Origin of the sequence: Rhodococcus rhodochrous, from assembly GCF_014854695.1 — a bacterium.
GTDB lineage: Bacteria > Actinomycetota > Actinomycetes > Mycobacteriales > Mycobacteriaceae > Rhodococcus.
Map to the genome: position 1 here is coordinate 1946966 of NZ_CP027557.1, position 226670 is coordinate 2173635.

Annotated in this window: 230 protein-coding genes, 4 tRNA genes and 2 pseudogenes (2 of these 236 running past the window's edge); 152 read left to right on the forward strand and 84 right to left on the reverse strand. The window is 65.9% G+C overall.

Annotated features, from left to right (window positions below):
* Window positions 1-1799, forward strand: the 3' portion of a protein-coding gene (locus C6Y44_RS09040; RefSeq protein ID WP_225623765.1) for an ATP-binding protein. The gene continues 586 nt to the left of window position 1, outside the view; only the last 1799 of its 2385 coding nucleotides appear in the window; the start codon falls outside the window, past its left edge; its stop codon occupies window positions 1797-1799.
* A gap of 22 nt (window positions 1800-1821) precedes the next feature.
* Here C6Y44_RS09040 and C6Y44_RS09045 read toward each other — a convergent pair whose 3' ends face one another.
* From C6Y44_RS09045 to selD, 5 genes are all read right to left on the reverse strand, one after another.
* A complete protein-coding gene (locus C6Y44_RS09045; RefSeq protein WP_159418662.1) occupies window positions 1822-3126 on the reverse strand; it encodes an L-lactate MFS transporter in 1305 nt (434 codons plus the stop codon).
* Between the two features lie 33 nt (window positions 3127-3159).
* Window positions 3160-4179, reverse strand: coding sequence for an NrfD/PsrC family molybdoenzyme membrane anchor subunit (nrfD, locus tag C6Y44_RS09050; RefSeq protein ID WP_159418661.1), 1020 nt, complete (start codon window positions 4177-4179; stop codon window positions 3160-3162).
* A complete protein-coding gene (locus C6Y44_RS09055; protein WP_159418660.1) occupies window positions 4179-5093 on the reverse strand; it encodes a 4Fe-4S dicluster domain-containing protein in 915 nt (304 codons plus the stop codon). Before C6Y44_RS09055 ends, nrfD begins: the two co-directional genes overlap by 1 nt.
* A complete protein-coding gene (gene fdh, locus C6Y44_RS09060) occupies window positions 5090-8434 on the reverse strand; it encodes a formate dehydrogenase (RefSeq protein WP_225623766.1) in 3345 nt (1114 codons plus the stop codon). Before fdh ends, C6Y44_RS09055 begins: the two co-directional genes overlap by 4 nt.
* Window positions 8435-8537: 103 nt before the next feature.
* Window positions 8538-9560, reverse strand: coding sequence for a selenide, water dikinase SelD (gene selD / locus C6Y44_RS09070; protein ID WP_159418657.1), 1023 nt, complete (start codon window positions 9558-9560; stop codon window positions 8538-8540).
* Window positions 9561-9618: 58 nt separating this feature from the next.
* Between selD and C6Y44_RS09075 the strand changes: the two genes are divergently transcribed.
* From C6Y44_RS09075 to selB, 3 genes are all read left to right on the forward strand, one after another.
* Window positions 9619-9713 (forward strand) — tRNA-Sec (locus C6Y44_RS09075).
* Window positions 9714-9745: 32 nt separating this feature from the next.
* The gene (gene selA, locus C6Y44_RS09080; protein ID WP_159418656.1) at window positions 9746-11050 is read left to right on the forward strand and encodes an L-seryl-tRNA(Sec) selenium transferase; all 1305 of its coding nucleotides are present in this window, start codon (window positions 9746-9748) and stop codon (window positions 11048-11050) included.
* Window positions 11050-12792, forward strand: coding sequence for a selenocysteine-specific translation elongation factor (gene selB / locus C6Y44_RS09085; RefSeq protein WP_159418655.1), 1743 nt, complete (start codon window positions 11050-11052; stop codon window positions 12790-12792). Before selA ends, selB begins: the two co-directional genes overlap by 1 nt.
* A 131-nt stretch (window positions 12793-12923) precedes the next feature.
* Here selB and gdhA read toward each other — a convergent pair whose 3' ends face one another.
* From gdhA to C6Y44_RS09100, 3 genes are all read right to left on the reverse strand, one after another.
* Complete coding sequence (gdhA, locus tag C6Y44_RS09090) at window positions 12924-14267, reverse strand: NADP-specific glutamate dehydrogenase (protein WP_060651241.1); 1344 nt, start codon at window positions 14265-14267, stop codon at window positions 12924-12926.
* A gap of 202 nt (window positions 14268-14469) precedes the next feature.
* A tRNA-Arg gene (locus C6Y44_RS09095) sits at window positions 14470-14543 on the reverse strand.
* 62 nt (window positions 14544-14605) lie between these two features.
* Window positions 14606-15262, reverse strand: a complete 657-nt coding sequence (locus C6Y44_RS09100) for a DedA family protein (RefSeq protein WP_120282167.1) — start codon at window positions 15260-15262, stop codon at window positions 14606-14608.
* A gap of 246 nt (window positions 15263-15508) precedes the next feature.
* Between C6Y44_RS09100 and C6Y44_RS09105 the strand changes: the two genes are divergently transcribed.
* Genes C6Y44_RS09105 through C6Y44_RS09135 form a run of 7 tightly spaced genes read left to right on the forward strand, consistent with a single transcriptional unit; the run spans window position 15509 to window position 24413 of the window.
* Complete coding sequence (locus C6Y44_RS09105) at window positions 15509-16393, forward strand: FAD binding domain-containing protein (RefSeq protein ID WP_159418654.1); 885 nt, start codon at window positions 15509-15511, stop codon at window positions 16391-16393.
* A 4-nt stretch (window positions 16394-16397) separates the two neighbouring features.
* On the forward strand, window positions 16398-16883 hold the full coding sequence (locus C6Y44_RS09110; RefSeq protein ID WP_159418653.1) for a (2Fe-2S)-binding protein: 486 nt from the start codon (window positions 16398-16400) through the stop codon (window positions 16881-16883).
* Entirely contained in the window at window positions 16883-19276 is a 2394-nt protein-coding gene (locus C6Y44_RS09115; protein WP_159418652.1) for an aerobic carbon-monoxide dehydrogenase large subunit, read from the forward strand. The genes C6Y44_RS09110 and C6Y44_RS09115 overlap by 1 nt, the downstream gene beginning before the upstream one ends.
* 46 nt (window positions 19277-19322) lie before the next feature.
* Window positions 19323-20234 carry an XdhC family protein gene (locus tag C6Y44_RS09120; RefSeq protein ID WP_192378750.1) on the forward strand — a complete coding sequence of 304 codons (912 nt, stop codon included), beginning with the start codon at window positions 19323-19325 and terminating at the stop codon, window positions 20232-20234.
* Entirely contained in the window at window positions 20231-21130 is a 900-nt protein-coding gene (locus tag C6Y44_RS09125; protein ID WP_159418650.1) for an AAA family ATPase, read from the forward strand. Before C6Y44_RS09120 ends, C6Y44_RS09125 begins: the two co-directional genes overlap by 4 nt.
* Window positions 21127-22377 (forward strand): vWA domain-containing protein, encoded by a 1251-nt coding sequence (locus C6Y44_RS09130; protein WP_159418649.1) that lies wholly within the window; start codon window positions 21127-21129, stop codon window positions 22375-22377. Before C6Y44_RS09125 ends, C6Y44_RS09130 begins: the two co-directional genes overlap by 4 nt.
* Window positions 22378-22379: 2 nt before the next feature.
* The gene (locus C6Y44_RS09135) at window positions 22380-24413 is read left to right on the forward strand and encodes a cytochrome c oxidase assembly protein (protein WP_159418648.1); all 2034 of its coding nucleotides are present in this window, start codon (window positions 22380-22382) and stop codon (window positions 24411-24413) included.
* 75 nt (window positions 24414-24488) lie between these two features.
* Here the strand turns inward: C6Y44_RS09135 and C6Y44_RS09140 are convergent, their stop codons facing one another.
* Window positions 24489-25343 carry a tryptophan-rich sensory protein gene (locus C6Y44_RS09140; RefSeq protein WP_120282174.1) on the reverse strand — a complete coding sequence of 285 codons (855 nt, stop codon included), beginning with the start codon at window positions 25341-25343 and terminating at the stop codon, window positions 24489-24491.
* Window positions 25344-25439: 96 nt separating this feature from the next.
* Between C6Y44_RS09140 and C6Y44_RS09145 the strand changes: the two genes are divergently transcribed.
* The 6 genes from C6Y44_RS09145 to C6Y44_RS09170 all read left to right on the forward strand — a co-directional run bounded on the left by C6Y44_RS09145 (window position 25440) and on the right by C6Y44_RS09170 (window position 34956).
* Window positions 25440-26591 (forward strand): lipase family protein, encoded by a 1152-nt coding sequence (locus C6Y44_RS09145; RefSeq protein ID WP_225623767.1) that lies wholly within the window; start codon window positions 25440-25442, stop codon window positions 26589-26591.
* Between the two features lie 165 nt (window positions 26592-26756).
* Window positions 26757-28430 carry an energy-dependent translational throttle protein EttA gene (gene ettA / locus C6Y44_RS09150; protein ID WP_120282176.1) on the forward strand — a complete coding sequence of 558 codons (1674 nt, stop codon included), beginning with the start codon at window positions 26757-26759 and terminating at the stop codon, window positions 28428-28430.
* A complete protein-coding gene (locus C6Y44_RS09155) occupies window positions 28423-28845 on the forward strand; it encodes an acyl-CoA thioesterase (RefSeq protein WP_120282177.1) in 423 nt (140 codons plus the stop codon). Before ettA ends, C6Y44_RS09155 begins: the two co-directional genes overlap by 8 nt.
* Window positions 28846-28985: 140 nt before the next feature.
* Entirely contained in the window at window positions 28986-33794 is a 4809-nt protein-coding gene (locus C6Y44_RS09160) for an NAD-glutamate dehydrogenase (protein ID WP_192378751.1), read from the forward strand.
* A gap of 3 nt (window positions 33795-33797) precedes the next feature.
* Window positions 33798-34232: an acyl-CoA thioesterase gene (locus C6Y44_RS09165; RefSeq protein ID WP_120282178.1), complete on the forward strand. Its 435-nt coding sequence runs from the start codon at window positions 33798-33800 to the stop codon at window positions 34230-34232.
* Between the two features lie 28 nt (window positions 34233-34260).
* The gene (locus C6Y44_RS09170) at window positions 34261-34956 is read left to right on the forward strand and encodes a hypothetical protein (RefSeq protein ID WP_120282179.1); all 696 of its coding nucleotides are present in this window, start codon (window positions 34261-34263) and stop codon (window positions 34954-34956) included.
* A gap of 7 nt (window positions 34957-34963) precedes the next feature.
* Here the strand turns inward: C6Y44_RS09170 and C6Y44_RS09175 are convergent, their stop codons facing one another.
* Complete coding sequence (locus tag C6Y44_RS09175; protein WP_120284158.1) at window positions 34964-36625, reverse strand: glycoside hydrolase family 13 protein; 1662 nt, start codon at window positions 36623-36625, stop codon at window positions 34964-34966.
* A gap of 85 nt (window positions 36626-36710) precedes the next feature.
* Between C6Y44_RS09175 and C6Y44_RS09180 the strand changes: the two genes are divergently transcribed.
* Window positions 36711-37130, forward strand: coding sequence for a cupin domain-containing protein (locus C6Y44_RS09180; RefSeq protein WP_159418646.1), 420 nt, complete (start codon window positions 36711-36713; stop codon window positions 37128-37130).
* A gap of 18 nt (window positions 37131-37148) precedes the next feature.
* Here C6Y44_RS09180 and C6Y44_RS09185 read toward each other — a convergent pair whose 3' ends face one another.
* Entirely contained in the window at window positions 37149-37541 is a 393-nt protein-coding gene (locus C6Y44_RS09185) for a globin (protein ID WP_006551125.1), read from the reverse strand.
* Between the two features lie 186 nt (window positions 37542-37727).
* Here C6Y44_RS09185 and C6Y44_RS09190 point away from each other — a divergent pair, with 186 nt between their 5' ends.
* Genes C6Y44_RS09190 through C6Y44_RS09200 form a run of 3 tightly spaced genes read left to right on the forward strand, consistent with a single transcriptional unit; the run spans window position 37728 to window position 39149 of the window.
* On the forward strand, window positions 37728-38357 hold the full coding sequence (locus C6Y44_RS09190) for an HNH endonuclease (protein WP_080597645.1): 630 nt from the start codon (window positions 37728-37730) through the stop codon (window positions 38355-38357).
* A gap of 59 nt (window positions 38358-38416) precedes the next feature.
* Entirely contained in the window at window positions 38417-38689 is a 273-nt protein-coding gene (ctaJ, locus tag C6Y44_RS09195; protein WP_016691850.1) for an aa3-type cytochrome oxidase subunit CtaJ, read from the forward strand.
* The gene (locus C6Y44_RS09200) at window positions 38676-39149 is read left to right on the forward strand and encodes a DUF5130 domain-containing protein (protein WP_120282182.1); all 474 of its coding nucleotides are present in this window, start codon (window positions 38676-38678) and stop codon (window positions 39147-39149) included. The genes ctaJ and C6Y44_RS09200 overlap by 14 nt, the downstream gene beginning before the upstream one ends.
* A gap of 111 nt (window positions 39150-39260) precedes the next feature.
* On the opposite strand, the gene pepN is transcribed toward C6Y44_RS09200, so the two are convergent.
* Window positions 39261-41843, reverse strand: coding sequence for an aminopeptidase N (gene pepN / locus C6Y44_RS09205; RefSeq protein ID WP_159418645.1), 2583 nt, complete (start codon window positions 41841-41843; stop codon window positions 39261-39263).
* A gap of 63 nt (window positions 41844-41906) precedes the next feature.
* Entirely contained in the window at window positions 41907-43148 is a 1242-nt protein-coding gene (locus C6Y44_RS09210) for an NAD(P)/FAD-dependent oxidoreductase (RefSeq protein ID WP_192378752.1), read from the reverse strand.
* Window positions 43149-43307: 159 nt separating this feature from the next.
* Between C6Y44_RS09210 and C6Y44_RS09215 the strand changes: the two genes are divergently transcribed.
* The 6 genes from C6Y44_RS09215 to C6Y44_RS09240 all read left to right on the forward strand — a co-directional run bounded on the left by C6Y44_RS09215 (window position 43308) and on the right by C6Y44_RS09240 (window position 48530).
* Window positions 43308-43940 carry a mycothiol-dependent nitroreductase Rv2466c family protein gene (locus C6Y44_RS09215; protein WP_192378753.1) on the forward strand — a complete coding sequence of 211 codons (633 nt, stop codon included), beginning with the start codon at window positions 43308-43310 and terminating at the stop codon, window positions 43938-43940.
* Window positions 43941-43977: 37 nt separating this feature from the next.
* Window positions 43978-44565 (forward strand): GNAT family N-acetyltransferase, encoded by a 588-nt coding sequence (locus C6Y44_RS09220; RefSeq protein WP_159418643.1) that lies wholly within the window; start codon window positions 43978-43980, stop codon window positions 44563-44565.
* A gap of 190 nt (window positions 44566-44755) precedes the next feature.
* Window positions 44756-45970: an SfnB family sulfur acquisition oxidoreductase gene (locus C6Y44_RS09225; RefSeq protein ID WP_159418642.1), complete on the forward strand. Its 1215-nt coding sequence runs from the start codon at window positions 44756-44758 to the stop codon at window positions 45968-45970.
* Window positions 45971-46103: 133 nt separating this feature from the next.
* Entirely contained in the window at window positions 46104-47219 is a 1116-nt protein-coding gene (gene sfnG / locus C6Y44_RS09230) for a dimethylsulfone monooxygenase SfnG (RefSeq protein ID WP_159418641.1), read from the forward strand.
* A 30-nt stretch (window positions 47220-47249) separates the two neighbouring features.
* A complete protein-coding gene (locus C6Y44_RS09235) occupies window positions 47250-47729 on the forward strand; it encodes a ribose-5-phosphate isomerase (protein ID WP_016691858.1) in 480 nt (159 codons plus the stop codon).
* A 3-nt stretch (window positions 47730-47732) separates the two neighbouring features.
* Window positions 47733-48530 carry an Fpg/Nei family DNA glycosylase gene (locus tag C6Y44_RS09240; protein WP_159418640.1) on the forward strand — a complete coding sequence of 266 codons (798 nt, stop codon included), beginning with the start codon at window positions 47733-47735 and terminating at the stop codon, window positions 48528-48530.
* 34 nt (window positions 48531-48564) lie between these two features.
* On the opposite strand, the gene C6Y44_RS09245 is transcribed toward C6Y44_RS09240, so the two are convergent.
* From C6Y44_RS09245 to C6Y44_RS09270, 6 genes are all read right to left on the reverse strand, one after another.
* On the reverse strand, window positions 48565-49359 hold the full coding sequence (locus C6Y44_RS09245; protein ID WP_159418639.1) for a DUF1542 domain-containing protein: 795 nt from the start codon (window positions 49357-49359) through the stop codon (window positions 48565-48567).
* A 55-nt stretch (window positions 49360-49414) separates the two neighbouring features.
* Window positions 49415-50521, reverse strand: a complete 1107-nt coding sequence (locus C6Y44_RS09250; protein WP_159418638.1) for a wax ester/triacylglycerol synthase domain-containing protein — start codon at window positions 50519-50521, stop codon at window positions 49415-49417.
* A 119-nt stretch (window positions 50522-50640) separates the two neighbouring features.
* On the reverse strand, window positions 50641-51216 hold the full coding sequence (locus C6Y44_RS09255) for a hypothetical protein (protein ID WP_159418637.1): 576 nt from the start codon (window positions 51214-51216) through the stop codon (window positions 50641-50643).
* 11 nt (window positions 51217-51227) lie between these two features.
* Window positions 51228-52376, reverse strand: coding sequence for a zinc-dependent alcohol dehydrogenase (locus C6Y44_RS09260; RefSeq protein WP_159418636.1), 1149 nt, complete (start codon window positions 52374-52376; stop codon window positions 51228-51230).
* 72 nt (window positions 52377-52448) lie between these two features.
* Window positions 52449-53666, reverse strand: a complete 1218-nt coding sequence (locus tag C6Y44_RS09265) for a carboxylate-amine ligase (protein ID WP_225623768.1) — start codon at window positions 53664-53666, stop codon at window positions 52449-52451.
* 616 nt (window positions 53667-54282) lie between these two features.
* Window positions 54283-54356, reverse strand: a tRNA-Gly gene (locus tag C6Y44_RS09270).
* A 139-nt stretch (window positions 54357-54495) separates the two neighbouring features.
* Between C6Y44_RS09270 and C6Y44_RS09275 the strand changes: the two genes are divergently transcribed.
* The 6 genes from C6Y44_RS09275 (at window position 54496) to C6Y44_RS09300 (ending at window position 60573) form a co-directional block, all read left to right on the forward strand.
* Window positions 54496-54572: transfer RNA gene (locus C6Y44_RS09275), tRNA-Pro, on the forward strand.
* 73 nt (window positions 54573-54645) lie between these two features.
* Window positions 54646-56031 (forward strand): trigger factor, encoded by a 1386-nt coding sequence (gene tig, locus C6Y44_RS09280; RefSeq protein WP_367269340.1) that lies wholly within the window; start codon window positions 54646-54648, stop codon window positions 56029-56031.
* A gap of 142 nt (window positions 56032-56173) precedes the next feature.
* Entirely contained in the window at window positions 56174-56800 is a 627-nt protein-coding gene (locus tag C6Y44_RS09285; RefSeq protein ID WP_016691866.1) for an ATP-dependent Clp protease proteolytic subunit, read from the forward strand.
* A 46-nt stretch (window positions 56801-56846) separates the two neighbouring features.
* Entirely contained in the window at window positions 56847-57509 is a 663-nt protein-coding gene (locus tag C6Y44_RS09290) for an ATP-dependent Clp protease proteolytic subunit (protein ID WP_016691867.1), read from the forward strand.
* 230 nt (window positions 57510-57739) lie between these two features.
* Window positions 57740-59017: an ATP-dependent Clp protease ATP-binding subunit ClpX gene (gene clpX / locus C6Y44_RS09295; RefSeq protein WP_016691868.1), complete on the forward strand. Its 1278-nt coding sequence runs from the start codon at window positions 57740-57742 to the stop codon at window positions 59015-59017.
* 167 nt (window positions 59018-59184) lie between these two features.
* On the forward strand, window positions 59185-60573 hold the full coding sequence (locus tag C6Y44_RS09300) for an AMP-binding protein (protein WP_159418634.1): 1389 nt from the start codon (window positions 59185-59187) through the stop codon (window positions 60571-60573).
* A gap of 37 nt (window positions 60574-60610) precedes the next feature.
* Here C6Y44_RS09300 and C6Y44_RS09305 read toward each other — a convergent pair whose 3' ends face one another.
* Window positions 60611-61531, reverse strand: coding sequence for a 3-oxoacyl-ACP reductase (locus C6Y44_RS09305; protein ID WP_120282193.1), 921 nt, complete (start codon window positions 61529-61531; stop codon window positions 60611-60613).
* A gap of 202 nt (window positions 61532-61733) precedes the next feature.
* Here C6Y44_RS09305 and C6Y44_RS09310 point away from each other — a divergent pair, with 202 nt between their 5' ends.
* The 7 genes from C6Y44_RS09310 to C6Y44_RS09340 all read left to right on the forward strand — a co-directional run bounded on the left by C6Y44_RS09310 (window position 61734) and on the right by C6Y44_RS09340 (window position 69414).
* Entirely contained in the window at window positions 61734-62351 is a 618-nt protein-coding gene (locus tag C6Y44_RS09310; RefSeq protein WP_159418633.1) for a TetR family transcriptional regulator, read from the forward strand.
* A 117-nt stretch (window positions 62352-62468) separates the two neighbouring features.
* Complete coding sequence (locus tag C6Y44_RS09315; RefSeq protein WP_159418632.1) at window positions 62469-63632, forward strand: steroid 3-ketoacyl-CoA thiolase; 1164 nt, start codon at window positions 62469-62471, stop codon at window positions 63630-63632.
* A 34-nt stretch (window positions 63633-63666) separates the two neighbouring features.
* Window positions 63667-65856 carry an acyl-CoA dehydrogenase gene (locus C6Y44_RS09320; protein ID WP_159418631.1) on the forward strand — a complete coding sequence of 730 codons (2190 nt, stop codon included), beginning with the start codon at window positions 63667-63669 and terminating at the stop codon, window positions 65854-65856.
* Window positions 65857-65861: 5 nt separating this feature from the next.
* Window positions 65862-66731: a MaoC/PaaZ C-terminal domain-containing protein gene (locus C6Y44_RS09325; protein WP_159418630.1), complete on the forward strand. Its 870-nt coding sequence runs from the start codon at window positions 65862-65864 to the stop codon at window positions 66729-66731.
* Window positions 66728-67384, forward strand: a complete 657-nt coding sequence (locus tag C6Y44_RS09330; protein WP_016691875.1) for a PaaI family thioesterase — start codon at window positions 66728-66730, stop codon at window positions 67382-67384. The genes C6Y44_RS09325 and C6Y44_RS09330 overlap by 4 nt, the downstream gene beginning before the upstream one ends.
* Before the next feature lie 41 nt (window positions 67385-67425).
* Complete coding sequence (locus C6Y44_RS09335) at window positions 67426-68214, forward strand: SDR family NAD(P)-dependent oxidoreductase (protein WP_159418629.1); 789 nt, start codon at window positions 67426-67428, stop codon at window positions 68212-68214.
* Window positions 68215-68283: 69 nt separating this feature from the next.
* Window positions 68284-69414, forward strand: coding sequence for a lipase family protein (locus C6Y44_RS09340; protein WP_436839535.1), 1131 nt, complete (start codon window positions 68284-68286; stop codon window positions 69412-69414).
* Between the two features lie 9 nt (window positions 69415-69423).
* Here C6Y44_RS09340 and fdhD read toward each other — a convergent pair whose 3' ends face one another.
* Window positions 69424-70254, reverse strand: coding sequence for a formate dehydrogenase accessory sulfurtransferase FdhD (fdhD, locus tag C6Y44_RS09345; protein WP_016691878.1), 831 nt, complete (start codon window positions 70252-70254; stop codon window positions 69424-69426).
* 300 nt (window positions 70255-70554) lie between these two features.
* On the opposite strand from fdhD, the gene C6Y44_RS09350 reads away from it, so the two are divergent.
* A complete protein-coding gene (locus tag C6Y44_RS09350) occupies window positions 70555-71892 on the forward strand; it encodes an ammonium transporter (protein WP_159418627.1) in 1338 nt (445 codons plus the stop codon).
* Between the two features lie 67 nt (window positions 71893-71959).
* Here the strand turns inward: C6Y44_RS09350 and C6Y44_RS09355 are convergent, their stop codons facing one another.
* The 8 genes from C6Y44_RS09355 to glnT all read right to left on the reverse strand — a co-directional run bounded on the left by C6Y44_RS09355 (window position 71960) and on the right by glnT (window position 80255).
* Window positions 71960-72607, reverse strand: coding sequence for a helix-turn-helix domain-containing protein (locus C6Y44_RS09355; protein WP_120282202.1), 648 nt, complete (start codon window positions 72605-72607; stop codon window positions 71960-71962).
* Between the two features lie 126 nt (window positions 72608-72733).
* Window positions 72734-73924, reverse strand: a complete 1191-nt coding sequence (locus C6Y44_RS09360; protein ID WP_159418626.1) for an NAD(P)/FAD-dependent oxidoreductase — start codon at window positions 73922-73924, stop codon at window positions 72734-72736.
* Between the two features lie 58 nt (window positions 73925-73982).
* Window positions 73983-74543, reverse strand: a complete 561-nt coding sequence (locus C6Y44_RS09365) for a HutD family protein (protein ID WP_159418625.1) — start codon at window positions 74541-74543, stop codon at window positions 73983-73985.
* Window positions 74544-75773: an allantoate amidohydrolase gene (locus C6Y44_RS09370; RefSeq protein WP_159418624.1), complete on the reverse strand. Its 1230-nt coding sequence runs from the start codon at window positions 75771-75773 to the stop codon at window positions 74544-74546.
* Window positions 75774-75819: 46 nt separating this feature from the next.
* Window positions 75820-77148 carry an FMN-binding glutamate synthase family protein gene (locus tag C6Y44_RS09375; RefSeq protein WP_159418623.1) on the reverse strand — a complete coding sequence of 443 codons (1329 nt, stop codon included), beginning with the start codon at window positions 77146-77148 and terminating at the stop codon, window positions 75820-75822.
* A 43-nt stretch (window positions 77149-77191) separates the two neighbouring features.
* Window positions 77192-77890 carry a GltB/FmdC/FwdC-like GXGXG domain-containing protein gene (locus C6Y44_RS09380; RefSeq protein ID WP_039586897.1) on the reverse strand — a complete coding sequence of 233 codons (699 nt, stop codon included), beginning with the start codon at window positions 77888-77890 and terminating at the stop codon, window positions 77192-77194.
* Between the two features lie 53 nt (window positions 77891-77943).
* Window positions 77944-78831, reverse strand: a complete 888-nt coding sequence (locus tag C6Y44_RS09385; protein ID WP_039586900.1) for a class II glutamine amidotransferase domain-containing protein — start codon at window positions 78829-78831, stop codon at window positions 77944-77946.
* Between the two features lie 44 nt (window positions 78832-78875).
* The gene (gene glnT / locus C6Y44_RS09390; protein ID WP_159418622.1) at window positions 78876-80255 is read right to left on the reverse strand and encodes a type III glutamate--ammonia ligase; all 1380 of its coding nucleotides are present in this window, start codon (window positions 80253-80255) and stop codon (window positions 78876-78878) included.
* A 394-nt stretch (window positions 80256-80649) separates the two neighbouring features.
* Between glnT and C6Y44_RS09395 the strand changes: the two genes are divergently transcribed.
* The 7 genes from C6Y44_RS09395 (at window position 80650) to C6Y44_RS09425 (ending at window position 85925) form a co-directional block, all read left to right on the forward strand.
* Window positions 80650-81165: a dimethylamine monooxygenase subunit DmmA family protein gene (locus C6Y44_RS09395; RefSeq protein ID WP_225623769.1), complete on the forward strand. Its 516-nt coding sequence runs from the start codon at window positions 80650-80652 to the stop codon at window positions 81163-81165.
* Complete coding sequence (locus C6Y44_RS09400) at window positions 81162-82157, forward strand: PDR/VanB family oxidoreductase (protein ID WP_159418621.1); 996 nt, start codon at window positions 81162-81164, stop codon at window positions 82155-82157. Before C6Y44_RS09395 ends, C6Y44_RS09400 begins: the two co-directional genes overlap by 4 nt.
* Window positions 82154-83179, forward strand: a complete 1026-nt coding sequence (locus C6Y44_RS09405; RefSeq protein WP_159418620.1) for a heme-dependent oxidative N-demethylase family protein — start codon at window positions 82154-82156, stop codon at window positions 83177-83179. Before C6Y44_RS09400 ends, C6Y44_RS09405 begins: the two co-directional genes overlap by 4 nt.
* A 123-nt stretch (window positions 83180-83302) precedes the next feature.
* On the forward strand, window positions 83303-84520 hold the full coding sequence (locus tag C6Y44_RS09410; RefSeq protein ID WP_192378754.1) for a winged helix DNA-binding domain-containing protein: 1218 nt from the start codon (window positions 83303-83305) through the stop codon (window positions 84518-84520).
* A 9-nt stretch (window positions 84521-84529) separates the two neighbouring features.
* Window positions 84530-85135, forward strand: coding sequence for a GNAT family N-acetyltransferase (locus tag C6Y44_RS09415; RefSeq protein WP_159418618.1), 606 nt, complete (start codon window positions 84530-84532; stop codon window positions 85133-85135).
* A gap of 146 nt (window positions 85136-85281) precedes the next feature.
* A complete protein-coding gene (locus C6Y44_RS09420) occupies window positions 85282-85503 on the forward strand; it encodes a hypothetical protein (protein WP_159418617.1) in 222 nt (73 codons plus the stop codon).
* On the forward strand, window positions 85500-85925 hold the full coding sequence (locus C6Y44_RS09425) for a hypothetical protein (protein WP_159418616.1): 426 nt from the start codon (window positions 85500-85502) through the stop codon (window positions 85923-85925). The genes C6Y44_RS09420 and C6Y44_RS09425 overlap by 4 nt, the downstream gene beginning before the upstream one ends.
* Before the next feature lie 28 nt (window positions 85926-85953).
* Here the strand turns inward: C6Y44_RS09425 and thiD are convergent, their stop codons facing one another.
* A complete protein-coding gene (thiD, locus tag C6Y44_RS09430; protein ID WP_159418615.1) occupies window positions 85954-86745 on the reverse strand; it encodes a bifunctional hydroxymethylpyrimidine kinase/phosphomethylpyrimidine kinase in 792 nt (263 codons plus the stop codon).
* Window positions 86746-86869: 124 nt separating this feature from the next.
* On the opposite strand from thiD, the gene C6Y44_RS09435 reads away from it, so the two are divergent.
* Window positions 86870-88864 carry a S9 family peptidase gene (locus tag C6Y44_RS09435; RefSeq protein WP_159418614.1) on the forward strand — a complete coding sequence of 665 codons (1995 nt, stop codon included), beginning with the start codon at window positions 86870-86872 and terminating at the stop codon, window positions 88862-88864.
* 32 nt (window positions 88865-88896) lie between these two features.
* On the opposite strand, the gene C6Y44_RS09440 is transcribed toward C6Y44_RS09435, so the two are convergent.
* The gene (locus C6Y44_RS09440; protein ID WP_159418613.1) at window positions 88897-89262 is read right to left on the reverse strand and encodes a YtxH domain-containing protein; all 366 of its coding nucleotides are present in this window, start codon (window positions 89260-89262) and stop codon (window positions 88897-88899) included.
* A gap of 160 nt (window positions 89263-89422) precedes the next feature.
* Here C6Y44_RS09440 and C6Y44_RS09445 point away from each other — a divergent pair, with 160 nt between their 5' ends.
* The 9 genes from C6Y44_RS09445 (at window position 89423) to proB (ending at window position 101719) form a co-directional block, all read left to right on the forward strand.
* The gene (locus C6Y44_RS09445) at window positions 89423-92083 is read left to right on the forward strand and encodes a valine--tRNA ligase (protein WP_159418612.1); all 2661 of its coding nucleotides are present in this window, start codon (window positions 89423-89425) and stop codon (window positions 92081-92083) included.
* Complete coding sequence (folC, locus tag C6Y44_RS09450; protein ID WP_006551179.1) at window positions 92080-93501, forward strand: bifunctional tetrahydrofolate synthase/dihydrofolate synthase; 1422 nt, start codon at window positions 92080-92082, stop codon at window positions 93499-93501. Before C6Y44_RS09445 ends, folC begins: the two co-directional genes overlap by 4 nt.
* Window positions 93498-93908: a DUF4233 domain-containing protein gene (locus C6Y44_RS09455; RefSeq protein ID WP_060651102.1), complete on the forward strand. Its 411-nt coding sequence runs from the start codon at window positions 93498-93500 to the stop codon at window positions 93906-93908. Before folC ends, C6Y44_RS09455 begins: the two co-directional genes overlap by 4 nt.
* 9 nt (window positions 93909-93917) lie before the next feature.
* Complete coding sequence (gene ndk / locus C6Y44_RS09460; protein ID WP_006551181.1) at window positions 93918-94337, forward strand: nucleoside-diphosphate kinase; 420 nt, start codon at window positions 93918-93920, stop codon at window positions 94335-94337.
* Between the two features lie 444 nt (window positions 94338-94781).
* A complete protein-coding gene (locus tag C6Y44_RS09465; protein WP_159418611.1) occupies window positions 94782-98120 on the forward strand; it encodes a translation initiation factor IF-2 N-terminal domain-containing protein in 3339 nt (1112 codons plus the stop codon).
* A gap of 234 nt (window positions 98121-98354) precedes the next feature.
* Window positions 98355-98666 (forward strand): 50S ribosomal protein L21, encoded by a 312-nt coding sequence (gene rplU / locus C6Y44_RS09470; RefSeq protein ID WP_006551183.1) that lies wholly within the window; start codon window positions 98355-98357, stop codon window positions 98664-98666.
* Window positions 98667-98702: 36 nt separating this feature from the next.
* Entirely contained in the window at window positions 98703-98966 is a 264-nt protein-coding gene (gene rpmA / locus C6Y44_RS09475) for a 50S ribosomal protein L27 (protein WP_006551184.1), read from the forward strand.
* A gap of 140 nt (window positions 98967-99106) precedes the next feature.
* Window positions 99107-100564, forward strand: coding sequence for a GTPase ObgE (gene obgE, locus C6Y44_RS09480; RefSeq protein ID WP_016691889.1), 1458 nt, complete (start codon window positions 99107-99109; stop codon window positions 100562-100564).
* Window positions 100565-100615: 51 nt separating this feature from the next.
* Window positions 100616-101719, forward strand: coding sequence for a glutamate 5-kinase (gene proB / locus C6Y44_RS09485; protein ID WP_159418610.1), 1104 nt, complete (start codon window positions 100616-100618; stop codon window positions 101717-101719).
* Window positions 101720-101724: 5 nt separating this feature from the next.
* Here proB and C6Y44_RS09490 read toward each other — a convergent pair whose 3' ends face one another.
* Window positions 101725-102570, reverse strand: a complete 846-nt coding sequence (locus C6Y44_RS09490) for an NAD-dependent protein deacetylase (protein ID WP_159418609.1) — start codon at window positions 102568-102570, stop codon at window positions 101725-101727.
* Between the two features lie 5 nt (window positions 102571-102575).
* Window positions 102576-104114, reverse strand: coding sequence for an ATP-dependent DNA ligase (locus C6Y44_RS09495; RefSeq protein WP_192378755.1), 1539 nt, complete (start codon window positions 104112-104114; stop codon window positions 102576-102578).
* Between the two features lie 136 nt (window positions 104115-104250).
* On the opposite strand from C6Y44_RS09495, the gene ligD reads away from it, so the two are divergent.
* Window positions 104251-105198, forward strand: a complete 948-nt coding sequence (gene ligD / locus C6Y44_RS09500) for a non-homologous end-joining DNA ligase (protein ID WP_159418607.1) — start codon at window positions 104251-104253, stop codon at window positions 105196-105198.
* A gap of 38 nt (window positions 105199-105236) precedes the next feature.
* Here ligD and C6Y44_RS09505 read toward each other — a convergent pair whose 3' ends face one another.
* From C6Y44_RS09505 to C6Y44_RS09525, 5 genes are all read right to left on the reverse strand, one after another.
* A complete protein-coding gene (locus C6Y44_RS09505; RefSeq protein WP_060651095.1) occupies window positions 105237-106172 on the reverse strand; it encodes a D-isomer specific 2-hydroxyacid dehydrogenase family protein in 936 nt (311 codons plus the stop codon).
* A gap of 49 nt (window positions 106173-106221) precedes the next feature.
* Window positions 106222-106620 carry an ectoine synthase gene (locus tag C6Y44_RS09510; RefSeq protein ID WP_120282223.1) on the reverse strand — a complete coding sequence of 133 codons (399 nt, stop codon included), beginning with the start codon at window positions 106618-106620 and terminating at the stop codon, window positions 106222-106224.
* 56 nt (window positions 106621-106676) lie between these two features.
* Window positions 106677-107966, reverse strand: a complete 1290-nt coding sequence (ectB, locus tag C6Y44_RS09515; RefSeq protein WP_120282224.1) for a diaminobutyrate--2-oxoglutarate transaminase — start codon at window positions 107964-107966, stop codon at window positions 106677-106679.
* 60 nt (window positions 107967-108026) lie between these two features.
* On the reverse strand, window positions 108027-108533 hold the full coding sequence (ectA, locus tag C6Y44_RS09520; RefSeq protein WP_006551193.1) for a diaminobutyrate acetyltransferase: 507 nt from the start codon (window positions 108531-108533) through the stop codon (window positions 108027-108029).
* A gap of 216 nt (window positions 108534-108749) precedes the next feature.
* Entirely contained in the window at window positions 108750-110936 is a 2187-nt protein-coding gene (locus C6Y44_RS09525; protein WP_159418606.1) for a RecQ family ATP-dependent DNA helicase, read from the reverse strand.
* 349 nt (window positions 110937-111285) lie between these two features.
* Between C6Y44_RS09525 and C6Y44_RS09530 the strand changes: the two genes are divergently transcribed.
* Window positions 111286-112827, forward strand: coding sequence for an acetyl-CoA hydrolase/transferase family protein (locus C6Y44_RS09530; protein WP_159419262.1), 1542 nt, complete (start codon window positions 111286-111288; stop codon window positions 112825-112827).
* 101 nt (window positions 112828-112928) lie between these two features.
* Here the strand turns inward: C6Y44_RS09530 and C6Y44_RS09535 are convergent, their stop codons facing one another.
* The gene (locus C6Y44_RS09535) at window positions 112929-113543 is read right to left on the reverse strand and encodes a DUF3515 domain-containing protein (RefSeq protein WP_159418605.1); all 615 of its coding nucleotides are present in this window, start codon (window positions 113541-113543) and stop codon (window positions 112929-112931) included.
* A gap of 144 nt (window positions 113544-113687) precedes the next feature.
* On the opposite strand from C6Y44_RS09535, the gene C6Y44_RS09540 reads away from it, so the two are divergent.
* Genes C6Y44_RS09540 through C6Y44_RS09550 form a run of 3 tightly spaced genes read left to right on the forward strand, consistent with a single transcriptional unit; the run spans window position 113688 to window position 115916 of the window.
* A complete protein-coding gene (locus tag C6Y44_RS09540) occupies window positions 113688-114611 on the forward strand; it encodes a thiamine-phosphate kinase (RefSeq protein WP_230787857.1) in 924 nt (307 codons plus the stop codon).
* A 45-nt stretch (window positions 114612-114656) separates the two neighbouring features.
* Window positions 114657-115184 (forward strand): gamma carbonic anhydrase family protein, encoded by a 528-nt coding sequence (locus C6Y44_RS09545; protein WP_120282228.1) that lies wholly within the window; start codon window positions 114657-114659, stop codon window positions 115182-115184.
* A 3-nt stretch (window positions 115185-115187) separates the two neighbouring features.
* Window positions 115188-115916 (forward strand): uracil-DNA glycosylase, encoded by a 729-nt coding sequence (locus C6Y44_RS09550; protein ID WP_216850655.1) that lies wholly within the window; start codon window positions 115188-115190, stop codon window positions 115914-115916.
* 22 nt (window positions 115917-115938) lie between these two features.
* Here the strand turns inward: C6Y44_RS09550 and C6Y44_RS09555 are convergent, their stop codons facing one another.
* Together C6Y44_RS09555 and rpmB are read right to left on the reverse strand one after the other, a co-directional pair.
* Window positions 115939-116754, reverse strand: a complete 816-nt coding sequence (locus C6Y44_RS09555) for an enoyl-CoA hydratase/isomerase family protein (RefSeq protein ID WP_192378756.1) — start codon at window positions 116752-116754, stop codon at window positions 115939-115941.
* A gap of 88 nt (window positions 116755-116842) precedes the next feature.
* Window positions 116843-117034 (reverse strand): 50S ribosomal protein L28, encoded by a 192-nt coding sequence (gene rpmB / locus C6Y44_RS09560; protein WP_006551201.1) that lies wholly within the window; start codon window positions 117032-117034, stop codon window positions 116843-116845.
* Window positions 117035-117267: 233 nt separating this feature from the next.
* On the opposite strand from rpmB, the gene C6Y44_RS09565 reads away from it, so the two are divergent.
* The 10 genes from C6Y44_RS09565 to mutM all read left to right on the forward strand — a co-directional run bounded on the left by C6Y44_RS09565 (window position 117268) and on the right by mutM (window position 129412).
* The gene (locus tag C6Y44_RS09565) at window positions 117268-118956 is read left to right on the forward strand and encodes a DAK2 domain-containing protein (protein ID WP_159418602.1); all 1689 of its coding nucleotides are present in this window, start codon (window positions 117268-117270) and stop codon (window positions 118954-118956) included.
* A gap of 45 nt (window positions 118957-119001) precedes the next feature.
* On the forward strand, window positions 119002-121293 hold the full coding sequence (gene recG, locus C6Y44_RS09570; RefSeq protein WP_159418601.1) for an ATP-dependent DNA helicase RecG: 2292 nt from the start codon (window positions 119002-119004) through the stop codon (window positions 121291-121293).
* Window positions 121294-121475: 182 nt separating this feature from the next.
* Entirely contained in the window at window positions 121476-124877 is a 3402-nt protein-coding gene (locus tag C6Y44_RS09575; protein WP_159418600.1) for a pyruvate carboxylase, read from the forward strand.
* A complete protein-coding gene (gene rsmD, locus C6Y44_RS09580; protein ID WP_120282233.1) occupies window positions 124874-125440 on the forward strand; it encodes a 16S rRNA (guanine(966)-N(2))-methyltransferase RsmD in 567 nt (188 codons plus the stop codon). Before C6Y44_RS09575 ends, rsmD begins: the two co-directional genes overlap by 4 nt.
* Entirely contained in the window at window positions 125437-125928 is a 492-nt protein-coding gene (gene coaD / locus C6Y44_RS09585) for a pantetheine-phosphate adenylyltransferase (protein ID WP_120282234.1), read from the forward strand. Before rsmD ends, coaD begins: the two co-directional genes overlap by 4 nt.
* A 139-nt stretch (window positions 125929-126067) precedes the next feature.
* Window positions 126068-126826, forward strand: coding sequence for a DivIVA domain-containing protein (locus C6Y44_RS09590; protein WP_120282235.1), 759 nt, complete (start codon window positions 126068-126070; stop codon window positions 126824-126826).
* Window positions 126827-126927: 101 nt separating this feature from the next.
* Window positions 126928-127542 carry a YceD family protein gene (locus C6Y44_RS09595; RefSeq protein WP_120282236.1) on the forward strand — a complete coding sequence of 205 codons (615 nt, stop codon included), beginning with the start codon at window positions 126928-126930 and terminating at the stop codon, window positions 127540-127542.
* A gap of 2 nt (window positions 127543-127544) precedes the next feature.
* Window positions 127545-127727 carry a 50S ribosomal protein L32 gene (gene rpmF / locus C6Y44_RS09600; protein ID WP_006551208.1) on the forward strand — a complete coding sequence of 61 codons (183 nt, stop codon included), beginning with the start codon at window positions 127545-127547 and terminating at the stop codon, window positions 127725-127727.
* A gap of 11 nt (window positions 127728-127738) precedes the next feature.
* Window positions 127739-128542 carry a ribonuclease III gene (rnc, locus tag C6Y44_RS09605; RefSeq protein WP_120282237.1) on the forward strand — a complete coding sequence of 268 codons (804 nt, stop codon included), beginning with the start codon at window positions 127739-127741 and terminating at the stop codon, window positions 128540-128542.
* A 6-nt stretch (window positions 128543-128548) separates the two neighbouring features.
* A complete protein-coding gene (gene mutM / locus C6Y44_RS09610) occupies window positions 128549-129412 on the forward strand; it encodes a bifunctional DNA-formamidopyrimidine glycosylase/DNA-(apurinic or apyrimidinic site) lyase (RefSeq protein WP_159418599.1) in 864 nt (287 codons plus the stop codon).
* 36 nt (window positions 129413-129448) lie between these two features.
* On the opposite strand, the gene pcaG is transcribed toward mutM, so the two are convergent.
* Together pcaG and pcaH are read right to left on the reverse strand one after the other, a co-directional pair.
* Window positions 129449-130132 (reverse strand): protocatechuate 3,4-dioxygenase subunit alpha, encoded by a 684-nt coding sequence (pcaG, locus tag C6Y44_RS09615; RefSeq protein ID WP_159418598.1) that lies wholly within the window; start codon window positions 130130-130132, stop codon window positions 129449-129451.
* On the reverse strand, window positions 130129-130860 hold the full coding sequence (pcaH, locus tag C6Y44_RS09620; RefSeq protein WP_006551212.1) for a protocatechuate 3,4-dioxygenase subunit beta: 732 nt from the start codon (window positions 130858-130860) through the stop codon (window positions 130129-130131). Before pcaH ends, pcaG begins: the two co-directional genes overlap by 4 nt.
* A gap of 94 nt (window positions 130861-130954) precedes the next feature.
* On the opposite strand from pcaH, the gene C6Y44_RS09625 reads away from it, so the two are divergent.
* The 14 genes from C6Y44_RS09625 to trmD all read left to right on the forward strand — a co-directional run bounded on the left by C6Y44_RS09625 (window position 130955) and on the right by trmD (window position 147614).
* Window positions 130955-131926, forward strand: coding sequence for a LysR substrate-binding domain-containing protein (locus tag C6Y44_RS09625; RefSeq protein ID WP_159418597.1), 972 nt, complete (start codon window positions 130955-130957; stop codon window positions 131924-131926).
* The gene (locus C6Y44_RS09630; protein ID WP_120282240.1) at window positions 131919-132356 is read left to right on the forward strand and encodes an OsmC family protein; all 438 of its coding nucleotides are present in this window, start codon (window positions 131919-131921) and stop codon (window positions 132354-132356) included. The genes C6Y44_RS09625 and C6Y44_RS09630 overlap by 8 nt, the downstream gene beginning before the upstream one ends.
* 3 nt (window positions 132357-132359) lie before the next feature.
* Window positions 132360-132647, forward strand: a complete 288-nt coding sequence (locus tag C6Y44_RS09635; RefSeq protein WP_120282241.1) for an acylphosphatase — start codon at window positions 132360-132362, stop codon at window positions 132645-132647.
* A gap of 229 nt (window positions 132648-132876) precedes the next feature.
* Window positions 132877-136503 carry a chromosome segregation protein SMC gene (smc, locus tag C6Y44_RS09640; protein WP_159418596.1) on the forward strand — a complete coding sequence of 1209 codons (3627 nt, stop codon included), beginning with the start codon at window positions 132877-132879 and terminating at the stop codon, window positions 136501-136503.
* Window positions 136504-136515: 12 nt separating this feature from the next.
* The gene (ftsY, locus tag C6Y44_RS09645; protein WP_159418595.1) at window positions 136516-138138 is read left to right on the forward strand and encodes a signal recognition particle-docking protein FtsY; all 1623 of its coding nucleotides are present in this window, start codon (window positions 136516-136518) and stop codon (window positions 138136-138138) included.
* A gap of 244 nt (window positions 138139-138382) precedes the next feature.
* Window positions 138383-139690, forward strand: coding sequence for an ammonium transporter (locus C6Y44_RS09650; RefSeq protein ID WP_159418594.1), 1308 nt, complete (start codon window positions 138383-138385; stop codon window positions 139688-139690).
* A 63-nt stretch (window positions 139691-139753) separates the two neighbouring features.
* Window positions 139754-140092 carry a P-II family nitrogen regulator gene (locus C6Y44_RS09655; RefSeq protein WP_016694628.1) on the forward strand — a complete coding sequence of 113 codons (339 nt, stop codon included), beginning with the start codon at window positions 139754-139756 and terminating at the stop codon, window positions 140090-140092.
* Window positions 140082-142595, forward strand: a complete 2514-nt coding sequence (locus C6Y44_RS09660) for a [protein-PII] uridylyltransferase (protein ID WP_120282247.1) — start codon at window positions 140082-140084, stop codon at window positions 142593-142595. The genes C6Y44_RS09655 and C6Y44_RS09660 overlap by 11 nt, the downstream gene beginning before the upstream one ends.
* Window positions 142596-142723: 128 nt before the next feature.
* Entirely contained in the window at window positions 142724-144292 is a 1569-nt protein-coding gene (gene ffh / locus C6Y44_RS09665; RefSeq protein WP_060651070.1) for a signal recognition particle protein, read from the forward strand.
* A gap of 12 nt (window positions 144293-144304) precedes the next feature.
* Complete coding sequence (locus tag C6Y44_RS09670) at window positions 144305-145420, forward strand: amidohydrolase family protein (protein ID WP_120282248.1); 1116 nt, start codon at window positions 144305-144307, stop codon at window positions 145418-145420.
* A 193-nt stretch (window positions 145421-145613) separates the two neighbouring features.
* Window positions 145614-146060, forward strand: a complete 447-nt coding sequence (gene rpsP / locus C6Y44_RS09675; protein WP_016691249.1) for a 30S ribosomal protein S16 — start codon at window positions 145614-145616, stop codon at window positions 146058-146060.
* Complete coding sequence (locus C6Y44_RS09680; protein ID WP_006550954.1) at window positions 146060-146302, forward strand: RNA-binding protein; 243 nt, start codon at window positions 146060-146062, stop codon at window positions 146300-146302. The genes rpsP and C6Y44_RS09680 overlap by 1 nt, the downstream gene beginning before the upstream one ends.
* A 10-nt stretch (window positions 146303-146312) precedes the next feature.
* On the forward strand, window positions 146313-146903 hold the full coding sequence (rimM, locus tag C6Y44_RS09685) for a ribosome maturation factor RimM (RefSeq protein ID WP_159418592.1): 591 nt from the start codon (window positions 146313-146315) through the stop codon (window positions 146901-146903).
* Window positions 146904-146906: 3 nt separating this feature from the next.
* The gene (trmD, locus tag C6Y44_RS09690) at window positions 146907-147614 is read left to right on the forward strand and encodes a tRNA (guanosine(37)-N1)-methyltransferase TrmD (protein WP_120282249.1); all 708 of its coding nucleotides are present in this window, start codon (window positions 146907-146909) and stop codon (window positions 147612-147614) included.
* A gap of 18 nt (window positions 147615-147632) precedes the next feature.
* On the opposite strand, the gene C6Y44_RS09695 is transcribed toward trmD, so the two are convergent.
* Window positions 147633-148619, reverse strand: a complete 987-nt coding sequence (locus tag C6Y44_RS09695; RefSeq protein WP_225623770.1) for a serine hydrolase — start codon at window positions 148617-148619, stop codon at window positions 147633-147635.
* A 157-nt stretch (window positions 148620-148776) separates the two neighbouring features.
* Between C6Y44_RS09695 and C6Y44_RS09700 the strand changes: the two genes are divergently transcribed.
* The 9 genes and pseudogenes from C6Y44_RS09700 to C6Y44_RS09740 all read left to right on the forward strand — a co-directional run bounded on the left by C6Y44_RS09700 (window position 148777) and on the right by C6Y44_RS09740 (window position 156774).
* Entirely contained in the window at window positions 148777-151137 is a 2361-nt protein-coding gene (locus C6Y44_RS09700) for a Tex family protein (RefSeq protein ID WP_159418590.1), read from the forward strand.
* Window positions 151138-151205: 68 nt separating this feature from the next.
* Entirely contained in the window at window positions 151206-152111 is a 906-nt protein-coding gene (locus tag C6Y44_RS09705; RefSeq protein WP_159419261.1) for a hypothetical protein, read from the forward strand.
* An 82-nt stretch (window positions 152112-152193) separates the two neighbouring features.
* Window positions 152194-152535, forward strand: coding sequence for a 50S ribosomal protein L19 (gene rplS, locus C6Y44_RS09710; protein WP_006550960.1), 342 nt, complete (start codon window positions 152194-152196; stop codon window positions 152533-152535).
* 228 nt (window positions 152536-152763) lie between these two features.
* Entirely contained in the window at window positions 152764-153573 is an 810-nt protein-coding gene (gene lepB / locus C6Y44_RS09715; protein WP_120282252.1) for a signal peptidase I, read from the forward strand.
* Entirely contained in the window at window positions 153570-154322 is a 753-nt protein-coding gene (locus C6Y44_RS09720) for a ribonuclease HII (protein ID WP_072740502.1), read from the forward strand. The genes lepB and C6Y44_RS09720 overlap by 4 nt, the downstream gene beginning before the upstream one ends.
* Window positions 154323-154359: 37 nt before the next feature.
* Window positions 154360-154674: a DUF2469 domain-containing protein gene (locus C6Y44_RS09725; RefSeq protein WP_006550963.1), complete on the forward strand. Its 315-nt coding sequence runs from the start codon at window positions 154360-154362 to the stop codon at window positions 154672-154674.
* A 176-nt stretch (window positions 154675-154850) separates the two neighbouring features.
* Window positions 154851-155225 carry a YraN family protein gene (locus C6Y44_RS09730; RefSeq protein ID WP_120282254.1) on the forward strand — a complete coding sequence of 125 codons (375 nt, stop codon included), beginning with the start codon at window positions 154851-154853 and terminating at the stop codon, window positions 155223-155225.
* Window positions 155225-156139: pseudogene (locus C6Y44_RS09735) on the forward strand (YifB family Mg chelatase-like AAA ATPase); the annotation flags it as partial. The gene C6Y44_RS09730 and the pseudogene C6Y44_RS09735, both read left to right, overlap by 1 nt.
* Window positions 156140-156462: 323 nt before the next feature.
* A complete protein-coding gene (locus C6Y44_RS09740; RefSeq protein WP_192378757.1) occupies window positions 156463-156774 on the forward strand; it encodes a hypothetical protein in 312 nt (103 codons plus the stop codon).
* Between the two features lie 554 nt (window positions 156775-157328).
* Here C6Y44_RS09740 and C6Y44_RS09745 read toward each other — a convergent pair.
* The 14 genes from C6Y44_RS09745 to C6Y44_RS09810 form a co-directional block, all read right to left on the reverse strand.
* Window positions 157329-157826: a DUF3846 domain-containing protein gene (locus tag C6Y44_RS09745; protein WP_082921030.1), complete on the reverse strand. Its 498-nt coding sequence runs from the start codon at window positions 157824-157826 to the stop codon at window positions 157329-157331.
* Between the two features lie 65 nt (window positions 157827-157891).
* A complete protein-coding gene (locus tag C6Y44_RS09750) occupies window positions 157892-158314 on the reverse strand; it encodes a PDDEXK family nuclease (RefSeq protein ID WP_192378758.1) in 423 nt (140 codons plus the stop codon).
* Window positions 158314-158592, reverse strand: a complete 279-nt coding sequence (locus tag C6Y44_RS28450; protein WP_404817797.1) for an HNH endonuclease — start codon at window positions 158590-158592, stop codon at window positions 158314-158316. The genes C6Y44_RS09750 and C6Y44_RS28450 overlap by 1 nt, the downstream gene beginning before the upstream one ends.
* Entirely contained in the window at window positions 158579-158875 is a 297-nt protein-coding gene (locus tag C6Y44_RS28515; RefSeq protein WP_455431351.1) for a DUF7427 family protein, read from the reverse strand. Before C6Y44_RS28515 ends, C6Y44_RS28450 begins: the two co-directional genes overlap by 14 nt.
* Window positions 158868-159236, reverse strand: coding sequence for a hypothetical protein (locus C6Y44_RS09760; RefSeq protein WP_192378760.1), 369 nt, complete (start codon window positions 159234-159236; stop codon window positions 158868-158870). Before C6Y44_RS09760 ends, C6Y44_RS28515 begins: the two co-directional genes overlap by 8 nt.
* Entirely contained in the window at window positions 159233-159526 is a 294-nt protein-coding gene (locus tag C6Y44_RS09765; protein ID WP_192378761.1) for a hypothetical protein, read from the reverse strand. The genes C6Y44_RS09760 and C6Y44_RS09765 overlap by 4 nt, the downstream gene beginning before the upstream one ends.
* Complete coding sequence (locus C6Y44_RS09770; RefSeq protein ID WP_192378762.1) at window positions 159519-159770, reverse strand: hypothetical protein; 252 nt, start codon at window positions 159768-159770, stop codon at window positions 159519-159521. Before C6Y44_RS09770 ends, C6Y44_RS09765 begins: the two co-directional genes overlap by 8 nt.
* Before the next feature lie 159 nt (window positions 159771-159929).
* Window positions 159930-160364 carry a hypothetical protein gene (locus tag C6Y44_RS09775; protein ID WP_192378763.1) on the reverse strand — a complete coding sequence of 145 codons (435 nt, stop codon included), beginning with the start codon at window positions 160362-160364 and terminating at the stop codon, window positions 159930-159932.
* Between the two features lie 213 nt (window positions 160365-160577).
* A complete protein-coding gene (locus C6Y44_RS09780) occupies window positions 160578-160718 on the reverse strand; it encodes a hypothetical protein (protein ID WP_192378764.1) in 141 nt (46 codons plus the stop codon).
* A gap of 1681 nt (window positions 160719-162399) precedes the next feature.
* Window positions 162400-162768: a hypothetical protein gene (locus C6Y44_RS09790; RefSeq protein ID WP_192378766.1), complete on the reverse strand. Its 369-nt coding sequence runs from the start codon at window positions 162766-162768 to the stop codon at window positions 162400-162402.
* Window positions 162769-162823: 55 nt separating this feature from the next.
* Complete coding sequence (locus C6Y44_RS09795) at window positions 162824-162967, reverse strand: hypothetical protein (protein ID WP_192378767.1); 144 nt, start codon at window positions 162965-162967, stop codon at window positions 162824-162826.
* Window positions 162964-163236, reverse strand: coding sequence for a WhiB family transcriptional regulator (locus C6Y44_RS09800; RefSeq protein ID WP_192378768.1), 273 nt, complete (start codon window positions 163234-163236; stop codon window positions 162964-162966). The genes C6Y44_RS09795 and C6Y44_RS09800 overlap by 4 nt, the downstream gene beginning before the upstream one ends.
* A 2-nt stretch (window positions 163237-163238) precedes the next feature.
* Window positions 163239-163469 carry a helix-turn-helix domain-containing protein gene (locus tag C6Y44_RS09805; protein WP_192378769.1) on the reverse strand — a complete coding sequence of 77 codons (231 nt, stop codon included), beginning with the start codon at window positions 163467-163469 and terminating at the stop codon, window positions 163239-163241.
* A gap of 9 nt (window positions 163470-163478) precedes the next feature.
* A complete protein-coding gene (locus tag C6Y44_RS09810) occupies window positions 163479-163685 on the reverse strand; it encodes a hypothetical protein (RefSeq protein WP_192378770.1) in 207 nt (68 codons plus the stop codon).
* A gap of 378 nt (window positions 163686-164063) precedes the next feature.
* Here C6Y44_RS09810 and C6Y44_RS09815 point away from each other — a divergent pair, with 378 nt between their 5' ends.
* On the forward strand, window positions 164064-164414 hold the full coding sequence (locus C6Y44_RS09815) for a hypothetical protein (RefSeq protein WP_192378771.1): 351 nt from the start codon (window positions 164064-164066) through the stop codon (window positions 164412-164414).
* Between the two features lie 3 nt (window positions 164415-164417).
* Here C6Y44_RS09815 and C6Y44_RS09820 read toward each other — a convergent pair whose 3' ends face one another.
* From C6Y44_RS09820 to C6Y44_RS09845, 6 genes are all read right to left on the reverse strand, one after another.
* Window positions 164418-164567: a hypothetical protein gene (locus C6Y44_RS09820; RefSeq protein ID WP_192378772.1), complete on the reverse strand. Its 150-nt coding sequence runs from the start codon at window positions 164565-164567 to the stop codon at window positions 164418-164420.
* Between the two features lie 330 nt (window positions 164568-164897).
* The gene (locus C6Y44_RS09825) at window positions 164898-165155 is read right to left on the reverse strand and encodes a con-10 family general stress protein (protein WP_192378773.1); all 258 of its coding nucleotides are present in this window, start codon (window positions 165153-165155) and stop codon (window positions 164898-164900) included.
* Entirely contained in the window at window positions 165156-165674 is a 519-nt protein-coding gene (locus tag C6Y44_RS09830; RefSeq protein WP_192378774.1) for a hypothetical protein, read from the reverse strand.
* Between the two features lie 179 nt (window positions 165675-165853).
* Window positions 165854-166003, reverse strand: coding sequence for a hypothetical protein (locus tag C6Y44_RS09835; protein ID WP_192378775.1), 150 nt, complete (start codon window positions 166001-166003; stop codon window positions 165854-165856).
* Window positions 166003-166983 (reverse strand): ERF family protein, encoded by a 981-nt coding sequence (locus tag C6Y44_RS09840; protein ID WP_192378776.1) that lies wholly within the window; start codon window positions 166981-166983, stop codon window positions 166003-166005. The genes C6Y44_RS09835 and C6Y44_RS09840 overlap by 1 nt, the downstream gene beginning before the upstream one ends.
* Before the next feature lie 18 nt (window positions 166984-167001).
* A complete protein-coding gene (locus C6Y44_RS09845) occupies window positions 167002-167262 on the reverse strand; it encodes a hypothetical protein (RefSeq protein ID WP_192378777.1) in 261 nt (86 codons plus the stop codon).
* 380 nt (window positions 167263-167642) lie between these two features.
* Between C6Y44_RS09845 and C6Y44_RS09850 the strand changes: the two genes are divergently transcribed.
* The 7 genes from C6Y44_RS09850 (at window position 167643) to C6Y44_RS09880 (ending at window position 172615) form a co-directional block, all read left to right on the forward strand.
* Window positions 167643-168365 (forward strand): replication-relaxation family protein, encoded by a 723-nt coding sequence (locus tag C6Y44_RS09850; protein ID WP_192378778.1) that lies wholly within the window; start codon window positions 167643-167645, stop codon window positions 168363-168365.
* Window positions 168366-168484: 119 nt separating this feature from the next.
* Window positions 168485-168775, forward strand: a complete 291-nt coding sequence (locus C6Y44_RS09855) for a hypothetical protein (protein WP_192378779.1) — start codon at window positions 168485-168487, stop codon at window positions 168773-168775.
* Window positions 168775-170352: a DUF4942 domain-containing protein gene (locus tag C6Y44_RS09860; protein ID WP_192378780.1), complete on the forward strand. Its 1578-nt coding sequence runs from the start codon at window positions 168775-168777 to the stop codon at window positions 170350-170352. The genes C6Y44_RS09855 and C6Y44_RS09860 overlap by 1 nt, the downstream gene beginning before the upstream one ends.
* Window positions 170353-171442: 1090 nt before the next feature.
* On the forward strand, window positions 171443-171625 hold the full coding sequence (locus C6Y44_RS09865) for a hypothetical protein (protein ID WP_192378781.1): 183 nt from the start codon (window positions 171443-171445) through the stop codon (window positions 171623-171625).
* Window positions 171622-172011, forward strand: a complete 390-nt coding sequence (locus C6Y44_RS09870) for a hypothetical protein (RefSeq protein ID WP_192378782.1) — start codon at window positions 171622-171624, stop codon at window positions 172009-172011. The genes C6Y44_RS09865 and C6Y44_RS09870 overlap by 4 nt, the downstream gene beginning before the upstream one ends.
* The gene (locus tag C6Y44_RS09875; protein ID WP_192378783.1) at window positions 172008-172271 is read left to right on the forward strand and encodes a hypothetical protein; all 264 of its coding nucleotides are present in this window, start codon (window positions 172008-172010) and stop codon (window positions 172269-172271) included. The genes C6Y44_RS09870 and C6Y44_RS09875 overlap by 4 nt, the downstream gene beginning before the upstream one ends.
* Window positions 172268-172615, forward strand: a complete 348-nt coding sequence (locus tag C6Y44_RS09880) for a hypothetical protein (RefSeq protein ID WP_192378784.1) — start codon at window positions 172268-172270, stop codon at window positions 172613-172615. Before C6Y44_RS09875 ends, C6Y44_RS09880 begins: the two co-directional genes overlap by 4 nt.
* A gap of 18 nt (window positions 172616-172633) precedes the next feature.
* Here C6Y44_RS09880 and C6Y44_RS09885 read toward each other — a convergent pair whose 3' ends face one another.
* From C6Y44_RS09885 to C6Y44_RS09895, 3 genes are read right to left on the reverse strand one after another with little or no spacing between them, the layout of a single operon-like run.
* Window positions 172634-173515, reverse strand: a complete 882-nt coding sequence (locus tag C6Y44_RS09885) for a hypothetical protein (protein ID WP_192378785.1) — start codon at window positions 173513-173515, stop codon at window positions 172634-172636.
* Between the two features lie 36 nt (window positions 173516-173551).
* Window positions 173552-173965, reverse strand: a complete 414-nt coding sequence (locus C6Y44_RS09890) for a hypothetical protein (protein WP_192378786.1) — start codon at window positions 173963-173965, stop codon at window positions 173552-173554.
* A gap of 31 nt (window positions 173966-173996) precedes the next feature.
* Complete coding sequence (locus C6Y44_RS09895) at window positions 173997-174356, reverse strand: hypothetical protein (RefSeq protein WP_192378787.1); 360 nt, start codon at window positions 174354-174356, stop codon at window positions 173997-173999.
* Window positions 174357-174557: 201 nt separating this feature from the next.
* Between C6Y44_RS09895 and C6Y44_RS09900 the strand changes: the two genes are divergently transcribed.
* The 9 genes from C6Y44_RS09900 to C6Y44_RS09940 all read left to right on the forward strand — a co-directional run bounded on the left by C6Y44_RS09900 (window position 174558) and on the right by C6Y44_RS09940 (window position 178657).
* Entirely contained in the window at window positions 174558-175130 is a 573-nt protein-coding gene (locus C6Y44_RS09900) for a hypothetical protein (protein WP_192378788.1), read from the forward strand.
* A 5-nt stretch (window positions 175131-175135) separates the two neighbouring features.
* On the forward strand, window positions 175136-175549 hold the full coding sequence (locus C6Y44_RS09905; protein ID WP_192378789.1) for a YopX family protein: 414 nt from the start codon (window positions 175136-175138) through the stop codon (window positions 175547-175549).
* Window positions 175546-176103 (forward strand): CAP domain-containing protein, encoded by a 558-nt coding sequence (locus C6Y44_RS09910; RefSeq protein WP_192378790.1) that lies wholly within the window; start codon window positions 175546-175548, stop codon window positions 176101-176103. Before C6Y44_RS09905 ends, C6Y44_RS09910 begins: the two co-directional genes overlap by 4 nt.
* 158 nt (window positions 176104-176261) lie before the next feature.
* A complete protein-coding gene (locus C6Y44_RS09915; RefSeq protein ID WP_192378791.1) occupies window positions 176262-177086 on the forward strand; it encodes a hypothetical protein in 825 nt (274 codons plus the stop codon).
* Window positions 177079-177369, forward strand: a complete 291-nt coding sequence (locus C6Y44_RS09920; protein ID WP_192378792.1) for a hypothetical protein — start codon at window positions 177079-177081, stop codon at window positions 177367-177369. The genes C6Y44_RS09915 and C6Y44_RS09920 overlap by 8 nt, the downstream gene beginning before the upstream one ends.
* Window positions 177366-177620: a hypothetical protein gene (locus tag C6Y44_RS09925; RefSeq protein ID WP_192378793.1), complete on the forward strand. Its 255-nt coding sequence runs from the start codon at window positions 177366-177368 to the stop codon at window positions 177618-177620. The genes C6Y44_RS09920 and C6Y44_RS09925 overlap by 4 nt, the downstream gene beginning before the upstream one ends.
* Before the next feature lie 2 nt (window positions 177621-177622).
* Complete coding sequence (locus C6Y44_RS09930) at window positions 177623-177892, forward strand: hypothetical protein (RefSeq protein WP_192378794.1); 270 nt, start codon at window positions 177623-177625, stop codon at window positions 177890-177892.
* Between the two features lie 187 nt (window positions 177893-178079).
* Complete coding sequence (locus C6Y44_RS09935; RefSeq protein ID WP_192378795.1) at window positions 178080-178370, forward strand: hypothetical protein; 291 nt, start codon at window positions 178080-178082, stop codon at window positions 178368-178370.
* On the forward strand, window positions 178367-178657 hold the full coding sequence (locus tag C6Y44_RS09940) for a hypothetical protein (protein WP_192378796.1): 291 nt from the start codon (window positions 178367-178369) through the stop codon (window positions 178655-178657). Before C6Y44_RS09935 ends, C6Y44_RS09940 begins: the two co-directional genes overlap by 4 nt.
* 316 nt (window positions 178658-178973) lie before the next feature.
* On the opposite strand, the gene C6Y44_RS09945 is transcribed toward C6Y44_RS09940, so the two are convergent.
* Complete coding sequence (locus C6Y44_RS09945; protein ID WP_225623771.1) at window positions 178974-180059, reverse strand: transglycosylase domain-containing protein; 1086 nt, start codon at window positions 180057-180059, stop codon at window positions 178974-178976.
* A 74-nt stretch (window positions 180060-180133) separates the two neighbouring features.
* On the opposite strand from C6Y44_RS09945, the gene C6Y44_RS09950 reads away from it, so the two are divergent.
* The 5 genes from C6Y44_RS09950 (at window position 180134) to C6Y44_RS09970 (ending at window position 185400) form a co-directional block, all read left to right on the forward strand.
* A complete protein-coding gene (locus tag C6Y44_RS09950) occupies window positions 180134-180502 on the forward strand; it encodes a hypothetical protein (RefSeq protein WP_192378798.1) in 369 nt (122 codons plus the stop codon).
* A gap of 250 nt (window positions 180503-180752) precedes the next feature.
* Entirely contained in the window at window positions 180753-181244 is a 492-nt protein-coding gene (locus tag C6Y44_RS09955; protein ID WP_192378898.1) for a DUF5681 domain-containing protein, read from the forward strand.
* Entirely contained in the window at window positions 181210-182613 is a 1404-nt protein-coding gene (locus C6Y44_RS09960; RefSeq protein ID WP_192378799.1) for a DEAD/DEAH box helicase family protein, read from the forward strand. Before C6Y44_RS09955 ends, C6Y44_RS09960 begins: the two co-directional genes overlap by 35 nt.
* Window positions 182614-182717: 104 nt before the next feature.
* A complete protein-coding gene (locus C6Y44_RS09965) occupies window positions 182718-184625 on the forward strand; it encodes a phage portal protein family protein (RefSeq protein WP_192378800.1) in 1908 nt (635 codons plus the stop codon).
* Window positions 184588-185400, forward strand: a complete 813-nt coding sequence (locus tag C6Y44_RS09970) for a phage minor head protein (RefSeq protein ID WP_192378801.1) — start codon at window positions 184588-184590, stop codon at window positions 185398-185400. The genes C6Y44_RS09965 and C6Y44_RS09970 overlap by 38 nt, the downstream gene beginning before the upstream one ends.
* Here the strand turns inward: C6Y44_RS09970 and C6Y44_RS09975 are convergent.
* Entirely contained in the window at window positions 185397-186164 is a 768-nt protein-coding gene (locus C6Y44_RS09975; protein ID WP_192378802.1) for a hypothetical protein, read from the reverse strand. The genes C6Y44_RS09970 and C6Y44_RS09975 overlap by 4 nt on opposite strands.
* 79 nt (window positions 186165-186243) lie before the next feature.
* On the opposite strand from C6Y44_RS09975, the gene C6Y44_RS09980 reads away from it, so the two are divergent.
* Genes C6Y44_RS09980 through C6Y44_RS10000 form a run of 5 tightly spaced genes read left to right on the forward strand, consistent with a single transcriptional unit; the run spans window position 186244 to window position 189450 of the window.
* Window positions 186244-187506, forward strand: coding sequence for a phage protease (locus tag C6Y44_RS09980; protein WP_192378803.1), 1263 nt, complete (start codon window positions 186244-186246; stop codon window positions 187504-187506).
* Entirely contained in the window at window positions 187507-187881 is a 375-nt protein-coding gene (locus C6Y44_RS09985; protein ID WP_192378804.1) for a DUF2190 family protein, read from the forward strand. It begins immediately after the preceding gene.
* A 20-nt stretch (window positions 187882-187901) separates the two neighbouring features.
* The gene (locus C6Y44_RS09990; RefSeq protein WP_192378805.1) at window positions 187902-188834 is read left to right on the forward strand and encodes a hypothetical protein; all 933 of its coding nucleotides are present in this window, start codon (window positions 187902-187904) and stop codon (window positions 188832-188834) included.
* An 11-nt stretch (window positions 188835-188845) separates the two neighbouring features.
* A complete protein-coding gene (locus C6Y44_RS09995; RefSeq protein WP_160329000.1) occupies window positions 188846-189019 on the forward strand; it encodes a hypothetical protein in 174 nt (57 codons plus the stop codon).
* Between the two features lie 8 nt (window positions 189020-189027).
* Window positions 189028-189450 (forward strand): DUF7210 family protein, encoded by a 423-nt coding sequence (locus C6Y44_RS10000; RefSeq protein WP_192378806.1) that lies wholly within the window; start codon window positions 189028-189030, stop codon window positions 189448-189450.
* Window positions 189451-189502: 52 nt separating this feature from the next.
* Here the strand turns inward: C6Y44_RS10000 and C6Y44_RS10005 are convergent, their stop codons facing one another.
* The gene (locus C6Y44_RS10005) at window positions 189503-190243 is read right to left on the reverse strand and encodes a hypothetical protein (protein WP_192378807.1); all 741 of its coding nucleotides are present in this window, start codon (window positions 190241-190243) and stop codon (window positions 189503-189505) included.
* Between the two features lie 81 nt (window positions 190244-190324).
* On the opposite strand from C6Y44_RS10005, the gene C6Y44_RS10010 reads away from it, so the two are divergent.
* Window positions 190325-190792 carry a restriction endonuclease gene (locus C6Y44_RS10010; protein ID WP_192378808.1) on the forward strand — a complete coding sequence of 156 codons (468 nt, stop codon included), beginning with the start codon at window positions 190325-190327 and terminating at the stop codon, window positions 190790-190792.
* Window positions 190793-190835: 43 nt separating this feature from the next.
* Here the strand turns inward: C6Y44_RS10010 and C6Y44_RS10015 are convergent, their stop codons facing one another.
* Complete coding sequence (locus tag C6Y44_RS10015; protein WP_156666216.1) at window positions 190836-191000, reverse strand: hypothetical protein; 165 nt, start codon at window positions 190998-191000, stop codon at window positions 190836-190838.
* A 127-nt stretch (window positions 191001-191127) separates the two neighbouring features.
* Here C6Y44_RS10015 and C6Y44_RS10020 point away from each other — a divergent pair, with 127 nt between their 5' ends.
* From C6Y44_RS10020 to C6Y44_RS10105, 19 genes are all read left to right on the forward strand, one after another.
* Window positions 191128-193158, forward strand: a complete 2031-nt coding sequence (locus C6Y44_RS10020) for a phage tail fiber repeat family protein (protein ID WP_192378809.1) — start codon at window positions 191128-191130, stop codon at window positions 193156-193158.
* Window positions 193159-193348: 190 nt separating this feature from the next.
* Window positions 193349-193885 carry a hypothetical protein gene (locus C6Y44_RS10025; RefSeq protein WP_192378810.1) on the forward strand — a complete coding sequence of 179 codons (537 nt, stop codon included), beginning with the start codon at window positions 193349-193351 and terminating at the stop codon, window positions 193883-193885.
* A 180-nt stretch (window positions 193886-194065) separates the two neighbouring features.
* Window positions 194066-194791: a hypothetical protein gene (locus C6Y44_RS10030; RefSeq protein ID WP_192378811.1), complete on the forward strand. Its 726-nt coding sequence runs from the start codon at window positions 194066-194068 to the stop codon at window positions 194789-194791.
* A 185-nt stretch (window positions 194792-194976) separates the two neighbouring features.
* On the forward strand, window positions 194977-195873 hold the full coding sequence (locus tag C6Y44_RS10035) for a phage protein Gp36 family protein (protein WP_192378812.1): 897 nt from the start codon (window positions 194977-194979) through the stop codon (window positions 195871-195873).
* A 2-nt stretch (window positions 195874-195875) separates the two neighbouring features.
* Entirely contained in the window at window positions 195876-196355 is a 480-nt protein-coding gene (locus C6Y44_RS10040) for a phage virion morphogenesis protein (protein WP_192378813.1), read from the forward strand.
* Window positions 196356-196865 carry a hypothetical protein gene (locus C6Y44_RS10045; protein WP_060651019.1) on the forward strand — a complete coding sequence of 170 codons (510 nt, stop codon included), beginning with the start codon at window positions 196356-196358 and terminating at the stop codon, window positions 196863-196865. It begins immediately after the preceding gene.
* Window positions 196866-196903: 38 nt separating this feature from the next.
* Entirely contained in the window at window positions 196904-197053 is a 150-nt protein-coding gene (locus C6Y44_RS10050) for a hypothetical protein (protein WP_192378814.1), read from the forward strand.
* Window positions 197040-198002, forward strand: a complete 963-nt coding sequence (locus C6Y44_RS10055) for a phage tail tube protein (protein WP_225623772.1) — start codon at window positions 197040-197042, stop codon at window positions 198000-198002. Before C6Y44_RS10050 ends, C6Y44_RS10055 begins: the two co-directional genes overlap by 14 nt.
* 64 nt (window positions 198003-198066) lie before the next feature.
* Window positions 198067-198396, forward strand: coding sequence for a hypothetical protein (locus tag C6Y44_RS10060; RefSeq protein WP_192378816.1), 330 nt, complete (start codon window positions 198067-198069; stop codon window positions 198394-198396).
* Window positions 198397-198488: 92 nt separating this feature from the next.
* Complete coding sequence (locus C6Y44_RS28070; RefSeq protein ID WP_225623773.1) at window positions 198489-198659, forward strand: hypothetical protein; 171 nt, start codon at window positions 198489-198491, stop codon at window positions 198657-198659.
* 53 nt (window positions 198660-198712) lie between these two features.
* Complete coding sequence (locus tag C6Y44_RS10065) at window positions 198713-201442, forward strand: tape measure protein (protein ID WP_192378817.1); 2730 nt, start codon at window positions 198713-198715, stop codon at window positions 201440-201442.
* A 2-nt stretch (window positions 201443-201444) separates the two neighbouring features.
* Window positions 201445-202218 carry a phage distal tail protein gene (locus tag C6Y44_RS10070; protein WP_192378818.1) on the forward strand — a complete coding sequence of 258 codons (774 nt, stop codon included), beginning with the start codon at window positions 201445-201447 and terminating at the stop codon, window positions 202216-202218.
* A 56-nt stretch (window positions 202219-202274) separates the two neighbouring features.
* Window positions 202275-202676, forward strand: coding sequence for a hypothetical protein (locus C6Y44_RS10075; RefSeq protein WP_192378819.1), 402 nt, complete (start codon window positions 202275-202277; stop codon window positions 202674-202676).
* A 253-nt stretch (window positions 202677-202929) separates the two neighbouring features.
* Window positions 202930-205275: a PKD domain-containing protein gene (locus tag C6Y44_RS28395; RefSeq protein ID WP_192378820.1), complete on the forward strand. Its 2346-nt coding sequence runs from the start codon at window positions 202930-202932 to the stop codon at window positions 205273-205275.
* Window positions 205276-205313: 38 nt separating this feature from the next.
* The gene (locus C6Y44_RS10085; RefSeq protein WP_192378821.1) at window positions 205314-205853 is read left to right on the forward strand and encodes a hypothetical protein; all 540 of its coding nucleotides are present in this window, start codon (window positions 205314-205316) and stop codon (window positions 205851-205853) included.
* A 9-nt stretch (window positions 205854-205862) separates the two neighbouring features.
* Window positions 205863-206216 carry a hypothetical protein gene (locus C6Y44_RS10090; RefSeq protein WP_192378822.1) on the forward strand — a complete coding sequence of 118 codons (354 nt, stop codon included), beginning with the start codon at window positions 205863-205865 and terminating at the stop codon, window positions 206214-206216.
* Between the two features lie 679 nt (window positions 206217-206895).
* Complete coding sequence (locus tag C6Y44_RS10095) at window positions 206896-207750, forward strand: M23 family metallopeptidase (RefSeq protein ID WP_192378823.1); 855 nt, start codon at window positions 206896-206898, stop codon at window positions 207748-207750.
* Window positions 207751-207760: 10 nt separating this feature from the next.
* Entirely contained in the window at window positions 207761-207955 is a 195-nt protein-coding gene (locus tag C6Y44_RS10100; protein ID WP_153008332.1) for a hypothetical protein, read from the forward strand.
* A gap of 165 nt (window positions 207956-208120) precedes the next feature.
* Window positions 208121-208474 (forward strand): histone-like nucleoid-structuring protein Lsr2, encoded by a 354-nt coding sequence (locus C6Y44_RS10105; protein WP_192378824.1) that lies wholly within the window; start codon window positions 208121-208123, stop codon window positions 208472-208474.
* Between the two features lie 180 nt (window positions 208475-208654).
* Here the strand turns inward: C6Y44_RS10105 and C6Y44_RS10110 are convergent, their stop codons facing one another.
* The 8 genes from C6Y44_RS10110 to C6Y44_RS10145 form a co-directional block, all read right to left on the reverse strand.
* The gene (locus tag C6Y44_RS10110; protein WP_192378825.1) at window positions 208655-208891 is read right to left on the reverse strand and encodes a hypothetical protein; all 237 of its coding nucleotides are present in this window, start codon (window positions 208889-208891) and stop codon (window positions 208655-208657) included.
* A 12-nt stretch (window positions 208892-208903) separates the two neighbouring features.
* Window positions 208904-209197: a hypothetical protein gene (locus C6Y44_RS10115; RefSeq protein ID WP_192378826.1), complete on the reverse strand. Its 294-nt coding sequence runs from the start codon at window positions 209195-209197 to the stop codon at window positions 208904-208906.
* Window positions 209194-209391, reverse strand: coding sequence for a hypothetical protein (locus C6Y44_RS10120; RefSeq protein WP_192378827.1), 198 nt, complete (start codon window positions 209389-209391; stop codon window positions 209194-209196). Before C6Y44_RS10120 ends, C6Y44_RS10115 begins: the two co-directional genes overlap by 4 nt.
* Window positions 209388-209555, reverse strand: coding sequence for a hypothetical protein (locus C6Y44_RS10125; RefSeq protein ID WP_192378828.1), 168 nt, complete (start codon window positions 209553-209555; stop codon window positions 209388-209390). The genes C6Y44_RS10120 and C6Y44_RS10125 overlap by 4 nt, the downstream gene beginning before the upstream one ends.
* A complete protein-coding gene (locus tag C6Y44_RS10130; protein ID WP_192378829.1) occupies window positions 209552-211795 on the reverse strand; it encodes a type IV secretory system conjugative DNA transfer family protein in 2244 nt (747 codons plus the stop codon). The genes C6Y44_RS10125 and C6Y44_RS10130 overlap by 4 nt, the downstream gene beginning before the upstream one ends.
* Before the next feature lie 169 nt (window positions 211796-211964).
* Window positions 211965-212150 carry a hypothetical protein gene (locus tag C6Y44_RS10135; protein WP_192378830.1) on the reverse strand — a complete coding sequence of 62 codons (186 nt, stop codon included), beginning with the start codon at window positions 212148-212150 and terminating at the stop codon, window positions 211965-211967.
* Window positions 212147-212416: a hypothetical protein gene (locus C6Y44_RS10140; protein WP_192378831.1), complete on the reverse strand. Its 270-nt coding sequence runs from the start codon at window positions 212414-212416 to the stop codon at window positions 212147-212149. The genes C6Y44_RS10135 and C6Y44_RS10140 overlap by 4 nt, the downstream gene beginning before the upstream one ends.
* Entirely contained in the window at window positions 212416-212709 is a 294-nt protein-coding gene (locus tag C6Y44_RS10145) for a hypothetical protein (RefSeq protein ID WP_192378832.1), read from the reverse strand. Before C6Y44_RS10145 ends, C6Y44_RS10140 begins: the two co-directional genes overlap by 1 nt.
* 267 nt (window positions 212710-212976) lie before the next feature.
* Between C6Y44_RS10145 and C6Y44_RS10150 the strand changes: the two genes are divergently transcribed.
* A complete protein-coding gene (locus C6Y44_RS10150) occupies window positions 212977-213654 on the forward strand; it encodes a hypothetical protein (RefSeq protein ID WP_192378833.1) in 678 nt (225 codons plus the stop codon).
* Window positions 213655-213671: 17 nt separating this feature from the next.
* On the opposite strand, the gene C6Y44_RS10155 is transcribed toward C6Y44_RS10150, so the two are convergent.
* Entirely contained in the window at window positions 213672-215141 is a 1470-nt protein-coding gene (locus tag C6Y44_RS10155) for a recombinase family protein (protein WP_192378834.1), read from the reverse strand.
* A 43-nt stretch (window positions 215142-215184) separates the two neighbouring features.
* Here C6Y44_RS10155 and C6Y44_RS10160 point away from each other — a divergent pair.
* A pseudogene (locus tag C6Y44_RS10160) lies at window positions 215185-215787 on the forward strand (ATP-binding protein); the annotation flags it as partial.
* Window positions 215784-216917, forward strand: a complete 1134-nt coding sequence (dprA, locus tag C6Y44_RS10165; RefSeq protein ID WP_159418588.1) for a DNA-processing protein DprA — start codon at window positions 215784-215786, stop codon at window positions 216915-216917. The pseudogene C6Y44_RS10160 and the gene dprA, both read left to right, overlap by 4 nt.
* A gap of 23 nt (window positions 216918-216940) precedes the next feature.
* On the opposite strand, the gene C6Y44_RS10170 is transcribed toward dprA, so the two are convergent.
* Entirely contained in the window at window positions 216941-218257 is a 1317-nt protein-coding gene (locus tag C6Y44_RS10170; protein WP_159418587.1) for a ClC family H(+)/Cl(-) exchange transporter, read from the reverse strand.
* A 142-nt stretch (window positions 218258-218399) separates the two neighbouring features.
* Window positions 218400-218666: a DUF6953 family protein gene (locus C6Y44_RS10175; RefSeq protein WP_159418586.1), complete on the reverse strand. Its 267-nt coding sequence runs from the start codon at window positions 218664-218666 to the stop codon at window positions 218400-218402.
* 115 nt (window positions 218667-218781) lie between these two features.
* Here C6Y44_RS10175 and C6Y44_RS10180 point away from each other — a divergent pair, with 115 nt between their 5' ends.
* Window positions 218782-219546: a siderophore-interacting protein gene (locus C6Y44_RS10180; RefSeq protein WP_120282259.1), complete on the forward strand. Its 765-nt coding sequence runs from the start codon at window positions 218782-218784 to the stop codon at window positions 219544-219546.
* Between the two features lie 16 nt (window positions 219547-219562).
* On the opposite strand, the gene C6Y44_RS10185 is transcribed toward C6Y44_RS10180, so the two are convergent.
* Window positions 219563-220750 carry a multidrug effflux MFS transporter gene (locus tag C6Y44_RS10185; RefSeq protein WP_071934796.1) on the reverse strand — a complete coding sequence of 396 codons (1188 nt, stop codon included), beginning with the start codon at window positions 220748-220750 and terminating at the stop codon, window positions 219563-219565.
* 85 nt (window positions 220751-220835) lie between these two features.
* On the opposite strand from C6Y44_RS10185, the gene C6Y44_RS10190 reads away from it, so the two are divergent.
* Window positions 220836-221774 (forward strand): tyrosine recombinase XerC, encoded by a 939-nt coding sequence (locus C6Y44_RS10190; RefSeq protein ID WP_071934797.1) that lies wholly within the window; start codon window positions 220836-220838, stop codon window positions 221772-221774.
* Between the two features lie 66 nt (window positions 221775-221840).
* Complete coding sequence (locus tag C6Y44_RS10195) at window positions 221841-223400, forward strand: MinD/ParA family ATP-binding protein (protein ID WP_159418585.1); 1560 nt, start codon at window positions 221841-221843, stop codon at window positions 223398-223400.
* 7 nt (window positions 223401-223407) lie between these two features.
* Here the strand turns inward: C6Y44_RS10195 and C6Y44_RS10200 are convergent, their stop codons facing one another.
* The gene (locus C6Y44_RS10200) at window positions 223408-223911 is read right to left on the reverse strand and encodes a M23 family metallopeptidase (RefSeq protein WP_071934799.1); all 504 of its coding nucleotides are present in this window, start codon (window positions 223909-223911) and stop codon (window positions 223408-223410) included.
* Between the two features lie 307 nt (window positions 223912-224218).
* Between C6Y44_RS10200 and rpsB the strand changes: the two genes are divergently transcribed.
* From rpsB to pyrH, 3 genes are all read left to right on the forward strand, one after another.
* Entirely contained in the window at window positions 224219-225061 is an 843-nt protein-coding gene (rpsB, locus tag C6Y44_RS10205; protein ID WP_060650992.1) for a 30S ribosomal protein S2, read from the forward strand.
* Window positions 225062-225191: 130 nt separating this feature from the next.
* Window positions 225192-226016 (forward strand): translation elongation factor Ts, encoded by an 825-nt coding sequence (gene tsf, locus C6Y44_RS10210; protein ID WP_006550975.1) that lies wholly within the window; start codon window positions 225192-225194, stop codon window positions 226014-226016.
* A 197-nt stretch (window positions 226017-226213) separates the two neighbouring features.
* Window positions 226214-226670 carry the 5' portion of a UMP kinase gene (pyrH, locus tag C6Y44_RS10215; protein WP_159418584.1) on the forward strand. The gene runs 272 nt beyond the window's last position, so 457 of the gene's 729 nt are visible here — the first part of the coding sequence; its start codon is at window positions 226214-226216; its stop codon lies off the right edge, out of view.

Here is a 226670-nt window from a genome sequence, read left to right on the forward strand (position 1 = left end):
GGCAGGTGGTCCCGGACTTCGAGGTGACCGATGACAATGCCGATGCCGTGGCGCAACTGTGCATCGCGCTCGACGGCGTGCCGCTCGCTCTCGAACTCGCGGCCACCCGGCTGCGTTCGTTGTCTCCGGCACAACTCGTCGACCGACTCGATCGTCGTTTCGCACTGCTCACCGGAGGCAGTCGCGTGGCGGTGCCACGGCAGCAGACGTTGCGCGCCCTGATCGACTGGAGCTACGAACTGTGCTCCGACGCCGAGCGGACGCTGTGGGCGCGGTTGTCGGTGTTCACCGGCAGTTTCGACCTCGAAGCCGCGGAGACCGTCTGCGCCGACGACGATCTGCCGAGCGAGCAGGTCATCGACCTGCTCGACAGATTGATCGCGAAATCGCTTGTGGGTGTCGATCGTTCGTCGTCGGTGTTGAGATACTCGCAATTGGTGACCGTGCGCGAGTACGGACACGAACTGCTCGACGCCCGCGGGGAACGCGAGCAGCTGTACCGGCGGCATTGCGAGCACTATCTCGACCGTGCCCGCCGCTGCGCCGAGAGCTGGTACGGGCCGAGACAATCCGCCCTGCTGTCGTCGATGCGCGCCGACCACGCGGATTTCATGGCCGCGCTCGACCGGTCGATCCGGAACGACGACGAACTCGCCACGGGGGCGGCACTCGCCGTCGCGCTGCGCTATCACTGGATCGCGGGCGGCTACCTGTCCACCGGGCGGGCCCGGCTCGAACGACTCCTGCAACGACTTCCGCTCTCGAGCAGCGAGCGCGGCAACGTGCTGTGGGTGACCGCGTGGACGGCTCTCATCCAGGGAGATCGCGACGGAGCGGCGGTCCACCTCGACGAGTGTCGTTCGATCGCAGACGAATCCGGCGACGTACGGTTGCGGGCTCATTGCGATCACTGGAGCGCTCTGCACGCACTGTTCTGCGGGGCGACGGCCGAGGCGATCGACCTCTACCTCCGTGCGGCCCGGGTGCATCGTGCGCACGGCGACCACGCCGCCCACCTGACCTGCCTGTTCCAGCTGGCGATGGCGCAGACCTACGACGGGCGACTCGACGACGCCCTGGAGACGTGCGCTCGTGTCGTCGAGATGGCGGATCAGCACGGCGAGCGGTGGAACAAAGCCTATGCGCTGTGGGTCTCGGGACTCGCCCATTTCCGTCTCGGGCGCCTCGACTCCGCGGTCGACGCGGCGAACGGTGCCCTGGCCGTACAGCGCGACTTCGAGGACAAGATCTGCACGGCGCTGTCGCTCGAGTTGCTGGCCTGGTCGGCGGGCGCCGAAGACGATCCGGAGAAGGCGGCACGGCTGTTCGGGGCCGCACGGACGGTGTGGCAGCTCCTCGGTACGACGATCGCAGCATTCGGACCGCATATCGAGCAGGACTCGATCGCAGCGGAACGTCGCCTCCGGGACAAGGTGGGCGAGACGGACTCCGTCGGATCGCCTCACCCGCAGTCCGGCACGACCATCGTCGATCTCGTGGACAGCGCGCTGGAGCCGAGGAAGTCCTCGGGGAGACGGGCCTCGCGTGCTCCGGTCTCCGAACGGCGGCACCGCGGTGGAGGCGAGTCCGCCTCCCGGACATCCCCACTGACGAAGAGGGAGCAGGAGATCGCGGGACTCGTCGCCGGAGGTCTGAGCAATCGCGCGATCGCCGACCGGCTCGTGATCTCACGCCGGACCGTCGACGGTCACGTCGAACGGATACTCGACAAACTCGGCGTGCACTCCCGCACACAGGTCGTCTCGTGGTTGCACGGCCACGAAGCGCCCCGAGTGTGAGCGAGCAGGGCGGCGATCCGGATCAGGACCGGGCCGAGGCCGACTCCCGGCGTGCTGCGGGTACCTTCGTGATCATCGTGAGCACGACCGATACGAGCGCGATGATGCCGATGGTGGTGTAGGCGAGGGTGTAGGCCTTGTCGTCACCGAGGAGCGTGGACGCGATGATCGGACCGATGATGCCGCCGATGCTCCACCCGATGAGCATCAGGCCGTAGATGGCGCCGGCGTTGCGGACCCCGAAGAAGTCGCCCGCACTGGCGGGCATGGTGCCGAATGCGCCGCCGTAGCAGAGATAGATGATCGCGGCCAGGATCGAGAACAACACCACGCCGGTGGCATGCGGCAGCACGATCAGGCACACGCCCTGCAGTACCAACAGGGCAGTGAAGGTCTTCATCCGGCCGATGCGGTCGGAGATCGCCGCCCACACGATCCGGCCGGCGCCGTTGAAGATCGCGAGCACGCCCACGAGGGCCGCCGCGCCGGAGGCGCTGAAACCGGCGATGTCGGACGCACTCGGCTTCGCCTGCGAGATCAGGGAGATGCCGGCGGTCACGCACAGGGTGAGGATGGCGGTCAGGAGGTACCACTGGGGCGTGCGGAGGGCCTCGCCCTGGGTGTACTCCTTGCCGCGGTCCGCTCCGCCGCCGTCGCGGCCGACGGGGTCGAAGCCCGGCACGGTGTACCCCTCGGGCGGGTTGCGGAAGAGTGCCGCACCGGCCAGCGACATCACGAGGTAGGCGATACCCAAGGGCAGGAAGGCGCTCGTGGGATCGTCCGGATTCCGGTCGATGAGCCACTGCGCGACCGGCGAGGTGAGCACGGCGCCGAACCCGAAGCCGCCCACCGCGAGTCCGGTGATGAGACCGGTCTTGTCGGGGAACCACTTCTGCAGCATGGCGATCGGGACGATGTACGCGAAGCCCAGCCCGAAACCGCTGATGATGCCGTACCCGAGGATGAGCAGCCAGTAGTCGTCGGCTCCGTCGGTGAACGAGGCGAGGAGGATGCCGAGTGCGTAGATGATGCCGCCGATCAACGCGACGACCCGGGGACCTTTCAGGTCCTGCAGTCGGCCACCGAGATAGGTGCCGATGAAGATCATGCCGATGGTGACGGTGAACGGCAGTGAGGCCCGGACCGTGCTCAGTTGCCAGGAGTCGGCGCTCTCGAGGGCTCCGCCGAAGACCGACCACGCGTAGACCGCGCCGATCGAGAACTGCAGCAACAGACCCCCGGCGACGAGGAGCCAGCGGAAGCTGCCCGGAGGCTGTGCCGTCGCGGCGTCGCCGTGTGGTTCGCGCGTGGGCTTGCCGGAGTCCATGCGTTCTCCTTCGTCCTGCCCGCGAGCCGGATCTCAGCTGCGGTAACGAACGGGTTCCCCGCGATCGACTCGTTCACGCTGGGGAACGACGGTGTACTTGGGATCCTTCGCCGACGCGATGCCGGCCTCGTAGACTCCGACTCGCGTGCACAGCGAACCGACCATGAGTGCGGCACCGGACACTGCCGACACCATCCGATTGCGGCGGCCGACGAGTGCGCCGAGCGCGCCGGCCACCGTCAATGCCTTACTGGCCTTCATCAATCGCCCGGGGCGGCCCTGGTGGAGCGTCTCGGCCGACAGGCCCATCGACTTCTCCATCTGCTGCTCGGTCGCGAGTTCGACGAGCGCACCGCCGACGGCGAAGGCGCGCGCTGGCCCGGCCTCGGCGACCGGCGCACCCAGCAGTCCGAGACCACCCGATGCGGCCGCCGCCGACCCACAGAACACGAAGGGGATTTCCTTGTAGGCGGAGTGCCAGGCAGGGGTTGCGGTGTCGGACAACAGGACTCCGGTGTAGGCGGCGACCGGCGGTGCCGTCAGCGCACCCACGATCCCGGCGGGCCGGCCGAGGGCGAGCAGCAGGCGCACCGGTCCGCGCTTCCATCGGGCGGGGAGGATCTCGGCGATCTCCGCGACCGCCGCGACGCCCGCGAACGGACCGTGCAGCGACAGGATCCACGTCCCGACCGACATCGGGGAGGTCGGTTTGGCGACCCGCAGCATGTTGAGGAAGCGGCTCGGTTTGCCGAGATCGTGGACCAGCGCACCGACACTGACGAGCAGCGATGTGAGCGAACCGAATCGGGCGACGCGACGGAGGGCGGGCCGCCCCGTGAGATCGGCACCCGCAGCGAGCAGCGAACTGCCTGCGGCCACGCCGCCGGTGAACAGATAGATCGCGATGTCGTGTTCCCACGGAGCCGGTTTCACGATCTGGCGTCCGTAATAGGACTCGAAGTCGGCCTCCGGCACCATCACCCGGTCGCCGCCGCGACCACCTCCGGACCGGCGGGGGTTGCCGGGGCTGCCGCCGTGCTGCACCTGGGTCATCAGCGCCTCCTCCTCAGGAAGGACGCGGCGGCGCCCGCCAGCATCGCGACCGCTGCCACGGCGGCGCGGGTCCACATCTCCGGCAGATCCTTGGTCGTCACCACCGGATCCGGCGGCAGGCCGTAGACCTCCGGTTCGTCGAGGAGCAGGAAGAAGGCGCCGGTCCCGCCGACCCCGTCCTCGGGATCGTTGCCGTAGAGCCGTGCCTCGCTCACGCCGCGCTCGTGCAGGGCAGCCAGCCGTTCCTCGGCGCGAGCGCGCAGTTCCTCGACGTCGCCGTACTGGATCGACTCCGTGGGGCACGCCTGCGCGCAGGACGGGGTCTGGCCGTCGGTGAGCCGGTCGTAGCACAGCGTGCACTTCTGGGCGATACCGACCTTCGGGTCGCCCTCCGGACCCTTGCGGCGGTCGATGACGCCGTACGGGCAGGCGGCCACGCAGTATCCGCAGCCGTTGCAGATGTCGTCCTGCACGACCACCGTGCCGAACTCGCTGCGGAACAGCGACCCGGTCGGGCACACGTCGAGGCACGCCGCGTGGGTGCAGTGCTTGCACACGTCCGAGGACATCAACCAGCGGAAGTCCGGCTTCTCCTCCTCCGGAAGTTCCGTCGGGGTCGCGCCGACGGTCGGCATCCCCAGCGAGACCGGGGGTTTCGACTCCGCAGGGCGCTCGATGAAGGCGACGTGCCGCCACTGGTTGGCGTTGAGCGAATGACTGTTGTCGTACGAGGTACCGAGCATCGCGAAGGCGTTCTCGGGGACGTCGTTCCACTCCTTGCAGGCCACCTCGCAGGCCTTGCACCCGATGCACACACTGGTGTCGGTGAAGAAGCCCTTGCGAGCCGGCGGATCCTCGTACCCGGCATCGGGTGCCGGGTCGATCGGTCCGAAGAAGCTGTTGGGGCCGGTCACTCGTCCTCCTCCGGGGCACGTGGGTCGTCCGAGGCCTCCGGGGCACGGGGGTCGTCCGAGGCCGTATCGCCGTCCGGGACGGTCACGATGGGTGGGTACACGTGATCGGTTACCCCCGCCCGCCGCGCATATCCCTCGACGTACTCCCGCAGTGCCGTTCCGGACGGTCGGCGTCCTGCCCGGACGTCGCACGTACCGACCTTGGTCTCCTGGATGAGCACGTTGGGGTCCAACGTGATGCCGAACAGATCGTTGGTCGAGTCGCCGGTCACCATGCCGCCGCTGCCCCAGTGATAGGGCATCCACACCTGGTGGACGGTCCGTCCCTCCACCTTCAGCGGGCGCAACCGCTCGGTCACCAGCACCCGGCCCTCGATCGCGGAGCGGGCGGTGACGACGTGGCACCAGCCCATGTGCTCGAGTCCGCGTTCGGCCGCCAGGGCAGGGGAGACCTCCACGAACATCTCCGGTTGCAGTTCGGCGAGATGTTCGAGATAGCGGCTCATCCCGCCCGCGGTGTGGTGCTCGGTGAGGCGGCTCGTCGTGAACACGAAGGGGAACACGTCGACGTGGTCCTCGGGCGGTGAGGGGTTCATCGGGTTGTCGTCGCGGCGGTACTCCTTGCGCGTCGGGTTGGCCTGCTGCGCGTAGAGCGGGTTGCGGAACGGCGACTCCACCGGTTCGTAGTGCGTCGGCATCGGACCGTCGACGAGCCCCTGCGGCACGTAGAGGGCGCCTTTGCCGTCGCCCTGCATGATGAACGGGTCGATCCCTTCGAGCGCCTCGACACCGTCGGCGCCTTCGGGGGAGCGGTAGCTCGGCGGCTTCGTCTTCTCGAAGTCCGGAACATCCGCACCCGTCCACTGCTGCGCGTCGTCGTCCCACCACACGTAGGCCTTGCGTTCGCTCCACGGCCGGCCCTCGGGGTCGGCGGAGGCCCGGTTGTAGAGAATGCGGCGGTTCATCGGCCACGCCCAGCCCCACTCTGGAGCCACGAACGACTGCTCGTGCCGGGACTTGCGCCGGTTGGCCTGGTTGACGCCGTCGGCGTAGACCCCGGTGTAGATCCAGCAGCCACCGAGGGTGGAGCCGTCGTTCTTCATCTCGGTGAACGACGACAGCGGCCGGCGGGTCGCGACGTCGTAGCCGTTGATCTCCATGAGCACCGCGTCGGCACTGGGCTCGTCGTACTCGCCGTGCACGGGGTAGTCCCACGCCAGGTCGAGCAGCGGCCGGTCGCGCTCGTCGGTCGACTCGGCCAGACGCTCCCGCATCATGCGGCCGAGGTGGTAGAAGAACCACAGTTCCGAGCGGCAGTCCTCCGGTGGTTCGACGGCCTTCTCCCGCCACTGCAGCATCCGTTGGGTCTGCGTGAAGGTGCCTTCCTTCTCGGCGTAGGAGGCCGCCGGGAAGAGGAACACCTCGGTGGGGCACTCCTCGGTCACGATCTCACCGGTCTCGATTTCCGGGGAGTCCTTCCAGAAGTTGGCGCTCTCGATCTCGAACAGGTCGCGCACCACGAGCCAGTCGAGGTTAGCCATCCCGAGCCGCTGGGCGCGCCCGTGGGCGGAGCCGACGGCCGGGTTCTGCCCGAGGAGGAAGTAGCCCTTGACCTTTCCGTCGATCATGTCGAGCACCGAACGGTAGGTGCCGTGGTCGCCGGTGATCTTCGGCATGTAGTCGAAGCAGTAGTCGTTGTCGGCGGTCGCCGCGTCGCCCCAGTAGGCCTTGAGCAGGTTCACCGCGTAGGCGTCGGCCTTCGACCAGAAACCCTTGCTGCCCGGGTTGCGCACGCTGTCGACCCAGTCCGTGAACGAGTGGTGCTTGTTCGCGTCGGGCATCGGCAGGTAGCCGGGCAACAGGTTGAACAGCGTCGGGATGTCGGTCGAGCCCTGGATGCTGGCGTGACCACGCAGCGCCATGATGCCTCCGCCGGGGCGGCCCATGTTGCCGAGCAGCAGCTGCAGGATCGCGCCGGTGCGGATGTACTGCACACCGACACTGTGCTGGGTCCAGCCCACGCTGTAGACGAGCGCCGTCGTCCGCTCCCGGCCGGAGTTCTCGGTCCACGCGCGGCAGACGTCGAGGAAGTCCTCCTGCGAGACGCCGCACACCTGCTCGACCACCTCGGGGGTGTAGCGGGCGAAGTGCCGCTTGAGCACCTGGTAGACGCACCGCGGGTGCTGCAGCGTCTCGTCGCGCCTCGGATGACTCGACGTCTGCATGCCGTGGGACTCGTTCTGCAAACCCGCGGCGGTCTCCCGATGCTCGGCGTGCTCGTCGGAGCCGTTGGCCTGCGACTTGTGCAGGTCGCCGGATTCGTCCTCCACGTCGTACTGCCAGCTCGTCGGATCGTAGGTCCGCTTCTCGGGGTCGAAGCCCGAGAAGAGCCCGTCGAGATCGTCGGTGTCCTCGAACTTGTCGCTGACGAGCACCGCGGCGTTCGTGTAGTTGACCACGTACTCGCGGAAGTCCAGCTCGTTGCTCAGGACGTAGTTGACGATGCCTCCGAGGAAGGCGATGTCGCTGCCTACCCGGATCGGGACGTGCTTGTCCGCCACTGCGCTGGTACGGGTGAAGCGCGGATCGATGTGGATGACGCGGGCACCACGCTTCTGGGCCTCCACGACCCACTGGAAGCCCACCGGGTGGGCCTCGGCCATGTTGGAACCCTGGATGATGATGCAGTCAGCGTTTGCAAGGTCGGCCGTATAGCCGGTGGCGCCGCCGCGTCCGAAGCTGGTCCCCAGACCGGGGACGGTGGCGGAGTGTCATATGCGGGCCTGATTCTCGATCTGGACCGCCCCCATCGCTGTGAACAGCTTCTTGATGAGGTAATTCTCTTCGTTGTCCAGCGTGGCACCGCCGAGGCTGGCGATACCCATCGTGCGCCGGACACGGTGGCCCTTGTCGTCGAACTCCTGCCAGGTCTCGCGGCGGGTCTTCAGCACGCGGTCGACGACCATCTCCATGGCCGTGTCGAGATCGAGGTCTTCCCATTCGGTGCCGTAGGGCCGGCGGTAGCGGACCCGGGTTTCGCGCAGCTCGCTGGTGACGAGGTTCTTGCTCGCCGAACCCTTGGGGCACAGTCGCCCGCGGTTCACCGGGCTGTCGGGATCGCCTTCGATCTGGACGACCTGTTCGTCCTTGACGAAGATCTTCTGTCCGCATCCGACAGCGCAGTAGGGGCACACGCTGCGGGCGACACGATCGGCGGTGGAGGTGCGCGGTTCGATCTCCTCGGTACGACGGGACCGTGCGGCCTTGCCGCGCCCGAGCAGATCCTTGCCGAGGAACTGGCGCAGGACGGGCCAGGGGAGGGACGTGTCCTTCTCCGCCATCGGTGCTCCTTTCCTGCGCTCTCGTTCCGAAGCTACCGTCTACCCCCGGTTCGTGCCGGTTAATCCGGTGCAGGTGTGTCGGCATGTCCGACGATGAACGGGGTCAGCGCACCCGGATCGCGTGTTCGTCCGCGGGGACCACCTCGCCGATGACCGGATGGCCGGGCAGCTCACCGACGACCAGCAGACCGCCGGACGTCTGGGCGTCGGCGAGCAGGAGCAGTTCGTCGTCGTCCACCTCGGAGTCGACCGCGTCGCGTACCCAGTCGAGATTGCGCCGGCTCCCGCCGGGGACGAATCCCTCCGCGAGCGACTCCCGCGCCCCGGCGACGTACGGCACGGCCGCGGAGTCGATCACGGCGGTCGTACCGCTGGCCCGCATCATCTTCATCAGGTGCCCGAGCAGACCGAAACCGGTGACGTCGGTGGCGGCTCGGACACCGGCCTCGTGCGCGAGTTGCGCCGCCTCGCGGTTGAGAGTCGTCATCACCGCGACCGCTTCCTCGAAACGCTCGCCGGTGGCCTTGTGCCGGTTGTTCAGGATGCCGAGACCGAGCGGCTTGGTGAGAGTCAGGGGCAGGCCGGGCGTGGCAGCGTCGTTGCGCAGCAGGCGATCCGGATCGCCCAGACCGGTCACGGCCAGCCCGTACTTCGGCTCCCGGTCGTCGATGCTGTGCCCGCCGGCGAGATGAGCACCCGCCTCGGCGCACGCGTCGGCGCCACCGCGCATCACCTCGGCGGCGAGTTCGAACGGGATGAGTTCGCGCGGCCAGCCCAGGAGGTTGACCGCGATGATCGGCGTGCCACCCATCGCGTAGACGTCGGACATGGCGTTGGTGGCGGCGATCCGTCCCCAGTCGTAGGCGTCGTCGACGACCGGGGTGAAGAAGTCGGCCGTCACGATGACGGCCCGGCCACTCCCGTCGGGCGTTGGTTCGATCCGGACCGCGGCACCGTCGTCGCCGTTCTCCACGCCCACCAACAGTTCGCCGGCGGCCCGTCCACCCTGCAGACCGCCGAGCACCCGTTCGAGTTCACCCGGCGGAACCTTGCATGCGCAACCGCCGCCGGCGGCGTACTGGGTGAGTCGGATGGCGCCCTCGGGAAGGTCGACGTGTGCGGTCATGAACCCAAACATACGGGCGAGTCGTAACCGAGGGCCCGACTTCGGTTAGGGTGAGCGCGGAGGTGGTTCTCGTCTGGTGACGGTCGCGGTCTTCAAAACCGTTGTGGCCCAGTATCTGGGCTGGGCGGGTTCGATTCCCGTCCGCCTCCGCCAAATGTTTTCGTCGACCGTGGGATGGGGAGCGCGTGCCGGATCCGAGACGGGACGTTCCCCGCACCGACCAGGTCCTGGCCGATCCGCGCCTGCGCGAGGCCGTCGACCGGCTCGGCGCCCGACTGGTCAAGCAGACCGTCGTCGCGGCCCAGCAACGGTGCCGCGACGGCGAGATCGGGCCCGATGCCGTCGCCGACGTCGCGGTCGCGTCGCTGCCGCAACAGGCGACCACCCTGCGCCGCGTCGTCAATGCGACCGGCGTGGTGGTGCACACCAATCTCGGTCGCGCCCCGCTGTCCCGAGCGGCGGTCGAGGCCGTGTCCACCGCGGCGGGTGCCACCGACGTCGAACTCGACCTGGCCACCGGCCGGCGCGGACGGCGAGGACGCGGCGCCCTCGAGGCGCTCGCCGAACAGGTACCCGACGCCGGTGGCGTCCACGTCGTCAACAACGGTGCCGCGGCTCTCGCCCTGGTCACCCGGGTGCTTACACGCGGTGGTCGCTCGATCGTGATCGCACGGGGCGAACTGGTCGAGATCGGTGACGGCTTCCGGATCCCGGAACTGCTGGAATCCGTGGGCGCGACGCTGCGTGAGGTCGGCACCACCAACCGCGTGCGCCTGAGCGACTACGCCGCGGCCGTCGACGACGACACCGCCTTCGTCCTCAAGGTGCACCCCTCGAACTTCACCGTCAGCGGCTTCACGTCGTCGGTGTCGGTCCGGGAACTCACCGGGCTCGGACCGCCCGTCGTGGTCGACATCGGATCCGGGCTGCTCGCGCCGCATCCGCGATTGCCGAACGAACCCGACGCCACCACCGCGCTGCGTGCCGGCGCCGACCTGGTGACCGCCTCGGGCGACAAGCTCCTCGGCGGCCCGCAGGCCGGCCTGCTGCTCGGGCGGGCCGAACTCGTGGAACGCCTGCGGCGCGACCCGTTCGCGCGGGCACTGCGCGTCGACAAGCTCACCCTGGCCGCTCTCGAAGCGACCCTGACGGGACCGATGCCACCCGTGGCGGCGGCGCTGGCCTCCCGCCCGGAGGATCTCCACGCCCGCGCACAGGCGATCTGCGTGGCATTGCCACCGGAGTGCGACCCCGAGGTGGTCGACTCCGACGGCGTCGTCGGGGGCGGCGGCGCCCCGGACGTCGTCCTGCCGAGCGTCGCGATCGCCCTGCCCGAACATCTCGCACTCCCGTTGCGGCTCGGTGAGCACCCCGTCGTCGGCCGCGTCGAACGCGGCCGGTTGCTGCTCGACCTGCTCGCGGTCGACCCCGCCGAGGACGGCGAGTTGATCGACGCCGTGACGCGCGTGGCTACTCGCGAAGGATCCTGATGCACGTCGTCGCGACCGCCGGTCACGTCGATCACGGCAAGTCGACGCTGGTCGAGGCGCTCACCGGTGCAAATCCGGACCGGCTCGCCGAGGAACGGCGACGAGGACTGACCATCGAGCTCGGCTACTGCTGGACGTCCTGGCCCGAGGTGGGGGAGGTCGCCTTCGTCGACGTCCCCGGACACGAGCGATTCCTCACGACGATGCTCTCCGGAGTGGGATCGGTCCCGGCCGCGCTGTTCGTGGTGGCCGCCGACGATCCGTGGATGCCGCAGGCGGCCGAACACCTCGCAGCGCTCGACGCGCTCGGCGTTCGTCACGCGGTCGTCGCCGTCACCCGCGCCGATCTCGCCGATCCGGGACCCGCGGCCGCGCGGGCCGCGGCGGAGGTCGCCCGTACGAGTCTGGCGGGGGCTCCCGTCGTCGCCGTGAGCGGGCGGACCGGGATGGGCCTCGACGATCTCCGGGGCGCACTGACGACGATGGTCGCCTCGCTTCCGGACCCCGATCCGCAGGCCGACGTCCGGCTCTGGGTGGATCGCCGGTTCACCGTGCGTGGATCCGGAACCGTCGTCACCGGAACACTTCCCGCGGGCACGGTGCGCGTGGGGGACACCCTCGCGCTCGGGGACACACCGCTGCGGGTCCGCAGCCTGCAGGCACTCGGTCGCGACCGGACCGCGGTGAGCGGCGTGGCCCGGGTCGCCCTCAATCTCGCCGGCCGGGTCGACGACCTGGGGCGGGGCAGTGTGCTCGTCACGCCCGGCGCGTGGCACCACACCTCCGTCGTCGACGTTCGGATCAGCGGCGACGACCGGCCGCCCGTCGCTCCGGTGCTGCACATCGGAGCCGCGGACGTCGGTGTCCGGTGCCGTCCGCTGGGCGACGATCTCGTCCGGCTCACCCTCGACCGCCCGTTGCCCCTGCGGATCGGCGACCGCGCCCTGCTGCGCGACCCGGGCCGCCGGATGATCTGGCGGGCCGACGTTCTCGATCCCGATCCACCCCGATTCCGGCGTCGCGGCGCGGCGGCACGCCGTGCGCTGCAACTGGCGGGGGCCGACGGGACGCCGCGCCTGGACGACGAACTCGCCCGCCGCGGACTCCTGCATCGGCAACGGTTGCGACAGTTGGGCATCCCGCTCGAACGGGGAGAGCACCTGACGGTCGGGCCGTGGCTCGTCGCACCCGGCCTCGCGAAGGCCGTCGCCGACCGGCTGCCCACACTCGTGCAGGCCCATGCCCGCGCCCACCCACTGGATCCGGCGGCGCCGTTGACGGTGCTGGCGTCGCAGCTTCGTCTTCCCACACCCGACCTCGTCCGAGCGCTGGTGCGACCTCCGCTCGAAGTGGTCGGGGGACGGGTGATCGCCCCCGGTGCCGACGGTCTACCGCCGAAGATCCGCAAGGCCGTCGAGCAGGTGCGCCGCGATCTGTCGGCCGCTCCGTTCGCGGCTCCGACCGCCGATCGCCTGCGCGAGCTCGGCCTCGACGACCGCGCCCTCGGGGCGGCCGAACGCAGCAGACGGTTGTGGCGGGCGGGCCCGGGCATCGTCCTGCTCCCCGACGCCGCCGACACGGCCGTGGAGCTGCTGGGCGAATTGGACCAGCCCTTCACGACCAGTGCCGCGCGCGAGCGGCTGGGAACGACACGGCGGGTGGTCCTGCCGCTGCTCGACCGGCTCGACAAGGCGGGTCGCACACGCCGGCTCCCCGACGACCGCCGCGAGATCGTCCGCTAGAACAGCCGTCCCCGCCCTCCCCGAGGCGAGGATTCTTCACCCGAAACACGAAGTGCGGGTACCGAACTCGTCGGTACCCGCACTTCGCATGAAGAATCGGTCGTCAGATGACGCACGGTGCGAACACAGCGTCAGATGACGCCCAGTGCGAACATGGCGTCGGCGACCTTCACGAAGCCGGCGATGTTGGCGCCGTGGACGTAGTCGCCCGGCTTGCCGTACTCGGCGGCGGTCTCGACGCACCGGCCGTGGATGTCGGCCATGATGCCGGCGAGGCGCTCGTCGGTGTAGTCGAAGTGCCACGAATCGCGCGAGGCGTTCTGCTGCATCTCCAGCGCGGAGGTCGCCACGCCACCGGCGTTGGCGGCCTTACCGGGTGCGAAGGCGACTCCGGCGTCACGGAAGACGCTGATGCCGCCCGGGGTGGTGGGCATGTTGGCGCCCTCGGCGACGATCTTCACGCCGTTGTTGACGAGGGTCTTGGCCGACTCCTCGTCGAGCTCGTTCTGCGTGGCGCACGGCAGTGCGACGTCGCAGGGCACGTTCCAGATGTTACCGCCGGGGAAGAACTCGGCGTCGCCGCGCTCGTCGACGTACTCGGAGATGCGTCCGCGGCGGACCTCCTTGATCTCCTTGAGGAGAGCAACGTCGAGGCCCTTGCGGTCGACGATGTAGCCGGAGGAGTCGGAGCACGCGATCGCGGTGCCGCCGAGCTGGTGGATCTTCTCGATGGCGTAGATCGCGACGTTGCCCGAACCCGAGACGACGGCGGTGCGGCCCTCGAGCGAGGTGCCGGCGGTCTTGGCCATCTCGTTGACGAAGTAGGCCGCGCCGTAACCGGTGGCTTCCTTGCGCACCTGCGAACCACCCCAGGTGAGGCCCTTGCCGGTGAGCACGCCGGACTCGTAGGAGTTGGTGAGGCGCTTGTACTGGCCGAACAGGTAGCCGATCTCGCGGCCGCCGACGCCGATGTCACCGGCCGGGACGTCGGTGTACTCACCGATGTGGCGGTGCAGCTCGGTCATGAACGACTGGCAGAAGCGCATGATCTCCTGCTCGGAGCGACCCTTGGGGTCGAAGTCCGAGCCGCCCTTGCCGCCGCCGATGGGCAGACCGGTGAGCGCGTTCTTGAAGATCTGCTCGAAGCCGAGGAACTTGACGATGCCGAGGTTGACGCTCGGGTGGAAGCGCAGGCCACCCTTGTAGGGGCCGAGAACGCTGTTGTACTGCACGCGGAAGCCACGGTTGACGTGGACATTGCCCTGATCGTCGATCCACGGCACGCGGAAGATGATCTGCCGCTCCGGCTCGCACAGGCGCTCGATCAGGCCGGATTCGAAGTATCCGGGGTGACGCTCGAGCACGACATGCAGAGACTCGAACACTTCGGCCGCAGCCTGGTGGAATTCGGGTTCACCTGCGTTGCGGGCCTTGACCTGCTCGTAGATCTCTTCGATGCGGTCCGATGTCGACACGCCCACCTACCTGACTCTGTGAGGATTCTGTAACAAGGGTTTTACGACGAAAACTATAGGGTGTGGCCCTTAGCATGTGTTAGCCCGCCTCCAAGGTGGGATGAGAAACACACGGTCCGAACGGCCTGTCCGTCGGGCGGATTGCCCGGTTCATCGGTACGATGTGCGACCCCGCGGCGGGCGCTGCGCCGACGGTCGGAGGTGCCCCCGGCAGGACTCGAACCTGCGACCTAGAGATTAGAAGGCTCTTGCTCTATCCATCTGAGCTACGGAGGCGCGGCCAGAATCTTAGCGGGTGCTTCCTGCGGTCGCCGCACACACCCTCGTACCCGCCGGGATCAGCGCTCGAGCGTGCTGCCGCGTTCGTCGTCGGGGCTCGATTCGCCCCGGGGAATGTCCACTCGACCGGTCTTGAACCGCTGGATGAGATGGTCGATTCCGACACCCAGGACCACTGCGACGCAGATGGCGACCGCGGCGCCGAACAGCGGCTGCGATTCGAACCAGCCGCCGACGAGACGCCCCACGAACGCCGAGTACAGCGCCCAGGTCGTACCGCCGAGGATCGTGAGGGGCACGAACTTCTGTCGCGGGTAGCGGGTCGCTCCGGCCGTCATGTTCACGGCGATCCGACCGATCGGGATGTATCGCGCCGTGAGGATCACTGCGGCGCCGCGCTTGTCGAGTCCGCGCCGCGCCCACGCGAAGGCGGCCTGCGCCTTCGGGCGGCGCATCCACCGGAACCGTTCGGTGCCGACCTTCCGTCCGATCGCGTAGGCGATGTTGTCGCCGATGATCGCGCCGAGCGCCGCCAGCACGATGACGATCCACAGATAGGGACGTCCCGTCGAACCCGAGAGGGACGACAGGGTGACCAGGACGGTCTCGCTGGGCACCGGTGGGAAGAAGCCGTCGAGCGTGCACACGGCGAAGAGCAACGGGTAGACCCACAGGGCTGCGGCCTGGCCGATGATGAATTCGTTGATCACGTCCATGGATATGCGTGGTGCTCCCGTCGCGTCGGCCGGTCGGCTCCTTCCACGCTATCCGCTCGCGCCGCCGAGAGCTCCTGACGAGGACGGTCGGCTCTCCACTCGCCGCCCCGGACATGGGGGTTCGGTCCAGATCGTCCGTTTCGCCCCACGGATCGTGGCTCGGGACTAACCTGGGCGCCGAAGGGGGAAGTGCGGACGGATCGGCGGGGGACAACCGATGCGTCCGCCCGAGGGTGGGAGTTCTTCATGCAGGTTCCTGGCCCGTTCGAATACGCGCGCGCAACCGGAGTGGAGCACGCCGTCGAGTTGCTCGACCGGCACGGAGAAGGTGCCCGCGTCGTCGCCGGCGGACACAGCCTTCTCCCGATGATGAAACTGAGGCTCGCGAATCCGGAATACCTGATCGACATCAACGACCTCGGGGACGAACTCGACCACATCACGGTCGAACCCGAGGTCGTTCGCATCGGTGCCCTCGTGCGCCACCGTCGACTGCTCGAATCCGACGAACTCGCCGGCATCTTCCCGATCTTCCGGGACGCGGAGAAGGTCATCGCCGATCCGGTCGTCCGCAATCGCGGGACGCTCGGAGGGTCGATCTGCCAGGCCGACCCCGCCGAGGACCTGTCGACGGTCTGCGCGGTGCTCGGTGCGACATGCGTCGTCCGCGGGCCGGCGGGTGTGCGCGAGCTCGCCTTCGACGACTTCCATCTCGGTGCCTACGAGACGGCCGTCGCTCCGAACGAGTTGCTCGTGGAGGTGCGACTGCCGCGGAAGGGCACCGCCTCCAGCGCGTACGAGAAGGTCGAGCGTCGCGCGGGGGACTGGGCGGTGGCCGCGGCGGGCGCCGCGCTGTGGATGTCGGACGACGGACGCATCGCCGACGCGCGTGTCGGGCTGACGGCGGTGCGCGCCGACGAGGCGGCGCTGTCGAGGGTGTCCGAGCTGTTGCGCGGCTCGCCGGTCTCGGAGGAGTTGTTCCGCGAGGCGGGAGCGGCGGCCGCGTCGGCATGCGATCCCGAGACCGATCAGCGCGGCACCGCCGCCTACAAGCGTCACCTCGCATCGGAGTTGACGGTGCGGGCCCTGCGCCGATCCGCCGAACGTCTCGGCGCCACCGAAAGGGTGTGAACCGATGCAGATCTCGATGACGGTCAACGGCGACAGTGTCACCGCCGACGTCGAACCCCGGACACTGCTCGTGCACTTCCTGCGCGACCACCTCGGTCTGACCGGAACGCACTGGGGATGCGACACGAGCAACTGCGGAACGTGTGTCGTCGCCGTGGACGGCGAGCCGGTGAAGTCGTGCACCACGCTGGCGGTCATGGCCGCCGGCCACGAGGTGCTCACCGTCGAGGGACTCGAACGCGACGGTGTCCTCGACCCCGTGCAGGAAGGCTTCGTGCGTTGCCACGGACTGCAGTGCGGCTTCTGCACCCCGGGAATGATGATCACCGCGCGGTCCCTGCTCGACCGCGATCCCGACCCCGACGAGGCGACCATCCGCGAGGCGATCTCCGGGCAGATCTGCCGCTGCACCGGCTACACCACCATCGTCCGGTCGGTCCGGTGGGCCGCCGAACACTCCTCGAAGGCGCAACCCACGGAGGTGTCGTGATGACCGCGGTCGAACCGGACACACGTCCGGAGGAACAGGACAACGATCGCAAGCCGTGCGGACACGGCCGGATGCTGCGCAAGGAGGACCCGCGGTTCGTGCGCGGCCGCGGCAACTACGTCGACGACGTCCGGCTGCCCGGCATGCTGCATCTCGCGGTGCTCCGATCGCCGGTCGCGCATGCTCGCATCAACGGCATCGACACGTCCGCCGCCCTCGCGCACCCGAAGGTGCGGGCGGTGATCACGGGCGCCGATCTGGCCGAGAAGGGGCTCGCCTGGATGCCGACGCTGTCGAACGACGTACAGGCCGTGCTGGCCACCGACAAGGTGCGCTTCCACGGTCAGGAGGTCGCCTTCGTCGTCGCCGACGACCACTACTCGGCGCGCGACGCCCTCGAACTGATCGACGTCGACTACGAGATGCTCGACCCGGTCGTCGACGTGCGCACGGCCCTGTCGCCCGAGGCACCGGTGATCCGGACCGATCTCGACGGCAAGACCGACAACCACTGCTTCGACTGGGAAGCCGGCGATGCCTCGGCGACCGACGCGGTCTTCGCGAAGGCCGACGTCGTCACCCGGCAGGAGATCGTCTATCCACGCGTGCATCCAGCGCCGATGGAGACCTGCGGTGCGGTCGCCGACTACGACCGGATCTCCGGGAAGCTGACGCTCTGGTCCACCACGCAGGCCCCGCACGCCCACCGCACGCTGTACGCGCTGGTCGCGGGTCTGCCCGAGCACAAGATCCGCGTCATCTCACCCGACATCGGCGGAGGATTCGGCAACAAGGTCCCCATCTACCCCGGCTATGTCGGGGCGATCGTTGCCTCGCTGGTCACCGGGCACCCGGTCAAGTGGATGGAGGACCGCAGCGAGAACCTCATGAGCACCGGCTTCGCGCGCGACTACATCATGGTCGGCGAGATCGCGGCGACGAAGGAAGGCCGCATCCTCGCGATCCGGTCGCGGGTCCTCGCCGATCACGGCGCCTTCAACGCCACCGCCGCCCCGGTGAAGTATCCGGCCGGCTTCTTCGGTGTGTTCACCGGCAGCTACGACATCGAGGCCGCCTACTGCCACATGACGGCCGTCTACACGAACAAGGCACCCGGCGGCGTCGCCTACGCCTGCTCGTTCCGCATCACCGAGGCCGTGTACTTCGTCGAACGGCTCGTCGACTGCCTCGCCCACGACCTCGACATGGACCCCGCGGAACTGCGCCTGAAGAACCTCCTGCGCCCCGATCAGTTCCCCTACGCGAGCAAGACCGGCTGGAAGTACGACTCGGGCGACTACGAGACCACCATGCGCAAGGCCATGGACATCGTCGGCTACGACGAACTGCGCCGCGAACAGGCCGAACGCCGCGCGCGGGGTGAGCTGATGGGTATCGGCATGTCGTTCTTCACCGAGGCCGTCGGAGCCGGTCCGCGCAAGGACATGGACATCCTCGGTCTCGGCATGGCCGACGGATGCGAACTACGCGTCCATCCCACCGGCAAGGCCGTCGTGAGGTTGTCGGTGCAGTCGCAGGGACAGGGGCACGAGACGACCTTCGCGCAGATCGTCGCGGAGGAGATCGGCATCCCGCCCGACGACATCGACGTCGTGCACGGCGACACCGACAACACCCCGTTCGGGCTCGGCACCTACGGAAGTCGATCGACACCGGTGTCCGGGGCGGCCGCCGCGCTCGTCGCGCGGAAGGTGCGCGACAAGGCGAAGATCATCGCCGCGGGCATGCTCGAGGTCTCGGTCGCCGACCTCGAATGGGAGAAGGGCCGCTTCCACGTGAAGGGCGACCCGGGAGCGTCGGTGACCATCCAGGACATCGCGATGCGCGCCCACGGCGCCGGCGACCTGCCGGAGGGTCTCGAAGGTGGTCTCGAAGCGCAGATCTGCTACAACCCCGAGAACCTCACCTACCCCTACGGGGCCTACTTCTGCGTCGTCGACGTCGATCCCGGCACCGCGCAGGTGAAGATCCGCCGGTTCCTGGCGGTGGACGACTGCGGCACCCGCATCAACCCCATGATCATCGAGGGCCAGGTGCACGGCGGCATCGTCGACGGGATCGGCATGGCCCTGATGGAGATGATCGCGTTCGACGAGAACGGCACCTGCCTGGGCGGTTCGTTCATGGACTATCTGATCCCCACGGCCCTCGAGGTGCCGACGCTCGAGACCGCGTTCACCGTCACCCCGTCGCCGCACCATCCGATCGGCGCGAAGGGCATCGGCGAATCCGCCACCGTCGGTTCGCCACCCGCGATCGTCAACGCGGTCGTCGACGCGTTGAAGCCGTTCGGCGTCCGGCACGCCGACATGCCGCTGACGCCGTCGCGGGTGTGGGAGGCCATGCAGGGCCGCGCGACCCCGCCGATCTGAGCGACGCGAGCGGAGGATGTCAGTGGAGCGATCGGAGGACGGGGACATGGATCTCGCGGTGCGGGCGGAGCAGTTGCGCAGTGAACGACGACCGTTCGTCGAAGCGACGGTCGTGCGGGCGCAACCACCGACGTCCGCGCACTCGGGCGACCGGGCGCTCGTCCTCGCCGACGGCACGATCGAGGGGTTCGTCGGCGGGCAGTGCACCGAGAGTTCCGTGCGCGAAGCGTCCCGCACGGTGCTCGCACGAGGGGAGAGCATGCTCCTGCGGGTGCTGCCCGCCGGGGCCGGCGAGTTCCCCGACGCCCCGGGAGCGACGATCGCGGTCAACCCGTGCATGTCCGGTGGGGCCACCGAGATCTTCCTCGAACCGCGGATGCCCGCGATCGTGGTGGCCGTCTTCGGGGACTCGCCCGTCACCGAGGCCGTGGGCGACTTCGCGCGGCGCGTCGAGTACTCGGTGGAACCGATCCGGGGGACGCGCGTGCCCGCCGAGGCGTCGGTGGTGATCGTCGCGAGCCACGGGGGCGAGGAGGCGAGTGTGATCCGTGCGGCTCTGGATGCCGGGAGCCGATACGTCGGCCTGGTCGCGAGTCGCACCCGGGGTGCCGCGGTGCTCGACGAGGTGGAGCCGACCGACGAGGAGCGTGCCCGCATCCACACCCCGGTCGGCCTCGACATCGGTGCCCGCACCCCGGCGGAGATCGGTTTGTCGATCGTCGCCGACATCGTGCGGGTCGCGCGCAGCGGTGGGTTGGCCCGATCCTCCGAGGAGAGCGCGCAACGCATCGAGGTGCCGAGGGAGACGGGCCCGAAGCCGCGCACGGCCGTCGACCCGGTGTGCGGGATGACCGTCACGGTCACCGAGTCGACCCCGCACCTCGTCGTCGCCGGGCGGACGGTGTGGTTCTGCTGCCCGGGCTGCCGCCGCCGCTACGAGAAGGACGACGTGGCGTGAGCGATCCGTCGTCCCCGGGCATCTTCACCGACGTCGACGACGTGGTCGCCAGGTTCGACGACCACGACCATCTGCTCGATCAGGGCACCGCCGCCGCGATCCACCTCGCGGTCGCGCTGGGCCGACCACTGTTGCTCGAGGGCGAACCCGGGGTCGGCAAGACCACCGCAGCGAAGGTCCTCGCGCAGATCCTCGGTAGCCCGCTGATCCGGTTGCAGTGCTACGAGGGACTGTCGGTCGCCGAGGCCCTCTACGACTGGAACTACCAGCGTCAACTGCTCGCGATCCGGCTCGCCGAAGCGCGCGGCGAGGTTCCCGCCGAGGCCGACCTGTACTCCGAGGAGTATCTCCTCGAACGCCCGATCCTGCGCTGCGTCCGCCATCGCGGCGACAGACCCGCCGTCCTGCTCGTCGACGAGATCGACCGCGCCGACGACGAATTCGAGGCGCTGTTGCTCGAGTTCCTGGGGGAGTTCGCCGTCACCGTCCCGGAGCTCGGCACCCTCACTGCGACCCGCCCGCCCGTCGTGGTGCTCACCTCCAACCGGAGCCGCGACCTGCACGACGCACTGCGAAGGCGCTGCCTGTACCACTGGATCGACTTTCCCGACCGTGCCCGCGCGGCGGCGATCCTGCGTCGCACGGTACCGTCGGCGAACGCCGCGCTCGTCGAACGTGCCACGGATTTCGTCGCGGTGGCCCGCGGGCTCGATCTCGACAAGGCGCCGGGGATCGCGGAGACCATCGACTGGGTATCGGCCCTCGCGGCGCTCGGCGTCGCCGACCTCGTCCGGCCCGAAGCGGCGATGTCGCTCGCGGCACTGGCGAAGACTCCCGACGACGTCGATGCGCTGGGGGAGGCGCTGACCCGGTTCGTCTCCACCGAGGTGTCGTGAGCGCTCGGTTGCTTCCCGGGGTCGATCACGCGGCCTTCGCGGTCGGACTGGTCGACCGGCTCAGGTCCGCCGGGATCGTGGTACCGGCGGACGGAGCGGCGACCCTCACGCGTGCTCTGCGCGTGTGCCCCCCGAGCACCCGGAGCCGTTTGTACTGGACGGCGCGGCTCACGCTCGTCGACCGGCACGAGAGCCTCGCCACCTTCGACGCGGTGTTCGACCGCATCTTCGGCGATGCTCCGCTCCCACTCGACCCACACGCCCGCCGCACCGGGCCGGAGGACGACGGCCCGCGCGCGGCGCCCACGACGGACGCGCCCCGCCGCATACGGGACGCTCCGGCCGGCGGCCACGACGTCCCATGGGTCACCCGGACCGTCGTCGAATCGGCGGAGGGGGAGCGGGCGGCCGATCGGCCCGGCCGCGAGGTCGCGAGCGCACTGGCGGAGATCGCCGACCAGCGGTTCGACGACCTCGACCCCGCACGACTCGCACTGGTCGAATCGTGGATCGAGGAGGCCGGGGTCCGATGGGCCACCCGCCGCACCCGTCGCCGGGTCGAACGCCGCACCGGTCGCGTCGACGTGCGGGCGAGCATCGCCGCCTCGCGCAGTACCGGGTTCGAGGCGCTCCGGCTGATCCGCACCCGCCCCGATCGACGGCGGCGGCAGATCGTCGTCTTCTGCGATGTCAGCCGGTCGATGCGCCCCTACGTCGGGGTGTATCTGCATCTGGTCCGTGCTCTTGCGCACACCGGAACGGCCGAGGTCTTCGTGTTCTCCACCACAGCGACGCGTCTGACCCCGGTCCTGCGGCACCGGTCTGTGGAGCAGGCGATCGACGTCGCCAACGAGCGTGTGCGGACCCGGTTCGGGGGCACGCGCATCGCCGGATCCCTCGCCGAGGTGGTCGCCTCCCATCACGGACACCTGCTGCGCGGAGCGATCGTCGTCGTCGCGTCCGACGGTTGGGACAGCGACGATCCCACCGCACTCGCCCACGTCCTGGCCAGGATCCGGCGCCGCGCCCACCGGGTGGTGTGGCTCAACCCCCGGGCCGGGCAGTCCGGATTCACACCCTCCACCGGGTCGATGTCCGCGGCGCTCCCGCACTGCGACGCGATGGTGGCGGCCGACACACTCCTCGCGCTGCAGCACGCCGTCGACGTCGTCACAGGCACCGCTACCGGCCCCGGAGGGCTCCGACGGCGTGTCGTAGGTCATGGCGTGGACGTCCTACCCTGGTAGGCATGGCAACATCCGAGCTCGCGTCTCCCGCGCAGCCTCCGGCGCCCGCCCCTACGAGGGGAAACCCGCCGGCACTGCTGATCCTCCTCGGCCTCCTCGCCGCCCTCGTCGCGGCGTTCGCGGTCGGGCTGTCCGCTGCGCAGGCTCTGGTGTTGCTCGGCATCCCCGACCCCGGTCCGCTCACCACCTACGGTCTGCCCGCGGTCCGCGCGATCTCCGAGATCGCGACCGTCATCACCATCGGATCGCTGTTCTTCGCCGCCTTCCTCGTGCCCCCGCAACGAGGGGGTGTGCTCGACGTCGGCGGCTACCGCGCCGTGCGGACCGCGGGCGTCGCGGCGACGGTGTGGGCGGTCACGGCGGCGCTGATGGTGCCGCTGACCCTGTCCGACACCTCCGGCAGCCCGCTGAGCGAGGCGATCCGGCCGGAGAACCTCTTCTCGGCGCTCGGTCAGGTGGAGGCTGCGTCGGCCTGGGCCTGGACGACGGTGCTCGCCCTGATCACCGCCCTGCTGATCCGGCTCACGGTGCGCTGGTCGTGGACGCCCTATCTGCTGCTGCTGTCGGTCGTCGCACTCATGCCGATCGCCCTGACCGGGCACTCATCGTCGGGTGGTTCGCACGACATGGCGACCAACAGCCTCGTGCTGCACCTCGTCGCGGCGTCCGTCTGGGCGGGCGGGTTGTTCGCCCTGCTCGCGCACTCCATGCGGGGCGGTGAGCACACCGACATCGCGGCCCGGCGGTTCTCCTTCGTCGCCGGACTCGCCTTCGTCGTCATGGCCGTCAGCGGCGTCATCAACGCCGCGGTCCGCATGTCGTTCGACGACCTGACCACGACCACCTACGGCAGGCTGCTGCTCGCGAAGATCGTCGCGCTGGTCCTGCTCGGCATCTTCGGCTGGGCGCAGCGCCGCCGGGCACTGCCGGCACTCGAAGCCGACCCCACCAGCCGGTCCGCGCTCGTGCGGTTCACCCTCGTCGAGGCGTTCGTCCTCGCCGCGACGATCGGTCTGGCCGTGGGACTCGGCCGCACGCCCCCGCCGCCGCCGGCTACGGTGCCGACGATCCAGGAGGTCGAGCTCGGCTACCAGCTCGACGTACCGCCGTCGTTCGTGAGCCTGTTCTTCGGGCAGTGGCGTTTCGACCTGATCTTCGGCACGGCTGCTCTCGTGCTCGCCGCCGCCTATGCAGTCGGACTGTGGACGCTGCGCAAGCGCGGCGACTCGTGGCCGATCGGCCGCTCGATCGCCTGGTTCTCGGGCTGCTTCGTGTTGTTCGTCGCCACCAGTTCGGGCGTCGGGATGTACTCGCCGGCGATGTTCAGCGTGCACATGGGCGCGCACATGGCCCTGTCGATGCTCGCCCCGGTGCTCCTGGCGCTCGGCGGGGCGATGACCCTCGCCCTGCGTGCGTTCAAGCCGGCCGGACGCAACGCCCCTCCCGGACCGCGCGAATGGATCCTCGAGTTCCTGCACAGCCCGCCGTCGCGCTTCTTCACACATCCGATCGTCGCGTCGGTCATGTTCGTGGGCGGCTTCTACGCCCTGTATCTCGGTGGGATCTTCACCACGTTCATCGACAGCCACACCGCGCACGTCCTGATGAACCTGCACTTCCTGCTGAGCGGCTACCTCTTCTACTGGGTGGTGATCGGCGTCGACCCGTCGCCGCGCGATCTGCAGCCCGTGACGAAGCTGGCCATGGTCTTCGGCTCGCTCCCGTTCCACGCCTTCTTCGGCGTGACCCTCATGAGCATGGGCACGGTGATGGCCGAGAGCTACTACCGCGGCCTGGCACTGCCGTGGAACTACGACCTGTTCTCCGATCAGAAGGTCGGCGGCAGCATCGCGTGGTCGGCCGGCGAGATCCCGCTCGTGCTCGTGATGCTCGCTCTGCTCGTCCAGTGGTCGCGCAGCGACCGGCGCACGGCGCGACGTGTCGACCGGGCCGCCGAGCGTGACGACGACGCCGATCTCGCGGCACACAACGCGATGTTCGCGGAGCTGGCGCGCCGCGACCACGAGGGTCGCTGACCGCACCCGCTCCGACGCGCACATCTCGTCGCGCCACGCCGAAGCGGACCGACGAGATGTGCACGTCCGAGGGAATCAGGCGGCTGCTGTCGTGCGGGTGGGGGAGCGCTCGGCGCCGATGCGCGCCACCACGGTGGCCACGACCGCGATGACCGCGGCTGTCACGGCGGCGACCGCTGCGGGAGTGGACACCAGACCGCCGTCACCCGTGCGGGCGACCGCGATCCATGCCAGACCCCACACGAGCGCACCGGTCACGGCCAGTCGGCCCCGACCTGCCGTCGCGAGGACCACGGAGACGGCGGCGACGACGGCCAGCACGATGATCGCCCACACGTCGGCTCCCCAGCCGAACGGATCGATGTCCTCGTAACGCAGCGCCGCGGCGGTGTTGGCGACGGTCGCCACCGACACCCAGCCCAGGTAGACGAACATCGTGCCGTCGACGACCACCGCTTCGAGCCTGCTCGACGGCAGGACGCGCGTGAAGATCAGGAACACCCGGACGAGCACGGCGAGCAGCGCGACGATCACCACGACACTCAGCCAGACCTGATCGAACTGGATCGCCGTGATCCACGCTGCGTTCAGCAGCATCGACGCAGCGATCCACCAGCCCGCGGCGCGTTGACGCGCGTCGGTGTGGTTCGCCGGCAGTGCCTGCCACACCGCGAGCGCGAGCAGACCGGCGTAGATGAGGGTCCAGATCGAGAAGGCCGGGCCTCCGGGCGCGACCGCCGTGGAATCCGCCGACAACGCACCACCTGCAGCTTCCGCGACCGGCGTCCCACCGGCCGCACCCGAACCGAAGAACGACACCACGACGGCAAGCGGAGCGCTCACCGCCACGGCCACGACGCGGGCGATGTCGCGCCCGGTGCGGGTCGCGGGGGATGTGGCGGGCGCGGATCCGTGGGAATGGGATGTCATGCCTGGAGGGTGCCCGTCCTGCGGATCACTCAATCCCGATCCGGCGAATCGGACGAATGCGAACGCACCGGCCGCACGACCCGTATCGTCCACGACGTGACCCGTACCGCGCGTGTCCCGGCCCTGCTGCTCACCTGTGCACTGGCACTGCTGACGCCACTCCTCGCACCTCCCGCGGTGCACGCGAGTCCGGCACCGGGGGCCGTCGTCGACACGCCGGGGACCGTCGTCGATGTCGCCCCGCTCGAGCTCGGGTTGTCGCTACCCGGCGCGTCCTCGGCGCGGGCCCTGACCTACACCACGCAGTGGCGCAGCGGCGCTCCCACCACCGCGACCGGGGCGTTGTTCCTTCCCCACGGCACGCCTCCCGAGGGAGGGTGGCCCGTCGTCGCGTGGGCGCACGGCACCGTCGGCCTCGACGATTCGTGCGCACCCTCGCGGTTGCCGCGTACACCGCGCGACACCGCCTATCTCGACCACTGGCTCGGGCAGGGTTACGCCGTCGTGGCAGCCGACTATCCGGGTCTCGGGTCGGACGGGTTGCACCGTTATCTGGACGGACAGAGCGCCGCGAACAGCGTCATCGACATCGTGAGGGCGGGACGCGCCGTCGAACCGTCGCTGTCCGACCGCTGGGTCGTGATCGGGCAGTCCCAGGGCGGGCACACCGGCCTGCACACCGCGCGCGCCGCGACCGCCCGGGCACCCGAACTGGACTTCCGCGGGACGCTCACGACCGGCGCCCCGTCCAACCTCGAGTACCTGTTCCCGCTCGGATTCCCGGGCCTTCCCGATCTCGGTCTCGACGGACTCACCACCTTCGCCGCCTACATCTTCGCGGGCCTGCGCGACGCCGATCCGGCCCTGGACCTCGACGGATATCTCACACCCCTCGGACGGGAGATCGTCGACGCCGCCGAACGCCTCTGCTACGACGACCTGAGCGACCGGTACGGCGAGGTCGGCGTCGGTGAGGTCCTCGCTCGACCGCTGAGCGACGACCGGTTCCGTGCGGCGTTCACCGACTACCTGGCCGTGCCGACCGCCGGATACGACCGGCCGCTGTTCCTCGCCCAGGGCCTGCGCGACGCGACGGTGCCCGCGCCCCTCGCGTTCACACTGATCGCGGACCTGTGGGCCGGTGGCGCGAACGCGCAGTTCAGGACGTACCCGACAGGGCATTCGGAGACGATGTTCGCGTCGCTACCCGACACCACGGGCTTCGTCGCGGAGCTGCTGCACCCCTGACAGCGGGAGCTGCTGTGACCCCGGCAGCGGAGCTGCTGTGACCCCGGCAGCGGAGCTGGTGTGACCCGGCCGGAGGCTCCGGCACCTGCCGGACTCCGGCGCCGGCCCCACCTGTCGTGTTCGCACGATGTGGGTTATCGACCGTCGCCCGATACGCTGGTGGTCATGGCGGAGTTCATTTACACGATGAAGAAGGTGCGCAAGGCGCACGGTGACAAGGTCATCCTCGATGACGTCACCATGAGCTTCTACCACGGCGCGAAGATCGGCGTCGTCGGACCCAACGGCGCGGGCAAGTCGTCGATTCTCAAGATCATGGCCGGGCTCGATCAGCCCAGCAACGGCGAGGCCTTCCTCGATCCGGAGGCCACCGTCGGCATCCTCCAGCAGGAGCCGCCCCTCAACGAGGAGAAGACGGTCAAGGAGAACGTCGAGGAAGGCCTCGGCGAGATCAAGGTCAAGCTCGACCGCTTCAACGAAATCGCCGAGCTCATGGCCACCGACTACTCCGACGAGCTGATGGAGGAGATGGGCAAGCTCCAGGAGGAGCTCGATCACGCCAACGCGTGGGATCTCGACTCGCAGCTCGAGCAGGCCATGGACGCGCTGCGCTGCCCTCCGCCGGACGAGCCCGTCACCCACCTCTCCGGTGGTGAGCGCCGCCGTGTCGCGCTGTGCAAGCTGCTGCTGAGCAAGCCCGACCTGCTGCTCCTCGACGAGCCCACCAACCACCTCGACGCCGAGTCGGTGCTGTGGCTCGAGCAGTTCCTCGCGTCGTACCCGGGCGCCGTGCTGGCCGTCACGCACGACCGGTACTTCCTCGATCACGTCGCGCAGTGGATCTGCGAGGTCGACCGCGGCAAGCTGCATCCCTACGAGGGCAACTACTCCACCTACCTGGAGAAGAAGGCCGAGCGCCTCGAGGTGCAGGGCAAGAAGGACCAGAAGCTGCAGAAGCGGCTCCGCGAGGAACTCGAGTGGGTCCGCTCCGGCGCCAAGGCCCGGCAGACGAAGAACAAGGCGCGTCTGGCCCGTTACGAGGAGATGGCTGCGGAGGCCGAGAAGCACCGCAAGCTCGACTTCGAGGAGATCCAGATCCCGACGCCGCCGCGTCTGGGCAACGTCGTCGTCGAGGTCGAGCACCTCGACAAGGGCTTCGACGGCCGCGTCCTGATCAAGGACCTGTCGTTCACGCTGCCGCGCAACGGCATCGTCGGTGTCATCGGCCCCAACGGTGTCGGCAAGACCACTCTGTTCAAGACGATCGTCGGTCTCGAGGAGCCGGACAGCGGCACCGTCAAGGTGGGCGACACGGTCAAGCTCAGCTACGTCGACCAGAACCGCGCGAACATCGATCCGAAGAAGACGGTCTTCGAGGTGGTCTCCGACGGTCTCGACTTCATCGAGGTCGGGCAGAACGAGATGCCCTCGCGTGCCTACGTGAGCGCGTTCGGTTTCAAGGGCCCCGATCAGCAGAAGCCGGCCGGTGTGCTGTCCGGTGGTGAGCGCAACCGCCTGAACCTGGCGCTCACGCTCAAGGAGGGCGGCAACCTGATCCTCCTCGACGAGCCGACCAACGACCTCGACGTCGAGACCCTGTCGTCGCTCGAGAACGCGCTGCAGCAGTTCCCGGGCTGCGCCGTCGTGATCTCCCACGACCGCTGGTTCCTCGACCGCACCTGTACCCACATCCTGGCGTGGGAGGGCAACGTCGCAGAGGGCCAGTGGTTCTGGTTCGAGGGCAACTTCGAGGCCTACGAGGCGAACAAGATCGAGCGCCTCGGTGCGGACGCCGCACGTCCGCACCGTGTCACGCACCGGAAGCTCACGCGTGACTGAGCCTGACGGGCACCGGCACTACCGGTGCCCGATCGAGGTGCGCTGGGGCGACTCCGACCGGCTCGGACACGTCAACAACGCCAAGGTCGTCGAGTACCTGCAGGAAGGACGCATCAAGTTCTTCCTGAGCGAGTTGCCGTCGCGCGACGCAGTTGTCGTCCGGAAGATGGACGTCGAGTTCCTGCGGCCGCTCAAGGACTCGTCGGCACCGATCGAGGTCGAGACGGCGGTGCTGCGTCTCGGCACGAGCTCGTTCACGGTGCGCCAGACGATCCTCGACCGGGAGGGCGCGGTGTGCGCCGTCGCCGACACAGTGCTCGTCGGCTTCGATCCCGAGACCGATACGTCCCGGCCGTTGACCGACGAGGTACGGGCGGTGCTCGACCGGCACCGCGCCGTCGCGCCCACCGGCTGAGCCGGTACATCGTGTCGGCCGGCCGAGCCGGTTACCGACCCGCCGGTTCCGACCCCCCGACTGCGCGCCGCGGATAGGCTCGATCACGAGTCCGTCCGCGGCGCGCGGTGTATCCGCCCGACAGAGCAGGAGGGGTGTCGATGGCCGATCCGGCTGTGGCGCAGACAAATTCAACGGGCAGTGATACTCCCCCCGAGGCAGTCCTCGAGCGGATCTATCAGGGCTCCGGAGAATTCACCACCGACCACGGCGCGGCCGCGTTCGAGCACGTCCGCCTCGGTCGCCGCCGCGCACCGGACACCGCTGTCGTCGGCGTGCGCCGCACCGACGGCATGGGCGTCGCCGTGCAGATCGTCACCGACGACATGCCGCTGCTCGTCGAATCGGTGCTGGCACTGCTCTCCCGGCTGGGTGTCTCGGTGGGGACGGTCATCCATCCCGTTCTGTCGGCGCGTCGCACTGCCGACGGTGACCTCGAGAGCCTGGCCGACGAAGGGGGACGGGCCTCGGGCGGAGCCGCCGAATCGTGGATGCACATCGAGCTGCGTGGGCCCGTCGACGACGAGTCGGTCGAGGAGATCGATCACGGTCTGCGGCGCGTGTTGTCCGACGTGCGGCAGGTGGCGTCGGATTCCGCGGAGATGCACGCCCTGCAGCGCGACCTTGCGAACGCGCTCGACGACCTGGCCGCCGATCCGCCCGCGCAGTACACGGCCGACCAGCTCACCGAGACCGCCGAGCTGCTGCGATGGTTGAGCGGCGGGAATTTCACACTCCTCGGCTACCGCCGATACGACTTCGTACCCGACGGCGGCGCCGACCATGTCCGTGCGACACCCGTACCCGGCAGCGGCAGGGGAGTGCTGCGCACGGACGCCTCGGTCGCGGACCCGCTCGACCTGCCCGGTGAGGTCGGCACGGGCCGCCGCCCGCTGCTCGTGCTCACCCAGGGCGCGCTTCCCGCCACCGTGCACCGGTCCGTCTACCCGTACTTCGTCGGCGTCGCCCGGCTCGACGCCGACGGCGCGGTCGTCGGAGAGGACCGTTTCCTCGGTGTCCTCACGGTGACCGCTCTGCACGAGAACATCCTCGACATCCCTGTGGTGTCGCGCCGGGTGCGGGAGGTCGTCGCGCGGGCGCGGGTCGAACTGTCGTCCTACAGCGGTCAGGCGATGCTCGAGATCATGCAGACGGTGCCCCGCGCGGAACTGTTCTCGATGGACACCGACACCCTCTACGAGACCGTCACCGCGGTGGTGGACATCCGCCGGCAGGTGCGGTTGTTCGTCCGCGTCGACACCTACGGGCGATACATCTCGTGCCTGGTCTACCTGCCGCGCGACCGCTACACGACGAAGGTGCGCGTCGCGATCCAGGACATCCTGTTGCGCGAGTTCGGCGGCGGCGTACTCGACTACACCGCGCGTGTCTCCGAACGCGACCTCGCGTTGCTGCATGTGACCATCCGGTTCTCCGGTCGCGCGCGTCGCGAGGTGGACACCTCCGAGGACAACCGTCTGCGGATCCAGGCGATGCTCGCGGAGGTGACCCGCAACTGGGCCGATCGGCTCGGTGAGGCGGCGGCCGCGACCGGCGATCTCGATCCGTTGCTGGTGCAGCGGTACTCCGAGGTCGTGCCCGAGGCGTACAAGGAGGACTTCGGCTCCGAACGCGCCCTGGACGACCTGCGGCGTCTGGAAGCGCTCGACTCCGGTGATCTCGACACGCACCTGTACCGGCCGGGATCCGACGATCCGTTGTCCTTGCGCTTCACCCTGTACGTCGCGGACGAGACGGTCACCCTCGGCCGTATCCTCCCGGTGTTGCAGAGCCTCGGCGTGGAGGTCGTCGACGAGCGACCCTACCGGCTGCCACGATCGGACGGGATCGACTGCTGGATCTACGATTTCGGGCTCTGCCTGCCCGAGGACATCGAGCCCGACATCGTCGAGACCGATCCGACGCTGGCGGGTCGCCTCACCGACACCTTCACCGTGGCATGGCGGGGTGCGGTCGAGACCGACCGGTTCAACCAGCTCGTGCTGCGCGCCGGGCTCACCTGGAGGCAGGTCGTGCTCGTCCGGGCCTACGCGAAGTACCTGCGCCAGACCGAATTCCCGTACAGCCAGTACAACATCGAAGGTGTGTTGCTCGGCGCCCCGCGCACCGCGGCCCTGCTCGTCGGACTGTTCGAGTCCCGGTTCGATCCGGAGAACGCCTCCGCCGAACGCGAACAGCAGATCGCCGAGGAAATCACGACCACGATCGCGGAGGTGACCGCACTGGCCACCGACCGCATCCTCCGCGGACTGTTCTCCCTGATCCGTGCGACCCTGCGCACCAACTTCCACGTGGCCGGCGGGATCGGGCACGAGCGTCCGGACGGCCGGGCGTTGTCGCTCAAGTTCGAGCCGCGGCGGATCGCCGAACTACCCCAGCCGCGACCGGCTTTCGAGGTGTTCGTCTACGCCCCGGCCGTCGAGGGCGTCCACATGCGGTTCGGTCCCGTCGCCCGCGGTGGTCTGCGCTGGTCGGACCGCCGGGAGGACTTCCGCACCGAGGTGCTCGGCCTGGTCAAGGCGCAGGCCGTGAAGAACGCGGTGATCGTGCCCGTGGGGGCGAAGGGCGGCTTCGTCGTCAAGCACTCGCCCCGTCCGACCGGCGACGCCGAGGCGGATCGTCGTGCCGTCCGCGAGCGCGGCGAACGGTGCTATCGGCGCTTCATCGCCGGTCTGCTCGACATCACCGACAATCTCGATGCTGCCCGCAACGAGACGGTCCCGCCGCAACGGGTCGTGCGTCACGACAGCGACGACCCGTATCTCGTGGTGGCCGCGGACAAGGGCACGGCGTCGTTCTCCGATCTCGCGAATTCCGTTGCAGCGGAATACGGTTACTGGCTCGGCGACGCGTTCGCCTCCGGTGGTTCCGCCGGCTACGACCACAAGGAGATGGGCATCACCGCGCGCGGTGCGTGGGAGAGCGTCCGGCGTCACTTCCGTGAACTCGGATCCGACCCGCAGACGGACGATTTCACCGTGGTCGGCATCGGCGACATGAGCGGCGACGTCTTCGGCAACGGCATGCTGCTCAGCCGGCACATCAGGCTCGTCGCGGCCTTCGACCACCGGCACATCTTCCTCGATCCCGATCCCGATCCGGAGCGGTCCTTCGAGGAGCGGCGCCGGTTGTTCGAACTGCCGCGATCGTCGTGGAAGGACTACTCGGCAGAGCTCATCGCGGCCGGGGGTGGGGTGTGGGACCGGACGGCCAAGTCGGTGCCCGTCGGCCCCGAGGCGCGGGCGGTGCTCGACCTGCCCGACGATGTCACGGAACTCCCACCGCCCGAATTGATCCGCGCGATCCTGCGCGCACCCGTCGACCTGTTGTGGAACGGCGGCGTCGGCACCTACGTGAAAGCGTCGACGGAAACCCATGCGGACGTGGGGGACAAGAGCAACGACGGCGTGCGCGTCGACGGGCGGGAGCTGCGCGCCCGAGTCGTCGGCGAGGGCGGCAATCTCGGTGTCACGCAACGCGGCCGCATCGAGTTCGCCCGTGCCGGCGGAAAGATCAACACCGACGCGATCGACAACTCGGCCGGTGTCGACAGCTCCGACCACGAAGTCAACATCAAGATCCTCCTCGACGCCATGGTGACCGCCGGTGAGCTCGCGGCGGAGGACCGCAATCCGCTGCTCGCGTCGATGACCGACGACGTCGCCGAACTCGTTCTGGCCGACAACATCTCCCAGAACGCCGTGCTCGGACTGGAGCGGGCCGTCGCGCCGTCCCTGCTGGGAGTACACCGTCGTCTGCTCGCGGCCCTCGAACTCGATCGCGGACTCGACCGCGACCTCGAGGCCCTGCCCGACGAGGCCGAGTTCGACCGTCGTGAAGCGGCGGGGGAGGGATTGACGTCGCCGGAGCTGTCGCAGCTCCTCGCCCACGTCAAACTCGCCCTCGTCGACGACCTGCTCGCCACGGACCTGCCCGACAGCGAGACCTTCGCGGCGATCCTCCCCGCCTACTTCCCGTCCGCGCTGCGCGAGCGGTTCCGGGCCGGGATCCGGGCGCATCCGCTGCGCCGGCAGATCGTCGCCACCATGCTGGCCAACACCACCGTCGACAACGGCGGCCCCACCTACGTCTACCGGCTCGCAGAGGAGGCCGGGGCGACGGCGACCGACGCCATCCGCGCCTACGCCGCCGTCACCACCATCTTCGGGTTACCGGCCCTGTGGGACGAGATCCGGACCGCCGGGCTGCGCGTCGACATCGAGGACGACCTGCTGCTCGAATCCCGCCGCGTGCTCGACCGGGCGTCGCGCCGGCTCCTCGCCACGCGGCCGCAGCCCCTCGCGGTCGGGGCCGAGATCAGCCGCTACCGCGACGCATTCGCGCGTCTCGCACCGCGGGTCGCGGACTGGATGCGTGGGCACCACGCCGAGGACTTCGTGCGCCGCACCCGTCCGCTCCTCGAGCGGGGAGCACCAGAGGAGCTGACGGGCGTGGTCTTCCGGCTCCTCGACCAGTTCCCGCTGCTCGACGTCATCGACATCGCCGACATCGAGCAGCGCGACGAGGCGGAGGTCGCCGACCTCTACTACGCCCTCGACGCGCGACTCGGCGTCGACCGCCTGCTCACGGCGGTCTCCGGTCTCGAACGGGGCGACCGCTGGCATTCGCTGGCGCGACTCGCGCTGCGCGACGACCTGTACGGCTCGTTGCGTTCGATCGTCCTCGACGTGCTCGCCGGCGCCGAACCCGGGGAATCGACCGAGGAGATGATCGAGGACTGGGAGTCGTCCAACGGATCCAAACTCGTCCGTGCGAGGGCGGCGCTCGACGAGATCTTCGCGTCTGGAAGTCTGGACCTCGCCACCTTGTCGGTGGCGGCACGACAGATCAGGGGCATGGTGCGCACGGGCGCATCCGATCGGAGGTAACGAGTGAGCGGTGCGGGCGAACAGTTCGGTTTCCACACCGAGGTGATGGTGCGGTGGTCCGACATGGACGTCTTCCAGCACATCAACCACGCGCGGATGGTCACGCTCCTCGAGGAAGCACGGATCCCGTGGCTGTTCGCCGACGGTCGCCCCACCCGCGACCTGCGCGAAGGTGCCGTCATCGCCGACCTCCACGTGCGCTATCGCGGTCAGCTGCGCCACGACGACGGTCCGCTCGACGTGCTGATGTGGACCGAGAAGGTGCGGGCCGTCGACTTCACGATCGGGTACGAGGTGCGGCCGAGCGGTGCTCCGGTCGACTCGGCGCCGGCGGTGGTCGCGTCCACCCAGATCGCGGCGTTCGACATCGAGACCCAGCGCCTGCGCCGACTCAGCAACGACGAACGAGAGTTCCTGCGGCAGTGGCAACGAAACTGACGGTGGCACCGCAAGTGACGAGGGCGACGTGACCGACGACCGGATCCGACACGCAGAGCGCCTCCTGACGCTCGCCGGCCCCGACGACAGCGTCGATCTCGCCGCCTTCCTGGCCCGGGCCGCGCGTCTCGACGAGGCCGCGGTGGTGCGGTTGCGTCGCCGCGGCGACGGACTGCTCGGCGTGTGGACACGTACCGGTTTCGAGGTACTCGCCGGACGCGTCGTCCGCGGAACCGTGGCTCCGGCCGACACCTGTGTGGCCGCCGAATCGCTGCGCGCCGCGCTCCTCGCCGGGTCCGAACCGCGCACCCAGGTCGACCCGGGCTGGGCGATGGATTCCGCCTGGCGCGGCGCACTTCCGCCCGACGACGGTTACGTCCACGTCGACGACGTGCCGGCCCGGATCCTCGTCGAACTCGCGCAACGCGGCGTCGCGCTCACCCGCGAGCACGGCGCGCAAGGGCCACCGGCGTCGTTGCTCGCCCAGGAGGTTCTCGAGGTGAGCGGCGCCGGGACGACCGTGGGCGTGCCGATGCGCATGGTGTTCGCGCTCGGTGCGATGGGCTTCGTGCCCGGTGCCGGTCGTGACAGCGTCGACTCGACGGACATCGATCCCACCGAGGTGGTCCGGGTGCGGGCGCACGCCACCTGGATGCGCCTCGACGCCCGCTTCGGGTCGGTCTACCTGCGACGCGGCGGCGGGCTCGGTCTGAGCGTCCTCTGACGAGGTCTCACGCCAGCCAGGCGGCGGCGTCCGGCGGCAGTGCGTGTCCGGTGAGCGGCGCACTCGCGAGCAGCACCTCACCGGGAGGCAGATCGACCGCGACGTCGCCGGCGTTGAGCACACAGGTCAGGCCGTCGGAACGGCGGAAGGCCAGGCACCCCGCCGGGCTTCCGTACCAGCCGATCTCGCCGCCTTCGGCCCGCCTTCGCTCCGTGCTGATGGGTCGCGTTCGCTCCGTGCTGATCGGTCGCCTTCGCTCCGTGCGGATCTCGATCGCCCGGCGATACAGCGAGAGCGTCGAACTCGCATCCTCGAGTTGCTTCTCGACGGTCAGGGCCGACCACTCCGGGGGCTGGGGCAGCCACGCCGACCCGGCGGAAGTGAATCCGAAGGGGGGTGCCTCGCCTTCCCACGGCAGCGGCACGCGGCATCCGTCGCGTCCGCGTTCGGTGTGGCCGGATCGTTCCCAGACCGGATCCTGCAGCACCTCCTCGGGCAGGTCGACGTTCGGCAACCCCAGTTCGGCACCGTTGTAGACGAACACGGCTCCCGGGAGGGCGAGGGCGACGAGGATCATCGCGCGTGCCCGTGCGAGCCCGACCTCACCGTCTCCGTACCGCGTGACCTCGCGGTCGACGTCGTGGTTCGACAGCGTCCACGTCGGTGAGGCCTGCACCGACGTCACCGCCGCCAGGCCCTTCTCGATCGCGTCGCGGACGGCGTCGGCGTCCCAGTCCGACAGCGTCAGGTGGAAGTCGAAGGCGAGATGCAGTTCGTCCGGGCGCAGGTACTCGGCGAACCGTTCGTGGTCGTCGACCCAGATCTCACCGATCGCCACCGAGTCGGGGTACTCGTCGAAGACCCGCCGGATGCGGCGGTGGATGTCGTGCACCTCGGGATTGTTGAACCGCGGGTCGGCGGGGGAGTGCCCGAGCAGTTCGTTGGTCTCCCACCCGTCGTGGTCGGGAAGATCCGCGGGCTTGGCCATGCCGTGGGCCACATCGATGCGGAAACCGTCCACGCCCCGGTCCAGCCAGAACCGCAGGGTCTTGTCGAGATCCTCGACGACCTCCTCGTCGTCCCAGTTCAGATCGGGCTGCCCGGGAGCGAAGACGTGCAGATACCACTGACCGGGCGTGCCGTCGGGTTCGGTGATGCGGGTCCAGGCCGGCCCGCCGAAGACGCTCGGCCAGTTGTTCGGTGGCGCGCTGCCGTCCGGTCCGCGCCCGTCGCGGAAGTGGAAGCGCCGGCGTTCGCGGCTGCCCGGCCCGGCTTCGAGCGCGGCCCGGAACCAGCGGTGCTCGACGCTGACGTGGTTCGGTACGAGGTCCATCACCACCCGGATGCCGCGGGCGTGGGCGTCGGCGACCAGCGCTTCGAGATCGGCGATGTCCCCGAACAGCGGGTCGATGTCGCGGGGGTCGGAGACGTCGTAGCCGTGATCGGCCATCGGCGAACGCATCACCGGGTTGAGCCAGATCGCGTCGACACCGAGCAGTTCGAGGTAGCCGAGGCGGCTGCGCACACCCGCGAGGTCGCCGATGCCGTCACCGTTCGCGTCGACGAACGAGCGTGGATAGACCTGGTAGAAGACCGCGTTGCGCCACCACGGCGCCGTCGGGTCGCCTCGTCCGGAGGTCGGTGCTGCGGGGTGGGCCACGAGAGTCATCGTGTCAGACGACAAGGCGAAAGGCAGGGCGAACGGTGCCCGCGGCCGTTCCGTCCGGACCGGGTCGCATGATAGGACGAACAGCATGAATACGACATCGATCGTCGCGGTCCGGCTGGACGACGTGGAGCTGCGCGACGACCCGATCAATCCTGCGTGGATCCGCGAGGGTGCCCCCGTGGCACGCAGCGGTCAGTGGGCGACCAGCGCCGACCGCACCACCACCACACACGTGTGGGACTGCACGGCCGGTCGCTTCGACTGGCATTTCGGCGTCGACGAGATCGTCCACATCGTGGAGGGCTCGGTCGTCGTCTCATCCGTCGACTCCGAGCCGCGCACCTTGCGTGCCGGGGACGCGGCGCTCTTCCGAGCCGGGACCACCGCTCTGTGGGAGGTCCCCGAATACGTGCGCAAGCACGCCATTCTGCGTCGTCATCTGTCTCCGGCGGCGCGGTTCACCCAGAAGGTGGAGGACCGCCTGCGCCGGATACTGGGCCGCTGACCCCGGACACGCCGACTCCTAGATAGGGGAATTCATCATCGAGTCGGCCGCCATGTTCATGTAGTCGACGAGCTGCCGACGGTGCTCGTCGTCGAGCGTCTTCTCGTCGATCGACGCGATCGCGGTGTGCATGCACCGCAACCAGGCGTCGCGCTCGAGCGGCCCGATCCGGAAAGGATGATGACGCATGCGCAGCCGCGGGTGGCCCCGTTCCTCGGAGTAGGTGCGCGGGCCGCCCCAGTACTGCTCCAGGAACATCCGCATGCGCCGTTCGGCCGGACCGAGATCCTCCTCGGGATACAGGGGCCGGACGATCTCGTCCCGTGCGATCTCCTCGTAGAACCGTGCAGTGAGCCGGCGGAACGTCTCGGCGCCACCGACCGCCTCGTAGAAGGTCTGCTCGTCACTCATCTGTATTCGTTCACCGTCCCTCTCGACCGTCCATTGTGCCCGCTCCCGACCGCACACCGCCCGACGAGCTGTGCCGGGCGGGACCGTCACCGGATGTTCACCGGCCCGACCTGGACCGGTCCGCTGATTCGGGGTGCGATTCGGGAGCATCCGTGGTCCACTGTTCCCAGTCTTTTCGGAGGTCGTATGAAGCACAGCAGCAGCTCGCATCGACAACTCCCGCCCGCGGACGCCCCTGCAGGGGTGCCGGGGGCTACCACACTGCGCGTGGTGCACGACAGCACCGCGACGGTACCCGACTGGTTGAAACGTCGAGTCTTGCTGCTCAACGCCACCTACGAGCCGCTCACCGCCCTGCCCGCCCGCAGGGCCGTGGTCCTGATGGCCGGGGGCAAGGCCGATACCGTGCACGACGATCCGCTCGCCCCGCTCGTGCGGTCGGCCGAATGGTCCGTGCAACTGCCGTCCGTGATCCGTCTGCGCAACTACGTGCGCGTTCCGTATCACGCCCGGGTGCCGCTCACCCGGGCCGCGCTCATGCACCGCGACCGGAACCGGTGCGCTTACTGCGGAGGCAAGGCCGAGACGATCGACCACGTCGTGCCGCGCAGCCGCGGCGGCGAGCACACCTGGGAGAACTGCGTCGCGTGCTGCGCGCCGTGCAACCATCGCAAGGCCGACAAGCTGCTCACCGAACTCGGATGGACCCTGCGTGTGGTGCCGAATCCGCCCAAGGGTCGGCACTGGCGCCTGCTCGCGACCCTGCCCGAGTTGCACCCCACCTGGCTGCCCTATCTGGGGGAGGGCGCGGCCTGATCGGGTCGTTCTCCGGGGCGTATGAGGCCTTTCGGGCCCGGCTGGGCTAACGTTTGGCTGTGAGCATTCTCGAGACAACCCTGATCTTCGTCGGCATCCCGCTGCTGATCGTCTTGGTCTTCGGTGGGCTGTCCTTCGTCATGAGCAAGTACCCGGGCTCCACGCCGTCGGACGACCCGTACACGCTCGACCGGAAATGGGAGCACGGACCGCTCCTGTGGACCGCGACCGACGAATCGACCCATCCCTGGAAATACCCGCATCATGGTCACGGTCATGCCGCTCTGACCTCGGCGGAGCTGATCGGAGGTACCGCAAGTGGCAAGTGGTGACGTGATCCAGCGTCCGGCCGTCGCGCCGGAGAACCTGCCGCACGGTGCGGCACTCACCGCGAGCGGACGCATCTCCGCCGTGCGCGGTCTCGGGCAGGCCTTCACGGGTGCGCCGTTCAAGGACCGCGACCTCATCACCCTCGACGACACGCTCACGCACGCGATGCGGATCACCAACGTGCGGTTCACCGTCTACATCGGTGACGACGTGAATCCGGCTGCGGCGACCGACGCCCTGATGCCGACGACGCCGGACGCCGACAACTCGGTCCTCGTGGCCGTCTTCCCGAACCAGCGGAGCATCGAGGTCCGCTCGGGTCGCACCGCCGCCGACCGCGCCACCGACCGGGTGCTGCAGCTCGGCGTCACCGCGGCCGTGTCGTCCTTCGGTCAGGGGAATCTGCTCGACGGCATCACCAGTGCTGTCCGCGTCATCGCGAACGCCATGGTCGCTCCCTGATACGGAGCCCACGAACCATCTGTGGCCCGCTGCCACTCCGTGAAGGAGAGGCAGCGGGCCACAGTCGTCTCATGTGGGCACCGCCCACAGTCGTTCGGTGAGGTCGGTGCGTCAGGACACGTCGAACGCGCGTGCCTTCAACGAGCGCACGACCCCGGCGCGACCCTCGACGACGAGTCGCCGCAGGGCCGGCGGATGGTCGCCGGCGAGGAACTCGTCGGCTGCCGCCACCGACTGCTCACTGATCGACCACGACGGGTAGAGCCCGATCACGACGGTCTGCGCGACCTCGCTCGAACGGCGTTCCCACACTCCCGGCACCTCCGCGAAGTACCGCGCGACGTACGGCTCGAGCAGTTCGCCCTGACCGGCCGGGGCGAAACCGCCGATCACGGCGCGCGCCGTGATGTTCGGGACGCTGTCGTCGTGCACGACCGTCTGCCACACCTGTTCCTTGACGGCCTCCTGCGGACGGGCCGCGCGGGCGGCCGCCGCCTGGCGGGCACCCGCAGCCGTCGGGTCGCGTTCGGCCTCCGCGTCGATGAACGGCGACTCGACACCCTCGGCGTCGACCTCACCCGCCGCGGCGAGCGCCTGGACGATCCGCCAGCGCAGATCGGTGTCGACCGTCAGCCCGGGCAGGCCGACCGTCGCCGGATCGGCGCCCAGCAGCTCCTCGAGCACCTCGGTGTGCCAAGGCGACAGGTACGCGGTGGTGAGCGCGTTGACGAACGCGAGCTGATGGTCGGAGCCGGCCTCGGACTCGCGGGCGAGCTCGAGCAGGCGGTTGGCGAAGTCCGCCCGGCCCTGCTCCGCGGCCCAGGACGGGTCGGCGTAGCTCTCCAGCGCGGTGTGCGCCTGCATGAGCAGACGCTGGACGACACCGACCTCGGTCTCGGCGGCGATCCCGCGCTGCACGAGGGCGACGAAGTCGCGCGCCTTCATCTCGGCCTGACGGGTCATCTCCCACGCCGCCGACCACACCAGGGTGCGCGGCAGCGACTCGGCGATGGCGCCGACCCGGTCGATGACGGTCGCGAGCGACTCCTCGTCGAGCCGCACCGAGCAGTACGTCAGGTCGTCGTCGTTGACGAGCACGAACGCGCCGCGCGGTACACCCACCAGATCGGGGACCTCGGTGCGCTCGGCGGCGTCGACGTCGATCTCCACGCGGTGCGTGCGGACGAGCTTGCCGGAGCCGTCGTCGTCGTACACACCGATCGCGAGGCGGTGCACGCGGAACTCACCGGCGCCGGGCTGGGCACCTTCCTGCACCACCGCGAAACGCGTGAAGCGTCCCTGGTCGTCGACCTCGAAGTCCGGTCGCAGGATGTTCAGGCCGGTGGTCTTGAGCCATTGGGCACCCCAGTCCGACAGGTCGCGGCCGGAGGCCTTCTCCAGCGCGGCGAGCAGGTCGTCGAAGGTGGCGTTGCCGTAGGCGTGGTCGCGGAAGTACTCGCGCAGGCCGGCGAGGAAGGGCTCCTGCCCCACATAGGCGACGAGTTGCTTGAGCACCGACGCGCCCTTGGCGTAGGTGATGCCGTCGAAGTTGACCTCGACCGCGGCGAGATCGGGGATGTCGGCGGCGATCGGGTGTGTCGACGGCAGCTGGTCCTGCCGGTAGGCCCACGACTTCTCGACGTTCGCGAAGGTCGTCCACGCGTTGGTGTACTCGGTGGCCGAGGCCTGGCACAGCACCGACGCGAACGTCGCGAACGACTCGTTGAGCCACAGGTCGTCCCACCAGCGCATGGTGACGAGGTCGCCGAACCACATGTGCGCCATCTCGTGCAGGACGGTCTCGGCGCGGCGCTCGTAGGAGTAGCGGGTGACCTTGGACCGGAAGACGTAGTCCTCCAGGAAGGTCACCGCGCCGGCGTTCTCCATCGCCCCGGCATTGAACTCGGGCACGAACAGCTGGTCGTACTTGCCGAAGGCGTAGGGAATCCCGAAGTTGGCGTGGTAGAAGCCGAAGCCCTGCTTGGTCTCGGTGAACAGCCGGTCGGCGTCCATGTACTCCGCGAGCGACGCTCGGCAGAAGATGCGCAGCGGGATCGTGCCGTGCTCGTCGGTGTACTCGTCGGACCACACCGCGTACGGACCGGCGATGAGCGCGACGAGATAGGTGCTCATCCGCGGGGTGGTGCGGAAGATGTGCAGACCCGGCTGCGCGGCCGCGGTCTGCACGGTGTCGGCGTTGGAGATCACGGCCCAGTCCTGCGGCGCGGTGACCTTCAGGTCGAAGGTGGCCTTGAGATCGGGCTGGTCGAAGCACGCGAACATCCGCTTGGCGTCGGCCGTTTCGAACTGCGAGTACAGGTACACCGCGTCGTCGGTGGGGTCGACGAACCGGTGCAGGCCCTCGCCGGTGTTCGTGTACAGGCAGTCGGCGTCGACGACGAGTTCGTTGTGGGCGGCGAGCCCGGTGAGGGCGATGCCGGTCTCCTCGGAGTATCCGGACACGTCGACGGGTTCGCCGTTGAGGGTCGCCGAGTGCACGGTCTTCGCGACGAGGTCGATGAACGTCGAGGCGCCCGCGGTCGCGTCGAATCGCACGGTGGTCACCGACCGGAAGGTCGTGGTGCCCGGCGCGCCGGCACCGTCGGTGAGATCCAGTTCGATGCTGTAGTTGTCGACGGACAGGATCGCGGCCCGTTCGGCGGCCTGCTCGCGGGTCAGATTCGGTGGTGCCACGGGAGAACTCCTTCTCACGACGGAATGTCGGTCGGCGTCCATCCCATCATGATCGGCGAACCCTCACGGAGCGACGTCGGACAACGGCACCGTGGTGTCCGTCAACCGGCCGACGTCGACGGGCCGCCCCGAGGCGATGAGAGCGCGGATGTCGTCCCCGGCATCCCAGATGTTGACGTTCATCCCCGCCCGGACGTGCTGCTCGTCGTCGAGCCAGAACGCGAGGAACTGCCGGTCCTGCACGTCGCCGCGGGTGACCACCCGCGCGTCGCGGGGAGCGAGCCCGACGTATTCCATGCCGAGGTCGTACTGGTCGGTGAAGAAATAGGGGAGCCGGACGTAGGTTGCCTCGCGGCCGAGCATCGTCGCGGCCGCGACGGCCGGCTGGTTCAGGGCGTTGGCCCAGTGTTCGACGCGTACCCGGGTGCCGAGCAGCGGGTGCTCCGCCGAGGCGATGTCGCCGACGGCCACGATGTCCGGATCGCTCGTCCGCATCGAGGCGTCGACGAGCACGCCGTCGTCGACCGCGAGCCCGGCGTCGCGGGCCAGGTCGACATTCGGGCGCGCCCCGACCGCGACCAGCACGGCGTCGGCGGGCACCACACTGTCGTCGCCGAACCGGATGCCGCTCGCGCGACCGTCGTAGGCGACGATCTCGCGCACCGAGGTGTTCGTCCGCAGATCGACCCCGTGTGCGCGGTGCAGGTCGGCGAACACCGCGCCCATCTCCTCGCCGAGTGCACCGAGCAGGGGTTGCTTCGCGGTCTCCGCGATCACCACCCCCGCGCCCCGGCCGCGGGCGTTCGCGGCGATCTCCATGCCGATCCATCCCGCGCCGATGACGGCCAGCCATCCCGCATGGTCGGTCTCGCCCTGGATCGCGGTGAGCAGCGCATCGGAGTCCTCGACGGTGCGCATGACGTACACGCGTTCGGCGTCGGCTCCGGGAATCGGGACCGTGCGGGGCGTCGAGCCCGTTGCGAGAGCGAGCTTGTCGTAGTGCAACGTCGACCCGTCGGGCAACGTCACCGTGTGGGCGGCCGGATCGATCGCGGTGACCTTCGTGCCGAGCAGCAGTTCGACGCGGTGGTCGCGGTACCAGTCGCCGTCGTGCACCGTGAAGTCGGCGAGTTGCTTGCGTCCGGCGAAGTAGTCCTTCGACAACGGCGGTCGCTCGTAGGGCAGGTGCTCCTCCGCGCCGATCAGCAGGATGCGCCCGGGAAAGTCGCGGGCGCGCAGTTCCTCTGCCAGCTTGGCACCGGCCAGACCCGCGCCGACGATCAGAAACGTTTCCTCACCCGACATCGTGGTGCCTCCACTGTGATGCGTGCCGGACCTGCTTCCCGGCTCCGACGTTACGGCTACCGCCCGCACTACGGCCCGGTTCAGGAAGAATCGTCGACGGAACCGCGTTGAACATGCTCGTAGTTGTCCGGCCCGTACGAATTTTTGTGAGGAGATCTCTTGAGCGACCTGACTGCCGCGTCCCCGACCGGCAAGGACACCGCCGACTTCTGGTTCGATCCGTTGTGCCCGTGGTGCTGGATCACCTCGCGCTGGATCCTCGAGGTCACGAAGGTACGCGACATCGACGCGCGTTTCCATGTCATGAGCCTGGCCGTGCTGAACGAGGGGCGCGACCTGCCGGAGGAGTACGCCGAGCTGATGACGAAGGCGTGGGGCCCGGTGCGCGTCGCGATCGCCGCAGCGCAGAAGTACGGCGACGACATCCTCTCCCCGCTGTACACGGCGATGGGCACCCGCATCCACAACGAGGGCAACAAGGACTTCGCGGACGTGATCGCCGCGTCGCTCGCCGAACTCGACCTCGATGCCTCGCTGGCCGAGGCCGCCGACAGCGACGCCTACGACGAGGCTCTGCGCACGAGCCACCACGCCGGCATGGACAAGGTGGGCCAGGACGTCGGTACGCCCACCATCCATGTCAACGGCATCGCCTTCTTCGGGCCCGTCCTGTCGAAGATCCCGCGCGGCGAAGAGGCCGGCAAGGTGTGGGACGGCGTGGTCGCCCTCGCGTCCTACCCGCACTTCTTCGAACTCAAGCGCAGCCGCGACGAGGAGCCCGACTTCTCCTGACCGAGTGCGGCCGTGGAGCTCGGTAGAGTGCCACGGCGTGTCGAACGATCATGTGGTCCGGCCGGCGACGGTGCACGATGTCGAGAAAGCGACGGCAACGCTCGGACGAGCGTTCCGCGACTATCCGTTCACCCGCTACACCGTCGACGGCCGGGACCACGAGACCCGGGTCCGCGACCTGCAGGGGCTCTTCCTCACCGAGATCGGCATGCGCTGCGGCGAGGTGTGGGTCTCCGATGACGTCGATGCGGTGGCCGTCTGGACGACGCCCGGCTCCACCGGACTCGAGGAGGCGTTCGTGTCCGTCGCCGAGCGGGTGACGGAACTGCGAGGCGATCGTGCCCACGCCGCCGAACTGGCCGAGCAGGCCACCGCGGAGCTGCAGCCGAGCGAGCCCGCGTGGTTCCTGGCCACGGTGGGCGTCGATCCCGCCTCGCAGGGGCGCGGCCTGGGACGGGCCGTCCTCGAACCAGGACTTCGCGCGGCCGAACGGCAGGGGGTCGCGGCCTGTCTGGAGACCTCCTCGGAGGCGAACGTCGCGCTCTACGAACGTCTCGGATTCGTCGTCACCGGTGTCGTGGAGCTGCCGGACGGCGGCCCGAAAGTCTGGGCGATGCGCCGCTGACCTGCCGGGGCGGGGTTCGCCACGCTCGGGACCGAAGGTCGCAACGCTCCGCCGTACAGACTTGTGCTCACCCCGAATTCAATTCTCGGCTTCGGGTCGGGCGCGGACTACCGTGATGCATCATGGCTGTTCCCTGTCCCCGTACCCTGCTCGTCACAACCAGCGCGTCGCTCGCGCCGGAGGTGACGCGATGACCACCTCACGCACCGCGACCCGCCTCGCCGACACCGACGAGGCCCTGCGCGTCGCCTCCGCGCTCGCCGACGAGTTCGCGGCCGGCGCGTCACGTCGTGATGCCGAACGGGAACTGCCGCGCGAGGAGATCCGCGCGCTCGCGGCCTCCGGACTGCTCGCGGTGACCGTGCCCACCGAATACGGCGGCATCGCCGCTCCGTACGAAGTGGTCGCCGAGATCTTCCGGATCCTCGCCTCGGCGGATCCGAGCATCGCCCAGATCCCGCACTCGCACTTCACCTTCCTCGAGGCGATCCGATCCCAGGGCAGCGACGAGCAGAAGCGCTTCTTCTACGGCGAGGTGCTCGGCGGTGCGTTGTTCGCCAATGCCCAGAGCGAACGCGGGTCGCGTGCGGTGAACATCGACAGCACGGTGCTGCGCCGGCAGAGGGACGGCTACGTCCTCACCGGCCGCAAGTTCTACAGCACCGGTGCGTTGTTCGCCGACTGGATCGCGGTGCGCGCCAGTCTTTCCGACGATCCGGACGCGACCGACGCGTCGACCCCGAAGGCCGTCGCCTTCGTCCGGCGCGACACCACCGGACTCACCGTCGTCGACGACTGGGACGGCATGGGTCAGCGCACCACCGCCAGCGGCACCGTCACCCTCGACGACATCGAGGTCCCCGACGCGGCGATCGTGCCGTACACGCCGATCTTCGAAGCGCCCACCACCTACGGCGCCCAGGCGCAGCTGCTGCACTCGGCGATCGACGTGGGTATCGCGACCGGCGCGCTCGCCGAGACCGTCGTCCAGGCAGGTCGCGCGCGCCCGCACTTCGAGGCGGATGTGGAACGCGCAGTGGATGATCCGCTGCTCGTCCAGATCGCCGGGGAGGCCACCGTCACCGTCCGCGCTGCCCAGGCGCTGCTCGCGGAGGCGGGACGGGCCGTCGACCGCGCACGTGCGAACCCGACCGCGGAGACCACTGCCGCGGCCTCCATCGAGGTCGCGACCGCGAAGGTCGCCGCGACCCGCGCCGCCGTCGAGACGGCGAACATCCTGTTCGAACTCGGCGGCACCCGCAGCGCATCGGGAGCCGCGAACCTGTCGCGCTACTGGCGCGACGCCCGCACCCACACCCTGCACGACGCGACCCGGTGGAAGCTCCAGCACATCGGCCGGTGGACCCTCAGCGGCACCCACCCGCCGCGCTACGGCGTGCTCTGACCCGCCCCCGGCGGGGTGTGCTCCGACCCGCCCCCCGGCGGGGTGTGCTCCGACCCGCCCCCGACGGTCCACGGTTCGGATCTCGTTGATTCTTATGGTGGGCAGGAGGTAGGTCCCGGACTTGGATGAACACATGTCGACCGAACGCATCGCCGATCAGACCACTTTCGCCTACTGGGTGCCCAACGTCAGTGGTGGCCTGGTCACCTCGGACATCGAACAGCGCACGAGCTGGGACTACGAGTACAACGTCGAGCTCGCCCGTACGGCCGAGAACAACGGCTTCGAATACGCACTGAGCCAGGTGCGGTACGAGGCCAGCTACGGCGCGGAGTTCCAGCACGAGTCGACGAGTTTCAGCCTCGCCCTGCTGCTCGCGACCGAGCGACTCAAGGTCATCGCCGCCGTCCACCCCGGTCTGTGGCAGCCGGCCGTGCTGGCCAAGCTCGGCGCGACCGCCGACCGGCTGTCCGGTGGCCGGTTCGCGGTCAACGTCGTCAGCGGATGGTTCAAGGACGAGTTCACCCATATGGGTGAGCCGTGGCTCGAGCACGACGAGCGCTACCGGCGCAGCGCCGAGTTCCTGCAGGTGCTCCGCAAGATCTGGACAGAGGACGAGGTCGACTTCCGCGGCGACTTCTACCGGATCCACGACTTCACACTGAAGCCGAAGCCGGCCAACACCCCCGAGCGCCCGAACCCGGAACTGTTCCAGGGCGGCAACTCCACCGCCGCCATCGCCAACGGTGGCCGGTACGCCGACTGGTACTTCAGCAACGGCAAGGACTACGACGGCATCACCACCCAGATCGACGAGCTGCGCGAGGTCGCCCGCACCCACGACCGCGAGGTGAAGATCGGGCTCAACGGGTTCATCATCGCCCGCGACACCGAGAAGGAGGCCCGCGACACCCTCCGGGAGATCGTGGAGAAGGCGAACAAGCCGGCCGTCGAGGGCTTCTGCAGCGCCGTCCGACAGGCCGGCTCGTCCACGGGCGACAAGAAGGGCATGTGGGCGGACTCGACCTTCGAGGACCTCGTCCAGTACAACGACGGTTTCAAGACCCAGCTCATCGGTACGCCCGAGCAGATCGCACACCGCATCGTCGAATACCGCCGTCGCGGCGTCGACCTGATCCTCGCCGGCTTCCTGCACTTCCAGGAGGAGGTCGAGTACTTCGGCAGGAACGTGCTGCCGATCGTGCGCGAACTCGAGGCCGAGGAGGCCCGCGAACCCGTCGGCGTCTGACACACCGACCGGCCTCGTTAGACTCGGCCCATGCGCGTTTACCTGGGAGCCGACCACGCGGGCTTCGAACGGAAGAATGAGATCATCGAGCACCTGAAGAAGAACGGCCACGAGCCGATCGACTGCGGTGCGTTCGAGTACGACGCCCTCGACGACTACCCGGCCTTCTGCATCGAGGCTGCGCGGCGCACCGTCGCCGACAAGGGCAGCCTCGGCATCGTGCTCGGTGGCAGCGGCAACGGCGAGCAGATCGCCGCCAACAAGGTGCCGGGTGCGCGCTGCGCCCTCGCCTGGAGCGTCGACACCGCCAAGCTCGCGCGCGAGCACAACAACGCGCAGCTCATCGGCATCGGTGGCCGCATGCACAGCCTCGAGGAGACCCTCGCGATCGTCGACGCCTTCCTGTCGACCGAGTGGTCGAACGAGGAGCGTCACCAGCGCCGCATCGACATCCTCGCCGAGTACGAGAAGACCGGCGAGGCCCCGGCAGTTCCCGGCGCGCCTGCCTGATCCGTGCCCGAAGGACACATCCTGCACCGGCTCGCCCGGCTGCACCACGAGTGGTACTCGGGTGCGCCGGTGCGGGTGTCCAGTCCGCAGGGGCGGTTCGCCGACGGTGCCGCCGCCGTGAACGGGCGCGTCCTGACCCACGCGGACGCGTGGGGCAAGCATCTCTTCCACCACTACGAGGGCGGTCTCGCCGTCCACGTGCATCTCGGTATCTACGGTGAGTTCACCGACCGCGCATTGCCGCTCGGCGAACCGGTCGGACAGGTACGGATGCGGATGATCGGCGCGCGCCACGGCAGCGACCTGCGAGGTCCGGCGGCGTGCGAGGTGCTCACCCCCGGCGAGGTCGAGGCGATCGAGGCCCGACTGGGTCCCGACCCACTACGTCCCGACGCCGATCCCGAGCGGGCGTGGCGTCGCATCGGCAGATCACGCACCGCGATCGGGGCGCTGCTCATGAACCAGGCGGTGATCGCCGGGGTCGGCAACGTGTACCGGGCCGAAGTGCTCTTCCGTCACGGCATCCACCCCGAACGTCCGGGAAACAAGCTGTCCCGCAGCGAATTCGACGCGATCTGGGTCGACCTCGTCGAACTGATGAACGTCGGTGTGGAGCACGGGCGCATGCACGTCGTGCGACCCGAACACGACCACGGCGCACCGGCCTACGCCAAGAACAGGCCCCGGACGTACGTCTATCGCCGTGCCGGCGAACCCTGCCGGATCTGCGGGACTCCCGTTCTGCACTCGGTCATGCAGGCGCGAAACCTGTTCTGGTGCCCGGTCTGTCAGCCCAGCTGACCCGACTCACAAGACCCGACTCGGAAGACCCGGATCAGAAATCGAAGCCCCCGAAATCGAATCCGCCGCCGTCTCCGCCACCGAAGTCGCTGCCCCCGAAGTCGTCACCGCCTCCGTACTCGTCACCGCCTCCGTACTCGTCGCCCCCGCCGAAGTCGTCGCCCGTACCTGTCTCCGCCGACGGATCACCGACACCGGATTCGAATGCCTGCGCGTCGTAGGGGACACCGGCCATCCCGGCGAACATCGTCGAGAAGAGCAGCATCGAGCCGACGCCCCACGCGCCCGCGACCAGGGCGGGCTTCCACCACGGCTCCGAATACCAGCCCGCAGGGACGGGCCGGCCCGCGACGCGGCCACCGGGGTAGTAGTTCGGCGTCGCGGAGGACGGTGACGGCGACGCGGCGATGGTGCGGCCCTCGAAGTCGACGGTGCGCTTCTCGGTGACCTCACCGGCGGACTTCTGTCCGTCGAGCGTCGGGATCTCCGGCCCCGGGTCCATGCCCATCGCCAGTCGCGCGGCGCGGATGTAGTACAGACCTTCGAGCGCGGTCTGTTTGGCGAGACGCGCCTGCATCGGCGAGTTCGCTTGCTCGATCTGGGAGCCGGCGGCGGTGAAGCGCTCGGAGGCGTCCGCCAGCGCCTGACGCGAGGCGTCGTCGGTGCCGGTCAGGTTGTAGATCTGGCCGCCGAGACGCTCGATCGCCTGCCGTGCGTCGGCCTTGGCGTCGTCGAGGGTGACGGTGCGGTGACGGGTGGTGCTCTTCTGGGAGCGGGAGACGAAGTACACCACGGCACCGACGGCGGCGAGGATGAGCAGAAGTTCCACGGCCGATCCTTCCGGTGGGGGAGGGTCCTGTCCTCCAGCGTACCGACGCGGGGAGTCACTCCCCGAGGACGGCGCGCATCCCTTCCTGCAGGCACGAATCGAACGAATCGCGGTTGGGGACGACCGTGGGGTCCACCGCCAGGCCCATGCAGCAGGTGTCGCGGTAGGACATCGCCGACGCGGTCATCATCGCGCCGTCGGCCGCACCGAAGCCGTAGTACCGCTCGATCTTCGCGCCGCCGACGTAGAGCGGCGCGTGGGAACCGGGGAGCGTGGACACCACCACGTCCCGCGGACCGACGGCGATGTCGGCCTGTGCACCGGCGGAGGATGGGAACGAGATGTCGATGCGCCGCATGAGATCGACCGCGTCCATCGCCTGGAGGTCGGCCGCATCCTCGGGTGCCATGGGCACCGCTCCGCCGTCCGGCCCGGGGACGACGACGCGCAGGCCGTCGATCGAGCGACCGTGTCGCCGTCGGTACTCGCTGCACGCGAGGAGCATCGCAGCGGAGAACCCGCTCGACACGCGACAGCCCGCGCGTTCGCAGGCGTGACGCAGGGCGGTGAGATCCGCGTCGAGTACGTGCAGTCGCGGGGCGCGGGGTGCGGGCTCCTCGCGGTCGCAGGTGCGTCCGAGCAGGGCGTTGATCAATCCGGTGCCCAGCGAGGTGAACACGTGTGCGGCGGTGCGGAACGACTCGGCGCTCTGCTCGGATACCGATTTCGCCCACGACAACATGGAATCGGACTGATCGGGCACCAGAGCGGAGCCGAGGTGGCGGAGACGGATCACCAGCGCCGACTGGCCGCCGTCGAGGCCGTCGAGCAGGGTCAGTTCCCAGCGCGGGTGCCGGAGACCGGCGGGGTCGGGTGCGGTCCGGGCGTAGGTGAGTACCTCCTCGAAACTCGCCGGGGCGGGCAGTGCGACCCGCTCGAGATGCCAGGGCGGATCCGAGTCCGGATGCCCGGTGCGTCGCGGCGGGTCGAGACCGAACGGAAGTTCCACCACCCGGTGCCGGAAGCTGGGCGATTCGTGGTTGCCCGGCGCGAGCACCGCCGCGACCCGATCCCAGTCCGGGGTGGCGTCGAGAAGGACGGCGGCGACGACCGAGGAGCCCGGTGAGCAGTCCCGGGCGAGGTCGTCGGAGGTGTCCTTCACAACAGGGACGGTCTCATATCGTGAACGACCCACACCTGCGCTTGACTCTTGCTTTGCACTATCGAGTCGAAAAGGTGACACGTCGTTGCTGGATTCGGGATGACCCCACGTGCCGGTCCTCACCTCCGTGCTCGCCCTTTCCAACGTCCGACGGCCACTGCGCCCAGACCCGCCGCGGCGATCCACGGTGCACCCGAGACGAGTGGATCGAGCCACTGGTGATTGACATCGGCACGCGAACTCCGACGTCGCGACGCCCCACCGTGCGCGGTGATCTCCGCCCGGAGGCCGCTCTCGGTCACCGGATTGTCGGGACGGCCCTGCAACAGCGCCCGCACCCGGCTCTCGGCGACGTCGATGCGGTCGGCGCCGATCAGGAGCAACCAGTGCGCGGCGCGCCCCTCGCTGTACCGGCGGTAGGCGTGCCTGCGCACCACACCGGACAGTCCCTTCAGCGGCGCCGTGGTGCCGAAGACCGGCGTGACGAAGGCGTGCTCGATCGAACGTTCGCGGGTCTCGTGTCCCGGCTGGCGTTCGGGGAAGTCCCAGTGCGCACCGGTCGCCTCGGGCGCGAAGCGTTCCTTCGGCACCGACGGACGGTCGCGCGGATCCAGGTCGACTCCCCACCCGGGGATGCGGGCCCGCAGCTGGTCGGGGGTCTCGGGCGGTTCGGGCTTGTCCGCGGTGTAGGCCATGGTGGTCCTCCTCAGCTCCCGTCGGCGACGATGATCGGCTTGATGCACCCGTCGAGCTTCGACGAGAACATGTGGTAGGCCTCCGCGATGTGTTCGAGCGGGACGCGGTGCGTGACGATGTCGTTCGGTTTCAGGTAGCCGTTGCGGACGTGTTCGAACAGTCTCGGCCACTGGCGTTTGACGGGGCACTGGTTCATCCGCAGTGTCAGACCCTTGTTGAGTGCGTCGCCGAACTTCACGGCACTGAAGATCGGGCCGTAGGCGCCCATCACCGAGATGGTGCCGCCCTTGCGGACACCGTCGATGGCCCAGTTCAGCGCGACCGGCGAGCCCCCCTGCATCTTCAGCTTCGCGGCTGTGACGTGTTGCAGGAAATTCCCGTCGGCCTCTGCGCCGACGGCGTCGATGGCGACGTCCGCCCCGAGGTGACCGGTGATCTTCTTCAGGTGGACGACGATGTCGTCGTACTCCGCGAAGTTGTAGGTCTCGGCGTGCGCGAAGGTCCGGGCCTTCTCCAGTCGGTACTCGAGATGGTCGATCACGATCACCCGGCCGGCGCCCATGAACCAGGCGGACTTCGCCGCGTACAGGCCCACCGGTCCGGCGCCGAAGACCACGACCGTGTCGCCCTCGACGATGTCACCGAGCTGTGCACCGAAGTAGCCGGTCGCGAGGGCGTCGGTGAGCATCAGGGCGTCCTCGCCGTCCATCCAGTCGGGAACGATGGTGGGGCCGACATCGGCGAACGGCACCCGCACGAACTCGGCCTGGCCGCCGTCGTAGCCGCCGCAGGTGTGCGAGTAGCCGTAGATGCCGCCGACCGCGGTGGCGTTGGGGTTGACATTGTGGCAGTTGGAGTAGAGGCCGCGCGCGCAGAAGAAGCACGACCCGCAGAAGACGTTGAACGGGACCATGACCCGGTCGCCGGGTTTCAGGCTCTGCACCGATGGCCCGACCTCGTGGACCACCCCGACGAACTCGTGACCGAAGGTCGTACCGACGCGGGTGTCGGGCATCATCCCGTGGTAGAGGTGCAGGTCGGAACCGCAGATCGCCGCCAACTCGACGCGCACGATGGCGTCGTTGGGGTGCTCGATCCGGGGAATGTCCTTCTCTTCGACGCGGACCCGATAGGGGCCGCGATAGACCATCGCGCGCATAGGTGCTCCCTCGTCGTGCTCGTGTGGTCGCGAATACCCGAGGGAAAGTGCTCCAAACGGCAGGTCGTGGGATCAGAGCGCCGGGACGTCCGGGGCGGGGTGGACGCCGCCGGACAGAGGAGGAGTCTGCGGTCCGTCGACGAACGCCCGGCGCAGGGCATCGACGACGTCGGCGACGGCGTGACGGCGGGCGAACGCGCGTCGCTGCAGCATCGCCCCGGTGCCGCGGGCGAGGATCGCCTCCCACATCGCCACCGCGCACCGGCGGTCGCCGGTCTCCTCGAGTTGGGGGCCGATGTGGCGGAGGAATGCGCGGAAGGACTGCTGCGCGGTGGTGGGCCGCCCGGTGAACACGTCGACGGCACGTCCGGTCGGCCCCTCGCGCGCGGCACACAGATAGGCGGCGTGGACGACCTCGTCGGCGACCGGGGGAGCAGCGGTGCCCTCCCGGACCTCGCGTTCGGCGGTGGCGACGAGCGCGCGGACGAGCATCGCCAGGAGAACCGTCTCGTCGACCGTCGCCGGGACGTCGCTCACCCGCACCTCGACGGTGGGCAGATGCGCCGAGGGACGTACGTCCCAATAGACCATGCCCGGATCGAGGATGTTGCCGCTGTCGATCATCATGGCGACGATCGCGTCGTAGTGCTCCGCCGACGTGAAACGTGGGGGAGGGCCCGCGCACGGCCACCGGGAGGCCATGATCGCCCGCCAGCTGGCGTACCCGGTGTCGCGGCCCCGATGGAGGGGCGAGTTGGCCGTCGCGGCCAGCAGGGTGGGCAACCACACCCGGACGTGGTTGCACACCAGGACGGCGGTCTCGCGGTCCGCGACACCGACATGGACGTGGCAGCCGCAGACCTCCTGCTCCTCGACGAGACGTCCGTACCGCTCGGCCATCGTCCGGTAGCGCGGCACATCCGTCACGGACGCGAGCTGTTGGAGTACGGGCGACACACCCGACGCGAGCAGACCCACGTGCGCCTCCCGCGCGGCCGCGGCCGCGATGGTCCGGCCTTCGACGACACGCGCGCGCAGTTCGGTCGAGCTGTGGCAGACCGGTGTGTTCACCTCGACCTGGGTGCGTTTGAGCTCGTAGTCCAGGTCGAGTCCGAGTCGGGCAGCGGCGGCCACGACGAGGTCGTTGCTCGCGGTGAGCCGTTCGGAGGTGGGGTCGACGAGGAAGAACTCCTCCTCGACGCCGACGGTCGGAGCGGATGTCGGGAGGCCGTGTCCGGCGCCCGCGGCGGCCGCAGGCGATTGGGGATTCGGTCCGTGCCACCGAGGCATCGTTGCCTCCCTGCATAGCGAGGCGCCGTCGGTACAGCCGGCGCCGTCGGAGACGCCGGCGCCTTCTCGACCGACCGCTGACCTACGGGGGTGAGACGACGATACTCGGATTTCACACCGGAGAACGGGGTTCGGTGGGGGACCGGGGACCGACCGGAGCCGTTCCCGACTCCGGCCGGCCGGAGGTGGGGCGAGGCCGGTTCCTCGACACCCCCCTGCGGTGTCATCCGACGACGCCCCACCGGTTCGCGGTCGCGTCCGCTCGGGGGACACGACGGGGATGGCGACGCGGTGGTACGTGCGGTCGTCGGAATGCGGGTGGGCAGGGCCGGCCCGAACGGAACCGACACGGAGGTCGATGTGACCGACGGTAGTGAACTGTCGATGTGACCGACGATAGTGAACTGTCGATGTCACAGACGGTGGCGGACTGCAGCCGAGGTCGCATTCGGACGACCTGTGGTGGGGCTGCTTCTCAACCTCGACGGCATGATGACACCCCTCGGGACGATGTGTCCAGAAATGTGCATGTCACCTGCCGGAAACCGGACGTCGGGGGATCGGTCCGGAACGACGAAGCCCGCCGGTGCTGTGCGCACCCGGCGGGCTTCCTCCGTGGAGGGGATGACGGGAATCGAACCCGCGTAGCCAGTTTGGAAGACTGGGGCTCTACCATTGAGCTACATCCCCGTTGCGGCTGCGGCGCCGGTGTAGACCGGTGCTGCGGCTTGCGAGATGAGACTGTACCGGACCTCGCTTTGGATTTCATAATCGGGGGGCCGTAGGATTCTGCGATGGGTCCCGCGGTCGGATGCGGTGCCTTCACGACCGGGATGTGGCGCAGCTTGGTAGCGCATCCGCTTTGGGAGCGGAGGGTCGCAGGTTCGAATCCTGTCATCCCGACCAGATCGAACAGCGTCAGCGCGCTCAGTAGTGACACGAACGACCGACAAGAGAGCACGACAGAAGGAGCATGTCCGTGAAGAGCACCGTCGAGCAGCTGAGCCCGACGCGAGTCCGTATCAATGTTGAGGTGCCCTTCGAGGAGCTCCAGCCTGATTTCGACCGCGCTTTCAAGGCCCTCGCCGGCCAGGTCCGCATCCCGGGCTTCCGCCCCGGTAAGGCTCCTCGCAAGATCCTCGAGGCCCGCGTCGGCCGCGGCGCCGTTCTGGACCAGGTCATCAACGAGGCCATCCAGAGCCGCTACAGCGAGGCCGTGACCGCGAACGACGTCAAGGTCATCAGCCAGCCCGAGATCGACGTCACCAAGCTCGAGGACAACGTCGAGCTGGCGTTCACCGCCGAGGTCGACGTCCGTCCCGAGATCACCCTCCCCGATTTCTCCGAGATCGCCGTCACCGTCGATCCCGTCGAGATCACCGACGAGGACATCGCCGAGCAGATGCTGTCGCTGCGTCAGCGCTTCGGCACCCTGACGGGCGTCGAGCGTCCGGTGCAGGACGGCGACTTCGTCTCCATCGACCTGTCCGCGACGGTCGACGGCAACGAGGTTCCCGAGGCCGCCACCGAGGGCCTGTCGCACGAGGTCGGCTCCGGCCAACTCATCGACGGACTCGACGAGGCGATCATCGGCCTGTCCGCCGGCGAGTCGAAGGAGTTCACCTCCACACTGGTCGCCGGCGAGTACGCCGGTAAGGAAGCCGTCGTCACCGTCAAGGTCAACACCGTCAAGCAGCGCGAGCTGCCCGAGGCCGACGACGAGTTCGCGCAGCTCGCGAGCGAGTTCGACACCATCGGCGAGCTCGAGGCCGACCTCCGCGAGCGCGTCCAGCGCGTCAAGCAGGTCGAGCAGGCCGGCCAGATCCGCGACAAGGTCCTCGAGGTTCTCCTCGAGACCGTCGAGATCCCGGTTCCCGAGGCCGCCGTCCAGGCCGAGGTCGACAGCGCGCTGCACGACGCGATCCACGAGCTCGATCACGACGAGACCAAGCTGAACGAGCTGCTCGAGGCTCAGGGTACGAGCCGCGAAGAGTTCGACAAGGAAGCACGCGAGTCCGCCGAGCGTTCGGTGAAGACCCAGCTGCTCCTCGACGCGATCGCCGAGGCGGAGAACACCACGGTCGAGCAGCAGGAGCTGACCGAGCGCATCTTCTTCCAGGCGCAGCGCTACGGCATTCCGCCGGAGCAGTTCATCCAGCAGATCAGCCAGGCCAACCAGCTCGGTGCCGTCTTCGCCGACGTCCGCCGCGGCAAGGCACTCGGCACCGTCGTCGATCGCGCCAACGTGACCGACACCACGGGTGCGACCGTCGACACCGCCGAGCTGTTCGGCACCAAGAAGGACGACGACGCCGAGGGCGAGAACGCCGAGGCGGAGACCACCGAGGACTCGGCCTCCGAGTAGTCGGACGACCCACGGAGATTCGAAACCCCAGGGGCACGAATTTCCGCTTTCAGCGAAGAGGGGCGGCACCGGGCATCCGGTGCCGCCCCGTTTCGTTAGTGTCAGTGTCAGCAACCCACGATCGACGAGAAGGCAGGTACCCGTGACTCCTCAGAATCCGGCGACATCCATCGGTCCCGCGATGACCTCGGCCACCGCTGGGCTGAACCTCAGCGACTCGGTGTACGAACGCCTGCTCCGCGAGCGCATCATCTTCCTGGGCACCCAGGTCGACGACGACATCGCGAACAAGCTGTGCGCTCAGATCCTTCTGCTGTCGGCCGAGGACCCCACCCGCGACATCTCCCTGTACATCAACTCGCCGGGCGGTTCGGTCACCGCCGGTATGGCGATCTACGACACGATGAAGTTCGTCGAGTGCGATGTCGCGACCTTCGCGATGGGCCTCGCCGCCTCGATGGGTCAGTTCCTGCTCTCCGCCGGCACCAAGGGCAAGCGTTACGCGCTCCCGCACGCGCGGATCATGATGCACCAGCCGTCCGCAGGTATCGGTGGTACGGCGAGCGACATCGCGATCATGGCGGAGCAGTTCGCACACACCAAGCGCGAGATGGCCGAGCTCATCGCAGAGCACACGGGCCAGTCGGTGGAGCAGATCACCAAGGACTCCGACCGCGACCGCTGGTTCACGGCGCAGCAGGCGCTCGAATACGGCTTCGTCGACCACGTCGTCTCCCGGGCGCAGCAGGCCGGCGGTACCGCCAACTAGGTCCCGGCCCGATCTGCCCTCACACCACCGAATTCTTGGAGAAGCGATGACCAACATGTTCGATCCGCGCCAGCTCGGCGGCGCAGCTCCTGCCTCGCCCGCGAGCCGCTACATCCTCCCGTCGTTCATCGAGCACTCGAGCTACGGCGTCAAGGAATCCAACCCGTACAACAAGCTGTTCGAAGAGCGCATCATCTTCCTCGGCGTCCAGGTCGACGACGCGTCCGCCAACGACGTGATGGCTCAGCTGCTGGTGCTCGAGTCGCTCGATCCCGACCGCGACATCACCATGTACATCAACTCGCCCGGTGGTTCGTTCACCTCGCTCATGGCGATCTACGACACCATGCAGTACGTCCGCGCCGACATCACCACGGTGTGCCTCGGTCAGGCAGCCTCCGCCGCGGCCGTCCTGCTCGCCGCCGGCACCCCCGGTAAGCGCCTGGCGCTGCCCAACGCTCGCGTGCTCATCCATCAGCCCGCCACGGGTGGCATCCAGGGTCAGGTCTCCGACCTCGAGATCCAGGCCGCCGAGATCGAGCGCATGCGTACTCTCATGGAGAACACGCTCTCGAAGCACACCGGCAAGGATCCCGAGCAGATCCGCAAGGACACCGATCGGGACAAGATCCTCACGGCGGAGCAGGCCGTCGAATACGGTCTGATCGACCGGGTTCTCGAGTACCGGAAGCTCTCGGCCCAGAAGTAGAACGTCGCAGGCGGTTCCGGGAGACACGGTGTCTTCCGGAGCCGCCGACGCCGGGACTGTGATCGTCGACACATGTTGTGCTGTACAAATATGACCGGAAACGCGCAGAACCGGTCGACCTGCGCGCCGACATCCGGGTACGGTCGATCAAAGGGCCCGCTCCCCGGGACCGCCCCGTGTGGTGGTTGCGGGACCGGTTGCACGCACACGAGGAAGTAGGGACCTGACTGATGGCACGTATCGGTGACGGCGGAGATCTGCTCAAGTGCTCCTTCTGCGGAAAGAGCCAGAAGCAGGTCAAGAAGCTCATTGCGGGCCCCGGTGTCTACATCTGCGACGAGTGCATCGATCTCTGCAACGAGATCATCGAGGAAGAGCTGGCCGAGACCAGCGAGGTCAAGCTCGACGAGCTGCCCAAGCCGGCCGAGATCCGCGACTTCCTCGACAACTACGTGATCGGCCAGGACGCCGCCAAGCGCACGCTGGCCGTGGCGGTCTACAACCACTACAAGCGCATCCAGGCCGGCGACAAGGGCCGAGACTCCCGCGGTGAGACGGTCGAACTCGCGAAGTCCAACATCCTGCTTCTCGGCCCCACCGGTTGTGGCAAGACCTACCTCGCGCAGACGCTCGCGAAGATGCTCAACGTGCCGTTCGCCATCGCCGACGCCACCGCACTGACGGAGGCCGGCTACGTCGGTGAGGACGTCGAGAACATCCTCCTCAAGCTCATCCAGGCCGCCGACTACGACGTCAAGCGCGCCGAGACCGGCATCATCTACATCGACGAGGTCGACAAGATCGCCCGCAAGAGCGAGAACCCGTCGATCACCCGCGACGTGTCGGGCGAGGGCGTGCAGCAGGCGCTGCTGAAGATCCTCGAAGGCACCCAGGCATCCGTCCCGCCGCAGGGTGGCCGCAAGCATCCGCACCAGGAATTCATCCAGATCGACACCACGAACGTGCTGTTCATCGTGGCGGGTGCGTTCGCCGGTCTCGAGAAGATCGTCTCCGATCGGGTCGGCAAGCGCGGCATCGGATTCGGCGCCGAGGTGCGGTCCAAGGCCGAGATCGACACCACCGACCACTTCGCCGACGTCATGCCCGAGGACCTCATCAAGTTCGGTCTGATCCCCGAGTTCATCGGTCGTCTGCCGATCCTCGCGTCGGTGACCAATCTCGACAAGGAATCGCTCGTCCAGATCCTGTCGGAGCCGAAGAACGCTCTGGTCAAGCAGTACGTGCGCCTGTTCGAGATGGACGGCGTCGAACTCGAGTTCTCCCAGGACGGACTCGAAGCGGTCGCCGACCAGGCGATCCTCCGTGGCACCGGCGCCCGCGGGCTCCGCGCCATCATGGAGGAGGTGCTCCTGCCCGTGATGTACGACATCCCCAGCCGCGACGACGTCGCCAAGGTCGTGGTCACCGCCGAGACCGTGAACGACAACGTCCTTCCGACGATCGTTCCGCGCAAGGCCGATCGGGAGCGTCGCGACAAGAGCGCCTGATCCTGCGAGATTTACGACGAGCGCCCCGGCACCAGAGTGCCGGGGCGTTTTTCGCGAGAACTGAACATGTGATCCGGAACCATTCCGTTGAATGGAAGTGGTGCAGCTCACCGGAGGGATGGCATGGGACATTGGAGTCGTCCCTGTTCCGCGTCGAAAGGACTTCGATGTCGCTGAATCTTGCGGATCTGTTCGAAGCAATCGTCGATGCCGTACCCACGCGCACAGCGCTCGTGGATGGGGACAAGCGGCCGACCTACTGCGAACTCGACGCGGATGCGAATCGTCTCGCCCGGCATTTCGTTCGTGCGGGAGTTCGCCCGGGGGAACACGTCGGTCTGTACATGCGCAACGGCAATGAATTCGTTCGGGCGCTGCTCGCGTGTCTCAAGATCCGCGCAGTACCGATCAATATCGACTTTCGTTACGCCGACGCGGAACTGGCCTACCTGATCGGCAATGTGGAGCTCGCGGCCATGGTTCTCGATGGTGATTTGGCCGGGCATGCGGCTGCGGTCCTTCCGCGAACACCCACCGTGCGGCATGTCGTCACCGTCGGGGAGGCATGCGATGTGGCATGGAAGGACGTGACGGTAGTCGACGTCGACGAGGCGACGAGCGGGGAGTCTGCAGAGCGCGGCTTTGCTGCGCGAAGCGGTGACGACCTGTTGATCGTCTACACCGCCGGGGCGGTGGGTCTGCCCAAGGCCGTGATGTGGCGGAACGAGGACTTCTTCCACGCGGCCTTGTCGGGAGGTAGTCCCTTCGGGGCACACCACGCCGATGGGGCAACAGTCGTGTCCGTCGTTTCCAGCATTCCGCAGATGACCTGGATGCTCACCGGCCCCTTCGTACACGGTGCTGCCCTGCAGAGTATGTTCAGCGCCTTCTGCCTCGGAGCAACCCAGGTATCGATGCACGGTTTCGACCCCGTGGAGGCGCTGACGCTCGTCGAGCGTGAACGGGTGATGACGATGACCGTTGTCGGTGACGCCGGCGCCCGTGCCCTCGCCGACGCGATCGCGGTGTACGGCTCGGAGTTCGATCTGAGCTCGTTGTTCGTGGTCGGTTCCGGCGGTGCGCTGTTCTCGCATCCCGTCCGCGAGCACTTGACTGCTTTGCTCCCCAACGTGATCGTGCGCGACAACTTCGGTTCCTCGGAGTCAGGCATGGACGGCGAAGTCACCGTCGGTGAGGACGGAACGGTACGGCTCACGCCCACACCGGCGGTACGGGTGGTCGACGAGCAGCTGCGTCCGATCGAGCCGGGCTCGGGTGCCGTCGGATATGTCGCCCGGTCCGGGCACGTCCCGCTCGGCTACTGGGGCGACCCTGTGAAGACGGCCGCGACCTTCCCCGTTGTCGACGGGGTCCGTGTGTCGATTCTCGGGGATATGGCCCGGGTGGAGGGCGACGGCACGATCATCCTGCTGGGTCGGCGCGGTTCGGTATCGGGTGGTGTCGGAGGAAGAGGGCGGCGCCCCTCGAACGGTCGCGGTGTGCAAGCTCCGAGGGGCGCCGCCGAAGCGAACGTCGCTCACGTCAGCCCGGTCTGAAGGACCGGGTGGTCTGTTAGTCGCTGAAACACGTCGCTCAGTCGACGGCCAGCGCGACCTTCTCGAGTTCCGCGATGCTGTAAGCGGCGTAGGTCTCGTACGGGCCGCGGCCGGTGAAGTACGACGAGAGCTGCTCGTCGAGTTCCTCGACCGTGAATGCCGAACCGGCTGCGTCGAAACGGTTCTCGACGGTCGGCGCCGCCATGAGCGCGACCATTTTTCCGTACACCACGAACACCTGTCCGGTGATCTCCGAGGACGCCGGCGAGGCGAGGTAACGCACGAGGGTGGCCACGCGCTCCGGCGCCAGGGGATCGAGTCCGGTCGTGGCGCCGGCCTCGCCGAAGGCCTCCGCGGTCATCGCGGTGCGTGCGCGGGGGCAGATCGCATTCGCGGTGACGCCGTAGCGCGCCAGCCCCTGCGCCGTGGACAGTGTCAGTGCCGTGATGCCTGCCTTCGCAGCGGAATAGTTCGGCTGTCCGGCGGAACCGAAGAGGAAGGCCTCCGACGAGGTGTTGACGACGCGGCCGTAGACCGGTCCACCCGCAGCCTTGCTCGCCTGACGCCAGTGCACCGCCGCCGCATGTGAGGTGGCGGCATGGCCCTTGAGGTGCACTCGGATCACGTCGTCCCAGTCGGACTCGGTGAGGTTGAAGATCATCTTGTCGCGGATGATGCCCGCGTTGTTGACGAGGATGTCGAAGGACCCGAATGCCTTGACCGATTCCTCGACGAGGCGACCGCCGAGAGCCCAGTCGGACACGTCGCCGGTGACGGCGATGGCCTGGCCTCCCGACGCGACGATTTCCTCTGCCACCTCGTGCGCCGCGTCGCCCATGTCGTTGACGACGACGGCGGCGCCTGCCTCGGCGAGGGCGAGGGCTTCGGCGCGGCCCAGGCCGGCCCCGGCGCCGGTCACGACCGCCGCGCGCCCGGCCAGACTTACGGATTCACCCATGGAACGTCTCCTGTTCGATTGCGGCGGTTCGTCAGTGCACCGCGCCGGAATTAGTATTCATTCTAGTCTGGAGCCGTACGCGATCCGGGGACGCCGACGGTCTCGGTGGCCGGGATCGAGCGGACCGCCGACCGGCTTGCCTGGAACGTTCGTCGGCGACGGTGGTTCGAGATCACGGCGGACGAGGGAGGGAGGGCCGGGCATGCCCAGGGTTGCGGAGGTGCGCGATGCCGCCGAACCGAATTCGGCGGAACAACACGCGCGATACGACAGGATCCTCGACGCGGCAGCACAATTGGGGGCAGCGAAAGAGCTCGAACGGGTCCGGATGCAGGAGGTCGCCGAACTCGCCGGTGTCGCCATCGGAACCCTCTACCGCTACTTCCCGTCGAAGACGCATCTCTTCGTGGCGGTCATGGTCGACCGGATCGACCGAATGGGGATTCGGTTGTCCAGTCGGCCACGGGCAGGCGGTTCCCCGGCCGCCTCCGTCTACGACGTGTTGCTGCAGGCCACCCGGGCGTTGGTGCGCGCACCGTTGTTGGCGAACGCGATGATCCAGTCCGCGGCCTCGTCGAACGCCGCCTCGGTTCCGGACGCGGCGAAGATCGATCGGCACTTCGACGGACTGCTCTTGGCCGCGGCCGGCATCGCCGAGCCGACGGTCCGGGACGCGACCGTCGTGCGTCTCCTGGTGGCCTTGTGGTTCGGGCTGGTCCGGTCGGCCCTCAACGGGCGGATGTCGATTCCGGAGGTCGAATCCGACCTGCGTGTTGCGTGCGATCTGCTGTTGGTGGATCTTTCCGTCGCCGGGAACTGAGCCGGCGGGTTTCGCGGAGCTTCCACAAGGGTGGTCCCGGTCGGTGGGACGGCGCGGTAATCTGCGACCCTCGTCACTAGAATAAATTTCAATATCGTCGAGCAGTTGGGAGCAGGCATGAGCAAGGTCGTCATCGTGGAGGCTGCGCGGACACCGATCGGCCGCCGACGCGGTCAGCTGGCCGGGGTCCACCCCGCGGTGTTGCTCGGTGCCGCCCAGAAGGCCGTTCTCGACCGCACCGGACTGCCTGCCGACCAGGTCGGTCAGCTCGTCGGAGGCGCCGTCACCCAGGCGGGGGAGCAGTCCAACAACGTGACCCGCCAGGCCTGGCTCCACGCAGGTCTCCCGTACACGACCGCCGCGACGACCATCGATTGCGCATGCAGTTCGTCGCAGCAGGCGGTCCACATGGTGGCCGGACTGATCGCGTCCGGGCAGATCGACGCGGGAATCGGATGCGGAGTCGAGGTCATGAGCCGGGTGTTCCTCGGCCAGGCCAACGCACCGGGCACCGGCAACCCCTATCCGGACGACTGGTCGATCGACATGGGCGACCAGTTCACCTCTGCCGAACGTATCGCCCACAAGCGCGGCATCAAACGTGACGATGTCGATGCTCTCGGACTCGAGTCGCAGCGTCGCGCCGCAGCCGCGTGGGCCGAGGGGCGCTTCGACCGCGAGATCGTCCCGGTGCAGGCGCCGATCGTGACCAAGGAGGGTGAGCCCACCGGTGAGATCGCGACAGTGACTCGTGACGGCGGGCTGCGTGAGACCACCGCCGAGGGGCTGGCGGGCCTCCGCCCGGTCATCGAGAACGGAATCCACACAGCAGGCAACTCTTCTCAGGTCAGCGACGGTGCCGCCGCCGTGCTGCTGATGAGCGAGGACAAGGCGCGGGAGGCGGGCCTGCGGCCCCGGGCCCGGATTCTCGCGTCGACGCTCGTCGGTTCCGACCCGTACTACCACCTCGACGGTCCCATCGACGCGACTCGCGCGGTACTCGAGCGCACCGGAATGTCCTTGTCCGACATCGACATCGTCGAGATCAACGAAGCCTTCGCTTCGGTCGTGTTGTCCTGGGCTCAGGTCCACGGGGCCGACATGAGCAAGGTCAACGTCAACGGCGGCGCCATCGCGCTCGGCCACCCCGTCGGTTCCACCGGCTCGCGATTGATCACCAGTGCCCTGCACGAACTCGAGCGTTCGAACCGCTCGACGGCGCTGGTCACGATGTGTGCGGGTGGCGCGATGGCCTCCGCCACCATCATCGAGCGCATCTGACGCCGGACATTCTGCTATCCGAAGGGACCCGATCATGACTCTGGGATTGAGCGACGAGGACCGCGAGCTCCGCGATTCCGTACGCGGCTGGGCGGCACGGCACGCCACACCCGACGTGATCCGCACGGCCGTCGAAGCGAAGACGGAAGCCCGCCCGACGTACTGGAGCTCGTTCGCCGAACTCGGCATGCTGGGATTGCACCTGCCCGAAGAGGTCGGAGGCGCCGGTTTCGGTTTGCTCGAAACAGCAATCGTCGCAGAGGAACTCGGACGAGCCATGGTGCCCGGCCCGTTCCTTCCGACCGTGATCGTGTCCGCGGTCCTCGACGAGGCCGGCCGTCGCAGCGAACTCGATGGGCTCGCGGACGGTTCGCTGTTCGGTGCGGTCGCCCTGCAGCCGGGGGACCTGCGAGTGGAGCGCGACGGCGATTCCGTCATGCTCTCGGGAACCTCCGGTGCCGCCCTCGGCGGCCAGGTCGCGGATGTGTTCCTGCTCGCGGCCGACGACGGTGGTGAGCGGGTCTTCGTCGTCGTGACCCGTGACCGGGTCGAGGTCACGAACCTGCCCAGCTACGACGTGATCCGCCGCAACGCCGAGATCACCGCGAGCGCCCTGACGTTGTCCGACGGGGACGTGCTGAGGTCGGATTCGCATCGGATCGTCGATATCGCCGCGACCTTGTTCGCCGCCGAGGCCGCCGGTCTCGCGGACTGGGCGACCACCACCGCCGCGGACTATGCGCGGGTCCGCAAGCAGTTCGGCCGCGTCATCGGACAGTTCCAGGGTGTCAAGCACACCGTCGCCCGGATGCTCTGTCTCACCGAACAGGCCCGGGTCGTGGCCTGGGACGCCGCGCGAGCGCAGGCAGAGGACGCGGCGGACGACGAGTCATCGCTCGCCGTGGCGGTCGCCGCGTCCATCGCTCCGGAGGCGGCCTTCCAGGTCACCAAGAACTGCATTCAGGTGCTCGGCGGCATCGGCTACACCTGGGAGCACGACGCGCACCTGTACATGCGGCGCGCCCAGTCGCTCCGGATCCTGCTCGGCTCCACGGCGTCGTGGCGGCGCCGGGTCGCCCACCTCACGCTCGACGGTGCCCGCCGCGTGCTGAGCGTCGATCTTCCGCCCGAGGCGGAACGGATTCGCGCCGACGTCCGTGCCGAACTCGAGCCGGCGAAGTCGCTGGAGAACGCAGCGCGGAAGGCGTATCTGGCGGAGAAGGGCTACACCGCTCCTCATCTGCCCGAACCATGGGGCAAGGCCGCCGACGCCGTCACGCAACTCGTCGTCGCCGAGGAACTGCGCGTCGCCGAACTCGAACCGCACGACATGATCATCGGCAACTGGGTGGTGCCGACCCTGATCGCGCACGGCAGTACCGAGCAGATCGAGCGATTCGTCCCGCAGTCGCTGCGCGGGGATCTCGTGTGGTGTCAGCTCTTCTCCGAACCCGGCGCCGGGTCTGATCTCGCGGGCCTGTCCACCAAGGCCGTCAAGGTGGACGGCGGATGGAGGCTCGACGGTCAGAAGGTGTGGACGTCGATGGCGCGGGTCGCGGACTGGGGCATCTGCCTCGCCCGCACCGACGCGGAAGCGCCCAAACACAAAGGCCTGTCCTACTTCCTGATCGACATCAGGAACACGGAAGGCCTCGACATCCGGCCGCTGCGGGAGATCACCGGCGAAGCCCTGTTCAACGAGGTGTTCCTCGACGGCGTGTTCGTGCCGGACGAGTGCCTCGTCGGCGAGCCCGGGGACGGATGGAAGCTCGCCCGTACGACCCTCGCGAACGAACGCGTCTCCCTCTCACACGATTCGACTTTCGGTGCCGGCTGCGAGACTCTCATGGCGCTCGCGAACGGCATGCCCGGCGGACCCGACGACGAACAGCTCACCGTTCTCGGCAAAGTGCTCGGCGATGCCGCGTCCGGTGGCCTCATGGGGCTGCGCACCGCTCTCCGCTCGCTGGCCGGTGCACAGCCGGGTGCCGAGTCCTCCGTCGCCAAGCTCCTCGGCGTCGAGCACCTCCAGCAGGTCTGGGAGACCGCGATGGACTGGGCCGGTCCCGCGTCGTTGCTCGACGACCAGGACCGAACTTCGGCCACCCACATGTTCCTCAACGTGCAGTGCATGTCCATCGCCGGTGGGACGACCAACGTCCAGCTGAACATCATCGGTGAGAGGCTTCTCGGCCTGCCCCGCGATCCCGAACCCGGAAAGTGACGCCCATGCCCATCGATACCGATGTCGCGCTCTCCGCTGCGCCCACCGTCCGCGACGCCTCGTGGACCGAACGCGATGTGATCCTCTACCACCTCGGTCTGGGTGCGGGTGCCGACTCGCTCGATCCCGCCGAACTGCGGTGGGTGTACGAGAAGGACCTGCGGGTCCTGCCGACCTTCGCGATGGTCGCCGGTCAGGGTGTCTCCGCCGGTGCGGTGACACCGGCCGGACTGAGCCTGCCGGGAATCGACATCGACCTGCGCAGGATCCTGCACGGTGGCCAGTCCGTCACCGTGCACGCCCCGATCCCGATCTCGGGTTCGGCGACCGTCTCGTCTCGCATCTCCGATGTGTGGGACAAGGGCAAAGCCGCCGTGATCGTGCTCGAGCAGTCCGCAGTGGACGCCGACGGAAACCCGTTGTGGACCAGTGCGATGCAGATCTGGGCGCGCGGTGAGGGAGGTTTCGGCGGAGACGCCGGGCCCGATGTGTCGAACGCAGTGCCGGAACGGGACGCCGACAAGACCCTGGTGTCACCTACGAGCACGCAACAGGCACTGGTGTACCGGCTCAGTGCCGACATGAACCCGCTGCACGCCGATCCCGAATTCGCGAAGGCGGCCGGTTTCGATCGGCCGATCCTGCACGGACTCGCCTCGTACGGTGTCGTGTGCAAGGCCGTCGTCGACGGTGTGCTCGACGGAGACCCGACCCGGGTCCGGTCGTTCTCGGTCCGCTTCGCCGGCACGCTGTACCCCGGGGAGACGATCGAGACGGCGGTCTGGCGAGACGGCGACACCCTCACCCTGCTCGCCACATGTCCCGAGCGCGACGGGCAACCGGTGCTCACCCACGCCACGATGGAGATTCGATGAGAGTCGACCCGGACACCCACCCCGTCGTCGGACACGCGCCCGACGGTACGGTGCTGACCTCGGCACCGCAGGACACCGCCGTCGACCGCGCCACCGCCGCCGCGCGGCGCGTGGTGGACGCGTTGCTGCGCACCGACCGTGGCAACGCGAATCTCGAGCGGGTCGCCGAAGAACTCGACAATATCGCCGAGCACCTCGAGGAACACGCCCCCGAAGTGCGGGAGCGACTGATCGACATGTGGCACGGGGAGGGTGTCACCCGGCACGATCCGGTCACCGGGCCGGAGAACGCGCTCGCTCCGCCGCTGGTGCTCGCCGGTCGCGAAGACGGATCGGTGGAAGGCGTCGTCGAACTGACCTTCCCGTACCAGGGCCCGCCCGGGCACGTGCACGGCGGAGTCTCCGCCCTCCTGCTCGATCACACTCTGGGTGTGGCGAACGCCTGGGCCGGGCGCAGCGGCGCCACCGCACAGCTCAATGTGCGGTACCACCGCCCGACCCCGCTGTTCGAGCCGCTGACGATCACCGGTCGTCTGGTCGAGCAGGACGGCCGCAAGATCAACACGGTCGGCGAGATCAGGACCGCGGACGGCACGGTGTGCGTCTCCGTCGAGGCGCTGTTCATCGACAGGACGGTTCCCCGTCCGCGCTGACGGCCTGCACCGCATACGCCGTCGTATCGGAAAGGAACGGCATGGGGAAATTGGACGGGCGGGTGGCGATCGTCACCGGCGCCGGGATGGGAATCGGCCGCGGCGTTGCCGGCGCGCTGGCCCGTGAGGGGGCGAGCGTCGTCGTCGCCGAGGTCGACGAGGAAGCCGGGGCGGCCACCGCACGGTGGATCACCGAGAAGTGGGGGACGGCGGCACATTTCGTATCGACCGATGTCACCGACCGAGAACAGGTGCACAACGCGGTGGACACCGCCGCGCGGGAATTCGGGCGCCTCGACATCCTGGTCAACAACGCCTGGCGGTCACTGGGCTTCGCGCGTATGGAGAACACGCCCGAACACAGCATGCAGGCCGGGTTCGACATGGCGGTGATGGCCGCGTTCTGGGCGATGCAGCGCGCGTATCCGGAACTGGCCCGACACGGCACCGGTCGGGTCATCAACATGTGCAGTCTCAACGGCGTCAATGCGCACATGTACTCGGTGTCGTACAACGCGGCGAAAGAGGCGCTGCGCAGCATGACTCGCACGGCGGCCCGAGAGTGGGCACCGAAGCAGGTGTGCTGCAACGTGATCTGTCCCGGCGCGCAGAGTGCGGCATATCAGCGGGTCGCGGAGGCGGACCCGCAGATGGCAGCGACGCAGGCCGCAGCGAACCCGATGGGCCGTATCGGCGACCCGCTCGAGGACATCGGTACCGTCGCAGCCTTTCTCGCGAGCGACGACTCCCGCTATCTCACAGGCAACACGCTGTTCGTCGACGGCGGTAGCCACATCAACGGCGTGCAGTGGGCGCCGAACGTGGACTGAAATCCCAACGGAGGATTCATGCTCTCTCGTACTTCCCGGCGCCTGGTGGCAGCACTCACCGCAACGGCGATGCTCGGTATCACATCCTGCGCGGACTCCGGTGACGACACCGAGGAGACTTCCGGCGGGCCGGGCTCTCTCGTCACCGAACGTACCCTCACCGGTGCGGCGGCGATTCCCAGCGCATCGCGCACGCATCTGATCACCTATCTGTCCGAGGGGGCCGACCGGCGCCCCACGCTCGTGTCGGGCACCGTCGCGATCCCCGACGGTGAGGCCCCCGACGGGGGCTGGCCCGTGATCAGCTGGGCACACGGCACCACCGGGGTCGGTGACGCCTGCGCACCCTCCGCCGACACCCCCGGCGGTCCGGCCCATTCCTACGTCGGCAGGACCACCGCCATGCTCGACCAGTGGGTCGCCGACGGCTACGCCGTGGTCCAGACCGACTACGAGGGCCTCGGAACACCGGGCGAACACCCGTACATGAACGGAGACAGCGCGGCTGCCGCTGTCGTCGACATCGTGCGTGCGGCTCGGCAACTCGATTCCGGCATCGGCACCCGATGGGTCGCGATGGGACACAGCCAGGGCGGACACGCCGCGCTGTATGTGGCGGCACACGGCGAGGAACGCGCACCCGAACTCGAACTGCAGGGCGCGGTCTCCTTCGCCCCGGGTAGCCGCACCAGTGAGACCGCCGAGTACTACGCGACCGCCGGTCCCGCGATCGGTCCGGCGCTCGGATTCCTCCCGGTGCTGCTGCTCGGAGCGCAGGCGGCGGACCCGAGCATCGACGCCGACGCGATGCTCACCGACGCGTCGCGACCTCTGCTCGAGGCCGCGCGCACCGGATGCATGGACGACGTTCGCGAGGTGGCGAGCACGGTCCCGGTGGATCAGGTGTTCGCTCCGGATGCGGACCTCGAGCCGCTCCGCGAGTACTACGCCGGCCAGGAGGTCGAACCGCTCACCCTGACGGTGCCGACGCTCGTCGTGCAGGGAACCGACGATGCACTGGTGTCGCGTCCGGTCACCGATCAGGTGACCGCTGCACTGTGCGACAACGGAGCCGACCTGACCTATCGGGTGTACGAGGGGGCCGACCACCGCGCGGTACTCGAGGAGTCCTTCGGCGACGTGCGGGCGTTCGTCGACGGAGTACGCGCGGGCGAGGCGCAGGACGGCACGTGCGATTGATGCCGTCGATCAGTCGGTCTTGATGCGTTCGGGGACGGTGTAGATGTTCATCGTGTCGCCGCGGAGGAAGCCCACGAGGGTGAGGTCGGACTCCGCGGCGAGATCGACGGCCAGCGACGACGGCGCCGAGACCGCCGCGAGCACGGGGATCCCGGCCATGACCGCCTTCTGCACGAGTTCGAACGAGGCGCGTCCGCTCACCATGAGCACGCTGTGCGAGAGCGGAACCCGGTTGTCGGTCAGGGCCCAGCCGATCACCTTGTCGACGGCGTTGTGCCGGCCGACGTCCTCGCGCAGGGCCAGCAGCGCCCCGTCGGGGGTGAACAGCGCGGCCGCGTGCAGACCGCCGGTCGACTCGAAGACCTGCTGGTGCCGACGCAGCGTGTCGGGCAGTTCGGTGAGGGTGTGCGTGCCGATCGAGGTGGTGCCGGCATCCTTCAACGGATAGCGGGTGCGCGTGCGCACCTCGTCGAGCGAGTTCTTCCCGCACACCCCGCACGCGGAGGTCGTCGTGAACGCGCGTCGCCCCGTCCCTTCGGGGACGGTGACGCCGGGGGCGAGGGCGACGTCGAGGACGTTGTAGGTGTTGGCGCCGCTCTCGTCCACGCCGTCGCAGTAGCGGACGGCGGCGATGTCCTCGCGACTGCCGATCATCCCTTCGGCCAGCAGGAAGCCGTGGACGAGGTCGACGTCGTGCCCGGGGGTGCGCATCGTGATGGTGAGCGACTCACCGCCGACCCTGATCTCGAGCGGTTCCTCGACGGCGAGGGTGTCGGGACGTCGCGTCGCCCTGTCCGCAGTGATGCGCAGTACCGGACGACGTGTCGTGACCCGTCCCATCGTCTACCTCCCAGATGCGTGCAGCGGTTCGAGCCGTCGTTCCCACGGAACCCCGGCAGGGCAGGGATACCCCGGCGGTGCTGGTTGTGCACACCGGGGGACGCGGCGCCTCGTCCTCCATACTGCCTGCCCGCATGCAACGGCACCCCTGTCCTGAGAACTGCGGTGGCGTTACACGAAGTTCACCCGCACCTCGCAGGGACATTACAGAGTGGGTCCACTCTCAGGGGACGGTGATGAATGCGGGTCACCGACTGACGTAGGGGTCGTGAACCCCGGGATCGAACAGGGTGGACTTATATGGAACAGGCACTCGCGGCCGCCGATACCGCCTGGGTTTTGGCGGCGTTCACAGCAGTCGTACTGATGGTTCCGGGCCTGGCGCTGTTCTACAGCGGCATGCTCGGAGTCAAGAGCGCGCTCAACATGATCATGATGGTGTTCGGTGGATTCGCCGTCACCGCCGTCCTGTGGGTGCTGTTCGGTCCGGCCGCCGTGCTCGGTGACAGCGTCGGGGGCCTCGGCCTCATCGGCGATCCCTTCACCGACATCGGTCTCGGGTCGCTGCTCGAGGAGAACCCGGACGGAGGGATGCCCGCCGCCCTGACCGCCGCCTTCCACCTCCTCTTCGCGGGCATCACGGTGGCGATCATCGCCGGTGGAGTCGCGGACCGGATGAAGTTCTCGGCGTGGCTGGTGTTCTCGGGCATCTGGGTCGTCCTCGTCTATTTCCCGGTCGCGCACTGGGTCTTCGCCTTCGACGACGAGGAAGCGGGCACGAAGGGCGGATGGATCGCCAACACGCTCGCCGCCCACGACTTCGCCGGCGGCACCGCCGTGCACATGAACTCGGGTGTCGCGGCGCTGGCACTCGCCATCGCGCTCGGTCGTCGCCGCGGATTCCCGCACGTCGCCCGTCCCCACAACCTGCCCCTCGTCGTCCTCGGCGGCGGAATCCTGCTGTTCGGCTGGTTCGGATTCAACGGCGGTTCGGCGGGCGGCGCCAACCACATGGCCGGTGTCGTCGTCCTCAACACGCTCGTCGCCGCGATGGCCGGCCTGCTCGGTTGGCTGCTCGTCGAACGCATCAAGGAGAAGCACGCGACGACGCTCGGTGCCATCTCGGGCGTGATCGCCGCACTCGTGGGCATCACGCCCGCCGCGAGCCTCGTGTCCCCGCTCGGTGCCCTGCTGATCGGCGTGGTCTCCGGTGCCGTCGGCTGCTTCGCCGTGAGCTGGAAATTCCGCATGGGCTACGACGACTCGCTCGACGTCGTCGCCATCCACCTCATGGGCGGCGTCGTGGGCACCACCCTCATCGCCTTCGTCGCGACGGCCGCCGCGCCGGCCGGCGTCGACGGTCTGTTCTTCGGTGGTGGGATCGATTTCCTCGGACGCCAGATCGTCGCGATGGCTGCGGTGTTCGCCTACTCGTTCGCGGTGACCTTCCTGATCGCGAAGGCGCTCGACAAGATCATGGGCATTCGGGTCGACACCGAGACGGAGATGCGGGGCATCGACGTCCCGGTCCACGGGGAGACGGCCTACGTGATGGACTCGTTCTCGCCGACCGGCCCGTCGACGCTGCGCCCCGAGGTGTTCGCCGAGGACCGCGACGTGATCGTGCCCAAGTCCTGACCGACGAGTTTCCCCGACCGAACGGCAGGAGCCCTCACCGCACCGCGCGGTGAGGGCTCCGTCGTGTTCACGGCTGGTGGTTGTCGGGATACGCCGTCACGGCGAGGAACCGGATGGGCAGCTTCAGCAGCTCGTTCGGTCCGTGTAGTCCCTCACCGTCGAGGAGCAGGGCATCGCCCGGTTGCAGGTGGTACTCGGAATCGCCGTGGCCGTAGAGCATCTCGCCTTCGAGCATGTACAGCAGCTCGGTGCCGGGATGCTGGAAGAGGGGGAAGACCTCGCTTGCGTCGGTGAGGGTCACGAGCACCGGTTCGAGCCGCTTGTGCTGCCCACGCAGTGCGCCGAGCAATTCGTAGTGGTGGCCGACCCGCGTACCGCGACCGACGATCTCGGCGCCGTGCCCGTTCTTGGTGAACACCGCGTCGCGGTGCGCGTCCGCGCCCCGGAAGAGCGAGGTGACGGGGACGTCGAGGCCGGCGGCGAGGCGCGCGAGAGTCGACAGGCTGCACGACGTCTGGGCGTTCTCGATCTTCGAGAGCATCGCCTTGGAGATCCCCACCTTGGCGGCCATGTCGCCGACGGACAGACCGCTGGCCAGCCGCAGCGACCTCACCTGGTGGGCGATCGCGCGCTCGAGATCCACACCCGTCGGGGTGCCGCGCGGGACTTCGCGTCCGGAATCGTCGTACAGGACGGGACGATCTGGGCTGGCCATATCATCAGCGTAGCGTGTGTCCACCGGTGGTGAACGCCGCAATGCGGACACGGCGGTGCCCTCCACGATCCGGACGACAGGGATCCGGCCGGGTCCGTGGAGGGCACGCGCGCTGGGAGGTCGGGATCAGCGCATCTCGCCGGCGCCCTCGTAGGGGTTGAGGCTCAGGAGCAGATCACCCTCCTCGAAGCGGGAGAAACGGAAGTCGTCCGGGTTCACATTCGGAAGGTCGGTCTTCCCGTCGATCAGCAGGTCGGCGACCAACTTGCCCACCGCGGGGGAGATCTTGAACCCGTGCCCGGAGAATCCGGTCGCCAGGAACAGGCCCTCGACCGGTGCCGGACCGATGACGGGGTTGTAGTCCTCGGTGACGTCGTAGGCACCGACGTACGAACTGGTGATCCGTGGGTCCGGCATGTCGGGAAGGCGGTTGCCGAGCTTCATGATGTTCTTCTCGATCGTCGAGTCGTCGGCGCGGTTGACGTACTTGTCCGGGTCGATGTACTCCGGCGCCTGGTGATCGGAATTGCCCACCAGCAGTTCACCGTTCGGCTCGCGGCAGATGTACTGCAGGCCCGCCAGATCGGACAGCACGGGCACCTCCGGGGTCGGGACGCCCTGGTCGACGAGAACCAACTGCGCGCGCTGCGCCCGGACGTCGATGTCGACGCCGACACCGGCGACGAGTGCCGGAGTCCAGGGGCCTGCGGCGACGATGACCTGTTCGGCGTGCACCTCGGACCCGTCGGCGAGGGTGACGCCGTAGACGCGGCCTGTGGCGTTCTGCAGCAGCGACACCACCGGGGTGCTCTGCCGGATCTTCACGCCCATCCGCCGTGCCGTCGCCCCGAACGCCATTCCCGCCATGTAGGCCTCGCCGCGACCACCGAGCGGTTCGTAGGCGAACAGGGCGAAGTCGTCGAGGTGCAGGCCCGGCCACAGTTCGGCCATCTTGTCGTGGGTAATGAGTTCGGTGGCGATACCCAGGCCCTGCATCATCTCGATGTTCGCTTCGAGCGGCTTGACGTTGTTCTCCGCCACACCGACGACGTAACCGCACTGGCGGAACGCCATGTCGTCGCCGAAGATCTCGGTCGCCTTGGTGAAGATGTCGACGCCGTACCAGGACATCGCAGCCAACGACGGGGTGCCGTAGTGACAGCGCACGACACCGCTGGACTTGCCGGTCATGCCGGAGCAGAGGGTGTCGCGCTCGAGGACGAGGACGTCGGTCTCGCCGCGGTCAGCGAGGGAGTAGGCGATGGCCAGGCCTTCGAGGCCGCCGCCGACGATCAGAAACTTGGTCGTGTCCGTCACCTGAGGATCCTTTGTTCGGTCGGCCTCCGAATCGGGGAGGTCGGTGGGGGAGTCGATGTCAGAGGGAGGAAGTCGGTTCGATGCGGACCAGCAGTCCGGTGGCCGACGAGACTCGTAGCGTGATCGCCTCGTGGCGGATCAGGACGCAGTCCCCGGGCCCGGCCCGTTCCGTGCCGGCCTGTACGGAGCCCGATCGCACGTAGAGGGCAGTGACTCCGCCTGCGGCGGTGTCGAAGGCCGTGTCGAGCGTGAGATACCCGACGGCCGCAGTGGCGGCCCCACGCGCGGTTATGACATTGAATGCGCTGGTCGCGCCTCGGGGGATGCAGCGGGGTGCGTCCTCACCGGCGAACGGGTGCGGATGCCACGGATCCAGCGAACGAAGTCCGTGGCCCGAGTGGAGGTCGACCCCGTGCTCACCGACGACGGTGAAGATGCGGTCCCTGCCGGGGAAGGCCGAGAACTCGCTGGGATCGGATCCCAGATCGGCCACGCTGATCCGCCACAGCGGGCGTCCGGCGGGGCCGCGAGGTCCGGTCGCTACCTCCTCCGTGGTCCCGGCGCCGTTGCGCCAGAGCGTCCGCCGTCGGTCGCCCGAGCGGATCACCTGCACGGCCACCTAACTGCCCGTCGTCCAGTCGGCCATGATGTCGGCCAGTGCCTGCGCTCCGATATTGCAGTCGTCGGCCTCGGCGAACTCGTGCGGTGAATGCGAGACGCCGGTGGGGTTGCGCACGAACAACATTGCGGTGGGCACTTTTTCCGAGAGGATGCCGGCGTCGTGCCCCGCCTGGGTGGGGAGTACCGGGATGTCACCGAGATGCGACAGCGCGCGGCGCAACCGTTCGCGCGGCCCGGCCGGGAACTCGACGATCGGGGTGATCGATTCGGCGAAGACATCGAGCCCGATCTCGTCGGGCAGGCAGTGCTTGAGGGCCTCGGCCTCGATGTCGGCGACCAGCATCGTCAGGGTTTCCTCGTCCGCGGCGCGGGCGTCGAGCCATGCCTTGATCTCGGATGGAATTGCGTTGGCCCCGTTGGGCAACACCTCGAGTTTGCCGAAGGTGGCGACCGCGCCGGCCGCCGCGGCACACGAGCGGGCGCTGTGCACCGACGAGGCGTAGGCGAGCATCGGATCGCGACGGTCCACCAGGCGCGTAGCGCCGGCGTGGTTGGCCTCACCGGTGAAGGTGAACTGCCATCGTCCGTGCGGCCAGATCGACGACGCGACCGCGACCGGCGCGTCGACGAGGTCGAGTGCCCGGCCCTGTTCGACGTGCAGTTCGACGTACACCCCCACCCTGTCGACGAGTGTGGGATCGGCACCGATGTGTTCGGGTACGCGACCGGCACGGGTCATGGCCTCGGCCAGCGTGATCCCGTCGCGATCGCGCAGTCCGAGCGCGCGCTGGGGAGTCAGCGCCCCGGTGGTGAGCTGACTTCCCACACATGCCACACCGAAGCGGGCACCCTCCTCGTCGGAGAACGCGGTGATCGCGATCGGGACGGTCGGGACGATGCCGCGTTCCCTTACCAGGTCCACGGCGGAGAAGGCGGAGACCACGCCCAAGGGGCCGTCGAACGCACCGCCGTCGGGCACCGAGTCCAGGTGCGAACCGGTGACGAACGCGCCGGTGGGATCACCCGCCCAGCCTTCGGGAAGCCACCAGGCCCACAGGTTGCCGTTGCGGTCCTCTTCGACGTCCATACCGCGTTCGGCGGCGCAGCCGCGGAACCATTCACGCAGAGTGAGATCGGCGTCGCTCCAGGCGAATCGGCGGTAGCCCCCGGTCGTCGGATGCTGCCCGACGTCCAGGATCGATGCCCAGAGCGTGTCGAATGCGGTCATGTGGTGTGTCCTCTCGGGAAGTGCGGTGGCAGGCCTGTCGCCACGGTCAGAAGGTGCTGCGGCCGGGGATCCAATCGGTTCCGGCCAGGGGCACCCGCGCCATCGCGGCGGCCTCCATCGTGACGGCGACGAGATCCTGCGGTTCGAGATTGCGCAGGTGCGACTTGCCACACGCGCGGGCGATGGTCTGCGCCTCCATGGTGAGCACCCGTAGGTAGTTCGCCAGGCGGCGGCCACCCTCGACCGGATCGAAGCGGACCTGCAGGTCGGGATCCTGCGTGGTGATACCGGCGGGGTCCTTGCCGTCCTGGAAGTCGTCGTAGAAGCCGGCGGCCGAGCCCAGCTTCTCGTATTCGGCCTGGTACTTCGGATCGTTGTCGCCGAGGGCGATCAGCGCGGCCGTGCCGATGGCGACGGCGTCGGCTCCGAGGGCCATCGCTTTGGCGACATCGGCGCCCGAGCGGATACCGCCCGAGACGATCAGCTGCACGCCGCCGGGAGTGCGGTGCACACCCATCTCCTGCAGGGCCTGCACGGCCTGGGGGAGCGCGGCGAGGGTCGGGATGCCCACGTGCTCGATGAAGACGTCCTGGGTGGCGGCGGTGCCACCCTGCATGCCGTCGACCACTACGACGTCGGCGCCGGACTTCACGGCGAGCTTGACGTCGTAGTAGGTACGGGTCGCACCGACCTTGACGTAGATCGGCTTCTCCCAGCCGGTGATCTCGCGCAGTTCGAGGATCTTGATGGCGAGGTCGTCGGGGCCGGTCCAGTCCGGGTGCCGGCACGCGCTGCGCTGATCGATGCCCACCGGCAGGGTGCGCATCCCCGCGACCCGCTCGGTGATCTTCTGTCCGAGGAGCATGCCGCCGCCACCGGGCTTGGCGCCCTGGCCGAGCACGACCTCGATGGCGTCGGCCTTGCGCAGGTCGTCGGGGTTCATGCCGTATCGCGACGGAAGGTACTGGTAGACGAGGTGTTTGGACTGTCCGCGCTCCTCGGGGGTCATGCCGCCGTCACCGGTGGTGGTGGACGTGCCGACCTCGCTGGCACCACGTCCGAGAGCCTCCTTGGCACGGCCGGACAGCGCGCCGAAGCTCATTCCGGCGATCGTGACCGGGATGTCGAGGTGCAGCGGGTACTTCGCGTTGCGGTCGCCGAGGACGACGTCGGTCTCGCACTTCTCGCGGTAACCCTCGAGCGGGTAACGCGACATCGACGCGCCGAGGAACAACAGGTCGTCGAAGTGGGGAACCTTGCGCTTGGCGCCCCAGCCACGGATGTCGTAGATGCCGGTCGCGGCGGCACGCTGGATCTCGTGGATGACGTTGCGGTCGAACGTGGCCGACTCACGCAGTCCGGGCTGGAAGGTCATGGAATTCTCCTCGGGGTCGAGCGGGCGGAAGAACGTCGGGGCGTCAGTACGCCGAAGCGTTGTCGACGTGGAAGTGGTAGAGCTGACGGGCCGAGCCGTAGCGGGTGAACTCGGCCGGGTCGGCGTCGAAACCGGCCGCGTCGAGCAGTTCCTGCAGTTCGACGATGTGCTCGGGGCGCATCTCCTTCTTGACGCAGTCCGCGCCGAGCGAGGCGACGCTGCCCCGCACGTAGATCCGTGCCTCGTACAACGAATCACCCAGGGCCTCACCGGCATCGCCCAGGACGACGAGTCGGCCGGCCTGTCCCATGAAGGCGCTCATGTGCCCGATGTCGCCGCCGACGACGATGTCGACGCCCTTCATCGAGATGCCGCAGCGTGCGGCGGCGTTGCCTTCGATCACCAGCAACCCGCCGTGGGCGGTGGCACCGGCGGCCTGCGAGGCGTCGCCGGTGACGCGCACGCTGCCCGACATCATGTTCTCGGCGACACCGACGCCGGCGTTGCCGTCGATGGTCACGTGGGCGTGCTGGTTCATACCGGCGGCGTAGTAGCCGACGTGGCCGTCGATGCGGACGTCGATCGGCCGGTTCAGGCCGCAGGCGAGTGCGTGGGCGCCCTGCGGGTTCGCGACCTCGACCGAAGCCGGGGCCTCCGTCGCGTGCAGTGCCGCATTGAGTTCGCGGGTGGTGGTCGTCGCCAGATCGTAGGTGGCGGTCGGGAGCAGGGTGTCGGTGGTCATGATTACCTCCGTGGAACGGGGTCGGACAGCGGAATCGGGGGTTGTGGCGACCTTCAGCGTTGCCACACGTAGACCCGGTCCGGTTCGGGTTCGAAGATGCGGGCGTCGGCGATGCCGGGAAGTCCTGCCAGAGCGCGGAATTCCGAGGCCATGGCGACGTAGGCGTCGCACTCGGCGACGATCGCGGGCTTGCAGGCGATCGGATCGCGCACCACGGCGAAGGAATCGGATGTCGACACCAGTAGGGTGTAGAACCCGTCGAAACGTTCGCCGAGAAGGCGCAACGCCTTCTCGAGATCCGCGCCCTCCGCCAGGTGCTTGGCAACGAAGCGCGCGCCGACCTCGGTGTCGTTCTCGCTGTCGAAGACCACCCCCTCGTCCTCGAGTTCGCGCTTGATCGACAGGTGGTTGGAGAACGAGCCGTTGTGCACGAGGCACTGGTCCGGTCCCACGGCGAAGGGATGTGATCCGGCAGCGGTGACGGCGGATTCGGTGGCCATTCGGGTGTGGCCCACACCCTGCCATCCGGATGCGGTCGGCAGGCCGAAGTTCTCGGCGAGAATGCGCGGATCGCCGGTTCCTTTGAGGACGGTCACGTCGTCACCGAAGCCGATGACGGTCGCAGTGGGTGCCAGGGCGCGGACGGTGTCGGCGAGCAGAGTGGCGGGGACGGGGGCGTGCAGCACGGTGGTGGGTGCGAGATCGAGTGCACCGACGGTCACGCCCAGTGCGTCGCCGACGATCGTGGCGAGATCCGAGGGGGCATCGAGTACCGAGACCGACGACTCCCCGGCGGGGGAGAAGACCGGGTTGCCGTAGACGGCGACGCCCGCCGAATCCGGTCCGCGGTCCACCATCTGCCCGAGCATTCCGGTGAGCAGGCTGCCCAGTCGGGGTTCGAGCGAGGTGTCCCGCAGATGAAGTCCGACGATTCCGCACATGGTCGTCTCTCCTGTTCGATGGGTAGGGAAGTAGCGAAGACTTCTCAGAAGGCGGTCAGGTAGCTGTCGATCTCCCACGGGGTCACGGTGTTGTGCCAGTGGAAGAACTCCTCGCGCTTGAGTGAGGCGAAGTAATCGGTGACACTCGCGCCCGCCGAATCGAGAGCGCCGGAGACGACCGGATCGGCCTGGAGGGCGTCCATCGCGTGCAGTAGCGTCATCGGCAGGGTCTCCGTGGAACCGCCGGTACCGGGAGTCCCGGGGTCGAGGTTGCGTTCGATGCCGTCGAGGCCGGCAGCGAGAGTCGCGGCGGTGGCGAGATAGGGGTTGGCGGAACCGTCACCGCCGCGCAGTTCGACGCGGTTGGAGTCGGGGACCCGCAGGTAGTGGGTGCGGTCGTTGCCACCGTAGGTCGCGTAGCGCGGCGACCAGGTGGCACCGGAGGACGTGCTGGTTGCACCGGTTCGCTTGTAGGAATTGACCGTCGGCGCGATGACGCCCTGCAGAGCGCAGGCGTGCTCGAGGATGCCGGCGATGAACGAGTAGGCGGTCTTCGACAGGCCCAGGCCGTGCGGGTCGGATGCGTCGGGGAAGGCAGAGACGCCGTCGCTCCACAGCGACAGGTGCATGTGCATGCCCGATCCCGTGCGGTCGGCGAACGGCTTGGGCATGAAGGTTGCGGTCATGCCGCGCTGCTCGGCGAGCACGGAGATCAGGTAGCGCAGGGTGACGACCCGGTCGGCGGTGGTCAGGGCATCGGCGTACTGGAAGTTCTGCTCGAACTGGCCGTTCCCGTCCTCGTGGTCGTTGGCGTAGTTGCCCCATCCGAGGGTGTTCATCGCCGACGAGATCGACGTCAGGTGCTCGTACATGCGGGTGACGTCGCGGGCGTCGTAGCAGGGCTGGCGGGAGGTGTCGAGCGCGTCGGCCGTGCGCAGCGTTCCGTTCTCGTCCTTGTTGACGAGGAAGTACTCGATCTCGGCGCCCACGTTGACCTCGAGGCCCAGTGCGGCAGCCTGCGCGAGTACGGACTTGAGGATCACGCGCGGCGCGTACGGCCAGGGCTTGCCTTCGACGTGCGGGTCGCAGTGGACGAGAGCGAGGCCTTCGCGCACGAACGGGATGGGCGTGAACGACGCGGCATCGGGGATGGCGACGAGGTCGGGATCCTTCGGGACCTGGCCCATCGACCCGGCGGCGTAGCCGGCGAATCCGACGCCCTCGGTCTCGAGCTCCCCGACGGATTCGACGGGAACGAGCTTGGCGCAAGGCTTTCCGGACAGGGTGGTGAAGACGGCGAGGATGTAGCGGGTGCCGGCGGCGTGGGCGAGTTCGGTCAGGGTGGGGGATCCGGAGGTCTCGGGGGACCGGCCGTTCGCGGACGGGAGGCGCAGCACGGACGTGTCGGTGGCTTCCAGCGTCATGGGGGCTCCTCGGATTCGACGGGGTTTCACTATATGAATCGATGTCGAGTACGAGGAAACAAGGTAGCGATGACGAGCGTGTTACGCGAGGGTGAGATTGCCGTGACGGTTCGCCGGAACGGTCTGCATGTACCAACGGTCTGCATGTGTACGGAAGGCATCGGTCGCGAACGCGCCGACGGTCGGGGCCGAGAGGGATCCGTTACACGCGTTAACCGAGCGGCAACCCATCGCCGTGTTTCTTCCCATTATCGTCTGTTTCACGTCAGCGATCGGTATCCACCACACCCGGCGTGTCCACGTCGGTCCTCCCGAGGAGTTCTCATGTCCGAGATCGACACCACTGCAACCGTTTTCCTGCCGTTTCGGGCTGCCGGAAGGCGCAGGTGATCGCGTGAGCGTCTGTATGGGCACCACCAGCGTCCCGAGGTGGGACGAGGAACGACGCATCGCCGGCGAGGGTCGCTACGTGACCGTCCTGTCCTTCGGTGACGCCGCCCTGGACCAGGCGCGCAGCCTCGTGTCGTCCTTCGAGGGTCGTCGTGTCGACTGGATCCGCCTGCCGGAGGAATGGGGTGACACGGCCGCACAGATCCTGGAGCGGCAGGCGAGCGTAGCTCGTGTGGGATGGCGCCTCGTGCTGGTCGGGCCGGAAGCGGCGGTGCTCGCGGGACGATCGGCGGCCGTGGCCGCAGGACTCCTCGACGACGAGATCCTTCCCCTCCCCGTGGAATCGGCGACGCGCACCGTCTACTGCGCCCACTGCCACTCCACCCATCTCGCCGCCGTCGCGATCGGGCAGGGCACCACCTGTCCGGCCTGCGCCTCGGAACTCGTCGTCTACCACCATGTTTCCCGACTGCACGCCGCCTATCTCGGCTTCGCGGTCGACGCGGAGGAACGCCGATGACGCTGACATCCGACGTCCCGGTGCGGAACTCGGCCTGCGGAACGGAACTGCAGTTGACGGTCGCGGAGACGATCGCGCTGAGGCCCACCGTGCGACACGTCCGCCTCGTGGACCCTGTCGGCCGCCCGCTTCCCTCCTTCACGCCCGGTAGCCACATCGTCGTCGCCTGCGGCACCGGACCCGGCGGGCGACCGCGTCGCAACTCGTATTCCCTGACCGGTCCCGCCTTCGAACCCGACCACTACGCGATCTCGGTGCGGCTGGAGGAATCCGGTCGCGGCGGGTCGCAGTGGGTCCACGACCTCCAGGTCGGTGACCGAGTCCCGGTCGGCACACCGCGCAGCGCGTTCGCTCCGATCCTCACGGCCCGGCACCATCTGCTGGTCGCGGGTGGAATCGGGATCACGCCGATCCTGTCCCATATCCGCGCGGCCGTGCAGTGGGGTCGATCGTTCGAGGTGCACTACGCCTTCCGCGACGGCGACGGTGCCCACCTCGACGAACTGCATGATCTGTGCGGACCGCGTCTGCACACCTACACGGCGCGCGAGGTCTTCCGGGAGCGGATGGGGCAGGCGCTGCTGGAGCAGCCCATCGGCACCCACCTGTACATGTGCGGTCCGACCGGTCTCGTCGACGACCTCTGCGAACGTGCGGGTCGCGCGGGGTGGCCCGACGCGCGTGTGCACTACGAGCGCTTCGGGGTCGGTGACCTCGACCCGGGAGAGCCGTTCACTGCACACCTGACCCGCCGCGGCATCGACGTCGCCGTCGACTCGGGCGTCAGCCTGCTCGACGCACTCGAAAGTCGCGGGGTCGCAGTGCCCAACCTGTGCCGGCAGGGCGTGTGCGGTGAGTGTCGACTGCCCGTGACGAGCGGAGGGATCGACCACCGCGATCTGTACCTGAGTGCTGAGGAGAAGGACGCGGGAGACTGCATGATGCCGTGCGTCTCCCGATCGAACGGACCACGATTGGAGCTGGATCTGTGAGTACGACAATCGATCTCGCCGTCCGCGACGACGACCTCGGTCTCCCCGATCGGATCGCGCGCTTCCCGTTTCCGTTCGCTCGTGACGCCTATCGTTACAGCACCAACGTCGAACCTGCCGGAAGTCCCGTTGCGACCGCCGCGGGCGGATGGGGTCGGCATCCCGTCGACATCGACGACCACTATCTCGACGACCTCGCCGAACGAGAGCGGATCCTCACCACCGACCCCACCCGGTTCCAGTCTCTGCCGCACATGGAGATCGCGCAGTGGGACGCGATGGTCACGCTCATGCGGATGCTCGCCGACGCGTACCCGGAGACCTTCGCACTCGAACGCGACCGTGAGGCGCGGCTGTTCGTCAACCATGCGCTCGGCGTCGAACAGCCCTTCGTCTTCGGTGATCGGTCGACGCTGCCCGAGCCGCCTCTGCGCTTCATCGGCAGGCACCTCCAGGAGGACGTCGTCCTGCTCGACCAGCGCGAAGGTGCCCTCTGGGGCGACGCCGGCCTGGTCACCTTCGCGGCCGACTGGTCGCTGCGCTTCGACGTCGGCATGAATTTCCGCCAGATCCACGGGCCCGTCCCGCGCGTCCACACCGAAGGAGTGATCCCGCGCGCCGAGCAGTTCCTCATGGGTCTGCAGGCGGGACAGTGCTACCGACGCACGAACTGGTCGCTCAGCGTCGACCGTCGACTCGACCAGTCCACCGAAACCTATCCCGAATGGGGCCGCGACCGCCGACTGCTCGCCGAGGGGCCGCTCGAGGACGTCGGACCTCGCCTGCACCTCCGCGTCGAGGTCCAGCATCTCGTGCGTCTCGGTGTCTCCGGCGCGATCATGTTCCTCATCCGCACACACCTGCTGTCGTTCGAGGACATCGCCCGGGTGCCCGAGTGGTCCGAGTGTCTCCACTCGGTCCTCGACGAACTTCCCGACGACATGGCCGACTACAAGGGCATCACGCGTACCCGCGGACCGGGTCTGCGTTGGCTGCGCACCTACGGCGGCGTCCGGCCCTGAACACGGATTTCGGGGAGGTTGTGTGCGGAATTCTCGAGAAACTCGCACACGACCTCCCCGCAGTTGTCGATTCGGCTCATCGGTAGCCCTCCTGCGTCGGCCACCGCCTCTACGATGTCGGCCATGGCTGTGCGCAGGATCGACGAAACCGAACGCCGAGCGCGACTTGCCGCCAGGCACCGCCTGCACCCGAAGCATCGCGCGTCCGACGCGGTCGATGCCGCAAGGAGCCTAGTGTGCCTGCACGGCACCGACGCCGCCTCCGTCTACCTGTCGGCGTGGGCTCGCGTCGACGACTTCACCACGGACGACCTCGACCGGATGCTCTACACGGATCGGTCGCTGGTGAAGCACATGGCCATGCGGCGCACCGTCTTCGTCTTCGCCCGGGAGATCCTGCCCGTCGTGCAGGCGGGCGCAAGTACGCGAGTGGCGACGATGCAGCGCCGGCAGGTGGTCAAGGACGTCGAGAAAGCCGGCCTGTACCGCGACGGTGAGCAGTGGCTCGACGAGGTGAGTGGCCACGTGCTGCAGGCGTTGTCCGGGGGACGCGAAGCGACCTCCACCGAATTGCGTGCCGCGATCCCGCTTCTCGACGCGAGCATCGACTACGGGATCGGAAAGTCGTGGGGCGGCAGGGTTCCGTTCGCTCCACGCGTGCTCACGGTGCTCTCCGCCGAAGGCAAGGTGGTGCGGGCGTCGAACAGAGGATCGTGGCGCGTGTCGCGGCCCACCTGGACGTCCACGGAGTCGTGGCTCGGCTCCGAGATCGAACCGTGCGACGAAGCCGACGGTGTACGCGCGCTCGTGGAATCGTGGCTGCGGGTCTTCGGACCGGGGACCGAGGCCGACATCAAATGGTGGCTCGGCTCCACCCTCACGGCCGTCCGCGCGGCCCTCGCCGAACTCGACGTGGTGGAGGTCGATCTCGACGGCCGTCCCGGCTACCTCCTGTCCGACGACGTGGACGAACCCGCTCCCGTCGAACCGTGGGGAGTGCTGCTGCCCTCCCTGGACCCCACGGTCATGGGGTGGGCCGAACGCGACTGGTATCTGGGGCCGTACAAGGACGACCTGTTCGATTCGAACGGCAATGCCGGGCCCACGGCGTGGTGGGACGGACGGATCGTCGGCACGTGGTGGCAGAGCGATTCCGGATCCGTCGAACTGCATCTGCTCGAGGACATCGGTGCCGACGGCCGGGCGGTGCTCGAACAGGAGGCGACGCGCCTCGACGAGTGGCTCGGGGGAGTGAAGGTGATGGCCAGATTCCCGACGCCCCTCGCGAAAGAGCTCGCGGGTGCCACGGAAGGCAAGCCTTCACGCAGGTCTTCGCCGTAGGCTGCGCACATGGCCGTCGAAACGAGAACCGCCACGCGCCGAGACATTCCGGCCTTCGCTCCGGTGATCGCCGAAGCCTTCTCCGACGATCCGGTCTTCACGTGGATGTTCCCGGACGAACAACACCGAATCCGGCGCATGACCCGTTTCTTCGCGGCCGACGCCCGGCACCACATGGTGCCGCTGGGGGCCACCGACATCGCCGAGTCCGGCGGAGTCGTCGGAGGCGCGGCGATGTGGGCGCCGCCCGGACGATGGCGTACCGATGTGTGGACATTGCTCCGCCTGCTGCCCGGCTTCTACGCAGCGCTCGGACGGAACATGGGGCGAGGGAGTCAGGTCGAGCGAACGCTCGACGCGGCGCACCCGGACGAACCGCACTGGTACCTGTCGACGATCGGCACCTCACGCGCTGCGCGCGGGAGCGGCTTCGGTACAAAGCTCATGAAAGCCGGCCTCGCCCGGGCCGATGCCGAACATGCTCCCGCCTATCTCGAATCGAGCAAGGAGTCGAACATTCCCTACTACGAGCGGTTCGGGTTCGAGGTCACCCGCGAGATCGCCGTACCCGGTGGCGGGCCGACGCTGTGGGGAATGTGGCGGCAGCCGCGCTGATCGGCGCCGATCCGCGATCGAGTTCGTCATTCGCTACGGCAATTGCCGATGCGGATGACAAGCGGGATCGAGGATGGTCTTGTATCGGGAACGCTTTCGGCGGATCGTCTCCGTAGGTGAATCGTGCCGATCCCGAGGAGTCCGATATGCAGGTGCTCGTTGTCTACGAAACCCGGCTCGACGCGTCACCCGTGTTCACCGGTCGCGCCTCGAAGACGATCGGGAGAAAACTGCGAAAACGGGGCTGCACACTCGCCGCGGAACCGGAGAGTTTCCTTGTCGACGAACAGACCGTCCTCGAACCCGGTGAGGCGGAACGTGCGACCCGGTGGGGACATGCGCTCCTCGAAGCCGAGTCTGTTCGGTGAGTGCCCCGGAGCGGTCCTCGGTCGGGCGCCGGGCCGGCTATCTCGTCGCCATCGTCGTCGACGCGGTGCTGCTGTACCTGATCAACGGCTGGCCCGGATGGGACGTGGTGCCCTTGCTCACCGAGGACACCACCCGTGTCCTCGGTTGGGTGAACGCCTCCATCATCGCCGGTGTCGTCACCAACGCCGTCTACCTTGTTTCCGACCCGCCACGGCTGAAAGCCCTGGGCGATCTGGTGGTGAACGGCATCGGGCTCTACGCCCTCGTACGGATCTGGCAGGTGTTTCCGTTCGACTTCCCCGACGACGGATCGGTGCCCTGGGACCTGATCGCCCGGACCGTGCTGGTGGTGGCCATCTTCGGGACGATCATCGCTCTGATCGTTGCGGTGGTTCGACTCGTGACCGGTCGACGGAGGTGAAGCGCCGCGAGGTCCGCGCTGCAGAAGATCAGGCGCCCTGCCAGACGGTGTCGAACGGGGTGTGGGCGGACACTCGCCCCTTGATCCCCGCGGTGACGAAATCCTTGGCGCGGGCCGCGGCGTCGGCGACCGACGCGCCCTTCGCGAGTTCGGCCGTGATCGCGGCCGCGAGGGTGCAGCCGGCACCGGACACCCGCTCGTTGCCGACTTTCGGTGCCGTCAGCAGAGTGACCTCGGAACCGTCGAACAGCACGTCCACCGCGTCCTCGCCGTCCAGTTCGACGCCGCCCTTCGCCACGACGTACTTCGGGCCGAGGTCGTGGATGCGACGTGCGGCCTCGATGAGCTGGTCGACGGAGGTGATCTCGTCCATGCCGGACAGGGTGAGTGCCTCGAACAGGTTCGGGGTGACGACCGTGGCGTGGGGGAGCACCTGCGCGCGCAGCGCGTTGTCGGTGTCGAGCGCTGCACCGGCCTCCTGGCCCTTGCAGATCAGGACCGGGTCGAGCACGACGTGCCGCCAGTCCTGCTTCTCGAGACCCTCGGCGACGACGTCGATCGTCGCGGGCGTGCCCAGCATGCCGATCTTCACCACGTCGAGATCGTGGGCGGCGGTGGCGGCCTCGATCTGCTCGGCGATCACGTCGGCCGGGACGGGGAAGAAGCGGTGGCCCCAGTTGTTCTTCGGGTCGAACGAGACGATGCACGTCGTGGTGCCCACCCCGTACACACCGAGCTGCTGGAACGTCTTCAGGTCGACCTGCAGACCGGCGCCACCGGTCGCTTCCGAGCCGGCGATGACGTATGCGAGGTCGACCATGTGAGTGCTCCGTTCGGACTGGGAGACGGCGTTGCCACGGGATGTACCCGCCGAACGACCAGGTTACAGACGAACCCGGTGCCACCTGCGGACCGCCCACCGTCGCTCCCGATATCGTCCAGGCATGACGGCCTTCCACGAGCTCGACGATTACCTGACGCTTCCCCGTGTCACCTCCCTCACGATGTCTCCGGACGGGAAACGCCTGGTGATCACGCAGTCGACGCTCGACGAGAAGGCCACCTCGTACACCGGGGCCCTGTGGGAGGTGGATCCCGAAGGCAACGCTCCGGCGCGACGCCTCACCCACGGCACCACGGGTGAATCGAACCCGACCTTCACCGCGACCGGCGACCTGCTGTTCACCGCCGCACGTGGCAAGGACGACCCGCCGGTGTCGCTGTGGCGACTGCCCGCGGCGGGCGGCGAGGCCGAGCAGGTCGGATCTCGCAAGGGTGGATTCGCATCGGTGCACGCGGCGTCCGAGGCCGACCGGATCGTCCTCGTCGCGTCCGTCCTCGGCCACAGCGAGTCCGACGACGAACGGATCCGGGACGCCCGCAAGGACGGGGCCGTGACCGCGGTGCTGCACACGGGTTATCCGGTGCGCTACTGGGACCACGATCTCGGGCCCGACCAGCCGCACCTGCTCGTCCCGGACAAGAGCGGCGACGGGTTCACCGACCTCACGCCCGGGATCCGAGGGTCGCTGCGTGATGGCTCCGTCGACATCGCTGCCGACGGTTCGTTCGCCGCCGCGACATGGGTGGTCCCCGGTCCGCTCGCCTCGCGCCGCGTCACGCTCGTGCGGGTCGATCTCGGCACCGGCCTGCGCACCCCGCTCGTCGACGACGAGACCGGCGACGTGACGCACCCGTCGATCTCGCGCGACGGGACGAAGCTCGCCTACCTGCACGAATCGATGAGCGACGCGGAGAACCCGCCGCAGATCACCGTCCGCGTCCTGGACATCGCGAGCGGAACCACGACAATCGAGGCCCCTGAATGGGACAGACGTCCCACTTCCGTCACCTGGCTGCCCGACGGTTCCGGTCTCGTGCTCACCGCCGACGATCACGGACGCGCGCCGGTGTTCGTGCAGCGACTCGGGTCCGAGCAGCCCGACCGCCTCACCCCGGACGACGCCGCCTACACGGACGTCTGCCTCGCACCCGACGGCAGCACGGCATACGCGCTGCGGGCCTCCTACGAAGCACCGCCGCACCCCGTGCGCATCGATGTCACCGGACCCGACGCCGGCACCGTTACGCCGCTACGTGCTCCCGCTGCGCTCCCGGAACTGCCGGGACGCCTCGAGGAACTGACCACCGAAGCCGCCGACGGCACGCCGGTGCGGGCGTGGTTCGCACTTCCGCATACCGCGTCCCCCGACGACCCCGCGCCGATGCTGTTGTGGGTGCACGGTGGTCCGCTGAGCAGCTGGAACACGTGGTCGTGGCGCTGGAACCCGTGGCTCCTCGTCGCCCGCGGCTATGCGGTGCTGCTGCCCGATCCCGCACTGTCCACGGGATACGGCGACGACTTCGTCCGGCGTGGCTGGGGACGGTGGGGGAGCGAACCGTACACCGATCTGATGGCCGTCACCGATGCTGCGGTCGCGCGCGCCGACATCGACGAGGAACGGACCGCGGTGATGGGCGGATCGTTCGGCGGATATCTCGCCAACTGGATCGCGGGGCACACCGACCGGTTCCGCGCGGTCGTCACCCATGCCGGCCTGTGGGCGCTGGACCAGTTCACGCCGACCACCGACGTGGCCTGGTACTGGCAGCGGGAGATGACCCCGGAGATGGCGGTCGAGAACTCACCGCACCTGTTCGTCGCCGACATCGTCACGCCCATGCTCGTGATCCACGGCGACAAGGACTATCGCGTCCCGATCGGCGAAGCCCTGCGCCTGTGGTACGAGCTGCTCGACGAATCGGGGCGGCCCGCCGAGGACGACGGCACCACCGTCCACCGCTTCCTGTACTTCCCGTCCGAGAACCACTGGGTGCTGAAGCCGCAGCACTCGAAGATCTGGTACCGGACCGTCGAGGCGTTCCTGTCCGAGCACGTGCTCGGCCGCCCGCTCGACCTGCCGGACGAGCTGGGCTGACCGAGGACGTCCGCTCGGGGTCTACTGCCTCGCTATTCGGGCGGGCGCGGCTGGTCGCCCGGCGAGGCCGGCGGACGCGTGGGCTCGTCGGTGGCCGGGGTCGACTCGCTCGTCGCGGAACCGGAACCGGCCGAGTGCTGACCCGATCCGCCGCGATGGGTGACCTTCTCGGCGAGACCACCGACCGTATCCTGGAGGTGTGGCGCCTTCTCCTTCACGACGCCGGCCGCTTCCGTCACCTTGTCTTGTACCGCAGGAATGACCTTTTCCTGCACCGCCGGGTTGTGCCACAGCTCGTTCGAACGCCCCCGCATCTTGTCGTAGGTCTCGCGTCCCGCCCGGGTCCCCGCGACGAATCCCGCGGCTGCACCTGCAGCGAAGATCAATGCCCGCATCATGACGGTGTCCTCCGTCCTGTCCGTTCGGCGTCCGCGCATTCGGCCGCCCGGCACTGCGATACCCGGTCGGGGAGCGGGCCACACTCTTCTGTCGCGACCCCTGTCCGGCTCTGTCGTAGCCCGTGTCCAGGAGGTTCGCCGCGACGCTTACGATTGACGGGTGACCAGTGCGCCAGAGAACTCGCAGAACCCCGCCGACGCCCTTCCCAAGAGCTGGGACCCCAGCGCCGTCGAAGCGGAGCTCTACCAGCAGTGGGTCGACGCCGGCTACTTCGAGGCCGACCCCACGAGCGACAAGCCCGGGTACTCGATCGTCCTGCCGCCGCCGAACGTCACCGGCAGCCTGCACATGGGTCACGCCCTCGACCACACCCTCATGGACGTGCTCTCCCGCCGTAAGCGCATGCAGGGCTACGAGGTGCTGTGGCTGCCCGGCATGGACCACGCCGGCATCGCCACCCAGACCGTCGTCGAGAAGCAGCTCGCCGCCGACGGCAAGAAGAAGGAGGACCTCGGTCGCGAAGCCTTCATCGAGAAGGTCTGGCAGTGGAAGGCCGAGTCCGGCGGCATGATCCAGGGCCAGATGCGCCGCATCGGCGACGGTGTGGACTGGTCGCGCGACCGCTTCACCATGGACGAGGGCCTGTCCCGCGCCGTGCAGACGATGTTCAAGCGCCTCTACGACGAGGGTCTGATCTACCGCGCCGAGCGTCTTGTCAACTGGTCGCCCGTGCTGCAGACCGCCATTTCCGACATCGAGGTGAAGTTCGAGGAGGTCGAGGGTGAGCTCGTCTCCCTGCGCTACGGCTCCCTGAACGACGACGAGCCGCACGTCGTCGTCGCCACCACCCGTGTGGAGACGATGCTCGGCGACACCGCCGTCGCGGTCCACCCCGAGGACGAGCGCTACAAGGACATCATCGGCACCACGCTCGAGCACCCGATCACCGGCCGGCAGATCCCGATCATCGCCGACGAATACGTCGACCCCGAATTCGGTACGGGCGCAGTGAAGATCACGCCTGCGCACGACCCCAACGACTTCGAGATGGGCCTGCGGCACGATCTGCCGATGCCCACGATCATGGACAAGGCCGGTCGCATCGCCGACTCCGGCACCCGCTTCGACGGCATGGACCGGTTCGAGGCGCGCGTCGCGATCCGCGAGGAACTCGCCGCGCAGGGTCGCGTCGTCGCCGAGAAGCGCCCCTACCTGCACAGCGTCGGCCACTCCGAGCGGTCCGGCGAGACCATCGAGCCGCGCCTGTCGATGCAGTGGTGGGTCAAGGTCGACAAGCTCGCCAAGGCCGCCGGCGACGCGGTGCGCAACGGCCACACCGTCATCCACCCGGCGAGCCAGGAACCGCGCTGGTTCGACTGGGTCGACAACATGCACGACTGGTGCATCTCGCGTCAGCTGTGGTGGGGCCACCGCATCCCGATCTGGTACGGCCCGAACGGCGAGGTCGAGTGCTTCGGCCCCGACGAGAGCGCGCCCGAGGGCTGGGAGCAGGACCCGGACGTGCTCGACACGTGGTTCTCGTCCGGCCTGTGGCCGTTCTCCACGATGGGCTGGCCGGAGAAGACCCCCGAGCTCGACAAGTTCTATCCCACCAGCGTTCTCGTCACCGGTTACGACATCCTGTTCTTCTGGGTCGCCCGCATGATGATGTTCGGCACCTACGTGTCGGGCGACGACGCGGTGCACCAGGCACAGGTGCCGTTCCGGGATCTGTTCCTGCACGGCCTCGTCCGCGACCAGTTCGGCAAGAAGATGTCGAAGTCGCGCGGCAACGGCATCGACCCCCTCGACTGGGTCGAGCGTTTCGGTGCCGACGCCCTGCGCTTCACGCTGGCGCGCGGCGCGAACCCGGGCGGCGACCTCGCCGTCGGTGAGGACCACGCCCAGTCGTCGCGCAACTTCGCGAACAAGCTGTTCAACGCGACCAAGTTCGCGCTGATGAACGGCGCGGTGGTCGGCGAGCTCCCGGCCCGCGACCAGCTCACCGATGCCGACCGGTGGATCCTCGACCGCCTCGAGCAGGTGCGTACCGAGGTCGACGCGGCCTTCGATCACTACGAGTTCTCGAAGGCGTGCGAGGCGCTCTACCACTTCGCGTGGGACGAGGTCTGCGACTGGTATCTCGAGCTCGCCAAGGTCCAGCTCGCCGACGGCAGCGCCCACGCCGACGGCACCAAGGTCGTGCTCGGCACCGTCCTCGACCAGCTGCTGCGCCTGCTGCACCCGGTCATCCCGTTCGTCACCGAGACGCTGTGGAAGGTGCTCACCGGCGGCGAGTCCGTCGTCGTCGCATCCTGGCCCGAGGCATCCGGCGTCGCCACCGACGAGACCGCGGCGCAGCGTGTCGCCGACCTGCAGAGGCTCGTCACGGAGATCCGTCGGTTCCGCAGCGACCAGGGCCTCAAGCCGTCGCAGAAGGTCGCGGCCCGGCTCGTCGGTGTCGAGGACGCCGATCTCGTCGCGCAGGTGCCGGCCGTGCAGTCGCTCGCGCGCCTGACCGCGCCGGAGGACTCGTTCTCGGCCACCGCGTCGATCGAGGTCCGGCTGAGCCGCGCGACGGTCACCGTCGAGCTCGACACCTCCGGCAGCATCGACGTCGGCGCCGAGATCGCTCGCCTGCGCAAGGATCTCGCGGCCGCGGAGAAGGAGCTGACGGGCACCTCCGCGAAGCTGTCGAACGATGCCTTCCTCGCGAAGGCACCCGACCAGGTGGTCGCGAAGATCCGTGGTCGCAAGCAGATCGCGGAAGAGGAGATCGCACGGATCACCGCACGACTGAAGGAGCTGGGCGCGGCGTGAGCACCGACACCCCGGGGGCGCCGTCCCCGGTGGACCTGGCCGAACTGACGCTCGTCGAAGCCGAGCTCGACAAGCGCTGGCCGGAGACGAAGATCGAACCGTCCCTGGCGCGGATCGCCGCGCTCATGGACATCCTCGGGTCGCCGCAGAACAGCTACCCGTCGATCCACGTCGCCGGCACGAACGGCAAGACGTCGACGACCCGCATGATCGACGCGCTGCTCACCCGCATGCACCACCGCGTCGGCCGGACGACGAGCCCGCACCTGCAGCTCGCCACCGAGCGGATCAGCATCGACGGTGCGCCGGTCTCGCCGCGGACCTACGTCGACACCTACCGCGACATCGAACCGTACGTCCGGATGATCGACGAGCAGTCCGAGGCGGCCGGTGGCCCGAAGATGAGCAAGTTCGAGGTCACCACCGCTATGGCGTTCGCGGCGTTCGCCGACGCACCCGTCGACGTGGCGGTCGTCGAGGTCGGTCTCGGCGGACGGTGGGACGCCACCAACGTCGTCACCGGGCAGGTCGCAGTGATCACGCCGGTCGGGATCGACCACACCGGCTATCTCGGCGACACCCTCACGGAGATCGCGGGGGAGAAGGCCGGGATCATCAAGAAGGCACCCGACGACGGTCTCGTGCCCCGCGACACCGTGGCGATCATCGCGCAGCAGGAGCCCGAGGCGATGGACGTGCTGCTGCGGCAGGCCGTCGAGGCCGACGCGGCCGTGGCCCGTCAGGGCTCCGAGTTCGCGGTGGTGCGACGCGCGGTCGCCGTCGGCGGACAGCAGATCGACCTGCAGGGTCTCGGCGGTCTCTACACCGACATCTTCCTGCCGCTCCACGGCGAGCACCAGGCGCACAACGCGTCGGTCGCGCTGGCCGCGGTCGAGGCGTTCTTCGGGGCGGGCCCCGGCAAGCAGCTCGACGTGGAGGCGGTGCGCGACGCGTTCGCGTCGGTGACCACGCCGGGCCGGCTCGAACGGGTGCGCAACGCACCCACTGTCTTCCTCGACGCCGCGCACAACCCGCACGGCGCGAAGGCCCTCGCGGCCGCGCTCGCCCAGGAGTTCGACTTCCGCAAGCTCGTGGGCGTCGTGAGCGTGATGGCCGACAAGGACGTCGCGGGTCTGATCGAGGCGCTCGAACCGGTCTTCGACGAGATCGTCGTCACGCACAACGGGTCGCCGCGGGCGATGGACGTCGACGATCTCGCGAACATCGCCGTCGCCCGATTCGGCGACGAACGGGTCGTCACCGCGGCGACGCTCCCGGATGCGATCGAGACCGCGATCGCGATCGCGGAGGAGGTCGGCGAGCCCGGCGAAGCGGTGTCGGGCGCCGGGGTCGTGGTCACCGGTTCGGTGGTGACCGCAGGTGCGGCCCGCAGTCTGTTCGGAAAGGATCCCGCGTGAGCAACGACAAGCCGGAGGAACAGAAGTTCCGGCCGCCGACGACGGACCCCTGGAAGGGCTTCCGCGGCGTGATGGCGGGAACGCTCGTGCTCGAGGCGATCGTGGTGCTGCTGGTGCTGCCGGTGATCGCGACCGTCGGCGGGGGACTGAGCGCGTGGTCGACGACCTACGTCGTGGGCCTCGCCGTTCTCATGTTCCTCGGAGCCGGGGTGCAGAAGAAGTCGTGGGCGATCCCCTTCAACATCACGTTGCAGGTGCTCGCCGTGCTCGGCTTCTTCGTCGACCTCGCGTTCGGTGCGGTGGGTGTGCTCTTCGCCGTGGTGTGGGCGTACATCTTCTACCTGCGCAAGGACATCAGGGATCGCGAATCCAGGGGTCTGCTGCCGGGCCAGCGGGACGACCTCTAGGCTTGTCGCGTGACTGAGCGGACCCTGGTACTGATCAAGCCCGACGGCGTCGCACGCCGTCACGTCGGAGAGATCCTCTCGCGCATCGAGCGCAAGGGGCTGGACATCGTGGCTCTCGAGCTGCGCACCGCGACCGAGGAGGTCGCCGGAGCGCACTACGCCGAGCACGAGGGCAAGCCCTTCTACCCCTCGCTGATCGAGTTCATCACCGGCGGCCCCCTCGTGGCCGCGGTCCTCGAAGGCCCCCGCGCGATCGCGGCGTTCCGGCAGCTCGCCGGTGGCACCGATCCGGTCGAGAAGGCCGTGCCCGGCTCGATCCGTGGCGACCTCGGTCTGGATCCGGGCGAGAACCTGGTCCACGGCTCCGACTCGGTGGAGTCCGCCGAGCGCGAGATCGCTCTCTGGTTCCCCGCCCTGGCTGCGAAGTAACAGCCCCGCCCGAGCGGCGCCTGGCGTGTCGCTCACGAAACCTCTCGGGCGTCGCGCTTCGCGCCTCCCGACACCGCCGACGGCGCCCTCCGGGGCGCCGTTGGCGTATCCGTGCATCTCCGTGTGGGATACTGGCAGAGGTTGCCCCGCACACACCGCGTGCGGAGCGGCCGAACGACATCACGGATCGATGCCCGACATCGCTGTGGCCGAGGACGAAGGAGACACCTCGCTCGGCGGCACGCTGGATGTTCCGGCGCTCGACCCGCGATCAAGCCAGGCATTGCTCGGCCGTGCAGTGAAAACGGGCACCGGACGACCGCGCGATGCGAGACCGGAAGGACTCGCGCCCACCCGGCGCGAGTACACAAGCTGCGCCCCCGCGTGGCCGCTCACATCGCTGTTGTCGGTGGTGGACGCGCCCGGGGGCCTTAGGAGACCTACGTGGCCGATCAAGAGCCGCCGGAGAACAACTCGATCGAAGCGTCGGACGCAGGGGGACGGAACCTCCTCGGTCTGCCTGCCAAGATCCGCGTCCATGCCCTCGCCAAGCTGCTGGGGCTGACCAGTAAGCAGGTGATCGCGAAAGCCGCCGAGCGCGGCACCGAGCTGCGCAGTGCGCACTCGACCCTCCCACGCGATGTCGCGGAGGACCTGCATGCCGCGTTGAGCGACGACACGGGCATACCCGAGCCCGCCGTACAGGAAGCTGAGACGGCTCCCGAAGCTGCAGCCGAGACGGCTCCCGAAGCTGTGGCGGAGACGGCTCCCGAAGCCGAGCCCGCGCCGGAGCCTGCCGTGGAGACGACTCCCGAGCCTGCTACCGAGGCTGCGGAGACCGCCGAGGCCGTGCCGGTCGAGAGCGACGAACTGCGACCCACCGAGAAGACCGCGGACGAGACCGCACCGCAGGCACTCGACATCCCCTCCGTCGGAGGACCCACCGGGCTGTTCACGTCGGTGGAGCAGAGCACGCCGCTGTTCGAGATGCCCGAGCCGTCCACCACGGCCGAGCCGATCGTCGCTGCACCGCTGTTCCTCCAGCCGGAGGTGCCCTCGCCTGCCGAGGAGGAGGAGACCCGCCCGCGTCGCCGGCGCGCACGCCGCGGCAAGGACACCGAGCAGGCACCGGCCGAGGACGAGCAGCAGACCGTCGAGCCGGCCGCCGCCGAGTCCGCCGAGTCCACCGGGGAAGCGCCGTCGCAGCAGGCGGACGAAGACCAGGACGATCAGCCGCGTCGCCGCCGCCGCGGACGTCGCGGTCGTGGACGTGGCCGCGGGGACGGCACCGATACCGACCAGCAGGACGAGACCACCGCGACCGGCGAGGACTCGGAGTCCGCCGCCGCGGAGACGGAGAAGTCCGCCGAATCGGAGTCCACCGCAGCGGAGACTCCCGCCGAGGAGACCGCAGGCACCGAGGAAGGCACCTCCGACGAGGCCGCCTCGGGTGACGAACAGAGCAGCGACGAGCACGACACCGACGACGAGCAGGGCGGGGGGACGTCCCGTCGCCGCCGCCGTCGCCGTCGTCGTCGCGGTTCCGACACCGACACCGCGAGCACCGATGACGACTCGGTTCCCACGGTCGTCCACGAGCGGGAGCCGCGTCCGAAGAGCCGCGCCAAGGACGAGGTCCAGGGCATCAGCGGTTCGACGCGTCTCGAGGCGAAGCGTCAGCGTCGTCGCGACGGTCGCGAGGCCGGTCGCCGCCGGCCCCCGATCCTCACCGAATCGGAGTTCCTCGCCCGCCGCGAGGCCGTCGACCGGGTCATGGTCGTCCGCGAACGCACGGGCGGTTCCCACGCGGGCATGACGCAGGTCGCGGTGCTCGAGGACGGCATCCTCGTCGAGCACTTCGTCACGACCTCCGGTTCGGCGTCGATGGTCGGCAACATCTACCTCGGCCGCGTGCAGAACGTCCTCCCGTCCATGGAGGCGGCGTTCATCGACATCGGCCGTGGCCGCAACGGCGTGCTCTACGCCGGTGAGGTGAACTGGGAGGCCGCGGGCCTCGGAGGCAACTCCCGGAAGATCGAGCAGGCCCTCAAGCCCGGCGACCAGGTGGTCGTGCAGGTCAGCAAGGACCCGGTCGGTCACAAGGGCGCACGTCTGACCACCCAGATCAGCCTCGCCGGACGCTTCCTGGTGTACGTGCCGGGCGGTTCGTCGACGGGCATCAGCCGCAAGCTGCCCGACACCGAGCGCAAGCGACTCAAGGACATCCTCCGGGAGATCGTCCCCTCCGAGGCGGGCGTGATCATCCGTACCGCCGCGGAGGGCGTGAGCGAGGAGGAACTCTCGCGCGACGTCACCCGCCTGCAGACGCAGTGGGAGTCGATCCGCGAGCAGTCCGAGAAGCTGCAGGCCGACGCATCGGGCCAGCCGAAGACGCTCTACGAGGAGCCGGATCTGCTCGTGAAGGTCGTGCGCGACCTGTTCAACGAGGACTTCTCCAAGCTCGTCATCGAGGGTGACTCGGCGTGGAACACCGTCGAGAGCTACATCCGGACCGTCGCACCCGACCTGCTGCCGCGCGTCGAGCGCTACCGCTCGGAGAACTCGGTGGACGTCTTCGGTGCGCACCGCATCGACGAGCAGCTCGCGAAGGCTCTCGACCGTAAGGTGTGGCTGCCGTCCGGCGGCACGCTCGTCATCGACCGCACCGAGGCGATGACCGTCATCGACGTCAACACCGGCAAGTTCACCGGGTCCGGCGGCAACCTCGAGGAGACGGTCACCCGCAACAACCTCGAGGCGGCCGAGGAGATCGTCCGCCAGATGCGCCTGCGCGACATCGGCGGCATGATCGTCGTCGACTTCATCGACATGGTGCTCGAATCGAACCGCGACCTCGTGCTGCGTCGCCTGACCGAGGCTCTCGGCCGGGACCGCACCCGCCACCAGGTCTCGGAGGTCACCTCGCTCGGCCTGGTCCAGATGACGCGCAAGCGGCTCGGGACCGGTCTCGTCGAGGCGTTCTCCACCACCTGTGAGCACTGCAGCGGCCGCGGCCTCATCGTGCACTCGGAGCCGATCGAGTCGAAGTCGTCGGACGACTCCGGTCGTTCGTCCGGCGGTGGTTCGCGGCGCAAGCGTGGACGCGACAAGAGCTCGCAGGAGCCCGCCGCCGAGACACACACGACGCCGTCGCCCGACGAGGTCGTCAAGCGTGCCGCTCACCCCGTCGCGCTCGCGATGGCCGCGCACAACTCGACACCGGCCGCGGACGCTCCGGCGGCAGAGCCGGCAGCGACCGAGACCGCATCCGAGGCAGTGTCCGCACCCGCGGGCGACGTCGACCCGGTCAAGGTCACCGAGCCGCTGCAGGCCGTCGAGCCCGAGAAGGTCGCCGCGCCGACGAAGGAGTCCGTCGCCGGGGAGGACGCCACCACGGTGACGACCGCCTCCGACGAACCCGCCGAGGTCGAGGCAGAGATCGCAGCAGCCGAAGCCGCAGTCGCGGGGACCGCTGTTCCCGAGGCTGCCGTCTCCGGAGCAGGGGAGAGCACCGACGGAGCGGCTTCCGTCGAGGCCGCAGAACCGGCTCCGCGTCGCCGCCGGGCACGCAGGGTCGCCCGGGCGGCCGCAGCGCCCGCCGGGGACGGTGGGCTTGCAGCCAAGGTGTTCGTCGTCCCTGCGCCGACCGGTACGTCGACGGAGGCCGAGTCGGATTCCCGGCCGAGCACACCGGTCGAGACGCCGGTGGAGATCGTGCGGCGGCCGCGTTCGCGGCGTGCCGCAGGGCGCCCCGCCGGACCTCCGGTGGACGCCGAAGCGTGACCCTCCGCTTCCGGGCCGGTCACGACCGGCCCGGAAGCAGGCACTACCGTGCCACCCGGTTTGACCCTGGGAGTCACCTTCCCGTAATCTTGTTCAGTCGCTACTCGGCGATAGTGCCCAGCCGCGTCCGGATTCAGGATGCCGGCGGGACCCGAGTCAGCAACCACACCAGACCAGTCGCGTCCGCAGCACTGTGGCGCGAGCACGTTCGAAGAAGCAAGGGGTAGCCGTCCGATGGCAACGTACGCGATCGTCAAGACCGGCGGTAAGCAGTACAAGGTCGCTGAAGGCGACCTCGTCAAGGTCGAGAAGATCGAGGGTGAGCCCGGCGCTGCTGTCTCGCTTGCCCCGGTCCTCGTCGTCGACGGATCCGAACTGACCACCGACGCCGACAAGCTGGCCAAGGTCTCGGTCACCGGCGAGATCGTCGAGCACACCAAGGGCCCGAAGATCCGCATCCACAAGTTCAAGAACAAGACCGGGTACCACAAGCGCCAGGGCCACCGTCAGAAGCTGACGGTCGTCAAGGTCACCGGCATCAAGTAAACCGAGCTTCGAGCTTCAACCCCAGGAGGGTTCGTCATGGCACACAAGAAGGGCGCATCCAGCTCCCGTAACGGTCGCGATTCGAACGCACAGCGACTCGGCGTCAAGCGCTTCGGTGGCCAGGCCGTCAACGCCGGCGAGATCATCGTGCGCCAGCGCGGCACCCACTTCCACCCCGGCGTGAACGTGGGACGCGGCGGCGACGACACGCTGTTCGCCCTCGCGGCCGGTGCCGTCGAGTTCGGTACCAAGCGCGGTCGCAAGACCGTCAACATCGTTCCGGCTGCGGCAGACGCCTGATCTGCCGTCCGGTAACGGACACCGCGGGACCAGTTCCCGCGACATACTCCCAATAGGGGCGGGCCAGGGTCGCACACCCTGACCCGCCCTTGTTGCGTTGATCACCAGGTTTGTTTTTTCGGACGAGAGAAGGTCCACCCATGTCCCGCTTCATCGACCGGGTGGTGCTGCACGTCAGCGCCGGTAAGGGCGGCAACGGCTGCGCCTCCGTCCACCGCGAGAAGTTCAAGCCGCTCGGCGGCCCCGACGGCGGTAACGGAGGCAACGGCGGCGACGTCGTCCTCGAAGTCGACCGCAACGTCCACACCCTGCTCGACTTCCACTTCCACCAGCACGCCAAGGCGACCAACGGTGCCCAGGGCGCCGGCGGCCACCGCAACGGTGCCAACGGCGGCGACCTCGTCCTGAAGGTTCCCGACGGCACCGTCGTGCTCGACCGCGACGGACGGATCCTCGCCGACCTCGTGGGCACCGGCACGCGTTTCGTCGCCGCGCACGGCGGTCGCGGTGGTCTCGGCAATGCCGCACTCGCGTCGAAGGCACGCAAGGCCCCCGGCTTCGCGCTGCTCGGTGAGGAGGGTGAGGAACTCGATCTCGTCCTCGAACTGAAGTCCGTCGCCGACGTCGGTCTCGTGGGCTTCCCCTCGGCCGGCAAGTCGTCGCTCGTGTCGGTGCTCTCGGCCGCGAAGCCGAAGATCGCCGACTACCCGTTCACCACCCTCGTGCCGAATCTCGGTGTGGTGCAGTCGGGCGACACGACCTTCACCGTCGCCGACGTGCCCGGCCTGATCCCCGGCGCCAGTGAGGGCCGCGGTCTCGGCCTCGACTTCCTCCGTCATCTCGAGCGCTGCGCCGTGCTCGCGCACGTCGTCGACTGCGCGACCCTCGAACCCGGCCGCGACCCGATCTCCGACATCGACGCGCTCGAGGCCGAACTCGCCGCCTACCAGCCCGCGTTGTCGGGCGACAGCGGACTCGGCGACCTCGCCGAGCGCCCCCGCATCGTGATCCTCAACAAGGCCGACGTGCCCGACGCGAAGGAACTCGCCGAGTTCGTCACCCCCGAACTCGAGGCCCGCGGCTGGCCGGTCTTCACGATCTCGGCCGTGAGCCGCGACGGCCTGCGTCCGCTGACGTTCGCGCTCGCGAAGATGGTCGACGAATACCGCGAGGCACATCCGCCGGCCGCGCCGACCCGCCCGGTGATCCGTCCCGTCGCCCGCGACGAGGAGGCCTTCACCGTGGTCCGCGATCCCGAGGTGCCCGGCGGATTCATCGTGCGGGGCACCCGCCCCGAGCGGTGGGTGCGCCAGACGGCCTTCGACAACGACGAGGCCGTCGGTTACCTCGCCGACCGCCTCGCACGTCTCGGCGTCGAGGACAAGCTCGTCAAGCTCGGCGCGGAACCCGGATGCTGGGTCACCATCGGCGAGGTCGGCTTCGAGTGGGAACCGCAGACGCAGGCCGGCGTGGACGTCGTGCCCACCGGTCGCGGCACCGACGCCCGCCTCGACCAGGTCGACCGCGTCGGCGCCGCCGAACGTCGCCACGCCAAGAAGGTGCGCCGCGGTCTGGCCACCGACGACGAGTTCGAGTAACCGGCCCCGCGTTCCCACCGTTCAGGAAGCCCGAAGCGTACCGAGGAGAACATGAGCGACACCCGGGAGGTCGTCTCCCACGCCCGCAGCGTAGTGGTCAAGATCGGCTCGTCGGCGATCACGAGCCTGGTGGGTGGGCTCGACCGTGGCCGGCTCGATCGTCTCGTCGATGCCATCGAGGCCCGGATCCGCACGGGTTCGAGTGTCGTCGTGGTCTCCTCGGGTGCGGTCGGTGCCGGGCTCGCACCGCTCGGTCTCACGAGTCGGCCGCGTGATCTCGCGACGAAGCAGGCTGCGGCCAGCGTCGGGCAGCTCACCCTCGCTCACGCCTGGGGCACCTCCTTCGCCCGCTACGACCGCACCGTGGGCCAGGTGCTGCTCACCGCCGACGACATCGGCCGGCGCATTCAGCATCGCAACGCGCAACGCACCCTCGACCGGCTGCGTTCGCTCGGGGCGGTCCCGGTGGTCAACGAGAACGACACCGTCGCGACCGTCGAACTGCGCTTCGGCGACAACGACCGGCTCGCCGCCCTCGTCGCGCATCTCATCGGCGCCGACGCGCTGATCCTGCTGTCCGACGTCGACGGCCTGTACGACGGGGATCCCCGCAAGGGCTCCGCGAACCTCATCCCCGAGGTCCGCACCCCCGAGGATCTCGACGGCGTGGTCGCCGGCTCGGGCGGCGCGCTGGGCACCGGTGGCATGGCGTCGAAACTGTCCGCGGCCCGTCTCGCGGCGGACTCCGGCGTGCCGGTGCTGCTCGCCGCGGCCGCCCAGGCCGATCGCGCGCTGGGCGCCGCCGACGTCGGCACGGCCTTCGCGGCCCGTCCGCAGCGTCTGTCGGCGCGGCGTTTCTGGGTGCGGCATGCTGCCGACGTCCACGGTTCGCTGTATCTCGACGAGGGTGCCGTGCGCGCCGTGATGGAGCGGCGACGCTCGCTGCTCGCCGCCGGAATCACCGGCACCAGTGGCGGTTTCCACGCCGGCGACGTCGTGGGCATCGTCGCGCCCGACGGCCGCACGGTTGCGCGCGGTGTGGTGGCCTACGACGCGTCCGAACTCGATTTCATGATCGGCTTCTCGACCAGGCAGCTGCCGCCGGATCTCCAGCGACCCGTCGTGCACGCCGACGATCTCGTCCGGGTGGTCTGAGAACCTCACGAAGTCGGTGCGGTCACCGCGTCGGCCAGGAAGGCGAGGGTCTCCGAGGTACCCGCTTCGAGCTTGAGGGTCGCCAGCGCATCCCCGCGGGTGGGGCCGCGATTGACCACCACCACCGGGATGTTCCGCTGCGCGGCGCGACGCACGAAACGCAGCCCCGACTGCACCGTCAGCGAACTCCCGGCGACCAGCAGGGCGTCGGCACTGTCCACCACCGAGAATGCGAGATCGACGCGCGGGCGCGGCACCGTCTCCCCGAAGTACACGATGTCGGGTTTGAGCATCCCGCCGCAGCGCTCGCAGTCCACTACGACGAAGTCCTCGGTGTCGGTGACCACCGCGTCCGCGTCGGGGGCGACCTCGAGACCGGTCGTCGCGCGCATCCGGTCGTCGAATCCCGGATTGGCCGCGCACAGCCGCTCGTGCAGCGTGAACCGCGAGATGCGGTGTTCGCACGACAGGCATCGGACCTGCGCGTAGGTGCCGTGCAGGTCGACGACCCGCCGGCTGCTGGCCTTCGTGTGCAGCAGGTCGACGTTCTGGGTGATCACGCCGACGACGGAACCGGCGCGTTCGAGGGCCGCGAGCGCCCGGTGCCCGGCATTCGGGCGGGCGGCGTCCATGTGCTTCCAGCCGACGTGGTTGCGCGCCCAGTAGCGTTGCCGGAACTCCGCGTCGCCGACGAACTGCTGGTAGGTCATCGGGTTGCGGGGCGGCGAGTCCGGTCCGCGATAGTCGGGGATACCGGAGTCCGTCGACAGCCCGGCGCCGGTGAGAACAGCGATCCGACGGCCGTGCAGGAGAGTGGGCAGGTCGTCGGAACGGAGTGGAACGTCGATCACTCCATCTACGGTAGGCCGCTTCCGGGAACCGGCGCTGCGGGCAGGAGCGCGCGGACCGCATCGATGGTGTCGGCGTCGGCGGCCGACTTGTCGGGCCGGTACCGCAGCACCCGTGCGAAGCGCAGCGCCACCCCGCCCGGATAGCGGCTGCTGGTCTGCACTCCGTCGAGTTCGATCTCGACGACGATCGCGGGTCGCAGGTGGACGGTGTGCTCGTCGCGATGCGTCTCGTGGCGCGGGAATTCCTCTGTCTGCCACTGCAGCAGCGCGTCGGTGAGTCCCTTGAACGTCTTCCCGACCATGATCGGCGGACCACCGTCCGGGTCGCGGGCACCGAGGTGCAGATTGGACAGGAAGCCGGTGCGGCGCCCGTAACCCCACTCGGCGGCGAGCACCACGAGATCCAGGGGGTGCTCGGGTTTGACCTTCTGCCAGGCTCGGCCCCGGCGTCCGGCGGTGTAGGTCGACGTGAGCGACTTCACCATGACGCCCTCGTGACCGTTGCCGAGCGAGTCACCGAGATGCGCCTCGGCGCTGTCGGCGTCCGGAGCGACGAGCGCGGGGATACGGTGCTCACCCGCGACACGGGCGAGCTGGTCGAGACGCACCGACAGTGGCTCGTCGAGCAGGTCGGCGCCGTCGAGGTGCAGGCAGTCGAAGAAGTACGGGTAAAGGAGCAGTTCGCGTTCGGAGCGGGCACCGAACCGGCTCATGGTCTCCTGGAACGGTCGGGGACGGCCGGCATCGGTGAGCGCGAGTGTCTCGCCGTCGAGCACGACACTGCGGCACGGCAGTGCCCGGACGAGTTCGACCAGTTCGGGGACCGATGCGGTGATATCGCGCAGCGTGCGAGTGAAGATCCACACGGCGTCCTCGTGGCGGTGCACCTGGATGCGTGCACCGTCGAGTTTGTATTCCACGCTCACGGCCCCGTCGAACTCGGTGAGTGCCGCCTCGAGCGACTCGGCGGGCGAGGCCAGCATCGGTCGGACCGGTCGGCCGAGTTCCAGGCCGAATTCCGCGAGCGCGTCGACGCCACCGTCGAAGGCCGCCGCCGCGGCCTGCGCGAGTCGGCCCGAGAGCATCACCGCCCGGCGGACCGGTTCGACGGGGAGACCGGCTGCCGCTGCGACCGCATCGGTCATCACCCCTTCGAGAGCACCCTGCCGCAGCTCACCACCGAGGAGCGCGACGAGGAAACGCTGCTCGGACTCGGTGGCCCGGCCGAACAGCTCCAGGAGCAGTTGCTGCCGCGCGGCGGTGGATCCGGAACCCGCGATGCCGGCGAGGCGGTCGAGGAAGCCGGACACCTCGTCGACGGAGAGCGTCGGATCGTCGGCGACCGGCGCGGAGAGGCCGGCGAGGGTGCGGAAGCCGACACCCACGCGGCCCTGGGTCATCTCTCCGGACAACCATGAGACCACCGCTTCGACCTCGTGAGGTTCGGCGCGCCCGAGTATTTCCCGCAGCAGATCGATCTTGGTGCGTCGTGACCGTGTGGCGGCGACGGCAACGGAGGTGTCGACAACCGAGTGCAGCAGCATCGCTTCGACGTTAGCGCCCGGACGTGCCACGCGGAGGAAATCGTGCGTCGGGGTGTATTTCCGCACGCCGGTGGGAATCGAGAGGCCAGGATGGTGCACAGGACGTGTGCACGAGGGGGAGGGACGGGAGAGGCGGATGAGCAAGGACGCCGATGCAGTCGAACTCGACGTGGACGGTCGCACGGTGCGCATCACGCATCCCGATCGTGTGTACTTCCCCGAGATCGGGGCGACCAAGCTCGATCTCGCGAACTACTACCTGAGCGTGGGGGAGGGGATCGTCCGGGCACTCCGTGAGCGGCCCTGCATGCTGCACCGGTTCCCCGACGGTCTCGAAGGGCAGAAGGTGCACCAGAAGCGGCTGCCGCGCGGGGCTCCGGACTGGGTCGAGACCGTGCGGGTGCACTTCCCGCGCTACGACCGCGACGCCGACGAACTGTGCGTGACCCGTCTCGCGGACGTCGTGTGGGCCGTGCAGATGTCCACCGTGGAGTTCCATCCGTGGAACTCTCGGCGCAGCGACGTGGAGCGGCCCGACGAGTGGCGGATCGACCTCGATCCGATGCCCGACTGCGATTTCGATCGGGTGCGGCGCGTGGCGTCGGTGGCGCACGAGGTGCTCGACGAACTCGGTGCCGTGGGTTGGCCGAAGACCTCGGGAGGCGACGGCCTGCATGTCTACGTCCGGATCGCGCCGGAATGGGAGTTCGACGACGTCCGAAGGGCCGCATGGGCTTTCGCGCGGGAGGTGGAGCGGCGCGCGCCCGGCGACGTGACGACGGCGTGGTGGCGCAAGGAACGCGACCCGTCGGCGGTCTTCGTCGACTACAACCAGAACTCGCGCGACCACACGATCGCCAGTGCCTATTCCGTCCGCGGTGTGCCGGAGGCGACGGTCTCCACTCCGGTGCGGTGGGACGAGATCGACGACCTCGAACCACGGGACTTCACGATCCGGACCGTGCCGAAGCGGTTCGAGGAACTCGGCGACCTGCACGCGGGCATCGACGACGCGGTCTTCTCCCTCGATCCGCTCCTGGAATGGGCGGAACGCGACGAGAAGCAGGAGAAGGCGTCCGAGTGAGCCCTGTGGCCCGGTAACGGTGACCCGGTAGACGTGGCCTAGTAGCCGGCGCTGGGATCGACGACCCCGATCGGCACGAGGCCGGACGCGAACCGTGTGACGTTCTCGGTCACGTGCTCGAGATAGGCCGGGATGCGCAGCGGGGGTGGATTGGCGTCGTGGGGGGTGATCACGGCGTTGGGGAGCGTCCACAACGGATGATCGTCGGGGAGCGGTTCGGGATCGGTGACGTCGAGCCCCGCGCCGCCGATCGCGCCGGATCGGAGAGCGGCGACGAGGGCGTCGGTGTCGACGAGATCGCCCCGGGCGACGTTGACGACCCACGCCGTGGATTTCATCGCTGCGAGCTCGGTTGCACCGACGAGCTGCTCGACGTCGAGGGTGGCTGTCGCGGAGATGACGAAATGATCTGCCAGAGGCCATATCTCGTCGATGCGTTCGACGGGGAACGTCTCGATGGCCCCCGGCACGGGACGGCCGCTGCGGGTGACGGCGAGTGCGCGCGCCCCCAGCGCGGCCAGCATCGGGATCAGCGCCCGGCCGACACCGCCGGCGCCGATGATCCCGACCGTCGCGCCGCGGAGGGTGCCGACGACCGGCGCGAGACTCTCGGGTGTCCACGAGGTGGCCGCCAGATGGGCCGGCAGGGCCCGGACCCCGGCGAGCAGGAGCAGGAGCGCGTGTTCGGCGACGGTCGTGGAGTACGCCGCGGCCGCCGACGTCCAGGTGACGCGAGGGTGGGCCTTGACGACGCCCTGCGACAGCCAGTACTCGACACCGGCGGACGGTAGCTGTACCCAGCGGACGGAGGCGGGGAGGACCTCGGGGAAGTCCTGCGGCCCGGCCGTCCAGACGAGCGCGTCGGGGGTGTCCTCGAGTCCGCAGGGCACGCCGCCCCCGCCCGTGACCGCCCGTTCGAAACGGGGGTCGCGCTCGGGGCCGACAGCGATGCGGGGCGCACGCTCGGGAGTCATGGTCTCGACTCTAAGCGTCCGCCCCGCATCGGTCACGTGGTTACCGCACTCAGGCGGGCTCGACGATCAACGGGTACACACCGTTCTCGTCGTGCACCTCACGGCCGGTGACCGGGGGATTGAAGACGCACAGCATGCGCATGCGCGTGTCGGGGAGCACGCGGTGACGCTCGTGTCCGTTGAGCAGGTACATCGTGCCCGGAGCGAGGTCGTACTCCACGTCGTTGTCGAGGTCCTGGAGCTTGCCGGTGCCCTCGACGAGCCACACGGCCTCGACGTGGTTGGCGTAGTGGAACTCGTTGACGGTGCCGGGTTCGATGGTGGTCTCGTGGAACGAGAAGCCCACCTTGTCGCCGGCGAGGACGATGCGCTTGCTGCGCCACTGGCCGTCCTCCGAGACGACGTCGCGCTCGGTGCCGGTGATCTCTTCTGTCGTACGAACGATCATGGGTGTCGAAAGTCCTTTTTCTGCAAGTGGGTTCGAGCGGGCGGAGCGGGGACCGCTCAGGAACGGACCTTGGCGGTCGCTTCCGCCAAAATGTTCAGCCCGAACTCGAGTTCGTCGTCGGTGATGGTCAGCGGCGGCAGCAGCTTGACGACCTCGTCCGACGGACCGGAGGTCTCGGCGAGCAGACCCTCTTCGAAGGCCAGGGCGCAGACCTTGTCGGCGTCCTCCGCCTTGTCGAAGACCAGGCCCTGGACCAGGCCGCGGCCGCGGGTCGAGACGCCGTCGAACATGTCCGACAGGTTCATGAAGGTCTGGCGGATGCGCTCGCCCTTGCGCAGGGTGTCGCGCTCGAGCTTGTCGTCGGCCCAGTAGTGCTCGAGGGCGGCAGCCGCCGTCACGAAGGCCGGGTTGTTGCCGCGGAAGGTGCCGTTGTGCTCGCCCGGACCCCATACGTCGAGCTCACGCTTGAACAGGGTGAGCGCCAGCGGCATTCCGTATCCGCCGATCGACTTCGACAGGGTCACGATGTCGGGCGTGATGCCGGCGATCTCGAACGAGAAGAACGGGCCGGTGCGGCCGCAGCCCATCTGCACGTCGTCGACGATCAGCAGGATGTCGCGTTCCTTGCACAGGTCGGCCAGAGCACGAAGCCACTCGGGGCGAGCAACATTCACGCCGCCTTCACCCTGCACGGTCTCGACGATGACCGCGGCCGGACGGTTCAGGCCGCTGCCCGCGTCGTCGAGGACCCGCGAGAACCACTGGAAGTCCTCGGTGACACCGTTGAAGTAGTTGTCGAACGGCATCGGCGTCGCGTGGACGAGAGGCACACCCGCGCCGGCGCGCTTCATCGAGTTGCCGGTCACCGACAGCGCACCCAGGGTCATGCCGTGGAAAGCGTTGGTGAAGTTGATGATCGACTCGCGACCGGTCACCTTACGGGCGAGCTTCAGAGCCGCCTCGACGGCGTTCGTGCCGGTCGGGCCGGGGAACTGGACCTTGTAGTCCAGGCCACGCGGTGCGAGCACGTGCGACTCGAAGGTCTCGAGCAGCTTGCGCTTGGCGACGGTGTACATGTCGAGGCCGTGGGTGACGCCGTCGCTCATGATGTAGTCGACCAGGGCCGACTTGAGCACCGGGTTGTTGTGGCCGTAGTTCAGGGCTCCGGCGCCGGCGAAGAAGTCGAGGTAGTCCTTGCCGTCCTCGCTGCGCAGCCAGGATCCCGATGCCTTGTCGAAAACGGCGGGCCAGCCGCGGCTGTAACTCCGAACCTCGGATTCGAGGTGCGAGAAAATCGAGGTATCGGGCTTACCGGTGGTCTCGGGCTTGTTTTCCAGGATGGTCATGTCGTGGTCCTCCTGTGATTATTCGAGAATTATGAGATGTCGCGCGCACATGCGCTGCGATCATTCGCCGATGGTGTAGAGATCCTCGGCCAGATGTGAATCAGGGAAATCGTCGGGCGCGAACAACTCGGTGCGAGTGATATGCGTTCCGCGGCGACGCGCGAGAGCGGTGAACATTGCGATCGACGCTTCGTTGTCGGGACTCACCGTCGTTTCCAGACGGGTCACGCCGAGCGGCTCGAGTCGGTCGAGCAGAGCGTCGAGCATACGGCCGGCCACTCCACGTCCACGCTGGTCTGCGTCGACTGCCACCTGCCAGACGAACAGGGTGTTCGGGGAGTCGGGGCGGCGGTAGCCGGTCACGAATCCCACGGGGCGATCGGTGTCGTCCGTTGCGACGACCGATGTGTCGGCGAAATCGCGACACCACAGCACATATGCGTAACCGGAATTGACGTCGAGAACCTGCGAATCACGCGCGATCTGCCAGAGTCGTCTACCGTCGGCGATACGCGGACGCCGGAATTCGATTGCAGCCGGCTCACTACCGGACTCGGTTGCGGCCACGTCCGAAGATGTGGTCGCGATATTCGTTTCAGCCGAGTCGGGGGTCGGGGTACTTCTTTCCTTGACGGGCCTCATATGTCCTTTCAACCTAACAACTTCCGGTGTCGAGATCACGCCCGTGTCCGGAATCGGGATCGGAACCCTGTGGTCCGTGCAGGTCGAGCGCATGTTGTGATGCCGGTCACAAACATGTTACGTCGGTCCTCCTCGTGGCGATTACTTCGGGCTCGCGAGTGCGTACGGCAACACCGCGTCGGCTCCCGCGGCGACGAGAGTTCTCGCCGCCATCGTGAACGTCCAGCCGGTGTCGGTCACCGCATCGACGAGAAGGATCGGACCACTCGACCCGACATTGTCGGGTCGCTCCCACGCGTCGATCAGTGCGGCGACCCGATATGCCGAGTTCGCTGCCGTCGGCTCCGTATTCCCGCTTCGGCGTCGCAATACACCTAGATCTCGTAATCGTCCGATTTGTGCCAATCGGGACGCGAGTGACTCGACGAGCAAGGGATGTGTGGGGGAGTCCATGGCCATGACGGCGGTGGGCCGCTCCTCCCAGTCCCACGCCGCGAGCACCGCGATCGACGCGTCGACCACCGCCTTCGGCGCTTCGCGGTCCGGTCCGTCGAGCAGTTCGCGCAGTCGCGGTCCCCATCCCAGATCCGACAGCCGGCCCAGCACGCGCCCGGGGCGCGGACCGTCCGTGATCCGGCCCGACAGCGGGATCCCGAGGGTCGACATCCCCGTGGGCCACTGCCGGCGCGGCGGCAGATCCACACCGGGGCGTTCGAGGCGGGCACGGGTCCGGGCGACCTCGTCGTCGCCGACGGACGTCTCCCACCGGGACCCGATGCAGTTGTCACACCGGCCGCAGCCGGGGCTCCCGGCGGTGTGATCGGAGCCGGGACCCCCGGCGGTGTGATCGGAGCCGGGGCCCCCGGCGGCGAGATCGGGATCGTCGAGCTGACGGCGAAGGAAGACCATGCGGCATTCGGTGGTGCGCTCGTATTCGAGCATCGCCTCCTGTTCCGCGGCGCGGGCCTCCTCGAGGCGCCCGTAGCGCTCCTCGTCGTACGTCCAGGGCTGCCCGGTGGCGATCCAGCCGCCCTTGACCCTTTTCACCGCTCCGTCGACGTCGAGGACCTTGAGGACCATCTCCAGGCGTGAGCGCGTGAGGTCGACCCGCGGTTCGAGCGCGGGTGTCGATACCGGCCGTTCGGTATCGAGCGCTGCGATCACGCGTCGTACGAGCGCCTCGTCCGGGAAGGCGACCGAGGCGAACCACTGCCAGATCCGGCGGTCCTCCGGGCCGGGGAGCAGAACCACCTCGGCGCGCTCGGTGGAGCGACCCGCACGCCCCACCTGCTGGTAGTAGGAGATCGGGGACGAGGGAGCGCCGAGGTGCACCACGAAGCCGAGGTCGGGCTTGTCGAAGCCCATGCCGAGCGCCGAGGTCGCGACGAGCGCCTTGACCTTGTTGTCGAGGAGATCGGCCTCGAGCTGTTCACGCTCGGTCGGTTCGGTCTGACCGGTGTATGCCGCCACTGCATAGCCGTGGTCGGTGAGCAGCGCCGCGAGGTCGCGGGCGGCGGAGACCGTCAGCGCGTACACGATGCCCGAGCCCGGCAGATCCTTCAGATGTTGCGCGAGCCACGCCGCGCGTCGTGCCGGTTCGTCGATCCGCACCACCGACAGGTGCAGCGACGGACGGTCGAGGCCGCCGCGCAGTACGAGCGTGCCGCCGGAGCCGGCATCGTTGCGTCCACCGAGGTCGCTGCTTCCGCCGACACCGAGTTGGGCGGCGATGTCGGCGACCACCCGGTCGTTGGCGGTCGCGGTCGTCGCCAGGACCGGGATATCGTCGCCGAGTTCGGCGACGAGGGTGCGGATGCGGCGGTAGTCGGGCCGGAAGTCGTGACCCCAGTCCGACACGCAGTGCGCCTCGTCGACGACCACCAGTCCGGCGTCGCGGGCGAGGGAGGGCAACACCTGGTCGCGGAAGTCGGGGTTGTTGAGGCGTTCGGGGCTGACGAGGAGGACGTCGACCTCGCCCGCCGCGATCCGCTCGTGGATCGCCGCCCATTCCGTCACGTTGCCGGAGTTGATGGTCGCGGCGTGGACGCCGGCCCGCTCGGCGGCCGCGACCTGGTTGCGCATCAGGGCGAGCAGCGGCGAGACGATCACCGTGGGGCCGCGGCCCTGCCGCCGCAGCAGCTTGGCGGAGATGAAGTAGACGGCCGACTTCCCCCAGCCCGTGCGCTGGACGACGAGGGCGCGGCGACGGTGCACCACGAGCGCCTCGATCGCGACCCATTGGTCGTCGCGGAGCCGGGCATCGGGGCCTGCCAGCTCGCGGAGAAGGTGCTCGGCATCGTCGCGCAACAGGTCGGTGGAGTTCGTCATGCTGCAATCGTGCCCGACGACGTTCCGTCACGGCGGCGGTGAACGGTTCTCCGGGGGCGGCGAACGGTACTGATGCGGCGGCGAACGGGGATACCGTAGAGATGGCGGCGGAGTGGCTCTCGCGAAAGGTGGTGGCACCCAGTGTCAGTCCGCGGGACGGAAATCATCATGTAAAATCTTGCGAAACAACAACTTTGGATTACATCGATCTTGGAGTGCGACTCGTGACACTCTGTGTCCAAATTGGTGACGGCGATCGCCGGTCCGGCCCGAGTGTGACGAGCGGATCATCCGCGCCGCTATGGTCGTCGTCATGTACGCAGCCCTTTCATCCCCCGCAGCGCCGTCTGTGGAGTCGGTCGTCGTGACCCCGGCCGAGGCTCGGGTACGTCATGAGACCTACCGCAAGAAGATCGTGTCGGCTCAGGACGCCGTCCAGTGGATCCGCCCCGGCGACACGGTCGCCATCAGCGGCTTCGCCAGCGCAGGTACCCCGAAGGCCGTGACCCCGGCCCTCGCCGAACACATCCGGCGCACGCGGGCGACCGGCGGCGACTTCCGGATCAATCTGCTCACCGGGGCGTCGGTGGCCTCCGACACCGAGCGCATGCTCGCCGATGTCGACGGAATCGCGCTGCGTATGCCGTACCAGGCAGAGCCCACCGCCCGCGGGCGGATCAACGAAGGCCGCATGGACTACGTCGACATCCACCTGTCGCACGTCGCCCAGCAGGTCTGGGAGGGCTACTACGGACACGTCGACGTTGCCGTCGTCGAGATCTCCGGCATCACGGAGACGGGCGAGCTGATCCCCGCCACGTCCATCGGCAACAACAAGACCTGGCTCGACGTCGCCGAGAAGGTGATCCTCGAGGTCAACTCGTGGATCCCCGCCGCCATGGACGGCGTGCACGACGTCTACTACGGCACCGCGCTTCCCCCGCACCGTCGTCCGATCGACCTCACCGACGTCGAGGACCGCATCGGCCAGCCCTACTTCCGGATCGATCCGGAACGCGTCGTCGCGGTCGTCGAGACCGACCGTCCCGACAGCGCCACCGCGCTCACGGCGCCCGACGCCACCAGCCGGGCCATCGCCGACCACGTCCTCGACTTCTTCGCGCACGAGGTCGCCGCGGGACGGCTGCCCGCCGACACGCTGCTTCCGCTGCAGTCGGGTGTCGGCAACGTCGCCAACGCCGTGCTCGCCGGTCTCGACAGCGGACCGTACCGGGGGCTGACGTGCTACTCGGAGGTCATCCAGGACGGCATGCTCGACCTCGTCAAGCACGGCACCGTCCGGTTCGCCTCGGCGACTGCCCTCGCACTGTCCGAAGCGGGGCTGAACGACTTCGTCGAGAACATCGACTTCTACCGCGACCACATCATGTTGCGGCCGCAGGAGATCAGCAACCACCCCGAGATCGTGCGCCGACTCGGCATCATCGCCATGAACGGCATGCTCGAGGCCGACGTCTACGGCAACGTCAACTCCACCCACGTGATGGGCACCCGCATCATGAACGGCATCGGTGGCTCCGGCGACTTCGCGCGCAACGGCTACCTGTCGATGTTCCTGAGCCCGTCGACGGCCCGCGACGGCGCGATCTCGTCGATCGTCCCGATGGTGCCGCACGTCGACCACACCGAGCACGACGTGCAGGTCATCGTGACCGAACAGGGTCTCGCCGATCTGCGCGCCCTGTCTCCCCGTCGTCGGTCGCGGGTCGTCGTGGAGCGCTGCGCGCATCCCGACTACCGCGCCGAACTGCTCGACTACATCGAGCGCGCAGAAGCCGCCCCCGGAGCAGGTCACACCCCGCACCTGCTCGGTGAGGCGTTCTCCTTCCACGAGCGCTACCAGCGCACGGGGACCATGCACGCGTCCTGATCGGCGCGGCGACGAACACGGTCGGCCCCGGCACCACACCACGGTGCCGGGGCCGACCTTCGTTCGTGGGTCGTAGTGAAGACGGCGGGGGCGAATCCCGCTCAGCGGATCGGCGCCGGATCGATCTGCTGCTGCGGGAGTGTGGTCGAGATCGTCGCTGTGATGTCCTGCAGCGGGGTCGGCCCGGATCCGTCGGGCACGGTCAAGGCCACGTAGACCGGCCGGTCGACGGCGAACCACGTGCTCGCCGGGATACCCTGCTCGGCTCCCGACACCTCGAACCACTGCACGTCGTCGATCACCTGCAGCGCCGCCGCCTGGTCGAACTGGTCGGGCCGGTCGAGACCGCAGCGCAGGACGACCTCCTCGCCGTCGTCCGACTGCCAGGCCGCCGCACCCACCGGTGCCGGATCGGCCAGTTCGGCGCGCGTGTAGTCGCCGAGCTCCTCCGGCAGCGCGTCGAGCAACTGCGAGCAGGATTCGGATTCTGCTTCCGGAGCAGGCACGGGACCGAGGCCGACAGGCGTGTTCACAGGTGACTGCGACACGATCACGGCCGCCACCACCACGCCGACCAGCAGAGCGACGGGCAGTGCGATCGCCGTGGCGATCAGAGCGGGACTGCGTCGCGTCCCGTCCGATCCGGGTGCCTCGGCGGGGGCGTCGTCGGAAGGTTCGCGATCGGAAGCAGAGGTGTCGTTCATCGTGTCCAGCATCCGGGCTCGGGGACAGGGGGCGGTAGCGTGATCGAACGTAGCAGGGCACGTGCCGGCTCTCTCCCACCGCCGACCGAGAAAGAGGCGACCGTCACCGTGACGAACCCGACCGGACCCACCGTCGCCGACATCGGCGAATTTCCCGTGATCGAACGGGCGGTGAGAGCACGGCGGCAACCCGACAGCACACTCGTCGGGCCGGGGCACGACGCAGCGGTCGTGACAGCCGCCGACGGGCGCATCGCGATCTCGACCGACATGCTCGTCGAAGGACGGCACTTCCGGTTCGACTGGTCCGCCCCGCAGGAGGTCGGACGCAAGGCCGTCGCCCAGAACGGAGCCGATGTCGCCGCGGTCGGCGCACGCCCCACCGCCTTCGTCGTCGGCCTCGGATGCCCACCCCACACACCCGTCGCCGTGCTCGACGGCATCTCGGCCGGCATCGGCGAAGCCGCCGAGGAGATCGGCGCCGGAGTCGTGGGAGGCGACCTCGTGCAGGCCGATCAGGTGATCGTCTCGGTCACCGTGCTCGGCGAACTCGACGGACGGCCACCACTGCTCCGCTCCACCGCCTGCCCCGGCGACGTCGTCGCCCTCGCCGGTCGCACCGGTCGCTCCGCGGCGGGTCTGGCCCTGCTGCTGGCCGGCAACCGGGACTTCCCCGAACTCGTCGCGGCGCATCGTGTGCCCACTCCGCCCTATGCAGCAGGTCCTGCAGCGGCCGCAGCCGGCGCCCACGCCTGCACCGACATCTCCGACGGTCTCGTCGCCGATCTCGGGCACATCTGCACGGCCTCGGAGGTCGCGATCGACCTCGACTCCGGTGCGCTCGCTCCCGACACGCAACTCCGCGAGGCCGGTCGGGTACTGGCGGCCGACCCGTGGGAATGGATCCTCACCGGCGGCGAGGATCATGCCCTCGCGGCCTGCTTCCCTCGCGAGGTCGTCCTGCCGGACGGATGGCGGCCGATCGGCGTGGTCCTGGAAGGCTCCGGCGTCACGGTCGACGGGCAGCGCCACGACGGATCCGGAGGCTGGGAGAGCTTCGCGGCGGGCGCTGGTCTCTAGGCCGCTCACTCCGGGTGGGGTTCGCTCGAGATAGGTTCTGCAGTCATGGCTGTCTACGCACTCGGCGAGCGTGTCCCCGATATCCATCCCGACGCGTGGGTTCATCCCGACGCGGTCGTGATCGGCAACGTCACCCTCGGTGCCGGTGCCTCCGTGTGGCCCTCGGCGGTGCTGCGCGGGGACTACGGCACGATCACCGTGGGGGAGAAGACCAACATCCAGGACGGCACGATCATCCACTGCACCGCGATCGAGGCCACCGTCATCGGCGCGCGGTGCGTCGTCGGGCACAACGCGCACATCGAGGGCTCCACGATCGGTGACGGCGCGCTGATCGGCTCGGGTTCGCTCGTCCTCAACGGATCGGTCATCGGTGCCGGCGCGCAGGTCGCCGCCGGCGCCCTGATCCCGCCGCGCTTCGAACTGCCGCCCCGCCGCATGGCGATGGGTATCCCCGCGAAGGTCCGCGAGGGCTACGAGATCCCCGAGAACAACTTCGACGCCAACGCCGAGATGTATGCGGCGAACGCCGCCTACTACCGGACCGCCCTCCGCCGCATCGACCAGGAGTGACAGGTGGCCGACACCGTCGACACACAGTCCGCGGCCGGGGGAGCGGACGAGCCCCGTTCCGGTCGGCCCCTGTCCGAACTCGTCGAGGCGGGTTGGGCGCGAGCACTCGAACCCGTCGCAGGTGACATCACCGCGATGGGGCAGTTCCTCCGCGCCGAACTCGCCGCGGGCCGCAGTTATCTGCCGTCCGGTCCGAACGTGCTGCGTGCCTTCACGCAGCCGTTCGAATCCGTCCGCGTCCTGATCGTCGGGCAGGATCCCTATCCCACTCCGGGTCACGCTGTGGGACTGAGCTTCTCGGTGGCTCCGGACGTCCGTCCCATCCCGCGCAGTCTCGCCAACATCTATCGCGAGTACACCGACGATCTCGGTCTGCCGCAGCCCTCCACGGGCGACCTGTCGCCGTGGACCGAGCACGGTGTCCTGTTGCTCAACCGGGTCCTCACCGTCGCGCCGGGCCAGCCGGCCTCGCACCGCGGCAAGGGCTGGGAGGCCGTCACCGAGCAGGCGATCCGCGCGCTGGTCGCGCGCGGTACCCCGCTCGTCGCGATCCTGTGGGGCCGCGACGCGGCGACCCTCGAACCCATGCTCGGCGGTGTGCCCACCGTGAAGTCGGCGCACCCGTCCCCGCTGTCGGCCTCACGCGGATTCTTCGGGTCGCGTCCGTTCAGCCGCTCGAACGCCCTGCTCGTCGAGCGGGGCGGCGAACCGGTGGACTGGCGACTGCCCTGACCACCGGTCCGCCGCCCGGATGTCAGGCGCGGGCCGAATCCCAGTCCGGGCGCCGCTTGGCGACGAAGGCGTCGACACCCTCGATACCCGTGGGCGTCGTCGCGGCGGCGGAGATCGAGGCGGCTTCGGCGTCGAGGTGGTCGGACAGCGATCGTCCGGCCGAGCCCGCCACGAGCGAGCGGATGGCGGCGTAGGACTGCGTGGGGCCGTGCGCGAGGGTTCGTGCGAGTCGCAACCCCTCGCTCTGGATCTCGCCGTCGGCGACGAGCCGGCTGAGCAGACCCAGGCGCACGGCTTCGTCGGCGCCGATCACGGTGTCGGTCATGATGATCTCCCGTGCCCGCGACGGGCCGACGATCCGCGGCAGGGTCCACGACATGCCGCCGTCGGGGGAGAAGCCGATCGACGGGTACGCGGCGCGCATCTTCGTGCCGGGGCCGGCGAGTGCGATGTCGGCGAGCAACGCCAGGCTCATGCCGGCGCCTGCGGCCCAGCCGTGCACGGCGGCGACGACCGGCACGGCCGCCTTCTCCAGTTCGCGCACGAAGTCGTGGAAGAGGTTCGCGATCTCGAGCAGGTGGGCGCCGCGGTCCTCGGCCGCGGCGAATCCGTGGACGTTGCCGCCCGCGCAGAAGTTCGCACCCTCACCGACGAGCAGCACGGCGCCGATCTCGGTGCCTGCCGCGCGCAGGGCCGCGATGCCCTGCTCCATCCCTGCGGGGGACAGGGAGGTGCCGTGTTCGGAGGTCGCCACGGCGATCCGCAGGACGCGGTCCTCCACACTCACCAGTGAACGGAGAGAGTCGCTGTCGGGGAAGGAAACTTGGTTCTCGGTCATTCCCGCACGATATCCGGCCGAGGGATCGAACGGCGAAGGCCCCCTGCGCAATCAGCGCAGGGGGCCTTCGCTACGACTCGACCGGGAATCAGCCGCGGACGACCTTGCCGGCCTTGAGGCAGGAGGTGCACACGTTCATCTTGCGGGTGTTGCCCGGTGCAACCTGAGCGCGCACGCTCTGGATGTTCGGGTTCCAGCGACGGTTGGTACGCCGGTGCGAGTGCGAGACCGACTTCCCGAAGCCGGGGCCCTTGGCGCATACGTCGCAGACGGCAGCCATGTCGCGAACTCCTTGTGTCTAGTGGATAGATCTTCTGTCTGTTGTTTCGCCTTGCGAACACGGGGAACGAGCCGCCCGTGCGAGGCAACCCGGCAAGCTTAGCGAACTCGAGGGCGGTTGGCCAAACCGGACGGTGCGCCGGGTCGCGGCTAACCTGTTCGCCAGGGCTCGGCACCGTGCGCAACGGTACCGATCGTAGAGGTGGACGATGCCCGTAGGACGAGGCGAAGGGGGTGGAATCGTTGCTCGGAGCCGAGGACACGGTGGACGGGCGGGCGCTGCGCCGGTGGGTCGAGTTCGGTGTGGAAGCGCTCGAACAGCGCCGAGCGGAGATCAACTCGCTCAACGTCTTCCCGGTGCCCGACGGGGACACCGGAAACAATCTGCTGATCACCCTGCAGGCCGCGGCGGCCCGGATCGGCGGGCCCGTGGACGGCGCGCTCACCGCATCCGACGTCGCCGAAGGGCTCGCGCGCGGCGCCTTCGCCGGGGCACGGGGCAACTCCGGGATCATCCTGGCGCAGGCACTGCGCGGTCTCGCCGACGCGATCGCGGGACTGACGACGATCGGCGCCCGGGACCTTGCCGCCGCCTTCTCCAACGCCGCGACGCTTGTGACCGGAGCGCTCAGTGCACCCGCGAAGGGCACCATCGTCAGCGTCCTCGAAGCTGCGGCCGACGGCGCGACCCGCGTCGCCTCGGAGACGGATGCGACCGTGTGCGATGTCGCCGTCGCGAGTGCCGATGCCGCCGCCGACGCGCTGCAGCGCACCACCACTCAGCTCGACGTCCTCGCCGAGGCCGGGGTCGTCGACGCCGGCGGCCTCGGCCTGCTCGTGCTGCTCGACTGCCTGGTGGAGGTCGCGACCGGAACACGTCCCGATCGCCGGATGGTGCTCGCCGGAGCCTCGCGGCCCGTGGTCGAACCCGAGATCGTCGACGAACGTCACGACAGCGACCATCAGGAATACGAGGTGATGTATCTCGTCGGGAACTCCGACGACGCGCGCATGCACGCCCTGCGGTCGTCTCTCGACGCGCTCGGCGACTCGGTCGCGATCGTCGCCGGGGGATCGGGGTGCTGGTCCGTGCACGTGCACTGCTGCGATCCCGGAGCCGCCGTGGAGGCCGGTCTCGCGGCGGGTTCGCTGAGCCGCATCGACATCACGTGCTTCGCGCTCGAGTCCGCGCGTCGCGGGTGCGGCGACGGCGCTGTGGCGCTCGGCACGGCTCCCGCCCCGGTCCGTGCCGAGCCGGCGGAGGAGCAGTCCCGGGCGGTCCTCGCAGTGGTGGGCGGCGAGGGCGCGGCCGAACTGTTCGAGGCGGAGGGTGCCCGGGTGCTGCGGGCCGAGGAGATCTCGGCCCCGGACGAACTGCTCGAGGCGATCCGGGAACTGCCGAGCCGGGACGTCCTCGTGCTGCCCAACGGTGCGCTCTCCGCGCAGGACGTCGTCGCCGTGGGCGCCCGGGCGCGGCGGGACGACCGCGACGTGATGTTCCTGCCGTCCTCCTCCGTGGTCCAGGGACTGGCCTCGTTGGCCGTGCACGATCCGATGCGCGCCACCGTCGACGACGCCTTCGCGATGTCGGAGGCGGCGTCGTGCGTGCGCTGGGGATCGCTGCGGTACGCGAACGAACGTGCGCTGACCTGGGTCGGAACGTGCGAGCCCGGCGACAGTCTCGGACTGGCCGGCCATGATGTCGTAGTGATCGAGCATGATCTGGTGACAGCGGGAGCGTCGTTGCTCGACAGGATTCTCGCCGCGGGCGGCGAGCTCGTGACGATGCTGGTCGGCGCCGACGCCCCCGACGGACTCGTCGAGCAACTGGCCGCTCACCTCGATCGCCGTCACCCGGAGATCGACGTGGTGGTCTACCAGGGCGGTCAGCGCAGCGACCTGCTGCAGCTCGGCGTCGAGTAGCCGGTGCGCCGCGAGGCCACCGCAGGAGTAGCGGAAGGGACGGCAGTGGCGACACTCGCGGACCGGCTCGATCATGTCCTCGGCCGCAAGACGGCGGACGCCTTGCACGACGCGTTCGGGATGACCACCGTCGAGGATCTGTTGCGGCACTATCCGCACCGCTACGCCACCCAGGGTGCCGAGCTCGGCGAGAGTCGGCCCGCGGAGGGCCAGCACATCACGATCATCGCGCGGGTCGAGTCGGCGCAGGAGGTGCCGATGAAGTCCCGCGCCGGCAAGCGCCTCGCGGTGCGGTTGCGCTCCGATCGCCACAGCATCGACGTCACCTTCTTCAACCCGCACCGGGTCAAGCACAACATCAAGCCCGGCGTGCGCGCGATGTTCTCGGGCACCGTGAAGTACTTCCGCGACAAGTGGAGCCTGACCCATCCGAGCTATCTCGTGCTGCCCGAGCCGCGCGACGCCGAGGATCTGGTCTCGGCGACCCCCGCACGGGTGCGGGGCGCCGGCGCCCTGGCGGGTCTCGCCCGCACCGCGCAGGACGGGTCGGGGGTCGATATGTCGGTCTTCGACCGCGCGCTGATCCCGATGTACCGCGCGACTCGCGAGGTCGAGTCGTGGACCGTCATGCGCTGCGTGCGGCAGGTGCTCGACCAGCTCGATCACGTCGACGATCCGCTGCCCGAGTGGGTGCGCGACGAGCACGGCTTCGTGGGCCTCGACGAGGCGCTCCGCTCGATCCACCTGCCCGACACGAAGCAGGAGATCGACCGGGCACGCGACCGCCTGCGGTTCGACGAGGCCGCCGCGGTGCAGCTCGTGCTCGCCGGACGCCGGCACGACGTCGAGGTGCGGTCGGCGCCGTCCTGCCCGCGTCGCGAGGGCGGAATCGCCGACGAGTTCGACCGGCGGCTGCCCTTCGAGCTGACGGCCGGGCAGCTCTCGGTGGCCGACGAGATCGCGGCCGATCTCGCACGCGAACACCCCATGAACCGGCTGCTCCAGGGCGAGGTCGGCTCGGGCAAGACCATCGTGGCGCTGCGGGCGATGCTGCAGGTGATCGACTCCGGTCGGCAGTGCGCGCTGCTCGCACCCACCGAGGTGCTCGCGGCGCAGCACGCGCGCTCGCTCACGAAGATGCTGGGCGATCTCGCCGCGGCGGGCGAACTCGGCGCCCACGAACTCGCGACCCGCGTGACTCTGCTGACCGGCTCGATGGGGGTCGCACGCAAGCGGGCCGCGCTCAACGAGACGGTGACGGGCGATGCCGGGATCGTCATCGGCACGCACGCGCTGATCGAGGACACGGTGCAGTTCTTCGACCTCGGTCTCGTGGTGATCGACGAGCAGCATCGTTTCGGTGTCGACCAACGCGACGCACTGCGGTCGCGAGGTCGCGACGGCGCGTCCCCGCACGTGCTGGTGATGACCGCGACGCCGATCCCGCGCACCATCGCGATGACGGTGCTCGGCGACCTCGAGGTCTCGACGTTGCGCGAACTCCCTCGAGGACGGTCGCCGATCGTCAGCCGCGTGGTCCCGGCGAAGGTGCATCCTAAGTGGGTCGACCGCGCGTGGGAGCGCATCCGCGAGGAGGTCGCCGACGGACGGCAGGCCTACGTGGTGTGTTCCCGCATCGGCGACGGCGATTCCGACGACGACGCGCTCTTCGATCCGGACGGGCCCGAGCCGTCGGGATCGACGAAGGGCAAGCAGGCCCCGCCCGAGACCGTCTCGGTGCTCGAGCAGTTCGAGTTCCTCACCTCCGGTCCGCTGCGCGACCTGAGGGTGGGGCTGCTGCACGGCCGCCTCCCCGGCGACGAGAAGGACGCGGTGATGCAGGCCTTCAACGCCGCGGAGCTCGACGTGCTCGTGTGCACGACCGTCGTCGAGGTCGGTGTCGACGTGCCGAACGCGACCGTGATGGTGATCGTCGATGCCGACCGGTTCGGTGTCAGCCAGCTGCACCAGCTGCGCGGTCGCGTCGGTCGTGGCGGCCATCAGGGCCTGTGCCTGCTCGTGACCGACGCGAAGCCCGCGACCCCGACGATGATGCGGCTCGAGGCCGTGGCCGGCACCACCGACGGTTTCGAGCTCGCCCAGCTCGATCTGCAGTTGCGCCGCGAGGGCGATGTCCTCGGTGTCGCCCAGTCCGGCACCGTGTCGACGCTGCGGTTGCTCTCGCTCGTCGACGACGCCGACGTCATCGAGGCAGCCCGCGACTTCTCCCGGACGGTGACGGAGAAGGATCCCGGCCTCGAACACCACCCGGGGCTCGCGAGCATGGTGCGGGCCGCGCTCGACGCCGAACGCGTGGCGTATCTCGACAAGTCGTGAGTTACGTTCCGTACACCGTGCCCCAGAGCCCGCGGTGAGGTTTCGGTGGCCGTGCCCGGCATGTTGACGCCGTGTTACGACAGGGCCGACTGCATCGTTCCAGTCGTGCCATCCGGACGCCTTGTCCCACGATGTGGAACGCGCGTCGAAGGCGGCATGTTACGTCGCGGTACCGTCGACCAATGTTCTCGAAAGTGCTTGTCGCCAACCGTGGCGAGATCGCGATCCGCGCGTTCCGTGCCGCCTACGAACTGGGTGCCGGGACGGTCGCGGTGTTCCCGTACGAAGACCGGAACTCCCTGCACCGGTTGAAGGCCGACGAGGCCTATCAGATCGGTGAGGAGGGGCACCCGGTCCGCGCATACCTGTCGGTCGAGAAGATCGTCGAAGCGGCCGTGTCGGCCGGTGCCGACGCGATCTATCCCGGCTACGGCTTCCTCTCCGAGAATCCGGACCTCGCCGCGGCGTGCGCCGAAGCCGGCATCACCTTCGTCGGTCCGTCGGCGGAGATCCTCGAGCTGACGGGCAACAAGGCTCGCGCGATCGCCTCGGCGAAGGCCGCCGGCCTCCCGGTGCTGGCGTCGTCGGAGCCGTCGTCGGACGTCGACGAACTGGTCGCCGCCTCGGAGACGATGAACTTCCCGGTCTTCGTCAAGGCTGTCGCCGGTGGCGGCGGACGCGGCATGCGCCGGGTCGCCGAACCCTCCCAGCTGCGCGAGGCCATCGAAGCCGCCTCCCGCGAGGCAGACGCCGCCTTCGGCGATCCCACCGTCTTCCTGGAACAGGCCGTGGTCAACCCGCGGCACATCGAGGTGCAGATCCTCGCCGACAAGCACGGCAACGTCATCCACCTGTACGAGCGCGACTGCTCGGTGCAGCGCCGCCACCAGAAGGTCATCGAGCTCGCCCCTGCCCCGAATCTCGATCCCGAGCTGCGCGACCGTATCTGCGCCGACGCCGTCGCCTTCGCCAAGGAGATCGGCTACCAGTGCGCAGGAACCGTCGAGTTCCTCGTCGACGAACGCGGCAACCACGTGTTCATCGAGATGAACCCGCGTATCCAGGTCGAGCACACGGTCACCGAGGAGATCACCGACGTCGACCTCGTGCAGTCCCAGCTGCGCATCGCCGCGGGCGAGTCGCTCGAGGAACTGGGCCTGTCGCAGGACAGCATCACCATCCGCGGCGCGGCGCTGCAGTGCCGCATCACGACCGAGGACCCGGCCAACGGATTCCGTCCGGACACCGGCCGCATCACCGGCTACCGCACCCCGGGCGGTGCCGGCATCCGTCTCGACGGCGGCACCTCGGTCGGCGCAGAGATCTCCGCCCACTTCGACTCGATGCTCGTCAAGCTCACCTGCCGCGGCCGCAACTTCGAGACCGCCGTCGCCCGCGCGCGCCGCGCGGTCGCCGAGTTCCGCATCCGCGGTGTCGCCACGAACATCCCGTTCCTCCAAGCTGTGCTCGACGACGAGGACTTCCGCGGCGGCAACGTCAACACCTCGTTCATCGAGGAGCGCCCCCACCTGCTGACGCTGCGCTCGTCCGCCGACCGCGGCACCAAGATCCTGCGGTACCTCGCCGACGTGACGGTGAACAAGCCGCACGGCGAGCGCACCACGACGGTCTACCCGCACGACAAGCTGCCCGCGATCGATCTGAACGCCGAGCCGCCGGCCGGTTCGCGTCAGCGTCTGCTCGAGCTCGGCCCCGAGGGCTTCGCCCGTGCGCTGCGTGAGCAGAAGGCGATCGGCGTCACCGACACCACCTTCCGCGACGCCCACCAGTCGCTGCTCGCGACCCGCGTGCGCAGCAAGGACCTGCTGACCGTGGCCGGGCACGTGGCCCGGATGACGCCGCAGCTGCTGTCGATCGAGGCGTGGGGCGGCGCGACCTACGACGTCGCACTGCGCTTCCTGCACGAGGATCCGTGGGAGCGGCTCGCGGCGCTGCGCGAGGCGATCCCGAACATCAACCTGCAGATGCTGCTGCGCGGACGCAACACCGTCGGCTACACCCCCTACCCGGAGGCCGTCACCCGCGCCTTCGTGCAGGAGGCCGCCGACACCGGCATCGACATCTTCCGCATCTTCGACGCGCTGAACAACGTCGACCAGATGCGTCCGGCGATCGACGCCGTCCGCGAGACCGGCACCACCCTCGCCGAGGTCGCGATGTCCTACACCGGCGACCTGTCGAACCCGAACGAGACGATCTACACGCTCGACTACTACCTACGTCTGGCCGAGGAGATCGTCGAGGCCGGTGCGCACGTCCTGGCCATCAAGGACATGGCGGGTCTGCTGCGCGCCCCGGCTGCCGCGACGCTCGTGTCGGCGCTGCGCAGCAACTTCGATCTGCCGGTGCACGTGCACACGCACGACACCCCGGGCGGTCAGCTCGCCACCTACCTCGCGGCCTGGCACGCCGGTGCCGACGCCGTCGACGGTGCGTCCGCGGCGCTGGCCGGTACGACGAGCCAGCCCGCCCTGTCGGCGATCGTCGCCGCCGCGGCGAACAGCGAGTTCGACACCGGTCTCGACCTGCAGGCCGTGTGCGATCTCGAGCCGTACTGGGAGGCGCTGCGCAAGGTGTACGCACCGTTCGAGTCGGGCCTGCCCGCACCGACCGGCCGCGTCTACACCCACGAGATCCCCGGCGGTCAGCTGTCGAATCTGCGCCAGCAGGCCATCGCGCTGGGCCTCGGCGACCGCTTCGAGGAGGTCGAGGCCGCCTACGCCGGCGCCGACCGCCTCCTGGGCCGCCTGATCAAGGTCACGCCGTCGAGCAAGGTCGTCGGCGACCTCGCGCTGCACCTCGTGGGCGCGGGCGTCTCGGTCGACGACTTCGCCGCCGAGCCCGGCAAGTACGACATCCCCGATTCGGTGATCGGCTTCCTGCGCGGCGATCTCGGAACCCCGGCCGGCGGCTGGCCCGAGCCCTTCCGCAGCAAGGCGCTGTCGGGCCGCGCCGAGCCCAAGCCGGTCACCCCGCTCGCGCCGGAGGAGGAGAAGGCCCTCGGCGGTTCGTCCGACGAGCGTCGCCGCATGCTCAACCGCCTGCTCTTCCCGGGCCCCGCGAAGGAGTTCGAGCAGCACCGCGAGACCTACGGCGACACCACCGAGCTGTCGGCCAACCAGTTCTTCTACGGTCTGCGTCACGGCGACGAGCACCGGGTGCGCCTGGACAAGGGTGTCGAACTGCTCATCGGCCTCGAGGCGATTTCCGATGCCGACGAGAAGGGCTACCGCACGGTCATGTGCATCCTCAACGGGCAGCTGCGCCCGGTGTCGGTGCGCGACCGCTCGGTGGCTGCGGAGATCCCTGCCGCAGAGAAGGCCGACCGCAACCATCCCGGTCACGTCGCGGCGCCCTTCGCCGGCATGGTCACCCTCGTCGTGTCCGAGGGCGAGAGCGTCTCGGCCGGCGACACCGTCGCCACGATCGAGGCCATGAAGATGGAGGCCGCGATCACCGCGCCGCGCGGTGGACGCATCACGCGCGTCGCGATCGGGCCGGTGCAACAGGTCGAAGGTGGCGACCTGCTCGTCGAGGTGTCCACGGGAGACAGCGCCGAGTGACACGGATCGTCGCCGGCCGGGCCGGGGGGCGGCGCCTGAAGGTGCCGCCCCGCGGGACCCGGCCCACTTCCGAACGGGTGCGCGAAGCCCTGTTCAGTTCGCTCGACGCACGCATGGACATCGACGGGGCCGCCGTCCTCGACCTCTACGCGGGGTCGGGGGCGCTCGGTCTCGAGGCGCTGTCCCGCGGCGCCGAGCACGCAATGCTCGTCGAGTCCGACGCGAAGGCGGCGGGCGTGATCCGCGAGAACATCGCGACGGTCGGACTGTCCGGTGCGGTGCTGCGCACCGCACCGGTATCCGCTGTACTCGCGGGCACCCCGGACCGCGTCTACGACCTCGTCCTGGCCGACCCGCCCTACGCCGTGACCGAGGAGGCCGTCACCGGCATGCTCGAGACGCTCGTGTCCGGAGGCTGGGTAGAGGACGGCTCGATCGTCGTGGTCGAACGGTCGTCGCGATCACCGGAAACGGTGTGGCCGCAGGGATTCGAGGTCGGCAGGTCGAAGCGCTACGGCGAGACGAGAGTGGAGATCGCCACCTGCTACGGTGCTGGGTCATGAGCCGCGCGGTCTGCCCAGGATCCTTCGACCCGGTCACCAACGGACACCTCGACGTCATCGGCAGGGTCTCGGCCCAGTTCGACGAGGTCGTCGTGACCGTCACGATCAATCCCAACAAGCAGGGGATGTTCACGATCGACGAACGCCTCGAGATGCTCACCGAGGCCACGTCGCACCTGTCGAACGTCACGGTCGACGCCTGGCAGGGCCTGCTCGTCGATTACGCCCGGGAGCGGGGGATCACCGCGATCGTCAAGGGTCTGCGCGGCGCCAACGACTTCGACTACGAGCTGCAGATGGCGCAGATGAACCACAAGCTCACCGGCGTCGACACGCTGTTCGTCGCCACCAACCCGGTCTACAGCTACCTGTCGAGCTCGCTCGTCAAGGAGGTCGCGACCTACGGTGGCGACGTCTCCGAGATGCTGCCGGGCTCCGTGCACGATCGTCTGCTCGCGCGCCTGGCCGAGCGGGCCGCCGCGAAATAGACCGCACCCTCCCGCACGGCCTGTGACGGCCGTATCCCGACACACCGAGCGCAGGGCACACGAGCGTGCCCTGCGCTGCGGCAGACTGGACGGCGGCGCGACCGCACCGGTCGTGTCGAGCGAGTGATTGGGGTTGGGCGTGTACCGGGTATTCGAGGCACTCGACGAGCTGGTCGCAATCGTCGAAGAGGCACGTAGCGTTCCGATGACGGCGAGCTGCGTGGTACCGCGCGGCGATGTCCTCGAACTGCTCGACGACGTGCGCGACGCGCTGCCGCCCGAACTCGACGATGCACAGGACGTCCTCGATCACCGCGACAAGCTGATCAACGATGCGCGGGCCCAGGCCGACAAGACCGTCGGGGACGCCGACGAGGAGGCGCGCACCCTCCTCGAGGACGCGCGCGCCGACGCCGACCGGATGCTCGCGGACGCGAAGGCCCAGGCGGACCGCATGGTCAAGGAGGCCCGCGCCCACGCCGAGGAACTCGTGCGCGATGCGCAGGCCGAGGCCGACGATCTCGTGGCCGAGGGCAACAAGCAGTACGAGAGCGTGACCGGGCGTGCCCGCATCGAGGCCGACCGCCTGGTCGAGTCCGGGCAGGCGTCCTACGAGCGTTCCGTGGCCGAGGGTGAGGCCGAGAAGGCACGCCTGGTGTCGCAGACCGAGGTCGTGCAGGCCGCACACGCCGAGTCGGCGCGAGTCATCGATTCGGCCCACGCCGAGTCCGACCGTCTCCGGACCGAGTGCGACGAGTACATCGACGGCAAGCTGGCGGAGTTCGAGGAACTGCTCGGCACCACGCTGCGGTCCGTCGGCCGCGGCCGGCAGCAGCTGCGGCTGTCGGGTGCTCCCGACTTCGCGGAGGCCGACCACCGGGCGAGCCGTCGCCGCTGACCCGCGGGATTTTCGCTCCTGCCGCCCATCGCGTATCATGGAGCGGTTGCCCTATCACGACCGAGTCGTGTCCTGCGTCGTCCGAAGAAGGTGAGTTCCCCGTGTCCACCCGTGATTCCAGCACGTCCCGTTCCGGCCGGGACTCCGGGCTGGTGTTCGACACGCTCTCCCTGGGCCGTCGGCCCGGTTCGATGCGTACGGTCGAGCGGAAGGTGCCGTCACCCTCGCGCATCGGGCTCGATCTGATCGCGATCGAGGAAGGCTCCGAGATCGATCTCGATCTCCGCCTGGAGTCGGTGTCCGAGGGCGTCCTGGTCACCGGTAGTGTTCGTGCCGACGCCGTCGGTGAGTGCTCTCGGTGCCTCGAGTCGTTCACCGAGCCGGTGGACGTGTACCTCACCGAGCTGTTCGCCTACCCGAACAGCGTTACGGAGCAGACCACCGAGGACGACGAGGTGTACCGCGTCGAGAACGATCTGATCGATCTCGAACCGGTCCTCGTGAACGCGGTGGGTCTGGAACTTCCGCTGCAGCCGTTGTGTAGTGACGACTGTGCGGGATTGTGCCCCGAATGCGGCATTCGCCTGGCGATTGCAGAATCCGGGCACCGTCATGAGACAATGGATCCTCGCTGGGCTGGGTTGGCAGCCAAGTTCGGCGCGGGCTCCGAAGAACCCAGCAGTCAAATCGACAGCTCGAACAACGAGGAGAAGTAGACGTGGCCGTCCCCAAGCGCAGAATGTCGCGTTCCAACACCCGGTCGCGGCGCAGCCAGTGGAACACCACTGCGCCGACGCTCGTCACCTGCCCGAACCGGGGTTGCGGAGAGAAGAAGCTGCCCCACGTGGCGTGCCCGTCGTGCGGCACCTACAACGGCCGTCAGGTGACCGCGCCCGTCTAATCGGTATTCACGTGACGAGCAAGTCCTCCGAAACAGCTACCGAGGGCGGCGAAGAGAGCCACGAGTCTCTCCTCGCCGCCCTCGGCGTGCCTCTGGACGCAGAACTGCTGTCCTTGGCGCTCACCCACCGCTCGTACGCCTACGAGAACGGCGGGTTGCCCACCAACGAACGTCTCGAGTTCCTCGGCGATGCCGTCCTCGGGCTCGCGGTGACCGAAAAGCTCTACCTCACCCACCCGGACAAGTCCGAGGGCGAACTCGCCAAGATCCGCGCGAGCGTCGTCAACATGCACGCGCTCGCCGAGGTGGCGCGCGGCCTCGGAGAAGGTGGGCTCGGAGTGCACCTCCTGCTCGGTAAGGGCGAGGAGCTGACGGGCGGACGCGACAAGGCCAGCATCCTGGCCGACGGAATGGAATCGCTTCTCGGCGCCGTCCATCTCGCCCACGGCATCGACGTCGCGCGCGAAGTGGTCCTGCGCCTGTTCGCCGCACTGCTCGAACGCGGCCCCCGCCTCGGTGCCGGTCTGGACTGGAAGACGAGTCTGCAGGAACTCACCGCCGAACGCGGTCTCGGTGTTCCCGCCTACGAGATCACCGCCACGGGTCCCGACCACGACAAGGAATTCACCGCCACCGCCCTCATCGGTGGCAATCCCTATGGCACCGGTGTCGGACGTACCAAGAAGGAAGCCGAGCAGAAGGCCGCGTCGGCCGCGTGGAACGCGCTGACCGAGGGCACTGCTGCCGAAGCCGGTGATGTCGGGGCTTCCGATCAGCAGTCCGGATCCGCCGAGACGCCCACCGAGAGCAACTGACCGCAGGTGCCCGAACTTCCCGAGGTCGAGGTGGTCCGTCGCGGACTCGACGCGCACGTCGTCGGCGCGACGGTGGACTCGGTACAGGTGCTGCATCCGCGTGCCGTCCGCCGGCACGAGCCCGGTCCGCGCGATCTCGCACTGCAGGTGACCGGTCAGAAGGTCGCCTCGGTCGAGCGTCGCGGCAAGTACATGTGGCTCGTGCTCGAACCGGCCGATCTGGCGCTCGTGGTGCACCTGGGGATGAGCGGGCAGATGCTCGTGCAGCCTCCGACCGTGCCGGACGAGAAGCATCTGCGTATCCGCGCCGTCCTCGACAACGGTGCCGATCTGCGTTTCGTCGACCAGCGCACCTTCGGAGGCTGGGCCCTGGCTCCGCTCGTCGAGGTGGACGGTGATCATCTGCCGCTGCCGGTCGCGCACATCGCCCGCGACCCGATGGATTCCCGGTTCGACCCGGACGCGGTCGTGGCCGTGCTGCGCACCAAGCACACCGAGATCAAGCGTGCGCTGCTCGACCAGACCATCGTCTCCGGCATCGGCAACATCTACGCCGACGAAGCGCTGTGGCGCGCAAGGATTCACGGCAACCGGCCGACCGACGCGCTGTCGCGTCCGAAGCTCCGGTCGGCTCTCGATGCGGCTACCGAGGTGATGGCGGAGGCTCTCGGGCAGGGCGGTACGTCGTTCGACGCCCTGTACGTCAACGTCAACGGGGAGTCCGGTTACTTCGAGCGTTCCCTGAACGTCTACGGGCGCGAGAACGAGCCGTGCCGACGCTGCGGCGCGCCGATCCGCCGCGAGAAGTTCATGAACCGCTCGTCGTACAGCTGCCCGAAGTGTCAGCCACGACCGCGAACGACCCGGTAGCGCAGGCGCATACCGGGCCGTTCGGAACGTGGTGGTTCAGATGTCGAAGAAGACCGTCTCGGCGCCACCGTCCGGGGTGTCCTGCAGCCGGATGTCGATCGTGTAGACGGTGCGTCCGTCGCGCTCGGAACGCGACGCGATCAGGGTGTTGCGCCGCACCTCCCATTCGATGCCCTTCAGGACGGGATCGTCGGCGTTGAGCTCGGCCTCGTCCTCGAAGTAGACCCGCGTGTGCAGGCCGAGGTTGATGCCGCGCGCGAAGATCACGAGCAGGATGTGGGGTGCCGAGACGGAGCCGTCGGGGTTGGTGACGGCGCCGGGCTTGATCGTCTCGATCGTGAACACGCCGGTCTCGAAGTCGCCGCCGGTGCGTCCCCAGCCGCGGAAGTTCGGATCGAGGTCCTTGTCCTGTGCGTCGTCGGGATGTGCGTACCGGCCGTGGGCGTTTGCCTGCCAGCTCTCGAGCAGGGCGTCGCGCACCGGGGTGCCGGTGCCGTCGATGACACGGCCCTCCAACACGATTCGCTCGCCCTCGGTCTCGTCGGTGACGAGGACGTTGCCGAAGTTGTTGTCGAAGATGTCGAAGCCGGCCTGCTGCGGCGCGAGCCCGATGTGGACGTACGGGCCGCCGGTCTGCGAGGGCGTCTCCGGGAAACGTGTGACCATCGCGCGGGGGAGCAGCGGGGGCACGGGCCGGTAGGGATCGGTGGGCAGGCTCATCGCGGGGCTCCCGGGAGGTCGGTGTTCTCGAAGAAAGTGGCGCGGCGACCGCGCAGGGTGATGTCCCAGCGGTAGGCACGGGCGTCGAACGGAGCGTTGGAGGCGGGATCCTCCTGGGCGATCAGACTGCGGAGCTGATCCACGGTCGGGATCGTCCGCGCGATCGGGCACTTCTCGATGAGCGGATCGCCCTCGAAGTACAGCTGGGTGATCAGGCGCTGCGCCCACCCGCGGCCGAGGATCGATACGTGGATGTGCGCCGGGCGCCAGGCGTTGCGGCTGTTGCCCCACGGATATGCGCCGGGTTTGATCGTCCGGAACTGGTAGTAGCCGTTCGCGTCCGTGAGCATCCGCCCGCAACCGCCGAAGTTCGGATCGATGGGAGCGAGATAGGTGTCCTTCTTGTGGCGGTACCGGCCACCGGCGTTGGCCTGCCACACCTCGACGAGTGCGCCCTCGACCGGATTGCCGAACTCGTCCTTGACGAAGCCGTGGACGATGATGCGCTCACCGATCGGCAGGCCGTCCTTCGAGAAGTTCAGGATCAGATCGTTGTCGAGGGCGCCGAGCTCGTCGCTGCGGAAGACGGGTCCGGTGATCTCCGACAGGGTCGGCTTCGGCGTGATGAGCGCGTTGCGCGGTGCGCGCAGCACCGATGTGCGGTAGCCGGGGGTGAGCGCGGGTGGGTGCAGCGTGTGGTCGCGCTCGACGTACTCGCCGGTGGACATGCGATCTCCGATCTCTGAGCTGTGGACACCACCATAAGATGAAGAAAAACTCATGTAAATTGACAAAACAGCAGTTGATTCATAACTTCCAGTAATGCAATCCCAGTTCGGTCCGTCTTCGTCCCTCCCGGAGCAGGCGCGACGCATCCGCCTCCGGCACCTGAGATGTTTCGTCACCGTCGCGCGCGAAGGTCAGGTCGGGCGGGCCGCCGAACTGTTGCAGCTGAGTCAGCCGGCCGTCACGAAGACCCTCAACGAGCTCGAGGTGCTCGCCGGAGCGAAACTCCTCGACCGCGGCCGACACGGTGCGCGCCTCACCGCGGCGGGTCACCGCTTCCTGCGATACGCGCAGGACGCCACCACCTCACTGGACGCAGCGGTGGCCGCACTGGCAGGAGCGGCCGAACCCGCCCGCGAACCGCTGCGGATCGGGGCCCTGCCCACCGTGGCCGGGTCCGTACTCCCCGAAGCCTTGGCGGAGCTGCGCCGCATGCGCGCGGATCTGGACATCCGGATCCGCACCGACCCCAATGCCGTCCTGCTGTCGACGCTCGCCGCCGGCGCCCTCGACGTCGTCCTCGGGCGCATGGCCGAACCGTCCCGGATGGTCGGGCTGTCGTTCGAGCTCCTGTACGCCGAGACGTTGATCCTCGTCGTCCGGCCCGGCCACCCCCTCGCCGAGCGTTCCGTCTCCGTCGCCGACACGCTCGAACACCCCCTGGTGGTCGCGACCGGCGGAACCGTGCCGCGCCACGCGACCGAGGCGTTGTTCGAACGTCACGGCCTGCGACTGCCGGTCGGGCTGATCGAGACACTCGACCTCGCCGTGGCACGCGGGGTGGTCCGGCGCAGCGACGCCGTGTGGATCACCACTGAACGCGCGGCCCGGGACGACCTCGCCGACGGCGTGGTCCGGCGCCTGGACGTGCCCACCGCGGGCACCGTCGAACCGGTCGGAGTGCTGCGACGCAGTGCCGACGCGTCGTCCGCCGCGGTCGAGGACTTCGTGACCATCCTGCGCGACATCCCGGTCGACGGGACATGGCAGGATTTCCCCCATGGCTGACCAGACTTCCGACCTTCCCGCCACCGAGCTGTGGGTCGAGCGCACCGGCACGCGCCGCTACACCGGCCGCAGCTCCCGCGGCGCCGAGGTGCTCATCGGCTCGGAGAGCGTCGAGGGCGTCTTCACCCCGGGCGAGCTGCTCAAGATCGCGCTCGCCGCGTGCTCCGGCATGGCTTCGGACTTCCCGCTGTCCCGCCGGCTCGGCGACGACTACGACGCGACGATCCGCGTCTCCGGTGCCGCCGACCGCGAGAACGAGGTCTACCCGCACCTCGAGGAGGAGATGGTCCTCGACCTGTCGGAGCTCGACGCTGACGCACGGGACCGTCTCATCGCCCTCGTAGAACGGTCCGTCGACAAGGTGTGCACGGTGGGCCGCACCCTCAAGGCGGGCACCGAGGTCTCGCTGACGATCACCCCCGAGGACTGATCGATGAGCGCCCCCGCAGACGTCGAACGGCTCACGGCGTGGGTGCACGGCCGCGTCCAGGGGGTCGGTTTCCGCTGGTTCACGCGTGCCCGCGCACTCGAACTCGGGCTCGTCGGGCACGCGACGAATCATCCCGACGGTCGCGTGATGGTCGTCGCCGAAGGCCCCCGGTCCGCGCTCGAACAGCTCCTCGCGTGGTTGCGATCCGGCGACACCCCCGGTGAGGTGCGGCTCGTCGTCGAATCCTGGGATCCCGCGCGCGGCGACCTCACCGGCTTCGTCGAACGCTGACATCCGTCCTGTTTGTCCGTTCGTCTCGGACACCTCCTTCGTCGGCCCCGGAGCGCTGCGCCGGATCACTCCCGACGGCAGCGTGACCACCGTGCTACCCGAGGTGACCGGTCCGGGTGGCATCGTCGTCGAGGGTCCCACCGTGTACCTGAACGTAGGCAACACGACCGTCTCGAGGGTGCACCCGGCCTAGGAAAGCAGTCACAACCCGCCGGTAGAGTTCTCACCCATGTACCTCAAGAGTCTGACGTTGAAGGGCTTCAAGTCCTTCGCCTCGTCGACGACTCTGCGTTTCGAACCGGGCATCACCTGTGTGGTCGGACCCAACGGGTCCGGCAAGTCGAACGTCGTCGACGCGCTCACCTGGGTGATGGGGGAGCAAGGTGCCAAGGCCCTGCGCGGCGGCAAGATGCAGGACGTCATCTTCGCCGGAACCGCCGGCCGCCCGCCGCTCGGACGCGCCGAGGTCACGCTCACCATCGACAACTCCGACGGCGCGTTGCCCATCGAGTACTCCGAGGTCTCCGTCACCCGCCGCATGTTCCGCGACGGTGCGGGCGAATACGAGATCAACGGCAGTTCCTGCCGTCTCATGGACGTGCAGGAACTGCTGTCCGACTCCGGTATCGGCCGCGAGATGCACGTCATCGTCGGCCAGGGCCGCCTCGCCGCGATCCTCGAATCCCGCCCGGAGGACCGACGCGCGTTCATCGAGGAGGCCGCCGGCGTCCTCAAGCACCGCAAGCGCAAGGAAAAGGCGCTGCGCAAGCTCGACTCGATGCAGGCCAATCTTGCCCGTCTCACCGACCTCACCGCCGAACTGCGCCGTCAGCTCAAACCGCTCGGCCGGCAGGCCGAGGTTGCACGTCGCGCCCAGACCATCCAGGCCGACCTGCGCGACGCGCGGTTACGACTGGCCGCCGACGACCTCGTCACGCGTCGTGCCGAACTCGCCGGGCACGACGAGCAGGAAAAGATGGTCCGGGAGCGGCTCGACACCGTGCTCGCGGCGTTCGACGACGCGAACGCCGAACTCGCCCGTCACGAACAAGCCCTCGCGCAGCTCACGCCGGGCGCCGAAGCGGCGTCGCAGACCTGGTTCCGCCTGTCCGCCCTCGCCGAGCGTGTGTCGGCGACCGTGCGGGTCGCGCAGGAACGCGCCCGGCACCTGCACGCCGAACCCGAGGATCGCTCCGGTCAGGATCCCGACGAGATGGAAGCCCGCGCCGACCGGATCGCCGCCGAGGAAGCGGAACTGGTCGAGGCCGTCGAGATCGCGCACGGAGCCCTCGAGGCGGCTCGCGAGCAGCTCGCCGAGCAGGAGGAGGCCGCAGCGGCCGCCGAACGCGCACATCTGGCCGCGGTGCGTGCCGTCGCCGACCGGCGCGAGGGCCTCGCGCGTCTCGCCGGTCAGGTCGAGACGATGCGCACCCGCGCCGAGTCGATCGACGCGGAGATCGCGCGCCTGACCGTCGCCATCGAGGAGGCGCGGCTCCGCGGCGTCGCCGCGCAGGCCGAGTTCGAGACCGCTCAGGCACGCATCGACGATCTCGATGCCGGTGAGATCGACGCCGACGCGCAGCACGAACGAGCCCTGGAAGCGCAGCGGCTCGCCGACGAGCGGGTCACCGAACTCCACGAAGCAGAACGCGCTGCGGGCAAGGAGGTCGCCTCCCTCGGTGCCCGCATCGAGGCCCTGTCGATGGGCCTCGAACGCACCGACGGCGCCGCCTGGCTGATCGACACGCGGTCCGGCGACGGACTCGTGGGGCGCCTCGCCGACCGGCTCCGGGTGTCCCCGGGATACGAGGCGGCCGTCGCAGCAGCCTTCGGCGCCGCGGCCGATGCCCTCGAGGTGGAGTCGGCCGACGCCGCGATCTCGGCGGTCGCAGCGCTCGCCGACGCCGACCAGGGCCGGGTGGCGTTCGTCCTGCCCGGCGCAGCCGGCCCCACCGACGCCGGCGACCTGCCGACCGGTGCCCGATGGCTCCGCGAGGTCGTCGAGTGCCCCGCCGACCTGCGCGGAGGCGTCGACGGCCTGCTGGCCCGCACCGTCGTGGTCGACGACCTGCCCACCGCCCTCGGGGTCTGCGCCGCCCGGCCCGACCTGCGCGCCGTGACGCGTGGGGGAGACCTCGCCGGTGCGGGCTGGGTGGTCGGCGGCTCGCATCGCGCCCCGAGCACCCTCGAGATCCAGGCGGCGATCGACACTTCCCGTGCCGGTCTCGAACAGGCCGAACGCCGCTCCGAGGAACTGGCCGCAGCCCTCGCGGGCGCACTCGCGGAGCAGGCCGAACGCGCCGAACACGTCGAACAGACCCTCGCCGCGCTCAACGAGTCCGACGCGGCGATGTCGGCCGTCTACGAACAACTCGGCCGGCTCGGCCAGGCAGCGCGCACCGCCCACGCCGAATCCGGACGGCTCGCGGCCCAGCGCACCGAAGCGGAGAAGGAACGCGACGCGGCACGAGAGAAGCTGGTCGAACTCGAGGAGCGACTGCGTCTGGCCGAGGACGACTCGGCCGGCAGTAGCGACGGTGCCGGCACCGAACACACCGCCGCCGAACGGGAGATGGCCGCGGCCGCCCTCGCCGAGGTCCGGGCCGTCGAGGTCGAGGCGCGACTCGCGGCGCGCACGGCCGAGGAACGCGCCGAAGCGCTTCGGGGCAAGGCGGATTCGCTTCGTCGTGCCGCGCAGGCCGAGCGCGAGGCCCGTGCTCGTGCCGAACGTGCCCGCATCGCGCGTCGTCAGGCGGCGGCCGTCGCCGCTGCGGTGGCCGAATCAGGGCAGCGACTCGCCGAACAACTCGAGCTGGCCGTGGCGACGGCACTCGCACAGCGTGACGACCTGAACCGGCGCCGCGCCGAATGCGCCGAGCAACTCGAACGCGCCCGCGAACTCGTCCGCGAACTGTCGGCGCAGCGCGACCAGCTCACCGACGCGGTGCATCGCGACGAAGTGGCCCGGGCGCAGGCCTCGCTCCGGATCGAGCAGCTCGAGCAGACCATCCTCGAACAGCACGGCATCGCCCTCGACGACCTCGTGGCCGAGTACGGCCCCGACGTGCCGCTGCCGCCCACGCCGCTGGAGATGGCCGAGTACGAGCAGGCACGCGAACGCGGCGAACAGGTCGTCGCTCCGCAACCGATGCCCTACGACCGGGCCACCGAGGAGCGGCGGGCCAAGCGCGCCGAGAAGGATCTCGCGACGCTCGGGCGCGTCAACCCCCTCGCGTTGGAGGAGTTCGCGGCGCTCGAGGAGCGCTACAACTTCCTGTCGACCCAGCTCGAGGACGTCAAGAGCGCCCGCAAGGACCTGCTCGCTGTCGTCGAGGAGGTCGACGCGCGAATTCTGCAGGTGTTCACCGAGGCCTACGCCGACGTCGAGCGTGAGTTCGAACAGGTCTTCGCGAAGTTGTTCCCCGGTGGGGAGGGACGGCTCGTGCTCACCGACCCCAGCGACATGCTCACCACCGGCATCGAGGTCGAGGCCCGCCCGCCGGGCAAGAAGGTCAAGCGCCTGTCGCTGCTGTCGGGCGGCGAGAAGTCCCTGACCGCGGTGGCGATGCTGGTTGCGATCTTCCGGGCCCGCCCGTCACCCTTCTACGTGATGGACGAGGTCGAAGCCGCGCTCGACGACACCAACCTGCGACGATTGATCGGGCTGTTCGAGCAGCTGCGCGAGAAGTCCCAACTCATCGTCATCACGCATCAGAAGCCGACGATGGAGGTCGCCGACGCGCTGTACGGCGTGAGCATGCGGGGCGACGGCATCACCCGGGTCATCTCGCAGCGTCTGCGCGGACGCGAGATCGCGACACCGGTCCCCGAACCGGAGGAAGAGCTCCAAGCCTGACAGTATGGGTGCGTGAGTACCGGAGCCTGGATAGTCATCGCCGCCGCGCTGGCGGTCGTTCTCGTCGCGCTCGTCGTCGGTCTGACCCTCTACCGGCGGCGACAGGTGTCGCTGAAGGCGCCCGAGACCCCGCAGCTCGATTCCGCCGAGACCAAGGACCGCTCGGGCGGTTACAAGGCGCAGAGCGGATTCAGTTTCTCGCAGGGCACGGCCGCGCCACCGGCGCCGGCCCCCCGGCCTGCGCCGAAACCGGCACCGAAGCCTGCGGCGAAGCCGGAGCCTGCGCCCCGCACGGTGCCGCTGCCGGAGGAGATCACCGAAGCTCCGCCGAGCACACCCGCACCCACAGAACCGAAGGTCGAGCCCAAGCCCGAACCGAAGGTCGAGCCCAAGCCCGAGTCGAAGCCCGCAGAACCGGAGCCCGCAGAACCGAAGCCGGCCGAACCGGAGCCGGTCGAACCCGAGGTCGCTCCGGAGCCGGAGCGTCCCGCTCCCGAGCCCGTCGAGCCCGAGGTCGCCCCCGAACCGGAAGTCGCACCGACACCGGAACCCGAGGTCGAGCCCGCCCCGGCGACGGAGACCGTCGTCGAACCCGAGGTCACCGAACCCGAGGTCACCGAACCCGAGGTCACCGAACCCGAGGTCACCGAACCGGAAATTGTCGAACCGGCCGGACCGGCCGCTGTTCCGCCGGCAGCCCCGATCGAGGAGATCGAACCCACCGCGGGTCGCCTCGTCCGCTTGCGTGGCCGTCTGGCCCGCTCGCAGTCGGCGGTCGGCAAGAGCCTGCTCGGTCTGCTCGGTGGCGGCGACCTCGACGAGGACTCCTGGGAGGAGATCGAGGACACGCTGCTCGTCGCCGACCTCGGCGCCGCGACGACCACCAAGATCGTCGACCGTCTGCGTGAGGAGATGGTCGTGAACAACGTGCGCAGCGAGGCCGACGCCCGCGCCGTGCTGCGCAGCGTGCTCGTCGACGAGCTCCGTCCCGAGCTCGACCGTTCCATCAGGGCCCTCCCGCACGAGGACCATCCCGCCGTGCTGCTCGTCGTCGGTGTCAACGGCACCGGCAAGACCACGACGACCGGCAAGCTCGCCCGCGTGCTCGTCGCGGACGGACGCCGGGTGCTGCTCGGTGCCGCCGACACCTTCCGTGCCGCGGCCGCCGACCAGTTGCAGACCTGGGCCGAACGCGTCGGTGCCGAGGTCGTCCGCGGCAAGGAGGCCGCCGATCCGGCCGCGGTGGCGTTCGATGCCGTCGCGAGGGGCATCGACAACGGTGTCGACGCGGTCCTCGTCGACACCGCCGGCCGCCTGCACACCAAGACCGGCTTGATGGACGAGCTCGGCAAGGTCAAGCGCGTGGTGGAGAAGAAGGCCGCCGTCGACGAGGTGCTGCTCGTCCTCGACGCGACGATCGGCCAGAACGGTCTGATGCAGGCCCGCGTGTTCGCCGAGGTCGTCGACATCACCGGTGTGGTGCTCACCAAGCTCGATGGAACCGCCAAGGGCGGCATCGTCTTCCAGGTGCAGCACGAACTCGGCGTCCCGGTGAAGCTGGTGGGTCTCGGTGAGGGCGCCGACGATCTCGCACCCTTCGAACCGGAAGCCTTCGTGGACGCCCTGTTGGGCTGATCGGCGCTGCTCTGCTGGGCTGATCCGCACCGCGTCCGTCGTTCCGGCCGCTGTCCGCTCACGCGGGCAGCGGCCGGTTCCGTCGGTGGGGATGCGGTGTCCGAAAAGTGTGAAACAAGGATGAAACAAGGTCGGTTCCTGCGTTCACGCCCACGAAACAGCGCGGCGCCTCCACGGAAACATCCGGGCAGCAAGCTTTCCCTCGACAACGCGCCGATCGGCGCGGCCTACAGGGAGGTTGCAAGTGGAGGAAGTGGTGAACACCGGCGACGCAGCGTGGATGCTGATAGCAGCGTCGCTCGTGCTTCTGATGACCCCGGGCCTGGCGTTCTTCTACGGCGGGATGTCCCGCTCCAAGTCCGTGCTCAACATGATGATGATGTCGTTCGGTGCGATGGCACTGATCGGCGTCATCTACGTCCTGTGGGGCTGGTCGATGTCCTACGGCACCGAGAGCGTGCTCGGCATCTTCGCGAACCCGTTCGAGCAGTTCGGTCTGCAGGGCGCCATCTACGGCGAAGACGGGGAATTCCTCGCCGGCATCGGCAACTACCCGCAGATCATCGACATCGGTTTCCAGGTGACCTTCGCGATCATCACCACCGCCCTGATCAGCGGTGCGCTGGCCGAGCGCGTGAAGTTCGGTACGTGGATGGCGTTCGTCGCGATCTGGGTGACCTGCGCCTACTTCCCGCTCGCCCACATGGTGTGGGGCGGCGGTCTGCTCTCGGGCTCCGAGGACAGCATCGCGGCCGCACTGTTCGGAACGGTCGACGACGGTGAAGGTGGCCTGACTGCCGCGGTCCACCCGATCGACTTCGCCGGTGGCACGGTCGTGCACATCAACGCCGGTATCGCCGCTCTCGTCCTGGCGATCGTCATCGGCAAGCGCGCCGGCTTCGGACGCACCGCCTTCCGTCCGCACAACCTGCCGTTCGTCATGCTCGGTGCCGCGCTGCTGTGGTTCGGATGGTTCGGCTTCAACGCCGGCTCCGCCTTCGCCGCCGACGGTACCGCCGGCCTGGCCTGGGTCAACACCACCACCGCCACCGCTGCCGCCATCCTCGGCTGGCTCCTCACCGAGCGCATCCGTGACGGCAAGGCCACCAGCCTCGGTGCCGCGTCCGGTGCCGTCGCCGGCCTGGTCGCCATCACCCCGGCTGCCGGCTCGCTGAGCCCGGTCGGATCGATCGCCCTCGGCGTCATCGCCGGTGTCCTGTCCGCCCTCGCCGTGGGCCTGAAGTACAAGTTCGGTTACGACGACTCGCTCGACGTCGTGGGTGTCCACCTCGTGTCCGGCCTGTGGGGCACGGTCGCCATCGGCTTCCTCGGCACCGAGACCGGATTGTTCTACGGTGGCGATTACAAGCAGCTCGTCATCCAGATCGTCATCGCAGTCGTCGCCCTGGTGTTCACCGCCGTCGTCACCGCAGTGATCGCCTTCGCACTCAAGCCCATGGGCTGGCGTGTGAGCGACGAGGAAGAGGCCCGCGGTATCGACGAAGCCGAACATGCGGAATCCGCATACGACTTCGCGCCGGCTCTCAAGTGATAAGAAGACCACGACAGCGAGCAGGGATGACAGCGGCCAGCGGGCTCTGGGAAGGATGAGGATATGAAGCTGATCACGGCGATCATCAAGCCGTTCACGCTCGAGGACGTCAAGGCAGGCCTGGAGCAGGCCGGTGTGCTCGGAATGACAGTCAGCGAGGTGCAGGGGTACGGCCGCCAGAAGGGCCACACCGAGGTCTACCGCGGAGCCGAGTACTCCGTCGACTTCGTGCCGAAGGTCCGCGTCGAGGTCGTCGTCGACGACTCCGCTGTAGACAAGGTCGTCGAGACCATCGTCGAGGCCTCCCGTACCGGCAAGATCGGCGACGGCAAGGTGTGGGTCACGCCCGTGGAAGCCGTGGTCCGGGTCCGCACCGGAGAACGAGGTTCGGATGCGCTCTGACCCCCAGGGGTCCGGCACTCGAGGCCCTGATCCCGTTGCTTCGGCAGCGGGGTCGGGGCCTTCGGTGTCCTCGGCCCGCAAAACCGCACCGGCGGGCGCCGCCGATCTCGCGGCCGCCCGCGACACCCTGCTCTCCGGCGGCCCCCGCAGCCGCCGCCTCGACACCGTGGCCCTGCGTCACGCCCTCGTGGACCTGCATGAATTCTGGTTGACGACGAAGGGCTCCGAACTCGGCATCAAGCGCGAGGGAGGCTTCGCCATCGTCGCCGTCGGGGGTCTCGGACGCCGCGAGATGCTCCCGTACTCCGATCTCGATCTCATCCTCCTCCACGACGACATGGCGCCGTCCGTCGTGTCGAAGGTCGCCGACGAGCTCTGGTACCCGCTGTGGGACGCGCACATCAAACTCGACCACAGTGTCCGGACGGTGCCCCAGGCCCTCCAGGTGTTCTCGTCCGATCTGACGGCCGCACTGGGAATGCTCGAGGCGCGGCACATCGCGGGCGACGCCCAGCTGAGCAATCTGCTCATCGGCGGTGTGCGACGTCAGTGGCGCACCGGCATCCGGTCCCGCTTCGACGAACTCATCGAGATGACCGAGGTGCGGTGGCAGCGCAGCGGGCAGATCGCCCACCGGGCCGAACCCGACCTCAAGAGCGGTCGCGGCGGGTTGCGGGACGTGCAGTTGCTCAATGCCCTGTCCGTTGCGCAGCTCACCGACGGCATGCCGGGACTCGGACCCGACGTCCCGGGGGGTGGTCTCGCGGCCGCCCACCGGCGACTGCTCGACGTACGCACCGAGCTGCACCGCGTCGCCGGCCGCTCCCGCGATCAGCTGCGCGCGCAGGACGCCGACGAGATCGCCGCGGCGCTGCGGATCGGCGACCGTTTCGATCTCGCGCGGGTGCTCACCGAATCGGCCCGCACGATCAGCTACTCCGTCGACGTCGGCCTGCGCACGGCGGCCAATTCGCTGCCGCGCAAGGGCCTGTCGCGACTGCGTCGCGGACCGGTGCGGCGACCCCTCGACGAAGGGGTCGTCGAGCACGGGGGAGAGGTGGCCCTCGCGCGCGACGCGCATCCGCGTCGCGACCCGGGCCTGATCACGCGGGTCGCGGCGGCCGCCGCGCAGGCCGGACTGCCCGTCTCGGCGGCCACGCTCACCCGGCTCGCCGATCACGCCCCGGAACTACGCGAACCCTGGCCCCGCGAAGCCCTCGACGACTTCCTGGTGCTGCTCGGTTCGGGACGTCGCGCCGTCGACGTCATCGAGTCGCTGGACCGCACAGGACTGTGGGGGCGGTTGCTCCCCGAATGGGGTGCGGTGCGCGACCTGCCGCCGCGCGACGCCGTCCACACGTGGACCGTGGACAGGCACCTCGTCGAAACCGCCGTCTACGCGAGCGAACTGACGACGCGGGTCGCCCGGCCGGACCTGCTCGTCCTCGGCGCGTTGCTGCACGACATCGGCAAGGGACGCGGCGGCGACCACAGCGTGGTCGGTGCCGAACTGGCCCTGCAGATCGGACGGCGGATGGGCCTGTGGCCCTCGGACCTGGCGTTGCTCACCTCGATGGTGCGACACCACCTGCTCCTGCCGCACACCGCGACCCGGCGCGATCTCGACGATCCGGAGACCGTGGCCGCGGTCGTCGACGCCCTCGACGGCGATCCGGTGCTGCTCGACCTGCTCCACGCCTTGGCCGAGGCGGATTCGCAGGCCACCGGCCCGGGAGTCTGGGGGGACTGGAAGGCGTCGCTGATCAGGGAACTCGTGCGCCGCTGCCGCATGATGATGGCGGGGGACGAGTTGCCGGCACCGGATCCGATCGATCCCGCCCTCGCGAACCTCGCCGAGGACGGCGCCTTGCACGTCGCGCTCGAACCACGCGAGGACGGTCGCAGCTTCACCGCGACCTTCGTCGCGCCCGACGAGCGGGGTGTGCTCTCCGACGAGGCCGGCGTGCTCTCGCTGCACGGTCTACGGGTGCTGTCGGCCTCGATCGGCAGTCACGCCGGCAGCACGGTCAACAGCTTCGTCGTGGCCCCGAGATTCGGTTCACCGCCCGAAGCGGCGCTGCTCCGGCAGGAACTCGTGCGGGCACGCTCCGGCGACCTCGACCTCCTCGGTGCCCTCGAGACCAAGGACCGCGCCGAACGTGAGAGCAGGCTTCCCGAGCGAACGGCCCGGGCGGTTCCCGTCAGCGCCGCTCTCGCGCCGCCGCGGATCATCTGGTTCGAAGGATCCGAAGCGGACCAGGTCGTGCTCGAGATCCGGTCGGAGGACCGGATCGGTCTGCTGTGCCGCCTCGCGGACGTCTTCGAGCATGTCGGAGCCGACGTGCGGTGGGCACGGGTGAGCACGCTGGGTTCGACGGTGATCGACTCGTTCTGCGTCGATCTCGCCGGTGCCCACACCCGTGTCTCCCGGGAGCATCTCGAGAAGGAACTGCTGTCGGTCCTGCCTGCCCCCGAGCCGCCTGCGCCCGCCGACAGACCGTGACCGACAGATCGTGACCGCGCGGGCGGCCCGCCCTGTGGCGTGGCCACCCGCGGTCGCGACGGATCGGGAGCGGTTACCCTGGTTCGCAGCAATGTCCGCATCTTCGTCAGAGCTCAGGAGCGCATTCGGTGTTCGAATCCCTTTCCGACAGGTTGACAGGGGTCCTGAAGGACCTGCGCGGCAAGGGGCGGCTGTCCGACGCGGACATCGACGCGACCTGCCGTGAGATCCGCCTCGCCCTGCTCGAGGCCGACGTCGCGCTGCCCGTCGTGCGCGAGTTCATCAAGAAGATCAAGGTGCGCGCCAAGGGCGCCGAGGTGCACGGCGCGCTGAACCCGGCCCAGCAGGTCGTCAAGATCGTCAACGAGGAACTCGTCGGGATCCTCGGCGGCGAGACCCGTCGTCTGCAGTTCGCGAAGACCCCGCCGACGGTCATCATGCTCGCCGGTCTGCAGGGTGCCGGTAAGACCACCCTCGCGGGCAAGCTCGCGAAGTGGCTCAAGGCGCAGGGACACACCCCGATGCTGGTCGCCTGCGACCTCCAGCGTCCCGGCGCTGTCACCCAGCTGCAGGTGGTCGGTGAGCGTGCCGGCGTGTCGGTCTTCGCTCCCCATCCCGGCACCTCCATCGGCGGAGGCGAGAACGAACTCGGAGTCACCGCTGCCGACCCGATCGCCGTGGCCGAGCAGGGCATCGCCGAGGCGCGCAACAAGCAGTACGACGTGGTCATCGTCGACACCGCCGGTCGCCTCGGTATCGACCAGGAACTCATGGCGCAGGCCGCGGGCATCCGCGACGCCGTGCAGCCCGACGAGGTGCTGTTCGTCCTCGACGCGATGATCGGTCAGGACGCCGTGAGTACCGCCGAGGCGTTCCGCGAGGGCGTCGGCTTCACCGGCGTGGTGCTCACCAAGCTCGACGGCGACGCCCGTGGTGGTGCCGCGCTCAGCGTCCGCGAGCTCACCGGCCAGCCGATCATGTTCGCCTCCACCGGTGAGAAGCTCGAGGACTTCGACGTCTTCCACCCCGAGCGCATGGCCAGCCGCATCCTCGGCATGGGCGACGTGCTCACCCTGATCGAGCAGGCCGAGCAGGTCTTCGACGCCGAGCAGGCCGAGGCCACCGCCAACAAGATCGGTTCGGGCGAGCTCACCCTCGAGGACTTCCTCGAGCAGATGATGGCCGTGCGGAAGATGGGCCCCATCGCCAATCTCCTGGGCATGCTGCCCGGAGCCGGGCAGATGAAGGACGCCCTGGCCAACGTCGACGAGAAGCAGCTCGACCGCATCCAGGCGATCATCCGCGGCATGACGCCGGAGGAGCGCGCCAACCCGAAGATCATCAACGGCTCGCGGCGACTGCGTATCGCTAATGGTTCCGGTGTGAAGGTCTCCGACGTCAACCAGCTCGTCGACCGGTTCTTCGAGGCCCGGAAGATGATGACGGCCATGGCCGGCCAGATGGGCATGCCGGGCGCACGCAAGAACCAGCGCAAGAAGGGCAAGAAGGGGAAGAAGGGCGGTCGCGGACCGACGCCGCCGAAGGTGCGGGGCGGTATGCCCGGCGGCTTCCCCGGTCTCCCGGGTGGCATGCCCGCCGGGATGCCCGACCTGTCGAAGATGCCGAAGGGCCTCGACGAGCTTCCTCCGGGACTCGAGAACTTCGACCTGTCGAAGCTGAAGTTCCCCAAGAACTGAGCCGGGCCGGGGATGACCGTGACCGAGGGTGATGCGCGTTCCTTCGTGGTGCGGGGCCGGTCGTTGGCCGACGACGAAACCGTCGAGCTGTTCGTCGGGGCCGACGGATCGTTTACGGCCGAGCCCGGCCGCGACGCCGAGGTGCTCTGTGCCGACGGCTGGATCCTGCCGGGCCTCGTCGACGCGCACTGCCACGTCGGCATCAGGTTCGGCGGGGGAGCGGAGGACGAGGAGGGTCTGCTCGCGCAGGCCGTCACCGAACGCGACGCGGGTGTCCTGCTGCTCCGTGACGCCGGTTCACCTGTCGACACCCGGGCCCTCGATCAGCGGGCGGACCTGCCCCGGGTCATCCGGGCGGGTCGGCACATCGCTCTGCCCAAGCGCTACATCCGCGGGCTGCCCGTCGACCTCGAGGACGAGTCGCAGCTGCCCGACGAAGTGGCCCGTCAGGCCCGGGCCGGCGACGGCTGGGTCAAACTCATCGGCGACTGGATCGACCGGGAGGTCGGCGACCTCGCTCCGCTGTGGAGCGACGAGATCCTCGTCGAGGCGATCGCCGCGGCCCACCGCGAAGGCGCGCGGGTGACGGCGCACGTCTTCGGTGAGGACGCCCTGCCCGGACTGCTCGCGGCGGGGATCGACTGCATCGAGCACGGCACGGGCCTGACCGACGAGACCATCGCGACGATGGCCGCGCACGGCACCGCGCTCGTGCCCACACTGGTCAATATCGAGAACTTCCCGGACATCGCCGATTCGGCGACGCGATTCCCGGTGTACGCGGCGCACATGCGCGCACTGTACGCGCGCCTCGACGAGACCATCGGCTCCGCCCACGAGGCCGGCATCCCGATCTACGCGGGCACCGATGCCGGTGGCCAGGTGCAGCACGGGCGCATCGCCGACGAGATCGCATCGCTCGTGCGCGTGGGTCTCGACCCCACCGAGGCGTACGCCGCGGCGAGCTGGAAGGCCCGCGCGTGGCTCGGGCATCCGAGTCTCGAGCCGGGGACGTCGGCGGATTTCGTCGTGTACCGGGAGGATCCGCGCAGCGACCCCGCGGCCGCGCGTCCCGATCTCGTGGTTCTCCGCGGCCGAGTGGTCTCGGGGAGCCCTGCGCGCTTGTAGGGGGTGCGCGGGGTCACCGGGTGCCGGTTTCGTCCTGGCTCACGCGTCTGGCAGAATGGTTCGCTGTCGTCGCATCCGGTTACGTACCGCGCGGCGGTCACAGGCTAGAGGCAAAACCGGGCGTGCCAGAAGGGCGCGTCGTCCGAATTGCACGTGACACGCGCCTCGGCGCACCCCGAAGGAGAACACAGCAGTGGCTGTCAAGATCAAGCTCACCCGTCTCGGCAAGATCCGCAACCCGCAGTACCGCATCGTCGTCGCGGACTCGCGCACCCGCCGCAACGGCCGGGCCATCGAGACCATCGGCAAGTACCACCCGAAGGAAGAGCCTTCGCTGATCGAGATCGACTCGGAGCGTGCGCAGTACTGGCTGAACGTCGGCGCGCAGCCGACCGAGCCGGTCCTCAACCTCTTCAAGATCACCGGTGACTGGCAGAAGTTCAAGGGCCTGCCGGGTGCCGAGGGCACGCTGAAGAAGGCGGAGCCGAAGCCGTCCAAGCTCGAGCTGTTCCAGGCCGCCCTCGCGCAGGCCGAGAACGAGCCGGCTGCCGAGGCCGTCACGCCCAAGAAGAAGAAGGCTGCCAAGGAAGAGTCCGCCGAGGCGTCCACCGAGGCCGAGTCCACCGAGGCCGCCGAGTAATGAGCGCCGTGGTCGCCGATGCCGTCGAGCATCTCGTTCGTGGAATCGTCGCCCATCCCGACGACGTCCGCGTCGACCTGATCGCGGGCCGTCGGGGCCGCACCGTCGAGGTGCACGTCAATCCCGACGACCTCGGCAAGGTCATCGGCCGCGGCGGTCGTACCGCGACCGCGCTGCGGACCCTCGTCACCGGCATCGGTGGCCGGGGTATCCGTGTCGACGTCGTCGACACCGACCGCTAGGCGAGCGTCGATGGAGCTCGTCGTGGGCCGTGTGGCCAAGTCGCACGGCATCCGAGGCGAAGTCGTCGTCGAGGTTCGCACCGACGAACCCGAGGAGCGCTTCGCCGTCGGCGCGGTCCTGCGTGGCCGCAAGCCTCGCGACAAGCACCTGCACGAGTACACAGTGGAAGCCGCCCGGGAACACTCCGGGCGGCTTCTGCTGCGCCTGCAGGGCATCGACGGTCGCGACGCCGCCGACGCACTGCGCGGCGTGCTGTTCGTCGTCGACAGCGCCGACCTTCCGCCGTCCGACGACCCGGACGAGTTCTACGATCACGAACTCGAAGGGTTGACGGTGCGGATCGTCGCCGGTCGCCCCGACGGCGGAACCGAGGTCGGCACCGTCCGCGAGGTCCTGCACACGGCCGCCGGCGAACTGCTGTCGATCCGGCCTGCCGGCCAGGAGCGCGGAGAGTTGCTCGTCCCGTTCGTCACCGAGATCGTCCCGACGGTATCGGTCCGGGACGGCGTGATCGAGATCGATCCGCCCGAAGGACTCCTCGACCCCGACTTCGGGGAACCGCCGTCCAAGAAGAAGAAGTCGATCGAGGGGAAGCAGTAGTCCGTGCGGCTCGACGTCGTCACCATCTTCCCCGAATATCTCGAACCCCTGCGCGTCGCCCTGCTCGGCAAGGCGATCGACAAGGGGCTCATCTCCGTCGGCGTGCACAACCTGCGCGACTGGACGCACGACGTGCACAAGGCCGTCGACGACGCGCCCTACGGCGGCGGACCGGGCATGGTCATGAAACCCACCGTGTGGGGCCCGGCGCTCGACGACGTGCTCGCCGGACCCGACGGTGAAACCGATCCCGACGTCCTGCTCGTCGTCCCGACTCCCGCCGGCCGCCGCTTCGATCAGGCCACCGCACAACGGTGGTCGAAGGAGAAGCGGATCGTCTTCGCCTGCGGCCGCTACGAGGGAATCGACCAGCGCGTCTTCGACGATGCCGCGCGGCGCGTGCGCGTCGAAGAGGTGAGCATCGGCGACTACGTCCTCATCGGTGGGGAGGTCGCCGTTCTCGTCATGGTCGAGGCCGTCGTCCGGCTGCTGCCCGGTGTGCTCGGCAATCAGCAGTCGCACCAGGAGGATTCGTTCTCCGACGGACTGCTCGAAGGACCGAGCTACACCCGGCCGGCGGTGTGGCGCGACCTCGAGGTGCCGCCGGTGCTGCTGTCCGGCGACCACGGCAAGGTCGCCCGCTGGCGCCATGAGCAGTCGCTCGAACGCACCCGCGAACGACGACCCGACCTGCTCCCGTCCGACGACTGATGCCGCGCCGGACGGCCCTCAGGGCCGGTGGGCGCTTCCGAGCGTCGTCTCGACCGCCAGCGTGACGGTCTCGCGCGCATGCTGCGCGCTCCCGTCGTCCGTCGCGTCGTACATCGCCGTGTCGGGCAGGAAACCGGTGTCGTAGAAGGGATCCGACTCGTCGTAGGTGACGGTCTCCCGTGCCGCGACCACGACCACGTAACGGTGATCGTCGCCGAAGAATCCGGTGGACAGATGCAGCCATTCACCGGTCAGGCAGCACATCCACCCCTGCTTCACACCCAGCTCCGTGGAATCGCCGAGACCCTGTGGAAGCCCGAAACGCTGGTCGTATCCGTCGACGCCCTCGTCGGTGAACTCCACCAGATGGCCGACGATCCGGGCCGCGCTCTCGTCACCGGAGGCGCTGTCGCCGAGCAGATCGTCGTACCAGGTCAGCAGGTCCGACGCCGTCGTAGTTGTGTTCCACCACCAGGACCCCGGATCCGGGGGAGTCGTGCCGGTCAGGTTGTGCCGTTCCACGACGTGCTCGACGATCTCGGGACCACCGTAGGTCTCCCACAGCAGCGTTGCCGCGTTGTCGTCCGAGGAGCGCAGCATCGACCGGATCAACTCGTGGTCCTCGTCGGCGAGCGTCGCTTCGCCTGTCACCTCGCGGTACAGGACCTCCTCGGCGATGAACAGTTTCACCGTCGAGGCGGTCTCGAAGGGTTCGTCCGATCCGCCGAGCACGCGGGTCCCGGATTCACGGTCGAGCACGGCGACGGTCAGGCGCGCTCCGCGGCTGTCCGCGAGCGCGACGGCCGCGTCGATCTGCCGGGGCAGTTCGGCCGTCGACAGCGTCACGGTCGACTCGTCGGAATCGGCGTCCGTCACGGAAGCGAGACCGAGCGCCTCGTGCGGGAGTGGATGGGAATCGATCGATTCGCAGCCGGATACGGCCAGTGCGGTGGCCACGCAGAGCATCATCGCGCCCGATCGTGCGCGTCCGCGCCCGTGCTTCATGTCCGGCTCCTGCATTCCATTGTGCAGTGGACGATAGCGCCGGTCCACCCGACAGCCTGCACGGACCCCGCGCGCGAGCGCGAGTGCCGTCACGCGCGCGAGCGCCCCACGCTGCCACAGGCGCGGGCGGGGGACGGCAACTGTAGGGTCGTTCGACGTGACGACCGAACTCGACACCGTGAACCGGCGGATCGCCCAGGAACTCGACGTCCGCGAAGACCAGGTCGCTGCGGCCGTGGGACTGCTCGACGGCGGCGCGACCGTGCCGTTCGTCGCGCGCTACCGCAAGGAGGCGACCGGCGGGCTCGACGATGCCCAGCTGCGCACCCTCGAGGAACGCCTCCGCTATCTGCGGGAACTCGACGAGCGCCGTGTCGCGATCCTCGAATCGATCGAGGCGCAGGGCAAGCTCGACGACACGCTGCGCGGACAGATCATGCTCGCCGACACCAAGGCGCGGCTCGAGGACATCTACCTGCCGTTCAAGCCGAAGCGGCGCACCAAGGCGCAGATCGCCCGCGAGGCCGGTCACGAACCCGTCGCCGACGCGCTCATCGGCGACCCCACCACCGATCCCGCCGGATACACCTCCGAGCAGCTCGACGGTGCGCGCGCCATCCTCGTCGAACGCTTCGCCGAGGACGCGGACCTCGTCGGCGAGCTCCGCGAGGCGATGTGGACGCGCGGCAAGGTGAGCTCCACCGTGCGGTCCGGCAAGGAGAACGACGGCGCGAAGTTCTCCGACTACTTCGAGTTCTCGGAACCGTTCACCCAGCTGCCCTCGCACCGCATCCTCGCCCTCCTGCGCGGCGAGAAGGAGGAGGTGCTGTCGCTGTCGTTCGATCCCGAGATCGACGAGCCGGTGCCCGGTGAGCGCAGCTACTACGAGGGACGGATCGCGACGCGCTTCGGCATCGCAGACGAGGGACGCGCCGCCGACAAGTGGTTGCTCGACACCGTGCGGTGGGCATGGCGCACCAAGCTGCAGATGTCGCTGTCGCTGGACATCAGGATGCGGCTGCGGCAGTCCGCCGAGAAGGACGCGGTCGACGTCTTCGCCGCCAACCTCAAGGACCTGTTGCTCGCCGCACCGGCCGGCACGCGACCGACGATGGGTCTCGACCCCGGCTACCGCACCGGCACGAAGGTCGCCGTCGTCGACGCGACCGGCAAGGTCGTCGACCACACCACCATCTATCCGCATCAGCCGCACAACAAGCGTGACGAGGCCCTCGCGGTGCTCGCCGCGCTGGTCGCGCGGCACGGTGTCGAACTGATCGCCATCGGCAACGGCACGGCGTCTCGTGAGACGGACGCTCTCGCAGCCGATCTCGTGTCGCTGGCGAAGGTGCCCGGGTTGACGAAGATCGTGGTGTCGGAGGCGGGCGCGTCCGTCTACTCGGCCTCCGAGTACGCCACCAAGGAACTCCCGGATCTCGACGTGTCCATCCGCGGTGCGGTCTCCATCGCACGCCGCCTGCAGGATCCGCTCGCCGAACTGGTCAAGATCGACCCGAAGTCGATCGGTGTCGGCCAGTACCAGCACGACGTGTCCGAGACGATGCTCGCGCGGTCGCTGGGCGCGGTCGTCGAGGACGCGGTGAACGCCGTCGGTGTCGACGTCAACACGGCGTCGGTCCCGCTGCTGTCGCGGGTCTCGGGTATCACCGGGTCGCTCGCGGAGAGCATCGTCGCCCACCGCGACCAGAACGGTCCGTTCCGGGCACGGAGAGCGCTCAAGGACGTCCCGCGACTCGGCCCGAAGGCCTTCGAACAGTGCGCGGGCTTCCTGCGGATCCCCAACGGCGACGACCCGCTCGACGCGTCCGCGGTGCACCCCGAGGCGTATCCGGTGGTGCGGCGGATCGTCGACCGGACCGGCAGCAGCGTCCGCGAACTGCTCGGCAACACCGCGACCCTGCGGCAGCTGCGCGCGGACGAGTTCGTCGACGATCGCTTCGGTGTCCCGACCGTCACCGACATCATCTCCGAGCTCGAGAAGCCCGGCCGCGACCCGCGTCCGGAGTTCAGGACCGCGACGTTCGCCGCCGGTGTCGAGAAGGTCGCCGACCTGAAGCCCGGCATGGTCCTCGAGGGAGTGGTCACCAACGTCGCGGCCTTCGGTGCCTTCGTCGACGTCGGTGTGCACCAGGACGGTCTCGTGCACGTCTCCGCGATGTCGCGCAGCTTCGTGAAGGATCCGCACGACGTCGTCCGGTCCGGTGAGGTCGTCAAGGTGAAGGTCCTCGAGGTCGACGTCGCGCGCCAGCGCATCGGTCTGACGCTGCGACTCGACGACGAGGTCCCCACCCCGGGCGCCGAGAAGTCGGGAGGTCAGCCGCGCGGAGGTGGCCGACGTCCCGGAGGCCAGGGCGGCGGCAACCAGGGCGGCCGGGGTAATCGCGGACAGCAGGGCAATCGTGGGCAGCAGGGCCGTGGCGGCGACCGCCGTTCGGCACCGGCCGCCTCCGGATCGATGGCCGACGCCCTGCGACGCGCCGGTTTCGGCAACAACTGACGCGAATCACCGGGTCACTCCTGCGATGCTGTGGACATGAGATCCACGGTGGCCGGGGTGATCCGGTGATGCTCGACTGGATGCAGCGCGAGATCGTCGATCAGGGGCGCCTGCCGCTGCTGTTCTTCCTCCTCGGTTTCGTGGCCGCGTTCGTCTTCATCCGGATCAGCGTGCGGTTGATCCGCGCGCAGGTGCGCTGGTGGCCCGGAAACATCACCCCGGGCGGTCAGCACGTGCACCACGTGGTGTTCGGTGTCGTCACCATGGTGATCGCCGGTGGGGAACTGATCGCGATCTCCGAGGATGCCAACCGCGTCGCCGCGTGCATCCTCGCGGCGCTCTTCGGAGTCGGCGCCGCGCTGACCCTCGACGAGTTCGCCCTGATCTTCTACCTGAACGACGTGTACTGGGAAGAACAGGGACGGGTGTCCGTCGACGCCGTCTTCGTGGCGATCGCCGTGACCGGGATGTGGTTGCTCGGCCTGCGACCGTTCGAACTCGGGGACACCACGAACTTCGAGGACAGCGGTGACTGGGCCGGACGGGCCGCGCTGGTGGTGGCCGTGCTCGTGAACCTCCTGCTCGCCGCGATCGTCCTGGCGAAGGGCAAGATCTGGACAGGCCTGGTCGGGTTGTTCGTCGTTCCGCTGCTGTGGGTCGGCGCGATCCGGCTCTCCCGGCCCGGGGCGCCCTGGGCTCGCTGGCGGTACGGCAAGCGGCCCCGTCGCATGGCACGGGCGCTCGAACGCGAACGTCGGCTTCGGCGCCCGGTGATCCGCGCCAAGATCTTCGTGCAGGATCTCGTCGCGGGCGCACCGACGCTCGAGACCGTGCGGGGCAGTGTCGAGCACTCGCGCACCGCGACCGAGGCGGAACTGGACCGTCGCGTCAAACCGGCGCCACCGCCGATTTCATCGATCGATGTTCCGTCTGGCACAATGGACGGGTTGCCCCGTTCGGGCACGCCTACCTGACCTGGGCACGAACCGGTCGAGCCCGCCACACGGCGGTCGCCGCCAGGTTCCTCTGCTCGAGCGAACAAGAGGATGAAAACCGATGAACACCCTGGACTTTCTGGACGCCAAGTCGCTGCGCGACGACATCCCGGACTTCCGTCCCGGCGACACTCTCGATGTGCACGTCAAGGTCATCGAGGGCAGCAAGGAGCGTGTGCAGGTCTTCAAGGGCGTCGTGATCCGGCGTCAGGGCGGCGGCATCCGCGAGACCTTCACCGTCCGCAAGGTTTCCTTCGGCGTCGGCGTGGAGCGCACCTTCCCGGTGCACAGCCCCAACCTCGCCAAGATCGACGTGCTGACCCGTGGCGACGTCCGTCGCGCGAAGCTCTACTACCTGCGTGAGCTGCGCGGCAAGGCTGCCAAGATCAAGGAGAAGCGCTGATCTTCGGCTGCTGATCGGCCCCCTGGGCTGCTCGGCACGGCTCCCGAGCCACCCGATACAGCATCCGACGACCCGGCCCGGACTTCCGTCCCGGCCGGGTCGTCGTCGTTGTGGGCAGTGGTCTGTCGCTCACCCGTCCGGCCGACGGTCGTCCTCGGCGGGCCGCCGTGCCGCAGACGCTAGTCTGTCGAGGTGGCAGATTCCCCGCACGATCCGGCTCGACCGGATGTGAACCGCAACGATGTTCGAGGTTCGGCTCGGAGCGATCGAGCCGACGGTGCACACCACCGGCGCGAGGACCCCGTAGCGAACGACACCGCCCCCAAGGCGAAGAAGCAGAAGTCGTTCTGGCGTGAACTGCCGATCCTGGTCGTCGTCGCACTGGCCCTGAGCTTCCTGCTGCAGACCTTCGTGGCGCGGGTCTATCTCATCCCCTCGGAGTCGATGGAGCCGACACTGCACGGCTGCCCGGGCTGCACCGGTGACCGCATCGTCGTCGAGAAGGTGGGATACCGCTTCACCGATCCCCGTCCCGGCGACGTCATCGTCTTCGAAGGCCCCGACTCGTGGTCGGCCGGCTACGTCTCGACCCGTTCCGACAACGTCGTCGTGCGGGGACTGCAGGAGATCGGTTCGCTCGTCGGCGTCGTGCCGCCCGACGAGAACGACCTCGTCAAGCGCGTGATCGCGACAGGCGGGCAGACGGTGGAATGCTGCGACGACCAGGGCCGTGTGCTCGTCGACGGTGTCCCGCTCGACGAGCCGTACGTGACGATGGACTTCCCGTTCACCCCGGGTGTCGTCACGTGCGAGACCGAGGTGCCCTCCGGGCGCTGCTTCGGGCCCGTCACCGTGCCCGAGGGCCACGTCTGGGTGATGGGCGACAACCGCAGCAACTCGGCCGACTCGCGCTACCACGTCGGGGACGAGCATCAGGGCTCGATCCCGCTGGACAATGTCATCGGAAAAGCCCGCTTCATCGTGCTGCCTCCCGGCCGATGGGGCCTGATCGACTCACCGGAGATCCTTCCCTCGTGACTGCTTGGCCACCTCGACCCGTGATCCGTCGCTCCTCGGGACTGCGCACCATGGAGTCCGCGCTCGCGCGGTGCGGTCTCGGTCCGGTCGCCGGGGTCGACGAAGCCGGCCGCGGTGCCTGCGCCGGACCGCTGGTCGTCGCCGCCTGCGTGCTCGGCGACCGGCCGCACGCGTCGCTCGACCGGCTCGACGATTCGAAGAAGCTCACCGAACGCACCCGTGAGGAGCTGTACTCGGTGATCGTGCGACGCGCCCGGGCGTGGAGCGTGGTGGTGATCCCCGCGGAGGAGGTCGACGCGATCGGCATCCACGTCGCCAACATCGAGGGCATGCGACGCGCGGTGGCAGGTCTGTCGACTCCGCCCGGCTACGTGCTCACCGACGGCTTCCGGGTGCCCGGACTGCCTGCACCGTCCCTGCCCGTGATCGGCGGCGACGCGGCGGCCGCGTGCATCGCGGCGGCCAGTGTGCTCGCGAAGGTCACACGCGATCGCATGATGGTCGACCTCGACGGCGAGCTACCGGAGTACGGTTTCGCAGTACACAAGGGCTACAGCACTCCGACGCACATGGCGGCGTTGGCCGAGCACGGCCCGTCACCGCAGCACCGGCGGTCGTGGGCCAATGTGCGCTCGGTGTGTGGAGTGCCCGCAGTGCGACGTCGGCTGTTCGCCGACGACCTGGTTCGTCGATCGTACGCAGACGACCTGGGGCGTCGATTGTTCACCGACGAGGCGGATGCGGGATGATTGCAGGACACACCAGACTGGGAGGACACCGAGACCGATGAGTGCCGAGGATCTCGAGAAGTACGAAACCGAGATGGAACTCTCGCTGTACAGGGAGTACCGGGACATCGTCGGTCAGTTCGCGTACGTCGTGGAGACCGAGCGCCGGTTCTACCTGGCGAACGCCGTCGAATTGCTGCCGCACAACGCCAACGGCGAGGTGTACTTCGAGGTGCGTATGTCCGACGCCTGGGTGTGGGACATGTACCGTCCCGCACGCTTCGTCAAGCACGTCCGTGTCATCACGTTCAAGGACGTCAACATCGAAGAGCTCGACAAGCCCGAACTGAGACTGCCCGACAAGCTGGGCTGACGTCGGCGGGGACGATCCTGCGCGGAGTGGCCGCATCCTAACCGGGGCGCCGACACCGAGCCGTCCGCCGAGGCTCGACGCGCGCGGTTGTGCACAGGCACCGTACTCATCCACAGATTCCCCGATCTCCGTGCTCGGACCCGATTTCGCGTGCCCCGGTCCTCCACAGTGGGGGCATGCAGGGGACGAATCGGACATCACACAACCGGGATCTGGGCGCGCGAGGCGAGGACCTCGCCGCGGAATACCTCGAGTCGACCGGCATGGTCGTGCTCGAACGGAACTGGCGCAGCCGATACGGCGAACTCGATCTCATCGCACAGGACGGCGCGTCCGTCGTCTTCGTCGAGGTCAAGACCCGCACCGGCACCGGATACGGCACCCCCGCCGAAGCGGTGACGCACGCGAAGGCCGAACGTATCCGTCGCCTCGCCGGGCAGTGGTTGTCCGAGCAGACGCGCCGCTGGTCGCACATCCGCGTCGATGTGGTCACCGTTCTGCTCGCGCGGGGACACGCCCCGGAGATCACCCACCGCAAGCAGGTCCTCTGATGGCACTCGGACGCGCCTGGTCGGTCGCCGTCTCCGGGATCGACGGGCAGGTCGTCGAGATCGAAGCCGACATCGGACGAGGTCTGCCAGGGGTGACGATGGTCGGACTGCCCGACACCGCGCTCCAGGAGTCGCGCGACCGGGTGCGCGCCGCCGTGTCGAATTCCGGTGCCAAGTGGCCGGATTCGAAGGTCGTGCTCGCACTGTCTCCGGCCACGCTGCCGAAGGTCGGCAGTGTCTACGACCTCGGACTGGCGTGCGCGGTGCTCGACGCGGCGGATATCGTGCCGACCGAGGCCGTCTCCCGGACGGTGCTGCTCGGTGAGCTCGCGCTCGACGGACGCGTCAGGCCGGTACGTGGGGTGTTGCCCGCCGTGCTCACGGCCAAGAAGCACGGCTGGTCGCGCGTGGTGGTGCCGACCGCGACGATGACCGAGGCGGCGCTCGTCGACGGCATCGACGTCTACGGCGCCGAGACGCTGCGCGAGTTGGTGCTCTGGCTCCAGGGCGACGGTCCGCTCGAACGGCCCGATCCGCGTGCGCTGCCACCACGGGCGGTGCGTGGCGATCTCAGCGAAGTGGTCGGCCAGCACGAAGCGCGTCGCGCGATCGAGGTCGCTGCGGCCGGTGCGCACCACCTGATGTTGACCGGTCCGCCGGGAATCGGGAAAACGATGCTCGCGCAGCGACTTCCGGGGATCCTGCCGGACCTGGACGAAAGTCACGCCCTCGAGGTGACGGCCATCCACTCGGTGGCGGGCACCCTCACCAGCGACCGTCCGCTCGTGACGGAACCGCCCTTCATCGCGCCCCATCACACGGCGTCGGTGAGTTCGCTGATCGGAGGCGGCACCGGTATGGCGAAACCCGGCGCGGTGAGCCGGGCGCACCGCGGCGTGCTGTTCCTCGACGAGTCGGAAGATTGGCTGTGACACCCCAGGGGGACGGCTCATTGTACATACAAAAAGGAGGCCCCGGAAGGCCTCATATCTGTTAGTGGTGGATTAGCGCTGCGAAAGCTTGCGAGCTAGTGCCGCAATAGTCTGCGGGTTCTTAACTCGCAATGGGACGCCACTCGCAGTGGTTGACTTCTCTATGTAAGCAGCAATATTGAAAGCGTCATTCATCTACCCTCTATTGTAACTCTTTACCCTTGCTAAATAAACTCAGCTGTATTTAAATTGATTCAACGCGATAGCCAATCGGCACACGCGCAGTACATGAAGTAGGTGAGAACGTGGCAATCAAGCGCAGTAAAGTATCCGACATCAGCGGTACCGAACTGAATGAACTCTCGGCTCTGCGGGTCGCTGTAAAAGGACATAGCGACGTAGACGGAGATCGCCAGATCGACATCGCCCCGGACGAGCTGCCGGGTCTGAAGACCGTGAACAACCTCGTGTCGCTCACGGTGTACTACCCGGACGGTAGGACCGAGGACTTGTTCGCAACGAGTGCAGAGGTGTCGAAGTGGATTCCGCTCGACAACCTCAAGGCTGCAGACAACCTTCGTGGCCGGCGGAAGAACGCTGCTCCCGGCTTCGACTGACCTAGGAGGTGATCCTCGTCTACACAACTTCATCTAACTGAACAACCCGCGACTACACCTGATTGGAGAGGATCGGTGTAGGCGCGGGTCTTTAAATTGCCGGGCTAGTTGATGCGGTACAGCGTGAACGGCACTCCAATGTCTTGTACACCGGTAATACTCCGGCGAAAGCCCTCCCGGGTGAGATAGCGGCCGGTCGCCCTGTCTTCTATGTATTGAGCCTGTATGTGCCCGATGCGAAGGTAGAACTCCAAGTCGTCATCCGGCTCCGGGAAGTTGAACTCATTGAACTCTGGCAGCTCCCACGTCCCTTCCCAGGTGTCATGAGGAGCGTCAGCTAGCGCTTCAATGGCAACCCCATTGGGACGGAGCTCAAGTAGGAAGGTCCGCTGTTCCCCGACCTTCCTCCATCGACCTGGGATGTTCTGATGCGCTCGCTTATGCCACGGCGACCGTCCGAGTCTGTTCAACCACATGGCCTGCCCCCATCCTGGTCGGTGGTGTTGCCGCAGTATATGGAAAAACCCGCCACCGAAGTGACGGGTAATCCACGATCAGGCTGCAACGACACGTACGGTCCCTTCCCATCTCCGTGCGTCGATGAGGTGTATCGCTTCGAACAGCGCAGCCCAGTAGTCGCAGTGGAGTGCCGCGACAAGTTCCGCTTCGCCGTCCTCGGGGTCCTTGTGCTCGACCAGGAATGTCTCGGACCTGAAGATGTCGGTGATCAGCTCTTCCGGCACCGACGTGGTTGATCCTTCGTCGTCTGGTTGGCCGGCGAGTACGACGTCTCCACAGATGACATCTCGTCCGCGCCAGACGGGTGTGCTCGTCCACAGCAGGGTGGTCGCTCGTGGATTGAACTCGCCTCCGATGAGCTTGCCTTCTTCGTTGCAGAACAGCGTGACGTTGGGGTTGTCGAGGTCGATGCACTCAAATGGCCCACCAACCACCTTCTGATACGCCCGGTAGTCACCCTTCTCGATGCTGGCTTTGAAGGCCGGAAACTGGGGGTCTGCCGGGATAACGATGACCTGCACCAATGAACGCATGGTCGTGTCCTCTCTCGTGGGATGTACTTGCGTCTCGGAATGAGGCGCAAGATTCAGCCCGCGATCTAGAAGAAGACGGTCTCGTTGTAGGTCCCGGTCAAGTATTCGTCGATTAGGCGCTTACAGCTCTCATACGAGATCCCGAACGCTGCGTAGTACCCGGCAGCATTGAGACGCTTGATCATCTCCGCCTGGTCCCGGATGTGCTGGTCGGCCACGAGTGAGCCGTCGCGCTTGCGGATGCGCGTACCTGCTTTCTTCACCTCGATGAACAGCCCCATGTAGTCCCCGAAGTCAGGATGCGACCGCGCACAGATCTGCAGGTCGGGCCACCCGGGATCGCCGTTCAATGACTTGTACAGGCTCCGCGAGTAGCGACTGGTGTTATTGACGCCCGACGTGTCGAAGTGGAAAACGACGCTCTGGTGGTTGATGCGAAGGTGCTGCGCGATGAGCCGGTAGATGTCGTTCTCTTCGTTACTGCGCATCACCGTCCTCCCTGGGAGTGTTTTCCTAGGCGGTTGCCCTTCTGTTGATTGCAGAGCAGATGCGCGGGCTGCAGGTTACTTAAATCATTCGACCCACCCCATGACTTAGGGAAGATGTGATCGACAGTGATTGTGCCTTTGCCACCCTTGCATATACGATTGGAGCCCTTAGCTTTGGCAGGCACAGGTTCTCCGCATATACCGCAGTTGATTACCGCTCCATCCTGAATCATCATGATCCATCGACGCCGAAGGAATGAGAGGCTACTCATCACCATCCTCCGGGCCACGCCGTATACCGAGCTTTCTACCGATACGTGCGACTTGGTGATAGGGATCTACGCTGTTCGGCAGGCGGTTGCAGAGGTGGAGTGCCGTCACGGCGAGTACGCCCTCGATGATCCGACGCTTCACAGGATGCTCTAGGTGATGGTCTAATCCCTCACTCAAAGTGTGTCCTGGTGGGCAAGCGATCTCGTACGCTGCCACAACGCCTAGCCCGACAAGCCATGCCCGTTCAGCTATCTTGCGCCGCTCCGGTAGAGGAAGGTGCTCACCCATTCCCTTCCTCGCTGCGTCCTCGCTCTACGATCGCCTCGGCACCCTGTACGTATCCCTTGAGATAGGCGTACACCTGGTCGGTTGCGAGACCTTCGTCATCAAAGGCATCCGCTGATGGGCGGCGGGTGTCGTACGCCGTGAAGTTCGTGAGAAGGCCTTCAAGCCAGGCGACGGGGACTTCGACATAATGACTCCCTCGCCAGTACTGGCGTTCTCGTGATCTGTTCATTTCGAGAACAAGGATGGACAAGATAATCGTAGGCACGCCATCAAAGGGATTACCTGCGGCAACTTGGACGCCAGCCCATCCAAGGCCGAAGCATCCGATCAGTAGCGGTGTGAATGTGCGGACGAACTTCATACCGCGTTGCCCTCAAACACCCTCAGCCGGCTTGTCACGTCGATCTTCTTCGCCCGAGACTTCTCTGCCATATCCCAATCAACGAGCACTGCCTCACACTCACTCGCCAGCTCGATCAACTCCTGCGCCCTACGCAGGGCATACGCGCCGATCTCGCGGACCATCTGGGGATCTTGTAGCTCCAGGAAGTCACGCTCATGTCCGATGACCAGTTGGTCCTCGGTGTCCACATACTCCGGGAGGGGAGTAGGGAGGTCGTGGGTCTTATACGTTGCTAGTTTTTCATTCATCTTCACCTCCTTCTGGTTTATAGATCTCGACCTTCGGCCTATAAAGGTCCCCGCTGTACTTCCACGCGAGTCCGCCCAAGCGGGTGCGTCGAGTGAGTTCGTACTCTTCGTCGTCAGTACTGAAGTCCGCACTCCGTTCCATACGGCGGATGATCTGTGCGTTCGACATACCCGCGAACTTCTCGGCGACCGCCTGCTCTAGCGGGGTCATCTCGGGTTGGGTGGCAGGGAAGTGCTCACTCATGAGTTCTTCTCCGAGAGGGTTTTACTAAGTTCCGCAGCGCAAAAGACAGCGAAAATGAGGAAGAGTAGTGATTTGGCGTAGTCACCTTCTGTAGCGCTAAAAAGCACCGTGCACGCATTAGCTACCAGTCCTACAAGCAAGAATCCGATCCACAGCTTTCTACGCATCTCCGGCCTCCTGCTCTCCACGTAAGTACGCCTCTTCATCCAGGTGCGCGATGGTGGACGTCTGCTGATCCTCTTGCCAGCTCTTGTACGCGGTGGTCAGGTTCTCGAAGTCTTCAAGCAATCCCCGCTCACTGTGGTACTCCATGACCACGATGTCAGCAGTGTCGAGTTCGCACAGGAGCCAGTGCCCGATCAGTTCGGTGGGGTCAGTGAGGCCGGCAGCCTCGATCTCACGCTCGAACGCGCCTACAACCTCAGCTAATTCGTCGGCGCTTGTGCTGATGCGCCAGAACTGGCCCACGTGGCTTTCAGTCTCGCCGCCGCTTTGATTTGCCCAGCCGTTGAGGGCCATGTCGTGAAGCACGTGATCTCGGGAGTTCTTGTAGTGGAAGTGTTCTGCGTTTTGGGTGGGGTCTCGTTCTTTCATTGGGTTTCTCCTTGATTTAATCGATTTCATTTTTGGCGCCACACTTGTCACAGTTGAATATTGACGCGTGGAGATTGCCAAGCCCGATCCATACCCAAAAGTCTTCTTTGCATGACCAGCAGTTCAGGACGAACTCGACATCACCGTTACGTTCATGTTCCCGCCTTTTTGATAGTTCATCTGGGTTATAGGTTCTGAGTCGGTTTGAATAGCTCACGCCGCCTCCTCCACCTGGCTCAAGATCTCCGGCGCCAGCTGCTCCATGTAGGTGATGGCATCTTCACGGGTGATGAGCCGTTCATCGGAGGCCGCCATGGCGTCTTCGAACGCGAGGTAGATGGCGAGCTGTGCCACCTCACGCTCCGTGAAAGGGCGAGTGTTCTCAAGCTCGTTCGTACAAGGTTGGTTTCGTAGGCTCTCAGGACCGTTGTAAGCCATGATGGTTCTCCGTATTTAGTTGTATTGGTTCGGGTTTGATACGTCCGGCGCTGCCGTCCACATACAAGTGACGGTGTAGGACGCTCACACTTGCATGCCATTCGAGACAGCAGGGGGCCGTACGAAGTTGGTGTGGTGGTTTTTCGACGGCAGCACGGGGCGTATCAAGGAGCGGAGCACATGACCGATGTTGTGGAGGGGTCATGTGCCCAGTTCTGGCTAGGTGAGATGGGTTGCGTTCCCCCAACCCATCGAAGACCAAAGGAGGGACTACCTAGCCAGAACTGGAACTTCGACACCCCTCGCATAGGTGTCGAAGCCGGGAGTAGCCGGCAACCGGGCTGACGTGCAGTTCAACAAACATAGACGCACGCCGGCCCAGGAGCAGGCTACTGATGTTGTGTGGAGGTGTGGGCCACCGCATCCCACAAGTCACGCTCGATTGAAAACAAGCAGGATGATATCGGTGGCTCTGCTATCGACCTGGCCTGTCAGAAAGATTGGCTCGAAAGCCGCACAATGCCGCAGGTCACCCTTTTGGCTGCCCTTCGATAGCGTGTATTGAGCGTATGGTGCCGGTAGCCACGCGTGTTGGTCAATCCGTGTATCTGGTCGCAGAATCGACAGGGAAGCTATCCCTTTGCCACGCTTCCTCAACGGGTATGCCTGTCACTACCAGCACTACTACGCTCAATACGGTGGTGACACGTCAGCCGTATGCCTAGTAGTACAAACGTTCAAAACACTACCGGCACCCTTGTCTGTTACGTTCGACGGATTAACGGTTTCGTGCGCCCATCACCGTTGACGAGATAAGCCGCTGGGAGGACTGGTCGGTCGAAACCTTAGAGACCTCTCATGTCTAGAACTACGCGCTTCTCTCGCCACACTTCCACACAACGTACTTGAACCCTCCTAGTGAGCCGGCAGTGAACCTGGCCGTCAAGAAAGATTGGCTTACTCACCGAATAGGAGTTAGTTAGTATTTAGCAAGCCGCACTCTGCGCTGTCGTCACCTAAGCGCCGCCCTTCCACTGCTAGCCCAGTAGGAGGATTCAAGGTATCGAATTTTTAATGTGCAGTGGGACTGCCAGTGGTTGCAACGGGGTTCTCCCGCTCGGTCTGTGCGTGCAACCACCTTCTCTATTATCCCTCACTCCGCCGTATCTGTGCGTTCCATCTGGCTCTGTAGAAGCCCTCGGACCATGATCACCGGTACAGCGATGAGTAGAACGATGCGTGTCAGTAGAAATATCATCGCCTCGATAAAGACGACTCCGTGGCTACTGTGCCAAGTCCCCGAGCATGTCGGAGAAGTTTCATGAGGACCGGCTGCTGAGCCACCTTCGCCACGATCTTCTTCTGCTGCCGGATGCGGAAGCGGCGGATCATTGCGGCTACGGTGCTCTCGTCTGTTTGCTCGAACCGGAGCGGGAATTTTGAAAGTTCGCTATCTGGGTGTGTGTTCATATGTGCGTTGCGTTTAGCCCCCTATGTTTTCGTTGTTTATGTGTTTTCAAGTATGCGCTTATTGGTAACGATTTGCAATAGTTTTGTAGTGCAAAGTTTTGCACATGTGGATAAGTGCTGGGGAAAACTATGTGGCGTCAAATGTATGGAAGATGTACACGGTGCCATCCGGTAGCGGATGCACGATGATCACGCCGGCTTCTTCCCATCGCCGCGCGGTCTCTTCGTAGCTCAGGGCGTCTGGATTCTGCCGGACATCACCGAACTGTCCCGTCGAACCGAAGGTGTACTCCATGTACGCAGCGGGGGAGTTGAATCGCCCTGCGAAGCGCTTGTCCATCTCGTACACGTACTGCTTGTCTTCACTGAAGTACTCGCAGTACGCCCCGTACTCGGTGTGCCCCCAGCTCCAGTCGAGCGGCGTACACCCGATGCTATGGGGCTCGATTGGTTTGCTTCCGCAATAGCCACATGGCTTGTCGAGGGAGGATTCCATACCTCAGTAAACGCAGACAACCCCTGCCGGAGCAAGGGTTTCGTCCGGTGCGGGGTTACGTCCAGTGGACCGCGCAGAAGAGATAGTAGCCGAGGCTGACGATCAGAATCAGTCCGATCGCCAGCCAGGCCAGCACCTTCACGATGTCCACGATGGCGTCGGCTGCCCGCTGTACGGGGGTGCGGCGTGGAAGCTTCATGCGCCGTCCCCTGTGCTGGCAAGACGCTCAAGTTCGCGAGGGGATAGACCACCCCAGATGCCGAAGTCCGGGAGCGTCTTCACGGCGTAGTCGCGGCAGTCCTGCATGATCACGCAGCTTTGGCAGATCCGGCGGGCCATCTTGGCGGCTGCTGACTCGTAGCGCTGCGGGTGCCAGTACTCGTCCGCGGTTTCAGGGTCCACCTGCCGACAACTCGCTTCTTCGAAGTTCGGGTGGTCCGCGATGGAGGGGATGTTTTCGGGGCTCATGTTCAGTTGTTCTCCTTATTCAGTTCTTTCTCGTCGTCTTCGTGACCCTCATAGATGTAGAACCATCGAGTGCCTTCGGCGTGCACGCTCCTGATCCGATGACCTTCCTTCTTCAGGTCCAAGATGCGGGCGGGGTAGCGCCAGGCCACCTTGCGCAATTCGAAGTTGCTGACCTTGCCCTTCGCCTTCAGGAGCCTGAGGATGCGGGCGGTATGGGAGAGGGGAGTGCTCATGGCTGGCCCCTACCGACGAGTGCGGCGTCCGATGGCCTTAAAGGTGACGAGCAGGATGACGAAGACGACGACACCCAGAGCAGCCGAGATCCAGAGCGGCGAGAGCACCCACCACCAGGACCAGTCGATGACGCCTACGAGCTTGAGGACCACAAAGACGATGGTCAGAATGCCGACGATGCCGATGCCACCTGATGAATTCGATTCTTGGTTCATATTCAATTGTTCTCCGATTAAGTTGTATGTCTCGCTGACTCGCCACACCGTCCGGGTGTAAAGCAATAGGTTAATTATTGAACCGGGCGGCTGGGGGAGTCAGCGATGCGTTGGATGTGCCAGCCGAGCCTGTGGAAAACTCTGCCTGCCTTGCCAGCAACCCGCCGTACTTGACGGCGTTTGCTTGATGATGGTGTAGCTATGAAAACACGCTTACTACGCAACATTTCGCGGCTGCTTGGCAAGTGGCGAACGAAGCGAGAATGTGGTGTCGCTATGTTTCTACGTGCTGACCTCTGTTAGGTCCGACAATCATGGGTCGCACAAGCTACCTTCGGCGAGGCACACTATCGCGAACCATTATAATGTTGCTTATATATGCCTCGCCGTCACTACGATCTCGATGAAGTCCTCGCACTTGCCGAATCCGGCAAGGTTGCTGCTGAGATCATCGAAGAGCTTGGTCTGACCGTGGGTGAGCGTGCGATCCAGAAGGCGGTGAATAAGTATCTTGGTCCGCTTCCGAAACGCGCGCCCGCTTTGGCCGGTGACCGTCTCCGCCGTCGCGTCGTCGCATGGATGGTCGAGAGTGGTCTCGACGAGCACTACTGTGCAGCCTGCAACCAATGGTCGGCGTATCCATGCTCGATCCGCGAACTGCGCCAAGACGACGATCTGGGCAGCTTGGTCTTTGTCTGTCGGCACTGTGTCCGACCGGGTGATGTCTAGGTTCTACTCTTCATCCGGAATCGGGTCCGGCATCTCCACCCCACGGAAGATCAGCGCGTCCGTCAGGGTGATGTTGATTTCGTCCAGCATCATGTGCAGGCACACGACCGTCTCCGATAGCTCCGCCAGAGCCTCGTCGGACATCTGGTCCATCGGGGGAACTGCATCCCAGGCCTCAAGGAAGGACTGCTGCAGCTTCTCTGCGGACTGGTCCGTGCGATGGGGGAGTTCGTGAGGGGCTTCCATGGCTCAGGTGCTCGCTTCCCGCTGGTACTTCTTAATGAGCGAATTCAACTGTGCGACCTCCATTTGAGACAACCCCCCCCCGTTTTGCACCCTTGCGGGGGATCGCCACGCCGGCCTTCTTCAAGGTGTGGAGGCGTTGCTGTAGCGCTGCCTTGGTGATCCCCAGGTTCTTGGCCGCGTCATCGAGTGAGTCACTGTGTAGGTACGTCATAAGGGTTTCGCGGTGGTCGACGGTTTTCATGCCGCCTCCTTTTTCGCCGGACCGCGGCGACTCTTGCGACCTCCCTTGGCTCCCGCGATCCGCGCTAACTCTGGGTCCGCGGCGAATCCCCGTGGTGCGCGGCCATTGTTGCGCCATGATTCCTGTGCCTTCAGGGCAATCTTCCGATAGAAGTCGGGGTCTTTGGCCTTGTTCACCGCAGCGGCCTTCAGACCACCGGTGAGAACCCTGATGCCATTCTCGTCGATGTAATCAACTCCGCGTATACCCGGCATCTACCAGAACCTCCAGAACGGCTTGCGTTCCTTACGCGCTTGGTCGATCACCTGCTGGACTGAGATCTGCTCAACCTCTTTAAGGGCGCGATCTGCCTTCGCCTCGATGCGATCCTGCCGTGTTTCGAAGTTCAATGTCAGTAGCTCGACAGCCGCCTGTACTTCGGCTCGGAGCTCTTCGCGAGTAAGCGGGGCTGAGGGGATAAGCGGTGATGGGGTGACCGGCACTCCCTTGATGGCCGGGGCATTCGCAACCCCCTGCTTAGCGGCCGGCTTACGCACCGCCTTCTTCGTCTCGAGAGTTACCGCTTTAGTGCGTGTCTTCTGCTGCTCGACCTTCAGGGCCTTGCGCCGTGTGTATTCTGCCCAGGTCCTCGCCTGGCGAATGGTGCGGATCGTGGATGGCTTGAGGCCGTGCTTCTCCGCGACTCCTTCGACGCCCTTGGGGTCTTTCTTGAGTGCACGGATGACTGCGGTGAACTTTGCTTCTGTGAGGGGCTGGCTATTTTTCGCCGGCATGGTGTGGATCTCCTGCGGCCTCTCTCGCCGCGTTAATGATTACGTGATCGTCGAGGAGTGCCAGGAGCACACCTTCGGGATCGTTGAGGGACTCGCAACTAATGCAGAGTCCGTTTTGGTTGGTAGGTGCAAGCTCTAGGCAAGTCTTGCAGGTGGAGCGGACGGTGAGGGTGATGGTGCTACTCATTGCAGGCTTCCTGCTCTAGGAGCTTGCTGAGTACCTTTATCTTCGCCTTCTCGTCCTCGGTGAGCGGAAGTGGATTGTCGATCTGACCTTCTACTTCCATCTCGTCTTCGCGGTGCGCGCCGATGGTTTCGTAGTCGCGCATTAGGCGGTCTCCTCAGCCGGCGCGATGTCAGGGTCGAACCAGTCGGCCGGGAGCTTCTCTTTACCGCTCAGGATGTCATCCAGCTTCTCCGCCAGTTTGAACTGTTCCTCTTCGTTGCAGTTCTTTAAGAAGGGCTTGCCTGTGACGTTGCGGATGAGCTCACGGACGCGCTTGGGCGGTATCGGGAGCTTCTCTAGCTGAACGCGAAGGTGTTCGATAGGATCGATCTCTTTAGTAGGGGTCTTGATTGGCACTACTTGGTCACGATCACCCGTGAAGACTGGAGTAGCCTCCGCCGTGTCTTTGATCCGCTTCGCCTTCTCAGACACGATCTTATGAAGATTTGCGATTGCGACGGTGGCTTGGTCTTCCGTACGCAGTGACGCGACACGTGCTTCCATCTGGTCTTTTGGGAACTTCAGGTCAATACAGAGCTGTCGGATCTCCGAAAGTTGCTCAGGTGTTGGCTTCGTTTGTCGGTTGGACGCCTTATTGCCATCGTCGTCGTCATCGCCGACGAGTCCGAGTATGGCCATGATCCCATAGCGGCGGGCGTACGTCATAGACGATCCCTGCCCTTGAGAATCTTTCCGACTCATTAGAAGCTCTTGCTCCCCCTGTATCGATGAGCCGGACTCATGCATCAGGATCGTGATGAGAAACGTCCTGTCATCCCGTGTGAGCGGCCATTGGCTGATGCCGAGCTTGTGCTCGCTGAGGAGTCTCAGGGCTTCGCGCATGACCTCTGATAGCGGTACATAGGTGTTCTTAAAGTGAGCGTTCTCGGCGGACTTCTCCAGAGGTGAGACCTTCGCTTGAATCGCGACGATGGCCTTGGCGATCTCTGGCGGGATTACCGCTACCTCGCCTGGACGGAGCAGAACGTTGTGCCCGTCCGATGATCGTGGCCGCCATATCACCTCGCTAGCATTCTTCACCGGCGCGGCTTCTCGCTCCTGCTCTTGTTTGCTATCTGCCATCCAGCTCCTTTCTGCCGGCTACTGCTCCGGCTTCTTGTTGTTCTCTTCTTCTAGCTGCTGCTTCGCGACTTTGTAGAGTCGGGAGACGTTCTTGTCGTTATCGCCGAGCATCTCTACGAACTTGCCGAACCCAAGGGGGCGACCGTTCTCTTCGCTTAGCTCTGTCATGCGGAGCTCGAAAGCTCGCTTCTTGAACGCGGGCAACCTTGCTGTAAAGGTTTCGCGATTCGAGTGATAAGTCACGCTTCCGTAGACGCGTTTGGTTGTTTGCTTTGCCATGAATGTTGCCTCTCTTTGATTGCTACGTCCCCCTTGCTGTGTTCTCTTTCCTGAATGAACTCCGAGCGATATGGCTGAGCGGTGTATCTGTCCGGCGCTATGTGTGCCGCGCTGCTCTAAGCCCTTCGCTTCTGCCGCTTATTATGAGCTAATGGTTTAATAATTGCAATAGGTTTGTAGTGCGAAATTAGGTAAATGCTCGATGCCTGTGGAAAAGTCGGGAGTTCAGAATGTAGTAAAGTAGTTCCAAGATGCATGGCCGTGTTGAAACACCACCTGAACCCGCCCGTATCGCGCCGGATGACCACACACTGATCACCCCTCTGACCAGGGCGGACATGGGCGCGGCGGCGCAAGCTAAGTACCTGTACTTTGGGTACATGGAACTTCTGCACCGGGACGCCGAGGTGATGCGGCACGTTGCTCGCTTTGGTGCCCTCACCACGGCACAGATACGAGCCCTTCTCTTCCACGATAAGAAGTCCGAAACTTCCTGCACCCGGAGCCTGCGCCGGCTTCGTGAAGCGGGAATACTGGCAAGCGTGTCCGTACGCCTTCCGAGCAATAGTCGGGGCGGGTCGCCTATGGGCTGCTATCAGATAGGCCGGGCAGCGTGGAAGTCGTTCTATACCCGTCCGTATAAGGTCATGGGCAACCCCTTGAAGCTGCACCACACCCTGGCAGTGGCTGATGCGTATATCGCGCTCAAGCAGGCAGAACGAGCGGGGGCGTTTAAAATCTCCCACTACCGCACTGAACCCGACACGTGGCTGGACATTGCCGGGGTGGAGCTGCGCCCGGATCTATACGTGGACCTAATAGACGAGAATGCAGAAGCTCCGATGCGCCGGCTGTACTGGCTCGAAGTGGACCAGCACAGCGAAGGCCGTGACGACATCGCGAAGAAGGTGGAAGCGTACAAGCACGCCTACCTTCACGGCGGCATGAAAAGCTTCCCGCAAGTCGTGTTCGTGGGTAAAGACGACGACACGGTGGCGGACTTGCGGCGATGGATACGCCCGCTCACGCGCGACGTAGAGACCTACGGCGACCTGTTTGTCGTAGCGTCGCAGGCGAACTTTATGGACCAGCTCATGCGGTAGTTTTCCACAGCTAATGATGTGCATATTGCAATGCAAATGTATTGCACTTTACCCCTGTTATTGAGATAATAGGTGTAGAGCTTAGGACGCTCACACAATAACTAAATACAGGGGACCATATGAAAGCAAATTCATTAGTAAGCAAGATCCAGAAAATGGGCGGCACTGCGTCGTTGATCAGTGAAAAGCGCACCGACTACGACGGTCGGCCATGGACCAAGCACGAGGTAGTCGGCGAGCTCAACGGCTTTGATATCCATATGGATGACCTTGAGTCAGATTATTTCACCGTGCGACACGAATCAAAGCGCGATCATTTCGACCCAGGCAGCGACTACAACCCGGGCGGGTTCCGCTTCTGCTACCGGTTGCGCGATCTTGAGCAGTTCGCGCAGGGAGTCGCCGCGTAATGTTTGGCGGCGACTTCTACCCAACTCCTGAAGCGCTAATAGATAAGATGCTGGCCAAGGTGGACCCGCAGACCGTAGAGACGGTACTAGAGCCCTCTGCAGGCCGCGGCGACATTATCGAGCGCATTGAAGCATGCCGAAGTACCGGTGGCAGGTGGCGAAGCGTCAAGAAAATCGACGCTGTAGAGATCGACCCAGAACTGGCCGCAGTCCTGGCGGGTAAGGGTCATAAGCCTATCGCGGGTGACTTCCTCAGCTTCCGAAGCTTCCGGCGCTATGACTTGATCGTCATGAACCCGCCATTCTCGGAGGGAGCCAAGCACCTACTCAAGGCGCTCGAACTGCAGAAGCACGGCGGGCAAGTGGTGAGCCTCTTGAATGCCGAGACTTTGAAGAACCCGCATACCAATGAACGGCGCGACCTCGTGGCGAAGCTTGAGGAGCTGGGCGCTTCGATCGAATACGTACAAGATGCCTTCGCTACTGCGGCGCGCACTACGAGCGTAGAGACGGCGCTCATACACGTAGACATCCCGCGCATACCGAAAAGCGACATCCTGGAGAATCTGAAGCGCGCTCAGGCAATCGAGACGAGTGAAGAGGGGAGCCCCCGCGAGGTAGTCGAAGGGGAGTACATCACGGGAGCCGTCCGCCGCTATGAGATCGAAGCCCGCGCCGGCCTTGCGCTTATCCGGGAGTACCAGGCACTGGCGCCGATATTGAGCCGCAGCTTCATGGACGACAAGAGCCCGATCTTGAAGCTCGAAGTAAGCGGGGAGCATGGAGACCTACAAAACAACTTCGTGGAGCACCTACGCATGAAGTACTGGCGCGAGTTGTTCCAGTCCAACCAGTTCGCGGGAGCGTTCACCGAGAAGACGCGCGAGCGTTACCGGGAGCAGATCGACGGCCTACGGCACTACGAGTTCACCGTGGGCAACATCAAACAGATGCAGACAGACATATCTGCCTCCATGCTCGACACTCTCGACGAGGCGATAGTAGGGCTGTTCGACGAGTTCAGCGCGCAGTATTGGGACGAGGCAAGCAAGAACATTCATTACTACAACGGATGGAAGACCAACAAGGCGTACGTCATCAACAAGAAGGTGATCACCCGGCTCAACGCATGGGGCTACTACACCGCCCATCCCTTCGACCCGCTCAGCTGGGATGTGAGGAACAAGCTTGCGGATGTCGTACGCGTGTTCGCCTATCTCGACGGCAAACTGACTAGCGACATGACCCAGCTAGAGGACGCGCTACGCGCTGCGCGGGAGAGCCAACAGACGAAGGGCGTCGATCTTGGCTATGTGACGGTCGACTTCTTCAAGAAGGGCACCGTGCACATCACCTTCAAGCGTCCGGACCTGTTGAAGAAGTTCAACCTCATCGGCTCCCAGCGCAAGGGATGGCTTCCACCGAACTACGGCGCGAAGTCATACGAGGCCATGGACCGGGAAGAACGTGCCGTAGTGGACAGCTTCGAGGGGCGGGATAGTTACGCCGATACAGTCGAGCGCCACGAGTTCTACATAAGGCGGGCGCAACTACAGATCGGAGCAGGGGCGGCATGATCCGCCCCACCCGCTATGGCCCCACTGACACCCGCACCGGCGAAATCCTCGACCTCACCCCACTAAAGAACCCACCGCGTAAGCCCGCGAGAGCCCGCGTACACCGCCCGAGACGCAGGAACGACCGACTCACCGACTCCGGGTGGTTCGTGGCCCTGCTGGCGCTCCTGGTGGCGAGTATCGCGATAACCCAGTAGCCCGGAACGAAAAAGAAGACGCCCGCGACTGACGGGCGTCTTTTCGTAGGTGTTTGTTTGGTCTCAAGTAGTGTGGAGTCCTGAGAGCTGAAAGATGTTTTAGTTATGCGAGGAAGGTGCGCAAGGGTCTTCATGAGGTCCTTGTGTCCTTAAAATAGCATAGTTCCGGGACTACAAGCCCGGTGTTTTTCGCTTCATGGGGTATAACTGGAAGATCTTCTTCTGCTTCCTGCGCGTCTGCTTGTATCCACCGAACTCTGCGGCACGAGCTGCCGGAGTAGTAGGAGTGGGAGTTTGGTCTATCTCGATGCGCCGGCCGAAGAGGAGGGTTAAGTCGTGGTCTTGTGTTTGTTTGATGCCCTCTGCCATATGCGGGTATTATGGCATGTTTCGGGGGATTGGGGAATAGTCAAGCGAAACGGCTACAAATAGGCTGTGAAAATATCGTGGTTTGTGTTTAAATGGGGGCAACCGGTTCTCTAACCTAGACAGCTAGAGATCCGGGGGTATAAGGAATCAAAAACAGCCGCTTTATGCGACTGCAGTGTTTGTGTTGGAGTTGTTCTCTAACCTAGACACTCTTAGTTTAACATTTTTGATTACCTATGCAAAGGTACTTTTACGATTATTGTTCGCAGTCAATAGATCAAAACTGCATGGCCCTGTCGTAGGCTCCCAGACTTGCCGCGCTGTCCCACCCTGACAACGGCGACTCTAACGAGCCTACGACGTTGGCACGTACCGCTCCTACCAGGGGATCGGAGCAAAGGATACGTCCAGAGGTGGATATGTATCGGGTTCGGGTGGACGTGCATCGTAGGAGGGAATCAGTGCCCGTATCCCCGGATTTAGAGGGATAGAGGGGCGTAATGGTTAAAGAAGAAGGAGGTGACATGACATCGAAGACAGAAGAGACAAACACGGTCGAGCTGGGTTCCCGTCAGTGCGCCGAAGTAGCTAAGTACATGTACGAACAGTGGCAGGAAGCAATGAAGCCGCCGCTGTACATCTACCAGGACTTCCCGACATGGCTGGACAACTTGATTGATGCAGGCGCGCAGGAGGATGCATCATGACTTACACCTGGGAAGAAGCCGCCCAGAAGCTCGATGACCTACAGCCATTTATCCAGTACTGCATCGACACCGATGAGGCGGAATGGCAGGTCGACACCGTTCGCAGCTCAGGCAACACGAAGAACTGCCTGTTCGGACATCTGATCAACTGGGCATATGGCAAGGACTACGAGGGCAGCGTGTCGGCAATCTGGGACATGTTCGAAGAGATCTGGGGAACGACCTACCTCGTGTACGAGATCAACGATGGCCGACATCCTGCATACCCTCAGGAGACGCCACGGCAGCGCTGCATCGCGTACTTGAAGGATCTGTGGCTCGGTCGGATTGAAGACACTCAAACCGGATGGGCGAAGGAAGCCGAACGGCATGGGGTTGCCTCATGAGCAACTTCGAACGAAACATCCCTCAGCACGTCCAGGAAGTCCGCGAAGCCATAGCCGCCAAGCACCGGGAAATTGACCATCTCGATTGGGGCCATGAGTGTGACTGTGAGTACTGCGATCGTGATGGCGAGTACGGCGACCCTGAAGCAGAGACGAAAGCCGAGGCGCTCAAGGAAGAGATCCGGTCACTGAAGACACTGGAACGTCGGTTGATCGCGCATGGGGAGCGGTACGGCGTAAAGGTGGACGCTAAATCGTGATCACCCGCCCCACCTTCATCGCCCTCATCGAAGCTGTTCAGCGCCAGGCCGTTCAGGACGAAGTGACCGGAGGCCACATCAACGCCCTCATGCCGAACTCCACGGACGGCGTCTTCATCACACCTCTTCGCGAGGAACTTCTGGACCTACTCGAAGCGGAACTCGGCAGTCAGAGCGACTGGATCTCCTGGTGGTTATGGGATGCCCCCGAGGCCGGCAAGGACCTCGAGTCTTGTGTGATCCACCATGAAGACGGCAGACGCACGGTGATCCGAGATGCGGGTGACCTGTATGACTTCATACGGATCGGGCGGACCATGCCGAGTATGGAGGAAGCGGCGTGACGCGGGAACGAGATAGCCTCACTCACCTTGTCCCGCAGAAAGGTCTTCGGCTTCCTGGTCGCTTAGTGCAGGGACTTTTGCGATGTTCTTGCGCGCACTAATGAGCATCGCCGTCCTCGCGCTGAATATCCGAGACACGATTGTCTTGGCTTCCTCGATCTGATTGGTGTCATACTGCTCTGTCGCCTCAAGGCTCACCTGAAGAATTGTCATCGTGTGCTTGAGATCGCCGCACGCATCCTGAAGCTCGCTGAGGTGGGCGCGTGTCTCTCGGTCGGTCACAAGTAGATTCGGCTCGATAAACGTGTTGCTCATCTCCCCATAGATCTCTCTCCATCGCCTAAAGATCCGTCCAGCCTCAATGTGCGTACTGTGATCGCGCGAGTGGCCGGCGGTGAGCGGATAGTGCTTGACGAGGTCCCCTGCCGCGTCGACGTAAAGTGTTGAGGTAGACCAAACGGGGGTAATAGACATGAGCTGCTGATGACGCCGCTGTGCGTCTAGCTCATCTATGAGACGCTTCTCGGCAGCTTCGAGTTCGTTCTTATGGCGCGCTTCGGCTTTGGCTGCTTCAGCGTCGGCGCGCTGCTCCGCCTTCCTCGCTTGAGCGTTGGCTTGAGCAGCGAGCCATACCGAAGCGATAGCAAGGGCGGTCGCACCGAACGCGCTTGCCCACGCGCCGGCAGCAGCGCCATCGCTACCGTCCCCCGCCCACCAGTTGAATAGGGAGAGACCCGCCCACCCTGCAAGGACTAAGAGCACGAATACGACAAGTGGGCTAACCCGCAGCACCCACCGTGCCTGCCACCACTTCGGCTTCGGTGGCAACAAGGCGGCATCCGCCTCAGCGTCGCTCTTCTTCCGAAGGTCGGGGTCCTTGTCCGCGTTCTCGTGCGCCACCCGGCGATCTAACCAGATCAGTCGCGGGACAGCCTTCTAGCTTGCGCCCCATGTCTGGATAGCATTCGACGCAACGAAGAAGAGCCACACCATGCCGATCGTCGCGGGAATGGCGATGTACCAGGGGTATCCCCGCGCACTGAAGTCACCCCGGTCAATCTGCCGCTGGTACCGGATGCTCACGAGCTTGATCGCTGCCCAGATAGTGATTCCCGGCAGAACGAGCACTTGAAGGATGAGCGCAATCAGCGGACGCCCCTGCGGACCTTGGATGTAGCCGAGGGTGATAGCCCCGATGTACAAGATGAACGCGACGATCAGCGAAGCGATCGTGCTTGCGGCCACCTGCTGCCAGAACTTCTGGTCGCGCACCCACCGCGCCGGCCATTGCCACCAGCGGGTCTCATCCGAGTGGTTCTCCGTGTCGTCGGCAGCCTCAGGTTCGGTCATGGGCAGAAAGTACAGCTCGCGACTGACAGGCCTACTTCTCCCGCTGCTTCGCCTTCCACTCCGCATAGGCGTCAATTTCATGCTTCGGAGCAGTGGCATGTACCCGGACGTTCCATCCGTGCCGCCAGGCGAGCTTCAGGTGACCGGCATCGTAGAGGCGTTCGTACTTGGTGTAGTCCTGCCGTTCCTCACCTGCGACCTGCCGGTGATGCCCGACGACGAACAGGTGATTGAGCTCCGGCATGTCCCAGAAGAGCGCAACGTAGCTCTCGTCGTAGTCGTAACTTACCGCCACGAGATCTCCGTGCTCATCGACTTCCATCGCGACCGTGCCGCGATCGTGGTTAGTGTTCCAATCATCCCAGGACACGGGGAAGCCACTGCGCATCATCGCCACCTTTGGTAGGGCCGGAAGGTAGAGCCACGGTACCGGGCATCCGCGGGATGTGCGGGAATGTCGTCCGTTCGGATGAAAAGGCTTGGCGGGATAGAGACTTTTCCACAGCCCCTATATTTTGCAATACAAAGCTATTGCAATTTAACGCTATTTCACTCATACTAAAGTCATACAATTAAACAAGGTATTCACCCTATGAAAAAGATTAGCCTCAAATCGCTCACCCGCCGTACCAAGCTCTTCGTAGCTACCGGCATCGTTCTAGCCGGCACCTCATCCGTGCTCGCGTTCAACAACTTCGACAACTCCGCAGCGGACATCATGAGTCCGACCGAGGTCAAGGTCAACGACCACGAAGACCGCATCACGAAGGCGGAAGCCGACATCACCGAAACCAAGGGCCGTGTCGAGCAGGTCGAGCAGAAGACCGAAGAGAACACTCAGGCCATCGCCCAGACGAACGAACGCGTCACCGTGGTAGAGCGTCAGGTCGAGACCGTCCGTGAGCAGGTCCCTGCGCCATCACCCGCACCGACCCCTGCACCCCAACCCGCCCAAGCACCAGCTCCGATCCCACAGCTCAACCCCCGCAAGGTCGTGGCAGTAGCAGCGGAGGAGCAGATCAATCGCTACGGGGAGCACTCGGGCTGGACATGTAGGTACACGCTCGAAGGCGGCCAGGTAATCGTCAACGTGCAGCCAGACGCGTGTTACGTGGTCGGGCATGTGATCTCAGCGGAAATGGCGTCGCTGCATCGGGTGAGGTAGTCGGGATGGCACGAGAGATTGAGTTCAGGGGACGACATATCGCTAGGGGCACTTGGGTATATGGCCACCTCCTGGCGCCACACATCATCGGTGTGGTGAAAGAAGTCGACGACAAAGACGGTCGTGGATATCGCCCGGAGATACAGGAGTTCTGTCTAGTCGAGCGAGCATCTGTTGGACAGCAAACGGGCCTCAAGGACAAGAACGGCGTAGAGATCTACGAGGGTGACTTGCTTGACATCAAATTGGCGGGCGGCGACAGGGGCTTCGTTCCCGTTGTGTTTAGAGACGGGTCCTTCATGATGCATATACCGTACTGGGTGGGCGACTACTACCACCTAAGTGATTACGATAGTGGTTTGTACGAAGTCATCGGCAACATCTACGAACACAGCCATTTGCTAGAGGGCAACCAATGACCCGCTACCTCAAGCTCATCTTCCAGGGGCTATGGGAAGGTTTAGGCGACATCCTTGATGCTGCGAAAGAAGTGCCGTTCCTGAGCGCAACGCTCGTCATCCTTGTCGCGTGGTTCGTACTACTCGTCGCAAGCCTTCCGTCCAATCAACCTGCAATTACCCCACAATCCGCCGTCTCGTCCGCTCCAATAGCCCCGAACGTGCTCGAAGCACTCGTGAACCAGGAACGTACGTCCAAGGGCCTTAGCGCGCTCGAAACAAGCTCACAGCTACGAAAGAGCTCGTGCAACAAAGCGGCCCACCTCATCGAGCACGACTACTTCGCCCACGTCGCACCCAACGGCACCACTCCGTGGAGCTTCATCGATCAGGCCGGCTATCAGTACACCCTGGCAGGGGAGAACCTCGCGGAGCATTACCCAGACAACTACGAGCTCGTGCAGGCCTGGATGCACAGTCCGTCCCACCGAGCGAACGTCCTGGGGGAGTTCAACGAGCAGGGGATCTGCGAGCAAGAGGGGGTGGTGGTGATGCATGTGGGGGTCCGGGAATGAGCAAGCGACGAATCCCCGCCCGTCTGCGCAAAGCCTTCGACCGCTACGAGATCCGTACAGGCACCGCAGGCTTCGTGAGGTTGTACCGGAACGGTCAGCGAGTGATGCCGAAGAACACCACGATCAGATTCAACAAACGAAAGGAGACCACCTTGTAAATGGAACGCACCGCCCGCAAACGATATACGAAAGCTGAGGTACCAGAATCAGTCGCTAAGCTCACGCCGGCCGACTTGCTCGAAGAGGCGCTGACCTTAGAGCCCGGCGAACTCACGACATACAACCGCGCCCACACCTACTCAGTCCGCAATCAGATGCTCCTACGCTCTCAGGGCGTACGAGAGCCCGTGGCAAGCTACGAAGGCTGGAGGGCCTTCAACAGGCACGTCATTAAGGGCGCGAAGGGCAAGTACATCTACCGCCCGATCACGGTGAAGTCAGAGGAGATCGACGAGAACACCGGGGAGCCGAAGAAGTTCACGAAGTTCAAGCCGGTCAAGGGGGCATTCGCCTACTCCGACACCGAAGGCGAGCCACTCCCTGAGATCGAGCACCCGACCTGGAGTAAAGAGCGTGCCCTCGGAGCCCTCGCGATCCGTGAGGTGGCCTTCGAGGACGTCAGCGCCAACATGCAGGGCTACAGCTATGAGCGCAACATCGCCATCAGTCCGATTGCTCGGTACCCGATGAAAACCACGATCCATGAGCTCGGGCACGTCTGTCTGCTGCACACCACGAAGGAAGCGCACGCCGACTACCTAGAGCACCGGGGAATCAAAGAGTTTCAGGCCGAGAGCACGGCGTACATAGTCATGAACGAGCTGAACATGCGGGATCAGTTCGACCCAGCAGAGAGCCGGGCATACATCCGAAACTGGCTCCGGGATGAGAAGCCAAGCGACCAGGCGATAAGCCAAGTGTTTAAGGCGTCGGATGAAATTTTACGGGCGGGGATGCCCGAGGGGGAGAAGGAAGATGAGTAAGCAGTCGCAAGACACACCACTTAATGCAGATGATGAGCTGCGAAATAGAATATATAACGAGGTAAAACTCTGGATGACCCCTAACGAGTCCTTGCGGTTCATAGACGATTTTATGCCGATAATCCTAGCCGACCGCAAGAAGCATGCACTACAGGCGGGGATAAGTGAACTGGAGGCAGCAGCAGACAGCTTACGTTCATTTGGAGTTAAGGAGCTGATTGACGGCCGTATCGCAGAGCTTGAGCGCCAACAAACCGAAGCAATGAAAGGAGAGAATGTATGACGTACGAGCAGGAGAAAGAGCATCTTATCAATGAAATTTTGCACCATGGAAGAACTATGAAGATGCTCGGCTTTAACCAGGCAGCGGAGTCATTTCATGGAATAGAGAAGGCTGAAACTTCAACATTTGCAACAGCCCAGGCCTATCTACAAGACAAGAATAGATTCGAAGATCAGGAAAGAGCGCGGGTCGAATATGCCATCGAGAGACTTGTTGCGATTAGTCAAACCGAAGCAATGAAAGGAGAGTAAAGATGAGCACAGCATTATCAACAACTGAACTACAAAGGTATATCGAACGCGTATCTGACAGACTACCGAAAAAGATTATAGTAGATGGCAAGACGCTAACCCTTGAAATCAAGTACTTCGGCAGCCTCGACAACTTCTGGACTTTATCCTATGGAACCAACGACACGAAAGACACGTTTATTCATAGGGACGAAGCATCGCTCGAAGCATGTGTGCTTGGTGCATGGCGTAGCCTGGCGCTAAGGAAGGATGAGTGGGAGTTTGAATCATGAACCCACAACCCCCAGTAAAGAGTGAAGATGAAGTACAGGTAACAGTGTTTCCTGACCAATTTACATACACACATAAAGCTAACGAGTTTAACAGCACGGACTTTACCAACTGCTGCGGTGTGGCAGTAATTGATGAAGCACGCTGCCCACGCTGCAAACGCAAAGTTATAAGGCTAGAGAGGCAACCATGAGTGAACCAGCAAAGAGTGAAGATGAGCTACAGGAGAAACTAATAGCCAGTATGGTTGATGCTTTCCACATAGATGACTGCGACGGAGTTATCGTTGAGGTTAAGGATGTGAAGGCGTACGTATGGCATAAACTATTTCCACTCATCAAGCAAGAAGCCGAATCACACGCCGATGCAGTGATAGGCGAGTACGAGCGAACCCTAAAGGCACGGCCACCGTTTGTACGTAACGCGCTACGTGCCGAACAGCGCAAACGCAACGTCTACCCGATTAAGGACCCTAAGTGATGTTCGGCAAGCTCTACAACCTACTTGACGCAACCTGGCGCGACGGGGCGCAACTCGCGAGTCCTTCGTACCTGAGAAACGCAGATGGTAAGCCACTGCCGGCTATCCGCGTTGCGACTGCTCAAGAGAAGATTCACGACGACATCCTCGACCTCATCGGCCCCAACGAACCCGTCGACTACTTCAGCAAAAGTCCCGACCGAAGCATTCGCCCTGAAGCCCGCAACCAGGTACGGGATGAGCTGCGGGCGAAGGTGCGGGAGTGGGTATCGTCTAACGAGGATTAGTGCCGGCCTGCGTTTCAAAGAACCAATCGATACGATCAGCAATGATCGGGCCGTAGTGCTTGGCCTTCACGGTAACGAAGAACTTCGTAGTCTCTACGAGGTCGAACTTATTATCTCGGTATATCTTGATGGGTTGCATGTGTGTTTTGGGTTCCTGATTAGGTTATATACACATTGTAGCACACATTGTATCAGAAAGTCAATACCTAAAGCACGGAGAAGGCGGGCGACGCTTCCCGAGGTCCGATGGAGACCTCCGTCGCCCGCCAAGTGAGACTCTATCACTCAGTCGCACACGTGTTCGAAGAATCGCCGTCTATTGGTAGGCCGGGTCCCACCATGCACCCTCGGCCTCCAACCGCTCCGCTACGCTCTCCGGCATGACCGAGCAACTGTCATCGTGTTCCGTGGGATTGAAAGCACTTGCCGGCTCGGTGATTCCAACCGTGGGCGTAAGACCTTCCCAGCCGCCGTTGAGGCTGTACAAGTCCGGAACAACTTTCTCGGCCCGCCAGATAGTTGCGAGTAGATCGATGTCGACGATGCCGCTCGTATCGATCCCACCACCCGGAGCGCGCACAGCATCTTCGCCGGCAGGAAGCAGGCCAACGAGAAGTGTTGCAGTTGGAAGGTCTCCATCCCACGGCGGACGGTTGAAGTAGTACCACGTAGCAGCGCAGACCCCGTAGAGGTTCGGACCGAACTGGGCGTAGTTGATGTAGAGATCGAGCTGCCGTTTGTCCCCAAGGATTAGGTTGAACGGGTAGGACAGGATCGCCTCGACGCCTTTACGTACCGCCTGCACCGGCTTGGACTGCCCGCGGATGAGGAAGATGTTCTTCACGAGCTGCTGCGGGATGGTCGAGCCGGAAGGGTCTTTCTCACCCGCTAGGAAGGCATCGATGCGCTCGATGAAATCCCCAACGTGGAATGGCCCCTTGCGCGTTCCGAGTTTGTCGTCTTCATGGATGAGCACCGCAGCCACGTAATACCGACTGACATAGTCGATGTCCACGTACTGGTAGACCGTCTTCCCATCCGCCTCGTCGGTGAGCATGAACATCGTCCGAGGGGGAGTTGCGATGACGTACAAGCACGGTGGCAGAAGCATCGATGCCAGGATGGCCACCGTGCTCCAGAGGGTCCACAGCTTCCACCGGGGCCTCTTCCGCTCGGGAGGGTTGGGTTCTCCATCCCATGGCCCGGCGTCCGGTGGCTCGGTGATGGGCGGTTCGGGCGGGGCCGGCCGAGTTTGTTGTGGGGTGGCGAGCAGGAAGAACGGTTCGAGACGCTTCCAACGCTCGCTCGCGGGACGGGGGGAAGGGAATGCAGGGCTCATGGCGATCCCCAAGTGGTGAGAGGCCAGATAGGCGTCACGTGACGGAATACGGGTGTAGTCCATCTGTAGGACAGAATCGTACGGGAATTGCTGTTACCCTGCTATAAATTTTTGGTAACTGTGAAAGGCGGGTGGAAATGGACGAGCAGATTCACCGCAGGGTGCAGCGCACCAGGGAGCTTGTGACTTCCCTCGTGGAAAGCAACCCGCTGTACGCCGACTTCCATCCGGACCTGCGCAGGCAAACCATCGAGAATCTATCGGCAGAGCTGGATGACTTGGTTGATGAGGAATTCATCTACGCGATTTCAGATCGCGAGGGGAGCCACCTTGCGGGACTGCTCGAAAGACTGCCAGATGACGAAGGGGGATTGCTTGAGGTTCGGCGATTCCTTTACAGCTGCGTGATACCGCACGATGTTATAACCAACGAGGTCTACGCCCGGTTCTCTAGGGAGTACCCCGGTGTGAACGGGATACAGGTACGCCCTGGTCCACGCGCTTAAGCGTGGCCAGGGCGACCGTTTTCGTATTGGCGTTAGTCTTTCATCATTAGCGCTAGTTGCCCTAGCATGATGATAATCTGGACTACACCGATAATGGTGGCGATCTCCACTTAGTCATCAACCCTCCTATCTCTCGACGATTTCGAGATTGCCGTTTTTCGGCAACGATTAACTTTACCACAGATTTCAGGTTGACTTGATTAGTTCGCGATAGACGAATATGCGCTGTTGTCTTATGCTAGTAGCATATATGGCAGCAGGCGGTAAATCAGGCGGCGAGCAGGCGGACAACCTTCCCATCAGGCGGACGGGCCGCTTCGGTGATGACAAAGACCCGAACATGGGCAAGGACACTCAGTTCAAACCAGGTCAGTCCGGGAACCCTAAAGGCGGACCAAAAGGGAAGAAGCTGAGCACGGTAATCCAAGAGATGCTCAATGACGAGAGCTTTATCGAGCGGCTTGCCGAGAAGCTCCCCGACAACAAGAAGCCGGACCCAGATTTTCAGGGGACGCCGATGAAGGCGATCGTCGCTACTGCGATCATCGAGTCCTTCGATCCGAGTGGTCAGTACAAGGCGCGGGCCGCTGCACGTGAGTGGATAGGCAAGTACGGGTTCGGAACGAAGATCGACGTGACCTCGGACGGTGAACGCGTCGAGGTTGCTCCACTCGTGATCAGCAGTATCAAGTCACGAGGTACGGGCGATGCAGCCGCTGAGACTGAAGAAGAAGCAAGCTGAGGTCATCGAGGCGGCGAATGATCCGACCGTCGACACGATCGTCCTGATCGGCGCAGTCGGCACCGGCAAGACTGACATTGCTGCGCACCTTGTCCTGTCGATCTGCCATCAGTTCCCCAAGACCCGCTGGCCGGTGTTTCGTGTGAACCAATCGACCGCCGTTGAAACGGTGATTCCTTCTTACCTGGACATGGCCGAACGCATGGGAATGGTCCAGGGAAAAGACTTCCTCTACACCCAGAAGCCCTATCGCATCTCATTCCCTAACGGCTCGACTATCCCATTCCGTGAGGCAGACGCCACGAAGGACCGGGGCGGCAAGAAGATCAAGGGAATAAACGCTTCGGGGAACCATCTCGATGAGGTGGACGAGTTCGAGTATGAGATGTACTTGCAGGCGACCTCTCGTAAAGGGCGCAAGAACGAGAACGGCCAGCCATCCCTCTCGATCCTTACCGCCAACCCGAACGACGGCTGGCTGAAGGAGCACATCTACGACAAGTGGAAGGCCGGAACCCTTCCGAAGAACATCCGGGTCATCGAGTTCGGCATAGAGGACTCCTGGCAGTCCGAAGGCGACATCGCCGCGCTTATGACGAACCCGGAGTGGTGGGTCGAGCGCTATCTTCGGAACAACTGGGACTACGCCGACGAATCAAACTCGCTCTTCAAGTCGCGTCACTTCGCGGCATCGTTAGCTGACGAACTAGACGCTAATGCCCCACGAGTCGCCGGCTATGACGTGGCGTGGAAGGGCGAAGATCGCTCTACTCGGGCACTGTTCTACGGACTCACCCTGGCTGACCTCGCAATAGTGAAAGCGAAGAACGTGCGCATGGAGACTTCCGAGCAAGCGGATTGGCTGATCGAGGACGCAGTGGACAGCGGGTACGGCATCGAGAACTTGGCAGTGGATGCAGTGGGTATCGGAGCCGGGGTAGTGGGTGACCTCGTCACCAAGGACCTGCACCCGTACGAGTTCATGAGCGGGCTCCCGCCAGACCCGAGCGTGATGTTGCCAGGGGTGGCTGCTTCGCCTCTCAACTTCGGTGATCTTCGTTCGCAGATGATCTACCTGTATGCACGCGGTGTCGAGCTGGGGATCATCAAGCACTTCAAGGGCTGTCCGTTCCTGAGCGAGCTGCAGAAGGAAGCGATGATGCACCAGTTCGATGTGACGGAGAAGATCCTGAAGGTCGAGAGCAAGAAGCAGATCAAGAAGCGCCTTGGGGTGAGTCCTGACTTGTTTGACGCCGTGATCATGGCGCTTTACGTGGCACTGCGACCGATCGAACCATTCCCCGGTGATGACGACGCCTTCGGACCCACAGAACCGTATACCTCTGGGATTCTCGACCGGGCCTTCTAACTCATTTACTAAAACCGCCGGGTGCTTTACATTCAAAAGCAGATATGGCAAGACGAAAACTAACCGGCGAATTTGGTGACTCTGGCGTACAAATCCTTAACGGTGTGATTAGCACGGACGAATATGTTCCGGAACTCCGTGGGCGCCAGCTCATGCGCACGATCGAAGAGATGCGCCGCGGTGATGCGACGATTCAAGCCGGCCTGAAGGCGGTCAAGTACCCAATCGTCGCTGCTGAGTGGTACGCCGATCCCGGTGGAGACGAGAAGGACGACCAAGTAGCCGCCGAGCTCATCGAGCACAACTTCCGAGAGATCCTCAACTGGGAGCACACGCTTCAAGAGATCCTGACCATGCTCGACTTCGGGTTCAGTGTCTTCGAGATCGTGCTCGATACGCGAGTAGTGGATGGTGTGGAGCGCATCGTCGTGACCAAGCTGGCCTACCGCAAGCAGACGACGATCGAAGCGTGGCAGACCGAGGACAAGAAGCCCGGCATCACGCAGCGCCGAAGCGACGGCAGCGCCGTGTCGATCCCGCTCGAGAAGCTCATGGTCTTTACGCATCAGCAGGAGGGCGACAACTGGGAAGGCATCAGCATCCTCCGCAGCAGCTACCAGGACTGGTACTTCAAGAAGACCCTCACGAAGATCGAAGCCATCGGGCATGAACGCCAGGCGTTGGGCGTCGTGAAGATCAAGTACCCGAAGGGCGCGAGCAAGGAACTGCGCAATCAAGCCGCACAGGCTGCCCAGAACGTCCGCGCCAACGAACGGGCCTACATCGAAGAGCCGGATGGTTGGGACATCGATTTCATGGACATGAAGGCCAACACCACCAAGGACCCACGTGAAGCCATCGCGTACCACGACCGCCAGATCCTGAAGAACATGAGCGTCCAGTACATCGACATTGGTTCGCAGGGCACGAGCGGTTCGTTCAGCGCCAGCACCGATCAACGCAAGCTGCTCGAGCTACAGGACCAAGCCATCGCCAAGCAGATCGCTGCGAAGATCAATGAGACCGTGGTCAAGCTGATCTGCGATCTCAACTTCAATCTCAGCACCTATCCGAAGTGGACGGTGGGCAAGATCGGGGACGAGAACATCGTCGAGCTGTCTGACGCCATTGCAAAGTTCACTACGGCCAAGCTGCTGACCCCGAACGACCAAGACGAAGAGCACGTGCGCAAGCTCCTGCGGTTCCCTGCGATGCCGCAAGGCGAAGAGGTAGACCGCACCGTGAAGGAGGAAGTGAAGGACAAGGACGTTGCCGACGACGTGGAAGACGAATCGGAGGAGGCAAAGAAGGTAGAGGCAAACCGCCGCCGAAATATTCAGGCTTCCGTGAGTGCACGGGACTTCCCAGACCTGTACGACGGTATCGACATTGATCCGAATGACCTGGGATGCATCATGCTCGACACAGAGACGCTCGACGTGCTCAAGCACATCCCTGAAGATCTACACAGTGACCTCGTAGAGGCAACCACCCGACACGATCACACCATGGGTGCGGTTGCGGAGACCGAAGCGCATGTCACTCTGCTCTACGGACTCCTTGAAAACGGCAATGTCTGGAAGGACAAGGTGGACACTGTCCTCAAGGATTGGAAGATCGACACGGTTAAGATCGCCGAAGTCGGGTTCTTTGACACCTCGGACAGTTACGCCGTGATCGCACATATCGAGACGACACCGGAACTCATCGACGGTCACGAGCGCTTGACGCTGCTCCCTCACATCCAAACATTCAGTGAATACAAGCCGCACCTCACTCTCGCGTACGTCTCGAAGGATGCAGACGTGGACAAGTGGGTGGATGTTTTGGGTAAGGCGTACAACGGTAAGACCGTGAAAGCGAAGAGCATCAACTACGGCGACCTGCCTGACGGCGACGATAAGAAGAAGGTCGAAGCTGCCGCAGTTCTGGCCCACGCCCGGGACATGAAGAAGCTACTAACCGAGAACTTGTATGGCACTGCCGGATACGACGCGTCCCACGCTGCTTGAGGCACGCCGTGAGGTGTCCATAAGCATCCGAGCGAGTGAAGAGTGGCAACCGAGCTACAAGAAGCACCCGGCGACGTTTAAAGCGCTGCTGCTTCATGAAGCCCAGCTGGAAGAGTCAGTAGCCGAGTATCTGGCCGGCCTTGCCGATCGCGCACCGAACTACATCGACTGGTCCCTGATCCCCGAACCTCTACAGGTCACCGCGGCGTCGAGCCCACTGGCGAACAAGGACGACGCTGTGTGGGAGGGCGAAGCGCTCGACCTGACGAAGGCCGTCATCGAAGCCATCACCCTGCTCGTTGCGACCGGAGGGCAGTACGGGGAACTCGAGTACGGCATCGATCTGGGCATCACGTCCCTCAGCGAGACTGTGCTCGTCGCGGCCCGCGAACAGACCGCCGCGCTGGTAAGCCAGGTGACGGAGACGAACCGCAAGCTCATCCGTGAAGCAATCAAGCAGAGCATCGCCCGTGGGGAAGATGCGGACGGCACGATCGCGCGGATCAGGAAGGTCATCAACAACCCCGTGCGGGCAGAGATGATTGCGCAGACGGAGAGCGTGAATGCGTATGGACGGGGGCTGTATGACTTCGCCAATACCACGGGTGCGAAGACTAAGACGTGGGAGGCGCTGGCGGGCGCCTGCAAGATCTGTGCACCTATTGATGGACAAACCGTCCCGATAGACAAGCCTTTTGTACTGGGGAATGGCAAAGAGGTCATGCACCCGGGATGCCATCCACGAGGAAGATGTGGTGCTTATTACAACTACTAGAGCGGAGGATCGACTCGGTACCAGATGACCATTCCGCCGTCGAAGGTATGATGCCGGTGGTGTGGTCCGGTACTGGCCATCTCGATTAGTACCGTAGTCCTTTCTCCCACCTGATTATCACCCACAGTCCAGGTCAAAGTGACTTCGTTACCAATAGCTTGGTCGGTCGGTGATAACCCATCGATTGGTGGATTTGTGTTCAGGTTCCAAATGAGAGCTCGTCCGTCTGGGTCTGTGCCAGCGCACCGGAACGTAACTTGCTCGCCCGGGCGGAGAGGTATCTCAACATATTGGTTCGTCGTAAGCTGGTGGCCAAAGGAATCGATGATCGAGTCAATTACAGGGTAGAATTCCATGTTGCCCTCTTTGCGGCTTCTATAGATAGCGATGAGATTTCGTAGCTCTCCCGTAATTCCGTGAACGAGGGCTTCCTCGAAGGGGAGGAGGGACCGGCTGTGCATCGCAGGATTACGAAATCCCTCCAGCCTGTCCATGTAGACGTCGAAGTACTTCTTCTTGCCGAGTGCGTCGCTGAACTCATTCCACCGGTTGTTGACTATGTTTCGAAGCTGATAGAACTCGGTGAAGGCGAGTAGGTCGTCCGGTACCGCCACTCCACGTCTCTTGGCTAGTTCGGCGGCTCGCTTCTCTTCTAATTTGGCGATGTCGATCGAGGATACCGATTGCCAACTATCTCCGATCACCTCGCGCACGAGGGACCGTAAGACGACCTCGACAGTGTTGATGGCTTCCGTGGGCTCCACGTTCGGTGATGCTACCTGAAGTGTAGTGGGGCGGGCTCGGCACGCTTTGAGTGCCTACTTGGGCAGAGAATTAGGCGTCATGTCCAACTTCCGTATTGACATTTGCTCGCCGCCCTCAGATATTCAAGGACATATGAAGGGCTTTGTAACTAAAACGAGTATTAAGGCAGATAGCCAGGGGAACGTCCCCACGACCATCAACCTGCTGAAGGCCGGCTCCTGGAATACAGTATGGCACGGTGATTTTGAACTAACCGGTACGGACCTCGAAGAGATGGTCGCCAACTTCGACGAGGGAGTGGGCCTTGTCGAAGAAGACAACAAGCAAGCCCCCGTCAACTACGGCCACGCTATGGGCGACAAAGCCGCGGGCTGGATGAAACGACTTTATACCCAGGCCGTCAATGGCACGATCGGACTCTTCGCTGATGTGGAGTGGACTCCCGCAGCCGAGCAGGCCATCAAAGACGGTGAGTGGAAATATTTAAGTCCGGAGTTCAATCCTCGCGGCTTCCCATGGGAAGACCCCGAGCAGGAGTTCGCCTTCGTCGACAACGTCCTTACCGGTGCGGCCCTGACCAACATTCCACTATTCAAGAAGCTGAAGCCAATCACGGCGTCCCGAATCCCCACTAAGCGGGTGAAGGCGGACGCCCAAGGCGGCGGTGATAAGCAAGATAAAGGAGACAGCATGAAGCTAGAAGACATTCGAGCGAAACAAGTTGCAGACCTCACGGAAGAGGAAAAGACCTTCCTGAGCGAGCACAAAGCAGAACTGACAGACGAAGAGCGCAAGACGTTCGGTCTGGAAGAAGGCACTACCGAGACCACGGAGACAACCGAAGCTACGGAAACCACCGAGCAGACTGAGGACACGACAGACACAACTCAGACGAACGTGCAGGCCAGCGCCATCACCGGCATTACTGACGAAGAGATCGCACAGCTCCGCGCCGACGCACAGGCAGGCCGCGAAGCGAAGGCTGAGCTCGAGCGCAAGAAGGCTGAAGAGTTCGTACAGGCTCGTATCAGCGCTGGTCAGATCAAGAGCGGCGAGAAGGACAACACCGTGAAGGTGCTCTTGGCATCGAAGGGCGAGCAGCGCACAGCGCTTGAAACGCTCCTAGCCGGCCTTCCAAAGAACGAACAGCTCGGCAAGGAAGTGGGCGACGTAGGACAGCAGGTATCGGTCGAAGCATCAACAGAGCTCGATAAGCGCGTTCGCAAGATCATGGCCGACGCCCGCGCAGCTGGCAACACGATTGCCTACTCGGCGGCGCGCAAGCAGGTGCTCGACGCCGACGCGACCCTGAAACAACAACTCGAAGAGGAGGAACAGTAAATGGCAGCAGTACAACCAGGCGAGCGCTACAGCGCTCCAGCAGCCGCAGATCTATCAACTAAGCGCTATCACCTCGTGAAGCTGGATGCCAACGGCGAAGTCGTACTTGCTACGTCAGCAACCGACAACATCCTTGGCGTGCTCGACAACAGCCCGCGTCTCGGCCAGACCGCCGACGTCGTACTGGCGAACGGCGTGGGTTCATTCAAGGTGAAGCTCGGCGCGAACGCGTCAGCAGGTGCCTTCCTGACCGCGAACGGCGACGGCGAAGCGATCGGCACAACTACGACGGGCAACCGCGTAATCGGCCGACTGGTGCGTGCCGGGGTCGAGAACGAGATCGCTGAGTACATCAAACACAACGAGAAATACTAAGAAAGTAGAGACAACTGAATATGGCAAACCAACCAATCTACATCGATCCAGCGCTGACAAACGTCGCCAACGCGTGGGTCAACTCGCAAGAGAGCTTCATCGCGGACAAGCTGTTTCCTGTTGTACCGGTGAGCAAACCAACCTTCAAGGTGCCTGAGTACGGCAAAGAGAACCTGGAGCTGATCGAGAACACGACCCGTACCGGTCTTTCGAAAGCCAAGAGTGTCAGCTACACCCGTAAGTACAAAGACGGCAAGCCACTGGCTGAACACGCGCTATCAGGCGAAGTCACCAAAGACGACTACGAGCTAAGCGACGATCCGTTCACGCCAGAAAGCGACACGACCGAGTTCATCCTCGAACGCATGGCACTTGTCGACGAGAAGAACCTTGCGGACTACGTTACCGACCTCAGCAACGTCCCTGGGGCGGCACTCACGGGAGCAAGCCGCTGGAGCAACCCAAGTGCTGACCCACTCAACGACATTCGCGTGTCACTGGCGCACTTCCCGTTCCGTAAGCCAAACACCATCTCTCTCAGCCAAGACAGCTTCTTGCAGCTCGTGAGCCACCCTTCGGTGCTCGACAAGTTCAAGTGGGCAGTCGGCGGCGCGGTCGGTCTTGACCAGCTCAAGCAATTGCTCGGTGGCTTCGGCATCACGAACGTGTTGATCGGCCAGGCACGAGCGAACCTTGCTGCGGAAGGACTTACCGAAGACATCAACGAGATCTGGGGTAGCGATGTGCTGTTGGCATACGTCACTCCGAAGCCAAGCCGTAAAGAGATCAACGGTGGCTACAAGTTCACCCTTGAGAACGGCCGCAAGGTACGCAAGACCCAGATCTTCGATCCTGAGTACACCAAGATCGTGGTTGAGGACTACTACAACTACGAACTGCTGCTCCCTGAAGCCTTCTACACCTTTAAGAACGCATTCGCGGACTACGAGTAGGAGGTCATCAGATGGCACGACTAGAAGTTGGATTCAAGGGCGCAAAGCTGGTGGGAGTCGAAGTCGACTCCGCCAGCGTCCAGGTAGAAGCAGACAGCACTAATGGCGTCGAGGCCGGCACGCTGCAGGAGACTATCGAAGCACTTGCAGCCCGCGTTCAGGCACTGGAAGACGCAGCAGCGTAGGAGGTGATATGGCAGAACCAAAGCGAGAGAAAGTAACCCTGGGAAGCGCCGTTAAGCACGACGGCACCTGGTACCAGCCAGGTGACACGTTCGAAGGTGACGCGAAGATCGTCGAAGAACTCCGCCGCGCAGGCGCAGTCCGTGTTCTGGACGAGGCACCTGCTACCAACGACGAGGCGGAAGCCGCTCAGGAGCAGGCCAAAGAGATCGTCGCCAAGGCCCAGGCGCAGGCAGAAAAGATCGTGAGCGATGCGGAAGCCGCTGCGCAGAAGATCGTCGAAGCTGCGGAGAAACGATTCGTCGAAGCTGCCAAGGAAGCGGAGCCTAAGGCACCAGCCCAGGACGAACCGAAGGCAGATGATGCGGAGAAGACCCCGTCACAGCCTGCACAACAGACGGCTCAGGCGAAGACGACTACCAAGTCGAAGTAGAACCTGGAACGTCACAGACGAAGCGAGAGCGCCCTACGGGGCGTTCTTTTCGCTAGCCCCAGGGCGTCGTGGTGAATCCGGCGGCGCGCAGGTCCCGTTTGGTCTCCTCAATGAACTGGTCCCGCTGCTTCTCAAGTAGCCCGAGGAATGTTTGGGAATCGACATTGGCGTCCTCCTCCACGTACGGTTCTTCGCCGTAGTGAGTGCGGTATCCGTTCATGAAGATGCCTAGCTGTTCACTCGCCGTCTTGAGTGCAACAAGCTTTGCCCATGGTTCAGTCATTGTTCTGTTGACCGCAGAGACAGATTGAAACAGCTGGGTCGCGTATCCGACGATCGGCTTCGGAGCGTTGAACTTGACCTTGTTGTACACAGTGCCGAGCTTCGTCAGATTCTCAGTCTGCTCGGTGGCGAACGCAATCTTGGCTTCGACATTGGGGTCAGCTTGTCCGCTAACCGTGAGTGCAGTGTCGCGGACCATGTTGAAAGTCCCGTCTACGTCGATTGCACCGGTAAGAATCTCGGTCGTAAGCGTATAGAACTCAGTGCAGGCTTCATACGCTCGCTTTTCGCGCTGAACCTTTTCGTCGTGCTCGCGTGCGGCCTTCGCCTGCTTCTCTTCGAAATCGCGTCGGTCCTGGTTGGTTTTGTCTTCCTGCTTGGCCTTACGTCTATCGCTGGCCTTCAGTGCCTTTGCTGTGATGAGTGGTCCGGCAGTGCCGGCAACAATCGTGCCGACCCCTGTGCCCCACCAAAAACTTGACTCCGTGAGGAAGTCCGAAAGAGCGCTCATAGCGGACGAAAGTAGCACTGGCCTCTGACAAAGACTGCTGACTCTACCGCGCCTCGAACACATGTGCGATATTGAACCTAGATGCAACCGACTACCGACTTCCATCAGGCCGAACTGAACGCCGCTCAAGCGATGAGATCGTGGGGTTTCCTTGACGCCGTGGCCACAACGGGCGGGTCGGACGGGGGAGTAGATGTTCGCGCCCATGATGCACTGGCGCAGGTGAAGTGGCGGACTAACGCGACCGGACGGCCTGAGGTGCAGCAATTGGTCGGAGCCCGAGGGAGCGGCCGGCAAAAGCTGTTCTTCTTCTCGAAGTCCGGCTACACCCGCCAGGCAGTGGCCTACGCCGACACGATGAGTGTTGCGCTGTTCGTGATCGACGCTGTTGGGGGAGTGACCCCCGTGAACGGCCATGCCCGACCCTACGGAGCGAAGTGGTGGGCGCTGCCGTTCGTGGGGATCACCCGTGACGACTGGGTAGTGCTTGGGCTGTTCACGCTGGCGCTGGTAGGTGCGGCAGTGTTCTGGCTGCTGTACCTGGGATGACGGAGCCGCGCTCCAGCACTTCACCGGGGCGCGGCCTGCCTGACTAGCGGACGTTGAGACTGTCCAACGCGCGGGCGAGGCCCGGAAGGTTGTAGGACTTGGCTTTCAGCGTCTTATAGATGTGGTCATCTGCGGTGAGCGATCCGTTATTGGACTTGCTCTTCAGGTAGTCGAAGTCTCTCTGGTACTGCGCGGGCACATCACTCAAGGCGGTACTCCTTGCTCGTCGGAGATCGAACGAGTAGTGGACCACAGATACGCAGTGACTGTCTGCCCTTCGGGCGGATGAACTTCTGTTCCAAAACCCCAGGCTCTGTGCTTAATTGGGTGCAGATATGTTTGACACCCACGTGAATCTACTTTCTGGAACCGTTCACACCGCACCTTCGCCTGCGACCTCTGGCGAAACGCTCATCCTGATGCCGGGAGATGACGCCCGCTTCGAGCCGAACATGCCCGTGACGCTGTGCCCGCCCGAAGTGTCACCACGCTTCGATAACTCGGAGATCGCCTACATAACGGCGGTTGAGGGGCGACAGCTGACCCTCCTGCGCGCGCAGGAAGGGTCGCTCGCCATGCCGGTGGACGCGGGGTGGCAGGTGATCGCAGGGCTGACGGCGAAGAGCCTGACCGATATCGAGACTGTGCTTGAAGGCAAGGCCGACCGCAGCGAGATCCCGGCACCCGTGGACATCAGCGGGAAGGCGGACAAGTCCTACGTGGACAGCCAGGACGGGCTCCTTGCGACTGCCATCGAAGGCAAGGTGGATAAACAGGCCGGCAAGAGCCTGAGCTCTAACGACTACACCAACGATGAGAAGGACAAGCTCTCCGGAATCGCTGCAGGAGCGACGCAGAACGTGCCAGACGCGGCGTTACGCGACCGTGCGACTCATACCGGCTCGCAACCAATTTCAAGCGTCACAGGGCTTCAGGGCGCGTTGGACGGTAAGGCAGCATCGAGTCATACCCACACGGCCGCCAACATCTCGAACTTTGATTCTGCCGTGAGTGCGAATGCAGACGTCGCGGCCAGCACGAGCGCCCGGCACACCCACAGCAATAAGACGGTCCTGGACAACACGACGGCGAGCTTCACGACGGGGGATAAGAGCAAACTCGACGGCATTGCTTCGGGTGCGACGGCCAACGACACTGATGCGAACCTCAAGAGCCGGTCCAACCACACCGGTACGCAGGCCATATCGACCGTATCGGGACTGCAGACCGCACTCGATGGCAAGGCGGCCTCAGGCCATACGCACACCATCGCCAATGTCTCAGGGCTTCAAACTGCCCTCGACGCCAAGGTGGCAAGCACCCTGCTCGGAGCGAACAACGGCGTCGCCACCCTCGATGCAGGGGGCAAGGTGAACCAATCGCAGCTTCCGAGCATCACGATTACTGAGGTCTTCACGGTTGCTACCGAAGCGGCGATGGTCGCCCTGGTAGCCGATGAAGGTGACGTGGCGATACGCACCGATCTGAACAAGAGCTTCATCCATAATGGCGGCACCGCAGGCACCGCGGCTGATTGGTCAGAACTCCTCACCCCAACTGCTGGGGTTTCAAGCGTGAACGGGCAGACGGGCGCGGTCACGGTGAGCGCCGTCCCTGGTGGGGGATCTGAAGGACAGGTCCTCAAGGTAGTCAGCGGCGTACCGGCATGGGGCGCGGATAACAACACCACCTACACCGCACCGTCTCAGGCCGAAGCAGAAGCCGGCACCGCGACCACTTCCCGCACCTTCACGGCGCAGCGGGTAAATCAAGCGATCCAAGCACTGGCTCCAGTGAAGTCAGTCGCAGGTAAGACGGGCGCAGTCACCCTGGCAAAAGCCGACGTGGGACTTGGCAGCGTGGACAACACTGCGGATGCGGATAAGCCGATCAGCACGGCCACCCAGACGGCCCTGGACGGAAAAGCGAGCGCTACCCACACGCATACCGCAGCGCAGGTGACGGACTTCGAAACCGCAGTGAGTGCGAACACCAACGTCACCGCCAACACCGCAGCGCGACATTCACATAGCAATAAGACCGTGCTCGATGCGACAACGGCTTCGTTCCTAAGCGCGGACCGCACCAAGTTAGATGGCATCGCCACAGGGGCAACAGCGAACAGCGCGGATGCGACACTGCTCAATCGAGCGAATCACACGGGGACGCAGGCGATCTCCACGGTAACTGGTTTACAAACAGCGCTCGATGGCAAAGCGGCATCGAGTCACACCCATTCCATAGCCAACGTCACCAACCTGCAGACGGCTCTTGACGGCAAGGTGAATGGCACGGTGCGTATAACTGTCGGAACCACGGCACCCACGTCGCCAAGTGTGAACGACCTTTGGGTGGATACGAACTAGTATGTCCATATCTTTCGTAGGCGTAGCAACCGGTGATAATACGACGGCAATCCCAGTGCATAGGACGGGTGATCTAATCCTTACCTTGGCGATGAACACTGGATCTAGCAGCAATTATCCGATATCTTCAGCGGGATATACTGAGGTTGCTTGGAATACTCTGAGCAGCCCATCCCCGGGAGTGCAAGCAGTGCTGGCGCATAAGGTGGCGGGTAGTGACAATGAATCAAATTCATGGCAGCATGCAACCTTCTTCTTGATCGCTGTATACCGTAATGCTCGGTATGGCGGTATGAATATGGGTAATAACTCATCTTCAGCCACCATGAGCTGGGCACCTGTACGACTGGACGTCACTGATGGAACATCTTGGGGTGTTCGTATCGGTGCCCACCGAACAGCTACCGACCTTTTAAGCAGTGCCCTGACCGGATATGCGGTCCGGTCGGATCTCAATCATACTGCAATGCTCAGCGACTCTGCAGGGGGCATCACGAACGGTGGCTTCACTCAAAACACATCCGTCAACGCAACTGGAGCAAATAGGACTTATAATATCGGGCTTATCTATACACCTGGCGAGCAGGTCGAGACATCAGGCCAGATAAAAGTATTCGACGGCTCCGAGTTTGCTCCCAAACCCGTCAAAGTCTGGAACGGCACCGAGTGGGTCACCAAGCCCGTCAAGCGCTGGGATGGTTCCAACTGGGTAGAGACGAACTACTAGCTGTTCATCTTTTCCTTGTATGAGTAGCGTAGGGACTGTCCGTCCTCGCGTGCATGACGCTGGGATCATATCTGTCTGGTAATCGGCGGCAGGCGGACGACATGTCTCAAAACCGACATGCGCGACAGAGTGTAGGCGTACGCTTAATCTGCTTCGTTGGCTCCAGGCGGGAGGCAAGTCATGGCGGTAGAACGAATGACTATTGATGCGCTGGATGTAGAGGCAATCGTAGAGGCCCGTCGGCAGGGATGGACAAAATGCGGCCCGGTCATTGTAGACAACGAAGGCGTCCTGCGGATGACGTTTGTGAGAGGGGATTTGGATTGGGAAGGGGTGGGGGTGGTATTGGAGGAGTACCTCAATCCACCCAGCTCTGCGGCGCGGAGTCCTCTATCTTCTCCCGTGCTCAATCTTCTTGCGCCAGGTCCGGCGACAGAGTCAATAGGAAAACTCGCAGGCGCATTCGATCGTAAAGGCGAGATCTCGCCTGAGGACGCAAAACAGCGTAGCGATTATCTTGCGAACGTAGTAAAACTTAGCGGTCTACTTGTTAAGCAGGCAGAAAAGTGGCCGATAGTTGCATGGCTTGGTGTTGGCGCCGTGTTAGTGCTATCCGCTGCGTCAGCAGGTCTAATTTGGCTGTTGCTTGCTAAGTTGAATTCCAACAACTTTAATGGCAGCCATCTCGCATTGATAATATTCGCGCTGGCTCTGTTTGTGTCTGCTCCAGGTGTTCTATTGATCCTTGGTCGCCCATTGGCGGGAATTGACAGCTGGAACCCGGGCGGAATCTTGGCTAGCGATAAGCCTGCAGAAAAGAAGGATGAAAAAGAGCCGGAGAAGAAGGAGGGTCAGCAAACTGAAGATCCTCCTGAAGATCCTCCTGAAGATCCTCCCGCCAGTTGACACCCCTCCCACTTCGCCCCATATTGAAGCCATATGTTCGGCTCCACATCCTTTGCCTCCGCCCCTCTCGCCAGTTCATCGCTGGGGATCGTGCGTGAGTTGGGCGTGATCGCTACCCGCGCCACCCTCTTGACCCTCGGCCCCAAACAAACGATATTGAGGGCAGTTAAGAGGTAATCCATTGTATGAGCACAACACTGAACGTCGAGTCCTTCAGCGAGATCAATATCCGGGAGCGGTCCACGCTTGCCGAGGACGCAGAAGCCGGCTCGACGGTACTGACACTATCGAGCACGGAAGGCTACGTAGCCGGGGACATCTTGTACCTGGGCCACCTTAGCCGGGAGGGGTGCGAGAAGACCGTCATCGCGAGTGTTGACGATGCGACCACGGTGACACTGACGAACCCGACGACCTTGCCTCATGCGCGCTTCGAGCCCGTGACCAGCGTGCTGGGCGATTTGATCCGTATCTACCGGGCCGTGAACGTGGATGGGGGCGTGCCCTCGACCGAGATGTTCGCTGTGCTTGCCACGCGCTCGATCGACCCGGACCAGTTGAGTACCTACTTCACTGACTCCCAGGGCAGCTCCAACTACTGGTACCGCTTCACGTACTTCAACGCGGCCACGATGGACGAGACTTCGCTCAACGATTCGATCCCGGTCCGCGGCGATGACTTTGGCCATTACGCGAGCCTGACCGAGATCCGGCGCGAAGCAGGCTTTGAGAACGCCACGAACCTGTCTGACGTGGTGGTGGACCAGAAGCGCCGGGCTGCGGAGAGCGAGGTCAACACTGCGCTGTCCAGTGCCTACACGACACCCTTCGACCCAGTACCGGAGATCATCCGCACCCTGACCATCCAGCTGGCAGCCGGCTACTTGCTCCAGTACGCGTACGGAGAACGATCCGCAGCGGCCAGCGTGAAGTTGAAGGACGCCCGGACGCAGATGGAAGCACTGCAGAACCGCGACCAGACGATCACAGATGAAACTGGTAACTCGATTGCCGGTGATGGCATTTCGTATTGGCCAGGCGAGAATGAGCCCCGTGCCTTCACGATGGACCAGAGGTTCTAGCGATGGCTGATGCAACCCGCGTCCATATCAACATCTCGGGGGACAAGGATGTCGTGGCCATGCTCGAGAGCGTGGGGCTGGAAGTCAAGGACATGCAGCCCGCCATGCAGGACGTGGGGAAGTACCTCAAGGGGTTCTTCTCGGGTGAGGTGTTTGCTTCGCGCGGTGGGGCGATCGGTGAGCGGTGGCCGCGCCTGAGCACCAAGTACGCGGCATGGAAAGCACGGAAGTACCCCGGACGTCCAGTGCTCGTACGTACGGGAGTTATGCAGAAGTCCTTCACGTACAAGTCTAAACCGCTGCAGGTGACGATCAGCAACAAGGCAGCGCACTTCGTGTACCACCAAAGCGATGCCCCACGGACGCTCATTCCATATCGCCCCATGATGAAAGTGGAAGACGGGGATGAGCGCTACCAGCAGATCGTACGCATCATCAATAGCCGCCTGGCGCAGACGATTAAAGAGAAGGGAGGTGCCTAGATGTATGAAGAAACTACGCAACGAATACTCGACCTGATGAAGCAAACCTTCGGTACCCATGAAGGCGGTGGGCCATTCAAAGAGTTCTATGACGGCGACCCCGACGAGATCCCGGCGTTCAACCTGCCCTGCATCGTGGTGGACCAAACCAACGATGACACCGACAAAGGGGCGTGGGGCCAGGACGACGTGACGGACACGATCATGATCAAGGTGATCTTCAATAAGGCGGACGACTGGACCGCGAACATCGACCCGAATGACCTGACCTCCCGCAAGATCCGCCGCATCATCGCTGCTCGTGACCCAAAGACGGGCCGGTACCTACCCAACACCGTGAAAGGTGCCTTGCGGGCTATGGGAACGAAGGGACTTACGGCAGTAGGCGGGAACTTGTCCGTGGAGTACGGCATGGTGCCCCGCGTGAATGGGGACAAGGGACTTCTCACTCAAGAAGGCTGGGTGCGCTTCACGATTGAGTACCCGGTTGATGTCGAGGAGGCGGCGTAGCTATTTACGTATCTAGCAATATCCATATATTGAGTGACATGAGTAAGAAGACTCCCACGAAACCAGAGCAAGAGCTTGTGCCGTACTTCGTTCCCGGTATCGGGCAGATTGAAGCACGAGACCTTGCAGACCTGGAAGACAAAGTAAAGCAGCTCGAAGAGCAAGAGGTAGGTGATGGCGACATTTGATCCATATATCGGTAGGCGAGACGCCGTAGGTCTCGGCATTGAAACAACCCCAGGGACGGCAGTAGCCCCACAGGTATGGCTGCGCTGGCTAGACCAGCCGCTCAACCCACGCACGGAAGTACTCGAAAACGAGAGCGCCATGGGCGTGGTGGACCGCGTGAACGACAGCGAAGTAGCAAGCGCCTGGGTAGAAGGAACGCTCGGCGGCAAGGTAACCGATAGCGGTGTGGGTTACCTGCTCCTTGGCATCTTCGGCGAGGTCAGTACCGGAACGGTATCGAGCGGCATCTATCCGCACACCTTCGCCGTGAACCAAAGCTCGATCCCGAAGACCCTCACTATTGCCCAGAGTGGTCCTGCAGGAGCGAAGCGCCATAGCTACGGAACCGTTGACACCTTCGAGCTCACCGCTGAGGAGAAGGGCTGGGTGCAGGTCTCGTGCGCGGTGAAGGCACGTACCGGAGTGTCGAGCACCGAGACGCCGGCTATCGCACCGGAGAAGGAGTTCACCAGCAAGAACATCGTCCTCAAGCTAGCCGCTACGGTCGGGAACCTGAGCGGCGCGGCCCCGGTGAAAGCACGCAGCCTCACCCTGACCATCGAGCGTCCAAGCGAACAGTTCGATGCACTGGGAACCAACAACGAGCCGGAGTTCGACCGAGGGACCTTCGAGGCGCGCGGTGAGTTCGTGGTGCGCCACACCACCGACCAGCACGAGACGGACATGCTCGCAAACACCGTCAAGGCGCTGAGTATCGCCCTGACGAACGACACCACCAGCCTGACCTTCACGGCGAGCAAGGTGCGCTTCCGCGAGATTGACACTGATCGGAGTCGGGACAACGTAGTGACTCAGACGGTGCAGTTCTTCTGCGAGTTCGACACCGCAACGAACAAGTCGATCGACGCAGTGCTGCGAAACGCGACCGCGTCATACGTCGCCGCCTAGTTTCGATATTGACCGAAGATATAACCCCTGCGATACTGGGGTTATATTTAATTGGAGAAGTTTGATGTCACGATTTGATTTGAAAGTACGCGTTAGCCTGGAAGGTCTTGCAGACGGGTGGACGAAAGACCACTACCTTGAGTTCGCTTCGTTTAGTGCGGCTGACTCACTTGATTCCGGCGATGAACTGAAGGGCATCAAGGACGAAGACACCCGCGGGATGATTGAGGTCTTCAAGAAGTACGCCAAGAAGCAGTTCGCAGGCGGCAAGGTGCTCGTAGCCGGCGAGACCGTCGACGCAGAAGTAGACGACCTGGAAGCCCTTCCGGCGCCAGTTATTACGAACATCTTTACTGTGGTCTCTCGCAGTGAGTTCTCGAACCCAAAAGCATAGCTGATCAGGAGCTTGCGCAACGGGCCGAAGAGAAGCAGGCCCACTACCGCGACCTGATCGTTCACGAACTGACGTCCCAGATTCCGGGTGATGTGATTGATGAGATGGTTCTCTACCGGTATCGGCAAGAGTTCCATCTTTCATATGTCGAGGCGCTCAACGAACCGCAAGCGGCAATCGAGCATGCCATGCTTGTATGGGAACTTGAGCGGGATAAGCGGCGCATTGATAATGCGCGTCAGGAATCCGCTAAGGCAGTGTGATAAATTGGGCTTTAGAGGGGAGATTGTAACCGAATCTCCAATAAATAGCGGACGTGGCAAACAATCGAATAAACATCGTCGTCGACCTCCTGGACAACGCATCTGACGGACTGAAGAAGCTCGTCAAGAATGTCGCCGGAGCACAACAAGAGCAGTCTGCAGCCGCACGTGCTGCCGCAGACGACTTCAAGTCCAACTTTGGGTTCATCGAAACCGCGGCTAAGGCCGCGAGTGCCGCAGTTGTCGCGGCAGGCACAGGCCTATTGGCGTTCGGAATGAAGAGCGCCACCGAACTGCAGGTCACTGCAGCATCATTCCGGGCACTCACCGGAGACGCCAAGGTCGCGAAGGAACTGTTCGCAGACCTGTACGACTTCGCTCGGGGCACCCCGTTCGCCTTCCCTGACGTAGCCGCAGCCGGCAAAACCCTGATGGGCTACGGACGTACTGCCCAAGAGGTGAAGTCCGACATCCAAACACTCGGCGGCATGGTTGCGACGACCGGTGCTGATTGGCAGCGGCTCGCAGTCGTGTACGGCCAGGTGAATGCAGCCGGCAAGCTCTACGCCCAGGACGCGCTCCAGCTCATCGAGAACGGCGTGCCGATTACTACGGCGCTCGCCGACAAGCTTGGGGTCTCAATTCAGGACGTCAAGAAGAAGATGGAAGACGGCGAGATCTCCGCGCAGCTGTTCAATGAAGCGATGCGCGACATGGTGCCAGCCGATGCCATCGCGCAGATGAGCAACACCATGACCGGGCGACTCTCCGGACTGACGGGCTCAATCCGAAGCCTGGCCTTCTCTTTGGTGGGGATCGATTACTCGAAGTTCGACGAAGGCGAACCGCTCCTCGTCAAGCAGGGCGGTTTGTTCGACCGGGTGACGAAAGCAGTAGAACAGTTCGCCAAGGCACTCGGAGACCCGCAGCTCAAGGCAGCGGCCGTCCAGATTGGTGACGGGCTCGCAAGCATCGTCGAGAACGGTGGACGGTTACTGGTGGACACGCTGAAGTGGTTGGCGGGCAACCTCGACACTGTCCGGGCTGCAGCAATCACGGCTGCTGCGGCATTCGCCGCGTTCAAGGTAGGCAAGATCGTCACGGACTTTGCCAAGCTCGCAGTGGAAGCAAAGTCCTTCTCAGGGATCATGTCCGCGATGGGGTGGAACCCCTGGATTCTCGCCATTACCGGACTTGTGGGGGCGTTCGTGTTCCTACAAGAGAAGTTCGACATCGTGGGTAAGGCTGCAGATGGCTTCAACAGTGCGGTGGAATGGACGTCGAAGACAGCTGGTGATCTTGCACAGCAGTTCAAGGGCGGTCTCGCCTCGGCTATTTCGACTGCTAAGGCAGGAGTCGATAGGTTCCGTGACGGAATACAGAGTGCGCAACAGTGGCTCAAAGAACATGAAAGCGCGATCCGGGCTACGGCATTCGTGTTGAGTATGATCTTCGGACCGGCGCTGGTACGGGTCGGCGCACAAGCGACTGCAACTGGCGCGCTTGTAGTCGCGTCAGCGGTGAAATCATCTGCAGCGTGGGTAGCTGCCGCGGCTTCATCAACAGCAGCGTGGGTAGGAGGTCTATATCCCGCGTCGAAGGCTGCGGGTGTCGCGGCACTCCGCCTTGCCGACAGTGCTCTAGCGGCAGCTGCGGCATGGGTTCGTCAGGCGGAAGCGGCGACAGTGGCATGGGTGACATCTCACGCGAAGATGGCTGCCGCTGCCGCCGCTCACGCAGCGAAGTCAGTTGCTTCTGCCGCGCTTGCCGGCCATAAGTGGCTTTTCGAGAGCACCAGGGTGGGGACCGCATGGCTACTGTCGTTCGCGGGTATGAACCGAGCCGCAATCGCTTTTGGCGGCACGTCAATCGCGCAAGCTGGAGCGACATCAGCGGCTCATGTCGCATCCGCAGCACGAACGGCTATCGCTTGGACAGCTGCCCACGTCGCAATATTTGGTGCGATCGGTCTCGTCGCTGTGTCAGTTGCTGGACTGATTTCAATGTTCTGGAAAGCTCAAGCGCAGAACGATGCGACCGCTGCTGCAGTCGCCAGGCATAAATCAGCCCAAGACGCGCTCGCTCAGGCAAACCGTGACGCCAAGCTCGCCCAAGACGCACTCAACGGATCTGTACTTGCTGCAGAAGGCTCAGCTTTGGCCGTCGAACGCGCACAACGTACGTACAACGAGACGGTGGCACAGTACGGCCCTAAATCGCTTGAAGCACGTGAGGCAGCGCACCAGCTTCGGGAAGCGGAGCAGCGGTTGGCTCAAGCGAATGAGGACGTGAAGAACAAGACTCAAGAGAAACAAGCCGCTGAGTCGGAGGCCGCTAAGAAGCGTGACGAGCTCACGAAGGCAGAGGCGGTGAAGCAGGCGGCGTTGAACCAAACGCGGGATGCAGCCAATAACGCCGCTGGTGGCTTCCGCAACATCGGTCTTTCAATCGACGAACTCAATAGAAAAGAAGTGAAACCCAAAGGCTTCGACGCGAACTCAAGTCCGCTCACCATGGGCAAAGTACTCGGCAAGAACGCCAGCGGTACCGCCTACTGGCAGGGTGGCGCGACCCTTGTCGGTGAGAACGGCCCCGAGATTGTCCGCCTGCCTCAAGGCGCGCAAGTCACTCCGGCTTACCGCACCCGTAATGAACTGAATCAAGGCGGCGGGGGAGTCACCGTCAATATTACCGGCCCCGTGACGTTCGCTGACCGTACGGACATCGACTACTTCGCCGAACGACTTAACCGAGCCCAACGACTCGCACTGAAAGGAGCATAAGTATGAGCGCAATCCCCGTCACCTACGGCCCGTACAGCCTGCAGACGACCAACGTACGCACCACACGCACGAACGTCTTCTCTGCGCCCCGTAACAACATCCAGGCGGACAAACTGGCGGAGTCCGACGGTGCCGTCATCGTCAAGGCGCAACTTGAACCGAAAGTCTTCACGGTAGAAGGCATCCTGCGTACCGATTCCATCGAAGCCACCCAGCACCTGATGGATCAGTTCAAGGCCGCACTGAGCGTGCCGAACCAAGCCCTCGATATCCAGTACGCGGGGGACACTCGCCGCTTCATCTCGACGGCCCAGAACATCATGCTCGCCAACGACCGGGGACTGGCTTCTGCCGGCTTCTCCGTGGAATTCCTGTGCCCAAGCGGGGTAGGAACGGACACCTACGCCAGCACCCTGCTTGCCCCGACCGCAATCACGACTTCGACCGCCTCGCTGGGCGTGAACATCGGCGGGACGTACCAGGCGGAGCCGACGATTGTCCTGACGATCAACACCCTTACCGGGGGCACGAACAAGACGGTGACCGTGACGAATGACGTGACTCGACGCGGTGTTGCGGTGACGCGGGATTGGACTGCCGGGGACAAGCTTGAGATCGACACGCTCGGCAAACGCATCTACGTGAACAACATCCCGATGGACTTCATAGGGCAGTTCCCGGTATGGGAGCCGGGTCCAGGCAGCATCGGCGTGATGGATGACTTCGGTGCGCGGGACATGACGATCGGCGTGGAGTATGTGCGGCGATGGCTCTAGGCGATAGAGGGGCGCTGCCATATATTGAGGAAAAGCAGTAAACAGGAAACACGTATATGCCACTGTATGATAAAGGGCGAGAAGGATTTTTAGACGGATCGATCTCTTGGACGAATGACAACATCAAGGCCGTGCTTGTCGATACAGGCGCGTACACGGTGAACGCTGCAACTCACGCGAACCTGAGTGACATCCCTATGCCGGCGCGGATCGCGACGAGCGGCAACCTGACCGGTAAGACGGCAACGGCAGGTGTAGCGGATGCAGCAGACGTGACGCTGACCGGCGTATCAGGTGCCAGCGCCGAAATGGTTGTGCTGTACAAGGATACGGGCACGGCGAGCACATCGCGATTGATCTGGTACACCACCTCAGCCACCGGGCTTCCGGTGACACCGAACTCTGGCGACATCAATCTGGCCTGGGGCAATACCGCTAACCGAATCTTCAAGCTGTAGGGGGAGCGGCTAGGTGGCCAGTCGATATTGGGTAAATGGCTCAGGTACCTGGACCGACACAAGCCACTGGTCTACGACCAGTGGGGGTGTTGGTGGCGCGAGTGTCCCTACACGAAACGATGATGTCTACCTCGATCAGCCAGTGACGGTGACGGTAGATGCGACGGCTGAGTGTCGAGCGCTCAGGCATACCAAAGGCACGTTCAACCTTGGATCACAGACACTCAGTGCTGCGTACTTCGACTCACGACTTGTGTCCGGTGCTGCCCGCGCGATCAACCTTGGCTCGGGCACACTCAATCTCGGCTGGCTCACGGGTTGGAGCAACGGTTACTTCCACTACGACAACCATGCACTGTTCTCATTCACGCCTGGCACGGCCACGATCAACGTTTATGTGCGGTATGCCGGGAGCAACAGCATCACTGTTCCTTCTGGCGGAAAAATACACGCCCTCAACATATATTTCGGCCACCAAATGGCCGGTGACGCGACATTACAGATAACAGCCTTCGGTACGCGTCAGTACGGCACCTTTACGGCTCAGTCGCTCAGCAATGGCAATCACACTCTCCAGTTCACTCACGGATCGACCAGTACGTTCGATGACTTCTTAGTGAACGGGTCATCGTCGCACCCGCTCAAGCTCAGATCATGGGTTGCAGGAGACCAGTACACGTTATCGAGCGCGGGCTATATCAACGTCTCATATGTCGACATCAAGGATTCCGCCGCTACCGGTGGGGCCACCTGGAGCGCGTATAACTCCACGAACTCCGGCAACAACACCGGCTGGAACTTCATCGGCCCTTCGCTACCGGTAGCCAACTTCAGTGCCTCACCTACGAGTGGTCCCACGGCATTGACCGTGAACTTCACGGACACCAGCACCGGCATCCCAACATCGTGGCTCTGGAACTTCGGAGACGGCACGACCAGCACCGCACAGAATCCAACGAAGACGTACACCGCGGCAGGTAGCTACACGGTCAGCTTGAAAGTCACCAATTCCCTTGGCACCACGACGAAGGCGTTGGCCGGCTTCATCTCGGTGTCCGTGAAGACGATCAGCAACCTCGGGGGCGATGCCACCGCAGAAGCCGATGGCACCTTAACCGTGAAGCCTGGTGCGATTACCCTGACGCTCGGGGGAGATGCTTCGGAAGCAGAAGACGGGATGCCCCACTTCACGTACAACGTCTGGGATGCCGGAGGGGACGCGTCTGCAGCGGCAGACGGCGAGCTCACCGTCGAACAAGGCCCGCCCCCTCCACCTGGCGAATTGGATTGGTCGAATCTCGGTACAGAGAACAAGAAGGAATACATCTACAAGGTCCGCCGCCCGGATGGCAGCTACTACGGCGTATGGAACGACGTGAAGGACGATCCGGAGTGGACGCAGCAGATCAACACCCCAGGAACCACGACGACGGTGCTGCTCGCTCGTTCAGCTAATCAGACGATTCAAGTACGCGAACCATTGGTTGATCACACGGGCGAACCGTATGTGGACCAGGACGGCGAGGCCTACTATATCACCAGCGAAACCTCGAACACCGTAGGCGAAGACACTGACGTGCAGATGGGCTACCTGGTGGATATCTACGCGGTGTACGGCGGGTATGAGGAGCTGGTCGATCAAGACGGCGTGCCGTACGTGGATCAGGATGGGAATCCGTACATTGTCTCGACCGGTGCTCCGATGGGCCGGCGCGTGTTCAGCGGCAAGATCATCGACTACGAAGCGAGCTACGGGGAAACGACTGGCGTGACCGTGACGATCGAGAGCCATGGGATAGGGCTTGCCACGGATGACTTCGTGCGGGCGGGGAGCGCGACGACGGTGATCTACAGCGCGCAGCCGCCTGAGGAGATCCTCAAGACGGTGCTCGACACCGACCCCGGCGAGATGACGTGGTCGAACGACTCCATCGACGCCACCGGCCTGAGCATCACGCAGAAGTTCCAACTCAACACCAAGCTCGAAGCCGTGAAGGGCCTGTACAACCAATCGCCTGAAGGGTGGTACTGGTACGGGAACGTGGCGGACAACCTGATCTATCTGAAGGAAGTCGCCACCGAGCCGCATCATGTGTTCACGAAACGCAAAGACATCAAGGTCATCAACCCGAAGCAGTCGATCGAGAACCTGATCAACGTGGTGCACGTGATCGGCGGGGAGACGAGTCCCGGTGGCCCACAGCTGTATAAGGAGTACATCGATATCACGAGCGTGATGCAGTGGGGCCGGAAGGTACACCGCATTACCGACCGGCGTATCACATTGGAGGCCACGGCCCAGCGCTACGCCCAGAAGATGATGAGCCTCTACAGCCAGCCGATCTACACCACCACGCTTGAGGTGAGTAGTGGGGCGTATGACATCGAGACGATCCAGCTTGGGCAGATGGTGGGCTTTCGGAACTTCGACAACTTCATCGACGGCTTGGTCCTGCAGATCGTGAGCCTGAGCTACACGCCGCGAAAAGTGACCGTGCAGCTTGGAGGAGTGCTCGATAGCCAGCAGAGAATCGTGGCGGATATTCAGGAGACCCTGTTGAACGAGCAATTCGAGAAGATCCCTACTTCACCAAGCTAAGGGTCTGTTATATTACGAACAAAGAGGAACAATTACATATGGCAAAACAGTTTACCGACCAACCGCTACTACCTACCGCTGATGCGGGTGATGTACTCCCGATTCGCGATGTGTCTGCCGGGGTGGATAAGCGGACGACGGTGGCGGGGTTGGCGCCGGGGGTGGCGGAGAATATCCCAGCCGGTGCCATCACTCCAGCGATGCGAGGTGATGGATATAAAATCGGCACCATTGCTAGCTCGACAGTAAGCACGACGGGCAACAAGTCGATTACTGGTGTCGGATTTAAGCCAAAACTTGTTCGCTTAGGTGTCCTAGAGAGTAACATGACAGGATTCCCCGCATTAACTGACGGTGGTTTTACCGCAGATGCACAGTACTGTCGCGGATGGGTTGCTGACCCTGGAGCAGGTCAGTGGTATCGCTGGAGTAGCACGTCCTATTGTCTGCAGCGCTATAACGCCACCGGTGGCACACCAATGCTGCAAATTGCTAAGGTCTCAATGGACAACGACGGGTTCACGATCAATGTATCAAACGCCTCAAACCTGGCGTTATTTTACGAGGCGTACGCATAAGGGGATCTCATGCCAGACCGTGAACTCCCCGTTAAACGCTACGAACTAGAGGCCGTCACCAAAGAGTTGACGGACTTTATTGCGCAGGCGAGCCGGGATCGCACCCTTGATCGCGAGCAGGCGGCGAAGGATAGTGCGGAGATAAAGGCGCTACTGAAAGAGAACAATGAGATCATGCGCGAGGCTTTAGCCGAGCTAAGGGCTGAGGTACGCAACGACTACGTGAAAAAAGATGAGCTGACTATCAAGCTCTCACCGTACGAGCCGATCCGCAAGTTCTTCTGGTGGGTAGCGGGCGGCATGGGGGTGATGTTCCTTGCCACGTTGTATCAGCTCCTTATCAATGGAGTGAAGACGCTATGAAGGTGTCGCGTAAAGCATTAGTGCGAACTGGATTAGGCGTAGCCGTAGCGACACTCATCGTTGGCGTCATCTGGGGCAATGTCTATGTGACCAACAAGGCACTCGAACAAGACCGTGACCCGGTAACTATTACGCCGACGACGCCGGTCAAGGGGGAGCAGGGCGCGCAGGGACCAAAGGGCGATAAGGGCGACCGCCCGAGCCCACAGGAAGTCCGACAAGCCGTCGCAGACTACTGCGCACAGTCCGGGCTCTGTGAAGGCAAGGCTCCAAGTGCCTCAGTAGTCTATGCCGCGGTGACCCGCTACTGTGCGGAGAACCGATGTCAAGGAGAAGCCGGAGTCGCAGGTAAAGATGGGACTTCAGGCGCAGCGGGACGTGACGGTAGGGACGCTGTACCAGTTACGGATGCGCAGATCCAGCAACAGGTGACTGCATATTGCGCCTCGTTCGGATGCACCGGGCCGGCTGGAGCGGACGGTGAAGATGGTCTCCCAGGAGCGAGCGGCCGGACACCGGTCATCGCCTGTGTTCTTCGCAGCGGGGGACTGGCAGACACCCAATACGTAGCGTGGCGCTATGAAGACGAGCCAATCTCGGCATTCCGCAACATTTATCAAGTACCACCACTTGCTCCGTGTAGTGAGCCGGTGGATTTAAGAAACTAAGGGGGTAATATATGGCATTTAGATGGCCACTCAACAAGTTCACAATCAGTCAAGGGTTTGGTGGTAATGCCGCCTACTACAAGCAGTTCGGCCAATCAGGCCACAACGGTATAGACCTTGCCGCAAACAACGGCGAACCTGTCTACGCGGCAGACGAAGGTACGGTCTCGTACGAAGGGTGGGGGCAAAATCATTCGTGGATGGGAAGCCCCGCGGGCATCTGCGTTCTGATTCATCACGGGGGATCATACGCTGGCTACGCTCATCTCAGCAGAACTGTAATCAATAAGGGGCAACGTGTCAGCAAGGGACAACTGATCGGCTACGTCGGTGCGACAGGTGCAGCCACAGGACCGCACCTGCACTTTGAAATGCTGCCTCTAAACCCGAACTTTAATAATGGGTTCGCTGGACGTATCAATATCACTCCATACATCGAGACCACACAGAACGCCACGGACGCGCAGATCCAGCAAGCGTATCGAGACATCCTTGAACGTGATGCAGACGCGGGTGGAATTGCACATTACCGTAACTACCCAGTCGACTTTGTGCGAAGTGACCTCGCGAAATCCGCTGAGAAGCGACAACTCGAAGCTAATAAGGCTGCCGCAGCCCAAGCGGAGGCTAACCGTCGGGCTGAGGAAGCGCGAAAGGAAGCGGAACGCAAGGCAGCTGAAGAAGCCGCTCGCAAGGCACAGGAAGAGCTCGACCGTATCGCGGCTGAGGAAGAGGCGGCACGCCTAGCTGCCGAGCAGAAGGCGCACGACTACATGGCGATCGCTAACGAGAACAACACGATGCTCAAGCAGATTCTCACAATCGTGCAGGGTATCGCGGACAAGCTGACAAGTATTTTTAAGTAAGGAGGATCATATGAGCCACACGTATTCACAAGCAACGGCAAAACCAACCGCGAAGGTCGCAGCGACTGGTATCGCAGGGTCGATCGCCATCGTGTTGATCTGGGTCGCAGGTCTTGCGGGCATCGACATGCCGGCTGAAGTCGCCGCGGCAATCACGGCCATCATCGCGTTCGGTGCGGGCTACATGAAGAAGTCCGAATCGTAAACCCAGCAGAACAACGCGTATTTAGTACCTATCGGAGCGCCTGACCTACCAGGCGCTCTTTTTGTGTCCAATGACGCACTGAATGAACAAGTTGCTTGTACAGAGCCCTCAAGGCTCTTATGCTAACGTGAGCACAAAGTTTGTTCACATAGATGGGAGCCTGTAATGGCGAAGAAAGTTGTTCTGATCGACGACGTAAGCGGCGAAACGATTGATCCTGATCTGGGAGGTGGGACGGTTCGCTTCTCGATTGAGGGCAAGGACTACTCCATCGACCTGGGCGTGAAGAACAAGGAAGAGTTCTTTAAGGACTTCGACAAATGGACGAAGCACGCGACGGAAGAGAGCCGGAGCACGGGTGCAACCCGGCAGCGTCGAGCGTCGTCCGCTAGTGGTCGGAGCAAGGAAGAGCTCGCTAACATCCGCGAGTGGGCGCAGAAGAACGGATACGAGGTGAGCGCGAGGGGACGCATCGCCAAGGACATCCAGGACGCTTATGACGAGGCGCACAAAGGCTAAGCAAGCTAGGAACAAAAGTAGAACACCGACTCCCCTACCCCGCTCGGAAGACCCCACCGGCCCCTGTTGGCCTATAGAAATCCGTATGTCCTGAGTCCGGGTGAGAGCAGGTATAAGCGCAATCACTACTCCCACACCAAAACCCCGCACCTGTACGTATGGTGCGGGGTTTTGGTGTGTCTACGACCGAGAGCGCGACAGGATCTCGCGTGCCCGAGCGACAGCGCGCTGCGACCGTTCGATGAGCGCTTCAATGTCGCGCGAGCGGTCTTCACGTTCGTGGTCATCGGGACGGGCTAAGTCAAGGAGTAGCGCACGCACCTCTTCGAGCGTCATCCCACCTTCGATCGCCTCATTGCCGGCGACTTTCCATACGGTCTGTGCAACCTGCTCCAGTTCTTGGGGCGTGTAGTCCATGATGGTTCCCTTTCATCCGAAGAAGTCCACGACTCGACGGGTGTCGCGGATAGATGAGCGCGCATCGTCGATATGGGAGCGGATTTCAGCGACGCCACTGGACACGGCACTCCACAGCTGTTGAGCCTTGGTGAGGATCTCGTAGTCCTCCACGTCATCGGAGAATTCGACCGTTCCGAGGTCGCGAATCTGCGCCACGAGATCGTCGATATCGCGCGTGAGGTCGTCAATCTCGACGCGAAGGCTCGCAGCTTCTTCGGCGCTCGCGTGGACCTCGTCGCTCCACTTGAAGAGGGCGTCTTTCATGTAGGTACTCCGATCGTGTAGCTGATGTGTTCACGAATGGCTTCGAGATACACGTCCATCGCTGCGAGCAAGACGGTGCTGAGTAATGGATTTGTTCGGCTGAGTTCGTCGATCGTCTCGGCCATGGAGTGCGCGTCTTTAGTGAGTTCCTGCAGCGTCTTCAGGTGATCGAGCGAGACTTCGGTGGACATCATGCGCCTCCAAGTTCACGCCGGGACGGGGGATCAAGCTGGGGGCGCAACTTCTCAGCTTCGAACACGAGCAGTTCGGCGGCACTCACGAGACCCAGACCAAGGTCTCGTATGCGGAATGCCTCTTCGATGAGCATGTCGAGGCGATCGATTGGGCTGATCATCATGCGCTCCGTCCATCCATGTATGGGTCATCTTCTGCGAGATCCGCGGTACCGGGTGCACCCGGCCGAGGACGCGGTGCCTGAGGTGTTTCTCCGTTTACCCGCCGTCGACGTTGTTCATCGGTTTCGATGGTCGAGGGGTCGCCGCCGTACTTCGACCGCGATAGTTCGATGGCGTGGGCGGCAAGGTCGTAGCCTTCTGGGTCATCGAACGTGTGCATCGTGAGGGGCTTGCTCATGCCGTTTGGGGTGTTGATCCGAGCGAGCGCGTCGTAGCGCTGGAGGTTTTGGAAGTGCTCCTGCGGGATGGAGGGATCGGCGAAGTCCGTCCTATGCAACCGTGCGCTCTTCGGGCTGCTTTGGAAGACAATCTTCGTCCGAGCGTTGGCGGCGATGGCATCTTGCGTTGTAGTAGGAAGACGCTCGATGTACTGCGTTGCAAGGACCAGTCCGAGATTCCGTTGGCGCGCAACGGCGAGCATGTCTTCGAAGTCACCATTGAGGCGGCTGAAGTATTGGAACTCGTCGATGAACATCAAGTTCGACCGCTCCGCACGAACGGTGCGGGCCGCTCGCCATAGTGATGAGACGAGAAGGCTGCCGATCAAGCTGGCGGCCTGCTCCGAGATCCCCGCGAAGTCGACGAAGAGCAACCGGTTGTTCTCGATAATGTCCCTCGGGTTGAACGCCAAGCCTTCCTGCGTCAACGGGTAGCGAGTTTCGAGAGGAGTCAAGAGCTTCCAGATGCGGTTGTCAAAGCCCTGGGTATCACGGGCTCGTTCCTTGTCGTCTTTGCGCATCCAGGATTCGAGGAACCGCTTGATCATCGGGTCCTTCTGCTGACCGATGATGTGGGTGACCCACCGCTTCTGAGCTGGACCCTGTGGGTTGGCGACGATGGGGATGTCCGCGATGGTAGCGCCGGGAACTACCTGCAGTGCTGGAATGATATGCGTGAGCAGCTTTTCGGCGTAGATGCTCTTGTTCTCCGGGAACATCATCTCGAAGAGCGCTGACAGCTGAGCAGCGATGACGTCGGGTGGACCGAGCTGCAAGATGTTGAGCGGGATGGATCGGCTCGTGTCACCGAAATCAAGCACCACCACATCCTCAAGCCGATCGGGCGGGACCTGATTGAGCGAGCGGCGAATCATGTTGCCGGCGTACTCGATGACGATCGCGCCGTGCCTTCGCTCTACGGCTTGGCGGTACATGTTGACGAAGAGCGTGGTCTTGCCGACGCCACTCCCGCCACCGACGTACACATGGGTGGTGAGCGCCGTGTCGTCGATGGCCACCAGGCGTTTCGGTCCCGGCATCGTGGAGTAGCCGAGAATGATGCCTTCGGATGGAACGCTTGATGCGACCGGCATGTGCGGGACGAGTCCGCTTGCTAGGCCGGCGATCTTCGGTGATCCGAGCGGCCACCCCATGACCGACATCAACTCAGTGGTCGAGAGTTCTGCGGACATGAGCAGCGGCGTCTCGGCGAACTCCATCTGTCGTGAGAGCTTGGTCGGTTCGACGGCTTTCGGCTTGAAGTACGCCGCACCGGCCTCACTGGTGAGGGCATCGACTACGTTCGCTACGAGCCACTGTGCTCGGTCGGGGTCATTGGAGCGCGCGCCGATACGCCCCGTCGCGAGGAACATCTGATCGACTTGTTTCGCTTGCCGATCTGCGACTTCTTGGGCACTGGCTGCAGTGTTGCCCATCAATGCGCCCCAGAGCGAGACGTTCGTGCCGGCGACCGTACCGCCTGAGGAAACGGGGCGCGGCTTGGCGTGCGTGATGACCCACTGCAGTACGAGTTGGTCGCCTTCCTCGGTGACACCCTGCATGCTCGCCAGTACGCGGTTGGCGAAGTCGGTGATGTCCGCGACGACGAGCTTGCGAGCACGGTTGTGCATCTTCAACTCGGCACCAGTGTCGAACTGGTACACCGACTCTTCGGTGATCTGCACGCACTCGATGCCGGGGATCGAAGCACGAAGCTGGTTGATGAGGTATGCGCTCTTGCCCTTGGGGAGGCGGATCAGGTGGTGAATGCCTTCAGGCGAGGCCACCACTTCGAGCACGATGGTGGGGATGCCGTAGTAGCGACCTGCACCCTTGATGGTCTGGGCGGTTGACCGAAGCCATGCCGCGAGACGGTCTTCCTTCAGGGGATCGGGGAAGCCGACGATCTGCCACACATCGCGGGACGCGTCGAACTGGTTCTGGTTTCGGGATAGAAAGCCCACGTTAGCAACGCCTTTCGATTTGAGAAGGTGTGCATCGAGCGGGAAGTAGAGGGTGATAATGGCCCATGTACTTCCAATGTGTCACATGAAAGAAGGAACGTCACGGTGACGAAAGTGGGGAGCGGCGACGGAACCTTGGAGAGTGCCGTCGCCGCTCGGGGGAGGGGGACTAGAAGTACCGCCAGAAGAACTTCGCGATGACGATGATCACAGCGAGTAGTGCGCTGGTGGCGACGATGATCACAGCGAGTAGTGCGATCGAGCCGACAGCTGCCGCGAGGGCGGGCAGTGCGACCGAGAGTGCGATAGAGAAGAACATCAACGCCCAGAAGAGGGAGATGACCTTCTTGATCATCGGCGACGCCGCCATGGGGGAGTCTCGCCGTTTGCGTCGTCGATCTGCCATTGCATCTCGCGCAGCCGCTGCTGCTTCTCTCGGCGCTCTTCTGCTTCATCGATCTCGTGGGCTGCCTGCCGGTAGAGGCCGCGAACTGCTCGGCAGTACTGCGTATTCTCCTTGGCCCGCTTGAGGGGTGCACTCTTTGCATCCTTGATGCCCCACCACGCACCAAGGATGAGCACGACGAAGAAGCAGCCAAGGAAGATATAGAAGCCGATCATCAGTAGTCTCCCATCATCCGTCGCCGCTGTCGGGCGAGTGAGTTTTCGGTGAACGCCTGCACGTGGGCCAAGACGATCCGTTGTGAGACTTCGCTCTTGCCGGCACGTTCCAAGCCGAACTCAGCAAGTTCAATGCCGCGGCGCATGGATCGTCGCGTCGCCAACGCTTCGTAATCCTCGGTTTCATCGTCGAACTCGATGTGGTCCATGTGGAGTTCGACGTCTTGCATGAAACGGCGGGCAGGAAGGTTGTCGCCTCCCTTTCCGCCGGTGCGCTTCTCGACGTTTGCCATCGAGTCTCCTCACTAGAGGGGGCCGGCTTGAAGCTGCCGACCTAGTGGAATCGGGAACGTGCGTTGCTTGGTTCGCGGTGAAGCGGCGAATCAAGGTGGGTGCTGCACCGAAGGTGATCGCTCAACTTCAGTGGGGCAAGATTGGCACGGCGGGACTGACAAGTCAATAGTTGACCAGTTACGCGCCGAATCATGACCGGTAAGCGAGCAACGCGTGGAGAGCTGACTCGCTACAGATTGACTAAGGAGGCCGGTACACTTCGTTCTGTGGCAGAGAAGGAGGCAGCATCAGAAGTTGCCGATAAGGTGCTTCACGAGCGGGCGGATCTTATTCGCGAGCTGGCGCGAGGCGGGGGTCTTAGGGCTCAATTGCCTGCCAACCCTGGCAGAGCGGCAGCTGTCTTTGGTGCCAAGGATGACGATGCTGTGGTCTCCATGCTGGACCGTGCGCTTCGGGTTCTACCGTCCAGCCTCGACACTTTGGCAATGTCATCGTCATTGGGCATTGGACCGCTTTGGAACGATCCGATTTATATCGAAATGCTTCGTGGCATCACGGGATCAATGTCGATGGGTTCACTTGAAGATCGTCGGCGTGCGTATATGAACTATGAGAAGCGTCGAGGTGCGCCCGTCAGTTATCGCACGGTCACTCGACGTGAGCAAAATGCGGCGCTCAGCATCGCCGAGTACTTAGGTCGGGATCGGTCTGCGCGATTTGAGGAAATCAAGTCTGCGGAGAGCCGGTACAGGAAAGTCTTAGACAGTATTCATCGCGACCTGGTCAAGCTATCTGAACGAATGTCCGAAGTCAATCTAAGCGACACCGAGTCTTCTGAGCTTACCAATCTTCTTGATGCTGTACTGAAAGAACATGAGTGGTTAATGGATTGGCATACGCACCCCGCCGACCGATTGAATTTGGACTACCCTCTTGAAAGATAGTTGTGGCACGCCGCGTCCTACGCTCGCCATTGAATATCAATTAGGTCCGGATCAAACCGCCACTTGCCGCAGAACATCGGGCGCTTGTACCCCGTCTCGCGGGGGACGCGGTGCACGATGATCTTATCTATAAGTAGCGCTATAAGATCACGCCGCCATTCAAGCGTGCCGTTCTCCCATGCCTCTTCGAGGTTGCCGTTAAGATCAATCGCGCTGGTCACGGCGTGAGAGTATTCGCTCTCGATTCGCTCGTTGATGGCCTTCAATGCAGCATCTGCCTGCACCTTCGCGCGTTCAAACTGCTCTCGCGTGAGGAGGTTGTGGACGTAGTAGTCATCTAAAACTTCCTGTGCTCTGCCTTCTGCGGCACGCTGTTTAGCGTGAAGTTCTTTCAATGTCTCTGCACTGGTCTTCTGCGCGTGCAGCGCTGAGACAAGCTCTGGTGAGTTCAAACGGTAGATAATCGACTGCCGCACTAGCTCGATGATTGGATCAACAGAGCGGGCGACTCTTCCGCAACCACCGTTGCCACCGGTTTGTCGGTTGCCCGATTCGCAGGACACGATCGTGCTCTTCTTGCCGCGTGACACCTTTGTCTTATGGACCATCTTCTTGCCGCACTCACCGCAGAAGACGAAGCCATTGAGGACGTGCTTACGGAACGTGCCGGGATGGTTGGAGCGCGTGCGATTTAGTTGGACGGCAATCAAGAAGTCTTCCCATTGGTCGCGGGGGATAATCGCAGGGGAGTTGGCTTCATAGTCGATGCCGTTATGCCGCACGATGCCGGTGTTGATAGGACGCAGCGCAACGTTGCGGACCTTTAGCGCATTCCACTCTCGCTGATGCGTTGTAGTGATGCCCCGTCGATTGAGATCCATGGCAATGGCGCGGAATGAATCGCCATCGATTACTCGCTGCACGATCTCGCGAATAACAGCCGCTTCCTCTTCTCGGATAGCGGTGCGCCCCGGTTCGAAGCCAAATGGGCGCTGCCCGCCTAGGTATTTGCCGCTCTGTGCCATCTGTAGCTTCGCGGCCTTGACGCGTTCGATCGCATGCTCGACTTCGTAGCGGGCTACTGCCCCAAGCTGGCGGGCGACAAGCCGGCCTGAAGGCGTGGATAGGTCAATCGGTCCTGCCATGACGGTGTGGGTCGTGACGCTGCCCTGTTCGGAGGCGTTCACGTACTCCTCGAGCTCGACCAGCGAGCGGTGCAGGCGGTCCGTGTGAAGGGCGAGGACCGCGTCGATGCTGCCAGAGCGCATCATCTCTAAGAGACGTTCGTACTTGGGGCGGGGTGCGCCGCTATAGGCCGACGTGTCGTTCTCGCTCAGAACCTCGACCACCTGCATCTTCAGGCGGCGGGCCAGCTCACGGCAGTCCTTCTCTTGGCGTTCGACGCCGAGACCGGCACCGGTCTTATCGGAGGAGATGCGGCAGTAGATGACTGCCTTGGGGGTGTGGCTGACGGGAAGCGGATTCATTTGTGTTACCTATTGTAGCAGGATGGGGTGTCTTTGGCCATCCCTCGACGAGGTCGCCGAGATGGGGACGAAGACGCTCGAAGCACTACGGACACCGCTCGAGGACGGGGAGGTGCGCATCGCCCGGCGGGACGGTGTCGCACGATATCCGGCCCGTTTCCAGTTGATCCTCGCCGCCAACCCGTGCCCGTGCGCACCTCCGCGTGACGCCGACTGCGTGTGTGCGCCGACGGCACGTCGCCGCTATCTGGGGCGTCTGTCGGGCCCGCTCCTCGACCGCATCGACCTCCGGGTCCGGATGCAGGCCGTCGCGACGAGCGCGTTGATGGGGGAGACGGGCGAGAGTACCGACGACGTACGGGCGCGTGTCGCCCGGGCGAGAGCGGCGGCACGCGAACGGTGGGCCGAGCACGGCTGGGCCACCAACGCCGAGGTGCCCGGACCGGCCCTCCGACAGAAGTTCCGCCTTCCGCGTGCTGCGCTCGAACCCGTCGAATGGGCGCTGCGCAAGGGCGCCATCACCGCGCGAGGAGCGGATCGGGCACTGCGGGTCGCGTGGACGCTGAGCGACCTCGACGGCTCCGATTCGCCGTCGGCGACGCACGTCGCTGCCGCACTGGACTTCCGGGATCGTGGTGTCGCATGAGCAGGCACGACGACGAACGGCGCCTGGCCTGGGCCTATCTGTCGACCGTCACGCAGGGTGCGTCACGATCGTTGTCGGCGGCCGTGGAAGCCGGGGGTGTGCTCGAGGTGGCGGCGGCCATCCGGTCGGGTGCGGGCCTCGGTGAACTCTCGGCGCGGTACTCGATGCGGGCGCACCTCGACACCGCGGCGCGGGATCTCGACCGTCTGGGGCGGGCCGGTGGGCGACTGGTGACGCCCGACGACGACGAATGGCCCGCCTGGCAGATGCTCGGCTTCGGCACCCTCGACACCGCCACCGACGCCGAGGGGCCACCCCTCGCCCTGTGGGTGTGGGGGAGCCGGCGGATCGACGAACTGGCCGAACGTGCAATCGGCATCGTCGGGACCCGCGCCGCGAGCGGTTACGGGGAGCACGTCACCGCCGAGATCGCCGGGGATCTCGCCGCCGACGGGTGGACGGTCGTGTCCGGTGCGGCCTTCGGCGTCGACGCTGCCGCACACCGGGCGGCGCTCGGGGTGGGTGGCACCACCGTTGCGATTCTCGCCTGCGGGGTCGATCGAGCGTATCCGGCGGCACACACGACGATGTTGCGGCGGATCTCCGAATCCGGCCTCGTGGTCAGCGAGTATCCGCCGGGTACGACTCCGGCGCGGTACCGGTTCCTCGCCCGCAACCGGCTGATCGCGGCGTTGTCCGCCGGCACGGTCGTCGTCGAGGCGGGCTGGCGCAGCGGGGCGCGCAACACCGCGGCGTGGGCGCGACGACTCGGACGGCCTGTCATGGCGGTGCCCGGACCGGTGACCTCGGCGGCCTCGCAAGGCTGTCACCGCATGATCAAGGAGGGCGAGGCGCGTCTGGTGGGCGCGGCGCGCGACGTCGTCGAGGAGTGCGGTCCGCTCCTGGCGGGCGGGGACGACGACCGAGACGGCCTGTTCCGCCGCGACCTGGACGGACTGTCGGGCGACATGGCACTGGTCTACGAGGCGCTTCCGTCGTCGGACGTCTGCGATCCGGCGATGCTGGCCGAGTCGGCGGGACTGCCGATCGAGCGGGTGCGGGCGGCGCTGCCCCTGCTCGAACTCGACGGCCTGGTGGTGGCGACGGACGGAGGGTGGCGGCGGATGTGACAGCGGATCGACGCCGGGGCGGTCTACCCCCGGGCGGGAGGGGCGCCGAACATGCGGTCGCGCAGGCTGTCGTAGATGGGCGGGACCCGCGTGGAATACGCCACGACGACCGCACAGATCGTCGCGGCGAGCATCGGAACCGTCACTCCCGTCGCCGCGGTCATCTCCACGACGAGGACGACTCCGGTGATCGGGGCCCGCACCGACGCGCCGAAGAGTGCGGCCATCCCCGCGAGCGCCATCGGCACGGCCAGGGACGACCCGAGCCCGGGGACGATCGCGGCGGAGATCCCGGCGCACAACAGACCCCAGAGAGCGCCCAGTGCGAGGAGCGGCGCGAACAGTCCGCCCGGTGTCCCGGCCGCGTACGACAGCGGGCCGGCGACGAACCGCAGCAGGACGTACCAGGCGACGACCGGCAGTGCGAGCGCACCACCGCCCACCACGTGCTGGACGAGGGAGTCGCCGCCACCGCCGGCCCACGGTGCGACCACCGACAACAACCCGACGAGCCCGCCGATGATCGCGGCCTTCGTCACCGGGGAGAGCGACCGGACCGACTCCACCACGCTCAGAGATCCCAGGACCATCCGGTTGTAGGCCGCGCCGAGCAGTCCGGTGAGCAGGCCGAACACCACGAACACGGGCAGCAGGACGATGGACGGGGGAACGATGGGGTCCACGGCGAAGTCGGGGGTATCGCCGACGATCGTCCGCGAGCACGCCACCGCGGCGGCCACCGACAGGACGACGGGTACGACGGTGCGGACACGGAAGCTACCGGTGACCTCCTCGAAGACGAACAGCGCACCGCCGATCGGGGCATTGAACGCGACCGCGAGTCCGGCACCGGACACCGAGGTCTGCAGTAGACGTTCGTGCTCGGGACACCGGGCGCGACGCGCGGTCTCGGCGCCTACCGCGGCACCCATGTGCACGATCGGGCCTTCCCGCCCCAGGACGAGACCCGACCCGATCGACAGGAGTGCCCCGACGAATCTGGAGGGCAGCACCGACAAAGGTGGTGGCTCTGCCTGCCCGCGGTCGACGGCCTCGACGTGCTGGATTCCGCTACCCGAGGCGAGGGGCACCATCCGGACGATCAACGCCGCGAGCAGAGCGCCGAGGATCGTGATTCCCACCGGCACGAGCCATCCCGGACCGGGGAGGTCGTGCGCCCACTCCGCGGTGTGGATCCGCCATCGCTCGAGCCGTTCCAGACACCAGCGGAAGGCTCCGCCGACGATGCCGATGACGGCGCCGGCCACGATCGCCAGCACACAGATCGTTGCCAGTTCGCGAGGGGGAACGGAAGGCTCCCGCACGTCCTCGGTATCCACCCGGTGTCCTCCGACCTGCCGCCGACGCGCCGATCCGCTCGGCGGTGCCGGAGACGGTCGCGCGAAGGAGTCGTGACCGTATGTTCACAGACTCCGGGACGTTCCGCCGGGACGTGCGAGGGTGAATTCGGAGGAAGGCCGCTTACTCGGCGGCGGTCTCGGTCGTGGGCTCGTCCTCGACGTACCAGGCGCGGTCGTCGCGGTCCCACTTCACGGCACCGCGGTGGGCCTTGCGGAACTCCTTGAGGACGGCGCGGTCGATCGAGGGGTGGCCGTTGTCGTTCACATAGATCCACTCGGAGCCGAACTTGGCCTCGATCGCGTCGACCATGTCGGTCTGGGTGACCCTGCGTTCGGTGGTGATGATGTCGGTCATCCAGGTGGCGATGTCGGCCGCGGTGGTGCTCATGTTCTCGAGCCTAGAGCCTCCCCGATCGTGACTTTCCCGCCGCACCCCGCGACAGAGTACGGTGACGCGAGAATAGGTAACCCTAATAGGAGGTTCGGTGGCACGGAAAGCGCCCATGGGGACAACACTCACGGTCCTGCGGACCGAGGCGATCGGCGAGCACTTCGTCCGCGTCGTGCTCGGCGGAGACGGCTTCGGCGAGTTCCAGGCCCGCGCGGAGACCGACAGCTACGTGAAGATCGAGCTGCCCGCGGGGGAGGAGACGGTCGTCCGCACCTACACCGTCCGGCGCGTGGACTCGGACGCCCGGGAGATCTGGATCGACTTCGTCGTGCACGGCGACGAGGGTGTCGCGGGCCCGTGGGCTCGCTCGGTGCAACCGGGCGCGCAGGTCGTGGTGCGGGGACCCGGCGCGGGATACCGGCCCGATCGCTCCGCCGACTTCCATCTGCTCGCCGGCGACGAGACCGCGATCCCCGCGATCGCGGCTGCGCTCGAGGACCTGCCCGCCGACGCGCGTGGGGCGGTCTTCCTGGAGGTCATCGGTCCCGGCGACGAACTGAAACTCGACGCCCCGGCGGGAATGGACATCACGTGGCTCCATCGCGGTGTCGCGGCCGGTGACGCCGGTGCCGACCTGATCGACGGCAACTCGCCCCTCGTCGCCGCGGTGAGGGCCCTGCCCTGGCCGGGAGGCGACGTGCAGGTCTTCGTGCACGGTGAAGCCGAGGCCGTCATGAAGCACATCCGTCCGTACCTGCGGAAGGAACGGGCCGTACCGCCGGCACGCGCGTCGATCTCGGGTTACTGGCGTCGCGGACGCACCGAGGAGGGTTTCCGCGTGTGGAAGAGCGAACTGGCGGCCGTCGAGAGCAACTGACGGCCGGCGGTTCGGGTCAGCTCGCGGACTCGCGCGCCGGCACCGAGGCCGAGTCGCGCGCCAGCACCGCCGCGGAGGTGAGCGCGAGTCCCGAGCAGACCACGATGGCGACGGCCATCGGGATACCGGTGCCTTCGCCGCCGAGCCCGACGAGCGGGGAGACCACGGCAGCGAGACCGAACTGAGAGGCACCGATCACGGCGGAGCCCGTACCGGCCGCCTTCGGGACCTGTGACTGGGCCAGCGCGGTGGCGTTGCCCAGCGTCAGGCCCATCATGCTGATCGCGACGAACAGCAGCGGCAGGATCAGCACTGCGACGTAGCCGACGACGACCATCGTCAGCAACAGCAGCGCCCCTGCCGTGAACATGGTGGTCACACCGAAGAGCAGCAGCGTCCGCACCTCGAACCGGCCGATGAGGCGGGTGTTGACGGCGTTGGCCAGCACGAGACCGGCCGAGTTCACGGCGAACACCATCGAGAACTGGCCCGGGCTCAGACCGAGGATGTTCTGGGTGACGAACGGCGAGGCAGAGATGTACGAGAACATCGCGCCGAATCCCAGGGCCATGGCGGCGGCGTAACCGACGAAGCGTCGCTGCCGGAGGACGTACCCGAAGTTGCCGGCCATCGTCTTCAGACCGCCGCCGTGCCGCTTCTCCGGCGGCAGGGTCTCCGGGACGAACGCGAAGGCGCCGACGGCCATCAGAACGGCCAGGCCGGTGAGCACCCAGAAGATGCCGCGCCACCCGATCGGCCCCAGCAGCACGCCACCGAGTAGGGGAGCGGCGACGGGCGCGATGCCGCCGATGATCATCATCAGGCTGAACAGCTTGGCGGCCTGATTGCCTCGCGCCCGGTCGGCGATGACCGCACGCGCGAGGACGATGCCTGTTCCGCCGCTGAATCCCTGGACCAGACGCGCCGCGATCAGGATCTCGACGGTGGGTGCCATCGCGCAGATCGCGCTGCTCACCGCCAGGACGATCGTGCCGGCGAGGATCAGTCGTCGCCGGCCCCAGCCGTCCGAGAGGGGACCCACGAGCAGCTGGCCGAGCCCGAGACCCGCCATGAACGTCGTGAGTGTGAGCTGGACGCCCACGGTCGAACTGCCCAGGCTCTCCGCCATGACGGGAAGTCCCGGGAGGTACATGTCCGTGGCGAGCGGCGCGATCGCCGACAGCAACGCCAGGGCGCACAACATCGGTACCGGGATCGTTTTGTTCACGAAAGCACCTTAGTCGGCGCGGGTCGTTGCACCCGAGCCGGTCGTGCCGCACGGTAGACCCATGCGAGGCAACGAATCCGACATGCTCCCGGCGACGCTGGACGTGCACCTCGGGGACTTCGTCGACCACCTCCGCCTCGAAGGCAACCGTTCGGAACACACGATCCGCGCCTATCGCACCGACATCCGCTCGCTGTTGCAGCATCTTGCGGACCGGGATCCCGACGCGCGCATCACCGACCTCGATCTCGATCTGATGCGGTCCTGGCTCGCCGGGATGGTGGCGGCGGGAGCGGCCCGCACCACGCTCGCGCGGCGCACCTCGTCGGCACGCGTCTTCACGGCATGGCTCGTGCGCACCCGGCGGCTCGACGCCGACCCGGCGACGCGTCTCGTCTCGCCACGTCCGCATCGGTCACTGCCCGCCGTGCTCCGCGACGACCAGGCACTGGAGATCATGGAGGCCGCGAAATCCGGTGCGCGTGAACGCGATCCCGTCGCACTGCGTGACCGGGCGATCGTCGAGTTGCTCTATGCCACCGGAATCAGGGTCGGTGAGCTGTGCGCCGTCGATATCGACGACGTCGACGCCGAGCGGCGGGTCGTCCGGGTTCTCGGCAAGGGCGACAAGGAACGGATCGTCCCTTACGGCGGTCCCGCGGCCGAGGCGCTCGACGCGTGGCTGCGTCACGGACGCCCGCATCTCGCACGACCGTCGTCGGGTGCGGCGCTGCTGCTGGGCAAGCGCGGCGGCCGGATCGATCAGCGGCAGGTGCGGTCGGTGGTGCACGACGCCGTCTCGTCGGTGCCGGGCGCACCCGACCTCGCGCCGCACGGCCTGCGGCACAGCGCTGCGACGCACCTGCTCGAAGGGGGAGCGGACCTGCGCGTGGTCCAGGAGGTGCTGGGCCATTCGAGTCTGGCCACCACGCAGCTCTACACACACGTGTCGGTGGCGCGCCTGCGCGCCGCGCACGATCAGGCCCATCCCCGCGCCTGATCGGCCTGCCCGAGAAGCCGTCCCGGTTTGGTAGCGTGCGCCGGCACCATCGAATCGGGGGAACAGATGAGACGCAACGAACCGGGTCCTGCCGTGCCCGCCTGGCTGCAGGACCCACCGGAATCCGGAAGCGACCATGCGCGACGCGGCCTCCGCCGCGCGGCCAGAGGCGCCGAGACGCCCGGTCCCTCCACTCCGTCCGGCGACGGTGCGACTCCGCCCACTCCCTCCGCTCCGCTCGAGATGACGGCTTCGGTGCCTCTCGGTATGGCGTTGCGGCCCCGGATCAGCGCAGACGACCCGGAGCCGGAGTCGTCCGGACCGCTCGTCGCGCACGAACCGGCGCGACCCGAGAATCCGGTGCTCCCACCGTCGGAGCCCGAGGCGGCGGTTTCGGCGGAGCCTGATGCGGCGGTTCCGGAGGCCGTGACCGAACCCGAGCCCGAGCCTGTCTTCTCAGAGCCGGCACCCGAAGTCGTGGAGACACAGCCCGAGACTGGGGCACCTGCACCTGCACCTGCACCTGCACCTGCACCTGCACCTGCGCCGGAGTCGGAGGTGGCGAGCCTGGAGGCGACGGAGGTCGTATCCGGTCCGCTCGACCCCGGGCACGCATCGGTCCCCGCCCCGCTACCGGCAAGAGCAGACGCTACGGTCGACGCCCTGCGACACGAGGCCCATCGGTTCGACCATCAGCCGTCGAACGTCGACCTCGCCTCGGGCGTGCTCGTCCGCAGGTCACGGCGTTCCACGCGGCGGTGGCGGGAGCGGGTCGACCGGCTGACCGGCGGCAGGCTCGACGGAGGAGGCAGTGAGCGCCGCGAGGAGCTCGTCGCCCGGATCCGCCAGCCGATCCCGGGCGACTACCGGATCGCGGTGCTGTCCCTGAAGGGTGGGGTGGGGAAGACCACCACGACCGTCGGGCTCGGGTCGACGTTCGCGTCGCTGCGCGGCGACTGCGTCATCGCCGTCGACGCGAATCCGGACTTCGGCACCCTCGGGCAGCGGATTCCGCAGCAGACCACCTCGACGGTGCGGGACCTGCTCGCGAACGCGTCGAACATCCGCCGGTACTCGGACGTGCGGGCCCACACATCGCAGGCGCCGAGCCGGCTCGAAGTGCTCGCGAGCGAACGCGATCCCGCTGCCTCGGAAGCGTTCAGCGAGGAGGACTACCGGCGCGTCGTCGACATCCTGCAGGTCTACTACAACGTGATCCTCACCGACTGCGGGACCGGGATCATGCACTCGGTCATGCGCGGCGTGCTGGACCTGGCGAACACCCTCGTTCTCGTCGCCTCGCCTGCTGTCGATGCGGCGCGGAGTGCGGCTGCGACGCTCGACTGGCTGCAGGCGCACGGTTACTCCGACCTGGTCGAACGCACGGTCGTGGTGATCAGTTCGCCGCGGCCGGGTGCGGCGAGCATCGACATGGACGCGCTGACCGCACATTTCCTCGCGCGGTGCCGGGCGGTGAAGGTGCTGCCCTTCGACGAGCATCTCGCCGAGGGAGCCGAGATCGATCTCGAACGACTCCGCCCCGCGACCCGCACGGCGTTCGTCGAACTCGCCGCGATGGTCGCCGACGACTTCCCCGCACTGTCGGGTCGACACGCGGGGCGTTAGCCGGGCGTCATACCGGCAACAGGCGGATCACCGGGCGCTCGACGAGGGGCAGCGGGTCGAGATAGTCGTCGCGGCCGCGACGCAGTCCCCAGTGCAGGCACGCGGGGGAGACGCAGCCCTCGTGACCGGCGACGACGGTGCCGATCGGATCGCCCCTCGTCACCCGGCGACCCGCGGCGACCGATGCCTCGACCGGCTCGTAGGTGGTGCGCAGCCCGCCCTCGTGATCGATGGAGACCACGGGTTTTCCGGCCACGACACCGGCGAACGCAACGACGCCGTCACCGGCAGCCACGACGGTCTGCCCCACACGCGCGTCGAGGTCGACACCGCGGTGACCGGGGAGCCAGTTCTGCTCGGGCGGGTCGAACTGCCGGCTCACGGACGGCCGGGGATCGAGCGGCCACACGAACCGTCCGGCGTCCGCCGATCCGGTTCCCGGGACGGCGGCGAGCACGACGAGCGCGGCGATCACGACGGCGAACGTCCGGAGGGGCGCGGCGAGGACCATGCTCTTCAGCCTCGTGAATCGGAGTCCCTGCGCACCAGGGGGCGACGCGATCTGTGGACAGCCCCGGATCCGTCCACAGGTCCGGTGACTCCCGGTTAGGGATCCGCGCCTGCTCCGCGTACACTTGTCGGGCGGTCTGTATACGCAGATCGACTTCGCGCGTCCGCGCATCGATGCCGACCCGTTTCTCCGGGCCGCATCGGAAATGGCCGTCGGCCGGTCCCGCAAGGGTTCGACGGGCATGTGGACGCCAGGGCGGGGATCGGAAGATCCACCGCGGAAACCGACACGAAAGAGAGAAACAGGCATGCCTGTTGTGACTATGCGGCAGCTGCTCGACAGCGGCGCCCACTTCGGACACCAGACCCGTCGCTGGAACCCGAAGATGAAGCGGTTCATCTTCACCGACCGCAACGGCATCTACATCATCGACCTGCAGCAGACCCTGACGTACATCGACAAGGCGTACGAGTTCGTCAAGGAGACCGTCGCTCACGGTGGAACCGTGCTGTTCGTCGGCACCAAGAAGCAGGCGCAGGAATCCATCGCCGAAGAGGCCACCCGCGTGGGCATGCCCTACGTGAACCAGCGCTGGCTCGGCGGCATGCTCACCAACTTCTCGACCGTCCACAAGCGCCTGCAGCGCCTGAAGGAGCTCGAGTCGATGGAGCAGACCGGTGGCTTCGAGGGACGCACCAAGAAGGAAATCCTCATGCTCACGCGTGAGAAGAACAAGCTGGAGCGCACCCTCGGCGGCATCCGCGACATGGCGAAGGTTCCGTCGGCGATCTGGGTCGTCGACACCAACAAGGAGCACATCGCCGTCGGTGAGGCCCGCAAGCTGAACATCCCGGTCATCGCGATCCTCGACACCAACTGCGATCCGGACCTCGTCGACTACCCGATCCCGGGTAACGACGACGCGATCCGTTCCGCGGCGCTGCTGACCAAGGTCGTCGCTTCCGCCGTCGCCGAGGGCCTGCAGGCCCGCGCCGGCAAGAGCAGCGACGCCGAGGCCAAGCCCGAGGCCGGCGCCGAGCCTCTCGCCGAGTGGGAGCAGGAGCTGCTCGCGCAGGCCACCCCTGCCGCCGACGCCGAGGCGCCCGCAGCGGACGCAGCCCCCGCAGCAGACGCGGCCCCCGAGGCCTGATTCGTTGCCCGGCCCCGACCTTCCGATCGAGAGATCCTGGTCGGGGCCGTCGCATCGCGGCCCGAGCTCATCCGCGCGATAGGGCCGCCCCCAGAGACTTTTCCACCACAGACACAGGAGGCTCGCTTCCATGGCGAACTACACCGCCGCCGACGTCAAGCGTCTCCGTGAGCTCACCGGCTCCGGAATGCTGGACTGCAAGAACGCTCTCGCCGACAACGACGGCGACTTCGACAAGGCCGTCGAGCAGCTGCGCATCAAGGGTGCCAAGGACGTGGGCAAGCGCGCCGAGCGCTCCACGGCCGAGGGCCTCGTCGTCGCCAAGGACGGCGTTCTCGTCGAGCTGAACTCCGAGACCGACTTCGTCGCCAAGAACGACGAGTTCCAGGCTCTCGCCGACAAGGTCGTCACCGCTGCCGCACAGGCCCGCGCGAACGACGTCGAGGCGCTCAAGGCCGTCGAGGCCGACGGCAAGACCGTCGACGCCCTCGTCCAGGAGCTGTCCGCGAAGATCGGCGAGAAGCTCGAGCTGCGTCGCGTTGCCGCATTCGACGGTCAGACCGCCGTCTACCTGCACAAGCGTGCTTCCGACCTACCGCCGTCCGTCGGCGTGCTCGTCGAGTACACCGGTGAGGGCGATGCTGCTGCCGAGGCCGCTCGCGCTGCCGCGATGCAGATCGCCGCTCTGAAGGCCAAGTACGTCACCCGTGACGAGGTTCCCGAGGACATCGTCGCCAACGAGCGTCGTATCGCCGAGGAGACCGCCAAGGCCGAGGGCAAGCCGGAGCAGGCTCTGCCGAAGATCGTCGAAGGCCGCGTCAACGGCTACTTCAAGGACGTCGTCCTGCTCGAGCAGGCGTCCGTGACGGACTCGAAGAAGACCGTCAAGGCGATCCTCGACGAGGCCGGCGCGAACGTCGTCCGCTTCGTGCGTTTCGAGGTCGGCGCCAGCTAGTTCTTCCACTCCACGACCCCGTCGGTGCTGCTACCGGCGGGGTCGAGGTGTGTCGGGCCACGCCGCCTCGGGGCACGGAGGCGCTCGCGCGTGCTGCGCGGTGACAGGTGTGGCGTGTCTATCCGCCCGATCTCGGTTCCCTCGAGCGGATGAGGCAGGATGATAAGGGCCGATTCATGCGCAACCAGAGGAGAGTCATGTCCGACCACGCCCACGATCGGCCCGGATTCCGCCGGGTACTGCTCAAGCTCGGCGGCGAGATGTTCGGCGGCGGCAAGGTCGGACTCGATCCGGACGTGGTGACGACGGTGGCCCAGCAGATCGCGGAGGTCGTGCGCGGTGGCGCCGAGGTCGCCGTCGTGATCGGTGGCGGCAACTTCTTCCGCGGCGCCGAACTCCAGCAGCGCGGTCTCGAACGCGCGCGGTCCGATTACATGGGCATGCTCGGCACGGTCATGAACTCCCTTGCGCTGCAGGACTTCCTGGAGAAGGAAGGCATCGACACCCGCGTGCAGACCGCCATCACGATGGGGCAGGTCGCCGAGCCCTACCTGCCGCTGCGTGCGCGCCGCCACCTCGAGAAGGGGCGTGTGGTCATCTTCGGTGCCGGCATGGGCATGCCGTACTTCTCCACCGACACCACCGCCGCGCAGC

Bases quoted from the DNA above. Each gene is read 5' to 3' on its own strand.
- C6Y44_RS10110 (WP_192378825.1), bottom strand. From the start codon at position 208,891: ATGGACTACACGCCCCAAGAACTGGAGCAGGTTGCACAGACCGTATGG.
- C6Y44_RS09415 (WP_159418618.1), top strand. From the start codon at position 84,530: ATGGCCGTCGAAACGAGAACCGCCACGCGCCGAGACATTCCGGCCTTC.
- C6Y44_RS10075 (WP_192378819.1), top strand. From the start codon at position 202,275: ATGCCACTGTATGATAAAGGGCGAGAAGGATTTTTAGACGGATCGATC.
- ettA (WP_120282176.1), top strand. From the start codon at position 26,757: ATGGCGGAGTTCATTTACACGATGAAGAAGGTGCGCAAGGCGCACGGT.
- C6Y44_RS09810 (WP_192378770.1), bottom strand. From the start codon at position 163,685: ATGAACCAAGAATCGAATTCATCAGGTGGCATCGGCATCGTCGGCATT.
- dprA (WP_159418588.1), top strand. From the start codon at position 215,784: ATGAGCAGGCACGACGACGAACGGCGCCTGGCCTGGGCCTATCTGTCG.
- C6Y44_RS09265 (WP_225623768.1), bottom strand. From the start codon at position 53,666: ATGCCTCGGTGGCACGGACCGAATCCCCAATCGCCTGCGGCCGCCGCG.
- C6Y44_RS09310 (WP_159418633.1), top strand. From the start codon at position 61,734: ATGCCCAGGGTTGCGGAGGTGCGCGATGCCGCCGAACCGAATTCGGCG.
- C6Y44_RS09825 (WP_192378773.1), bottom strand. From the start codon at position 165,155: ATGCCGGGTATACGCGGAGTTGATTACATCGACGAGAATGGCATCAGG.
- C6Y44_RS09855 (WP_192378779.1), top strand. From the start codon at position 168,485: ATGAAAGCAAATTCATTAGTAAGCAAGATCCAGAAAATGGGCGGCACT.
- ectB (WP_120282224.1), bottom strand. From the start codon at position 107,966: ATGACCATCCTGGAAAACAAGCCCGAGACCACCGGTAAGCCCGATACC.
- C6Y44_RS09225 (WP_159418642.1), top strand. From the start codon at position 44,756: ATGACCACCTCACGCACCGCGACCCGCCTCGCCGACACCGACGAGGCC.
- C6Y44_RS09555 (WP_192378756.1), bottom strand. From the start codon at position 116,754: ATGACCGAGAACCAAGTTTCCTTCCCCGACAGCGACTCTCTCCGTTCA.
- C6Y44_RS09045 (WP_159418662.1), bottom strand. From the start codon at position 3,126: ATGGACTCCGGCAAGCCCACGCGCGAACCACACGGCGACGCCGCGACG.
- C6Y44_RS10155 (WP_192378834.1), bottom strand. From the start codon at position 215,141: ATGAATCCGCTTCCCGTCAGCCACACCCCCAAGGCAGTCATCTACTGC.
- C6Y44_RS09420 (WP_159418617.1), top strand. From the start codon at position 85,282: ATGCAGGTGCTCGTTGTCTACGAAACCCGGCTCGACGCGTCACCCGTG.
- C6Y44_RS09410 (WP_192378754.1), top strand. From the start codon at position 83,303: ATGGCTGTGCGCAGGATCGACGAAACCGAACGCCGAGCGCGACTTGCC.
- C6Y44_RS09800 (WP_192378768.1), bottom strand. From the start codon at position 163,236: ATGAGCCCCGAAAACATCCCCTCCATCGCGGACCACCCGAACTTCGAA.
- C6Y44_RS10135 (WP_192378830.1), bottom strand. From the start codon at position 212,150: ATGATCAAGAAGGTCATCTCCCTCTTCTGGGCGTTGATGTTCTTCTCT.
- C6Y44_RS09870 (WP_192378782.1), top strand. From the start codon at position 171,622: ATGACTTACACCTGGGAAGAAGCCGCCCAGAAGCTCGATGACCTACAG.
- C6Y44_RS09860 (WP_192378780.1), top strand. From the start codon at position 168,775: ATGTTTGGCGGCGACTTCTACCCAACTCCTGAAGCGCTAATAGATAAG.
- proB (WP_159418610.1), top strand. From the start codon at position 100,616: ATGAGCGACACCCGGGAGGTCGTCTCCCACGCCCGCAGCGTAGTGGTC.
- C6Y44_RS09385 (WP_039586900.1), bottom strand. From the start codon at position 78,831: ATGTGCGGAATCGTCGGACTTCATCTGCGGGACACCTCGCTCGAACCC.
- C6Y44_RS09630 (WP_120282240.1), top strand. From the start codon at position 131,919: ATGGCTGACCAGACTTCCGACCTTCCCGCCACCGAGCTGTGGGTCGAG.
- C6Y44_RS10050 (WP_192378814.1), top strand. From the start codon at position 196,904: ATGAGTAAGAAGACTCCCACGAAACCAGAGCAAGAGCTTGTGCCGTAC.
- C6Y44_RS09790 (WP_192378766.1), bottom strand. From the start codon at position 162,768: ATGGAATCCTCCCTCGACAAGCCATGTGGCTATTGCGGAAGCAAACCA.
- C6Y44_RS09185 (WP_006551125.1), bottom strand. From the start codon at position 37,541: ATGAGTGACGAGCAGACCTTCTACGAGGCGGTCGGTGGCGCCGAGACG.
- sfnG (WP_159418641.1), top strand. From the start codon at position 46,104: ATGTCGACCGAACGCATCGCCGATCAGACCACTTTCGCCTACTGGGTG.
- C6Y44_RS10055 (WP_225623772.1), top strand. From the start codon at position 197,040: ATGGCGACATTTGATCCATATATCGGTAGGCGAGACGCCGTAGGTCTC.
- C6Y44_RS09765 (WP_192378761.1), bottom strand. From the start codon at position 159,526: ATGAATGAAAAACTAGCAACGTATAAGACCCACGACCTCCCTACTCCC.
- C6Y44_RS09140 (WP_120282174.1), bottom strand. From the start codon at position 25,343: ATGACATCCCATTCCCACGGATCCGCGCCCGCCACATCCCCCGCGACC.
- C6Y44_RS09440 (WP_159418613.1), bottom strand. From the start codon at position 89,262: ATGATGCGGGCATTGATCTTCGCTGCAGGTGCAGCCGCGGGATTCGTC.
- C6Y44_RS09625 (WP_159418597.1), top strand. From the start codon at position 130,955: ATGCAATCCCAGTTCGGTCCGTCTTCGTCCCTCCCGGAGCAGGCGCGA.
- C6Y44_RS09875 (WP_192378783.1), top strand. From the start codon at position 172,008: ATGAGCAACTTCGAACGAAACATCCCTCAGCACGTCCAGGAAGTCCGC.
- C6Y44_RS09980 (WP_192378803.1), top strand. From the start codon at position 186,244: ATGTCCAACTTCCGTATTGACATTTGCTCGCCGCCCTCAGATATTCAA.
- C6Y44_RS09135 (WP_159418648.1), top strand. From the start codon at position 22,380: ATGGCAACATCCGAGCTCGCGTCTCCCGCGCAGCCTCCGGCGCCCGCC.
- pcaH (WP_006551212.1), bottom strand. From the start codon at position 130,860: ATGTCCACCGGCGAGTACGTCGAGCGCGACCACACGCTGCACCCACCC.
- C6Y44_RS09320 (WP_159418631.1), top strand. From the start codon at position 63,667: ATGACTCTGGGATTGAGCGACGAGGACCGCGAGCTCCGCGATTCCGTA.
- C6Y44_RS09835 (WP_192378775.1), bottom strand. From the start codon at position 166,003: ATGCGCGACTACGAAACCATCGGCGCGCACCGCGAAGACGAGATGGAA.
- C6Y44_RS09805 (WP_192378769.1), bottom strand. From the start codon at position 163,469: ATGAGCACTCCCCTCTCCCATACCGCCCGCATCCTCAGGCTCCTGAAG.
- C6Y44_RS09890 (WP_192378786.1), bottom strand. From the start codon at position 173,965: ATGACCGAACCTGAGGCTGCCGACGACACGGAGAACCACTCGGATGAG.
- C6Y44_RS09955 (WP_192378898.1), top strand. From the start codon at position 180,753: ATGGCAGCAGGCGGTAAATCAGGCGGCGAGCAGGCGGACAACCTTCCC.
- C6Y44_RS28450 (WP_404817797.1), bottom strand. From the start codon at position 158,592: ATGGTGATGAGTAGCCTCTCATTCCTTCGGCGTCGATGGATCATGATG.
- thiD (WP_159418615.1), bottom strand. From the start codon at position 86,745: ATGGTCGACCTCGCATACGTCATCGCCGGCTCGGAAGCGACCGGTGGC.
- C6Y44_RS09970 (WP_192378801.1), top strand. From the start codon at position 184,588: ATGGCACTGCCGGATACGACGCGTCCCACGCTGCTTGAGGCACGCCGT.
- C6Y44_RS10095 (WP_192378823.1), top strand. From the start codon at position 206,896: ATGGCATTTAGATGGCCACTCAACAAGTTCACAATCAGTCAAGGGTTT.
- C6Y44_RS10100 (WP_153008332.1), top strand. From the start codon at position 207,761: ATGAGCCACACGTATTCACAAGCAACGGCAAAACCAACCGCGAAGGTC.
- C6Y44_RS09175 (WP_120284158.1), bottom strand. From the start codon at position 36,625: ATGACTCTCGTGGCCCACCCCGCAGCACCGACCTCCGGACGAGGCGAC.
- C6Y44_RS09770 (WP_192378762.1), bottom strand. From the start codon at position 159,770: ATGAGTGAGCACTTCCCTGCCACCCAACCCGAGATGACCCCGCTAGAG.
- C6Y44_RS09830 (WP_192378774.1), bottom strand. From the start codon at position 165,674: ATGCCGGCGAAAAATAGCCAGCCCCTCACAGAAGCAAAGTTCACCGCA.
- rpsB (WP_060650992.1), top strand. From the start codon at position 224,219: ATGCCTGTTGTGACTATGCGGCAGCTGCTCGACAGCGGCGCCCACTTC.
- C6Y44_RS09110 (WP_159418653.1), top strand. From the start codon at position 16,398: ATGCAGATCTCGATGACGGTCAACGGCGACAGTGTCACCGCCGACGTC.
- fdhD (WP_016691878.1), bottom strand. From the start codon at position 70,254: ATGGGACGGGTCACGACACGTCGTCCGGTACTGCGCATCACTGCGGAC.
- C6Y44_RS09670 (WP_120282248.1), top strand. From the start codon at position 144,305: ATGACCGTGACCGAGGGTGATGCGCGTTCCTTCGTGGTGCGGGGCCGG.
- C6Y44_RS09300 (WP_159418634.1), top strand. From the start codon at position 59,185: ATGTCGCTGAATCTTGCGGATCTGTTCGAAGCAATCGTCGATGCCGTA.
- C6Y44_RS09180 (WP_159418646.1), top strand. From the start codon at position 36,711: ATGAATACGACATCGATCGTCGCGGTCCGGCTGGACGACGTGGAGCTG.
- C6Y44_RS09850 (WP_192378778.1), top strand. From the start codon at position 167,643: ATGGAACTTCTGCACCGGGACGCCGAGGTGATGCGGCACGTTGCTCGC.
- tsf (WP_006550975.1), top strand. From the start codon at position 225,192: ATGGCGAACTACACCGCCGCCGACGTCAAGCGTCTCCGTGAGCTCACC.
- C6Y44_RS09350 (WP_159418627.1), top strand. From the start codon at position 70,555: ATGGAACAGGCACTCGCGGCCGCCGATACCGCCTGGGTTTTGGCGGCG.
- C6Y44_RS10180 (WP_120282259.1), top strand. From the start codon at position 218,782: ATGGGGACAACACTCACGGTCCTGCGGACCGAGGCGATCGGCGAGCAC.
- C6Y44_RS10140 (WP_192378831.1), bottom strand. From the start codon at position 212,416: ATGATCGGCTTCTATATCTTCCTTGGCTGCTTCTTCGTCGTGCTCATC.
- C6Y44_RS10085 (WP_192378821.1), top strand. From the start codon at position 205,314: ATGGCAAAACAGTTTACCGACCAACCGCTACTACCTACCGCTGATGCG.
- rplU (WP_006551183.1), top strand. From the start codon at position 98,355: ATGGCAACGTACGCGATCGTCAAGACCGGCGGTAAGCAGTACAAGGTC.
- C6Y44_RS09505 (WP_060651095.1), bottom strand. From the start codon at position 106,172: ATGACTCCCGAGCGTGCGCCCCGCATCGCTGTCGGCCCCGAGCGCGAC.
- rpmA (WP_006551184.1), top strand. From the start codon at position 98,703: ATGGCACACAAGAAGGGCGCATCCAGCTCCCGTAACGGTCGCGATTCG.
- C6Y44_RS10040 (WP_192378813.1), top strand. From the start codon at position 195,876: ATGGCTGATGCAACCCGCGTCCATATCAACATCTCGGGGGACAAGGAT.
- C6Y44_RS09845 (WP_192378777.1), bottom strand. From the start codon at position 167,262: ATGGCAAAGCAAACAACCAAACGCGTCTACGGAAGCGTGACTTATCAC.
- glnT (WP_159418622.1), bottom strand. From the start codon at position 80,255: ATGACGCTGGAAGCCACCGACACGTCCGTGCTGCGCCTCCCGTCCGCG.
- C6Y44_RS10030 (WP_192378811.1), top strand. From the start codon at position 194,066: ATGGCGGTAGAACGAATGACTATTGATGCGCTGGATGTAGAGGCAATC.
- C6Y44_RS09315 (WP_159418632.1), top strand. From the start codon at position 62,469: ATGAGCAAGGTCGTCATCGTGGAGGCTGCGCGGACACCGATCGGCCGC.
- selB (WP_159418655.1), top strand. From the start codon at position 11,050: ATGCACGTCGTCGCGACCGCCGGTCACGTCGATCACGGCAAGTCGACG.
- C6Y44_RS09960 (WP_192378799.1), top strand. From the start codon at position 181,210: ATGCAGCCGCTGAGACTGAAGAAGAAGCAAGCTGAGGTCATCGAGGCG.
- C6Y44_RS09950 (WP_192378798.1), top strand. From the start codon at position 180,134: ATGGACGAGCAGATTCACCGCAGGGTGCAGCGCACCAGGGAGCTTGTG.
- C6Y44_RS09255 (WP_159418637.1), bottom strand. From the start codon at position 51,216: ATGGCCTACACCGCGGACAAGCCCGAACCGCCCGAGACCCCCGACCAG.
- C6Y44_RS09815 (WP_192378771.1), top strand. From the start codon at position 164,064: ATGCCTCGCCGTCACTACGATCTCGATGAAGTCCTCGCACTTGCCGAA.
- C6Y44_RS09290 (WP_016691867.1), top strand. From the start codon at position 56,847: ATGACCAACATGTTCGATCCGCGCCAGCTCGGCGGCGCAGCTCCTGCC.
- C6Y44_RS09990 (WP_192378805.1), top strand. From the start codon at position 187,902: ATGGCAAACCAACCAATCTACATCGATCCAGCGCTGACAAACGTCGCC.
- rimM (WP_159418592.1), top strand. From the start codon at position 146,313: ATGGAGCTCGTCGTGGGCCGTGTGGCCAAGTCGCACGGCATCCGAGGC.
- C6Y44_RS10060 (WP_192378816.1), top strand. From the start codon at position 198,067: ATGTCACGATTTGATTTGAAAGTACGCGTTAGCCTGGAAGGTCTTGCA.
- rpmB (WP_006551201.1), bottom strand. From the start codon at position 117,034: ATGGCTGCCGTCTGCGACGTATGCGCCAAGGGCCCCGGCTTCGGGAAG.
- C6Y44_RS09925 (WP_192378793.1), top strand. From the start codon at position 177,366: ATGACGTACGAGCAGGAGAAAGAGCATCTTATCAATGAAATTTTGCAC.
- C6Y44_RS10175 (WP_159418586.1), bottom strand. From the start codon at position 218,666: ATGAGCACCACCGCGGCCGACATCGCCACCTGGATGACCGACATCATC.
- C6Y44_RS09865 (WP_192378781.1), top strand. From the start codon at position 171,443: ATGACATCGAAGACAGAAGAGACAAACACGGTCGAGCTGGGTTCCCGT.
- C6Y44_RS10090 (WP_192378822.1), top strand. From the start codon at position 205,863: ATGCCAGACCGTGAACTCCCCGTTAAACGCTACGAACTAGAGGCCGTC.
- C6Y44_RS09545 (WP_120282228.1), top strand. From the start codon at position 114,657: ATGGCTGTCTACGCACTCGGCGAGCGTGTCCCCGATATCCATCCCGAC.
- C6Y44_RS09335 (WP_159418629.1), top strand. From the start codon at position 67,426: ATGGGGAAATTGGACGGGCGGGTGGCGATCGTCACCGGCGCCGGGATG.
- clpX (WP_016691868.1), top strand. From the start codon at position 57,740: ATGGCACGTATCGGTGACGGCGGAGATCTGCTCAAGTGCTCCTTCTGC.
- C6Y44_RS10120 (WP_192378827.1), bottom strand. From the start codon at position 209,391: ATGATGTCCACCGAAGTCTCGCTCGATCACCTGAAGACGCTGCAGGAA.
- C6Y44_RS09235 (WP_016691858.1), top strand. From the start codon at position 47,250: ATGCGCGTTTACCTGGGAGCCGACCACGCGGGCTTCGAACGGAAGAAT.
- C6Y44_RS09985 (WP_192378804.1), top strand. From the start codon at position 187,507: ATGGCAGCAGTACAACCAGGCGAGCGCTACAGCGCTCCAGCAGCCGCA.
- C6Y44_RS09340 (WP_436839535.1), top strand. From the start codon at position 68,284: ATGCTCGGTATCACATCCTGCGCGGACTCCGGTGACGACACCGAGGAG.
- C6Y44_RS10045 (WP_060651019.1), top strand. From the start codon at position 196,356: ATGTATGAAGAAACTACGCAACGAATACTCGACCTGATGAAGCAAACC.
- obgE (WP_016691889.1), top strand. From the start codon at position 99,107: ATGTCCCGCTTCATCGACCGGGTGGTGCTGCACGTCAGCGCCGGTAAG.
- C6Y44_RS09920 (WP_192378792.1), top strand. From the start codon at position 177,079: ATGAGTAAGCAGTCGCAAGACACACCACTTAATGCAGATGATGAGCTG.
- C6Y44_RS09160 (WP_192378751.1), top strand. From the start codon at position 28,986: ATGGCCGATCCGGCTGTGGCGCAGACAAATTCAACGGGCAGTGATACT.
- selD (WP_159418657.1), bottom strand. From the start codon at position 9,560: ATGACCGCACACGTCGACCTTCCCGAGGGCGCCATCCGACTCACCCAG.
- C6Y44_RS09400 (WP_159418621.1), top strand. From the start codon at position 81,162: ATGACGCTGACATCCGACGTCCCGGTGCGGAACTCGGCCTGCGGAACG.
- C6Y44_RS09495 (WP_192378755.1), bottom strand. From the start codon at position 104,114: ATGCTGCTGCACTCGGTTGTCGACACCTCCGTTGCCGTCGCCGCCACA.
- C6Y44_RS10195 (WP_159418585.1), top strand. From the start codon at position 221,841: ATGAGACGCAACGAACCGGGTCCTGCCGTGCCCGCCTGGCTGCAGGAC.
- smc (WP_159418596.1), top strand. From the start codon at position 132,877: ATGTACCTCAAGAGTCTGACGTTGAAGGGCTTCAAGTCCTTCGCCTCG.
- C6Y44_RS09760 (WP_192378760.1), bottom strand. From the start codon at position 159,236: ATGAAGTTCGTCCGCACATTCACACCGCTACTGATCGGATGCTTCGGC.
- C6Y44_RS10125 (WP_192378828.1), bottom strand. From the start codon at position 209,555: ATGATGATCAGCCCAATCGATCGCCTCGACATGCTCATCGAAGAGGCA.
- C6Y44_RS09100 (WP_120282167.1), bottom strand. From the start codon at position 15,262: ATGGACGTGATCAACGAATTCATCATCGGCCAGGCCGCAGCCCTGTGG.
- C6Y44_RS10020 (WP_192378809.1), top strand. From the start codon at position 191,128: ATGTTTGACACCCACGTGAATCTACTTTCTGGAACCGTTCACACCGCA.
- C6Y44_RS09575 (WP_159418600.1), top strand. From the start codon at position 121,476: ATGTTCTCGAAAGTGCTTGTCGCCAACCGTGGCGAGATCGCGATCCGC.
- coaD (WP_120282234.1), top strand. From the start codon at position 125,437: ATGAGCCGCGCGGTCTGCCCAGGATCCTTCGACCCGGTCACCAACGGA.
- C6Y44_RS10010 (WP_192378808.1), top strand. From the start codon at position 190,325: ATGCAACCGACTACCGACTTCCATCAGGCCGAACTGAACGCCGCTCAA.
- C6Y44_RS09380 (WP_039586897.1), bottom strand. From the start codon at position 77,890: ATGACCACCGACACCCTGCTCCCGACCGCCACCTACGATCTGGCGACG.
- C6Y44_RS09375 (WP_159418623.1), bottom strand. From the start codon at position 77,148: ATGACCTTCCAGCCCGGACTGCGTGAGTCGGCCACGTTCGACCGCAAC.
- C6Y44_RS09695 (WP_225623770.1), bottom strand. From the start codon at position 148,619: ATGAAGCACGGGCGCGGACGCGCACGATCGGGCGCGATGATGCTCTGC.
- C6Y44_RS09330 (WP_016691875.1), top strand. From the start codon at position 66,728: ATGAGAGTCGACCCGGACACCCACCCCGTCGTCGGACACGCGCCCGAC.
- ligD (WP_159418607.1), top strand. From the start codon at position 104,251: ATGAGCAAGGACGCCGATGCAGTCGAACTCGACGTGGACGGTCGCACG.
- C6Y44_RS09115 (WP_159418652.1), top strand. From the start codon at position 16,883: ATGACCGCGGTCGAACCGGACACACGTCCGGAGGAACAGGACAACGAT.
- C6Y44_RS09435 (WP_159418614.1), top strand. From the start codon at position 86,870: ATGACGGCCTTCCACGAGCTCGACGATTACCTGACGCTTCCCCGTGTC.
- C6Y44_RS09750 (WP_192378758.1), bottom strand. From the start codon at position 158,314: ATGCGCAGTAACGAAGAGAACGACATCTACCGGCTCATCGCGCAGCAC.
- C6Y44_RS09900 (WP_192378788.1), top strand. From the start codon at position 174,558: ATGAAAAAGATTAGCCTCAAATCGCTCACCCGCCGTACCAAGCTCTTC.
- C6Y44_RS09660 (WP_120282247.1), top strand. From the start codon at position 140,082: ATGCGCTCTGACCCCCAGGGGTCCGGCACTCGAGGCCCTGATCCCGTT.
- C6Y44_RS09105 (WP_159418654.1), top strand. From the start codon at position 15,509: ATGCAGGTTCCTGGCCCGTTCGAATACGCGCGCGCAACCGGAGTGGAG.
- C6Y44_RS10105 (WP_192378824.1), top strand. From the start codon at position 208,121: ATGGCGAAGAAAGTTGTTCTGATCGACGACGTAAGCGGCGAAACGATT.
- C6Y44_RS09325 (WP_159418630.1), top strand. From the start codon at position 65,862: ATGCCCATCGATACCGATGTCGCGCTCTCCGCTGCGCCCACCGTCCGC.
- C6Y44_RS28515 (WP_455431351.1), bottom strand. From the start codon at position 158,875: ATGGGTGAGCACCTTCCTCTACCGGAGCGGCGCAAGATAGCTGAACGG.
- C6Y44_RS09905 (WP_192378789.1), top strand. From the start codon at position 175,136: ATGGCACGAGAGATTGAGTTCAGGGGACGACATATCGCTAGGGGCACT.
- C6Y44_RS10200 (WP_071934799.1), bottom strand. From the start codon at position 223,911: ATGGTCCTCGCCGCGCCCCTCCGGACGTTCGCCGTCGTGATCGCCGCG.
- C6Y44_RS09915 (WP_192378791.1), top strand. From the start codon at position 176,262: ATGGAACGCACCGCCCGCAAACGATATACGAAAGCTGAGGTACCAGAA.
- C6Y44_RS10145 (WP_192378832.1), bottom strand. From the start codon at position 212,709: ATGGCAAACGTCGAGAAGCGCACCGGCGGAAAGGGAGGCGACAACCTT.
- C6Y44_RS09935 (WP_192378795.1), top strand. From the start codon at position 178,080: ATGAGTGAACCAGCAAAGAGTGAAGATGAGCTACAGGAGAAACTAATA.
- C6Y44_RS09995 (WP_160329000.1), top strand. From the start codon at position 188,846: ATGGCACGACTAGAAGTTGGATTCAAGGGCGCAAAGCTGGTGGGAGTC.
- C6Y44_RS09260 (WP_159418636.1), bottom strand. From the start codon at position 52,376: ATGCGCGCGATGGTCTATCGCGGCCCCTATCGGGTCCGCGTCGAAGAG.
- C6Y44_RS09370 (WP_159418624.1), bottom strand. From the start codon at position 75,773: ATGACCGCATTCGACACGCTCTGGGCATCGATCCTGGACGTCGGGCAG.
- C6Y44_RS09355 (WP_120282202.1), bottom strand. From the start codon at position 72,607: ATGGCCAGCCCAGATCGTCCCGTCCTGTACGACGATTCCGGACGCGAA.
- C6Y44_RS10185 (WP_071934796.1), bottom strand. From the start codon at position 220,750: ATGTTGTGCGCCCTGGCGTTGCTGTCGGCGATCGCGCCGCTCGCCACG.
- pcaG (WP_159418598.1), bottom strand. From the start codon at position 130,132: ATGAGCCTGCCCACCGATCCCTACCGGCCCGTGCCCCCGCTGCTCCCC.
- C6Y44_RS09820 (WP_192378772.1), bottom strand. From the start codon at position 164,567: ATGGACCAGATGTCCGACGAGGCTCTGGCGGAGCTATCGGAGACGGTC.
- C6Y44_RS09535 (WP_159418605.1), bottom strand. From the start codon at position 113,543: ATGCTGGACACGATGAACGACACCTCTGCTTCCGATCGCGAACCTTCC.
- C6Y44_RS09655 (WP_016694628.1), top strand. From the start codon at position 139,754: ATGAAGCTGATCACGGCGATCATCAAGCCGTTCACGCTCGAGGACGTC.
- C6Y44_RS09510 (WP_120282223.1), bottom strand. From the start codon at position 106,620: ATGATCGTTCGTACGACAGAAGAGATCACCGGCACCGAGCGCGACGTC.
- C6Y44_RS09795 (WP_192378767.1), bottom strand. From the start codon at position 162,967: ATGAAGCTTCCACGCCGCACCCCCGTACAGCGGGCAGCCGACGCCATC.
- C6Y44_RS09305 (WP_120282193.1), bottom strand. From the start codon at position 61,531: ATGGGTGAATCCGTAAGTCTGGCCGGGCGCGCGGCGGTCGTGACCGGC.
- C6Y44_RS09775 (WP_192378763.1), bottom strand. From the start codon at position 160,364: ATGAAAGAACGAGACCCCACCCAAAACGCAGAACACTTCCACTACAAG.
- C6Y44_RS10005 (WP_192378807.1), bottom strand. From the start codon at position 190,243: ATGAGCGCTCTTTCGGACTTCCTCACGGAGTCAAGTTTTTGGTGGGGC.
- C6Y44_RS10190 (WP_071934797.1), top strand. From the start codon at position 220,836: ATGCGAGGCAACGAATCCGACATGCTCCCGGCGACGCTGGACGTGCAC.
- C6Y44_RS09895 (WP_192378787.1), bottom strand. From the start codon at position 174,356: ATGATGCGCAGTGGCTTCCCCGTGTCCTGGGATGATTGGAACACTAAC.
- C6Y44_RS09745 (WP_082921030.1), bottom strand. From the start codon at position 157,826: ATGCGTTCATTGGTGCAGGTCATCGTTATCCCGGCAGACCCCCAGTTT.
- C6Y44_RS10070 (WP_192378818.1), top strand. From the start codon at position 201,445: ATGAGCGCAATCCCCGTCACCTACGGCCCGTACAGCCTGCAGACGACC.
- C6Y44_RS09945 (WP_225623771.1), bottom strand. From the start codon at position 180,059: ATGGACTACACCCGTATTCCGTCACGTGACGCCTATCTGGCCTCTCAC.
- C6Y44_RS09190 (WP_080597645.1), top strand. From the start codon at position 37,728: ATGAAGCACAGCAGCAGCTCGCATCGACAACTCCCGCCCGCGGACGCC.
- C6Y44_RS09635 (WP_120282241.1), top strand. From the start codon at position 132,360: ATGAGCGCCCCCGCAGACGTCGAACGGCTCACGGCGTGGGTGCACGGC.
- C6Y44_RS09910 (WP_192378790.1), top strand. From the start codon at position 175,546: ATGACCCGCTACCTCAAGCTCATCTTCCAGGGGCTATGGGAAGGTTTA.
- C6Y44_RS09210 (WP_192378752.1), bottom strand. From the start codon at position 43,148: ATGTCGGGTGAGGAAACGTTTCTGATCGTCGGCGCGGGTCTGGCCGGT.
- C6Y44_RS09680 (WP_006550954.1), top strand. From the start codon at position 146,060: ATGAGCGCCGTGGTCGCCGATGCCGTCGAGCATCTCGTTCGTGGAATC.
- C6Y44_RS09730 (WP_120282254.1), top strand. From the start codon at position 154,851: ATGCAGGGGACGAATCGGACATCACACAACCGGGATCTGGGCGCGCGA.
- rplS (WP_006550960.1), top strand. From the start codon at position 152,194: ATGAACACCCTGGACTTTCTGGACGCCAAGTCGCTGCGCGACGACATC.
- C6Y44_RS09725 (WP_006550963.1), top strand. From the start codon at position 154,360: ATGAGTGCCGAGGATCTCGAGAAGTACGAAACCGAGATGGAACTCTCG.
- C6Y44_RS09705 (WP_159419261.1), top strand. From the start codon at position 151,206: ATGCTCGACTGGATGCAGCGCGAGATCGTCGATCAGGGGCGCCTGCCG.
- C6Y44_RS09525 (WP_159418606.1), bottom strand. From the start codon at position 110,936: ATGACGAACTCCACCGACCTGTTGCGCGACGATGCCGAGCACCTTCTC.
- C6Y44_RS09120 (WP_192378750.1), top strand. From the start codon at position 19,323: ATGGATCTCGCGGTGCGGGCGGAGCAGTTGCGCAGTGAACGACGACCG.
- C6Y44_RS09930 (WP_192378794.1), top strand. From the start codon at position 177,623: ATGAGCACAGCATTATCAACAACTGAACTACAAAGGTATATCGAACGC.
- nrfD (WP_159418661.1), bottom strand. From the start codon at position 4,179: ATGACCCAGGTGCAGCACGGCGGCAGCCCCGGCAACCCCCGCCGGTCC.
- C6Y44_RS10115 (WP_192378826.1), bottom strand. From the start codon at position 209,197: ATGAAAGACGCCCTCTTCAAGTGGAGCGACGAGGTCCACGCGAGCGCC.
- C6Y44_RS10000 (WP_192378806.1), top strand. From the start codon at position 189,028: ATGGCAGAACCAAAGCGAGAGAAAGTAACCCTGGGAAGCGCCGTTAAG.
- C6Y44_RS10035 (WP_192378812.1), top strand. From the start codon at position 194,977: ATGAGCACAACACTGAACGTCGAGTCCTTCAGCGAGATCAATATCCGG.
- C6Y44_RS09840 (WP_192378776.1), bottom strand. From the start codon at position 166,983: ATGGCAGATAGCAAACAAGAGCAGGAGCGAGAAGCCGCGCCGGTGAAG.